The organism is unidentified bacterial endosymbiont, assembly GCF_918320885.1.
Classification (GTDB): domain Bacteria; phylum Pseudomonadota; class Gammaproteobacteria; order Enterobacterales.
This window is the reverse complement of record NZ_OU907312.1, coordinates 1,380,455-1,611,140: the sequence shown is the minus strand read 5'-3', so window position 1 is coordinate 1,611,140 and position 230,686 is coordinate 1,380,455. Positions and strand designations below refer to the sequence as shown.

188 protein-coding genes, 1 tRNA gene and 10 pseudogenes (2 of these 199 cut by a window edge) are annotated in these 230,686 nt (G+C 49.9%); 89 read left to right on the top strand and 110 right to left on the bottom strand.

The features are described 5' to 3' along the window. From NL324_RS07985 to NL324_RS07970, 4 genes are all read right to left on the bottom strand, one after another. On the bottom strand, positions 1 to 651 hold the start of the coding sequence (locus NL324_RS07985) for an ankyrin repeat domain-containing protein (protein WP_253307037.1). Its footprint begins 834 nt before the window's first position; only the first 651 of its 1,485 coding nucleotides appear in the window; its start codon is at positions 649 to 651; its stop codon lies off the left edge, out of view. A gap of 324 nt (positions 652 to 975) precedes the next feature. Next, positions 976 to 3,612, bottom strand: a complete 2,637-nt coding sequence (locus tag NL324_RS07980; RefSeq protein ID WP_253307036.1) for an ankyrin repeat domain-containing protein — start codon at positions 3,610 to 3,612, stop codon at positions 976 to 978. 332 nt (positions 3,613 to 3,944) lie between these two features. Next, a complete protein-coding gene (locus NL324_RS07975; RefSeq protein ID WP_253307035.1) occupies positions 3,945 to 4,142 on the bottom strand; it encodes a hypothetical protein in 198 nt (65 codons plus the stop codon). A gap of 270 nt (positions 4,143 to 4,412) precedes the next feature. Continuing rightward, entirely contained in the window at positions 4,413 to 7,004 is a 2,592-nt protein-coding gene (locus tag NL324_RS07970) for an ankyrin repeat domain-containing protein (protein ID WP_253307034.1), read from the bottom strand. A gap of 306 nt (positions 7,005 to 7,310) precedes the next feature. Here NL324_RS07970 and apaH point away from each other — a divergent pair, with 306 nt between their 5' ends. Then, entirely contained in the window at positions 7,311 to 8,156 is an 846-nt protein-coding gene (gene apaH / locus NL324_RS07965) for a bis(5'-nucleosyl)-tetraphosphatase (symmetrical) ApaH (RefSeq protein WP_253307033.1), read from the top strand. On the opposite strand, the gene folA is transcribed toward apaH, so the two are convergent. The 4 genes from folA to gloB form a co-directional block, all read right to left on the bottom strand. Further along, entirely contained in the window at positions 8,140 to 8,655 is a 516-nt protein-coding gene (gene folA / locus NL324_RS07960; protein ID WP_253307032.1) for a type 3 dihydrofolate reductase, read from the bottom strand. The two genes, apaH and folA, sit on opposite strands and share 17 nt — an antisense overlap. 14 nt (positions 8,656 to 8,669) lie before the next feature. Further along, the gene (gene fis / locus NL324_RS07955; protein ID WP_253307031.1) at positions 8,670 to 8,966 is read right to left on the bottom strand and encodes a DNA-binding transcriptional regulator Fis; all 297 of its coding nucleotides are present in this window, start codon (positions 8,964 to 8,966) and stop codon (positions 8,670 to 8,672) included. Between the two features lie 280 nt (positions 8,967 to 9,246). Then, a complete protein-coding gene (locus tag NL324_RS07950; RefSeq protein WP_253307030.1) occupies positions 9,247 to 10,284 on the bottom strand; it encodes a transglycosylase SLT domain-containing protein in 1,038 nt (345 codons plus the stop codon). A 116-nt stretch (positions 10,285 to 10,400) separates the two neighbouring features. Further along, positions 10,401 to 11,174, bottom strand: a complete 774-nt coding sequence (gene gloB, locus NL324_RS07945; RefSeq protein WP_253307029.1) for a hydroxyacylglutathione hydrolase — start codon at positions 11,172 to 11,174, stop codon at positions 10,401 to 10,403. A 63-nt stretch (positions 11,175 to 11,237) separates the two neighbouring features. On the opposite strand from gloB, the gene NL324_RS07940 reads away from it, so the two are divergent. Next, on the top strand, positions 11,238 to 11,975 hold the full coding sequence (locus NL324_RS07940) for a class I SAM-dependent methyltransferase (protein WP_253307028.1): 738 nt from the start codon (positions 11,238 to 11,240) through the stop codon (positions 11,973 to 11,975). On the opposite strand, the gene rnhA is transcribed toward NL324_RS07940, so the two are convergent. After that, positions 11,972 to 12,436, bottom strand: coding sequence for a ribonuclease HI (rnhA, locus tag NL324_RS07935; protein WP_253307170.1), 465 nt, complete (start codon positions 12,434 to 12,436; stop codon positions 11,972 to 11,974). The genes NL324_RS07940 and rnhA overlap by 4 nt on opposite strands. Positions 12,437 to 12,515: 79 nt before the next feature. Here rnhA and dnaQ point away from each other — a divergent pair, with 79 nt between their 5' ends. The 6 genes from dnaQ to oppC all read left to right on the top strand — a co-directional run bounded on the left by dnaQ (position 12,516) and on the right by oppC (position 20,588). After that, positions 12,516 to 13,244, top strand: coding sequence for a DNA polymerase III subunit epsilon (gene dnaQ / locus NL324_RS07930; protein WP_253307027.1), 729 nt, complete (start codon positions 12,516 to 12,518; stop codon positions 13,242 to 13,244). A 215-nt stretch (positions 13,245 to 13,459) separates the two neighbouring features. Further along, complete coding sequence (locus NL324_RS07925; RefSeq protein ID WP_253307026.1) at positions 13,460 to 15,073, top strand: ABC transporter substrate-binding protein; 1,614 nt, start codon at positions 13,460 to 13,462, stop codon at positions 15,071 to 15,073. Positions 15,074 to 15,182: 109 nt separating this feature from the next. Then, on the top strand, positions 15,183 to 16,883 hold the full coding sequence (locus NL324_RS07920) for an ABC transporter substrate-binding protein (RefSeq protein ID WP_253307025.1): 1,701 nt from the start codon (positions 15,183 to 15,185) through the stop codon (positions 16,881 to 16,883). Positions 16,884 to 16,981: 98 nt separating this feature from the next. Next, the gene (locus tag NL324_RS07915) at positions 16,982 to 18,673 is read left to right on the top strand and encodes an ABC transporter substrate-binding protein (RefSeq protein ID WP_253307024.1); all 1,692 of its coding nucleotides are present in this window, start codon (positions 16,982 to 16,984) and stop codon (positions 18,671 to 18,673) included. 57 nt (positions 18,674 to 18,730) lie between these two features. Further along, positions 18,731 to 19,651, top strand: a complete 921-nt coding sequence (gene oppB / locus NL324_RS07910; RefSeq protein ID WP_253307023.1) for an oligopeptide ABC transporter permease OppB — start codon at positions 18,731 to 18,733, stop codon at positions 19,649 to 19,651. A gap of 13 nt (positions 19,652 to 19,664) precedes the next feature. After that, the gene (gene oppC / locus NL324_RS07905; protein ID WP_253307022.1) at positions 19,665 to 20,588 is read left to right on the top strand and encodes an oligopeptide ABC transporter permease OppC; all 924 of its coding nucleotides are present in this window, start codon (positions 19,665 to 19,667) and stop codon (positions 20,586 to 20,588) included. Between the two features lie 46 nt (positions 20,589 to 20,634). On the opposite strand, the gene pyrH is transcribed toward oppC, so the two are convergent. The 3 genes from pyrH to rpsB form a co-directional block, all read right to left on the bottom strand. After that, entirely contained in the window at positions 20,635 to 21,360 is a 726-nt protein-coding gene (gene pyrH / locus NL324_RS07900; RefSeq protein WP_253307021.1) for a UMP kinase, read from the bottom strand. Between the two features lie 88 nt (positions 21,361 to 21,448). Next, positions 21,449 to 22,309, bottom strand: coding sequence for a translation elongation factor Ts (tsf, locus tag NL324_RS07895; protein WP_253307020.1), 861 nt, complete (start codon positions 22,307 to 22,309; stop codon positions 21,449 to 21,451). Between the two features lie 120 nt (positions 22,310 to 22,429). Then, on the bottom strand, positions 22,430 to 23,170 hold the full coding sequence (rpsB, locus tag NL324_RS07890) for a 30S ribosomal protein S2 (RefSeq protein WP_253307019.1): 741 nt from the start codon (positions 23,168 to 23,170) through the stop codon (positions 22,430 to 22,432). Between the two features lie 317 nt (positions 23,171 to 23,487). Between rpsB and map the strand changes: the two genes are divergently transcribed. The 3 genes from map to pilV all read left to right on the top strand — a co-directional run bounded on the left by map (position 23,488) and on the right by pilV (position 26,707). Beyond that, on the top strand, positions 23,488 to 24,276 hold the full coding sequence (map, locus tag NL324_RS07885; RefSeq protein WP_253307018.1) for a type I methionyl aminopeptidase: 789 nt from the start codon (positions 23,488 to 23,490) through the stop codon (positions 24,274 to 24,276). A 44-nt stretch (positions 24,277 to 24,320) separates the two neighbouring features. Then, positions 24,321 to 25,157 carry a 2,3,4,5-tetrahydropyridine-2,6-dicarboxylate N-succinyltransferase gene (dapD, locus tag NL324_RS07880; RefSeq protein WP_253307017.1) on the top strand — a complete coding sequence of 279 codons (837 nt, stop codon included), beginning with the start codon at positions 24,321 to 24,323 and terminating at the stop codon, positions 25,155 to 25,157. Between the two features lie 209 nt (positions 25,158 to 25,366). Beyond that, positions 25,367 to 26,707 (top strand): shufflon system plasmid conjugative transfer pilus tip adhesin PilV, encoded by a 1,341-nt coding sequence (gene pilV, locus NL324_RS07875; protein WP_253307016.1) that lies wholly within the window; start codon positions 25,367 to 25,369, stop codon positions 26,705 to 26,707. Between the two features lie 56 nt (positions 26,708 to 26,763). Here the strand turns inward: pilV and NL324_RS07870 are convergent, their stop codons facing one another. From NL324_RS07870 to tgt, 8 genes are all read right to left on the bottom strand, one after another. Further along, on the bottom strand, positions 26,764 to 26,946 hold the full coding sequence (locus tag NL324_RS07870) for a pyrimidine/purine nucleotide monophosphate nucleosidase domain-containing protein (RefSeq protein ID WP_253307015.1): 183 nt from the start codon (positions 26,944 to 26,946) through the stop codon (positions 26,764 to 26,766). Positions 26,947 to 26,951: 5 nt separating this feature from the next. Then, on the bottom strand, positions 26,952 to 28,151 hold the full coding sequence (locus NL324_RS07865; protein ID WP_253307014.1) for a hypothetical protein: 1,200 nt from the start codon (positions 28,149 to 28,151) through the stop codon (positions 26,952 to 26,954). Positions 28,152 to 28,810: 659 nt separating this feature from the next. Next, positions 28,811 to 30,172 carry a nucleotide 5'-monophosphate nucleosidase PpnN gene (gene ppnN / locus NL324_RS07860; RefSeq protein ID WP_253307013.1) on the bottom strand — a complete coding sequence of 454 codons (1,362 nt, stop codon included), beginning with the start codon at positions 30,170 to 30,172 and terminating at the stop codon, positions 28,811 to 28,813. A 208-nt stretch (positions 30,173 to 30,380) separates the two neighbouring features. Further along, positions 30,381 to 31,217, bottom strand: a complete 837-nt coding sequence (queF, locus tag NL324_RS07855; RefSeq protein ID WP_253307012.1) for an NADPH-dependent 7-cyano-7-deazaguanine reductase QueF — start codon at positions 31,215 to 31,217, stop codon at positions 30,381 to 30,383. Between the two features lie 1,376 nt (positions 31,218 to 32,593). Next, complete coding sequence (secF, locus tag NL324_RS07850) at positions 32,594 to 33,517, bottom strand: protein translocase subunit SecF (RefSeq protein ID WP_253307011.1); 924 nt, start codon at positions 33,515 to 33,517, stop codon at positions 32,594 to 32,596. Positions 33,518 to 33,555: 38 nt separating this feature from the next. Next, positions 33,556 to 35,421: a protein translocase subunit SecD gene (secD, locus tag NL324_RS07845; RefSeq protein WP_253307010.1), complete on the bottom strand. Its 1,866-nt coding sequence runs from the start codon at positions 35,419 to 35,421 to the stop codon at positions 33,556 to 33,558. After that, the gene (gene yajC / locus NL324_RS07840) at positions 35,418 to 35,753 is read right to left on the bottom strand and encodes a preprotein translocase subunit YajC (RefSeq protein ID WP_253307009.1); all 336 of its coding nucleotides are present in this window, start codon (positions 35,751 to 35,753) and stop codon (positions 35,418 to 35,420) included. The genes secD and yajC overlap by 4 nt, the downstream gene beginning before the upstream one ends. Then, a complete protein-coding gene (tgt, locus tag NL324_RS07835; protein WP_253307008.1) occupies positions 35,753 to 36,913 on the bottom strand; it encodes a tRNA guanosine(34) transglycosylase Tgt in 1,161 nt (386 codons plus the stop codon). The genes yajC and tgt overlap by 1 nt, the downstream gene beginning before the upstream one ends. Positions 36,914 to 37,284: 371 nt before the next feature. Between tgt and ispH the strand changes: the two genes are divergently transcribed. After that, the gene (ispH, locus tag NL324_RS07830; protein WP_253307007.1) at positions 37,285 to 38,235 is read left to right on the top strand and encodes a 4-hydroxy-3-methylbut-2-enyl diphosphate reductase; all 951 of its coding nucleotides are present in this window, start codon (positions 37,285 to 37,287) and stop codon (positions 38,233 to 38,235) included. A gap of 5 nt (positions 38,236 to 38,240) precedes the next feature. After that, positions 38,241 to 39,077 carry a 4-hydroxy-tetrahydrodipicolinate reductase gene (dapB, locus tag NL324_RS07825; protein ID WP_253307006.1) on the top strand — a complete coding sequence of 279 codons (837 nt, stop codon included), beginning with the start codon at positions 38,241 to 38,243 and terminating at the stop codon, positions 39,075 to 39,077. Between the two features lie 37 nt (positions 39,078 to 39,114). On the opposite strand, the gene NL324_RS07820 is transcribed toward dapB, so the two are convergent. Next, on the bottom strand, positions 39,115 to 40,959 hold the full coding sequence (locus tag NL324_RS07820) for an NEL-type E3 ubiquitin ligase domain-containing protein (RefSeq protein ID WP_253307005.1): 1,845 nt from the start codon (positions 40,957 to 40,959) through the stop codon (positions 39,115 to 39,117). 385 nt (positions 40,960 to 41,344) lie between these two features. On the opposite strand from NL324_RS07820, the gene carA reads away from it, so the two are divergent. From carA to NL324_RS07800, 4 genes are all read left to right on the top strand, one after another. After that, positions 41,345 to 42,469, top strand: a complete 1,125-nt coding sequence (carA, locus tag NL324_RS07815) for a glutamine-hydrolyzing carbamoyl-phosphate synthase small subunit (protein ID WP_436298267.1) — start codon at positions 41,345 to 41,347, stop codon at positions 42,467 to 42,469. A gap of 124 nt (positions 42,470 to 42,593) precedes the next feature. Then, on the top strand, positions 42,594 to 45,878 hold the full coding sequence (gene carB / locus NL324_RS07810) for a carbamoyl-phosphate synthase large subunit (protein ID WP_253307003.1): 3,285 nt from the start codon (positions 42,594 to 42,596) through the stop codon (positions 45,876 to 45,878). A 689-nt stretch (positions 45,879 to 46,567) separates the two neighbouring features. Continuing rightward, on the top strand, positions 46,568 to 47,335 hold the full coding sequence (locus NL324_RS07805; RefSeq protein WP_253307002.1) for an ankyrin repeat domain-containing protein: 768 nt from the start codon (positions 46,568 to 46,570) through the stop codon (positions 47,333 to 47,335). A gap of 339 nt (positions 47,336 to 47,674) precedes the next feature. Beyond that, positions 47,675 to 48,277 carry a peroxiredoxin gene (locus tag NL324_RS07800; RefSeq protein WP_253307001.1) on the top strand — a complete coding sequence of 201 codons (603 nt, stop codon included), beginning with the start codon at positions 47,675 to 47,677 and terminating at the stop codon, positions 48,275 to 48,277. Between the two features lie 132 nt (positions 48,278 to 48,409). Here the strand turns inward: NL324_RS07800 and nhaC are convergent, their stop codons facing one another. The 9 genes from nhaC to bamD all read right to left on the bottom strand — a co-directional run bounded on the left by nhaC (position 48,410) and on the right by bamD (position 59,153). Continuing rightward, on the bottom strand, positions 48,410 to 49,840 hold the full coding sequence (gene nhaC, locus NL324_RS07795) for a Na+/H+ antiporter NhaC (protein WP_253307000.1): 1,431 nt from the start codon (positions 49,838 to 49,840) through the stop codon (positions 48,410 to 48,412). 914 nt (positions 49,841 to 50,754) lie between these two features. Next, on the bottom strand, positions 50,755 to 51,081 hold the full coding sequence (locus NL324_RS07790; RefSeq protein ID WP_253306999.1) for a type II toxin-antitoxin system PemK/MazF family toxin: 327 nt from the start codon (positions 51,079 to 51,081) through the stop codon (positions 50,755 to 50,757). Continuing rightward, positions 51,068 to 51,298 (bottom strand): DUF8778 family protein, encoded by a 231-nt coding sequence (locus NL324_RS07785; RefSeq protein WP_253306998.1) that lies wholly within the window; start codon positions 51,296 to 51,298, stop codon positions 51,068 to 51,070. The genes NL324_RS07790 and NL324_RS07785 overlap by 14 nt, the downstream gene beginning before the upstream one ends. 353 nt (positions 51,299 to 51,651) lie before the next feature. Continuing rightward, positions 51,652 to 54,063, bottom strand: a complete 2,412-nt coding sequence (gene gyrB / locus NL324_RS07780; RefSeq protein WP_253306997.1) for a DNA topoisomerase (ATP-hydrolyzing) subunit B — start codon at positions 54,061 to 54,063, stop codon at positions 51,652 to 51,654. Positions 54,064 to 54,078: 15 nt separating this feature from the next. Next, the gene (recF, locus tag NL324_RS07775) at positions 54,079 to 55,158 is read right to left on the bottom strand and encodes a DNA replication/repair protein RecF (RefSeq protein ID WP_253306996.1); all 1,080 of its coding nucleotides are present in this window, start codon (positions 55,156 to 55,158) and stop codon (positions 54,079 to 54,081) included. Then, positions 55,158 to 56,258 (bottom strand): DNA polymerase III subunit beta, encoded by a 1,101-nt coding sequence (gene dnaN / locus NL324_RS07770; protein WP_253306995.1) that lies wholly within the window; start codon positions 56,256 to 56,258, stop codon positions 55,158 to 55,160. The genes recF and dnaN overlap by 1 nt, the downstream gene beginning before the upstream one ends. Before the next feature lie 22 nt (positions 56,259 to 56,280). Then, complete coding sequence (gene dnaA / locus NL324_RS07765) at positions 56,281 to 57,639, bottom strand: chromosomal replication initiator protein DnaA (RefSeq protein ID WP_253306994.1); 1,359 nt, start codon at positions 57,637 to 57,639, stop codon at positions 56,281 to 56,283. Positions 57,640 to 57,989: 350 nt separating this feature from the next. After that, positions 57,990 to 58,400, bottom strand: coding sequence for a chorismate mutase (locus NL324_RS07760; RefSeq protein WP_253306993.1), 411 nt, complete (start codon positions 58,398 to 58,400; stop codon positions 57,990 to 57,992). Positions 58,401 to 58,403: 3 nt separating this feature from the next. Beyond that, positions 58,404 to 59,153, bottom strand: a complete 750-nt coding sequence (gene bamD / locus NL324_RS07755; RefSeq protein WP_253306992.1) for an outer membrane protein assembly factor BamD — start codon at positions 59,151 to 59,153, stop codon at positions 58,404 to 58,406. 86 nt (positions 59,154 to 59,239) lie between these two features. Here bamD and rluD point away from each other — a divergent pair, with 86 nt between their 5' ends. Continuing rightward, positions 59,240 to 60,217 carry a 23S rRNA pseudouridine(1911/1915/1917) synthase RluD gene (rluD, locus tag NL324_RS07750; protein WP_253306991.1) on the top strand — a complete coding sequence of 326 codons (978 nt, stop codon included), beginning with the start codon at positions 59,240 to 59,242 and terminating at the stop codon, positions 60,215 to 60,217. Next, a complete protein-coding gene (pgeF, locus tag NL324_RS07745) occupies positions 60,214 to 60,975 on the top strand; it encodes a peptidoglycan editing factor PgeF (protein ID WP_253307169.1) in 762 nt (253 codons plus the stop codon). The genes rluD and pgeF overlap by 4 nt, the downstream gene beginning before the upstream one ends. 280 nt (positions 60,976 to 61,255) lie before the next feature. On the opposite strand, the gene NL324_RS07740 is transcribed toward pgeF, so the two are convergent. Together NL324_RS07740 and NL324_RS07735 are read right to left on the bottom strand one after the other, a co-directional pair. Further along, positions 61,256 to 61,828: a hypothetical protein gene (locus NL324_RS07740; protein WP_253306990.1), complete on the bottom strand. Its 573-nt coding sequence runs from the start codon at positions 61,826 to 61,828 to the stop codon at positions 61,256 to 61,258. Between the two features lie 140 nt (positions 61,829 to 61,968). After that, positions 61,969 to 62,847 carry a leucine-rich repeat domain-containing protein gene (locus NL324_RS07735; protein WP_253306989.1) on the bottom strand — a complete coding sequence of 293 codons (879 nt, stop codon included), beginning with the start codon at positions 62,845 to 62,847 and terminating at the stop codon, positions 61,969 to 61,971. Positions 62,848 to 63,271: 424 nt separating this feature from the next. On the opposite strand from NL324_RS07735, the gene clpB reads away from it, so the two are divergent. Then, on the top strand, positions 63,272 to 65,860 hold the full coding sequence (clpB, locus tag NL324_RS07730; protein WP_253306988.1) for an ATP-dependent chaperone ClpB: 2,589 nt from the start codon (positions 63,272 to 63,274) through the stop codon (positions 65,858 to 65,860). Positions 65,861 to 65,922: 62 nt separating this feature from the next. Beyond that, complete coding sequence (pssA, locus tag NL324_RS07725; RefSeq protein WP_253306987.1) at positions 65,923 to 66,735, top strand: CDP-diacylglycerol--serine O-phosphatidyltransferase; 813 nt, start codon at positions 65,923 to 65,925, stop codon at positions 66,733 to 66,735. 73 nt (positions 66,736 to 66,808) lie between these two features. Here pssA and NL324_RS07720 read toward each other — a convergent pair whose 3' ends face one another. From NL324_RS07720 to NL324_RS08285, 7 genes and pseudogenes are all read right to left on the bottom strand, one after another. Beyond that, the gene (locus NL324_RS07720) at positions 66,809 to 67,621 is read right to left on the bottom strand and encodes an undecaprenyl-diphosphate phosphatase (RefSeq protein ID WP_253306986.1); all 813 of its coding nucleotides are present in this window, start codon (positions 67,619 to 67,621) and stop codon (positions 66,809 to 66,811) included. A 40-nt stretch (positions 67,622 to 67,661) separates the two neighbouring features. Then, positions 67,662 to 68,030, bottom strand: a complete 369-nt coding sequence (gene folB, locus NL324_RS07715; RefSeq protein WP_253306985.1) for a dihydroneopterin aldolase — start codon at positions 68,028 to 68,030, stop codon at positions 67,662 to 67,664. A gap of 148 nt (positions 68,031 to 68,178) precedes the next feature. Then, positions 68,179 to 69,501: an MFS transporter gene (locus tag NL324_RS07710; protein WP_253306984.1), complete on the bottom strand. Its 1,323-nt coding sequence runs from the start codon at positions 69,499 to 69,501 to the stop codon at positions 68,179 to 68,181. Further along, complete coding sequence (gene tsaD / locus NL324_RS07705) at positions 69,494 to 70,522, bottom strand: tRNA (adenosine(37)-N6)-threonylcarbamoyltransferase complex transferase subunit TsaD (RefSeq protein ID WP_253307168.1); 1,029 nt, start codon at positions 70,520 to 70,522, stop codon at positions 69,494 to 69,496. Before tsaD ends, NL324_RS07710 begins: the two co-directional genes overlap by 8 nt. A 409-nt stretch (positions 70,523 to 70,931) precedes the next feature. Beyond that, positions 70,932 to 71,435: a tetratricopeptide repeat protein gene (locus tag NL324_RS07700; protein WP_253306983.1), complete on the bottom strand. Its 504-nt coding sequence runs from the start codon at positions 71,433 to 71,435 to the stop codon at positions 70,932 to 70,934. Beyond that, a complete protein-coding gene (locus tag NL324_RS07695; RefSeq protein ID WP_436298266.1) occupies positions 71,419 to 71,781 on the bottom strand; it encodes a tetratricopeptide repeat protein in 363 nt (120 codons plus the stop codon). The genes NL324_RS07700 and NL324_RS07695 overlap by 17 nt, the downstream gene beginning before the upstream one ends. A gap of 39 nt (positions 71,782 to 71,820) precedes the next feature. Then, positions 71,821 to 71,898: pseudogene (locus tag NL324_RS08285) on the bottom strand (SEL1-like repeat protein); the annotation flags it as partial. Between the two features lie 33 nt (positions 71,899 to 71,931). On the opposite strand from NL324_RS08285, the pseudogene NL324_RS08440 reads away from it, so the two are divergent. The 5 genes and pseudogenes from NL324_RS08440 to NL324_RS07675 all read left to right on the top strand — a co-directional run. Further along, a pseudogene (locus tag NL324_RS08440) lies at positions 71,932 to 72,084 on the top strand (IS30 family transposase); the annotation flags it as partial. A 123-nt stretch (positions 72,085 to 72,207) separates the two neighbouring features. Beyond that, positions 72,208 to 72,423 (top strand): 30S ribosomal protein S21, encoded by a 216-nt coding sequence (gene rpsU, locus NL324_RS07690; protein WP_253306981.1) that lies wholly within the window; start codon positions 72,208 to 72,210, stop codon positions 72,421 to 72,423. 134 nt (positions 72,424 to 72,557) lie between these two features. Next, positions 72,558 to 74,321, top strand: a complete 1,764-nt coding sequence (gene dnaG, locus NL324_RS07685) for a DNA primase (RefSeq protein ID WP_253306980.1) — start codon at positions 72,558 to 72,560, stop codon at positions 74,319 to 74,321. Between the two features lie 82 nt (positions 74,322 to 74,403). Further along, on the top strand, positions 74,404 to 76,239 hold the full coding sequence (rpoD, locus tag NL324_RS07680; RefSeq protein ID WP_253306979.1) for an RNA polymerase sigma factor RpoD: 1,836 nt from the start codon (positions 74,404 to 74,406) through the stop codon (positions 76,237 to 76,239). Positions 76,240 to 76,311: 72 nt separating this feature from the next. Next, positions 76,312 to 76,387: transfer RNA gene (locus NL324_RS07675), tRNA-Ile, on the top strand. A 47-nt stretch (positions 76,388 to 76,434) separates the two neighbouring features. Here NL324_RS07675 and NL324_RS07670 read toward each other — a convergent pair. Continuing rightward, the gene (locus tag NL324_RS07670; RefSeq protein ID WP_253306978.1) at positions 76,435 to 77,763 is read right to left on the bottom strand and encodes a hypothetical protein; all 1,329 of its coding nucleotides are present in this window, start codon (positions 77,761 to 77,763) and stop codon (positions 76,435 to 76,437) included. A gap of 563 nt (positions 77,764 to 78,326) precedes the next feature. Between NL324_RS07670 and istB the strand changes: the two genes are divergently transcribed. From istB to mutS, 8 genes and pseudogenes are all read left to right on the top strand, one after another. Beyond that, positions 78,327 to 79,118 carry an IS21-like element helper ATPase IstB gene (istB, locus tag NL324_RS07665; protein ID WP_436298249.1) on the top strand — a complete coding sequence of 264 codons (792 nt, stop codon included), beginning with the start codon at positions 78,327 to 78,329 and terminating at the stop codon, positions 79,116 to 79,118. Positions 79,119 to 79,165: 47 nt separating this feature from the next. After that, positions 79,166 to 79,354, top strand: a pseudogene (locus NL324_RS07660) (IS3 family transposase); the annotation flags it as partial. Beyond that, positions 79,338 to 79,610 carry a transposase gene (locus NL324_RS07655; RefSeq protein ID WP_253306977.1) on the top strand — a complete coding sequence of 91 codons (273 nt, stop codon included), beginning with the start codon at positions 79,338 to 79,340 and terminating at the stop codon, positions 79,608 to 79,610. The pseudogene NL324_RS07660 and the gene NL324_RS07655, both read left to right, overlap by 17 nt. After that, entirely contained in the window at positions 79,607 to 80,449 is an 843-nt protein-coding gene (locus NL324_RS07650; protein ID WP_253306976.1) for an IS3 family transposase, read from the top strand. Before NL324_RS07655 ends, NL324_RS07650 begins: the two co-directional genes overlap by 4 nt. Before the next feature lie 121 nt (positions 80,450 to 80,570). Further along, positions 80,571 to 81,074: pseudogene (locus NL324_RS07645) on the top strand (transposase domain-containing protein); the annotation flags it as partial. 76 nt (positions 81,075 to 81,150) lie between these two features. Then, positions 81,151 to 82,316: pseudogene (locus NL324_RS07635) on the top strand (IS3 family transposase). 54 nt (positions 82,317 to 82,370) lie between these two features. Beyond that, positions 82,371 to 82,829 (top strand): annotated as a pseudogene (locus NL324_RS07630) (IS66 family transposase); the annotation flags it as partial. A gap of 147 nt (positions 82,830 to 82,976) precedes the next feature. Further along, positions 82,977 to 85,559, top strand: coding sequence for a DNA mismatch repair protein MutS (gene mutS / locus NL324_RS07625; protein ID WP_253306975.1), 2,583 nt, complete (start codon positions 82,977 to 82,979; stop codon positions 85,557 to 85,559). Here mutS and rpoS read toward each other — a convergent pair. The 4 genes and pseudogenes from rpoS to NL324_RS07605 all read right to left on the bottom strand — a co-directional run bounded on the left by rpoS (position 85,553) and on the right by NL324_RS07605 (position 90,924). Further along, the gene (gene rpoS, locus NL324_RS07620; RefSeq protein WP_436298265.1) at positions 85,553 to 86,530 is read right to left on the bottom strand and encodes an RNA polymerase sigma factor RpoS; all 978 of its coding nucleotides are present in this window, start codon (positions 86,528 to 86,530) and stop codon (positions 85,553 to 85,555) included. The two genes, mutS and rpoS, sit on opposite strands and share 7 nt — an antisense overlap. Before the next feature lie 82 nt (positions 86,531 to 86,612). Beyond that, positions 86,613 to 86,999, bottom strand: a pseudogene (locus NL324_RS08435) (peptidoglycan DD-metalloendopeptidase family protein); the annotation flags it as partial. Positions 87,000 to 87,962: 963 nt separating this feature from the next. Continuing rightward, positions 87,963 to 89,282 carry a PhoPQ-activated protein PqaA family protein gene (locus NL324_RS07610; protein WP_253306973.1) on the bottom strand — a complete coding sequence of 440 codons (1,320 nt, stop codon included), beginning with the start codon at positions 89,280 to 89,282 and terminating at the stop codon, positions 87,963 to 87,965. Positions 89,283 to 89,421: 139 nt separating this feature from the next. Further along, positions 89,422 to 90,924, bottom strand: coding sequence for a PhoPQ-activated protein PqaA family protein (locus NL324_RS07605; protein ID WP_253306972.1), 1,503 nt, complete (start codon positions 90,922 to 90,924; stop codon positions 89,422 to 89,424). Positions 90,925 to 91,238: 314 nt separating this feature from the next. Here NL324_RS07605 and pfkA point away from each other — a divergent pair, with 314 nt between their 5' ends. From pfkA to NL324_RS07590, 3 genes are all read left to right on the top strand, one after another. Beyond that, positions 91,239 to 92,198: a 6-phosphofructokinase gene (gene pfkA / locus NL324_RS07600; protein WP_253306971.1), complete on the top strand. Its 960-nt coding sequence runs from the start codon at positions 91,239 to 91,241 to the stop codon at positions 92,196 to 92,198. A gap of 16 nt (positions 92,199 to 92,214) precedes the next feature. Further along, positions 92,215 to 93,273: a uroporphyrinogen decarboxylase gene (hemE, locus tag NL324_RS07595; RefSeq protein ID WP_253307165.1), complete on the top strand. Its 1,059-nt coding sequence runs from the start codon at positions 92,215 to 92,217 to the stop codon at positions 93,271 to 93,273. Between the two features lie 349 nt (positions 93,274 to 93,622). Further along, positions 93,623 to 93,898, top strand: a complete 276-nt coding sequence (locus NL324_RS07590) for an HU family DNA-binding protein (RefSeq protein ID WP_253306970.1) — start codon at positions 93,623 to 93,625, stop codon at positions 93,896 to 93,898. A gap of 55 nt (positions 93,899 to 93,953) precedes the next feature. Here the strand turns inward: NL324_RS07590 and purD are convergent, their stop codons facing one another. The 6 genes from purD to rpmH all read right to left on the bottom strand — a co-directional run bounded on the left by purD (position 93,954) and on the right by rpmH (position 99,475). Then, the gene (gene purD / locus NL324_RS07585; RefSeq protein WP_253306969.1) at positions 93,954 to 95,276 is read right to left on the bottom strand and encodes a phosphoribosylamine--glycine ligase; all 1,323 of its coding nucleotides are present in this window, start codon (positions 95,274 to 95,276) and stop codon (positions 93,954 to 93,956) included. A 38-nt stretch (positions 95,277 to 95,314) separates the two neighbouring features. Further along, the gene (purH, locus tag NL324_RS07580; protein WP_253306968.1) at positions 95,315 to 96,925 is read right to left on the bottom strand and encodes a bifunctional phosphoribosylaminoimidazolecarboxamide formyltransferase/IMP cyclohydrolase; all 1,611 of its coding nucleotides are present in this window, start codon (positions 96,923 to 96,925) and stop codon (positions 95,315 to 95,317) included. A gap of 157 nt (positions 96,926 to 97,082) precedes the next feature. Further along, positions 97,083 to 98,717 carry a membrane protein insertase YidC gene (yidC, locus tag NL324_RS07575; protein ID WP_253306967.1) on the bottom strand — a complete coding sequence of 545 codons (1,635 nt, stop codon included), beginning with the start codon at positions 98,715 to 98,717 and terminating at the stop codon, positions 97,083 to 97,085. 3 nt (positions 98,718 to 98,720) lie between these two features. Continuing rightward, positions 98,721 to 98,957, bottom strand: coding sequence for a membrane protein insertion efficiency factor YidD (gene yidD, locus NL324_RS07570; protein WP_253306966.1), 237 nt, complete (start codon positions 98,955 to 98,957; stop codon positions 98,721 to 98,723). Continuing rightward, a complete protein-coding gene (gene rnpA / locus NL324_RS07565) occupies positions 98,942 to 99,319 on the bottom strand; it encodes a ribonuclease P protein component (RefSeq protein ID WP_253306965.1) in 378 nt (125 codons plus the stop codon). Before rnpA ends, yidD begins: the two co-directional genes overlap by 16 nt. A gap of 21 nt (positions 99,320 to 99,340) precedes the next feature. Beyond that, positions 99,341 to 99,475, bottom strand: a complete 135-nt coding sequence (gene rpmH, locus NL324_RS07560; RefSeq protein WP_253306964.1) for a 50S ribosomal protein L34 — start codon at positions 99,473 to 99,475, stop codon at positions 99,341 to 99,343. Between the two features lie 431 nt (positions 99,476 to 99,906). On the opposite strand from rpmH, the gene NL324_RS07555 reads away from it, so the two are divergent. The 7 genes from NL324_RS07555 (at position 99,907) to NL324_RS07525 (ending at position 110,740) form a co-directional block, all read left to right on the top strand. Then, the gene (locus NL324_RS07555) at positions 99,907 to 100,827 is read left to right on the top strand and encodes an ankyrin repeat domain-containing protein (protein WP_253306963.1); all 921 of its coding nucleotides are present in this window, start codon (positions 99,907 to 99,909) and stop codon (positions 100,825 to 100,827) included. 565 nt (positions 100,828 to 101,392) lie between these two features. Further along, entirely contained in the window at positions 101,393 to 103,090 is a 1,698-nt protein-coding gene (aspT, locus tag NL324_RS07550) for an aspartate-alanine antiporter (protein WP_253306962.1), read from the top strand. A gap of 86 nt (positions 103,091 to 103,176) precedes the next feature. Next, a complete protein-coding gene (gene gad / locus NL324_RS07545; RefSeq protein ID WP_253306961.1) occupies positions 103,177 to 104,550 on the top strand; it encodes a glutamate decarboxylase in 1,374 nt (457 codons plus the stop codon). Between the two features lie 186 nt (positions 104,551 to 104,736). Continuing rightward, positions 104,737 to 105,294 (top strand): ribosome recycling factor, encoded by a 558-nt coding sequence (frr, locus tag NL324_RS07540; protein WP_253307164.1) that lies wholly within the window; start codon positions 104,737 to 104,739, stop codon positions 105,292 to 105,294. A 155-nt stretch (positions 105,295 to 105,449) separates the two neighbouring features. Beyond that, positions 105,450 to 107,363, top strand: coding sequence for a glycoside hydrolase family 3 protein (locus NL324_RS07535; RefSeq protein ID WP_253306960.1), 1,914 nt, complete (start codon positions 105,450 to 105,452; stop codon positions 107,361 to 107,363). 6 nt (positions 107,364 to 107,369) lie between these two features. After that, positions 107,370 to 108,581 (top strand): 1-deoxy-D-xylulose-5-phosphate reductoisomerase, encoded by a 1,212-nt coding sequence (gene ispC, locus NL324_RS07530; protein ID WP_253307163.1) that lies wholly within the window; start codon positions 107,370 to 107,372, stop codon positions 108,579 to 108,581. 407 nt (positions 108,582 to 108,988) lie between these two features. Further along, complete coding sequence (locus NL324_RS07525; RefSeq protein WP_253306959.1) at positions 108,989 to 110,740, top strand: ankyrin repeat domain-containing protein; 1,752 nt, start codon at positions 108,989 to 108,991, stop codon at positions 110,738 to 110,740. Here the strand turns inward: NL324_RS07525 and NL324_RS07520 are convergent. Then, positions 110,737 to 111,902 (bottom strand): annotated as a pseudogene (locus NL324_RS07520) (IS3 family transposase). The gene NL324_RS07525 and the pseudogene NL324_RS07520 overlap by 4 nt on opposite strands. A gap of 87 nt (positions 111,903 to 111,989) precedes the next feature. Here NL324_RS07520 and NL324_RS08385 point away from each other — a divergent pair. From NL324_RS08385 to tilS, 16 genes are all read left to right on the top strand, one after another. Continuing rightward, positions 111,990 to 112,409: an ankyrin repeat domain-containing protein gene (locus tag NL324_RS08385; RefSeq protein WP_366516366.1), complete on the top strand. Its 420-nt coding sequence runs from the start codon at positions 111,990 to 111,992 to the stop codon at positions 112,407 to 112,409. 61 nt (positions 112,410 to 112,470) lie between these two features. Then, positions 112,471 to 112,593 carry an IS1/IS1595 family N-terminal zinc-binding domain-containing protein gene (locus tag NL324_RS08430; RefSeq protein WP_436298264.1) on the top strand — a complete coding sequence of 41 codons (123 nt, stop codon included), beginning with the start codon at positions 112,471 to 112,473 and terminating at the stop codon, positions 112,591 to 112,593. Positions 112,594 to 112,774: 181 nt separating this feature from the next. Next, complete coding sequence (locus NL324_RS08380) at positions 112,775 to 113,017, top strand: IS1 family transposase (protein ID WP_436298263.1); 243 nt, start codon at positions 112,775 to 112,777, stop codon at positions 113,015 to 113,017. 274 nt (positions 113,018 to 113,291) lie between these two features. Then, on the top strand, positions 113,292 to 114,077 hold the full coding sequence (uppS, locus tag NL324_RS07505) for a polyprenyl diphosphate synthase (RefSeq protein WP_253306957.1): 786 nt from the start codon (positions 113,292 to 113,294) through the stop codon (positions 114,075 to 114,077). After that, positions 114,078 to 114,941, top strand: a complete 864-nt coding sequence (locus tag NL324_RS07500; protein WP_253306956.1) for a phosphatidate cytidylyltransferase — start codon at positions 114,078 to 114,080, stop codon at positions 114,939 to 114,941. Between the two features lie 18 nt (positions 114,942 to 114,959). After that, the gene (gene rseP / locus NL324_RS07495) at positions 114,960 to 116,315 is read left to right on the top strand and encodes a sigma E protease regulator RseP (RefSeq protein ID WP_253307162.1); all 1,356 of its coding nucleotides are present in this window, start codon (positions 114,960 to 114,962) and stop codon (positions 116,313 to 116,315) included. A 38-nt stretch (positions 116,316 to 116,353) separates the two neighbouring features. Then, positions 116,354 to 118,756: an outer membrane protein assembly factor BamA gene (gene bamA, locus NL324_RS07490; protein ID WP_253306955.1), complete on the top strand. Its 2,403-nt coding sequence runs from the start codon at positions 116,354 to 116,356 to the stop codon at positions 118,754 to 118,756. 58 nt (positions 118,757 to 118,814) lie between these two features. Then, complete coding sequence (locus NL324_RS07485; RefSeq protein WP_253306954.1) at positions 118,815 to 119,315, top strand: OmpH family outer membrane protein; 501 nt, start codon at positions 118,815 to 118,817, stop codon at positions 119,313 to 119,315. Then, on the top strand, positions 119,312 to 120,343 hold the full coding sequence (lpxD, locus tag NL324_RS07480; protein WP_253306953.1) for a UDP-3-O-(3-hydroxymyristoyl)glucosamine N-acyltransferase: 1,032 nt from the start codon (positions 119,312 to 119,314) through the stop codon (positions 120,341 to 120,343). The genes NL324_RS07485 and lpxD overlap by 4 nt, the downstream gene beginning before the upstream one ends. Before the next feature lie 84 nt (positions 120,344 to 120,427). After that, the gene (gene fabZ, locus NL324_RS07475) at positions 120,428 to 120,880 is read left to right on the top strand and encodes a 3-hydroxyacyl-ACP dehydratase FabZ (RefSeq protein WP_436298248.1); all 453 of its coding nucleotides are present in this window, start codon (positions 120,428 to 120,430) and stop codon (positions 120,878 to 120,880) included. A gap of 4 nt (positions 120,881 to 120,884) precedes the next feature. Further along, complete coding sequence (gene lpxA / locus NL324_RS07470) at positions 120,885 to 121,673, top strand: acyl-ACP--UDP-N-acetylglucosamine O-acyltransferase (protein WP_253306952.1); 789 nt, start codon at positions 120,885 to 120,887, stop codon at positions 121,671 to 121,673. A 17-nt stretch (positions 121,674 to 121,690) separates the two neighbouring features. Further along, positions 121,691 to 122,842 (top strand): lipid-A-disaccharide synthase, encoded by a 1,152-nt coding sequence (gene lpxB, locus NL324_RS07465; RefSeq protein ID WP_253306951.1) that lies wholly within the window; start codon positions 121,691 to 121,693, stop codon positions 122,840 to 122,842. Next, positions 122,829 to 123,479, top strand: a complete 651-nt coding sequence (gene rnhB / locus NL324_RS07460) for a ribonuclease HII (protein WP_253306950.1) — start codon at positions 122,829 to 122,831, stop codon at positions 123,477 to 123,479. The genes lpxB and rnhB overlap by 14 nt, the downstream gene beginning before the upstream one ends. Positions 123,480 to 123,487: 8 nt before the next feature. Further along, on the top strand, positions 123,488 to 126,970 hold the full coding sequence (gene dnaE, locus NL324_RS07455) for a DNA polymerase III subunit alpha (protein WP_253306949.1): 3,483 nt from the start codon (positions 123,488 to 123,490) through the stop codon (positions 126,968 to 126,970). A 15-nt stretch (positions 126,971 to 126,985) separates the two neighbouring features. Continuing rightward, complete coding sequence (gene accA / locus NL324_RS07450) at positions 126,986 to 127,948, top strand: acetyl-CoA carboxylase carboxyl transferase subunit alpha (RefSeq protein WP_253306948.1); 963 nt, start codon at positions 126,986 to 126,988, stop codon at positions 127,946 to 127,948. 18 nt (positions 127,949 to 127,966) lie between these two features. Further along, the gene (gene tilS / locus NL324_RS07445) at positions 127,967 to 129,355 is read left to right on the top strand and encodes a tRNA lysidine(34) synthetase TilS (protein WP_253306947.1); all 1,389 of its coding nucleotides are present in this window, start codon (positions 127,967 to 127,969) and stop codon (positions 129,353 to 129,355) included. A gap of 7 nt (positions 129,356 to 129,362) precedes the next feature. On the opposite strand, the gene NL324_RS07440 is transcribed toward tilS, so the two are convergent. Next, positions 129,363 to 130,970, bottom strand: a complete 1,608-nt coding sequence (locus NL324_RS07440; protein ID WP_253306946.1) for an ABC transporter substrate-binding protein — start codon at positions 130,968 to 130,970, stop codon at positions 129,363 to 129,365. Positions 130,971 to 131,257: 287 nt separating this feature from the next. Next, positions 131,258 to 132,865 (bottom strand): ABC transporter substrate-binding protein, encoded by a 1,608-nt coding sequence (locus tag NL324_RS07435; RefSeq protein WP_253306945.1) that lies wholly within the window; start codon positions 132,863 to 132,865, stop codon positions 131,258 to 131,260. A gap of 507 nt (positions 132,866 to 133,372) precedes the next feature. Here NL324_RS07435 and NL324_RS07430 point away from each other — a divergent pair. After that, positions 133,373 to 135,139 (top strand): ABC transporter ATP-binding protein, encoded by a 1,767-nt coding sequence (locus tag NL324_RS07430; protein WP_253306944.1) that lies wholly within the window; start codon positions 133,373 to 133,375, stop codon positions 135,137 to 135,139. A gap of 8 nt (positions 135,140 to 135,147) precedes the next feature. Here the strand turns inward: NL324_RS07430 and NL324_RS07425 are convergent, their stop codons facing one another. Further along, positions 135,148 to 136,494: a dihydroorotase gene (locus NL324_RS07425; protein WP_253307160.1), complete on the bottom strand. Its 1,347-nt coding sequence runs from the start codon at positions 136,492 to 136,494 to the stop codon at positions 135,148 to 135,150. 116 nt (positions 136,495 to 136,610) lie between these two features. Here NL324_RS07425 and NL324_RS07420 point away from each other — a divergent pair, with 116 nt between their 5' ends. Further along, the gene (locus tag NL324_RS07420) at positions 136,611 to 136,970 is read left to right on the top strand and encodes an HIT domain-containing protein (protein ID WP_253306943.1); all 360 of its coding nucleotides are present in this window, start codon (positions 136,611 to 136,613) and stop codon (positions 136,968 to 136,970) included. Between the two features lie 454 nt (positions 136,971 to 137,424). Beyond that, positions 137,425 to 137,823 (top strand): H-NS family histone-like protein, encoded by a 399-nt coding sequence (locus NL324_RS07415; protein WP_253306942.1) that lies wholly within the window; start codon positions 137,425 to 137,427, stop codon positions 137,821 to 137,823. 74 nt (positions 137,824 to 137,897) lie between these two features. On the opposite strand, the gene NL324_RS07410 is transcribed toward NL324_RS07415, so the two are convergent. From NL324_RS07410 to NL324_RS07385, 6 genes are all read right to left on the bottom strand, one after another. Next, positions 137,898 to 140,027, bottom strand: a complete 2,130-nt coding sequence (locus NL324_RS07410; RefSeq protein ID WP_253306941.1) for an ATP-binding protein — start codon at positions 140,025 to 140,027, stop codon at positions 137,898 to 137,900. Between the two features lie 145 nt (positions 140,028 to 140,172). Continuing rightward, on the bottom strand, positions 140,173 to 142,320 hold the full coding sequence (locus NL324_RS07405) for an ATP-binding protein (RefSeq protein WP_253306940.1): 2,148 nt from the start codon (positions 142,318 to 142,320) through the stop codon (positions 140,173 to 140,175). A 145-nt stretch (positions 142,321 to 142,465) separates the two neighbouring features. Continuing rightward, positions 142,466 to 144,649: an ATP-binding protein gene (locus NL324_RS07400; protein ID WP_253306939.1), complete on the bottom strand. Its 2,184-nt coding sequence runs from the start codon at positions 144,647 to 144,649 to the stop codon at positions 142,466 to 142,468. A 145-nt stretch (positions 144,650 to 144,794) separates the two neighbouring features. Continuing rightward, entirely contained in the window at positions 144,795 to 147,020 is a 2,226-nt protein-coding gene (locus tag NL324_RS07395; protein WP_253306938.1) for an ATP-binding protein, read from the bottom strand. 33 nt (positions 147,021 to 147,053) lie between these two features. Then, positions 147,054 to 148,439, bottom strand: coding sequence for an MATE family efflux transporter (locus NL324_RS07390; RefSeq protein WP_253306937.1), 1,386 nt, complete (start codon positions 148,437 to 148,439; stop codon positions 147,054 to 147,056). A 129-nt stretch (positions 148,440 to 148,568) separates the two neighbouring features. Next, entirely contained in the window at positions 148,569 to 149,054 is a 486-nt protein-coding gene (locus tag NL324_RS07385) for a methylated-DNA--[protein]-cysteine S-methyltransferase (RefSeq protein ID WP_253306936.1), read from the bottom strand. 31 nt (positions 149,055 to 149,085) lie between these two features. Between NL324_RS07385 and yoaA the strand changes: the two genes are divergently transcribed. From yoaA to rnd, 3 genes are read left to right on the top strand one after another with little or no spacing between them, the layout of a single operon-like run. Further along, entirely contained in the window at positions 149,086 to 151,011 is a 1,926-nt protein-coding gene (yoaA, locus tag NL324_RS07380; RefSeq protein WP_253307159.1) for a DNA repair helicase YoaA, read from the top strand. Then, positions 151,008 to 151,733, top strand: a complete 726-nt coding sequence (gene tsaB, locus NL324_RS07375) for a tRNA (adenosine(37)-N6)-threonylcarbamoyltransferase complex dimerization subunit type 1 TsaB (RefSeq protein ID WP_253306935.1) — start codon at positions 151,008 to 151,010, stop codon at positions 151,731 to 151,733. Before yoaA ends, tsaB begins: the two co-directional genes overlap by 4 nt. Positions 151,734 to 151,745: 12 nt before the next feature. Next, complete coding sequence (gene rnd, locus NL324_RS07370; RefSeq protein WP_253306934.1) at positions 151,746 to 152,873, top strand: ribonuclease D; 1,128 nt, start codon at positions 151,746 to 151,748, stop codon at positions 152,871 to 152,873. A 29-nt stretch (positions 152,874 to 152,902) separates the two neighbouring features. Here rnd and minE read toward each other — a convergent pair whose 3' ends face one another. From minE to NL324_RS07345, 5 genes are all read right to left on the bottom strand, one after another. Further along, a complete protein-coding gene (minE, locus tag NL324_RS07365) occupies positions 152,903 to 153,172 on the bottom strand; it encodes a cell division topological specificity factor MinE (protein WP_253306933.1) in 270 nt (89 codons plus the stop codon). A 4-nt stretch (positions 153,173 to 153,176) separates the two neighbouring features. Continuing rightward, positions 153,177 to 153,989 carry a septum site-determining protein MinD gene (gene minD / locus NL324_RS07360; RefSeq protein WP_253306932.1) on the bottom strand — a complete coding sequence of 271 codons (813 nt, stop codon included), beginning with the start codon at positions 153,987 to 153,989 and terminating at the stop codon, positions 153,177 to 153,179. 35 nt (positions 153,990 to 154,024) lie between these two features. Further along, positions 154,025 to 154,696 carry a septum site-determining protein MinC gene (gene minC / locus NL324_RS07355; RefSeq protein ID WP_253306931.1) on the bottom strand — a complete coding sequence of 224 codons (672 nt, stop codon included), beginning with the start codon at positions 154,694 to 154,696 and terminating at the stop codon, positions 154,025 to 154,027. Between the two features lie 118 nt (positions 154,697 to 154,814). Continuing rightward, positions 154,815 to 155,360, bottom strand: a complete 546-nt coding sequence (dsbB, locus tag NL324_RS07350) for a disulfide bond formation protein DsbB (RefSeq protein ID WP_253306930.1) — start codon at positions 155,358 to 155,360, stop codon at positions 154,815 to 154,817. Next, a complete protein-coding gene (locus NL324_RS07345) occupies positions 155,336 to 155,605 on the bottom strand; it encodes a YfhL family 4Fe-4S dicluster ferredoxin (protein ID WP_253306929.1) in 270 nt (89 codons plus the stop codon). The genes dsbB and NL324_RS07345 overlap by 25 nt, the downstream gene beginning before the upstream one ends. 134 nt (positions 155,606 to 155,739) lie before the next feature. On the opposite strand from NL324_RS07345, the gene NL324_RS07340 reads away from it, so the two are divergent. The 3 genes from NL324_RS07340 to tadA are packed head-to-tail and all read left to right on the top strand — an operon-like array spanning position 155,740 to position 159,964. Continuing rightward, the gene (locus tag NL324_RS07340) at positions 155,740 to 158,553 is read left to right on the top strand and encodes a DEAD/DEAH box helicase (protein WP_253306928.1); all 2,814 of its coding nucleotides are present in this window, start codon (positions 155,740 to 155,742) and stop codon (positions 158,551 to 158,553) included. 25 nt (positions 158,554 to 158,578) lie between these two features. Further along, on the top strand, positions 158,579 to 159,427 hold the full coding sequence (locus tag NL324_RS07335; protein ID WP_253306927.1) for an SWIM zinc finger family protein: 849 nt from the start codon (positions 158,579 to 158,581) through the stop codon (positions 159,425 to 159,427). A gap of 45 nt (positions 159,428 to 159,472) precedes the next feature. Next, positions 159,473 to 159,964 carry a tRNA adenosine(34) deaminase TadA gene (tadA, locus tag NL324_RS07330; protein ID WP_253306926.1) on the top strand — a complete coding sequence of 164 codons (492 nt, stop codon included), beginning with the start codon at positions 159,473 to 159,475 and terminating at the stop codon, positions 159,962 to 159,964. 8 nt (positions 159,965 to 159,972) lie between these two features. Here tadA and NL324_RS07325 read toward each other — a convergent pair whose 3' ends face one another. Next, positions 159,973 to 161,691, bottom strand: coding sequence for an inverse autotransporter beta domain-containing protein (locus NL324_RS07325; RefSeq protein ID WP_253306925.1), 1,719 nt, complete (start codon positions 161,689 to 161,691; stop codon positions 159,973 to 159,975). 277 nt (positions 161,692 to 161,968) lie between these two features. Between NL324_RS07325 and purL the strand changes: the two genes are divergently transcribed. Beyond that, complete coding sequence (gene purL, locus NL324_RS07320; protein ID WP_253306924.1) at positions 161,969 to 165,868, top strand: phosphoribosylformylglycinamidine synthase; 3,900 nt, start codon at positions 161,969 to 161,971, stop codon at positions 165,866 to 165,868. A 6-nt stretch (positions 165,869 to 165,874) separates the two neighbouring features. After that, on the top strand, positions 165,875 to 166,240 hold the full coding sequence (gene queD, locus NL324_RS07315) for a 6-carboxytetrahydropterin synthase QueD (RefSeq protein WP_253306923.1): 366 nt from the start codon (positions 165,875 to 165,877) through the stop codon (positions 166,238 to 166,240). An 11-nt stretch (positions 166,241 to 166,251) separates the two neighbouring features. Here the strand turns inward: queD and queE are convergent, their stop codons facing one another. Continuing rightward, positions 166,252 to 166,923 (bottom strand): 7-carboxy-7-deazaguanine synthase QueE, encoded by a 672-nt coding sequence (queE, locus tag NL324_RS07310; RefSeq protein WP_253306922.1) that lies wholly within the window; start codon positions 166,921 to 166,923, stop codon positions 166,252 to 166,254. A 238-nt stretch (positions 166,924 to 167,161) separates the two neighbouring features. Between queE and NL324_RS07305 the strand changes: the two genes are divergently transcribed. Together NL324_RS07305 and NL324_RS07300 are read left to right on the top strand one after the other, a co-directional pair. After that, positions 167,162 to 167,581, top strand: coding sequence for a hypothetical protein (locus NL324_RS07305; RefSeq protein ID WP_253306921.1), 420 nt, complete (start codon positions 167,162 to 167,164; stop codon positions 167,579 to 167,581). 384 nt (positions 167,582 to 167,965) lie between these two features. Then, complete coding sequence (locus NL324_RS07300; RefSeq protein ID WP_253306920.1) at positions 167,966 to 169,753, top strand: hypothetical protein; 1,788 nt, start codon at positions 167,966 to 167,968, stop codon at positions 169,751 to 169,753. A gap of 1,124 nt (positions 169,754 to 170,877) precedes the next feature. Here NL324_RS07300 and NL324_RS07295 read toward each other — a convergent pair. Together NL324_RS07295 and NL324_RS07290 are read right to left on the bottom strand one after the other, a co-directional pair. Next, positions 170,878 to 171,402 carry an IS630 family transposase gene (locus NL324_RS07295; protein WP_301282740.1) on the bottom strand — a complete coding sequence of 175 codons (525 nt, stop codon included), beginning with the start codon at positions 171,400 to 171,402 and terminating at the stop codon, positions 170,878 to 170,880. Beyond that, positions 171,369 to 171,887, bottom strand: coding sequence for a helix-turn-helix domain-containing protein (locus NL324_RS07290; RefSeq protein ID WP_253305868.1), 519 nt, complete (start codon positions 171,885 to 171,887; stop codon positions 171,369 to 171,371). The genes NL324_RS07295 and NL324_RS07290 overlap by 34 nt, the downstream gene beginning before the upstream one ends. A gap of 463 nt (positions 171,888 to 172,350) precedes the next feature. Here NL324_RS07290 and NL324_RS07285 point away from each other — a divergent pair, with 463 nt between their 5' ends. The 3 genes from NL324_RS07285 (at position 172,351) to nadA (ending at position 175,798) form a co-directional block, all read left to right on the top strand. After that, entirely contained in the window at positions 172,351 to 174,015 is a 1,665-nt protein-coding gene (locus NL324_RS07285; protein WP_253306919.1) for a glutamine--tRNA ligase/YqeY domain fusion protein, read from the top strand. Between the two features lie 27 nt (positions 174,016 to 174,042). Continuing rightward, positions 174,043 to 174,630 (top strand): GNAT family N-acetyltransferase, encoded by a 588-nt coding sequence (locus tag NL324_RS07280; protein ID WP_253306918.1) that lies wholly within the window; start codon positions 174,043 to 174,045, stop codon positions 174,628 to 174,630. 133 nt (positions 174,631 to 174,763) lie between these two features. Beyond that, a complete protein-coding gene (gene nadA / locus NL324_RS07275) occupies positions 174,764 to 175,798 on the top strand; it encodes a quinolinate synthase NadA (RefSeq protein ID WP_253306917.1) in 1,035 nt (344 codons plus the stop codon). Here the strand turns inward: nadA and der are convergent, their stop codons facing one another. Next, positions 175,799 to 177,313, bottom strand: coding sequence for a ribosome biogenesis GTPase Der (gene der, locus NL324_RS07270; RefSeq protein WP_253306916.1), 1,515 nt, complete (start codon positions 177,311 to 177,313; stop codon positions 175,799 to 175,801). It abuts the gene before it with no gap. A 384-nt stretch (positions 177,314 to 177,697) separates the two neighbouring features. Between der and NL324_RS07265 the strand changes: the two genes are divergently transcribed. The 4 genes from NL324_RS07265 (at position 177,698) to NL324_RS07250 (ending at position 182,137) form a co-directional block, all read left to right on the top strand. Then, positions 177,698 to 178,051 (top strand): hypothetical protein, encoded by a 354-nt coding sequence (locus NL324_RS07265; protein WP_253306915.1) that lies wholly within the window; start codon positions 177,698 to 177,700, stop codon positions 178,049 to 178,051. A gap of 377 nt (positions 178,052 to 178,428) precedes the next feature. After that, positions 178,429 to 179,748: a Xaa-Pro aminopeptidase gene (gene pepP / locus NL324_RS07260; RefSeq protein WP_253306914.1), complete on the top strand. Its 1,320-nt coding sequence runs from the start codon at positions 178,429 to 178,431 to the stop codon at positions 179,746 to 179,748. Continuing rightward, on the top strand, positions 179,748 to 180,926 hold the full coding sequence (ubiH, locus tag NL324_RS07255) for a 2-octaprenyl-6-methoxyphenyl hydroxylase (RefSeq protein WP_253306913.1): 1,179 nt from the start codon (positions 179,748 to 179,750) through the stop codon (positions 180,924 to 180,926). The genes pepP and ubiH overlap by 1 nt, the downstream gene beginning before the upstream one ends. Further along, positions 180,920 to 182,137, top strand: a complete 1,218-nt coding sequence (locus NL324_RS07250) for an FAD-dependent monooxygenase (protein WP_253306912.1) — start codon at positions 180,920 to 180,922, stop codon at positions 182,135 to 182,137. The genes ubiH and NL324_RS07250 overlap by 7 nt, the downstream gene beginning before the upstream one ends. 667 nt (positions 182,138 to 182,804) lie before the next feature. On the opposite strand, the gene NL324_RS07245 is transcribed toward NL324_RS07250, so the two are convergent. Next, complete coding sequence (locus NL324_RS07245) at positions 182,805 to 183,743, bottom strand: IS3 family transposase (RefSeq protein ID WP_253307079.1); 939 nt, start codon at positions 183,741 to 183,743, stop codon at positions 182,805 to 182,807. Further along, the gene (locus NL324_RS07240; RefSeq protein WP_253305847.1) at positions 183,671 to 183,970 is read right to left on the bottom strand and encodes a transposase; all 300 of its coding nucleotides are present in this window, start codon (positions 183,968 to 183,970) and stop codon (positions 183,671 to 183,673) included. Before NL324_RS07240 ends, NL324_RS07245 begins: the two co-directional genes overlap by 73 nt. Positions 183,971 to 184,047: 77 nt before the next feature. Here NL324_RS07240 and NL324_RS07235 point away from each other — a divergent pair. Continuing rightward, a pseudogene (locus NL324_RS07235) lies at positions 184,048 to 184,521 on the top strand (IS30 family transposase); the annotation flags it as partial. Here NL324_RS07235 and NL324_RS07230 read toward each other — a convergent pair. From NL324_RS07230 to NL324_RS07220, 3 genes are all read right to left on the bottom strand, one after another. After that, the gene (locus NL324_RS07230; protein ID WP_253306647.1) at positions 184,480 to 185,049 is read right to left on the bottom strand and encodes a hypothetical protein; all 570 of its coding nucleotides are present in this window, start codon (positions 185,047 to 185,049) and stop codon (positions 184,480 to 184,482) included. The pseudogene NL324_RS07235 and the gene NL324_RS07230 overlap by 42 nt on opposite strands. Before the next feature lie 71 nt (positions 185,050 to 185,120). Beyond that, positions 185,121 to 185,480, bottom strand: coding sequence for a hypothetical protein (locus NL324_RS07225; RefSeq protein WP_253306648.1), 360 nt, complete (start codon positions 185,478 to 185,480; stop codon positions 185,121 to 185,123). A gap of 18 nt (positions 185,481 to 185,498) precedes the next feature. Continuing rightward, entirely contained in the window at positions 185,499 to 186,476 is a 978-nt protein-coding gene (locus NL324_RS07220) for a hypothetical protein (RefSeq protein WP_253306911.1), read from the bottom strand. Positions 186,477 to 186,627: 151 nt separating this feature from the next. On the opposite strand from NL324_RS07220, the gene NL324_RS07215 reads away from it, so the two are divergent. Next, on the top strand, positions 186,628 to 186,789 hold the full coding sequence (locus NL324_RS07215; protein WP_366516342.1) for a hypothetical protein: 162 nt from the start codon (positions 186,628 to 186,630) through the stop codon (positions 186,787 to 186,789). A 115-nt stretch (positions 186,790 to 186,904) separates the two neighbouring features. Here the strand turns inward: NL324_RS07215 and NL324_RS07210 are convergent, their stop codons facing one another. From NL324_RS07210 to NL324_RS07135, 16 genes are all read right to left on the bottom strand, one after another. After that, entirely contained in the window at positions 186,905 to 187,174 is a 270-nt protein-coding gene (locus NL324_RS07210; protein WP_253306910.1) for a hypothetical protein, read from the bottom strand. Then, the gene (locus NL324_RS07205; RefSeq protein WP_253306909.1) at positions 187,174 to 193,629 is read right to left on the bottom strand and encodes a two-partner secretion domain-containing protein; all 6,456 of its coding nucleotides are present in this window, start codon (positions 193,627 to 193,629) and stop codon (positions 187,174 to 187,176) included. The genes NL324_RS07210 and NL324_RS07205 overlap by 1 nt, the downstream gene beginning before the upstream one ends. 118 nt (positions 193,630 to 193,747) lie before the next feature. Then, positions 193,748 to 197,095: a two-partner secretion domain-containing protein gene (locus NL324_RS07200; RefSeq protein ID WP_253306654.1), complete on the bottom strand. Its 3,348-nt coding sequence runs from the start codon at positions 197,093 to 197,095 to the stop codon at positions 193,748 to 193,750. A 65-nt stretch (positions 197,096 to 197,160) separates the two neighbouring features. After that, positions 197,161 to 198,942, bottom strand: a complete 1,782-nt coding sequence (locus tag NL324_RS07195; RefSeq protein ID WP_253306655.1) for a ShlB/FhaC/HecB family hemolysin secretion/activation protein — start codon at positions 198,940 to 198,942, stop codon at positions 197,161 to 197,163. A gap of 754 nt (positions 198,943 to 199,696) precedes the next feature. Beyond that, the gene (locus NL324_RS07190) at positions 199,697 to 200,752 is read right to left on the bottom strand and encodes a phage late control D family protein (protein WP_253306656.1); all 1,056 of its coding nucleotides are present in this window, start codon (positions 200,750 to 200,752) and stop codon (positions 199,697 to 199,699) included. A 3-nt stretch (positions 200,753 to 200,755) separates the two neighbouring features. Then, positions 200,756 to 200,962, bottom strand: a complete 207-nt coding sequence (locus NL324_RS07185) for a tail protein X (protein WP_253306657.1) — start codon at positions 200,960 to 200,962, stop codon at positions 200,756 to 200,758. Continuing rightward, on the bottom strand, positions 200,937 to 201,839 hold the full coding sequence (locus tag NL324_RS07180; RefSeq protein ID WP_253306908.1) for a phage tail protein: 903 nt from the start codon (positions 201,837 to 201,839) through the stop codon (positions 200,937 to 200,939). The genes NL324_RS07185 and NL324_RS07180 overlap by 26 nt, the downstream gene beginning before the upstream one ends. 59 nt (positions 201,840 to 201,898) lie before the next feature. Further along, positions 201,899 to 202,846: an Rpn family recombination-promoting nuclease/putative transposase gene (locus NL324_RS07175; RefSeq protein ID WP_253306907.1), complete on the bottom strand. Its 948-nt coding sequence runs from the start codon at positions 202,844 to 202,846 to the stop codon at positions 201,899 to 201,901. A 45-nt stretch (positions 202,847 to 202,891) separates the two neighbouring features. Further along, positions 202,892 to 205,087: a phage tail tape measure protein gene (locus tag NL324_RS07170; RefSeq protein ID WP_253306906.1), complete on the bottom strand. Its 2,196-nt coding sequence runs from the start codon at positions 205,085 to 205,087 to the stop codon at positions 202,892 to 202,894. Between the two features lie 46 nt (positions 205,088 to 205,133). Then, entirely contained in the window at positions 205,134 to 205,463 is a 330-nt protein-coding gene (locus NL324_RS07165; protein ID WP_253306662.1) for a phage tail assembly protein, read from the bottom strand. An 11-nt stretch (positions 205,464 to 205,474) separates the two neighbouring features. Further along, complete coding sequence (locus NL324_RS07160; protein ID WP_253306663.1) at positions 205,475 to 205,978, bottom strand: phage major tail tube protein; 504 nt, start codon at positions 205,976 to 205,978, stop codon at positions 205,475 to 205,477. Further along, complete coding sequence (locus NL324_RS07155) at positions 205,975 to 207,192, bottom strand: phage tail sheath subtilisin-like domain-containing protein (RefSeq protein WP_253306664.1); 1,218 nt, start codon at positions 207,190 to 207,192, stop codon at positions 205,975 to 205,977. Before NL324_RS07155 ends, NL324_RS07160 begins: the two co-directional genes overlap by 4 nt. An 84-nt stretch (positions 207,193 to 207,276) precedes the next feature. Beyond that, positions 207,277 to 208,293: a phage tail protein gene (locus NL324_RS07150; protein WP_253306665.1), complete on the bottom strand. Its 1,017-nt coding sequence runs from the start codon at positions 208,291 to 208,293 to the stop codon at positions 207,277 to 207,279. Positions 208,294 to 208,295: 2 nt separating this feature from the next. Further along, on the bottom strand, positions 208,296 to 208,928 hold the full coding sequence (locus tag NL324_RS07145) for a phage tail protein I (protein ID WP_253306666.1): 633 nt from the start codon (positions 208,926 to 208,928) through the stop codon (positions 208,296 to 208,298). Beyond that, entirely contained in the window at positions 208,921 to 209,808 is an 888-nt protein-coding gene (locus NL324_RS07140) for a baseplate assembly protein (protein ID WP_253307137.1), read from the bottom strand. Before NL324_RS07140 ends, NL324_RS07145 begins: the two co-directional genes overlap by 8 nt. Continuing rightward, positions 209,802 to 210,119, bottom strand: coding sequence for a GPW/gp25 family protein (locus NL324_RS07135; protein WP_253306667.1), 318 nt, complete (start codon positions 210,117 to 210,119; stop codon positions 209,802 to 209,804). The genes NL324_RS07140 and NL324_RS07135 overlap by 7 nt, the downstream gene beginning before the upstream one ends. A gap of 77 nt (positions 210,120 to 210,196) precedes the next feature. Here NL324_RS07135 and NL324_RS07130 point away from each other — a divergent pair, with 77 nt between their 5' ends. Both NL324_RS07130 and NL324_RS07125 read left to right on the top strand, forming a co-directional pair. After that, positions 210,197 to 210,451 (top strand): type II toxin-antitoxin system Phd/YefM family antitoxin, encoded by a 255-nt coding sequence (locus tag NL324_RS07130; protein ID WP_253306668.1) that lies wholly within the window; start codon positions 210,197 to 210,199, stop codon positions 210,449 to 210,451. Continuing rightward, positions 210,448 to 210,702, top strand: coding sequence for a Txe/YoeB family addiction module toxin (locus tag NL324_RS07125; RefSeq protein WP_253306669.1), 255 nt, complete (start codon positions 210,448 to 210,450; stop codon positions 210,700 to 210,702). The genes NL324_RS07130 and NL324_RS07125 overlap by 4 nt, the downstream gene beginning before the upstream one ends. Before the next feature lie 12 nt (positions 210,703 to 210,714). Here the strand turns inward: NL324_RS07125 and NL324_RS07120 are convergent, their stop codons facing one another. From NL324_RS07120 to NL324_RS07045, 16 genes are all read right to left on the bottom strand, one after another. Beyond that, positions 210,715 to 211,293 (bottom strand): phage baseplate assembly protein V, encoded by a 579-nt coding sequence (locus NL324_RS07120; RefSeq protein ID WP_253306670.1) that lies wholly within the window; start codon positions 211,291 to 211,293, stop codon positions 210,715 to 210,717. Continuing rightward, positions 211,287 to 211,820 (bottom strand): hypothetical protein, encoded by a 534-nt coding sequence (locus NL324_RS07115; RefSeq protein WP_253306671.1) that lies wholly within the window; start codon positions 211,818 to 211,820, stop codon positions 211,287 to 211,289. Before NL324_RS07115 ends, NL324_RS07120 begins: the two co-directional genes overlap by 7 nt. Then, positions 211,817 to 212,344, bottom strand: a complete 528-nt coding sequence (locus NL324_RS07110) for a phage tail protein (RefSeq protein WP_253306672.1) — start codon at positions 212,342 to 212,344, stop codon at positions 211,817 to 211,819. Before NL324_RS07110 ends, NL324_RS07115 begins: the two co-directional genes overlap by 4 nt. Then, positions 212,341 to 212,649: a head-tail joining protein gene (locus NL324_RS07105; protein WP_253306673.1), complete on the bottom strand. Its 309-nt coding sequence runs from the start codon at positions 212,647 to 212,649 to the stop codon at positions 212,341 to 212,343. The genes NL324_RS07110 and NL324_RS07105 overlap by 4 nt, the downstream gene beginning before the upstream one ends. Beyond that, positions 212,646 to 213,653: a major capsid protein gene (locus tag NL324_RS07100; protein ID WP_253306674.1), complete on the bottom strand. Its 1,008-nt coding sequence runs from the start codon at positions 213,651 to 213,653 to the stop codon at positions 212,646 to 212,648. The genes NL324_RS07105 and NL324_RS07100 overlap by 4 nt, the downstream gene beginning before the upstream one ends. Positions 213,654 to 213,670: 17 nt before the next feature. Continuing rightward, positions 213,671 to 214,075 carry a head decoration protein gene (locus NL324_RS07095; protein WP_253306675.1) on the bottom strand — a complete coding sequence of 135 codons (405 nt, stop codon included), beginning with the start codon at positions 214,073 to 214,075 and terminating at the stop codon, positions 213,671 to 213,673. Next, positions 214,072 to 215,151, bottom strand: a complete 1,080-nt coding sequence (locus NL324_RS07090; protein WP_253306905.1) for a head maturation protease, ClpP-related — start codon at positions 215,149 to 215,151, stop codon at positions 214,072 to 214,074. The genes NL324_RS07095 and NL324_RS07090 overlap by 4 nt, the downstream gene beginning before the upstream one ends. 12 nt (positions 215,152 to 215,163) lie before the next feature. Beyond that, positions 215,164 to 216,648 carry a phage portal protein gene (locus NL324_RS07085; protein ID WP_253306904.1) on the bottom strand — a complete coding sequence of 495 codons (1,485 nt, stop codon included), beginning with the start codon at positions 216,646 to 216,648 and terminating at the stop codon, positions 215,164 to 215,166. Positions 216,649 to 216,652: 4 nt separating this feature from the next. Continuing rightward, positions 216,653 to 216,862, bottom strand: coding sequence for a phage head-tail joining protein (locus tag NL324_RS07080; RefSeq protein WP_253306903.1), 210 nt, complete (start codon positions 216,860 to 216,862; stop codon positions 216,653 to 216,655). A 7-nt stretch (positions 216,863 to 216,869) separates the two neighbouring features. Next, positions 216,870 to 218,789, bottom strand: coding sequence for a phage terminase large subunit family protein (locus NL324_RS07075; RefSeq protein ID WP_253306902.1), 1,920 nt, complete (start codon positions 218,787 to 218,789; stop codon positions 216,870 to 216,872). After that, complete coding sequence (locus tag NL324_RS07070) at positions 218,692 to 219,219, bottom strand: hypothetical protein (RefSeq protein ID WP_253306901.1); 528 nt, start codon at positions 219,217 to 219,219, stop codon at positions 218,692 to 218,694. Before NL324_RS07070 ends, NL324_RS07075 begins: the two co-directional genes overlap by 98 nt. A gap of 117 nt (positions 219,220 to 219,336) precedes the next feature. Continuing rightward, positions 219,337 to 220,569: a site-specific DNA-methyltransferase gene (locus NL324_RS07065; protein ID WP_253306900.1), complete on the bottom strand. Its 1,233-nt coding sequence runs from the start codon at positions 220,567 to 220,569 to the stop codon at positions 219,337 to 219,339. Positions 220,570 to 221,264: 695 nt separating this feature from the next. Continuing rightward, positions 221,265 to 221,660 carry a DUF6362 family protein gene (locus NL324_RS07060; protein ID WP_253306899.1) on the bottom strand — a complete coding sequence of 132 codons (396 nt, stop codon included), beginning with the start codon at positions 221,658 to 221,660 and terminating at the stop codon, positions 221,265 to 221,267. A gap of 840 nt (positions 221,661 to 222,500) precedes the next feature. After that, positions 222,501 to 224,885 (bottom strand): phage/plasmid primase, P4 family, encoded by a 2,385-nt coding sequence (locus tag NL324_RS07055; protein ID WP_253306898.1) that lies wholly within the window; start codon positions 224,883 to 224,885, stop codon positions 222,501 to 222,503. Positions 224,886 to 224,979: 94 nt separating this feature from the next. Then, complete coding sequence (locus NL324_RS07050; protein WP_253306897.1) at positions 224,980 to 225,129, bottom strand: hypothetical protein; 150 nt, start codon at positions 225,127 to 225,129, stop codon at positions 224,980 to 224,982. A gap of 529 nt (positions 225,130 to 225,658) precedes the next feature. Next, entirely contained in the window at positions 225,659 to 225,856 is a 198-nt protein-coding gene (locus NL324_RS07045; protein ID WP_253306887.1) for a DNA-binding protein, read from the bottom strand. Positions 225,857 to 226,231: 375 nt separating this feature from the next. On the opposite strand from NL324_RS07045, the gene NL324_RS07040 reads away from it, so the two are divergent. The 4 genes from NL324_RS07040 to NL324_RS07025 are packed head-to-tail and all read left to right on the top strand — an operon-like array spanning position 226,232 to position 228,733. Further along, positions 226,232 to 226,450, top strand: a complete 219-nt coding sequence (locus NL324_RS07040; RefSeq protein ID WP_253306896.1) for a hypothetical protein — start codon at positions 226,232 to 226,234, stop codon at positions 226,448 to 226,450. Further along, entirely contained in the window at positions 226,447 to 226,953 is a 507-nt protein-coding gene (locus NL324_RS07035) for a DUF2924 domain-containing protein (RefSeq protein WP_253306895.1), read from the top strand. The genes NL324_RS07040 and NL324_RS07035 overlap by 4 nt, the downstream gene beginning before the upstream one ends. Next, entirely contained in the window at positions 226,950 to 228,305 is a 1,356-nt protein-coding gene (locus NL324_RS07030) for a recombinase family protein (protein WP_253306894.1), read from the top strand. Before NL324_RS07035 ends, NL324_RS07030 begins: the two co-directional genes overlap by 4 nt. Beyond that, positions 228,302 to 228,733, top strand: coding sequence for a hypothetical protein (locus NL324_RS07025; RefSeq protein ID WP_253306893.1), 432 nt, complete (start codon positions 228,302 to 228,304; stop codon positions 228,731 to 228,733). The genes NL324_RS07030 and NL324_RS07025 overlap by 4 nt, the downstream gene beginning before the upstream one ends. 65 nt (positions 228,734 to 228,798) lie before the next feature. Here NL324_RS07025 and NL324_RS07020 read toward each other — a convergent pair whose 3' ends face one another. The 3 genes from NL324_RS07020 to NL324_RS07010 form a co-directional block, all read right to left on the bottom strand. Then, positions 228,799 to 229,185, bottom strand: a complete 387-nt coding sequence (locus NL324_RS07020) for a hypothetical protein (protein ID WP_253306892.1) — start codon at positions 229,183 to 229,185, stop codon at positions 228,799 to 228,801. Between the two features lie 141 nt (positions 229,186 to 229,326). Beyond that, complete coding sequence (locus NL324_RS07015) at positions 229,327 to 229,566, bottom strand: hypothetical protein (RefSeq protein WP_253306891.1); 240 nt, start codon at positions 229,564 to 229,566, stop codon at positions 229,327 to 229,329. A 5-nt stretch (positions 229,567 to 229,571) separates the two neighbouring features. After that, positions 229,572 to 229,892, bottom strand: a complete 321-nt coding sequence (locus NL324_RS07010; RefSeq protein WP_253306890.1) for a hypothetical protein — start codon at positions 229,890 to 229,892, stop codon at positions 229,572 to 229,574. A 528-nt stretch (positions 229,893 to 230,420) separates the two neighbouring features. Here NL324_RS07010 and NL324_RS07005 point away from each other — a divergent pair. After that, positions 230,421 to 230,686 (top strand): annotated as a pseudogene (locus NL324_RS07005) (reverse transcriptase domain-containing protein) (its annotated part continues 754 nt past the right edge of the window); the annotation flags it as partial.

Below are 230,686 nucleotides of genomic sequence, written 5' to 3'. Positions count from 1 at the left end.
TCTTTCAGCAGCTAAGTGAAGAGGCGTTTCACCCTCATTGGCTTTTAGATTAGGATGGATAGATTTATTTTCTAATAATTTTCTTACAACTGCTATACGATTATTCTCAACGGATATATGAAGAGGCGTTTTGCCTTTCTTGTCTTGTAAATCAGCTTCGATAAATTTATTTTTCAACAATGATTGTAAAATTTCTATATGGCCATTTTTTGCAGCAAAATGCAGAGGAGTTTTACCCCCATGATCTTGTACATTAGGGTTTACCAAATCATTGGCTAATAATGCTTGCACAACAGCTACACTGTCATCTATAACAGCGAGGTGAAGAGGCGTTCGCCCATTACCATCTTCTAAATTAGGATTAATAGTTTTGTTTTTCAGTAACTTTCTTATAATCGATATATATTTTTTTTGAGCAGCCAGGTGCAGTGGAGTTTCACCATAATTATTTTGTAGGTTAGGGTCTATAGAACTACTTTCTAGTAGTTTTTCTACCATTGTTGAAGCGTTACTGAGAACAGCTACGTGAAGCAAGGTTTGGCTTTTTGTGTTCTTAAAATTAAGATCAATATTTTCTTTAAGCGCGACATCTAAAACTTGTAAGCTGTGTTCGCTAACAGCTTCAAAAAGTTCGTCTTCTCGATTATCCATAATGGCCTCTTGCAAAAAAAGTAGTTTTTCCAACAAATAAAGTAATAAAGAAAACTTAACATAGTAACTATTTGCTAAACAATTGTTAACATAAAAAATTATAATCTAATCCCTAAAAAAAACATACGGGTTTTAGTGTTTTTTTTACTCGGGCCTTTAAATATTCCGTTAAGGTGATCAGATAAAGGCTACTAGCCAAATGCTGCTAACCGACTTTGGGAGAGTAATGGGCAAGTGCTGCTTGGCGTCTGATTATTTTGATTCTAGTGAACAGTGCTGTAGCTCCTCTCTTTATCAGGGTTAGCCTCTTTTTTTCGAGAGTTTTTAGAGTCGACACCTCTGTTCATAGGCTCCTCTATAACCTTTGTAAGGAAGATTCTCACCACTTGAAAAATCCACACACTGTTGCTGCAATAGGGGCTGCAGTCGTGCCTGAGCGTGAGGCAGGGAGTCGTCAGAAGTCGTGGGGGTTTGCTCTCCCATCCACTTTTTGACCACCAAGTTTGAAAGCAGCAGTAAGCCTTGCAAGTAGCCGGCATTGTACTCCTGTGGTTGATTACCACAGTGAGGAGCGTTTGGTTGCTCAGTGTTTATATTCAGGGTGAGAGGGTTGCTCGGTGGAGCGGTTGTTTTCAAAGAGGAGTAAAGGGCTGGCCACTTCCAGTGTACTCCGGTAAGCAGGCTGGTGATCTCTCTCAGTAGAGCGCTCGCCCAGGGTTGATGTGTGTTGGCACTAGAAGTCAGGGCTTTAGGTCGTTGTAAGTGACGACGCTGACGAGTAGACTTTACCCCCAAACTTTCTGGGGGTGTTTCTGTTAAATGAGTTGAATAATCTTTAATTTTGCTTAAAAGCTCAAATCTATCTGGATACAAATTATGTTGGATATGTGTTCTTATTGATTCAATATTTTCATTACTGAGTTCTGTAATCGTTACATGATGTCTAATCAGAATGATTGCAATATTCCAGCATTGTTGTTTAATGGCTAAGTTAAAGGCTGTTTCACCATTGTTGTTTTTTAGATTAATATTTATAGTAGAGTGGCTTAGAAGTTTTTCTACAATTTTTTTATGATTGTTTTCAGTCGCTAAGTGAAGAGGAGTTTCACCATGGTTATCTTTTAAATTAAGTTTTATAAATTTATTTTCTAGCAATCTTTCTACAATGTCTGTATGACCGTTTGCAGTAGCCCAATGAAGAGGGGTTTTGCCATTGCGATCTTGTGAATTAGGGTTTACAAATCTATTTTCTAGTAATTTTTCGACAATCCCTACAGGACCGTTTATAGCAGCAAAATGAAGAGGTGTTTTACCAGAATAATCTTGTGGATCAGGTTCTACAGAGCTGTTCCTGAGTAGTTTTTCTACGACTTCTAGAGAACTGTTGATAGCAGCCCAATGAAGAGGAGTTTTACCACTGTAATCTTGTAAATTAAGTTTTACAGATTTATTTTCTAGTAATTTTTTTACAGTGCCTATATGGCCTTTTATAGCCGCCTCATGAAGAGGGGTTTTACCATTGTGATCGTGTAAATTAGGGTTTACAGATTTATTTTCTAGTAATTTTTCTACAGTGCCTATATGACCGTTTATAGCAGCATAGTGAAGAGAAGTTTTACCATCATGATCTTGTGAATTAGCTTCTATAGATCTGTTATTTAGTAATTTTTCTACAATGTCTTTATGTCCAATGGCAGCGGCATAATGAAGAGGCGTTCTGCTATGGCTATCTTGTAAATTATTGTTTGTGTTAGGATGGTTTAGTAATTGCTCTACAATTCTGACATGACCTTTTATAGCAGATAAATGAAGAGGAGTTCTACCATTTTTATCTTGTAAGTTATCATTTAAAAAATAACTTTTTAGTAGCTCTTCCATGATTTCTATATAACCAGCTTTAGCTGCATAGTGAAGAGGGTTTTGTCCAGAATTATCTGCTAAGTTAGGATTTAAAAATGCATATTTTAGTAAAATTCTCACCATGGCTAGGTGATCATTTTCGACAGCATAGTGAAAAATGGTTTTTCCATGACCATCTCTTATATTATGCTCTACACTATTATTATTGATTAATTGCTCTATAATTTCTATATAATTATATTTAGAAGCCAAATGAAGTGCCGTTTGATTGTTTTTATTTTTTAAATTAGGCTCTACTTTTCCTAATAATTTTTTTATAATTTTTGTATGGTTATTTTTAGTAGCCAAGTGAAGCGCGGTATTACCAGAATAATTTTTTAAATTAGAATAGGTAGAATGATCATTGAGTAATTTTTCTATAATGTCTACTCGATTATATCGAGCAGCCTTATGCAGAGGAGTTTCACCATCGTTATCTTTTAAGTTGGTTGTTATAGATCTATTGTCTAGCAATATGACGACAATTCCTATATGATCATTTGTAGTTGCCCAATGAAGAGGACTTTTACCAGTGTCATCTTTTATATTGGGATCGGTACGATTATCCTTGAGTAACATTTTTACAATTTCTGTGTAATCTTTCATAGTCGCCCAGTGAAGAGAGGTTTCCCCAGAGTTATCTTTTGTATTTGGATCTGTACCATTATAGCTTAGCAATATTTTTACAATGGCTATATGATTATATTCAGTGGCTGTATGAAGCGGGGTTTCACCATATCTATTTTTTAAATTAGGTTCTACAAATTCATATTCTAGTAATTTTTCTACAGTATCTATATTATTATTGATAACAGCATAATGAAGCGGCGTTTTACCCTCTTTATCTTGTGGGTTGGGATCGGTACGATTATCTTTTAGTAAGGTTTCTATAACCTGTATATAACCATATTCAGCAGCATAGTGAAGAGCGGTTTCACCATGGTTATTTTTTATATTAGGATCTAGATGAGTACTATTTAGTAAATTTTTTACGGTTGCTATATCATTATATTGAGTAGCCCAGTGGAGAGGGTTATTACCCTCTTTAATTTTTATATTCATAGTTTTTTCCTTAAAGCTTATTTTTTTTGATAAAAATAATGAACTAAAGTAATGATTAGTAACTAGAAGATCAGGAATGCATAAACTTATCATCTAATCTTTAAAAAAGCATATTGTTTTTGTTGTCTTTTTCACTCAGATCTCTGAATACTCTGTTAGGGTTGCTGGATAAAGTCCACTAGCTAAATTCTGCTAGCGGACTTTAAGAGCATCATGAGCAAGTTTTTCTTTGCAGGTGACGACAGTCAACAGTGTTTTGGATTCTCTTTTTATCAGGGTGAGCCCATTTTTTGAGAGATTTTAGAGCAGACACCTTTGTCCATAGAGCTCCTCTATTGACAAACAGGGCTATCTGTTTTTTGTAGGAAGTGGTAAGGGTAACAGTTCTCGGCTCTGTGCCCTCTGTAAGGAAGCGTGTCACTACTTGAAAAATCCATACACTGTTGCTGCAATAAGCGCTGCAGTCGTGCCTGAGCATGAGGCAGCGAGTCGTCAGGGGTCGTGGAGGGTTGCCTGTATTGCTCTACCATCCATTTTTTAGCTACCAAGTTTAAAAGCAGGAGTAGGCCTTGCCAGTAGCCTGCATTATACTCCAGTGGTTTATTACCACAGTGAGAAGCGGTTGCTTGGTCAGTGGCTATATTCAGAGTGAGCGGTTTGCTCGGTGGCGCTGTTATTTTCAAAGAGGAGTAAAGGGCTGGCCACTTCCCGTGTACGCCAGTCAGCAGGCTGCTGATCTCTTTAAATAGAGTGCTAGCCCAGGGTTGGTGTGTATTGGCACTGGAAGCTAGTGCTTCAGGTTACTGCCAATGACGGCGGTGACGCGAGTACTTTACCCTAGAATTTTTCGGTAAATGATTGGAGTAATGAGTTATTTTTTTTGAAATTTGTGACTTTTCTTGACTATAAAAAGAATTTTCTAATTCTGCTCTTAATGAATCAATATCTGTATCACTTAAATCTGTTATCGTTATGCCATGGCTGATCAGAATTATTGCAGTGCTCCAGTGTTTTTTTTCAATTGCTAAGTTAAAAGATGTTTTGTTTTTATTATCTTTTATATCAAGAGTTATACTTTCTTTTTCTAGTAATTCTTTGACACTATCACTATAGCCCTTTTCAGCCGCCCAATGAAGAGGCGTTTTCCCATGGTTATCTTGTAGGATAAGGTTTATAGATCTATGTTTTAATAAAGCCCTTATAACAAGATAGTTGTTTTTTTCAGCAGCGATATGAAGAGGCGTTTTTTTAAAGTTATCTTTTATATTAGGCAGGGTGTTAGGAAATGTTATCAATAATTTTGTATTCTTTGGATTGTTATAACTAGCAGTTTCATGCAGGGGGGTTCTGTTTATACCGTTTTGTACATTAACATCTATTTTTTTATTTTTTAATAAAAGATTTACAAAGATTGCTTTTTGTTCTGAAGCAGCTTTGTGAAGAGGCGTAAATTGTTGATAATCTGCTAAATTAGGATCTACTTCTGAGCAATTTAGCATTGTTTTCATGACTTTTGGACACTCTTTACCAGAGTGAATACTGAGGTAAAGCGGGGTTTCATTTTTTTTATTTTGTGCATTAATATGGATGCAATTATCGGTTAGTAATTTTTCTACAATAATGAGAACGCATTTTTTAGCAGCCAAGTGAAGAGGAATGTTTTTATTAATATTTTCTAAACCAGTCTCTATAGAATCAATCAGTAACAACTGTTCTGCAATTTTTTTTTGATTATTATCAAGCGCCAAGTGAAGGGCAGTGTTTTGATTAATATCTTGTAAATTAGGGTTTACAGATTTTTTTAATAATTTGTCTATAATGGTTATAAGGCCTTTTTCAGCAGCCCAGTGAAGAGGCGTTTTCCCAACATTATCTTTCAATTCATATTGTGTAGAATTATGCTCTACTAAATTATTTGCAATGCTTATACGATGGTTTTGAATAGCATAGTGAAGAGCAGTGTTACGTTTGTTATCTTGTAAATTAGGATCTACTTGATTTTTTAGCAATAAGTTTATAACATCTATATGGTTTTTTTTAGCAGCTAAATGAAGCGCAGTTTTACCAGAATTATCTTTCAAATTAGGTTTTGTAGAGTTATTTTTTAGTAACATGCGCACAATTTCTGTATGCCCTTTTTGGGCAGCATAGTGAAGCGGGGTTTTTCCAAACTTATTTTTCATGTTAGGGATATTAGAACTGGGAGAGGAGAGATCTAGTAATATTTTCACAATAGACACACGATTTTTCTCAACCGCCCAGTGAAGCGGCGTTCTACTACTGTTATCTTGTGAATTAAAGTCTATATTGTTTTCTTTTAGTAATTTTTCTACAACAGAACCATGTCCATTTTCAACGGCATAGTGGAGAGGAGTTTTGCCATATTTATCTTTCATATTGTATAGATTAGAATTTGGAGGGGACAATCTCAGTAACTGTTCTACACTAGACAGATGGCCTTTCTCAGCAGCCCAATGAAGAGGCGTTTTACTTTCCTTATCTTGTAAATCAAGTTTTGTGGAATTTTTTTCCAATAATTCTTTTACAGCAACGGCAGATCGCTCTATCACCGCCCAGTGAAGCGGGCTTCTACCTTGCTCATCTTGTAAATTAATCTTTATAGAGTTTTTTTCTAATAATGCTTTTATAACAATAGTAGATCCCTTGATAACAGCCAAATGAAGAGAGGAATTGAGATGGTTATCTTGTAAGTTAATATCTATAGAGTTATTATTTAGTAATAATTTTACAACTTTTATATGATCCCCTTCAGTGGCTAAATGAAGTGGGGTTTTTCCAGACTGATCTTTTATATTAACCTCTATATTGCGATGGTTTAGTAAGGCCTCTACCTCTTCTAGATAGTTTTTTTCAGCAGCGCAGTGAAGAGGGGCTCTACTAGCACTACTTTTTAAATTAGGATCTACTTTTTTACTGTTTAATATTACGATTGCTGTCTTTATATTATTTTTTTCAATAGCCAAGTAAAGAGCAGTTTTTTTGTCAAAATTCCCCAAATCAAATCTTATATCATCTCTTTTGAGCAGTGCTTCTACAATTTCTATATGATCATTTTCAGCAGCATAATGAAATGGGGTATAACCATCGTTATTTTGTAATTCAGGTTCTATAAAACTATTTTCTAATAGTTTTATTACAACATCGGTATGTCCATATTTAGCAGCCAGATGAAGTGCGGTGTCATTGAAGTTATCTACGCTATTAATAGTTTTTGGACTTTTTTCTAGGAATTCACTGACTATCTCTATGCGGCCTTTACTAGCAGCAATGTGCAGTTCAGTTCTACCTTGATTAAGATCAGCTCCTTCAGTAAACCCTGTGTTTTCGTTCTGTAAAGTGACCTGAAAAAATTTTCCCCCGATACCATTCATATTAGTTTTCCTTAAAAATTTTATTGTTTTATTAAAGAACAAAATAATAAATTAACTTAATCATTAGTAAGTAGAATATCCTAAATATAGTGAATTGTAAGCTAATATAAATAAAATACATACTGATTTTAAAGGCTGTGGTTGCTACTGTAGTTTGGTGGAGCAGAATCCTTTGATAAAGTCTAAGCAGTGCTCCATTGCTTACTGTGATCGTCTTGATAAAAACTGCGGTGGCCTTTCAAAGCGGTGTGTAAAAGGATTACTATAAAAGCAGACTAACTGGGATAGCGTGAGATCACTGCCCGCATGGCAACACTATTGGTAGGCGACGTGCATGGTTGTTATGATGAACTGCAAGCACTGTTGCGGCAAGCTGCGTTTGATCCGGCGGCTGATACGCTCTGGTTCACCGGGGATTTGGTGGCGCGTGGGCCAAAATCACTAGAGGTTCTACGCTTTATTCAAAGCTTAGGCGATTCAGCACGCGTGGTGTTAGGCAATCATGATCTCCATCTATTGGCGGTTGCTGAGGGTCTCCAAGCTCCCAAGGCCGCGGATCAGCTACAGGCAGTGCTGCAAGCGCCAGATAGAGATCAACTGTTACAGTGGTTGCGACATCAGCCACTGATTCAGCAACATGCGGAGTTTGCGTTCCTGATGGTGCACGCCGGGATCAGCCCCCTGTGGGATCTCACCACCTTGCAGCAGTGCGCCCAGGCCGTGGCAACTCAGCTCCAGTCTACAGAGTACCCGCAGCTGTTAGCGGCCCTCTATGGTGATCAACCGGATCACTGGTCTAGCGAGTTATCGACCGTAGAGCAGTGGCGCTACACGGTCAACGTATTGACCAGGCTCCGCTTCTGCTATCCCGATGGCCGCTTAGCACTTCAATGTAAGCAGACTGTCAGCGCAGCGCCACCACTCCTGATCCCTTGGTTTCAGTTGGCACTGCCCAGTACTCAGGGGCAACAGGTTGTCTTTGGCCATTGGGCGGCCTTAATGGGGCAGGGTACACCCCCAGGGTTTTATGCGCTAGATACGGGCTGTGTGTGGGGCGGGAAGTTGAGTTTGCTGCGCTGGGAGGATCAACACTATTTCTTTCAACCCTCATGTAGTAACAGAGATGGTGTCGGTATTACTCTATCGGAGTAGCAGAATCGGCGGTGCATTCCAGGCGATCTAAAATCATAAAACGGCAGGCATAGGCATTGCGTGCATCTGCCAGATGGTAGTCACTAAACTGGATAACCCAGCGACTGGGAGTATAGTCTGGAAAGTAAACGTCGCCTGGTAGCGTGGCTTCAATCAGAGTAACATAGAGGCGATTAGCCTGTGACAGAAGCTGTTGGTACAGTCTGCCGCCGCCGATGACCATCAGCTCCTCGGCAGAACTAGCCGCTTCACATCCAGCCGCAAGGCTGTTTACCCAAGTTATCCCTGGATCATGAATTGGTTGGTGACTCAGTACGATGTTGTGACGTTGGGGCAAGGGTTTGCCGATCGATTGATAGGTTTTACGTCCCATAAGAATAGGTTTATAGAGGGTGTGCTGCTTAAACCAAGCGAGATCAGCGGGCAGATGCCAAGGCAGGCTATTGCCAGATCCAATGACCCGTTCAGGGGTCATGGCTGCAATCAGGCTAATGTTCATAGGGCATTAGTGTGTTAATTTAAGCCGTATTTCTTTAATTTCTTACGCAATGTACCGCGGTTGAGTCCCATCATAGTAGCCGCACGGGTCTGATTGCCGCGTGTGTACTGCATCACCATATCCAGTAGTGGCTGCTCAACTTCCATTAACACAAATTCATAAAGATCGTTGACCGTTTCACCCTCCAATTGCGAAAAATAGCTTTTTAAAGCTTGTTTAACAGAGTCACGCAACGGCTTGGGGGTGGCTGGTGATTGAATAGTGGCAGAGGTTGTAGCCATTATTGGAGTATTCATGAGTTGTTCAAACATAGTGGTATGGGCTCTTATCGGTAGAATGACACCTATTTACTGTTTAATCGTCCATCCGTAGCGTGTGAGCAAGATGGAACAGCAACTTGAAAAATAGATAAACGGCGCCCAGTGGTTGGGCAAAGCGATGAGGAACAGACTACTGTACCGCAGGTTAGGAGACGAGCGCCAAACGCTACAGCCTTAATCATGGGATATACTACCTGTTTTTCCAATGAATTGGCAATGGCCAATAAAAAATCCAGTGGTTGCCCCGGGGGAAATTTGAACCGCTAAACCGTTAGAGTTGGTCTGTTGGCACAGCACGCGCTGGTCCTCTAGGTGTTGCTGTGCAGGCAGTGGTAACTAGTGGTCGCTGCTGATGGGTTGCCGTGACTAAAGCCTGTTTAAAGCGGGCCATGCAGTGGTGCGGCAGTAATAAATGGTAAGGACCGCTCGGGCCAGTGATGGCTCGCCGATAACCAGGGTTAAAGGCTTTTAAGCGTGCGAGGGGTAAACCAGCCATGCTGGCCACCTGAGATAATGCAAACGGTTGGCCAACATCAATGTAATGGAGGCTTTGTTGGCTATCTAGATCAGGTAAATTGAGCTGCTGTTGGTCAGGGTGCTGCAAGATGGCGCTAATGGCCAATAGTTTAATCACATGGCTCATGGTCTCTTGAGGTAACGCCAGCGACCAGAAGTCGACCGCCGCTCCCGCTCTCTTTTGTTGTGCTTTAACGGCTTTGGCTACGCGGAAGGCGCCGCTATTGTAAGCCGCTAAAGTGAGCAGCCAATCACCCTCAAAGCGCTGGTTTAAATCGCTGAGCAGGGTTAAGGCAGCCTCGGTAGCGTGCACGATATCACGGCGCCCGTCATACCATTGATTGACGATTAAACCATAGTGGCGCCCAGTCTGCAGCGTGAACTGCCACAGGCCGGCAGCGCGCTTATTGGAGTGAGCGTGAGGATCAAAGGCGCTCTCTACCATCGGTAACAGCAATAACTCCATGGGCAACTGACGCTGTTTAATTTGGGTGACAATCCAATTGAGATAGGGTTGTGCTCGGTAGGTCACCTGTTGAAAGTGGTATTTATCTTTTAAATAGCGCTGTTGTTGCTGCTTGACTAAGGGATGATGAGAGATTGGCAGCTGGAATTCACTGCGCAGCGTTTTCCAAAAGTGCGGCGGGAGTTCGCTGTGATTGTGATCCGGTAGCCCCCGCTGTTGACGCGGTCCTGGCAGGGTTGACGGCGTACTCTGCTGGCGGGTGACCAGTGTTGCGCTTTTAGAGCAGCGATCAGAGCAGCCAGTAGACAGCGTACAGGCGAGGAGCATAAGCAGTTTCTGCATGGCTGGCCGATAGACAGTGGGTTGATTAGAGAGAGGCCATTGTAGGGGAGGTTGCCACCTGGTGGCAATAAAAAGCTAGGATTGGCTTGGTTAGGTTTGTTTCAAAACTGGTCTTTCCAGCGGCGTAATTCAGCAAAAACGGCACTAGGAGAGACCGGGGGCTGTGTAAACCCAAGCCGTTGTTGCAGGGCAGGGTGGTGACAGCGTAAAAAGGGGTTAATGAGCCGTTGGGTATGGAGTGACGTTGGCAAACTGGGCAGCCCCTGCGCGCGTAGAGAGGCTATTTTTTGTTGATAAGGGGGTAGAAAAGGGTTGGATTCATCGACAACCCGGGCAAAACGTAAGTTCTCCAGGGTATATTCATGAGCACAGCACAGCTGTGTGTTCGCTGGCAGAGCTACTAGCTGTTGCAACGACTGGAACAGCTGCTGGGCACTCCCCTCGAACAGCCGGCCACAGCCGGCTGAAAATAGGGTATCTCCACAAAATAGCCAGGGATTATGTGGTGCACCCTGTGAAAGATAGTAAGCGACATGGCCAAGCGTATGGCCAGGGACCGCCAGGACTTGCACAGTGACCCCACAAACTGTCAAGGTGGAGGGCCCGTGAATGGGGTGAGTCACCCCGCTCCTACAGGTTTCTGGGGGACCGTAGATGGCTAGGGAGGGGTAGGTCGCTTTCAAAGCACGCACGCCGTCGGTATGGTCTGCATGGTGGTGGGTTAGGAGCGTCGCCATGGGGGTGAGTCGATAGGTCTGTAAGCACTGCAGCACTGGCAGGGCATCGCCGGGATCAATCAGGATAGCCCGCCGGTGAGGCAGTACCAGAATCCAAATATAGTTATCCTTGAGGGCTGGGATATTGAGCAATTGCATAGTTTGGCGCTATCCTTAGGAGATGACGATGAAACGATTGACCACGGAACCCTTAAGGCAACTATGGCCTCCCAGCGTAGCTTGATCATGCCACTCCACTGGAGCGAGCTGCCCTGTGGAGTATACTACCAACGCGCCTTACAGGCGCAACTTGACCCATGGTGGCCTAAAATAACGGGTGTTCAGCTGTTAAAATGGGGTGAGTTAAGCAACGATCTGGCCTGCCAAGGGTGTAACCTGTCCCATCAGGTCGCGCTCCCTTTTACGCCGGCGCAATCCGCCAGCCGGGTCACCGGAGTGTGTCCACAGCTGCCTTATAGCCATCACTGGTTTGATGCTTGTCTGTTGGCACACACCTTAGCTTATTCAGAAAACCCGCAGGATATTTTGCAGGAAGCCGATCGGGTGCTGATGGATCAGGGGTGGCTATTAATCAGTGGTTTTAATCCGACCAGCGTGCTGGGTCTAGGGAAGTTATTACCCGGGGTGTGCTACCAACCCCCGAGTGGCTGCCGACTGTTGAGTCGACGACGGCTGCTGGATTGGCTCTCTGTCTTGAACTATCAGATATTAAGCCATCAGACCTTTCAACTCGTGCCTTGGCAGGCATCGGTGGCTGCTCAGAGGGTGTCGGAGTGCTGCCTGCCGCTAGTTGGTTGCCAATATTTGATCGTCGCTCGTAAGCAGATCCTGCCGCTGCAGCCCATTGCGGCACCAGTCTCCTGCAAACTCTTATGGCAAGAGAAGCCTGCTGGTGTTTGTCGCGGCTATGCGTCTAAGCATACAGTGCTCAGGCGTTAGGGCCGGTACCCTGCATCCTCTAGCGTCGCTTGAGTGGTGGCTGCAAGTTGTGCCAAGCGATCACAGCGTTCATTCTCCAAATGGCCGCTATGTCCTCGTACCCAGTGCCACTGCAGCTGATGGGGCCGGCAGGCGATATCTAACCGCTGCCAGAGATCACTATTGAGCAGCGGCTTCTGGCCAGCGCGTTTCCAGCCACGGCGTTTCCATTGCTGGATCCACTGGGTAATGCCTTGACAAACATACTGACTATCGGTGGTAATGCTTACCTGACAGGGCTCTTTTAATTGCTCTAAAGCCACAATAGCTGCCAGTAATTCCATACGATTATTGGTGGTTAAACGGTATCCGGCACTGAGCAGACGCTCCTGCGGGCCATAGCGTAACAGGGCTGCATAGCCACCCGGCCCTGGGTTACCTAGGCAGGCTCCATCGGTAAAGATTTCTATCTGTTTGACCATCTGTCTGACCATCGGTTAGACTGAACCCCTCATTAAAAAATCGCCAGTCTGTCATAAAAAACGTTGGAGCACTATCGGCATGGAACGGCAGATTGTCTTAGATACCGAAACTACCGGGATGAATCGGGTAGGCGTGCGCCATGAAGGTCATGGTATCGTGGAGATTGGTGCGGTAGAGATAGTAAACCGACGTCTCACAACGCGCTATTTTCACCTCTACCTGCGCCCAAATCGTCCCATTGATCCAGCAGCCATTGCGGTGCATGGTATCACCGATGCCTTTCTCAGCGACAAACCCCCCTTTGCCGAGGTTGTGGATGAATTCTGTGAATTTATTCGTGGTGCCGCCTTAATCATCCACAATGCTCCCTTTGATACCGGTTTCATTGATTACGAATTCTCTCAATGCAGCGGCGGAAAGCTGCAATTGGCGCAACTCTGCCCGACAGTGATCGATACTTTAGCGCTAGCCCGCCAACGGTTTCCGGGTAAGCGTAATAGTTTAGAGGCACTCTGTAGTCGTTATCAAATTGATTTACAGCGGCGTAGCTTGCATGGGGCTTTGCTGGATGCCCAGCTGTTGGCTGAGCTCTATTTGGTGATGACTGGCGGCCAAACGACGCTCTGCTTTGATAACGGGCGTGAATCCCAACTCACCTCGAGTAGCGCCGCTGCTGATGCCCGCGGCCCCCAGCGGGATCAGGCACTGCACATCTTACGAGCAACAGCAGTGGAGCTTCAGGCCCATCGGGATCGATTAACAGTCGTACAACAACAGGGAGGCCATTGTTTATGGTTGATAAAGTAGGGTGTTCTGGCAGCCTTAAAACACTGTCCAGTGGCTAGGTGTGCTGGATGGTTCAGGTTACGGGGTAATATTAATTGTTACATTTTTGTGTATATCAGATCTGTATTTTACATTTAGGATACAGATTAATCTAAAATCAGATCCTAGCTTAAGATTGAGCTTAGATTCAGGGGAAATTCATGATGAAAAACCACCGAACCTGCTGGAGTATTATTATGGTATGGGCATTTTTTGAGTCACTATTGAGTGGTAAATTGGCAGCACAAGTGGTAGGGAAGGCTAAAACTAGGCAGCTAGCGCAGCGGCAACACCTCACCATCACGAATGGCGGGGAAATACAGTCACTTGATCCTCATAAAATACCGAACGCCCTCTCAGAAAATAATGTTCTCGTTAATTTGTTGGAAGGATTGTGTGTTTTAGATCGTCATGGCGAGACCGTTCCAGGAGTCGCTACCCATTGGGAGCAGAGTAACGCTGGTAAAACTTGGACCTTCTATTTACGGCCTGAGGCGCGCTGGTCTAATGGAGATCCGGTGACTGCTGCTGATTTTGTATTCAGCTGGCGTCGTTTAGCCGATCCAAAAACGGCCTCTCGGTTATCGAATGCCTTGGTTGATCTGCAGTTACTCAATAGTTTTGCAGTCATTCATCGTCGTGAACCGGTAACAGCTTTAGGGATCCAAGCGATCGATGACCATACGTTGCAGCTGCAGTTGACACAACCCCATCCCTTTTTAATTAAGTTGTTAGCAAACCCGGCGCTGTCCCCTGTTCATCGTGCCACGATTGAGCGGTACCAAGAGCAGTGGAGCTCACCGGCTCACTATGTCGGTAATGGTGCTTATCGGCCGAAGGAGTGGTGTGTCAATGAGAAATTGGTGTTAACGCGTAATATTCGTTACTGGGATAACGCGCACACTTGTATTGAGCAGGTCACCTTCTTACCCATCTCCGCTGCCGCGGGACGGTTACGTTATCGGCAGGGGGAAATCGATGTCACCTACTCTAGTCTTCCCGATGATGAATTTAGCCAATTACAGCAGGAGTTTCCGCAAGAAATCCGTTTTTTCCCTTTGATAGATGTTTATGGACTAGTCATTAACAATAGAATGCCCCCTTTCCATGATGTGCGGGTACGTCGTGCTTTAGCAATGGCGATCGATCGGGACATTTTCGCTCAACAATCTTTTATGCGTGGACAAACCTTGGCTTATTCTATGGTCCCCGATGGTGTGCAGGGGGTCAAGGCATCAAAGCCCGCTTGGGCCACTTGGTCCCAGGAACGGCGTAACCGTGAGGCGCAGAAATTATTACAGGCCATGGGTTACACCGCACAGCATCCTCTGGAGTTTTCCTTATTATATAGTGGTACCAGCGAGTTGAATAAGCAGATCATGCTTACCATCAGCTCACTCTGGCAGAAAAACTTGCCCGTGAAGGTCACTTTGGAGAATCAGGAGTGGAAGGGTTATTTAGAGGCCGTGCAATTTGGTCGTTACCAGGTCGCGCGCTTTGCCTGGAGTGCTCCTTACAATGAGCCCTACTCTTTACTCAGTAATCTGCGTTCACATAGTGAACTAAACACGGCTCACTATCGCAGTCAAGCGTTTGATACTTGCCTAGAGGGAATATTGCAAGCAAATGATGAAAGTTTGCGTCAAGAGGCCTATCGACGGGCTCAAGAGCAATTCGCCAAAGATCTGCCGATGATTCCTCTGTTCCATTGTGTTGAGTTTCGTCTGATTAAACCTTATGTGGGTGGTATCAGCGAACGCAATCGATTATTAGTGATGTCTATTAAAGATCTCTATATTAACGAACACTAAGGTAACCCAAGCTGATTGGTCGGGCGGATAACCAGCGGTGGTGAGGCTATAACCTTTAACGTTGAGTCCGCTCTAATGAGAGGGTACCAGTTTATCAGCACTGGAGAGGTTGATTGAAGAGAGTCGGGCGATGTTGACGCTACGCTGGTGTGATCGAGTGGTTTACTGGGGGATACTGGTGATGTTCAGCAGAGCTTATACGCTCTCTGCCGCTGTCGTCCCGCCGGAGGTATCCTTAGCCACGGTGCAACAGCTGGTCATCAACAATGGTGCTGAAGTGCAATCTTTAGATCCTCATAAATCGCATGGCGCGCCCGAAATGAGTGTGATGTGTGATCTACTGGAGGGGCTGTTTAATTTTGATAATCAGGGTCAAATCGTTCCTGGGGTAGCCGTGCGTTGGCATGCTAGTGCCGATCTCAAGGTCTGGACCTTTGATCTGCGCCCTGAGGCGAGATGGTCTAATGGTGATCCAGTGACTGCGGCTGATTTTGTCTATAGTTGGCGGCGTCTGGCCAATCCGGCGACTCGCTCCCCGTGTGCCAGTTATCTCACTGAGATGCAATTAGTGAATAGCGAAGCGGTGCGGCGAGGGGAACAGCCGCCAGAGGCTTTGGGGATCCAGGCGTTAGGCACGCATACTCTGCAGCTCTCTTTATCCCAACCACTCGCTTACTTACTCAGCATGCTAGCCAATCCTGCCCTTTATCCATTACATCAGAGAACCGTAGAGCGCTACGGTAATGGTTATGATGAAGATAAATGGTATGCCGTCAGCCACTTTGTGGGGAATGGCGCCTATTGTTTGCGATCGTGGGTGGTGAATGAAAAGCTACTCCTCACCCGCAGTGAGACCTATTGGAATCGGGCGCACACAGTGATTGAGCGGGTGACCTATCTAACGATAGGAGATGAGGTGGTCGATATTAGACGCTATCAGGCCGGCGAAATCGATATCACCCATTATTTGCTTCCTACTGAACATTATCTGGCGCTACAACGGCAGCAGCCTAATGAGCTGTGGCACTTCCCCGCCCTCTCAGTGGCGGGTTATCGCTTGAATACACAAAGAGCCCCTTTTAATGATGTGCGGGTCCGTCAAGCTTTGTCCTTGGTGCTTGATCGCGAAGCTATCGTCGACCAGTTTTTGGTTCAGGGAGAGCAGGTAGCCTATACCTTAAACTCCCAACGGGTGGCTGGCTTTAAAGTAGCCCGCCCGGATTGGGCCTCTTGGCCTTTAAGCCGCCGGTGTAGCGTGGCTAAAAAATTATTACGAGAGGCGGGTTACCATCAACACAACCCGCTGCGCTTCAGGTTGCTATACAATATGTCCGAGGTGCATGAACAGTTAGCAGTAGCCGTCAGTGATACCTGGAAAAACAGACTCGGTGCTGAAGTGACTTTAGATCAACAGGAGTGGAAAGTGTTTCTGGCCAACTGTCTGGCGGGCGAGTATCAGGCAGCCCGTTTCAGTTGGCCAGCAGGTTATAACGATCCGGCAGCGCTGTTGAACATGCTACAGTCAACGAGTAGTGGCAACTCAGCGTTTTATAGAAGCCAAGTTTTTGATCGTTGGCTAGAGCAAGCCCTACAGGCTCCTACAGCGGCGGAACGCTGCCGCTGCTACCAGCAAGCGGAGCGGCTGTTGGCTGAGGAGGCTCCGGTGATCCCATTGTATCACGGTATGCGCAGTCGCTTGATCAAGCCCTACGTCGGCGGGTTAGATCGCCGTAACCCCATGAATCTGATCTACACGAAAGATCTCTACCTGACTCAACATCCGCAAGCCCCCTCTCGCTATCGTCAGTAGTAGTAGGGGGTTGTAAAAAGAGATTCAACGGTCGTGGGCCCCGGTCCCAGGAGGTTCTCACCATTAATCATTTAATTGACTGCAGGAGATCGGATGAGATGCAACCCTATAGAATCCGCTGGATACGACTACTCTTACTCTGTGGCGCGGCTAATAGCATGATAAACCACCCGTGTGGGTTGCAAGCCGCTGAGGTGCCGCCAGGGGTTCAATTGGCAGCCTTACAGCAGCTTATCATCACCAATGGCGCCGAGATTGCCACGGTCGATCCCCATAAAACGCATGGGACTCCAGCAGGGAATGTCATGCGTAATGTCTTTGAAGGACTGGTCAATTTAAATCGTGAGGGCCAGGTGGTTCCTGGGGTAGCCCAGCGTTGGCAGCAGAGCCCAGAGGGTAAAACCTGGACTTTCTATTTACGGCCAAACGCCAAATGGTCCAATGGCGATTCGATCACCGCACAGGACTTCGTCTATAGCTGGCGGCGACTGGCCGATCCGGCCACCCGATCGCCTTACGCCAGTTATCTGGTCAATATGCGCCTAGCCAATAGTGCCGAAGTCATTGCTGGCAAGCAGCCTTTAGAGGCTTTGGGGATCCATGCCCTAGATGATCATACCTTGCAACTACAGCTGTCACAACCCGTTGCCTATTTGGTCAAGATGTTGGCGGTTTGTGATCTTTATCCCCTGCATGCCCCCACCATAGCGCGGTATGGTGAGGGTCGTGATGACCATCGATGGACTGCCGTCAGCCATTTTGTGGGCAACGGTGCCTACCGTATTCAGGAGTGGGTAGTGAATGAGAAGTTGGTACTCACCCGCAATGAACACTACTGGGATAATGCCCACACGGTGATCGAATCGGTCACTTATCTTGCCTCTGAAGATGAGGTGGTGGATATGCGGCGGTACCAGGCAGCTGAAGTGGATATTACCAATACTCGGCTACCGTTAGCCCATTTTCAGCAACTACAACAACAGTACCCTCAGGAGCTGCGCTACTTTCCCGTTCCAGGCACTTATGCCTATCAACTCAACCTACGACGGCCCCCTTTTAACGATCGTCGGGTACGGCAAGCGTTATCCATAGTGCTCGATCGCGAGAAAATAGTGCAGCAGCTGCTGGGGCAGGGAGAACAGGTGGCCTATAGTCTCAATCCCCCCACTATTGAGGGATTTTCCCTGAAACGCCCTGTTTGGGCCGATTGGCCACAGGCACAACGTTGTCAAGAGGCGCAGCGGTTATTAAAAGAGGCGGGTTATCACATCGATAATCCCTTGCGTTTTACGCTGTTTTATAGCACTTCAGAGCTGCATGAACAGATCGCTGTCGCCTTGGCATCGCAGTGGAAACAGTCTTTGGAGATGGTAGAGATCACTTTTGCTTGTGAAGAGTGGAAAGTTTTTTTGCAGAGTCGACTGTCAGGACACTATCAAATAGCCCGCAATGGTTGGGAAGCAGACTATAATGAGCCCTCTGCACTCCTGAATAATTTGCTCTCTAACAGTGGTAAAAATAGCTGCTTCTACCACAGCAGCATTTTTGACCATTGGCTGGAACAGGCGCTACAGGCTACGACTGATGAAGCGTGCCGACACAGTTACCAGCAAGCGGAGGCACAACTAGCCGAAGATGTTCCGCTGATCCCGCTGTTTCATCGTGTCGCGCACCGTTTAGTCAAACCCTATGTTGGCGGTTTAAGTGACCGTAATCCTATGGGACTATTTTACGTCAAAGATCTCTACCTGATGCAACATCCGCAAGCTCCCTCCCGCTACCGTCAGTAGCCAAAACCAACCGGAGCGTAATAGGAGGTTGTAACCCCTCAATCCACGGGAGTCTTCATGGGGAAATTGATTGTCCGACGCTGCTTAGAGGCGCTACCAACGCTGTTTATTTTAATCACCATCTCGTTCTTTCTGATGCACTTGACACCAGGAAGCCCTTTTGCCACGGAGGAGATAGCTTCGCCGGAGCTCTTAGCGCAAATTGAGGCCAAGTATCACTTAGATGCGCCACTCTACCAACAATATGGTGCTTATCTACGATCCCTACTGCGGGGACAATTGGGGTACTCCTTTAAATATTTAGATCATACGGTGTCCCAGCTAATTGCCGCCGCCTTTCCGGTCTCACTGCAAATTGGGGGGTGTGCCTTTGTAATAGCGGTTTTATTGGGGATGTCAGCCGGTATTACCGCTGCATTACGCCACAATGGCTGGCTAGATCATGCGGTGATGTTGCTGGCGATGATCGGGGTGATCTTGCCTAGTTTTGTGAAGGGACCCCTGCTCGTGCTCATTTTTGCGGTCTGGTTACGTTGGTTACCTGCCGGTGGCTGGAATGGTGGCGAGCTGCTGCGCATGATTCTCCCCATTAGCGCCTTGGTACTCAGTCATATTGCCACGATTGCCCGCTTGACTCGGGGTTCGATGCTCGAGGTACTCCATAGCAGCTTTATTCGCACAGCGCGGGAGAAAGGCTTGCCGATGCGCCACATTGTATGGTGCCATGCGTTAAAACCGGCCATGCTGCCAGTGATCTCCTATTTGGGACCCACCTTCGCCAGTATCATTACGGGCTCTGTGGTGATTGAAGCGATTTTTGGCCTGCCCGGGATGGGACAGTTGTTGGTGAATGGTGCCTTTAACCGCGACTATCTCTTGGTGCTCAGTTTAACCCTATTAATAGGCATCATTACGATTCTATTTAATGCGGTCATTGACATTCTCTATGCTTTTCTTGATCCTAAATTGCGTTATTAAGAGGAGATAACGGGTGCAGTTACAGCCCACTAGTGTGAAGCAGGCGGTAGCCCATTCAGTCAAGCAGGGCGCTAGCAACCGAGTACCCCTCAATCATAGCCTCTGGTGGTACGCCTACTATCGTTTTATGCGTAACCGTGCTGCGGTGATCAGTGTCTGGGTACTCCTGTTATTAATAAGTTTCGTGCTGTTCATGCCCTGGCTCTCTCCTTTTACCTACGACGCGATGGATTGGGAGTCGATGCGATTGCTGCCTAGTTGGGGGAGTGGTCACTACTTTGGCACGGACGCTTTGGGCCGTGATCTGCTAGTACGCACCGCCATGGGCGGACGCATCTCATTAATGGTCGGGGTATTGAGCACGCTGATTGCCCTCTTCATCGGTACGCTGTATGGCGCTATCTCTGGTTACGTCGGCGGTTGGCTAGATGTGGTGATGATGCGCTGTTTAGAGATTTTAGACGCCTTACCCTTTATATTTTTTGTGATTTTGTTAGTGACCTGCTTAGGACGCAATATTCTATTGATTTTTGTCGCTATAGGCACGGTCTCTTGGCTGAATATCGCCCGGATTGTGCGTGGACAGACCCTTAGTTTAAAGCAGAAAGAGTTTATTTTAGCGGCCCGCTTGTGTGGCCGCTCTTCAGGTCAAATTATCGTGCACCATATCGTGCCGAATGTACTAGGTCTTGTGGTGGTTTATGCTTCGCTGTTGGTTCCCTCGATGATTCTCTTTGAATCCTTTCTCAGTTTTCTAGGGTTAGGGGTGCAAGAGCCGATGACCAGCTGGGGCGCCTTAGTGCAGTCGGGGGCTCGAGCCATGGAGATCAACCCCTGGGCATTGATCGGGCCTGGGAGTTTGCTGGTGCTGACACTGTTTTGCTTCAACTTTATTGGTGATGGCCTGCGAGATGCGCTCGATCCGCAGAATCAATAACCAGTGCTGATCCTGGGTGACTCAGGGTTGAAGCGGTGCTCACTCCCTAGTGGGTAATCAGCGTGCCTTCCGGTTGTCCGAGGACCACCCGTAGTAGGGCACCCGGTTTATTCATATTAAATACCACAATGGGCATCCCGTAGTCGCGTGCTAAGGTAAAGGCAGCCAGATCCATCACCTTCAGCTCTCGTTTTAGCACCTCTTGGTAGCTTAAGGTCGTAAACTGAGTCGCCTCGGGAAATTGAACGGGATCGGCGGCATACACCCCATCGACCTTGGTGGCTTTCAACACAATATCAGCTTCAATTTCAATACCGCGCAGGCAGGCTGCTGAATCCGTAGTGAAGAACGGGTTGCCAGTACCGGCGCAAAAGATCACCACCCGTTGATTACGGAGTAGACTGATCGCTTCCGCCCAACTATAACTGTCACAGACCCCATTTAACGGGATGGCAGACATCAGCCGGGCATTGACTTGGGCACGGTGCAGGGCATCGCGCAGTGCCAAACCATTCATGACGGTAGCCAACATCCCCATATGATCGCCCACCACCCGGTTCATGCCGGCTGCTGCCAAGCCAGCACCCCGAAACAGATTACCACCGCCGATGACGATCCCTACCTGCACCCTTAAAGCGGTCAAGGCCTTGATCTCCTGAGCGATACGATTGAGCAGCGCTGGGTCAATGCCAAAGGCCTCTTCGCCCTGTAGGGCTTCACCACTGAATTTAATTAAGATACGAGCATAGACAGGTTTAGCAGGCAGTGTCATCAGTAGATTCTGCATGGGGGTGGAATAAAGTGATCCGCTCGCAACAGCGGATCACCGGTTGTGGCAGCGAGTGATAGGGCACAAAGCCTTATGGTCGCTCTGCGACAGCAGTGACTGCCTCAGCAAAATCAACACTGGCCTTCTCCAAACCTTCACCCAATTCAAAGCGAGTAAAGGCAGTCACCGTCGCCCCAACTGTCTGGAGTCGTTCACCGACCCGTTGGGTGTTGTCCATTAAAAAGGGTTGTTCGGTGAGTGCCAATTCACTGGTAAATTTTAGCAGCCGTCCCGCCACCATTTTTTCAGCAATCTCCTGTGGTTTACCCGACTGCAGTGCAATGGCTAACTGTACCTCCCGTTCCCGGTCTATCACGGCGGTGGGCACCTCATGAGGCTGAATATACGCCGGCTTATTGGCCGCAATATGCATGGCGATCTGCTTGAGAAGTTCAGCATCCGCCGCTTGGGTCGCAGCAACCAGTACACCGATACGCTGGCCATGCAGATAGCCGCCCACGCGTTCACCGCGTAGGGTTGCCAGGCGACGGATCTGGATATTTTCGCCACACTGTGCGACTAAGGCGACGCGCTCAGCTTCACAGGTAGCCTGCAAAGCGTCTAGATCGGTGATCTGTTCTGCCAGGGCCCGATCAGCTACACGTTGGCAGAAGGCTAAAAAAGCAGCCTCTTTAGCCACGAAATCGGTTTCACAGTTGATCTCTATCAGCCAGCCAGCCCCCTGCGATTGATCGATCTTAAGGATCAAATTGCCTTCCGTAGCACTGCGGCCAGCGCGCTTTGCAGCCGTGGCTTGGCCCGCTTTGCGCATGGCATCAATAGCCAATTCTATATCACCCTGGGTGCTGATCAGCGCTTTTTTACAATCCATCATGCCAGCCCCGGTTCTTTCACGCAGGGTTTTAACTAACGTTGCGGTGATTTCAGCCATGAAGGCTCCTCAATCATTGTACGGTAAATAGGGTGATTCCTAGGTGGAGAGTCCTGACTGCCCCCGGCCGCTAGGGGTGATGAGAGTGGTGTATGAGCACCCGGGGTAGTCATCGGTCACTTATTCTACGGCTTCAATCTCTTCAATAAAGCTATCGGGTTCCAATTGAGTGACCGAATGACGGTCACGTCCCTCGTTGAGGCTATTGACGACGGCTTCTAAGTAGAGTTTAATCGACCGGATCGCATCATCGTTGCCGGGAATAATATAATCGATGCCATCGGGATTGGCATTAGTATCGACAATGGCGATGACTGGGATCCCTAAATTATTGGCCTCTTTAATGGCGATGTTTTCATAGGCGGCATCGATAACAAAGAGGGCATCGGGCAGGCCACCCATATTTTTGATACCGCCAAGACTCTTCTCCAGCTTATCCTTTTCCCGCAGCCGCATCAGCGCCTCTTTTTTGATCAGCTTATCAAAGGTACCATCTTGTGCTTGCACCTCTAACTCTTTGAGACGCTTGATCGATTGGCGTACGGTTTTCCAGTTGGTGAGCATGCCGCCTAGCCAGCGATGGTTCACATAGAATTGATCGCACGCTTGGGCCGCCGTACTGATGGCCTCGCTGGCGGCGCGTTTGGTTCCCACAAACAGCACTTTTCCTTTACGGGCGGCAATTTTGTTCAGCTCTTGTAGTGCGGTATTAAACAGTGTGGCGGTTTGTTCTAGATCAATGATGTGTACTTTATTGCGGATCCCGAAGATAAACGGCCGCATTTTAGGATTCCAGTAGCGGGTCTGGTGACCGAAGTGAGCACCCGCTTTGAGCAGTTCAGATATGGTGATGGGGATCATGATGGGTTTGCCTTCATTAGGTTGGGGTTATGCCTCCAAGCTTCCTGACGACCGACCTCCTATCGAGTGAGGCACCCCGGCGTCAGTATTGAAGCTTGTGTGTGCTAAGCCAAAGATGAATTTTGTACGGTGTCTTGGCCAAAAAATGGATACTACAGAAAACAGCGTACGTCATCAGGCGGCGGAATTTATAGCATAATTTAGCCGATGACTCCACTTATTTAAGCGGTTGCGATCGTATTAGGCCTCTAAAATCGGTTATCATGCCCCCCATCCAGTCGGGAGCGACCGTTCAATTCAGCCATGGAGTCTCTATCATGAACATCATCATTCAATCGGCAGAGGCCATTGAGCGTATGCGGATCGCCGGTCGTTTGGCAGCGGCAGTCTTGGAGATGATTGCACCCTATGTCGTTCCGGGCGTCACTACCGAGGCGCTAGATCAACGCTGCCATCACTACATGGTGCAGCAGCAACAGGCACAGTCTGCTTGCTTGGGTTACCAGGGATTTCCCAAGGCGGTCTGTATTTCAGTCAATGAGGTCGTGTGCCATGGGATCCCCAGTGAGCGGAGATTAAAAGCGGGAGACATTGTCAACATTGACGTCACCGTGATTAAGGATGGGTTTCATGGGGACACCTCAAAAATGTTTTTTGTGGGGCCACCGAGTATATTGGCCCAGCGCCTTTGCCGGATCACCCAACAGAGTTTATATCGTGCGATTGAATTAGTGAGGCCTCAATTGCCCCTGGGTGACATTGGGCGAATCATTCAGCCGTTGGTGGAGGTAGAAGGTTTCACCGTGGTACGAGAGTATTGTGGTCACGGGATTGGTCAGCAGTTTCATGAAGCACCACAAGTATTGCACTATGATGCTGAGGATGGTGGTGTGCTATTGCAGCCTGGCATGATCTTTACCATTGAACCGATGGTCAATGCGGGCAAAGCGGCTATTAAATTAATGAAAGATGGTTGGACGGTTAAAACCAAAGATCATAGCCTATCGGCTCAGTACGAACATACCGTATTAGTCACCCGTGATGGCTGTGAGATATTAACTTGGCGTCCAGAAGAGCCTGTGCCTCGGGTGTTGACGCACGCCTAGGGCAGCTGGTCACGGCACGAAATTAATGAATCAGGAGGAGCAGCGTGTTGACCTTACAACCGATGATTGAAAGTGCTTTTAGCCAACGCCATCGCTTAACCCCGGCCACGGCCTCTGCTGAGCTACGTGACGCCGTTGATCAGGTTCTGGCCGGTTTAAATCAGGGCCATTGGCGAGTGGCTGAGAAAATGGACCATGGCTGGGTGACCCACGGTTGGTTGAAGCAGGCGTTGCTATTAGCCTTTTGTATTTATGACAATCAACTCATCAGGGGGGGGGAGAGCCACTACTTTGACAAGATCCCCTTAAAATTTGCGGCGTATGATCAGCAGGCTTTTGAACGAGCGGGGGTCCGCGTGGTCCCACCGGCCACGGTACGTTATGGGGCCTATATCGCCCCGAATAGCGTGTTAATGCCCTGTTATATCAACAGCGGCGCTTATATTGGCGCTGGCACGATGATCGATACCTGGGTTACGGTGGGCTCTTGTGCACAGATTGGTGCACAGGTACATCTCTCTGGTGGTGTGGGCATTGGCGGGGTCTTAGAGCCGCTGCAAGCGAACCCGACGATTATTGAAGATCACTGCTTCATTGGCGCGCGCTCTGAGATTGTCGAGGGGGTGATCGTGGAGTCAGGCTCGGTGATTGCCATGGGGGTTTACTTAGGACAGAGCACCCCGATTTATGATCGGGCGCGTGACCAGATCTACTATGGGCGGGTCCCCGCTGGCTCTGTAGTCGTGCCGGGTAGCTTGCCAGCCAACAATGGGAAATATAGCCTGAATTGTGCGGTCATTGTTAAACAGGTCGATGCCAAAACGCGCAGCAAAACCAGTATTAATGAGCTACTGCGCAGCGCCCAGCCATCGATTGGATAAGCAGCACCTGCTGCCATTCGCGTTGTTGTAGAACAGTCAACACAGGGTTCATGGCGTCACTGCCATCGCGTACTCTTGCGTTGACAATGCCCTGAGAGACCATAGCATACGCTATTCATCGCCATGTCTACTAGGGCCTCCACTGTATGTCGCCTAGCGTATTCGATCACTGTTCTGACAAACCCCAGAAATTATCCCGTGGATTTAGTTTGCTAGAAGCCGTGGTCGTGCTCACGGTGACCCTCAGTCTTATGTGTCTGGGCGCCCAGTATGTGGGACAGCGCACCAATGATCTATTAAATCAAACCGCCGCCCAGCAGTTAAATCGGGTAGCTACTGCGGCTAATCACTATGCCCATGACCATTTTGAATCGCTACAATCCTCTACCAGTAACACAAAGAGTGTGATCTGGAATAGTCCAGAGATTAAACAGTTTCTCTATGAGGGTGGTTATCTGCCGAAAACCCTGCGGGATCACAATCCGTACAATCAAACCTACCAGATAGTGATCCAACAGCCGCAACCGAATTTATTGCAACTGCTCGTGTTGACCCAGGGCGGGCAGATAATTAACGAAGGGGGACTACGACAGGTTAGCCAGTGGGCGGGCCCCACTGGAGGCTATATTTCACAACGACAACCGAATCAAGCGACCGGTGGTCAAGAGGGCTGGCAGATACCGCTCTCCGGCTCGGTGATGACAACTCCGGGCCATTTGGCTGCTTTAAATTACCTCAATTCTAATGATGTCTTGAGTGCTAGTAGTCTGCTATTTCGCAAAAAAATTGCTGGCCACCCAGAATATAATCGAATGGAGGCCGATCTTAAGATGGCGGCCGATATTGAATTGGAGGATGGAAGTAAAATTTGGTTTAATCAAGGCAGTGATCGCTCTACAGTTATCGAAGGAGGTTCTATCACGTTAACTCATGGACAAGACTCCCTCACACTGAGGCCGGAGAGACTAGTTGTGAATACTGCACAGGGGATCGCTGGTTATCGGGGTATTGAAACGAACAGTCATGTGGTCGCCGCTGGTGACGTGGATGCTGGGCGTGATCTGACGGCCAAAAACAGTATTACAGCTGGGAAAGATATTACAGCCGCTGGGGTTCTCTACGCCCAGAAACTAGAAGTTAAAGATAAAATAAAAACATGGTCTGCAGAAATAACGCCTGCTGAAATACGTCTAGAAAGTCAAGCCAGCGGGAATAAATCTTATGTGGGAAATGATTATATTAAGTTTTCTACTTCCATCCCAAAAGATCGTAGTGTAGCAAATGGTGTATGGTTACACGGAGGTGGAACCAATGAAGAAGTCTCATTCTCAGCTGATTCACTACATATACCCTACTATCTTACCAATTTACCTTCAAGTGGCTGGACTCCTTTTAGCGAAGTAATTTATCCTCTATGCTATAAAGAAGATGAAAAAAATAGAATCGGAAAGTTATTTTTCATTAATTCTACTAATTATGATAAACCTTATTTAATATTATGTGGGCATGATGGTAAGATATATATAGAAAATGGTTTTTCTAGATATTGATTCTGGCGATAATGGGGTATATTCCAATCCTCAAATGAGGCTGAAAGGTGTTAGCATCAGCTGGCAATCTCATAGCAGGGGATGTAGGCCGCGCCTGGTAGCTGCATGCGCCGCTCGGCCACAAAACTATGGAGCAGCCGATCGATGGCCTGCATCAGGTAGGGATCACCCTTCAAGCAAAAAGGACCCCGTTCAGCGACTGCCCGAACACTCCCTTTTTTTAACGGCAATCTTAGCATAACAATCACTCAGAGTCATTACTTAAAAATCTATTATATTCTTGGAATTTGGTGGTTTCATTATTTCTGTTTAACCGTTCAGGAATATCTCTGGCAGATTGATCAAGTCCTGCTATAGTAGATGAAAATCTATTATATTGGAGTTGGAGTCCGCTGGTTTCATTATTGGTTTGCACGTCTTGATTTGAATAACTAGAGGATGATTCGGCATTTCCGTCTATATTATATTCTTGGAGTCTGGTGCTTCCATTATTTCTGTTTAACCGTTCAGGAATATCTCTGGCAGATTGACCAAGTCCTGCCATAGTAGATAACAATCTATTATATCGGAGTCTAATGGTTTCATTATTGGTTTGCACGTTTTGATTTAAATAACTAGAGGATGATTCGGCATTTTCGTATGAAGGTGGAAAATAGTCTGCATCATCCCATGTTATATCTTCAGATATTTCACTAGTAGTTGGCTCGCCGCCTCCTGTTGTAGTAGATGCTGTGGTGATTGGCTCAGGTGCTCGCCAACTGAATGCTTCTATAAGCATTTTAAGTGCTTCTTCAATCAAGGGATTTGGTATATCGAGTCGAATTCGTTCAATATCCTCTTTATTTTCAAAGTATTCCCGCTGTGTAATGTGGTTAAAAATTTTATTTTTTTCATATTCTGTATTTTTTGTAGATGCTTTATTAAGCCATAATTTTGATTGTTCAAAATTTCTTTCATGTAGATATATTTGGGAAAGCAGGAGCATAGCCTTTACATTTTCACTGTTGTAAAGTATAGAATGTAATGTAATTTTTTGTTCTTTAATGGCTCGTTCAGATGAATTAGTGTCATCAGTTATGAAACTGAAACCAAAATCGTAACATGCGTAACCTAGGAGAAAGCCGGTAAACTCATAAAGGCAGTCTTCCCAAGAGTATGTTAGTATACCAATTTCTTTTATTGACAATGTATAGGGTATAAATGTAACTCCTATAGATGCTGTTAATAATTTTTGAATTAATGATATCTTAGTACCTATAAAGTGATAGTTGTAGTTTTTATAGAGACTTCTTTTTTTGATAATTAGTCTGTTATATAATTTAACTTCAATATCGTCAATCAGAGCTTTCGTAGAAAAAAAATTAGAAGGATCGTTCAATCCGCATAAATTGGTCAATTTACGAAGGAACGGATACTCATTTTTATAGAAGGCATTTTCATACACACAATCACCAAGTAACTCGACACAACAAGAACGTAAAAAATTCCCTAATGAAATCAGGAGGCGATTACTGCCAAATAAGAAAAACAATAGGATATTTTTTAATATAGAACTACAATAAATAACCTTATTTCTGTGATATTCATCAGGAAGGTACGATATCATTAGAAGACTAGCGTGGTACATAAATGAATCTAGAAAACTACCTAGGAGAACCAAACCTCCAGGAGTGGATAATAATTCCTTATAAAATATAAAAAACTCGCCCATTCTGCTCCTCCATGTCGTCTGCACTCTTCCTTGTAAATGGTGTCTCTGTAGTTAGTAATAGTTGAAAAATCCATGTCTGTCAAATAGGGGGTAAAGTTGAATTAACAGAGTTGGCAACCAAGATGGTAGCTTATTGCATGAATCCAGCTCAACTATGGGGTAGAACTGGATAATTTAATTCTAAATACCAGCCTGTTGGAAAATCTCATCAACGGAGCAGCGGAGCTAGTCTTATCCAACATGAATTGAATCTGAAGGAGGGGTTGTTTTTAACATGCAATGAGCCCAAAAGTGGCAACCTCAATATTTTAAAAAAATGAGTCCCTAATTTTATTCAGACGATTACCCGGTGTAGGGTGTTGGAATGGCTATAACCAAGGTCTCAACCAGGGTTAACTAGCAATCTCATAGCAGGGGATGTAGGCCGCGCCAGGTAGCTGCATGCGCTGCTCGGCCACAAAACTATGGAGCAGCCGATCGATGGCCTGCATCAGGTAGGGATCACCCTTCAAGCAAAAAGGACCCCGTTCAGCGACTGCCTGAATGCTCTCTGCCCGAATATTGCCGGCGACAATCCCTGAGAACAGTTGCCGTAGCGTAATCGCCCGTTGTGAGGGGGGGTGGTCCTGCTGCAGGGTCAATTGTGCCATCGCCTCGTGGGTGGCCTGAAACGGCTGCTGCAGGGCCGGGGGGATCACCAAAGAGGCGTTGAAGGCAGAGGCCTCACGACCGTTATCAAGGGAGCACGCTAGACGACGCGTGATCGTTTGCTTCAGGTGGCGCGCGAGCTCAGCGGCGTCATCAATGACAAGACGGTAGTAGCCGCCAGCCTGTGGCCCCAGCGTTTCGTGGATAAACTGTTCGATATGTTGCCAGTAGGCGGCGCACTCGCGTGGTCCAGTAAGGACAACCGGCAGCTGTTGCTGCTGGTTGTCCGGGTGCATCAGGATCCCCAGCAAATAGAGCAGCTCTTCAGCGGTTCCAGGGCCACCGGGAAAAATGACAATGCCCTGTGCAATCCGCACGAAGGCCTCTAAGCGCTTTTCAATGTCTGGCAGGATCACCAGTTGATTCACGAAGGTATTCGGCGGCTCTGCGGCGATGATGGAGGGCTCTGTTAATCCAATCAAGCGAGAGCACTGCAAGCGCTGCTTAGCATGGCCCCGAGCAGCCCCTTTCATGGGTGCTTCCATGGCGCCTGGGCCGCAACCGGTCACAATGTGTAGTGCCCGTAACCCTAATTCATACCCCACCTGCTGGGCATACTGGTATTCAGTAGGGTGGATGGCATGGCCTCCCCAGCAGATCACGAGATCAGCGGGCTCCTTCGCTGTAAGTATTTCAGCGTGACGCAACCGGGAAAAAACAAGCTGGGTGATCTGCTGAGCAGTCAAGTCGCTCTTCGCATGGGTGGTTGCGACTGCTGGCGAGGGGAGGAACAGCAGATCCCGCAGGACTGCAAACAGATTTTCATGAAGAGCCCGGATCAACTGCCCATCGACCAAAGCTTGCTGGGGGGGATGGCGGAGTTGAAGCTGAATACCAGATTCACTAGGCAGTAACTGGATATCAAAATCGGGCTGCTGTGCCAACAGCCGGCTGCTGCTGTCTAGTTGGCTACCGCTGTTTAATACCGCTAAGGCGCAATGGCGGAGTAGTTGGGCAGGTTCCCCCTGGAAGCGCTGTTGTAGTTGATGCATCTCCCATGGAGAGAGGTGGGCCAGCGGACCTACAGGGTTCAGGGTGAGGAGCACGCTGCTCTCCTGTTCATTGAATCAGCGAAGGTAGCGGTGGAGTTAGAACAGTCATGACAGTGATGTTACCTCAGGAGGTTACTGGCGTTACGGCACGTTTGACAGCGTCAATTCTATCATAGTCAGGTGCTGTTAGGGTTAATGGCGATCAATGTTGTGAATATGATCGCACTACTAGCCTTAAAATCAGGGGCCTCATGGTGCCAGCTCATTGGCGGACTAATCGTTGATTCGCCGGGGCGGCTTGCCAGTTTGAGCGAAAGGGGTTGATGTCAATCCCGCCCCGCCGCGTGTAGCGCGCCAGTACACTGAGCTGTACGCACTGACAATAAGCTTGTATTTCACAAAAAATTTGCTCAACACACTGTTCATGAAAGCTACTATGGCGTCGAAAAGAGAGCAAATAGCGCAACAAGGCACCCGGGTCAATTTGCGGCCCACTATAGTGAATTTGCAGGGAGGCCCAATCAGGTTGTCCGGTCACCGGACAGTTTGATTTGAATAGATGGCTCACTAACTGCTCTTCAACCAAGGCGGCCTGTGGCAGGGTTTTCAGTAGGGTGGGATCGGGTGCCTGCCGATCATCGAAAGCCCAGGGGCTAGGCTGATCATCGATGCACCGCCCTCTCAGCGTTGCTAGGGGTTGCTGCTCCAAATAGCTTAGCGGTTGCAGTGTAATAGAGACTGGGCCGGCGACACAGTGGCTCAAATCCTGCTGGAGTCGTTCCGTGACTTGGTGCCACTGTTGAAAGCAGGTTTGATTAAAGCTATTGAGGTAGAGTTTAAGGCTCTTAGATTCAATCAACTGAGGCGTTTTGGCATTAACACGTAGCTCCCCCAGGGCCACTTGGGGGCAGCGCTGCGTATCTAACCAGGAGAGTTCATACAGCGTCCAAATATCTTCACCGTGAAAAGGCAAGCTGTGCCCGCTAATCCCTAAGGCGGCACGCTGCGGTTGTCGTGGCACGCTCTCCAGGAGGCTGGCATCGTAGTGCTCTGGATAGGCAACCTTTTTGCCGAGTGGTAGGTGCGCATACAGTGACATGGCGGTTCTCTCAGAAAAAAGGGTGGTCGCAGGAGCGCTCTGGGGTCAACCGGCAGTTATCTCCTTGAACTGGAAGGAAAAGGTGTAACCCTGACTCAGGAATTTCTGCAAGGGTATCCAGACCGGTTAACACTGATTAACCCACCAGGGAGCGTTTATGTTGGCACTGTCCCTGAAGTCTCTTATCATAACAACTCCCTGTTTTTTTTAAAAGACGTGATTGAAGGCTTGGTTAGGCCGTGATCAGGCGGCAAGTTCTCACGAACACAGCGGTCATTGTCAGGGATTGTGGCTCATCTAACAGGCCGTAGGCTACTGGCTATAATATTTGTAAGCTAAACAATATAGTTTTTGTAGGAGATTGACGATTAATGAGCACGCTGGCTGGTCAAGGTTTTTTTAATAATTTCTGGAATATAAGGGGTTCAGACACCGTTTAGGCTGCTGATACGGACAGAATCGCTACAAAAATGTGTTACATGGTGTTGTTTAAAATATAAAAAAAGTTCATCTTTAGGACAGTTTAATCGGCATCCAAGTTATAGAGTGTTAAATGAAGTTATCAAATAATTTTATTGTTAATTATCGGAATTCGGTGCATTGAGTGACGATCGGCAGGGAGCCTGGATTTAGATTAGGGATGATAAAGGAAGCTGTCATGGGTTAAGGAAGACCCTTATTAAGGAAGATAACAAAAATGCAAAGGAGTGCGAGATCCCTGGAAGGGTGAGGGCCGCTGGATTGGCCGATTGTGTGGGTAGTCAAGGATGCTGATGTGCAATAGCAGCGATGCAAGGCTGCAACGCCCCGGCGTATCGTCCTGTGCGATACGCCTTTTTCATTATACCTCATTTCTGAATAAGCGATACCGTGAACTTGCTCTGTCGACAGTGAAGAGCTGATGTCAGGATGGCAAGCACTTAAACAGCCGTGAAAACAGACTGTTATAGCTCGTAGTGGCTAGCTTAACGGGGGAATCAGGTCGTTTTTTTATTTTGTATCAATTAGTTACTTACCGTACAGCCTGGCGGCTGATCCCTTCTCCCAGACAAGAGGATCATCACATTAGCTCTCATTTCTACAAAATAAATGATAAATAACCATAAACCTGCTAGGACTAACGGTGAACTGGTACTGAATTTTTTTAGACGTCGCTAATCATCCTGTAAAAAATCATTTTAAAGTACTCTGGTTCGCTACAACTGCCCAATGGTTAATACGTCGGAGGGCATGAATAAGCTGGTCGATATGGACATCAGAAACCGCCGCATCACCGCTTTCCTGGTCTACAGGATTAGTGGCTCTCTTTGAATCAGGGCAAACAGGCTATGCGGCCGCTCCCGTGACTAGATACCGTGAGATCAGTCAGGGTTAGGTTAATCCTCAGACTGGACTACTGTCGGCAGGAGCTGTTGGGGCTGCAGGCCGAGTTTCAGAGCCAGCGCGGAGGCCACATAGATAGAAGAGAAGGTGCCGACGACAATCCCAATCAATAACACGACTGAAAACCCTTGCAGCAGCGGGCCGCCCCAGAGCAGTAAGGCTAACACCACGACTAAGGTCGTAGCAGAGGTTATGAGGGTGCGACTCAGTGTCTGAGTGAGTGATAAGTTAATAATATAGCTCGTGTCACAGTGTGGATAGCCGCGGGAATTCTCGCGAATGCGGTCAAATACCACAATGGTATCATTCAGGGAGTAACCGACGACCGATAACAGGGCGGCGATAAGGGTTAAATCAAATGCTATCTGCAGCAGAGAGAGTGCCCCTAAGACAATGATCACATCATGTGTCAGTGCTAACACGGCACTACAGGCTAACCGCCACTCAAAGCGGAGCGTCACGTAGAGTAGAATCGCTAACAGTGAGGCCAAGAGTGCCAGAAAGCCGGTTTGAACGAGCTCCGCCCCCACATGAGGGCCGACCCATTCTAGGCGCTGCAGTGACACTTGTGGATCTAGCTGTTGTTGAATCACCGTCACCAGCTGTTGGCTTAAGCGCTCCTGACTCAGGGTTGCTGAAGGGGCTAGGCGAACCAGCAGTTCGCGACTGCTGCCCAGGTGTTGGATCTGCGCTTGAGGAAAACCAGCTTGTTGGAGACACTGCTGCAGCGACTCAGTACTCTGTGCTTGGCTCAGTTGCAGTTCTAAAGAGAGGCCACCAGTAAAATCTAATCCCCAGTGGAAACCGCGCCACATCATGAGTAGTATTGAAGAGAGTAGCAGCAGTGTTGAGAGGCTAAAAGCAGCGGGAGATAAGCGCAAAAAATTAAATAAACGGGGCGCCTGCGGTGGCATCATGGGTACACGAGGGGTAGTCTTATCCACGAATAACAGTCTCAAATAGATAGCGTTGATAGCGGCTTGCCGCCATACCAGCGATTGATGACGGCACGAGTCACGACAATCGAGGTAAACATCGAGGTCGCCAGGCCAATGGAGAGCGTTATCGCAAACCCTTTAATGGGACCACTCCCGATAGCGTAGAGCAGCAGTGCGGTGATCAAGGTGGTTAAATTGGCATCACAGATACTCGAGAAGGCATTGTGGAAGCCTCGATCGATCGCTTGCTGTACCGTCCTGCCTAAGCCCAGTTCCTCTTTGATCCGTTCAAAAATCAGCACATTGGCATCGACAGCCATGCCGATGGTTAACACAATCCCCGCGATCCCTGGCAGGGTTAACGTAGCCCCAGGGAGGAGTGACAAGCTCGCTAGAAGCAACAGTAGATTACCCAGTAGCGCCAGACCGGCGATCAGCCCACAACAACGGTAGTAGCACAGCATAAACAGCAGTGAGGCGACCAAGCCCCAACCACAGGCTTGTAATCCTTGGTGAATGTTTTTTTGCCCCAAGGAGGGACCGATGATCCGTTCTTCGATAATCTGCAAGGGAGCGCTTAAGGTTCCTGATCGCAGTAGCAGGGCTAGGTTGCGGGCTTCGGTCAGGGTTCCTACACCACTGATACGAAACTGCTGTCCTAAGTGGTCCACAATTTGCGCAACATTGATCACGGATTGATGCTTTTTAAGTACAGGCTGTTGAGCAGCTTCTACGGAAGGTTGTGGTCGATACTCAATCAATAGGGTGGCCATGAGTTTGCCGATAGCCCGCTTAGTCGCTGCAGACAGTTGCTCTCCCCCTAGGCTATCTAGTTCAATGTGCACCTGTGGGCGGCCATACTCATCCAAATGCGCCGCGGCATGGGTAATGCGTTCGCCGCTTAATACCACGGGTTTAAATAGGACAATAGGCTGCCCATCCGGCTTATAGTGTAGCTCGGCATCGGCAGGTAGTGGGGTGGTTTGTGGTGTCACCTGTTGATTGACCAGGCGAAATTCTAATAACGCAGTCGCTCCCAGGATCTGCTTAGCTCGGGTACTGTCCTGGATCCCGGGGAGTTCTACCACAATCCGTTGGCTACCTTGCTGCTGTACAATCGCCTCTGACACACCCAATTCATGGATACGTTTGCGCAAGATGGTGAGATTTTGCTGAGTAGCTTGTTGATTAATGAGTTGGCGCTGTTGCTCACTGAAGGTGATCCGGAGCGCATTATCAGGTAACGCCTGAAAGCGTAGTTCAGGGTAATGGGTCGTGAGCACTTTTTTGGCTTGTTGCTGGTTTTGCAGCTCTGAAAAACTGAGGAGGGTGCTCTCCCGCTCTGAGATCGCTCGGCGATAGGGTAGCTGCTGCTGGCGTAAGGTAGCGCGTAGACGCTCTGTCAGCTGTTTTTGCTGTTGCTGTAAGAGGATTTCCGTATCGACTGCCAGTAATAAACGTACGCCGCCCCGCAGATCAAGGCCCAACTTCATCGGTTGAGCCCCTAGCCGGGAGAGCCACGCAGGCGTAGCAGGTAGTAGGGTGAGGGCGGTAATATACTCCTCACCCAACTGCTGATTGAGCAACTCATAAGCCTGACGTTGGCTCTCAAGATTCGACCAGCTTAACAGTAGCGTCTTGCCCTGCAGTTGCACCTGTTGTGGGACCAGCTGTTGGATTTTCAGCTGCTGCAGGGTCTCGATAAACGTTGTGGGCAGCTCCAGGCCTGCGCGGGTGCTGATCTGCAGTGCTGGGGTTTCGCCATACCAGTTTGGTAGTGCATAGATCAACCCTAGCAGGAGAGGCAGCAATACTAGCAGCAGTTGCCACCAGGCCGTCTTGTTCAGCGGCACTAATCGGCGGCGTTGGCGCGCAGCAATCATAGTGCTTTGAGGGTTCCTTTCGGCAGAATGGCGGTAATAAACTCTTTCTTAATACTCACCTCAACGTTATCTTGCAGGGCGATGCGGACACAGCTATCGTCCGGAGAAATTTTGCTCACCTGACCCATGAGACCACCACTGGTCAGTACTTCATCTCCTTTGGAGAGCGATGCTAGCAGTTTTTGGTGGGCTTTAGCACGGCTCGCTTGCGGCCGATAAATCATAAAATAGAACACGAGTGCAAATATCCCTAACATCACCATCATCGGCAGGGAGCCGCCTTGAGTGGGGGGCTGAGCGGCAGCATGGGCCTCAGCTATCAATAAACTCATTAATGATCCTCTCTGGTTACTGGGGTTAGTCGTTCAGGCTGCTCGGCGTTCGGACGAGCTTGGCCGATCTGTTGGTAAAAATGGTTAATAAAGCGGTCTACTGTACCGGCTTCGATGGCATGACGCAAATGGACCATGAGCCGTTGATAGTAGTGCAGATTATGTATCGTATTGAGTCGGGCACCTAACATTTCGTTACAGCGATCCAGATGATGTAGATACGCACGACTGTAGTGTTGACAGGTATAGCAGTCACAGGCCGCATCCAAAGGGCGAGGATCATCCCGGTAACGGGCATTGCGTAGTTTGATCACCCCTTCGGTTACAAATAGGTGACCATTGCGGGCATTACGGCTGGGTAGCACACAGTCAAACATATCGATGCCGCGGCAGACCGCTTCGACCAGATCAGCCGGCTTACCGACTCCCATTAAGTAGCGGGGTTTGTCCGCTGGAATGTGTGGATGTAGATGCTCTAAAATCTGCAAGCGCTCAGCAGAGGACTCCCCCACGGCCAAGCCACCGATGGCATAACCGTCAAAGCCAATCTGCTGTAAGCCCTGTAGCGACTGCTGACGCAAATCAGGGTAGATGCTGCCTTGAATGATACCAAACAGCGCATGGGGATTATTCAGCGATGCAAACTGTTGGCGACAGCGCAGTGCCCAGCGCAGCGACAATTTCATGGACTCTTCAGCTGCCTGCCAGCTGCAGGGATAGGGGGTACAGTCATCAAAAATCATCACAATATCTGAGCCCAGTTGGTACTGGATCTCCATGGACTTTTCTGGACTTAAAAAAATCGGTGAACCATTGATGGGATGACGAAAGTGTACACCCGATTCAGTAATACGCCGAAGATGACTCAGGCTGAAGACTTGAAAACCCCCTGAATCAGTTAGGATAGGTCCTTGCCACTGCATAAAATCATGCAGATCGCCATGCTGGCGGATGACGGCTTCCCCCGGGCGCAACCAGAGATGGAAGGTGTTACCCAGCAGAATCTGTGCCCCGCTGGCAGCAACCTCTTCTGGTGTCAGTCCTTTGACGGTGCCATAGGTGCCAATGGGCATAAAGGCGGGGGTTTCTACGATCCCTCGCTGAAAGAACAGGCGGCCACGGCGCGCTCGCTGGTGAGTGGTGATTAATTGAAACTGCACAAAGTTGGCTCATATCCCCTGATAAACACCTGGAAGGCCAGAACTTTTAGCCAGAATAATCAGGTGGTAACAGGTAAAGGTCGGTTAGTCGGCCCAATTATAGTCAGCAGCGGTTGTGACGGCAAGTAGCGCTTTACAGTAGCGAGCAGTGATCTACAGGGACCGCTGCCAGCAGGATGCAAGATCAGCCGCTAAAAATTTAGATCACCAGGCTATACTGTCTCTGCAGGGGCCTCAACTGATGGATAGCAGGGCTTTAACGGCTCAACGGCTCCTAGGGTCTGCTCTCTAACTTTAGCGAGGGGCCCGTGTTACCATAAAGCGTATCCATAACCATTGTAAGGGCTGCTAAAAGGCCATGGGGGCGGTGTGTGCAAATTATATTAGCTAATCCGCGGGGGTTTTGTGCCGGAGTGGATCGAGCTATCAGCATTGTTGAACGGGCATTAAGCCTCTATGGCGTACCACTGTATGTTCGCCATGAGGTGGTACATAACCGCAGCGTGGTCCAGGGATTCCAGCAACGAGGTGTCCAGTTTATCGAGCAGTTGAGCGAGGTTCCAGAGGGGGCCATCGTTATCTTCTCAGCCCATGGTGTTTCGCAGGCGGTGCGGCAAGCCGCCGCCGCGCGCCACTTAACAATTTTTGATGCGACTTGCCCCTTGGTGACTAAAGTCCATATGGAAGTTGCCCGGGCTAGTCGTGCAGGGATTGAGACCATTTTGATTGGGCATCGAGATCATCCTGAGGTAGAGGGTACCCTAGGGCAGTATCATAATCCTCAGGGGGCGATCTATTTGGTGGAGAACGTTGGGCAAGTGGCCCAGTTGAGGGTACGCCACGCTGAGCGCCTCTGCTTTGTCACCCAGACAACGCTCTCTGTCGAGGATACTGCCCAAGTGATTCAGGCGCTTAAAGCGCGTTTTCCGAGCATTGTTGGCCCACGCAAAGAAGATATCTGCTACGCGACGACCAATCGCCAGGCTGCGGTGCAGGTATTAGCTCAACAGGTTGATGTGGTGTTGGTCGTGGGATCAGCCAACTCCTCTAACTCTAATCGCTTGGTAGAGGTCGCGCAGCGTCTAGGTAAGCCCGCCTATCTGGTTGATACGTCCTCGGCGATTCAACCCCATTGGCTGCAGGAGATCGACACCGTGGGGGTGACGGCGGGCGCTTCAGCGCCCGAGCAGTTGGTACAACAGATCATCGCTCAGCTGCGCTCACTCGGTGGTCAACCAGTGGTAGAGCTGAGGGGTGTTGAAGAGCAGATGGTTTTTGCTATACCCAAGGCGCTGCAAATCCCTGCCGTCATGGCGGGATAGCGCCGATGTGTAGCCCAGTGCCTATCGGCGTAGCCATCGCTGGTGCCTCAGGGCGACTGGGGCGTGCGTTGATTCAAGTGCTGCAGCAGAGTACCACCGCTCGCCTGCAGGGCGCGCTAGTATCGCCTAATTCGCCTTGGGCCGGGCAGGATGCCGGTAAGCTAGTGGGAGTAGAACCCCTAGGCGTCATCCTCACGACCAATGTATCAGAAGCATTGTTTAAGGCGGCAGTGCTCATCGACTTTACGACCCCCAGTGCTACGCTGCACCATTTAGAACGCTGTCGCCAGCAGGGGAAAGCGATGGTGATTGGGACCACTGGGTTAGAGGACAATGCACAAAGGCTAATCGCACAAACAGCCCAACAGATTGCGGTATTACAATCGGCTAACTTTAGTCTTGGTGTCCAGCTACTCTACCAGCTGGCCGCGAGTGCAGCGCGGGTACTTGGGACGGAGAGTGATATTGATATTATCGATCAACATCATCGGCATAAGCGTGATGCTCCTTCTGGAACGGCATTGGCGTTGGGTGAACGGCTAGCCAACACGCTCGGTCTGGAGTGGCCTGGCTGTTTGGATACGGTGCCCCCGGGCAGATCCACGGGGAGAGCCGCCGGTAAGATCCAGTTTGCTAGCGTTCGGAGTGGAGAGACCGTAGGAGAGCATCGTGTAAGCTTTACCCTGGCAGACGAGCAGCTGTCTATCACCCATCAGGCGATGAGTCGGCTGGCCTTTGCTAAGGGCGCGGTGCGTGCGGCGCAGTGGCTGGTCCACCAGCCAGCGGCGCACTATACCCTGCAGGATCTATTGGAGCAATCGGTTAGTCAGGGCTCCTCCTGAGTTTGCATCAACGCCAGCAGTCGTTGGCTAGATAATCTTAACCATTAGAGGCTATTGGGTAGCCTTGAGGCGTTAAATGTTTGTGAATTAACGCCTGAGTTTTTGCGAGAAACCAGGCTTTGGAGGCTGTTTGTTGCTCCTGCATGAGCTGGTGACAGCGCTGTAGATACTCCTCTTCATTGATTTCCTGCTGTTCTGAAGCCTCTTCAAGTTGCTCCATACGAGCCCCGTAGTGCGCTATAGACTCATCTTGATCATGCAGAGACTGATAATGCTGCTCTAAGTAACGTTGCCAATGTTCATTTTTAGTAATGAAATTGATGAGACTATTGGGATCTAATTTTTCAATACGCAGAATTTTATCGCCCGCCCGTTGGGCCTCTTGATCAGTCACATTTGCCATCTTTGTAAAAGTCATAGATTTAGTGCCTCCTGGAAGCTGTAACCGCTCTTTGAGTGCAATGTGATAGAACAGATGAGTTTCTACGGAATCTACTATGAAGGTTGATCGCTGATTTTCTGGGAGCGATTGTTTTTGAGCGTCCAGCTGTTTAACCTTGAGATCGGCAATTTTGTAGAGTTCTTCTTGACGAAACAGGCCACGCATAATTGTTAACAGGGCTTGATCATCTATCTTCTTGCCTTGAATACTCTCTTCAATAGCGCAGCGAGTTTCCAGCTGATTTAAAGTGGCGATGGCACGATCTGAACAGCTTTCAGCACCAATTTGTGCTTCATTAAATACAGCGGTGCATAATTCAGGATGGCGGCTCATCGTCTGGTAGAGCGCTTCGAGGCGACGGGGTACTTGATCCTGCGGATGCTTTTGATGGTGCTCTTTTAGCCTTTGCAGTAGGGTGTAAAAACTATCTGATCCCTCCACTCCCTCAAATGCTGCCCAGTCAGCACGGCGGAATAGACTAGGAGGGCTGGAAGCTCTCTGATGCAGGGTGTTGGAGGTTTGTAATCTTGTAGAGGAGACTCTCGCCTGATCGACTGGCCGCTCTCCACTCTGGTGCTGGGTTGGCTGAGGAGTGCTTATAGCAGCCTGTGGCACGGCAGCCTGGCTATGAGAGGTCGTGCTAACCGTTGAACGTGACGGTGTGACTTGCGCGCTTTCCCGATGGGGCCTGGGAGGAAAAGCTAACGGACTCACTGCATAGGGGTAGGTGCGAGCTGCTGCTGGTGCCCGATAGGCTAGGGTAGGAAAAGCTAACGGACTCACTGCATAGGAGTAGGCGTGAGCTGCTGCTGGTGTTGTTGCCTGGTAGGGTCGGGTAGTAAAAGCTAGTGGACTCGGTGCATAGATTCGTGATGATGACGCTGTCCAGTGTTGTGGCACACTCCGGGTATAGGTTGTCTGAGGCATGGCGGTAGCAGCCTGTTGCCTTTCAGCCGGGCGACTAGCCACACGAACCGTTGAACGTGACGGTGCTGCTGGTGCTGTTTCCCGATAGGGTGCAGTTACAAAAGCTGGCGGGCTCGGCGCATAGGTTTGTGAGGAGACTAAGGGGTTACTCCTCATTAAAAAGCTGGCCTGAGCAGTTCTCTGAGGTACTTTGCGGTAGTCATGCTCCATGATTTTTGGCGCATGCTTGATAGCGTAAGAGTGGCTATAGCCCCGGTAAACAGTCGGTTGTACAGAGTAGCGGATCGCTCCGCCAGAAGTTTGAAACGGATTTTGATAACGTCGAGGCATGACATCACTAGGTGCTGGTCGTCGTGATGGATTGATCAGGTGACAAGCGGGTAATAATGGTCGGGATACAGAGTAATGACGCGTATAGGGTCTGGCATGATAAGATTGGTGAGAATAAGCGGTAGTAGGAGCCCATCTTGAGCAGGCAGTCGGTGTAACAGTATTATTAATAAATCTAGGCATAATAGGACTCCTTTGAGGGATGAAATAGCTCAGTAACAGCGTATTGCTGATCTTGGGTTCTCTACAGCGCTCTGTGGATCCCACTGTTGACCTGATTTTAAAGGCTCTTTATCGCTTTAGCGGGCAAGCAGCCTCGCTTTGTAGAGAGCACCTATCTCCAATATAGGGTTTATCCTCATTGTATGGGTCAGTTTGAGTGTAGTTTTGCTAGACAGCTTTCAACGTGATCATTAGAATGCCGGCTGTTGCTCCTCCGTTAGGTTGCAAGAGGGTTGTCCTGCGCGATTGTTTGGCCTAGTAGCGGCTGCTGAGTCCTAACAGAGCGCGATCGCTGAGTTCTGTATCTTGTTAAGAGGAAGCTCGTTTGAATACCCCAGCGCTACTGATGTTAGAGGATGGGACCCCCTTTTACGGGCAATCGATTGGTGTGATGGGATCGGCTGTCGGAGAGGTGGTCTTTAATACGGCGATGACTGGCTACCAGGAGATCCTGACCGATCCCTCCTATGCACAGCAGATAGTGACCCTGACCTGTCCGCACATCGGCAACGTCGGGTGTAATCCAGACGATCAAGAGTCGGCGGCAGTTCAGGTCCGTGCCTTGATTATTCGCAATGTCCCTTTACTGACCAGCAATTTTCGGGCGCAGGAGGGATTAACAACCTACCTAAAACGTCACCAGATAGTGGCCATCGCCGAAATCGATACCCGGCAGCTAACCCACCGATTGCGCCAACAGGGGGCCCTACGTGGTTGTATCATCGCTGGCGACCAGCCCGATGCCAGTTTAGCACTACAGCAAGCACGGGCTTTTCCAGGGCTCACCGGGCGGGATCTCACCCTCCAGGTGACCACCCAAGAGCCCTATCCCTGGTGTCAAGGCGCTTGGTCACTCCCTGGCGGACTTCCCGCTGCCAAACTACCTCAGCAGCTCCCTTATCAGGTGGTCGTCTGTGATTTTGGGGTTAAGCGCACCATTTTGCGCTGTTTAGTCGATCAAGGCTGTCAGCTAACCGTGGTCCCAGCAGACACGTCGCTTGAGACGATATTGGCCTACCAGCCTGATGGTATTGTCCTCTCTAACGGGCCAGGGGATCCACAAGCGTGTGGGGCTGCTATCCAGTTGGCACAAGGGCTGCTAGAACAGCCGGTGCCGCTATTCGGCATCTGCTTGGGTCATCAGTTATTGGCCCTAGCGTGTGGGGCTACCACCTGTAAAATGAAACAGGGTCACCATGGGAGTAACCATCCGGTGCGTGATCAATCAGGGCGAGTCCTCATTACCTCACAAAATCATGAGTTTGCGGTGGATGAATCCACGTTGCCAGCCACGCTACAGGCCACCCACTGGTCACTATTTGATGGCTCTTTGCAGGGATTGCAGCATCGCTACCGGCCTGCTTTTAGCTTTCAGGGCCATCCAGAGGCGGCGCCTGGTCCGCAGGATGCCACGTCGCTATTCGCAAAGTTTATGATCTTGATGCAGCACTATCGGCGGCAGCGCCAGTGAATCGACTGCTGGCATATTAATGGGCGAGCCTACCGACACCGCACGCCCTATTTTTCTGCTTCTCCCTACGTTATCCACCCTGTGAAGTCACCCATTAGCCCTCAGATCTAGGAACTATTAGCGGATGCCAAAACGTAGCGATATCCAAACTATTTTACTGCTAGGGGCGGGTCCTATCATCATTGGACAGGCCTGTGAGTTTGATTATGCAGGAGCACAAGCCTGCAAGGCCCTTCGTGAGGAGGGCTATCGGGTCATCTTAGTGAACTCTAACCCAGCCACCATCATGACCGATCCTGATATGGCCGATGTCACCTATATTGAGCCCATCCATTGGCAGACGGTGCAAAAAATCATTGAAAAAGAGCGCCCCCAGGCTCTGCTGCCGACGATGGGGGGGCAAACTGCTTTGAACTGTGCGCTGGATTTGGCTCATCATGGGATCTTAGAGCAGTTTCAGGTAGAACTCTTAGGGGCTACGGTAGAGGCCATTGATAAAGCGGAAGATCGCCAGCAATTTAGGCAAGCTATGCAGCGGATTGGCCTTAAAACACCGCGTTCTGGCATGGCTAAATCACTGAAGGAGGCGTTTGCAGTTTTAGAGGGCCAGGAAGCGCTTGCGGGAGTGGCTAGTGAAGAGATAAAGGGGCTGGGTTTCCCCTGTATCATTCGTCCCTCTTTTACCATGGGGGGCAGTGGTGGTGGGATTGCTTATAACCGGGAGGAGTTTGAAGCCATCTGCTTGCACGGATTAGCACTATCGCCTACTCATGAGTTGCTCATCGATGCTTCGCTGATCGGTTGGAAAGAGTATGAGATGGAAGTGGTCCGTGATCAGCAAGATAACTGCATTATTGTCTGTAGTATTGAGAACTTCGATCCCATGGGGATCCACACGGGAGACTCGATCACAGTAGCCCCGGCGCAGACCTTGAGTGATAAAGAGTATCAGCTGATGCGTAACGCCGCTATTGCGGTAGTGCGTGAAATCGGGGTAGAGACTGGGGGGGCCAATGTGCAGTTTGCCGTGGATCCACAGCAGGGCGACTTGGTGGTGATCGAGATGAATCCTCGGGTGTCACGTTCATCGGCCTTGGCCTCTAAGGCTACCGGTTTTCCTATCGCCAAAGTCGCTGCTAAGTTAGCGGTGGGTTATACCTTAGATGAACTGAGCAATGATATCAGCGGTGGCCGAATGCCTGCTGCTTTTGAGCCGACGCTGGATTATGTCGTCACCAAAATTCCGCGCTTTAATTTTGAGAAATTTGCCGGGGCTAATGACCGTTTAACCACCCAGATGAAATCCGTCGGGGAGGTGATGGCTATCGGTCGTAGTTTTCCTGAGTCACTGCAGAAAGCCATGCGTGGCTTAGAGGTTGGGGCCACTGGATTCAATCCAAAAGTGGATTTAGCAGCGGAAGAGGCCTTAGCCAGGATTCGTTATGAGCTTAAAGAAGCGGGGGCAGAGCGTCTTTGGTATCTTGCTGATGCTTTTCGTGCTGGCCTCTCCCTTGAAGCGGTCTATCATTTAACCGCAATTGATCGCTGGTTTTTAGCTCATATTGAAGCCTTAGTTCAATTAGAGCAACAGGTGGCCGAGGGGGGATTTGCGGGTTTAGAGAGCAAGTTCTTGCGGCACCTGAAGCGTCAGGGCTTTGCTGATGCCCGTTTAGCCCAATTGGTGGGGGTCAGTGAGCAGCAGATCCGTCAACGGCGTTGGCTATTGACTATTTTCCCCGTCTATAAGCGGGTGGACAGCTGTGCGGCCGAATTTGCTTCAGACACCGCCTATCTCTATGCTTGCTATGATCAGGTGTGCGAAGCGCAGCCGACCCAGCGTGACAAAGTGATGATTATCGGTGGCGGGCCCAACCGCATTGGCCAAGGGATTGAGTTTGACTACTGCTGTGTCCATGCCGCCTTAGCGCTTCGTGAAGCGGGTTATGAGACTATTATGGTGAACTGTAACCCCGAGACAGTCTCGACCGACTATGATATCTCTGATCGCCTCTATTTTGAGCCGATCACTTTAGAAGATGTCTTAGAGATTGTGCGTATTGAGCAACCCAAAGGGGTCATCGTGCAATATGGTGGTCAGACACCCTTGAAGTTGGCCCGTGATCTTCAAGCGGCCGGCGTGCCGATTTTGGGGACCTCTCCTGACGCCATTGATTGTGCCGAAGATCGACAACGGTTCCAGCAGTTGATCACACAGCTGGGTTTGCAGCAGCCGGCCAATGCCTCGGTGAGTACGTTAACCCAAGCGATTGAGCAGGCTCAGGTGATTGGTTATCCTTTGGTGGTACGTCCCTCCTATGTCTTAGGGGGGCGGGCGATGGAAATTGTGTACGATGAAGTAGATTTAACGCGCTATTTCCACCAGGCCGTGACCGTTTCGAATGATGCCCCCGTACTGCTCGATCGCTTTCTTGAAGAGGCTATCGAAGTCGATGTGGATGCCATTGGTGATGGTCAGCAGGTGCTGATTGGCGGTATTTTAGAACACATCGAACAGGCTGGTGTCCACTCGGGGGATTCAGCCTGCTCACTGCCTCCTTATAGTTTGAGTGCTTTGGTCCAGCAGCAGCTGCGGCGACAGGTAGAGCAACTGGCGTTAGCGCTACCCGTTCATGGCTTAATGAATGTGCAGTTTGCCGTGCAAGGCGAACAGATCTATTTAATTGAGGTCAACCCCCGGGCGGCCAGAACAGTTCCTTTCTTATCGAAAGCGACCGGGATCCCTTTAGCCAAGGTAGCAGCGCGGGTAATGGTCGGGCAAACCCTGGCCCAGCAGCAGCTGACGGCAGCCATCACCCCGCCCTATTATGCCGTCAAACAGGTGGTGTTCCCTTTTAACAAGTTTTTAGGGGTCGATCCTATTTTAGGGCCGGAGATGCGTTCGACCGGTGAGGTGATGGGGATGGGCTCGACCTTTGCCTTGGCCTTTGCTAAGGGGATGTTCAGCGCCAGCTATCAGATGCCAAAGATTGGTCGGGCGCTGCTGTCCGTTCATGAACTGGATAAACGACGCGTAGTGGAGTTGGCCACCCAGTTGCTACAGCTGGGCTTCCAACTCGATGCAACTCATGGTACCGCGGTAGTCTTGGGCGAAGCCGAGATTAATCCACGGCTCGTCAACAAAGTGCATGAAGGGCGTCCGCATCTCCAGGACAGAATTAAAAATGGCGAGTACACCTACATTGTTAATACGACGGCTGGCCGCCAAGCCATCAGCGACTCCAAATTAATCCGTAAAACGGCGGTGCAGTACAAAGTGCCCTATGACACGACTCTGAACGGCGCTTTTGCTACGGTACAGGCCATGCAGACTGATCCGATCTCTCAAGTGGTGTCACTACAGGAGCGTCATCAGCAAATTAACGAGGCTATCCACCATCAGGCCTCCTGACAGCCTGTTGGCTTTTCCATGAACTATCCATGCAATCGGCTGAGGATGACCGAGTAAACCGTGCCTCTGTTCCCTAAAAAGAGCAGGAGCACAGACTCTCACTCAAAAGATACCTTTTTATTGCTCGTCGATGTGCCCTTAACACCCTGAAAAATCAGTGCATTTATTCCATAGCAGCACAATTGCAAAGATAGTTGTCAAAAAATAGTTTATTTTGTTTCTTTTGTCGTGTATTTTAGTGTTAAATAGTAGTTAAAATTGATTATAAGAGACAAAATATGGTCTTTTAATAACAATAATTAAGGGGTTAGCCGCTATCAGCTGGCAGGGCTTTCTCAGTCTATCAAAGCACTGCACTGTAATATCGAACAGTCAGGCAGTTGCTATTTCAATCTGTTCAGTAAACAGTAACAGTCAAGAGAGGGGTTCCTTAAAGAAAATCTTTTATAAAGATAGCGTTCTATCTATAAACAATATGATTGGATTGATATTCCTATCCATCCAGATGATAACAATGCTTTAATCGCATCAAGGCACTCACTGATTAGTGGTCTTAATATTTTTTAAGACGATTATTGAGAGTACAGGATAGGTTGCTGAATCAATATCATGATAAAACAGTCAACCTAGTCAATAAAATTTTTTATAACTATTTTTAATTTAATTTTTTTAAAAAGGACAGAACCCTAATGCAGATACAAAAAAACCTTGAAAAAAATGAAGATTTACCCTTGAGAAAGGCTGCTTTAAAAGGAAAACTTCATGAAGTCAATAAACTATTAAAAGAAGGTGAAGATGTTAATGGTTTGAGCCCTGGGAATAACACGGCATTAATGGGGGCTGCGCTTAATAATCATGCTAATGTTGCTACAGATCTAATAGATAAAGGAGCAGCCAATATTTCATTAATTAATAGCAAAAAAAAAGATGCTATTGATATAGCCTGTGACGCAGAATCTTATGATTTTTTAAATGTTATTGATTCTTCTTTATTTGATGATGAACCGTATCACACAGAAAGGTTTAATAAAACTCCTGATAATATTTCCATTTGTAATAATAAAAATCTTAGAATGATTAAGATACAGGAGATAGAAAATCATGCTGTAAAGTATAGAGAAACCCTGAAAAATATAACATCAAAAACACCTTTATTAACATCAGCAGCAGTTGCGGTCACCGCGGCAACAACAGGAATTATAAATACCGTAGAGAGTACTTTTCAAATAAGTAATGCCTCTCTGGTAAACCAGACGGTTACTAGTCTAGCAGCGTTTAATCCTGATAATTCTGAAAACATGGGCTTGTTAACGATGGCCGCTGTAGGAGTAGCCGCTGTGGGCCTCGTGGGTGGCTTAGTATGGGGAACACGAACTTGTTTGAATCTCAATAAAACAGTTAAAAATTATGATCTAAATCCACACTCGACAGAGCTCTCCCTAATCGAACATTCCTGATAGGTTAGTCGAGCGGTGGTCCTTCCTGACCAGCCGCTCGCAGAACGGTGCAGAGATCTGGCGATCCACACTGCTTCCGTGAGATCTCCCACCCCACCCCACCCCACCCCACCCCGGTACAGACCTATTTTGGTCATCGATGGCTGCTGCGGTTTGTTCTGCTCTATTCTATCGATCATGAATGAGACACCCTGTCTTAAGAGTAGGGTATTTTTAGAGCGATTGGTATTCAACAGTCAGAAGCATTGCCATCGTGGACGTGAGTTGATTACACTGCTAGTAGTCGCCGCTGCATTGCGGTGGAGGGTTAGTTTTTTGTTGAATCAATGAGGTCACGTTATGGTATTAGTGGGGCGTCCGGTTCCTGATTTCACAGCGGCTGCAGTGCTGGGAGAGGGGACTATTCAAGAGCATTTTAATTTAAAACAGCACATTAGCGGCAAAATGGCAGTCCTGTTCTTTTACCCGTTGGATTTCACCTTTGTCTGTCCTTCAGAGCTGATCGCCTTTGATCACCGCTACCCGGAGTTCCAGAGTAAAGGGGTAGAGATCATTGGGATCTCCATCGATTCACAATTTACGCATAGTGCTTGGCGGAACACTGCGATTCAGCAAGGGGGGATAGGTCCAGTCCGCTACCCCTTGGTAGCCGATATTAAACATGCTATTTGCCAAGCGTTCGGCGTCGAGCATCCTCAAGCCGGGGTGGCTTTACGCGCCTCCTTTTTGATTGATCAACACAGTATTGTGCGCCATATGGTGGTCAATGATCTGCCACTAGGCCGTAATGTGGATGAGATGCTACGGATGGTGGATGCCCTGCAATTTCACCAGAAGCATGGTGAGGTCTGCCCGGCACAATGGCAATCGGGACAACCAGGCATGCAAGCCAGCACTCAAGGGGTGGCCGATTACTTAAGCCAGCATGCGGGTAAGTTGTAAAGGATTTGCTGAATAACCTAATGCAGGTGATTCAACTCAGCCCTTCGCCGACAAGCTCTGTTAGCGAAGGGCTAGGCTGTTCAATCATGCAGCAGTGCTTTCACCTCTGCGCTGTGCAATCCCACCCGCCTATTAGCTTAATTCAGTGCATTCTGCACCTTTTAGCGGCTGTTCTAACCGCGTAGTTTGCTGGGTCGAGTGTACAAATTTACCGCTATAAGCAGTGATTAACGTCACTGCAATACAGGAGAAACTAAGCCACATATAAGGCAGATAGGCTAGGGTGGAGACCCCGAGTATTTGGCTCATAAAAATACCGTTATCGCTCCAAGGCACCATGCCACAGGTCAGGGTGCCACCGAACTCAGCATTGCGTGAGAGATCCTCACGGGCAATGTTTAATCGGTCATAGTGTTTCTTCATAATGCCGGGTGTTAAGATCAAGGAGACATACATAGCACTGCCAAACAGATTCCAGAAAAAAGCCACCAGCAAGGTGATCAGTGATAGATTCCCAGGATGGGTCACTCGGCGTTCAATGAGGCGTGAAATCACTGTGAGCGCGCCAATTTTTTCTAGCAGGCCCCCCAAGCCCAGTCCAAAAATAATCACGATAATGGAATTCAACATCGATTCGATGCCGCCTTGGTTTAATAGTTTATTAATCAATAAGAGGTCGGTGTGGATGGTCCGCGGATGATAGAGGGAGTGTAGCGCCCCTTTGAGGGGGGAGTGTTGCACCAGAACGGCCCAAACTAAGCCTAATAGAGCTCCCAGGCTGATCACCAAAAAAGCGGGTTGCTGCTTCATTAATAGTAGTAGCACGATAGCCACGGGGAGAAACGCTAACGGTGTAATATGAAACAGCGCAGCCAGGGTTTGGGTCACCTGGTTGACCTGTGCCAGATCAACTTCACCGCCATAACGGTAGCCAACTACGGTGAAGAGTAGGGCCGTGATGACATAACTGATTAAGGAGATTGGCAACATATTTCTAATGTGCTTGACCACCTCCACTTCGGACATCGTTGCGGCCAGGATCACTGAATCGGAGAGCGGGGATAGCTTGTCTCCAAAATAGACGCCGGAGAGCACTGCTCCAGCCACTAATGGCAAGGGGATCGATAGGCTGCACCCAATGCTCATCATAGCAATGCCAGTCGTCGCGGCAGCGCCCCAAGAGGTTCCGGTGGCCAGCGAGGTTAGGGAGCAGATCACTAAAGTAATCACCAGGAAAAATGAGGGATGAATCAGCTTTAAGCCATAATAAATAATCGCTGGAACAATACCGCCAGCTAGCCAACTGCCGACTAAAGCACCGACCGCAATTAAAATTAATACAGCCCCCAAACCATTGCTAATACTGCGAATGGCTGCAGCTTCTAGGCTGGCATAATCATGGCCTAGCCAACGGCCGAGCAGTAACATAATGAACCAGCCCATAAATAGGGCCAGTTGTACCGGGAGATCTAACCAGGTATTAAATGAGAACGTTAAAAAAATAAATAGGCTCAAGGCGGTAAAAAGTTGTGGTAATGAGGGTAAACGAGTCGATGATTTCATAGTATCCCTAGGCGCTCTAGCCTATCCTGCAAAGATAGGTGCTAGAGTGGTGATGTTTTTAGCGGTTTATCAGTAATGGTTATTAGCATGGCACGGCGCGCTAAGGCCAACGTTAGTGTGAGGCGAGTCACACTGGAGTCAGTGTCGAGTGCTAAAGTCTACCAAATTCCGTCCACGAATCAGATAGCACTTTTTTCAAATGCTTGAGGACTTTCAGCACTACACAGTGACATAAAGTGTGACAAACTATAGCACAGACGCCGAAAAAGTTGAAATATCTCTGATTCAATCCGCAGAAATATGCCCAGCCAAGGATCATTCATCAAGAAGCGCTCTTAGCTATCCGAGCTTAGGGGGAGAGTAGCTCTATTAAGCGACCGACAATCTCTATAGGGCCGTTCTGAATAGCATTTAAAAGTTATTCATTGACTCTATTCATAAAAAATTAACCAGTTGTTAACCTAAACATAGGTGGAAGAGGAAAATTATCTGGAAAACCACAATAAGATTTGTATCAAGTATGTTACCCCAGACGCCTGAGGGAACCAGGTAGAGCAGAATAATTTAAATAGGAGCAGCACTAAGCGTGCTGATACCCCTATTAACCTTAGGAACCACTGCTTCAACAGAAGATCTTTCGCAATCAAAATTCATAGGTTCAGCTATATCTAGAGCGGCAACCATTCAGGAAACTGCGCCCTAAAAGCACACACGGTGAACTTGGATGGGCCTAGGTAGCGTTGGGCCTGCTCCCAGGCTACTAACAGAGCTCTAAAGGCGCTATAGCTCCATAACAGCAAACCAATCTCCCTATAAAACACCGTTTTCAAGAATAGGGAAAACCATCACTCAGAGGCTTAGAGATACTCAGTGGCGGCGAAATGTCCTCAGGTCGTGGTTTCGCCCTACTGGGCCTACCGTGGTAACGCCAAATGAACCTTGATCGCATCCTCAACCGCCAGCATGTCGGATTTAGATAGTTTTCCAAGCTGTTTTTTGAGTCGCAACTTATCAGCCGCCATGATTTGATCGGCCATCGCTTTGCTACTCTGCCCGCCTACCGTCACAATAGCTTCACCTGGATACTCTCTCCCTGTATTGCCAGTCACCGGCACGACGACTACACGCGCTAGATTCCGGTTAGCAGCATCATTGCTCACAATCACGGCAGGACGCCTCTTGCAAATCTCACTCCCAATAGTTGGATCAAATTCAACCCACCATACTTCACCGCGTTGCATCAGCCAGGTCTCCGGAAAGAGCGTTGCACCACTTCATTGCTTCAGTTTCGCGCACTTTATCGGCAGCCATCGCTTGATAAGCCTCCTCAAGCGAGGTATCCACCACATGCGGCCTCACTAAATCCTCAATGAATTGGCTCATTCGCCTCTTACCAACCGTCCGATATAGTCCTTCATACACCACTTCATCCAGTGTGATTGTCATTCTCTTGTGCATATTATACCCATTTATACGTTATACGTATAACGTATATTAAAACATTTTAAGAATTTTCTCAACTCTCACAAAAAAGGAGAAGTCTTGGCCTTATCAGGATGATCACCTCCAGACGATTGCTCACCATCTGTTTTTAAAATAGGAGAAATCTTTGAAGCCTGCTTCAAGGCCACAGGCATCTCAACAAAAGGTTTTGCCACTACCGGATAGTGAACATAGGTTGATCTTCCCCCGAATGGATGGACACATCGAAGCCAAACGATATAGGCTGCTTGATTTTCTTTGAATTCCTATCCCTGAGAACTTCCGCAAAGCTCATTCATTTCCTCCGGCGTCGCCTGACACGACAAACGTTAGATATCAAGGTTAGCGACACTCAAGGCATTCTTTTCAATAAAGGCACGACGGGGTTCGACATCATCACCCATGAGGGTACTAAACAGTTGATCAGCTGTGATGGCATCGTGAATCGAGACCTGTAGCATCCGCCGATTCTGCGGATCCATGGTGGTCTCCCACAGTTGTTCGGCATTCATCTCGCCCAATCCTTTGTAGCGTTGCACTGCAAGACCCCGACTAGCCTCTTGGATCAGCCAGGCAACTGCCTGTTCAAAACGACTGATTGGTAGCCGGCGTTCCCCTCGGCTGATGCAAGCTTCAGCTTCAAGCAGGGTGGAGAATTGCTGGCTATACTCTGCCAGCTTGCGGTACTCATCACTGTGAACAAAAGTCACATCTAGTCGATAGGGGCGTTCAATCCCATGGGTTTTAATGTGAATGATTGGCTCAATCAGTGGCTGTTCTGGGGTCTCCTGTAGGGTAAAGCGGTAGTGGCTACCCTGTTGTTCTTGCGTGTTTAATGCGGTGGTCAGCGTGTGACACCACTCGGTGAGGCGAGCGCTATCGGTTAAATGGCCATCGGTCAGACGCGGTTGATAGATCAACTGATTGAGTAACGCGCGTGGGTACAGGCGTTCCCAACGGTCAATAAAGCGTTGTAGGCGGTAGTGTTCCTGCACCAACTTCTCTAGAGCCACGCCATGGATGGGAGGCGCTTCGGCATGGATAAATAGGTTAGCGCCTTCCAGCGCTAGGCCAATTTGATACTGCCTTAAGGCATCATCATCTTTGATATAGTGCTCTTGTTTGCCTTTTTTAACTTTGTAGAGTGGCGGTTGCGCGATATAGAGATGGCCACGTTCAATGAGTTCCGGCATCTGGCGGTAGAAGAAGGTCAGCAGTAGGGTACGGATATGGGAACCATCAATATCAGCATCCGTCATAATGATGATACTGTGGTAGCGCAGTTTATCAGGATTATACTCATCACGACCTATACCACAGCCCAAAGCGGTAATGAGCGTGACCACCTCTTGAGAGGAGAGCATTTTATCAAACCGCGCTTTCTCAATATTGAGGATTTTACCTTTTAAGGGCAGGATCGCTTGATTTTTACGGGAGCGCCCCTGTTTAGCCGAGCCGCCGGCGGAGTCCCCTTCCACAATATAGAGCTCAGACAGTGCGGGATCCCGCTCTTGGCAGTCAGCCAGCTTACCGGGCAGTCCGGCAAGATCGAGCGCTCCTTTGCGCCGCGTTAATTCACGGGCCTTACGGGCAGCCTCCCGGGCGCGGGCGGCATCGATGATTTTATTGACAACTATTTTGGCATCCTGTGGGTATTCTAGTAAAAATTCGGTCAATTTTTCGGAGACTATCGATTCCACGAGAGGCTTGACCTCAGAGGAGATTAGCTTCTCTTTAGTTTGTGAAGAGAATTTCGGATCAGGCACTTTAACGGAAACGATAGCGGTTAACCCTTCGCGGGCATCATCGCCAATCGCCTGTATCTTGGCTTTTTTAAGGAACCCTTCGTGTTCCATATAGTGATTGAGCGTCCGGGTCATGGCCCCCCGAAATCCGGCTAAATGGCTGCCGCCATCCCGCTGAGGAATATTGTTGGTAAAACAGTAGACATTTTCTTGGAAGCCCTCGTTCCATTGAAGAGCCACTTCGATCTCAACGCCCTCTTTCTCACCCCGGCAATAAAATACCGTGGGGTGGATCACTTTTTTGTGTTGATTCAGGTAGTTGATAAAGGACTTAACGCCCCCTTCATGCTTGAACTGATCCTGTTGATCAGAGCGCTCATCTACGAGGGTAATGGCGATGCCAGCGTTGAGGAAGGAGAGTTCCCGCAGCCGCTTAGCCAAGATCTCATAGTCAAATTCTACATGACTAAAAATGGTCAGACTGGGCCAAAAGCGGATATGGGTTCCGGTGGTTTCAGCATCTCCAATGACTTTCAGGGGGGCTTGCGGTTCCCCTAAGTGGTAGATTTGCTCATACTTTTTACCATTGCGGCTGATGGTTAAGAGCAAGCGATCAGAGAGGGCATTGACGACTGAAACCCCTACCCCATGCAGACCGCCGGAGACTTTATAGGCATTGTCATCGAATTTGCCACCGGCATGCAGTACGGTCATAATCACTTGTGCGGCTGAAAACCCCTCACCGGCGTGTATATCCACTGGGATCCCACGGCCGTCGTCTTGCACACTGACCGAGTAGTCTTGATGCAGGAGGATGGTAATATTTTTGCAATAACCAGCCAGGGCTTCGTCAATGGCATTGTCCACGACTTCAAACACCATATGGTGTAGGCCGGAGCCATCATCAGTATCTCCAATATACATTCCTGGACGTTTACGGACGGCATCTAGCCCTTTAAGTACTTTAATACTGGAGGAGTCATAAGTCGTGGGCATGAAATTCCCTTATTACTAGTCTGATGTGTTTATTGTGCCATGTTCTATCGAGAACAGTTTGCCTTTTTCATCTATTAAATCAGCGATCTGTTGCTGATCAAGTGCACTGGCAAAGAGCTGGCAGTCGATTTGTTTAAGACAATGAATGAGTAACTGACGTCGACGATGATCTAATTCGGCGGGAAAATCGTCTAATAAGTAGGTACAGTCACGGCCGGTGTGTTGGTTAAAAAAGGCTCCCTGGGCTAAGCGTAGCCCGTAGAGCAGCAGCTTTAACTCTCCACGGGATAAGCAGGTTGCCGCTGGCTGGCCATTGGTACGGATGTGGAGATCAGCCCGATGAGGCCCTAGCAGGGTGTAGGTGGCAGCACGATCCCGTGGGAACTGTTGAGCTAATAGTGGCTGGTAGTCCCGCTGTGGATCCCAGCCGCGCTGAAAATTGCAGGTAAATTGGTACTCAGGTAGTAATTGTGTCCAGGTTGCCGTCAGGTGGTTGAGTAATCCAGCACAGTACTCGGCACGCCAGTGGCTGAGCTGCTCTGACAAGGGGACTAAGGCTTGATCCCACCCTTGCAGGGCTGAGTAATGGCGGGCATCCTTGAGTAGGGCATTACGCTGTTGCAATAATCGTCGTACCTGATTCCAAACGGTTAAAAAAGCGGGTTGCTGATGAAAACAGCCCCAATCTATAAAAGCACAGCGGAATTTAGGGGCGCCGTTCAGCAGTAAGAGACTCTCTGGCGTTAACAGTTGGATTGGCAATAGTTGCGCTAGTTCAGCGATCTTATGGCCATCAACTCCCTCAATACGAACTTGTGTAGTGCCTTGACGTGTTTTCCGGATCCCAATCTGTCGAAGCTTGGTGGCCTGCTGAAGCGCCCCATGGATGACTAGAGCGGATTCTCCATAGTGTATCACCTGAGCGGCCAATGGTTGGCGAAAACTTCGTCCATGTCCCAGCATATAAATGGCTTCGAGTATGCTGGTTTTACCGCTTCCATTAGCACCCAATAGTCCATTGAAACGAGGGCTTAAGCTTAAATCAGCCGAAGCAATGTTACGACAATGCGTGATTAGCAAGCGGTTCAGAGCCATTAGAGACGCAGTGGCATCACCACATAGGAGGCCTCTTGATGGGCGCAATCTTCAATGGCAATGCCAGAGACCCCATCGGTTAAGCACAAACGTACCCGCTCGCATTTTAGTGCATTAAGGATATCTAATAGGTAACTGACATTAATCCCAATCTCTAGAGGCGCTTGTTGGTAATCAACCGCTAGCAGCTCTTCAGCCTCTTCCTGTTCAGGATTATTCGCCGTGATCTTAAGCTCTCCTGCAGTTAGGAACAGCCGTACGCCCCGGCCCTTCTCATTCGATAAAATAGCGGCACGAATTAAAGCTTGACGCAGTTCATGGCCATCGGCCTCGAGGATTTTATCAGCCTGTTGAGGCAGTACCAAACGGTAGTTCGGGAAGCGGCCATCCAGCAGTTTGGCGGTAAAAATGGTGTTATTCAGGGTAGCACGGAGATTATTCCGTCCAAACTGGAGCTGTACAGGGGCCTCGCCACCATCGAGCAACCTGGACAACTCTAGTACACCCTTACGAGGCACAATAGCCGCTTGTACTGGCACACTCTCTGAGAGGACGTGGTTACAGATTGCCAGGCGATGGCCATCAGTGGCTACCGTTCGTAGCAGTTGCGGTGCTGTCTCAAACAGCATGCCATTCAAGTGATAGCGTACATCTTGATGGGCCATGGAGAATTGTGTACGGTCGATGAGTCGTTTTAAGGTGGCCTGTGGCAGTGAGAAGGTCACTTGACCGTGCCAACTCTCGAGGTTAGGAAAGTGATCAGCCGGGAGGGTAGAGAGTACGAAACGGCTGCGTCCTGATTGTAGAATCACTTGGTTTTTAACCAGGGTCACGGTTAAGCTTGCGGCCTCAGGTAGTCCTCGACAGATCTCTAAAAATTTACGGGCTGGGACGGTAATGCTGCCACTCTGGTAGTCGCCCGTTAGCGGGAGTTGGGCGACCATCTCAACTTCAAGATCAGTGCCGGTTAGTGACAAAACGGCCTCGTTGATCTGTAGCAATAGGTGATGCAAAATCGGTTGTAGCGGTCGGCTACTGAGGGCACTGGTGACTTGCTGTAGTGGTTTGAGGAGGGTTTCACGGATCAGAGTAAATTTCATAGAGAGCGCCAGGAACCGGTGATTAGGAGGACAATGTGCGGATTAAATTAGAATAATCCTCTTTAATATCATGGGTATCTTCACGCAGCTGCTCAATTTTCCGACAGGCATGCAGCACCGTAGTGTGGTCACGCCCACCGAAGGCATCACCGATTTCAGGCAGGCTATGGTTGGTCAGCTCTTTGGCGAGTGCCATGGCCATCTGCCGAGGCCGTGCCACCGAGCGGGAACGACGCTTAGAGAGCAGATCAGCCATTTTAACTTTATAGTATTCTGCAACGGTTTTTTGAATATTATCGATGGTCACCAGTTTATCTTGTAGTGCTAAGAGATCACGCAGGGCTTCTCTGACAAAATCGATAGTAATCGGCCGGCCGGTGAAGTTAGCATTGGCAATCACGCGATTGAGCGCCCCTTCCAATTCGCGCACATTAGATCGTAGTCGTTTTGCGATAAAAAAGGCTACCTCATCGGGGAGGTAGAACCCATTTTCATCCGCTTTACGCATCAAAATAGCCACCCGGGTTTCCAGCTCTGGTGGCTCAATGGCCACCGTTAAGCCCCAGCCAAAGCGTGATTTCAAGCGATCTTCTACTCCTTTAATCTCTTTAGGATAGCGATCAGAGGTCAGGATGATCTGTTGATTACCTTCTAATAGCGCATTAAAGGTATGAAAAAACTCCTCTTGTGAGCGCTCTTTATTTGCAAAAAATTGAATATCATCAATGAGCAGGGCATCGACGCTACGGTAATAACGCTTGAACTCTTCAATGGCATTATTCTGCAGCGCCTTCACCATATCTTGGACAAAGCGTTCCGAATGCATATAGACCACCTTAGCCTGGATTTTACGGGAACTGATACCGTTGGCTACCGCGTGCAGCAGGTGCGTTTTCCCCAAACCCGTGCCGCCATACAAAAACAGCGGATTGTAGGCTCCCCCAGGATTATCGGCCACCTGGCGTGCAGCCGCCCGTGCTAGTTGGTTGGATTTTCCTTCAACAAAATTGTCGAAGGTGTGTTTAGTATTCACATTAGAACGGTATAGCTGTCCGGGTTGTACTGTTTTAGCGCTGCGTAACGGGGAGGCCACGGGCTCCACTGGATGGGCAACGCTTTTAGCGGCAGGTTGCGGTGAGTTATGTCCGATTGCAAAGTGCAATTGAAGCTTTTGGTCGCCACAAAAGTCGTCGAGGAGACGGTTAATGTTATTTAAATATTTTTCTCGAACCCAATCCAAAACGAATCGATTGGGCGCATACAATACTAACGTATTATCTTGAAGCCCCGCCTGTAAGGGCCGGATCCACATACTAAATTCAGTAGTTGGCAGCTCTTCTTGCAGTCGGGTAAGACAGTGTTGCCAAAGCGGAAGTGACACAGCGAACTCCAATCGAACTCAACCAACAGATCATGAGAGACTCGTCCGTCCGTTAGATAAGCCATGTTGTGACGGCCTGTTGATCAGCCGATTGTCCACGATATAGGTTAGGCAACAGCCACACTATGGATGGACCTACCAAGTCACCGCATCGGACGAACGTTTATGTTTATAACTATGGTTTGTCTTGCTCCGTGAGATAAGGCGATCAGGCTTAATCAGCGGTCAACCACCGGTCTCTCACGCCATTGCCGCTAGTATAAACCAGGAAGGGCAGATGATGCGAGCGAGAATGCCGAGGAGAGTCACCGAGCGAACCCCAATGTAACGGTATGCTTAAGCCTTTCCACCTAACCAGGGCGCTTAGTCGAAGACAGGGGGCTGCACCGGTTATGATCATGAAAGCCACGGGTGGCTTGATTGTCGTCCACCAGAGTGGGCTCAATCGATAACTGCTGTTGCAGCACGAGTGCGTGCCGAAAGATAACTTGGAATACCTGAGTAATATACTCTGTGGCCAGCTGTTGCTGCTGCCCGGAGGCCAGCAAAATTTGTAGCAGCTGTTGCTCTCTTTGGGGATCATAGAACGGCAGCTGCTGTTGCAACTTGCACTGTCCAACCTGTAGGACCAGGCGCTGGCGCTCCGCTAGTAATATCAACAGCTGTTGATCGACCGTGGTGATCTGTTGACGCAGTAGCCCTAATGAGCTGGTGTCTCCTGGTAGGGCTACCGGTTCATCAGTGATAACGTTGTGGTTCAAGTATCACCGCACTGCTTGGTTGGAAGCAGCATTAGCTCGAATCAGTCGCTCAATCTGAGCGGCTGCCACCGGTCGTTGAAGTTGTTGGTAAGCCTGCTGCAACAGCGGCAGCGCTTGACGGGTAGCGACGGTGTCTGGAAACTCTTGTAACATTTGTACCACCCGATTAGCGACTGCCACTGGGGCCTCTCGTTGATGGTAATAGGTCGCCACGGCCAACTCATGACGTGCCAGCGTCTGCTTTAAAGCGGTTAAACGCTGCCAGGCGGCGGCGGCATAAGGGCTTCTGGGATATTGGATGACTAGCGTTTTAAAATCCTCGAACGCTTGCTGTGTATTGCTATTATCACGATCCGCGCGATCAATACGACACAAACGCTGCAGTAGGTTATCATCTAGCGCTAAGCCTACCAGGCCGCGCATGTAAAGGACATAATCCATCTGAGGATGGGTGCTATTTAAACGCATAAAGCGTTCGCTCATGGTTTGTGCCAGAGCCCATTCCCTAGCTTGGTAGTAAGCGTAGAGTAGGTCCAGTTGGACTTGCTGGGCGTAGGGTCCGTAAGGATAGCGATTATCTAAGCCCTCTAGCTGCGTGATGGCGCCTCGAAAGTCCTGTTGTTGTAATTTTTGCTGGGCGCTGGCGTATAGCTCAGCAATAGGCTGATCAGGGAGCTCTTTAGAAGAGGAGGCACAACCGCTGAGCAATAGCGTCAGGCTGCAGAGTGCCAGCAATTTTTTTAGTCTGTGCATAGCGTCATTAGGGTTACCATCAACAATGGGTCCTGGTATTCTAAACACTCTTCCCGATAAAAGCTAAGGTTAAGCGACACTGCTTCATGAACCAGTCGATAGAAGGGGCCTCCGTGGTTCCCATAGCCCTCGCTGGGCAGCGCTTAGATCAGATTGCAGCGACCCTGTTTCCCGATTATTCGCGCTCCCGTCTTAAAGAGTGGATTCTGCAAGGGCAGCTTTTAGTAGATGGCCTGGTGGTTGAACGACCCCGCTCGCGGCTCTGGGGGGGTGAACAGCTCACGCTACAGGCACAGGTAGCGCCCGAGAGACGTTGGGAAGTGGAAACGTTGCCACTAGAGATTATTGACCAAGATGAACATATCGTGGTGCTCAACAAACCGCGTGGTCTGGTGGTCCACCCCGGTGCTGGTAACCCGGCAGGGACGCTGCTAAATCGCTTGCTCTATCATTTTCCAGAGTGTGCTTTAGTGCCACGGGCGGGTATTGTTCATCGGTTGGATCGTGATACCAGTGGCTTGATGGTGGTTGCCAAAACATTGGTGGCGCAGACACAGTTAGTCGCCGCGTTACAAGCGCGCACGGTGACGCGTGAGTATCAATCGATTGTAGTAGGAAGTCTGATCGGGGGGGGCAGTGTGTCACAACCGATAGGACGGCACCCCCGGCATCGCACCCAGATGGCGATTCACCCTTTGGGGAAACCAGCCACTACCCACTATCGAATCCTCGAGCGTTTTCGTGCCCATACCCATCTACAGCTACAGCTAGAGACCGGGCGGACCCACCAGATCCGAGTGCATATGGCCTCTCTGAATCATCCCCTCGTGGGGGATCCCCTCTATGGAGGGCGTGCCCGCCTCCCCAAAGGGGCCTCGGACGATCTACGGCAAATTTTACAGGATTTCAAATGGCAAGCGCTGCACGCCACTCGGTTGCAGTTAACCCATCCTGTCACTGGCCTCCTCTTACAGTGGCAACTGCCGCTACCGGCAGAGATGTTGAGGCTACTGCAGGTTTTACGCACTGACACGCAAAATTTCGAGGCGCTACAGCGATGGTGATTCCATTGATAGTACCTGATTGGCCGGCTACTGCCAACCTGGTGGCCTATACCACCACTCGTCAGGGCGGGGTGAGTCAGGGGCCTTATAGCAGCTTTAATCTATCGCACGCGGTGGGTGATGATCCGCCGGCGGTGCGGGAGAATCGCCAAAGGCTCCTGCAACACATTGAACTGCCTGGCGAATGGATTGAATTAGCACAGGTGCATGGCACCCGCTGTGTGGTGCTGGATGGCCAGCCACTGACTGATCGTCGTGCTGATGGCGCCTATAGCCGAACCCCCGGTTGTGTCTGTAGTGTGTTGACTGCGGACTGTTTGCCACTATTGCTGTGCTCGAAAGCGGGGGATGAGGTGGCTGCAGTCCATGCGGGTTGGCGAGGATTGGCAGCGGGGATTATTGAAGCGACGTTGGAGCATTTTCAGAGTGCTACCACTCAGTTATTGGTATGGTTAGGTCCCGCGATTGGCCCGCAGGCTTTTGCCGTGGATGAGCAGGTGCGTGCTGCCTTTTTGGCCAATCATCCAGAGGCGTCGGTGGCTTTTGTGGATCAAGCCGCGGGCTATTGGGCTGATCTGTATCAACTGGCGCGTCAGCGTTTACAGGCGGCGGGGATCCCTACTCAGCAGATCACCGGTGGCCACTGCTGCACCTTTAACGAAGGTGAGCGTTTTTTCTCCTATCGTCGTGATGGTGTCACTGGCCGCATGGCAAGCGTGATTAGCTTTAAATCGTCTACCGATTATCAGGAAACCTGACTTGAGCGAGTCACTGGGCGACAAAGCGTGTCTAGTAATAAAAGTAATCGAACTGCTCTAGAGCTGGGGGCATGACCCGTAGGATTATAGGAGGCCATGGACTGTAACATCCGGTCAGAATATTTGAAAAAGCTAGCGTTATAGTGATTGTGATTGAAAAATTTTATCGCATACGGTTTATTGACAGTCAGCGGTCGGTTTTTTTCTAGTTCGACGCATATTGGATTATAGCATAAATCAATAAATTTTAAATTTTTAGGTTCCAATGTTTCGATCACGGCTAAGCTTTTTTGTCTATTTCATTATTGGCTAAGTATAGACGCTCAATGTTTGGGAAGATGGTTAACAATTTTTTAAGTTCTTTTATTTTATTGTTATTGATCTTAAGAACAGTAACCTTTTTTAAGTCACATTTTTTAAAACCACTTAGTTGGTTCCATGATAATGACAAATGCTCTAAATTGGGCAAGTTAATATTATTTATTTTTTTTATTTTACAATCATTGAGTTTTAATCTTTTCAATTTTTTCAGCTTATTAATGAAAGCAATGGATTGAATATTTTTTTTGCTAAAATCAGCTGATTCCAAATCAGAAAGCCATTGAATGATTAGTTTTTCAGGAAACTTAGAGACTGTAAAATTTGATAAATCAATCTGTTTTGGATGACTGCCAATGGCTGTAGCGATCGACTGAAGTATTTGATATCCTGATGCTTTTTCTTGAGGTTTCAGCCGGTTTAGCCACTGCTGAGCCTCTTTTTGAAATAGGGTATCATTCAGATCGCTAGAAGCTATTTTTGGATTTCTAAACCAATTCAAAAAATACTTATTTTTTGAAAAAAAAGGTAGCATGTGAACCCCTGAATGATTCATTATAAAAATGACTAGATTATCTAACCAAAGAGCTGATTCTCTTCCATCTAGCTCAGTAAGCAGTTTTATAATTTTTGTATAAAGAATGGCAGAGGTTCATGCATAATAACCTCTATACTTTATTGTTTAAACAGATAGTGACAGGGTTCTGATCTAGCCCAGGGCGTACTCTGTTTTCTGCTATGACCCACGGTGGTATTAATATTGTGATAGACTGAACTGGCGTGTCTCATATTTTTTAAATGATAGAGATAATAGGAGTCAAAAGATTGGGGTTCCGAAAAATTTATTTTACATAAATGACTGTAAGCTAATAAACGTTTTTTGGTTTTTTCATTGATTGGATTAAAGGTTAAATCAATAAATTTTATACCGTGTGCTAGGAGTGAATTTATTCCAATATCCTGTTTTATCTGGTTATTAGATAAGGTTAGTTTCATCAAACTTGGAAAGGGAGCACTGAATATTTTAAGATTTTTTATTTTATTGTTATTAAGCCTAAGACAAGCCACTTTTTTAAAATGACAGTTCTTAAAATTACTTAATTGATTGTCTGATAATTCTAAATGTTTCAAATAGGTTAAGTTAATAGAACTTATTTTTTTTATTTGACAGTTGTTCATTTGCAAGTACTGCAAATGGGTCAACTGATTGATAAAACCAACCGATTGAAGCTTATGGTTACTGAAATTAGCTGATTGTAAATGTGGTAGCCATTGAACGATAAGTTTTTTAGGAAATTTAGAGACCGAAAATTTTGATAAATCAATCTGTTTTGGATGACTTTTAATAGCCTTAGCGATACGCCTAATGATTTGACGTCCTGCTGCTTGTTCTTCAAGTGTTAGAGAGCTTAGCCACTGCTGAGATTGCTTTTGGAATACTGCATCAGTAAGATCGCTATCAGCTATTTTGGGTACTATCTTGTCAGTAAACCAGTTTAAAAAACCCTTAAGTTTTGTAAAAAAACGTAGTAGATGATACCTCTGATTATTCATTTTACAAGGTCCTAGATAATTTAACCAAATAGGGTTCTCTTTTCTGTTTAAATCAGTGATAAACCTTATACTGTTGGGTACAACACTCTCTAATGAGCACGCTACTCTCTCTAAGCGTGCTTGAATCGCTACCAGTCATGAGGAGCACCGCCCACCACCGGCTCCTTTATCTCTGGTAGCCACCATAACAAGTTTTTAAACAAAAAAAACAAAAAATAATTTTTAAGATTAATTTTTTAACAAATTTAATAAAAAATCAGTGAGGGGCTCGACAGAGGAGGCGTCTCGTGCAATGCGGCTCCTAAGGCCAGCGGCGATCCCTCGGCCATCATGGACAAGACTCCGTAGTGCTTTTATCCCTTGCAAATGCCGCCTCTATCCCTCATCTTCTTTCCTATACCCCTTAGATTTTTCAGGAGGCCGCATGCGTTTTGATCGATTGACCACCTCATTTCAGTCAGCGCTAGCAGAGGCACAATCGCTAGCACTAGGCAATGAACAGCAGTTTATTGAACCATTACATCTGTTCTCAGTCCTACTCAAGCAACCTGGGGGCACCGTTTATCCCCTCCTGCTGACCGCCGGGGTCGATGCATCGGCCCTGCAACAGGCCGTTGCACAAGCAGTGAAGCAGCTGCCGCAGGTGCAGGGGGTTGGTGGTGATTTACAACCCTCACAAGCACTGATACGGCTACTTAACCTCTGTGATAAGTTGGCACAGCAGCGCGGTGATCAATTTATAGCTTCTGAGCTACTAGTCTTGGCGGCTATGGAAGAGCGCGGGATCTTGCAAGATCTCCTGAAAAAGAGTGGAGCAACCAGCGCCGCCATCACCGCCGCTATTGAGCAGATCCGTGGAGGTGCTCCTGTGCAATCGGCCAATGCCGAGGAGCAACGACAAGCACTACAAAAATATACCGTCGACTTAACTGCGCAGGCAGAGCAGGGCAAACTCGATCCGGTGATTGGGCGTGATGAGGAGATCCGCCGTACCATTCAGGTCTTGCAGCGCCGTACCAAAAATAATCCAGTGTTGATTGGTGAGCCAGGGGTTGGTAAAACCGCGATTGCCGAAGGATTAGCCCAACGGATTATCAATGGCGAAGTGCCTGAAGGGCTGAAAGGACGACGGGTACTCGCACTAGATATGGGAGCCTTAGTGGCTGGTGCCAAGTATCGAGGCGAGTTTGAGGAGCGCTTAAAAGCGGTGTTAAGCGAGCTCTCTAAAGAGGCGGGACGGGTGATCCTGTTTATTGATGAGTTACACACGGTGGTGGGTGCTGGTAAAACTGAAGGGGCTATGGATGCGGGCAATATGTTGAAACCGGCCCTGGCACGGGGTGAGCTGCATTGTGTCGGTGCAACAACTTTACAGGAGTACCGTCAATATATTGAAAAAGATCCAGCGCTGGAGCGCCGTTTTCAAAAAGTTTACGTTGCTCAACCGTCGGTGGAAGATACCGTGGCTATTTTACGCGGTTTAAAGGAGCGCTATGAGCTGCACCATCATGTGCAGATCACCGATCCGGCGATTGTAGCGGCCGCGTCACTCTCCCAGCGTTATATCAGCGATCGTCAATTGCCTGATAAAGCCATCGATTTAATTGATGAAGCCGCCTCCAGTATCCGTATGCAGATAGACTCCAAACCAGAAGCGCTTGATCGCTTGGAGCGGCGGATTATTCAGCTGAAGTTAGAGCAGCAAGCACTGACTAAGGAAACGGATGAAGCCAGTCGTCAACGACTACAGCAGCTCAATGAGTCACTACAACAAAAGGAGCGTGAATTTTCTGAGCTAGAGGAGATTTGGACAGCGGAAAAAGCGCGATTATCAGGTGCCCAAACTATTAAAACGGAGCTAGAGCAGGCGCGTACCGCTTTAGAGCAGGCCCGGCGTGCGGGTGATTTAGCACGGATGTCGGAGTTGCATTATGGACGGATCCCCGAACTCGAGAGACGTTTAGTGGAGGCCACTAAAGAAGAGGGGGCGCCGATGCAGCTGCTGCGGAATCGGGTAACTGAGCAGGAAATTGCTGAAGTCTTGTCCCGTTGGACCGGCATTCCGGTAGCCCGCATGCTGGAGGGGGAACGGGCTAAACTACTACGGATGGAGGAGGTACTGCATCAGCGCATTATTGGTCAAGCTGAGGCAGTCACTGCAGTCGCCAATGCCATTCGACGCAGTCGTGCTGGACTCTCCGATCCCAATCGCCCGATTGGCTCTTTTCTATTTTTAGGACCGACGGGTGTAGGCAAAACCGAGCTGTGCAAGGGATTGGCTCATTTTCTATTTGATAGTGATGAAGCTATGGTGCGTTTGGACATGTCAGAATTTATGGAGAAACATTCGGTCTCCCGCTTGATAGGGGCCCCACCCGGCTATGTGGGGTATGAAGCGGGCGGCTATTTAACCGAAGCAGTCCGCCGTCGCCCCTATGCCGTCATTCTATTGGATGAATTGGAAAAGGCGCATAGTGATGTCTTTAATATTCTGCTGCAGATCTTAGAGGATGGTCGTTTGACAGATGGACAAGGTCGTACAGTCGATTTTCGTAATACCGTGGTGGTAATGACCTCTAACTTAGGTGCTGAGATGATCCAAGCACAGCTCGGCACCGCCGACTCACTGAGCCGGCTCTCGGCCATAAAAAGCGCTGTGTTAGAGGAGGTGGCGAGCCATTTCCGTCCCGAATTCATCAATCGGATTGATGAACTAGTGGTGTTTCACCCGCTGGCGGCTGAACACCTGCAGCAGATTGCCCGGCTACAGATGCAGCGGCTCTGTCAACGCTTGGCGACTCAGGGCTATCAAATTGAAGCGAGCGAGGCTTTAATCAGCTATTTAGCCTCAGCAGGATTTGATGCTCGGTACGGTGCCCGACCCCTAAAACGCTTATTGCAACAGCGTGTTGAGAACCCCTTGGCACAGCAGATCTTGGCCGGCAAGTTACTCCCGGACCAACCGATTTTGCTGACTCAGGTAGCAGGCAAGCTTGAGATCCACCAAGCTTAGGGTATCCTGTTCGCTGTCAGTGCCATCAACCCTACAGTAGAGAAAGTAGAGAGAACCGATCAATGCAGCCCTTCATACCAGTCAGAAGCCGCGGGATTTACCTGCTGCCTAATTTATTAACAACCGCCAGTCTGTTCTCTGGTTTTTATGCGGTGATTGCCGCCATGAACCAACACTTTGAGGCTGCTGCTGTGGCTATTTTTGTTGCCATGGTCTGGGATGGTTTAGATGGCCGCGTGGCCCGTTTAATGAATGCCCAGAGTGCCTTTGGCGCACAGTATGATAGCTTATCCGATATGGTCTCCTTTGGGATTGCGCCGGCATTGGTTGCCTATCAATGGACGCTCTCTGGTTTAGGGAAACTGGGATGGTTAGTCGCTTTTATCTATGCTGCCGGGACAGCGTTACGGCTGGCACGGTTTAATCTACAACTTGATGCTGACGATAAACGCTATTTTCAAGGGTTATGCTGTCCTGCAGCGGCTGCCACCCTGGCTGGGATGATCTGGACTGGCCAGAATTATCAGATTGATCCGACACACTGCTCAGTGTTGACCGCGGTGGTGACTGTGCTACTGGGCCTATTCATGGTCTCCAATTTTCGCTACCGCAGTTTTAAAGATTTAGAGTGGCGGCATCATGTCTCTTTTTTGATGGTGTTATTGGTAGTTATGCTGTTTGTCATCGTCTCATTAAGCCCTCCACTGGTCCTGTTGGCAGGCTTTGCCAGCTATGCCTTATCGGGTCCGATCATCACCTATCGTACCACGCGCAAGATGACCATGGAACATGTGGTGGGAGATGCCGATGAACGTTTTTATGAGGGTGAAATCGATGAAGAGGCTGCTGCTGCCAAAGAGTCTGATGAGCCTTAAATCGCTATCAATGGGGCATTCGTCATCACAGGAAACTGTCAGCCTGTACCTGAAAAAATTGTGCTAGATGTTTTTAGTGCCCTGAATAGAGCAGGCCATAGAGGAGCGCTGCCAGCAGTAAACGGTACCAAGCAAAGGGCAGCAGCGTCACGCGTTGTAGTAAGCGTAAGGCCAGACGGATGGTTAAGCAGGAGAGTAGACAGGCGCTACACAACCCAGCAACTAACAGGGGGATCTGCTGAGGTTGCAGCCCCGGCCACTGCTTGAACAGATCGAGGCCACTGGCACCGATCATCATCGGGACAGCCAGTAGGAAAGAGAACTCAATCGCCACGCTCCGCTCTAGACCGACTAGCATCGCCCCTGCAATGGTGGCGCCTGATCGAGAGAAGCCAGGCCATAAAGCCAAGCATTGGAAACAGCCAATGGCTAAGGCTTGTCGATAGCGGAGCATCGATAACGGTTGGATACTTTTTTTAATCGGTAGCCACTCGGCTGAGATCAGCAGGAGTGAGCCCGCCAGCAATCCATAGAGCACAGTTTCTGGTGTAAACAGCAGCTTAATCGGCTGGTAAAAACAGCCGCCGACCAGTGCAGTGGGAGCGATCCCCAGCAGCAAATGCAAGCCATGCAGCTGCCCTGATCGCGGAATAATCGCTGGCCAGTCGCGTGGTATCAGCTGGAGAATACGGGGCCAAAAGTGGATGGTGATGGCGAGGATAGCCCCTAGTTGGACTACCACATTAAAGAGGGCGGCTAAAGGGCCCTGAAATCCAAGCAGATGGCCCGCCAAGATCAAATGGCAGCTGGAAGAGATCGGAAAAAATTCGGTCAAGCCTTCAATAGCGCCTAATAGCAGTGCTGTGAGCAGGGAGGGTTCACTCATGGCCCGCTCCCCTTGAAAAAGCTAACCCTAGCCGATGATCTTAGTACGAACTGCATGGCGTGTGGCTCCGTTCAATGGTCACCCCCACACTTTGGGCATCGGCGAGTGCACGGGGTTTAGTGACGGTAATCTTCACCCAGGCTAGAGGAAATTGCTGGAGTAGCCGTTCAGCTACCTCTTCAGCCACCCGCTCAATCAACAAGAAACGGTTCTGTTGTAGATAGCTGGTCACAGAAGCTGCCACGGCATCATAGTTGACACTCTGGGTGAGATCATCTTGTAAGGCGGCTTGGTGGAGATCACACCCCAGTTGTAGATCCAGCAGCAATGGCTGACGAATCGCCTGCTCCCAAGGATAGAAGCCAATCGTTGTCAGTACCTTTAATTGGTTAATCAAGATGCTATCCATCGTCTACCGGCTATCCTCGTTCATAGGGCTTGGTGGGTTATTATAATTGATCAGGCACGGTTTGCAGGCTTTGATGATGAGAAGCCGGCGATCAATCCTGTTAGCAGGTGCGGGGATAAATTTTTCAGGAACGGATGAACACGAGCAATCACCGTTCCTGTAGGCCACTGCTCTTTTGTAATGTAGCGGTGATAGCGCACAGCAACAGCAACGAAGGCAGCGTCAGCAGGGTCATTCCGGCAAAGAAAGCAGACCAGCCGAACTGCTGCACTAGATAACCCGACAGGGCTGGCAAGATCGCCCGAGATAAGCCCATCATCGACGTGAAAAAAGCGTATTGCGTTGCCCGAAATTGCCCCTTACAGAGGGAAGCGATAAAAGCAATATAAGCGGCCATCACCATGCCGCCGGTGAGGCTTTCAAAGCCAATAGTGATAAACAGGAGCAGCAGCTGTTTACTATAAACGATGTGAACAATAAACAGACAGTGGGCGAAGGCATGGAGCCCCCCAAACAGTAATAAGCAGATCAGCAGACTCTTTTTTTTCATAATCCAGCTAGCGATGAATCCTCCTACAATAGCCGCACTGATCCCAAAAAATTTGCCGACGCTGGCGATCTCCAAGGCACCATAGCCGTGAGTCAGTAAAAAAGGGTTGATCATCGTGCCAATAAAATTATCCGGCAACCGATAAAGCACTAAGAATAGCAAGATCAGCCCGATGGTGGTGGTAGAGCCGACCGGTTGTAAAACAGCGTGGATAAACTGATCAACATGCTGTCGTAGCGTCATGGGGGGATCGGCCTCTGCGATACGGGGGCTAGGTTCCCGGCTGGTCCGCTGGTTGGATCCCCGTGCCGGGGATAACCAACCCAGTGCTGCCCAAAAAAGGGCAGCCAGCAGCAGGATAACCCAGGCACACCCTTGATAAATCGAGTGCCAGCTCAAGGTTTTTGAAAGATAAATAGCCCCAGAGCCTGATAAGACCATCCCGATACGGTAGCCAAAAATATAGATCCCGGCTGCCGGGCCTTGAGCCGATGAGTCGAGCAGCTCAGTTTTTAATGCTCCTAGTATGGTATCTTGCGCAGCACTGAACCAGGCTACCAGAAAACTAACCCCAGCAAATAGCGGTAGATTGCTGGCGGGGGTTAACAGGCTTAGTAACATAACTGAAGTAATTAATAACAACTGGGTTAAACCTATCCAAGCCATGCGTGGCCCTAAGCGGTGACCCAACCTGCCCAGTGCACAGGTATCAAAAAGGGGAGCGTACAAAAAATTAATTGAATAAGGGAGTAGTACCAAGGAGAAGGCCCCGATAACGGGTAAGCTGACAGCTTCTTGGCACAACCAGAAGTTGAGGGTACTACCAGTCAGCATCAGGGTAAAGCCACTCATCAGACCAAATAAGCTGAGAGTCAATAATTGTGGGGTAGTGAGCGGAGTGGGTAAAGGGGTGTCATTCATAGCCGGGTGGATGTTGCTCAGCTAATGGCCAGCGCGGATAGATTGTGATGCCCATCGCTGCGGGTGAAGGTTTTTGAGCCCGTAAACGTACGGCACCCGCGTAGGCGATCATGGCGCCATTATCAGTACACAGATCGAGTCGGGGATAAAAAACCTGGCCGCCACGTTGTTGCATTAAGTGTGCGAGCTGCTCACGTAAGGCTTGATTGGCGCTGACACCACCTGAGACCACTAAGCGATTGAGTCCACACTGCTCTAGTGCCCGCCGGCATTTAATCACTAAGGTCTCGACCACGGCACTTTGAAACGCCTGTGCAATATCGGCACGAGTCTGCTGTGAGTTGTCGGCGGTGCGGATAGTGGTCGCTACGGCAGTTTTTAAGCCAGAAAAGCTGAAATCGAGTCCCGGACGGTCGGTCATCGGTCGTGGCAACTGAAAACGGTGGGGCCGCCCTTGTAAGGCGAGTTGCGCCAGTTGCGCTCCACCCGGATAACCTAATCCCAGTAATTGAGCCGTTTTGTCGAAGGCCTCTCCCGCGGCATCATCCAGTGATTCACCGAGTAGTTGATAAACGCCAAGCTGGGTCACCTGTACCAATTGAGTATGCCCCCCGGAGACCAGCAAGGCTAAAAAGGGAAATTCTGGAGCGGGAGACTCCAACATTGGGGCCAGTAGATGGCCCTCTAGATGGTGTATCGAGAGGAGCGGCAGCTGCCAAGCAAAGGCCAAGGCTGTTGCAATACTAGCGCCCACGAGGAGAGCGCCAGCCAGTCCTGGGCCAGCGGTATAGGCAATCCCATGGAGAGCAGCAGCGCTGCAGCCCGCTGCTTGTAGGGCCGCTTGGATCAAGGGGAGAACCTGACGGCTATGATCACGAGAAGCTAACTCAGGAACGACGCCTCCATAATCAGCATGTATGGCTGCTTGGCTAGCTATCAGGTTGCTCAGTAGGCCACGCTGGGTATCATAGATCGCAATCCCGGTATCATCACAAGAGGTCTCAAGGCCGAGCACGCACAGGCTTGGGTGCTGTTCAGCAGCGCTAGCCCCTAGGTATAGGGCACTATCCTCCACAGATCCTCCAGAGAGCAGTTCATGATGGCCAATCAGCACGGTCTAGCCCAGCCACTGCTGGATGAACCCAATCAGTGCAATAAGCTATTGATTGAGAAGTGAGCCAACGATCACTGCATTTCGCAGTGCTTACGCTCTGCAATAGGCGCCTGTCATAAAGCGTCAAAACGAACACCCATGACTCTGTACTCAGGGGGCAAAGATAGCAGATTGCAGCGCTTGACCGCAAAGGATTTTCACAACACAACCTCTCTCAGGAGATCGCTGTAGATCATCGTTTGGTTTTACGTGAACTAAAAGATCATTCGAGATCAGGCGTATACTGTTGTCTTGCTTGCCATGCTGTCCTCATTCTTTACCTTTGAAAACAAGGTGTGCACGCATTCAAGGGCAGATCAACCTGTTTTGTCAGTGGTTTTTTACCATCCCAACGTTTAGATAGACGCAGCGCCTCCAGGCGTTTTTTCGCACCCTCATCACCATGAGTAGAGGCTTCCAAGTACCAATAGACTGCTGTTGCATCACTTTTTGACACCCCTCGGCCAGTTTCATACATGATCCCGAGATTGTATTGTGCCGATGCGTAGCCCTGCTCCGCTGCTTTACGAAACCATTGGGTAGCCAGTTTATAATCTTTTGGCACCCCTAGGCCACCGTCGTAAACAGCTCCAAGATTATTTTGTGCTGGCGCGTCGCCCTGTTGTGCTGCTTTTTGAAACCACTCGATAGCCACTGTGTAATCCTTGGGTACACCTTGACCAGTGGTATACATAAATCCGAGGAGACCTTGTGCCGGAGCATAACCCTGCTCCGCTGCTTTATGAAACCACTGGGTAGCCGCTTTATAATCTTTCGGCACCCCTTGACCATCCTTCGTGCATCACTCCAAGATTGTACTGCGCTGGCGCGCAGTCCTGTTGTGCTGCTTTTTGCAGCCACTCGATAGCCACTGTGTAATCCTTTGGGACCCCTTGACCAGTTGTATACATGATCCCGAGATTACATTGTGCTGTTGCATGGCCCTGCTCAGCTGCTTGACGGAACCACTGGGTAGCCATTTTATAATCTTTTGGCACCCCTAGGCCACCGTCGTACATAAGTCCAAGATTATACTGCGCTAGCGCGTAGCCCTGTTCTGCTGCTTTTTGCAGCCACTCGATAGCTACAGTGTAATCCTTTGGTGTACCTTGACCAGTAGCATACATAAATCCGAGGCGGCCTTGTGCCGGAGCATAGCCCTGCTCTGCTGCTTTTCCATACCACATCGCAGCCGCTAGATTATCTTTTGTAACCCCATCGCCATTTTCATACATCACTCCAAGGTTGTATTGAGCGCAAGAAAAACCTTTTTCTGCCGCTGCTGGCCTAAAAAAATGCGAATGGGCTCACTGGATAAACAGGCCGTTAGAGATATGGAATTACGGCTTAATATGACTCCAAGAAAAGTTCTTAAGGGCTTAACACCAATAGAAGTTTATACTGGACGCCGTGTTGCGCTTATTGCGTGAATCCAGCCTTTGGTCGTTCCTTTACAAACGCAGCAGTGCTGCGCTAAAATGAGATCTTTAAATTGAGCACTCAAACTGCGTGTTAGCAATTTAACGCGTTAGGCTCTTAAATGAGGTTAAACCATGCCGGTAATTAAAGTCCGTGAAAATGAACCCTTCGACGTGGCCTTACGGCGCTTTAAGCGCTCGTGTGAAAAGGCTGGGATTCTGTCGGAGGTACGGCGCCGAGAATTCTATGAAAAACCCACCACTGAACGCAAGCGGGCCAAAACAGCCGCTGTCAAACGGCATATCAAAAAGCTAGCCCGCAAAAATGCCCGCCATACACGGTTATACTGATCCCGCAGAGCGTTAAGGTTCAAGCACTCCTAGACCAGACAAAACAAGGTAAGTTCTCCCTGTAAAAGGCTTGTGATCGGCGGCGTGCCGTTATCCAATGGTCTGCTAACCGTAGGCAAACAGTATGAGGTGACATGGCTGGCCAGATCCCTCGTGGGTTCATTGATCAACTATTATCGCAAACTGATCTCGTTGAGGTCGTGGATGCCCGGGTCAAGCTAAAAAAACAGGGTAAGGACTATTACGCGCGCTGTCCATTCCATACGGAGAAAAGTGCGTCGTTTACCGTGAGTGGTGACAAGCAGTTTTATCACTGTTTTGGGTGCGGTGCCAACGGCAACGCCCTCGGCTTTTTGATGGCGTTGGATAAACTCTCTTTCCCTGAAGCCGTGGAAGAGTTGGCATTACGAGCGGGTTTAACCGTCCCCAGGGAAACAACGGCGGCACACCTTGAAAACCGACAGCCAGCACGTCAACAGCTCTATCAGCTGCTAGAGCAACTGGCGGTCTACTACCAAGAGGCGCTGGCTCAGCCTTCAGGTCAGCCGGTCCGTGATTATTTACAGAGACGAGGCTTAACAGCAGCCGTGATACAACGGTTCAGGTTGGGGTTTGCTGATTCAGGGTGGGAGCGAATCAGTCGACGTTTTGGTGGTAAGGCTGCTGATCGCCAGCTATTAAGTAGCGCTGGAATGCTAGTAGAAGATTCTCAGGGGCGCTGTTATGATCGCTTCCGTAACCGGTTGCTATTTCCCATTCGTAATGCCCGCGGCCAGGTCATTGCCTTTGGGGGGCGAGTATTGGATCAAGGGACTCCAAAATACCTGAATTCGCCAGAGACCCAACTATTTCATAAAAGTCGCACGGTGTATGGTCTCTATGAACTACGACAACTAGAGCCTAATCCGCCGCAGATACTGGTCGTAGAGGGGTATCTGGATCTCCTCTCGCTGGCCCAATTTGGGATTAATCATGCCGTCGCCTCCTTGGGCACCGCGACCACTGCTGAACAGATAGCGCAACTACTACGCATCACGGATACATTAATTTTTTGTTATGATGGCGATAACGCGGGTCGTGAAGCGGCTTGGCGGGCGCTAGAGACCGCTTTACCACAGCTGCAGGATGGGGTGCAGCTAAAGTTTATGTTCTTACCTCAGGGGGAGGATCCGGATAGTTTGATCCAACAACGGGGCGTGGAAGCCTTTCAAGCTTGTCTGCAGCAGGCAGAAGATCTCTCCAGTTTTCTGTTTTCCAGCCTGTTGCAGCAGGTTGACTTGAGTACCCCGGATGGTCGTGCGCGACTCAGTGCCCGGGCACTGCCTTTGCTGAACCGCGTTCCAGGAGAAGCATTACGAATGTCCTTGCGGGAGCAGTTAGGGAGCAAACTAGGGCTGTTGGATGAGCGACAACTAGAACGGCTGTTACCAAAACAGTCACCGCCGTCTGCTCTTCAGTATCAACCGCCACGGCTGAAACGGACCCCGATGCGGCTGCTGGTAGCACTACTGGTTCAGAATCCCCAGTTAGCCCAGCAAGTGCCCGAGACAATTAGCACGGCACTCAGTGTCCAATTACCGGGGTTATCCCTGTTTAAGGCTCTGCTCCCCTACTGCAGGGCCCATTCTGAGGTGACAACGGGGCAGCTGCTGGGCTACTGGCAGTCGCATCGGGTGTTCAGACAGCTTGAAACGTTGGCTATTTGGGACCACATGATTGATCATGAGCATATTGCTGAGACTTTTATTGATATGCTTTACCATGTTTATACCCAATTAATTGAGCAGCGCATGGATCAGTTGATTGCTAAAGATCGCCAAGCGCAGTTAAGTCAGGAGGAACGAAGTGAGTATGTCCGATTGCTAGCCATCGCTAAAAAAGTCGATCCACTATCATAAAGCTTAGCCTTGATGCAATCGGTTGCTCATGATGATAGCCATCACTATTCAATATTAGACCTTGAAGTATAGGTGCTTCTTTATGGAACAAAATCCACAGTCACAACTCAAACTTCTTGTCACTCGAGGTAAAGAGCAGGGTTATCTAACCTATGCTGAGGTCAATGATCATCTGCCGGAAGAGATTATCGATTCCGATCAGATAGAAGATATCATCCAGATGATTAATGACATGGGGATCCAGGTGTTGGAAGAAGCACCGGATGTCGATGATCTACTGTTAGCGGACAATGTGGCTGATGAAGATGTGGCTGAGGCCGCTGTACAGGTGCTCTCCAGTGTCGAGTCGGAGCTGGGGCGTACCACCGATCCAGTGCGGATGTATATGCGGGAGATGGGGACAGTAGAACTGCTGACCCGTGAGGATGAGATTGATATTGCCAAGCGTATTGAAGAGGGCATCAATCAGGTGCAGTGCTCGGTTGCTGAGTATCCAGAGGCCATTACTTATTTGCTGGAGCAGTATGACTGTGTGGAAGCTGGCCGTCTGCGACTGCCTGATCTCCTAATTGGTTTTGTCGATCTACAACCCGAGGAAGAGGCGCTAGAGGCTAAGCGAAGCGGCTCTTCCCCCAATCTCGCAGAGAGTGCGTTGAGTGAGCTAGAGAGTGATGACGAAGTCTCTGAGAGTAGCGAAGAAGATAATACGATTGATCCTGAGGTAGCGCGCCAAAAATTTGCGGAGTTACGAGCACAATATCATCAAACGACACAGGCGATTAAAACGTATGGCCGTGATCATGCCTCGACCTCGAATGAGATCCAGAGACTGTCAGAGATTTTCAAACACTTTAGGCTAGTCCCGCGGCAGTTCGATCGGCTAGTCAACAGTATGCGCGAGATGATGGAGCGGGTACGTAGCCAAGAGTGGATCATCATGCGCCTCTGTGTTAACGAGTGTAAAATGTCTAAGAAATATTTTATTCAACATTTTACCGGCCAAGAGACCAATGAAGCGTGGGTAGAGACCGCGCTGGCACCCAGTAATCCCTGGTCAGCAAGCCTCTCTTCTAAATTGGATGAAATCCGTCAGTGTTTGAAAAAGTTGAGTGCGATTGAGGAAGAGACTTATTTAACCATTGAACAGATTAAAAAAATCAACCGTAGCATGTCCATTGGTGAAGCTAAAGCGCGGCGTGCCAAAAAAGAGATGGTTGAAGCCAATTTACGCTTAGTGATATCGATAGCTAAAAAGTACACCAACCGTGGATTGCAGTTCCTCGATCTGATTCAAGAGGGGAATATTGGCTTAATGAAAGCGGTTGATAAATTTGAGTATCGACGGGGCTATAAATTTTCAACCTATGCCACCTGGTGGATTCGCCAAGCGATTACCCGATCAATTGCGGATCAGGCACGCACCATTCGTATTCCGGTGCATATGATTGAAACCATTAATAAACTCAATCGTATTTCGCGACAGATGTTGCAGGAGATGGGGCGTGAACCGATGCCTGAGGAGTTAGCCGAGCGGATGGCCATGCCAGAAGATAAGATACGCAAAGTATTGAAAATTGCCAAAGAGCCGATTTCAATGGAAACCCCGATTGGGGATGATGAAGATTCTCATCTGGGGGATTTCATTGAAGATAGTACGCTAGAATCGCCTTTGGATTCAGCGACTTCTGAGAGCCTGAAAGTGGCGATACGGGATGTGCTTTCCAGCCTAACGCGGCGTGAAGCTAAGGTAATTTGTATGCGTTTTGGTATCGATATGAATACTGATCACACCTTAGAGGAGGTGGGTAAGCAGTTTGTCGTCACCCGCGAGCGGGTACGGCAGATTGAGGCCAAAGCCTTGCGTAAAATGCGTCACCCGAGCCGAAGTGAAAAGTTGAGTGATTTTCTAAGAAGTTAAGGGAGGGTTACTCGACAGGTTGCTGACAATCTTTTATACTCGCCGCTGCTGCCTGATTCATCCGGCAGCCATGGCCCCTTAGCTCAGTGGTTAGAGCAGACGACTCATAATCGTTTGGTCCCCCGTTCAAATCGGGGAGGGGCCACCATTATCTCTCGGCATCATCTCAATGCTCTGTTTATGAGCAGACCCCTCTTACGGCTGGCCTGGTAAACACTTTCGCAGTATATCTGAGTTATCAGGCAATTGATTATCAATAAAATTTACTTCGAAAAACTTCTCTGCGCCTAATGCCACTTCTGAAGAATCTACAGATAAGTTAATGCCAGAAATACAACTGGCATTATCAAGAATATTTGTCTTAGCAATTTGGCTTTCAGGCATAGTACAATTTATGTGTTCCATTAATTTACCAACCACAGCATCAGGTCCTAGTAAATCAACTGCAACAAGAGTACAGTTTCCAGCAGTTGATTTACCAGCATGTTTAGCAGTCGCAATAGTTGTACAAACTGTCTTCTCAGCTGCCCTGAGAAGATCGGTTGAAGTAATACTGCTTGAGGCTACCTTTTTAGGTGCAGAAAAAATATCGTCTGCTGTAAAAAGGTTACTTTTGTCCATAAGATTAGCAATTTTACCTGCTTTCTCAAGACGACATATATCATTTTTTCCTAAACAATTCGATGACGACGAGCTTGAGCTGCTTGATAACATATGACGACTCTTAGAAATATCTACTTCCGTATTGTGCATTTCCCTAATGTTTTCATTTTCTCTTCTGGTTTCAAGTTTAATCAAACTACCTACATTTATAGGAATCGTAAGACCCTCTGAAACAGGAATGTTCACTTTTGTAGGTAGATAATCAAGAATATTTAAACCGTCCTGCAAAAAATCAGAATTATTTGGATTTAAAGTGTCTTCAGGAGCATTTAGGTAAAATTTTTCTGCAGAATTGGTTGCTGGGATCAGCTTATTGAAGTCAGTTTTTTTTTGACTGAAAAACTCCGTTAACTCCTTATTTCTACGAAATTTCCCTAACTCCATTGCCAAACCTTTTTCTGCATCATCTTGATTATTGGGTGGTGGTTTATGGGTTGCAATAGGCTGTAAAAAATTCCTTGTTTCACGATCTAAAATAGCAACGGTACTGTAACCAGGTGCTGCTAATAAATTCATATCGCTCGTATTGGTAGTAAAAGAATTTAACTCTTCTGTCCTGCGCTTACTCACGATTCCTTCTGCTAATCCAATTATCGGATGTTCAATTTTTTGTATCTTTTCTTGCTTCTCTTCTTCCCTTAAACGCTTCTCCTCTTCCCATTGTTGTTCAAGTTCTTCTCTTTCCCTACGGGATTTCTCACGTTCATTTTGCAACACATCATCCCAGCTACTGGAATTTTCATCACCATAAAACGTGTAACAGCGATGACTATTATATGTAATCCCAGCGTTTACGCCATGATCACCAAATGATACACCAACGCCTATCCCACTGATGATCTCACTGACTACATTCCCCATAAGTAATACCTTTATATTCTGTAAAAAAGTTACTTATAACATAAATATTATTTTCCCAACAGATAATTGTCCAAGGTAATATGTCACCGTTACCCAACCATAGCAGCCAATGCACGTTGTGAGTCGGCACACCCCTGATTGTCAACGATCGCATAAAATGTCCGGAAAATGATCGTTTAATTTGTCCAATCTACCCAACATGCGTTCTCCTATATGGTGACCAAACCAAAGGGGGATTTCATGTTAAGCAGAAGGGACCATTTTATGATAAAACAATTACATCACCAGGGCGCATTTATCGTTGATATTGCAGGGCAGATTGGCTGCTCGGAAAGGAGCGTCAGACGTCACCTTAAGCATGAGAGACCCCTACAGGGAAAAGAGTACAAAAACGGTTTTTTAAGCTAGAACCTTTTACAGCTTTTGTAGATTCTCGGCTGAGCGAATCGACTCTGTGAGGTTCATCGCGGTTGGCACAGACTCCCGGAGCATCATCACGCTCTCTGGCAAGCAGTGAATCAGGTGGCTAGCAGGCCTCTTAGTGTGTATGCGGAGTTAGTCTGATGCAACTGGCCAGCCTATTACCACGATTAAAGCTAGAGCACCTTGGAGCAGCGTTAGATACCCTCTGTGAGCAAGCGGCAAAGGATGATTTGGGTTATCGAGAATTTTTAGAACGGGCCTTAGCGACTGAGTGGCAAGGACGGCATCAGAAAGGGCTGGAATCCCGTTTAAAGCAAGCCCGGTTACCCTGGATTAAAACGCTTGAGCAATTTGATTTCAGCTTTCAGCCTGGAATTGATAGGAAGGTGATCCGAGAGCTAGCAGGGCTTAGGTTCGTAGAGCGTAACGAAAATGTGATTTTGTTGGGCCCTCCAGGTGTAGGTAAAACGCATTTAGCAATTGCCTTAGGGGTTAAAGCCGCCACTGCAAGCCACCGGTTACTGTTCATGCCACTAGATCGGTTAATTAGTGCTCTGATAAAGGCCAAGCAAGAAAATCGGTTAGAGCGCCAGCTCCAGCAGCTCTGCTATGCCAGAGTGCTGATATTGGATGAGTTCGGCTATCTACCGATGAATCGTGAAGAGGCCAGCCTATTTTTCAGGTTACTCAGCAGGCGCTATGAAAAAGCCAGCATCATCCTAACGTCTAATAAAAGTTTCATAGACTGGGGAGAACTGTTTGGGGATCAGGTATTAGCTACCGCTATTCTAGATCGGCTGTTACATCACTCAACGACAATCAATATCAAGGGAGAGAGCTATCGACTAAAAGAAAAACGCAAAGCGGGACTGTTGTCAGTGAGTTCCCAGCTAGAGCTGACCTCTGAAGAGGAAATTAGGTCAAAAAAATGACCATTAACACGATCGAAATCCGGATATTTTATGCGATCGTTGACAGTTATGACAATGCCGTCATGGAAAGCTTCTATCACACACTTAAGGTAGAGCTCATCTATACCATGAAATTAATGACAGAGCAGCAGGCATCTAATGCAATATTTGACTATATAGCATCGTTTTATAATCGTCAGCGTAGACATTCTACACTGAATTATCTTTCACCCATGGCTTATGAAGCAGCAGCGTAAACTCGGTGCGCATTTTTTCCGCGACAGATCTGTTCCCCAACTGGCTAGCGAGTTGGGAATCAGTGACAATACGTTGTATGGTTGGCGGCACACAGCCAAGGCTGATAAAAGCTTTACTCGCCAGCCACAATGCTCTGAGCAAGCGCTAGAGATAAGGCGTTTAAAGAGGAAGGTCATTGAATTAGAAGAAGATAAATTAATTTTAAAAAAAGTGGCAGCGCTCTTTTCCAGGGAAAGCAGGAGAGGTTCGCTATGATACTGAAACAACAAGCTTTCCACCCATTTAAACGGCTATGTGTTTTATTATCAGTCAGTCGGCGCGGTTTTTACGCCTGGCTTAATCGCCGACCTGGCCAGCGTGGTCAGGAAGATAAAGTCTTAGGTGAACGCATTCTGGCGCTACATCTGGCCAGTAGAAAAACCTACGGTGTTCGACGAATCAGGGTTGATTTACAGGCTGAACAGCGCTATTGCGGCAAGGAGCGTATTGCTAAGTTGATGAAACAGCTGGGTATAAAAGCAGCAGCCACCCGTCAACATCAAGTGACGACGGACAGTAACCATCGGTTACCAATAGCTCCTAATTTGCTGAATCGACATTTTTCTCCACCAGGCGCTAATCAGGCTTGGGCCAGTGATATCAGCACTATTTCAACCCAAACGGGCTTTCTGTATTTGGCTACAGTGATTGACCTCTATAGCCGTATGATCGTTGGCTGGAGCCTAAGCGGTAGCCTTAAAACGCCATTAATAATCGATGCTCTGACCATGGCTAGGACTCGACGTCAGCCACCAACAGGATTGGTGATTCACTCTGACCGAGGGAGCCAGTATGCTAGTGCTCTGTATCAGAAAACACTTAAAAATTATGGTATGGTTTGCTCGATGAGCAGTACTGGATGCTGTTATGACAATGCCGTCATGGAAAGCTTCTATCACACACTTAAGGTAGAGCTTATCTATACCATGAAATTAATGACGGAACAGCAGGCATCTAACGCAATATTTGACTATATAGAATCGTTTTATAATCGTCAGCGTAGACATTCTACACTGAATTATCTTTCACCCATGGCTTATGAAGTAGCAGCGTAAACTCGGTGCGCACTTTTTCCGCGACAGTTCAAAGGTTTAGAGTGGAAGCAGCCCAAACGGATTAACACTCAGCGGTTATCAATATTATAATTCCTGTAACCGACGTGTAACGTTGCAGCTTATGTATGAGCTTCCTAATGATATCAATACGCTAAGAGCCTTACTGCTCGAGCAAAGTGAGCTGCTCCTCCAGCAAAACGAGACGATCACGACGCTCAAGCATGACCTAAGCAATAAAGCGGCAGAGATTGAGCGGTTAAAGAGTCAGCTAGCAGAGCTGAAACGGCTGCATTTTGGCCAGAGTTCTGAAAAAGTTAAACGGCAAATTGGGCGATTGGAAAAACAGCTCAGTGAGCTGGAAGAGGAGCAAATCCAGGCTCTGGCGCTTAGGGACCCCTGGGTCCCTAAGGCCTTACGTCAATCCCCTGCCCGCAAACCGTTACCGGCTGAACTGCCTCGGGAAATACGACGGTTAGAGCCGCAAGAGGAGGCCTGCCCGAAATGTGGTGGCGAGCTGAAACCTCTGGGTGAAGATGTTTCCGAACAGCTGGAACTCCTCAAAAGTGCCTTCAAAGCGATCCAAACGGTTCGCCCAAAAAAAGCCTGTGGTCGTTGTGACTGTATTGATCTTGCTACCCTTTAACGGACACAACGAAGAGGAACAAAGCGTATAATTTTTTGTTACTTTTTGAGGTGAAGTTATGAATCAAGGGGAATCAAGGAGCTATGATAAGGAATTCAAGCTGAATGCGGTAAAGCTGTATCACAGCACTGGTAAAACGCTCTGTCAATTGAGCGAGGAATTGGGAGTTCCCAAGAGTACATTGGCAGGGTGGGTCCATCAGCATAACAAGGATGGTGCAGAGGCTTTCCCGGGCAAAGGATACCTGAAAGCGTCTGATGCTGAGCTCAGTCAATTGCGGAAAGAATTGGCGATAGCACGCGAAGAGAGGGATATCCTAAAAAAAGCCTTGGGCATCTTCTCAGTGGCCCGCAAGTAAAATACCAGTTTATGCAAAAGCATGCTGGGGAATTCAGCGTAGAGAGGATGTCCAACGTGTTAGGTGTATCCCGCAGTGGCTATTATCAGTTTATCAAGGCTGAGCCATCCAAGCGCTATTGTGAGGATGAGCGTTTAATATCTGAAATTAAAGAGGTTTATACCATAAGCAACCAAATTTACGGTAGCCCACGTATCCATGCTGAGTTACGAGCTAGAGGTGAGCGCTGTTCACGCAAACGGGTTTGTCGGCTAATGAAAGCAGCCCATATTGCGGCTAAGATGAAAAAACGATTTAAGGTAACCACAATAGTCGATCCAAAGGCCGCAGTGGCGCCTAATTTACTCAAGCAGAAGTTCACAGCCACTCGCCCTGATCAATACTGGGCAGCAGATATTACCTATATTCCGACCCAAGAGGGATGGTTGTATGTTGCTATCGTACTGGACCTGTTCTCTCGTAGTATCGTGGGGATGGATATGCAAGCTCACATGACCACCGAGTTAGTAGCCGCAGCATTACGCCAGGCAATAACACGGAGGAAGCCTGCTGCAGGTCTCATCCACCACTCCGACCGAGGCAGCCAGTATACCAGCAAAGGATTCAAGGCTGTATCGGCGCATCACCAGATAACGCTTAGCATGAGTAGTACGGGCAATTGTTATGACAATGCAGTAGCAGAGAGTTTTTTCCATACCTTAAAAACAGAGCACACCCACTTTGAACGTTTTGAGAGCAGAGAACAAGCCAAATTGAGCATTTTTGAATACGTAGAAGTGTTTTATAACCGACAGAGACGGCACTCAACGCTAGGCTATCTGTCTCCTGTAAATTTTGAAAAAAATTGGTTATCCCAGGTCGCTTAAGGTTTCTCTTCTCTGTGTCTAAAAAAAGGTGGCAAGATCATATTGTACAGGCCCCAGCCCCCAGCCCCCAGCCGTCCGATAGAACGAGGAATCGCTGGGCCAGGGTTATTGGCCAGAGTCGTGATGTCGAAGTACGGAGAGCACACCCCATTATATCGCCAGTCGGAAATCTACGCTCGTCAGGGTGTTGAACTGAGCCGGAGCCTTCTGGGTCATTGGGTTGACGCCATCAGTGAACTGCTAAGACCCCTAGTTGATGAGATACAGCGTACGGTGCTACAGGCAGGGAAGGTACATGGAGATGACACCCCAGTACAAGTTCAGGAGCCTGGCAGTGGCAAGACACGGACTGGCCGGTTATGGGCCTATGTGCGAGACGATCGCAACGCTGGCTCAACAGAGGCACCGGCGATCTGGTTCAATTATAGCTCTGACCGTAAAGGGGTTCACCCACAAATCCACCTAAAGAATTACCAGGGTATCCTGCAGGCTGATCCTATGGTAGAACTGAATTAAGGGCTGTTGGGCAGTCATTGCTAGTCATGGTGGTCTATTATCCTTCGAAAATAAGTGATAGGATGCGCTATGCCTTCTGTTAAAACAGAGTGGGTTGTGCCGAACGATCGCTTGTCAACCTAGTGTGATGGGAAATACAGACCGATGGCTGAGATCTCAATAACCTCGCTAGCCACTCACACCCCGATGATGCAGCAGTACCTGCGTCTTAAAGCACAACATCCCAAGGCGCTGCTGTTTTACCGCATGGGTGACTTTTACGAACTCTTCTATGAAGATGCCCAACGGGCCTCACAGCTATTAGCCATCTCGCTCACTACCCGTGGTCACTCTGCCGGTGCTCCGGTCCCGATGGCTGGGGTGCCCTACCATGCTGTTGAAGGCTACTTGGCCAAGTTGATCCAGTTAGGTGAGTCGGTGGCGATCTGTGAACAGATCGGGGATCCAGCAGCCAGTAAGGGACCAGTAGAGCGGCAAGTGGTACGGATTGTGACTCCTGGAACCGTCAGTGATGAAGCGCTACTGCCAGAGCGTCAGGAGAATTTACTGGCTGCTGTTTGGCACGCCTCAGGGCATTTTGGCTATGCAACCCTTGAAATCAGTACCGGCCGCTTTTGTTTGAGTGAGCCCGCGGATGCCACTGCTCTGGCCGCTGAGCTGCAACGCACCGATCCGGTAGAGTTACTCTACCCGGAGGGGTTTGATCTCATGGTGTGTATTGAGTCTCGGCCAGGGCTGCGGCGGCAACATCAGTGGAACTTTGATTTAAAAACCGCCCGGCAGCAGCTGAACTTACAATTTGCTACCGTTGATTTGCGCGGCTTTGGGGTAGAAGAGGCTGAGTCCGGTCTGCGGGCTGCTGGTGCTTTACTGCACTATGTTAAAGAGACCCAACGGGTACCGCTGCCGCATATTCGGCGCTTACTCTTTGAAAGCTCTCAGCATTTTGTGCTGATGGATGCGGCAACTCGGCAACATTTAGAGCTGACCAAAAATTTAGCCGGGGGTACCGAGAACACCTTGGCTGATATCCTCGACCAGACAGCCACACCAATGGGCAGCCGTCTGCTCAAGCGCTGGTTGCACCAACCTATCCGTGATAGAGCCCGATTACTGGCACGGCAGCAGGCTATTTCAGCACTGCAACCGATGGCAGAGTCGCTCAAGCGATTGCTGCGTCCCATAGGCGATTTCGAACGGCTATTAGCCCGGGTCGCTTTGCGAAGTGCCCGCCCCCGAGATTTTTCGCGGATCCGCCAAGCACTGCAGCAGCTACCGCTGCTACAGGCTGAATTAGCACATTGCCCCTTAGTATCACTGATGCCGCTTAGACAACACATCGGCGAGTTTCCTGCTCTCCACGCATTGTTAACACAGATTTTAGTTGCTGAGCCGCCACTATTGATTCGGGATGGTGGGGTGATTGCCGATGGCTACCATGCGGAGCTAGATGAGTGGCGGGCTTTGGCCGCTGGTGCCAGTGACTATTTAGTTCAGTTAGAGCGCCGCGAGCGGCAGGCCTTGGGATTAGAGAGCTTAAAAGTCGGATTTAATGCGGTGCATGGTTACTATATTCAGGTAAGCCATGGTCAGAGCCATCTGGTGCCTAGTCACTATACGCGGCGGCAAACCCTTAAAAATGTTGAACGTTATATTATTCCTGAGCTCAAAACCTATGAAGAGCGGGTACTCACCGCGCAAAGCCGCGCCTTGGCACTGGAAAAAGCACTCTATCAGGATCTATTTGATCAACTACTGCCTGATCTTCCAGCGTTACAGCAAAGTGCTTGGGCAGTCGCCAAGTTAGATGTGCTCACTAACTTAGCGGAACGGGCTGACAGATTGTGTTATCGCGTTCCTACGTTGAGCAGTCAACCGGGGATCCAGATTGAGGCTGGACGTCATCCAGTGATTGAACAGGTTCTGGAGACCCCTTTTGTCAGCAACTCAGTACAGTTATCTCCCGAACGGCGTTTGTGTATTATTACCGGCCCTAATATGGGCGGCAAGAGCACCTATATGCGACAAACCGCACTGATTGTCGTACTAGCCTATATTGGTAGCTTTGTGCCGGCACAGAACTGTCTATTAGGGCCGATTGATCGCATCTTTACTCGGATTGGTGCGGCTGATGATTTAACAGCAGGGCGCTCTACTTTTATGGTAGAGATGAGCGAAACGGCGAATATTTTAAATAATGCCACCCAGCAAAGCTTGGTGTTAATGGATGAGATTGGCCGTGGTACCGCTACCTATGATGGGTTATCGTTAGCTTGGGCCTGTGCAGAGACCCTAGCAGAGCAGATTCGAGCCATGACCCTGTTTGCTACCCACTATTTTGAACTCACCGTTTTAGCTTCCCAGCTGCCGGGGGTTGATAACCTTCATGTGACCGCGGTTGAGCATGAGCAGAACATTGTGTTCATGCATACCGTAGAGGCTGGGGCCGCCAATAAAAGCTATGGACTTGCCGTGGCTAAATTAGCGGGTGTGCCAGCTGTGGTACTGGAACGCGCGCAACAAAAACTCACACAATTAGAGGCTACTGCTGGGGATCGGAGTGTCGTTGAGCTGCTAGACACTGGGCATCAGCTCCCACCGCTGACAACTCCGCTGGTACACCCAGTATTAGAAGCACTCGAGGCGCTGGAACCGGACACATTAACGCCGCGGGAGGCTTTAACTTGGCTCTACCGCTTGAAACAGCAGATGATCAGCGATCAGTGATCTTGAAACAAGGAGTCGGTATTTAGGCCCTGTGCTTGCAGTAGCTTGCGCAGTTGTTGTAGCCCTTCCATCTGGATCTGGCGTATCCGTTCACGGGTGACGCCGAGTTCTCGACCGACCGCTTCTAGGGTAGCCGCTTCATATCCCAATAATCCAAAGCGACGTGCTAATACTTCTCGATGTTTAGCGGGTAGGGTGTACAGCCACTTAGTGATGCAGGCATGGAGTTCATTGGTTTCGAACTGCTTTGCAGGATTTTTATCGGCATCATCGGAGAGCCAATGAGACAGCATTTTATCGCTATCACCCCATCCTGGTAGGGTATCGAACGAGGTGGTACGGGCATTTAAGCAAAGCAGACGGCTGACATTATCGAGAGGCTTCTCTAGCCGTGTAGCTATCTCCTCAGCAGTCGGTTCATGGTCTAACTGTTGTGACAGTGCGCGAGCGGTTCGTAAATAGACATTCAACTCTTTAACAACATGGATGGGTAACCGGATAGTGCGTGTTTGATTCATCAACGCCCGTTCAATGTTTTGGCGGATCCACCAGGTGGCATAGGTGGAAAACCGAAAGCCGCGTTCTGGATCAAATTTTTCAACGCTGTGGATTAATCCTAAATTGCCCTCTTCGATTAAGTCCAACAAAGAGAGACCCCGGTTGATATAGCGTCTAGCAATTTTAACCACCAGGCGCAAATTACTTTCTATCATCCGGCGGCGGGCAACGAGATCACCTTGTAGTATTCGCCGTGAGAAATAGACCTCCTCTTCAGCGGTTAGTAGTGGTGAGTAACCAATTTGATGCAGATAAAGCTGGGTATTATCGATGAACCCCTGAGCCTCTAGGGGGTCTGATAGCACCTCGGGGGGGTGGGCTTCATCGAAGAGATCCTCACTGTCAGTGGGAATGAATGCATCTTCTCCTAGTGGTTCTGATGTAGGCGTGTGAAAGAGACTTTTTTTAGTCAATTCCGGTATTATAGGTGGGCCATCTTGATCCATGGTCTGTTTCCTTACAGTGTTTTTATCCTAAAAAGCAGTACCACGCAATCTAGCGCTGCGGCAAATAGTGCAGCGGATTGACTGATTTTCCTTTGTGGCGAATTTCAAAATGCAAACGTACCGAATGGGTGCCACTACGGCCCATGGTGGCAATTTTTTGCCCCGCTTTGATGGTTTGCTGCTCACGAACTAATAGGGTGTCATTATGCGCATAGGCGCTGAGCCAATCCTCACTGTGCTTGATAATCAGCAAATGGCCATAACCGTGTAAGGCATTACCGGCATAAACCACCCGGCCATCGGCGCTACTATAAACGGCTTGTCCATGCTCTCCGGCCATATCGATACCGCGATTACCACCATCGGCTTGCGAAAATGGTTCAATAATTTTACCCTGCGTGGGCCAATGCCATTGAGGTATTTTACTGGAAGCTGCTTGGCTCGGCGGAGGGGGAAGGGTAGCGCTGTTATTCACAGCAGGGTTATGTTTGACCGGATGACCCGAGGAGAGAGTATTGGTTGGTGGTGAGCGGTACTGCTCTTGATTTTTTTTGGCTTGGGAGTCGTTGGTTTTGGCAACCAGCTTAGTGGTGACGGCTGCGCCGGCAGGGTAGCCTAGCTTGATCGGCTGACCTGGATAGAGTCGATAGGGAGGCTTCAGGTGGTTGTTTTTTGCCAACTGCTCTACTGGATAACCATGGAGCTGGGCGATACGCGATAGGGTATCGCCTGGCTGCACACTATAGTGTCCAGAGGGGGCGCTGGATCTGTCACGTAGTCGTGATGGAGAGGAGAGAGTCACCACCGTTGCTGGCTGCCTGCCTCCCTGGTTACAGCTGATAGAGCCTATACTCATGAGCAACAAAATTCCTTGTCTCCATGGCTTACTGCTCCCGCTTTGCATACTGATCAGGGCTCCAATGGCCATTCCATTGCAAGACTATCTGTCAAAATTGTATTAATCGTAAACAAAGTATCCACCTTATATAATAGCTTGTTACTGGACTATGTGGAAAGTGCCTTTTGTGTTTATTTTAAGTGAAACAACATTTTAGTGGCATCTGGTCTGTTTAGTTAAGTGTTTTAAACCTTTATTGGAGGCACGGTAGCGATAGGTTAGGCGGTTTCTCAGAAATGAATGGAACAAAACGCACGGGCTCCACAGCTGCTATTCCACCTGCACCACCTGTAAGCTACAGCGGGTCTAGAGCGTGTTCGCCTACCGGCACCCGACAGTAGCCCACCCATTCGCAGCCAGTTGTTCATATCCTGATTCAGGGATCGAGTGTGCTGCGGTTGTCACTCAGAATAATGATGCGGAACATGACCGATGGTTTGTTTCTAAGAGGCATCGGTTAGGGGTCCCCTGTCGCCTAAAATGCTTAACTAACAGCACGCTTTATCGTTGTGATGAAAATTGATGCTTGACTAGGGCTGTCTGTAAATCAGGGGATAATCTTTCATTGGCAACAACTTTTTTATCATCGCAGGTTCCCGCTGCTGTATCATCCAAGGTCGCTATGGCTTGGAAAAAGTGGGCACTCTGGTCGTTTGCTGGTGTTTCTGCAGTTTTATCAGTGGCTAACAAAGTTTTTGCTAAATTCTCTAGAGAAATTTCTTTGCCGTTAAAATTTCTCATAGCTATCAGACAGCCTGGTTGATTTATCCCTAATACGAAATGAATCATCTGCTGGTTTATGCATTGTTTAATCCCTTTGTGATCAGCCTGAATCTCTTCATAGGTTGAAATACCTTGGCTGTTCTTTGGATGTTCTAGTACTTTCTGAACTTTCGACTTGTGAAATGTTGTATCACAATCGCCCATAACTGTATGTATCCATTGGGATGAAAGTGGTTGGCTCATCAGTTTGTTTAATAGTGAGCGACGATCATGTTTTGCCACTTCAAGATAGGGGCCTAAGATCGGCCCAAATATTGCCATCCTGTTCTTAGCCGATAGCTCGACTAAATAATCTCCTAATATAGGCATTGCACGGGGATCCATTGCAAAATTTAGCATACAGGCTGTTTGTAATGGCTGATAGATCTGGGTGGCCAGGCATGCTCCGATAACCTGTTTTGAGCAGGAGGTGATCGCGTAGGATTCGACTACTGGATATTGCTCTCTAGCCAGCTTATCAGTCAGGATCACCACACCGGCCATCTTAAAGTAGATCAATGGATTATTGTTTTCCTGTCCATCCAAGTAACGGAGGATATCTGTTGCCACCAGTTTATCTTCATATAAATTTTCTCCATTGATCTTGATGGGCTGATTAGGCACTTTGTCAACGGATACAATCAGGATGCCAGTATCATGAGCGATGGTTTTCAGAACTTCCAATGGGTAGTTATCAGTGATCGTTTCATTGGGGATATTTGCCCCATTATTGACGACTATAAGGCCATGTTTCTTAGGAGCGAGATGCTTGGGAATAACAAACGTACAGGAATGTTCCCATTTTTCCTTAGTAGTTTGACTGCTGTTGCCAGTGTACCAGCTCACAGTGTGTCGTTCTATCTTAGTGCCATTTTTATCCTCCAAGGACATTTTACTGTTTTCAACAACGAAGTTTTGGTTGCTGAGGTGTTCTTTAAAGTAAGTATCAAGGTCTTTAATGAAATCGTCACTGTCCCGGGTCACCGTGCATTGGTTTGTCATAACAGCAGTTCCAACGGTTATCTGGTCATTGGTTAACTGTTTATTATTTGTGTTCATTAAGGAAAAGCTCCGTTATCAGTGATTGTGAGGCATTATAGCTGAGGCTCTGAATTTTGATTGCGAAAGATCTTCTGTTGAAGCAGTGCTTTCTAAGGTTAATAGGGGTATCAGCACGCTTAGTCTACTCATATTTAAATTATTCTGCTCTACCAGATTCTGTTCCAGGGATTAAATGCTTTTCAGCGATATAAGCAGCATCAGGAGGCCCTGAAGGGTAACACTCTGGAAGCAGCAGCACCGGGGTTGTGGCGATAAAACCATCAGCAAACTCTGCTTCAACGAAGCTGGCAGACCAGCCCGTGGCAGGCAGTGGTAAATCAAGCTCACAGGAGTAGCCGCTATCTTGTTGAGCAGGTAATGGTAATCTTTCAGCTTGGTAAGTGATACCAGAACTTTTACGAAAGTCCCGTAGCTGTGGATTCAGGGCTCGCCATAGCCTAAGTTGCGAGGGTGCTTCCGATAACTGGAGTCGGTACTGGGGCTCCTTGTCGTTTCCCTGTTTAACCAGGCTTAAGGTTGGCAGGGCGCGCCCAGTCTGTTGACGCTGTATAAAGCTTGTCAATGCCTGTAAAGTCACCCGCTTGATTCCATAATGATTGCTGTTAGGCACGACGCGGAGGGTGGTCACACCGGGCAGCTTGCTCAATCCAAACTGTACATTATCTGGCATGAAAAAATCATCCCCACTGGCACTGATTACATATTTTGGAATGGCCAGACGAGCGGCTAGCGGTGATTGCAAATAGCGCACTGGATCCACAATAGCCATCAGAGCATTAAACGCGGGGCTGCAGCGATCTTGAATAATAGCCTCTTGTGCATAGGGCTGCCAAGCAATCGGAAAATAGCCTCCTAGCGTGTGTTGTGTGTGCTCAATGACAGCAGCTAGGTCGAGGAGTTCGATGGCAAATGGCACGATAGCCTGTATGCGTTGATCGACCAGAGCAGTGAGCCAAGTGGCCCAACCACGCTTAGAAGCCCCAGTGACGATGAATCCCTCGATAGTCACCCCCAAGGCTCGCAACTCAGTTTCGGCCAAGTCCATGGCTTTAACGATCGCGCCTACCATCGGTAAGTGTAAGGGAAACTCTGCCCCTGGTTGTGGATTATCCAAAAAGAGTCGCCAACTGCGTGCGATACTACTGTCTTCAAAGCGGGGGATGTTATCGTTGTTGTAAATCAGTGGTTGGTTAGGAACCTTGTCAACGGAGACCACGACGGTTGCTGTCTTATGGGCCAGTGCTATGAGTTGTTGGTTGTCATAGTCTGAGCGATGACCGTCTGCTTTGGAAGTATTGCGCCCATTATTAACCACTAAGAGTGCTGTTTTGCCAACCGCTCCTGTGGGCCGGTATAGCGTCACCTGATGTTCCCAGGTGGCTGGTTTTACTAGGCCCCTAGGAGACCACTGCTGTGAGATCAGCGTGTAATGAGCCTGTTCTCCTTGTGAGGTCTGTTCTGTTTCAAGCGGTTGGTACTGTAATGGCTGCCGTTGTAGGTGTTCATAATAGTCCCAGAGTACAGGCTGATCAGCTGCCTGGTGGCTGAGATTTTGAGTCGTTGCTGGCGAACAGGCAACCCTTCCTGCGTTGCAGAAATATAACAAAGCTAAACTGATCATCAGTTTACAATGTTGCATAACAAACCTTATATAGAGATTATTATTCTAAAGAACTAGCTTTTACAAATAAATAACGACAGAGCGCTTAACGCATTTTTTCGGGATCGGAGAGAAGAGTCCTTCTAGTAGAGGCCGCTGGTCGATCAGCAGCTTACCTAAATTTTGTAGATAACGGACATCTATTGTATCACAGGAAAGGGTGCTACTCTCTTTTGGGGAGATCCATTGATTCAGCCAGCCTTCTGTGCTGATAATGGCGTCAATCGAGCTGAATTAGTTGGTAGAGGACGGGCTGCTGATCTCCGTCAAGCAGGCAATAGTGGGCGGCTAGGATGAAAAAAATTGGCGTGTTAACCAGTGGAGGCGATGCTCCGGGAATGAATGCGGCCATTCGCGCAGTGGTCCGCACAGCGCTGTCATCCGGCATAGACGTTGTGGGGATTGCTGATGGCTACTTAGGCCTCTATGAAAATCGCCTTCACGTTTTGGATCGTACCAGCGTTTCCGAAGTGATTAATCGAGGCGGTACCTTCCTGGGATCAGCTCGTTTTCCAGCCTTTAAGCAACCAGAAATCCAGCAACAGGCGATTCATTACTTACAGCGACAGGGCGTTGAGGGTTTGGTGGTGATTGGTGGCGATGGCACTTATCAAGGTGCCCAAGCGATCACAGCGGGTGGGATCCCTTGTATTGCGCTCCCCGGCACCATCGATAATGATGTTGTGGGTACCGATTACACGGTGGGTTATTATACCGCATTGCAAACCATATTAACGGCCATTGATCAACTACGAGACACCTCCTCATCTCATCAACGCATCTCGATTGTTGAAGTGATGGGCCGCTGTTGTGGTGATTTGACCTTAGCCGCCGCCATCGCTGGGGGCTGCGAATTTATTGTGCTCCCCGAAATACCCTTTGATCGTCAGGTGCTGGTAACCGCCATCCAAGCAGGGATCAGTCGTGGGAAGCGACATGCCATCGTCACTATTACTGAAAATATCTGTGATCCTCATGCCTTAGCGCACTATATTGAGCAGCAGATTGGCCGTGAAACCCGAGCAACGGTATTGGGACATATTCAGCGAGGTGGGGCGCCTGTAGGTTTTGATCGCATTTTGGCCTCACGGTTGGGCGTGTATGCGGTTGAATTACTCCAACAAGGCGTAGCAGGCCATTGTGTGGGGATACAGAACGACCAACTGGTCCATCAGGATCTGTCGCAGGCACTGAACCATAGGAACCTTTCCTGTAAAAGCGAGTGGCTGGCGATGGCTAAAAAACTTTTCTAAAGGAGGAGAGCAGTTGATAGTCTCTTTAAAAAATTCGCGTTATCTACAGGCGCTATTACGACAACCGGTCGATAGGCCGCCTGTCTGGCTGATGCGGCAAGCGGGACGCTATTTACCAGAGTATCGTGCCTTGCGCGCACAGGCGGGAGATTTTATGTCCCTCTGTCGTGATCCTGATTTGGCTTGTGAGGCAGCACTACAGCCATTGCGCCGTTTTGCTTTAGATGCTGCCATTATCTTTTCAGATATCCTGACCATTCCTGATGCCATGGGATTAGGTCTGCACTTTACGGCGGGCGCCGGGCCACACTTTGAGCGGCCGTTGCGCACCATCGAGGCGATTCGTCAGCTGGCGATTCCCGATCCGGAATCCACTTTAGGTTACGTCATGGAGACGGTGCGCCGACTACGTCGTGCGCTGCAGGGTTCAGTGCCGGTGATCGGTTTTGCCGGTAGCCCCTGGACCTTGGCAGCTTACATGGTTGAAGGCAGGGCCAGTCGCACCTTCGAACGGATCCAGCGGATGCTGCTGGAGGAGCCAACGGCATTACACCTGCTGCTGGACAAATTAGCGGATAGTGTTATTTTATATCTGAATGCTCAAATTACTGCCGGGGCCCAGGCGGTGATGATTTTTGATAGCTGGGGGGGCGTACTGAGCGATCAAACCTATCCCTCCTTCTCCTTGAATTATATTCATAAAATTGTGACCGGTTTGGTCCGTGAGCAGGCACAGCAGCGCATTCCGATTACCCTATTTACCAGAGGCGGTGGTGCTTGGTTAGAAGCGCAAGCAGCGATTGGTTGTGAGGCACTGGGGTTAGATGAGTGGACCTCGATAGCGGAGGCGCGCCGTCGAGTCGGTGCTCGGGTGGCACTACAGGGTAACCTCAGTCCAGCACGGTTATATGCCCCGCGGGAGGAACTACAACAAGCAGTCGTACAATTATTGGCTGACTATGGTAGTGGACCGGGTCATATCGTGAACCTGGGTCATGGCATCCCGCCGGACGTCTTGCCCGATCAGGTGCAAGCCTTCATTGAAGTCCTCCAACAGCAGCCAGCAGGTAGATAGTCAAGTCTGACAGCCGTCGCTTTAGGTTCAACGCTGTACAACAGGGTTGTTGTTTACCGTGCTTGGCCACTTGGCGGGTGCTGTTGCTTCTAAACGCTTGCTGTCAGCACACCTACCTGTCTCGCTTTAAAAAATGGTCGCAATGATTTAGCTCAGCGCGGATAACCTGAGAGATTTACACTATTATTTGCTGCTTGATGATTTACACTACTAGCTAATTTGTTCTACAGTTATGAGGGTAGTTCAGACTGTTCGTTTTAATTAAGGAAAGAACCTAGTCGTTTGCCGCCGGCATCGGCTATTTTTATGTTTAAAATAAAGAGCAACCGGGAAAATCTAAGGACCATGTATGAATAAGACTCAATTAATTAGTGAAGTGGCAGATAAAGCGGCGTTGACTAAAATTCAGGCTAAAACAGCCCTGGAAACGGTTCTGACTGCCATCACTGGATCGTTAAAAGAGGGGGATCAGGTACAATTAGTGGGGTTTGGGACCTTTAAAGTGAATCATCGTAAAGCGCGCACAGGTCGTAATCCAAGAACAGGGGATGCTATCCAACTGTCTGCGGTCAATGCCCCTGCCTTTATTGCTGGAAAGGGGTTGAAAGAAGCTATCAACGGCTAATATTTTTAGAAGCGTTCTTTTTTTAAGAACGCTTTGTACCGTGAGGCGCCAGGCGCTATCGTTGTAAGGCGCGATGGCCAATATCACGGCGATAATAGAGGCCAGGCCAGTGGAGTTGTTGTGCCAGCTGATAAGCACTGCTCTGAGCTATCGCCAAGGTATCACCCAGGGCTGTAGCACATAGTACCCGGCCTCCCTGAGTGAGGACCTGATCATCCACCAGGTGGGTCCCACAGAAAAACAGTTTTTGGCTAGTGTCTGTTGGATTGAGCAGCTCTTCAGTCGGTAGACCCGTGATCACCTCGCCGGAAGGGCAGGGCCCCGGGTAACCACTAGTGGTTAACACGACACCCAGTGCAGATCTGGGATCCCAGTCAATGGTGCATTGCTGGAGTTGCCCGGCCACTGTAGCGAGCGAGAGGGCGACTAAATCACTGCGCAGCCGCAGCAACAGCGCTTGTGCTTCGGGATCGCCGAGTCGGCAATTAAATTCAATCACCTTAGGGCTGCCATCGGGTAAGATCATTAAGCCAGCATAGAGAAAGCCGGTATAGGGGGTTCCCTCAAGCGCCATGCCGCGCACGGTTGGCCAGATGATCTCCTGCAAGATACGCTCTTGTAGCGTTTCAGTGACTATCGGCGCTGGCGAATAAGCCCCCATGCCGCCAGTATTAGCGCCCTGATCGCCCTCCCCAATGGCCTTGTGATCTTGACTCGTAGCCAATGGCAGCAGCTGTTGGCCATCGACTAAGACCATAAAGCTAACCTCTTCACCGACTAGAAATTCTTCGATGACAATTCGTCGCCCAGCCTCGCCAAAAGCCTCGCCAGAGAGCATGCTGCTTGCAGCAGCTTCTGCCTCAGCTAAGGTAGCGGCCACTGTCACTCCTTTGCCAGCCGCTAATCCATCGGCTTTGATGACCCAGGGTTTAGGCGCTAATTGGGGTTGCCGTAAATAGGCGAGCGCGGCGGGGATCTCTGTAAAGATCTGGTAATCTGCGGTAGGGATCCTATGGCGTTGCAGGAAAGCCTTCATAAAGGCTTTGGAGCCCTCTAGTTGTGCCGCTGCCTGGGTGGGGCCAAGGATCGCTAGATCGGCCTCACGAAAGGCATCCACAATACCCTGTACTAAAGGTTTTTCCGGGCCCACCCAGGTTAATCCCACCTGGTTTTGTTGGGCAAAGGTGACTAATTGTGCAATATCTGTTGAGCCAATCTCAATATTGTCTATTGGACAGGCCGTAGGGTGTCGAATGCCTTCCAGAGCAGTGCCCGCATTGCCCGGTGCCACATAAATATGGCTCACTAACGGGGATTGGGCCGCTTTCCACGCTAAGGCGTGCTCACGGCCCCCCTCCCCAATAATCAGTAGTTTCATGTCGTAGTCTCTGTACGGTTGTAGCGCCTAAGCGGCTATTAATGGCGAAAGTGGCGCATGCCGGTCAAGATCATCGCCACCCCCTGCTGATTGGCCGCGTTGATGACTTCAGGGTCTCGCTGAGAGCCGCCAGGCTGTATCACACAGGTCACGCCGACGGCGGCGGCGGCATCCAGGGTATCACGAAAGGGCAGAAAAGCATCCGATGCCAGCACAGAACCGATCAGATCAAAGCCGGCCTTAGTGGCTTTATCGATGGCAATATTGGCTGCATCAATCCGGCTCATTTGACCGGCACCAATCCCCAGCGTCGCCTGCTGGCGAACGTAGACCATGGCGTTGGATTTAACCCATTTAGCCACCTGCCAAGCAAATCGGGCATCTTGCCACTCGGCCTCTGAGGGCTGTCGGCTCGTCACCACCTGCAGTGTCACCTGTTGTAAACAGCCTTGATCGCTTTCTTGTACTAATAGTCCCCCGGAAATACGGTGATACTCCAGTGCAGCAGCAGCGGTGGTTGATGAGTTCGTTCCACAGGCTAATACGCGGATATTCGGTTTACGCGCTAGCACCGCCCTAGCCTCTGGAGTGACTTCAGGGGCAATAATGACCTCGACAAATTGTTGCTCTAGAATAGCCTGAGAGAGTTCAGCTTCCAATCGCCGGTTGAAGGCGATAATCCCGCCAAATGCTGAAGTGGGATCGCAGCTAAAAGCGCGTTGATAGGCGGAGAGTAGCGAATCACCCAGTGCGACACCGCAGGGATTAGCATGTTTAACGATGGCACAGGCTGGCTGCTCAAAGTGCTGTAGACAACCATAAGCACTATCGGCATCCACCCAGTTATTATACGAGAGACTTTTCCCTTGATACTGTTGAGCATGAGCGACCCCGGTTGGCTCAGGAGAGCGCTCTCGATAGAGGGCTGCCTGCTGGTGCGGATTTTCGCCATAGCGTAAGGGCTGTGGTTGCTGAAAGGGTAAGGTGAGCGTCGCCGGAAACAGTGTCGTCTGGGGGATGGGAGCACGCTCTAGCACTCCCTGTGGGTGGGTCATGGGTGGTTGCGCTAAATAGTCACTGATCAATCGATCGTAGTCAGCAATCGCGGCGAATGCTTTACAAGCCCATGCAAAACGCTGTGATAAGGTGAGCGCACCCTGCTGATTTTGCAGCAGGGTCATCAACTGGGGATAGTCTGCTGGATCAACCAGGACAGTAACAGAGGCGTAGTTTTTAGCAGCCGATCGGACCAAGGCAGGCCCACCGATATCGATGTTTTCAATCGCCTGTTCAAGGGTAGTATGGGGATCAGCGATCGTCTGGGCAAACGGATAAAAGTTAGCCACCACCAAATCGATGGGTAGGATCTCCTGCTGAGACATCAGCCGGCTATCTTGATCACGGCGACCAAGAATAGCCCCATGGATTTTAGGGTGTAGCGTTTTTACGCGGCCCCCCATCATTTCGGGGTAGCCGGTATAGTCGGCGATCTCGATCACGGCTATTCCCGCTGTGCGCAGCGCTTCGGCAGTGCCGCCGGTAGAGAGTAGTTCAATCCCGTGCTGCTGTAGCGCTTGTGCCAGTGGTAATAGCCCCTGCTTATCAAATAGGGTCAGCAGGGCACGGCGAATGGGTGGGTATGCTTGCATTGGGTAAGCCATTCCAGTGAATAAAGTCGTAGGGAGGGGTAGAGGCTACGGGAGTAGCCCTTAAACAGGTCGTGATCCTGACCAAACTGCCATTGCCAGGGAGCCTCACAGGAGTTACGTGTGAAGGGATGATCCCTGGCTAACGGGCGGAGTGGGGCTATAACCCTTTTTTGTCTAGCTGGTGCATAATCAACTTTTGCTGCAATAGGGTCATCAGATTACTCATCACATAGTAAAGCACCAACCCAGAGGGGAACCAGAGGAAGAACACCGTAAAGATCGCTGGCATAAACGTCATGACCTTTTGCTGCATGGGATCGGTCACCGGTGAAGGGGACATTTTTTGGATCAGAAACATACTGAGCCCCATCAATAGCGGCAAGACATAATAGGGATCAGGGGCCGAGAGATCGTGTATCCAACCGATAAAGGGGGCATGACGTAGCTCTACTGAACCCATCAGCATCCAATATAAGGCTAGAAAAATGGGCATCTGGACCAGTAGGGGTAGGCAGCCGCCTAAAGGGTTGACCCGCTCGCGTTTGTAGAGCTCCATCATCTCGCGGCTCAAACGCTGCCGATCATCTCCACAGCGTTCACGCATCGCCAGTAGTTTGGGTTGCAACAGGCGCATCTTAGCCATGGCAGTGTACTGAGCTTTGGTCAAGGGGTACAACAGACCACGCACCACAAAAGTGATACAGAGAATCGCCGCCCCCCAATTACCCACAAAACGATGCAAAAACTTCAACAATTTAAACAGCGGTTGTGAGATAAACCATAACCAGCCGTAGTCTACCGTTAAATCCAGGTATTTTGCCACTGTGGCCATTTTTTCTTGTAACTCAGGCCCTAACCATAATTTGGCTTGTAGTGTCTGCTGTTGCCCTGGTAATAGGGTGATGGGTTCCCCCTGAAAGCCGATCAACGCCTGCTGGTGATGAGGAAGGTTTTTAGTGTAAAACTGATAGGGGTGATTCTCTTCAGGGATCCAGGCGGCAACAAAATACTGCTGTAACAGGGCGACCCAACCTCGCTGTGTAGAGCAGGCTAAATCTGTTTTTTTAAGATCGCTGAAGCTATATTTTTGGTAGCGGTTCTCTGAAGTAGAGTAGGCAGCCCCCCGATAGGTTTGTAAGGCAAAGTGGCCTTTATCACGGGCTTTAGGGAGATCGACGCTCTGTTTCAGCTGCCCGAACAGCTGAAAGCAGATCGGTTGCGTGCTGGTATTATCAATATGGTAGCGCACTTCAAGGGCATAATCACCCCGTCGTAACACAAAGGTTTTACGAAATTCTACCCCCTGCTCATTGCGGTAGACCAAAGGAACCTCAACACTATCTTGCGCTTCAGTTAGCTGATAGTGCTGCTGTGATGCCTGATAAAGAGGCCGGCCGGTCGTCTGGCTGTCAGGTCCCTGTGGCCCAATCAATCCGCTTTGCGCCTGATAGAGGAATGATTGGGAGTGCTCTAATAAATTTAAAGGGCGTGGATCCTTTAAAGAGCGTGGATAGGCCAGCAGTTGTGCTTGGATAATATCACCGCCGAGCGGATCAATCGTGACTGCAAGCAGATCACTGCGCACGGTGATCCAGTGGTTAGCGTGGCTAGTGCTCAGGAGCGGGGGGGCAGTGGCCGTTGATAGGGGAAGATCAGCGGCAGCATCGGTAGTCGCCGGTAGCGTAGTTTGTTGAGGTTGAGCGGTGGGGTAGTACTCTTTTTGCCACTGTTGGAACAGTAGAAAAGAGACAAACACGAGCGCAATCAGCAGCAGGTTGCGTTGAGAATTCATGATTTAATTACTCGACTGGTGGGCAGGGTACTTAGGGGGTACGGCATCATCGCCGCCGGGGTCCAGTGGGTGGCATTTTAACAGACGTTGACTGGCTAACCAGCTGCCTCGGAGGATCCCAAAACGCTGAAGCGCTTCTAGGGCATAGTCTGAACAACTAGGATAAAAGCGGCAATGGGGCCCAAGCCAAGGGCGTGCCATCACTTGATAGCCCTTTATCAGCGCTAGCAACCAGTGCATGTCGGGCTCTCGAGGGGTTGACGACTATGACGCTGCCAAAGTTTATTGGCCAGAGCGGTGAAGCGTTGGTTATCTAAGGCTTCGATTCCCTTTTTAGCCAGGGCGATAAAATCCATGGCTGGCAAAGCGTGTTGGTGATGGCGAAAGTACTCTCTTAATAGACGTTTACAACGATTGCGTTGATAAGCCCGTTTAACTTGCTTTTTAGCGATGGTTATCCCTAAGCGAGGATATCCCAGCCCATTGGGGCGTGCCAATAGGATCAATTGAGGAGCCGCGGCCCGCGTGGCCTGTTGAAAAACGAAAGAGAACTCTGAGGCGCTCAATAAGCGTAACTGTCGCGGGAAAGGGAAGTGAACCACGCTGTTAATACATTGAAGCAGTTATGCTGCAAGGCGTACCCGACCTTTGGCGCGGCGACGGGCCAGTACTTTACGGCCATTTTTAGTAGCCATTCGCGCCCGAAATCCATGAGTACGCGCGCGCTTGAGCACAGAGGGTTGATAGGTGCGTTTCATTGTGTAGTGTCCCCATTAAGCGATAGGAGTTGAGTAGGGTGCATTCTAAACAGCCTGTGACTGTGAGTCAAACGCCAATGGCTCCTGGTTTACTGCAGGGGCCTCTGGCGATCTAAGGGGGGCACTCTAGAAGCCTTGCAAGCTGATATAGCCGCTCTGCAGTTCTCGCGTTATGGAGTAGGTGCTCGGCCTAAAGCTTTAAAAAAAACCGCAGATCTCATTGCCAATAGGTTAAAAATAAGTTGAATTATTGTTTCCTAATAGTTAAACTATTGATGTTTTTTAGTTAATCTTTAAAAATAACCACCTGCTAGAAATAATATCCAGATTAAAGGCAGGAGCAGCGTGATAGCTAATAACCTCCGCTTTTAAAAAAGATCACTGTAAACTTTATTTTAAAATTAATAAACTATTTTTTTTGGAATGATATTATGCCTGCTATTCCTAGTAATCCCCTCATGGACAACTTCTGTCAAAAGGTACTAGAGGGATCTTTTGATGGCGTTAAAGAAATTTGCAAATCAAACGGAGCTGATTTTAATATAGATTACGTTATGCCAGATAATGCTGAAGAAATACAGGGTTTAACGGCTCTACAAGTTGCTCTTTGGTATCAAAAATATGACATTGCGCAATACTTAATAGATAAGTGTCATGCAGACGTTAATACGCAGGGGGCAGACGGGATGACGCCTCTATACGTCGCAGTTAATTCACTCAACGAAATCTGGGTAGATAAATTATTAACACTGGGTGCAAAGGCTGATATTAAAGTTCGTTTAGACAGGCAACCGTTAGAACGACTGAAATATATATTCAATAGTGGATTGCAATACTATAATAAAGAAAGACTTACTTCAATCGGTCAAAAATTAATAAAAAACGGTGCTGATATCTCTAACATCAATGACGACAATTTTCTGACTGCCTGTAATCCTATCTTAACGGCTCAATCGCTGCCACCGGATTTCAAAACCTTAAATAATGAGCAGTCCGTGACTACGGAATGGCCTGAATTTAAAAATGATGTGAACAACTGGATACCAGTCGATAATTCAATGACTGGAACTGTTAATATTCACTATTTAATAGACACGATGGCTTCAGTTCCACTGTGGGGGGTAGTATTGTCTATAGGTACCCTCATCGGGATAACTGGATTGGGTGGTTATTGCCTAAAAAAGAGGGGTAGTGGCAGTCATAAAAACCGTTTCGAGGAAAAACAGCAGGTAGAACTGATTGCAAGAAACAACAGGGGTTTATTTATTAATGAACCCAATGATCAGTCGCGAGGTTTGTATGCTGTACAATTATTATCAGCGTCATCCAACCCAAAAGACATTTTCAGATAGCATTGATAGAGGGGTAGTGTGTCCAACTGACTGATAGCAGGAATTATCAACTCAATCCTCATCAATTTTATCTAAGATTTATGCTTGGTTTCGGAAGTCTATAGGAGCCCTGCATTTTGCCCCATCAGTCAGTTGGACCCACCACCTGATTTTAAAACGCAACCACCCTATCCTTTAAAAAACAGTTATGCAACCTATTTTTAACCCGTAAACAGTCGGAGGTCATGGGGTATGAAAAGAGTGTGACGATACTTAATTGTTAATAAAATAATATTTATAGTTATATTTTCAGGTTATCAGTTACTGTTATTGACTCCTCTTAAAATGGATGGGGATAAATAATGACGTTATCTCGATAAAGTCCACTGACTGATTAGTGCCTCACAAAATTTTTAAACAAAGCGCTTTTTTTAAAAAAAGAGACCCGTAGAATCTTCTGAACAGTATCTTCCATCAACCGTTGCTCCAACACGGCAGGTTGTCAAATTTAGGTGATGAAAATAACTTTTTGTAAACAGAGGCGGGCTATGGGATCAGCGCTTTGAAAACTGAATGAGGAGAGAGTATGTCGTGGTTCACTATCACCCTACGTCATTATCCAGAAATTGCTATCTTTTTGTCGCTAGGGATAGGTTATTGGATCGGTGAAAAGCGTTGGAATGGTTTTAGCCTTGGAGCGGTCACCGGTACATTATTAGCTGCCCTGATGGTAGGACTGTTTGGTATTACCATATCTCCTCATGTTAAATCAATTTTCTTCCTGATCTTTCTATTTGCTGTGGGGTATGGAATAGGGCCACAGTTTATCAGAGGGGTTGCTAAAGACGGGATCCCACAAGCCTTGTTCTCTGTGGTCCAAAATCTATTTAGTCTAGGGGCAGCTGTGATTGCTGCTAAATGTGCTGGATACAGCGTCGGTTCAGCAGTAGGCTTATTTGCTGGATCACAAACTATTTCTGCTGCTATGGGCTTGGCGACTGATGCCATTAATCGGCTGCTTTTACCAGCCACAGAGACCCAGCAGCTACTCGATGCCATGCCGACAGCTTACGCCGTTTCTTATATTTTCGGAACGATTGGCTCTGCCTTAATCTTGGCCAAATTTGGTCCAAAACTGCTGAGAATTGATCTGGTAGCGGCTTGCAAAGATTATGAGGAAAAATTAGATAACCCTGCAGCCCCACAGGAGGGCTTGGCTGGCTGGCATCAATACGAACTGCGAGCCTATCAGATAGCCGTCAACAGCCCAATGGTTGGCATGACGGTTGGCCAAATAGAAACAATGGTTCAGGAAAAAGGCTATCGTCTGTTTATCGAGCACATTCGGCGTGGAGATCAGCTGCAGGATGCACAGCTGGATACCCTGCTAAAAGGCGATGATGTGGTGGCTGTTGCCGGATTTCGTGACCAGCTGGTGACCATTAGTGGGGCTCAATGGGTGGAAGTGGATGATCAGCAACTCCTGTCAGCGGTCGCCACCGAAGGGGTTGATGTGTATGTTTCACAGCAAGCAGTTGATGGAAAAACTTTGCAACAACTCGCCACCCTACCAGAATCCCGGGGGGTTTATGTGATGAAAATCAAGCGGGGGTCCACTGAAACACTCATTCCTATCTTGCCGAGCACTGAACTGCATCGGGGTGATGTGATGACCTTGATAGGGCGCCAGCAGGATATTGTGACTGCTGCAAAAAAATTGGGTGAACTGGATCGATCCACTCAGGCTACTGACGTGGCTTTCATTGGATTGGCTATCACACTGGGGGCACTGATCGGCGCGGTTGTCATCAACATGGGGGGGGTGCCGGTGACGTTATCCACGGCCGGCGGTGCATTGATTTCTGGTATTATTTTTGGTTGGTTACGGGCTATTCACCCGACCTTTGGTCGGATACCAGAACCCACTATTTGGTTTATGAACTCAGTGGGTTTGAATGTATTCATTGCGGTAGTAGGGATCACCGCTGCCCCAGGTTTTGTGGCCGGGTTACAGCAGTTAGGGATCAGTCTATTTCTGTGGGGAATTTTTACCACTGCCCTGCCGCTAATTCTCGGGATGTTGACTGCCAAATATATTTTTAAATTTCATCCGGCAATTATACTGGGCGTCTGTGCTGGCTCAAGAACGACAACGGCAGCGCTGGGAATGATCTGTGATGCGGCCAAGAGCCAGGTTCCAGGTCTTGGTTTTACTGTGACCTATGCGGTGGGAAATATATTGTTAACTATTTGGGGAATGGTGATTGTGATGTTGATGATCTAAAACAATAGCTTAATGCTGAACGGTTTTTATAAACAATTTATTATTTAAAAATTTGGCAGTGATTGCCAGAAAAAAAGGAGAGGGCTATGCCACTCGATAAGATCACGGTGTATGACGAATTCAACATTTCTATTCCAAACGATGAGTTTCCTCAGCAGGGTTTATCAGCACGTGCTGCTCAAGCGATTGTGATGAGTGATGAGTGGACCGACTGTAATCCTATGTTGAATATGTCCTCTTTCGTGACCACTTATTCAGAGCCAGAAGCTGTTGATATCGCCCTCAAGAATATGCATAAGAATCATATTGACCATGATATGTATCCTCGTCTGTTCAAAATGGAAATACAGATGGTGAAGTGGTTACATCAATTGTGGAATGGTCCAAAAGAGGTTGAGCCTTACGGGACTGCCACAGTGGGTTCTTCTGAAGCCTGTATGTTGGCAGGGTTAGCCCACAAATGGAACTGGCGACAGGCACGCCAGAAGGCTAATAAGGATGCGAGCCGTCCTAATATGGTCACGGGTGGTAATGTCCAGATCGTCTGGAAAAAGTTCTTTTGTTACTTTGATGTTGAACCCCGCATTATCCCCTTAAAGCCGGGAAACTACCGACTCACGGCGGAACATCTTGAAGAGTATGTTGATGAAAATACCATTGCTGTCGTCGCTATTGCTGGCCAAACCTTTACGGGAGAAGATGATGATCTCCAGGCCATTCAAGATTGGTTAGATGCCTATGAACAGCGGACAGGGATCTCCATCCCCATGCATATTGATGGGGCATCAGGAGGCTTCGTGAACCCATTTCTATACCCTGACTATCCATGGGATTTTAGACTACATCGGGTACAGTCGATCAATGCTTCTGGGCATAAATATGGACTGACGCCTCCCGGCCTTGGCTGGATCATCTTTCGGGAACGTCAAGTATTTAATGAAAATCTGGTGTTTTATGTGAACTATCTTGGGGGTGAAATGCCAACAGCAACCCTCAATTTCAGCCGTAATGGATTTCAGATAGCCGTTCAGTACTACCAGTTTTTGCGGCTTGGTTTTAATGGCTATCAGCGGATCATGCAGCACACGCTAAACAATGCCATGACGCTGAGAGAGTTATTAGTTGGTAGTGGTTATTTTACGATGATGAATGATACCCAACGTATACCGGTGGTCGCGGTAACGCTCGATCCCACCGTCAGCGGTTTTAACGAATTTGATGTCTCTAACAAAGTGAGAGAAAAGGGTTGGGTCCTGTCGGCGTATTCCATGCCAGCCAATGCCGAATCAGTCAATAGCCTGCGAATTGTCGTGCGACCCCATATTAACCACAACCTTGCCCTGCTAGTTGGTGATGATATTATCACGGCCTGCCACTACCTAGCGCATCACGGTGGCAGTGCTCGGGCCCCCACCTTGCATACCGATTCCCATGGAAAAAAATCACACACTAAGTGCTAATGAGCTCATGGTTGGCATGGCCCTGTCAACCACCTACCCAGTCTGTTCTTCTGCTGTTAGGCAGAAGAGGCCCCTCGGTATGCTCCTGAGCAGGGATAGCTCTGCTGCTAGCCTCTGTCTGCAAACTGTGGTTAAATCTGGGCTACTCACCCGATAAGTTATGTTGGTTAAGGAACCATGAACGTGATAGCCCATGAGCTGCAACAACACACTGAGCGTCGTATGGAGCGCTGTATCGAGGCTTTTCAGCAGCATATCGTCAAAATTCGTACCGGGCGCGCTCATCCCAGCCTGTTGGAGGGGATCAGTGTCGATTACTACGGCAGCCGTACGCCATTACGGCAGTTGGCGAATATTGTTGCCGAAGATAGCCGTACCTTGGCCATTACTCTCTACGAGCGCAATTTGGTCGGGGCAGTAGAGCGGGCCATTTTGATGAGTGATCTCGGGCTGAATCCACTTATCGCCGGTAGTGTATTGCGTATTCCTCTGCCGCCCTTAACGGAGGAGCGGCGAAAGGCCTTGATCAAACAGGTGCGGAGTGAAGCGGAGCAGAGTCGGGTGGCAGTACGTGCCGTACGCCGTGAGGCGAACGAACTGCTCAAAGCACAGTTAAAAGAGAAACAGTTGGGTGAAGATCAAGAGTATCAGTTACAAGAGAGTATTCAAAAGTTAACCGATAGCATGATTAAACAAATTGAGTCGATTTTACAGGCAAAAGAGCAGGAGTTACTGCAGATTTAAATCAGCCTACACGCTGATGTCAGTTTGCTATGTTCTTCTCAGATCATCAGAGGCGACTCTTTTTCGATTCGCTGTCTCACTGGCTATCTAGGTTACGTGCTGCCAGGCAGCGATTGCTTACTGGCTTACTGATCTCCTTGATGGTGGGGGCTGCAGTGTCTACGTCGCTGGCTGAGCCCAGTGCTAGGCTGTCGGAGAGGCCGAGGCCGGCACCTCAGCCAGCAAGCTGCCAGCCGCGTCCTTTATCTTTAGAGGCCTTGCAAGCGCTATGGAGTGATCCCCGAAAGGCGACACCAGCGCTGATCAAGCAGTTCAGCCATCGTGAAAATCTGGGGCAGCTGCTGATGCTTGATTGTCGTTTGTGGAGCGCGGCTGCGGCGGAGAGACCTCAACCGATGACTACTCTGCCGCCAACCGTTGCCGATCTGATCAATCGTTATGCCATCGGTTCAGTGATTCTATTCCGGGATAATTGCCTCACGATCCCGCAACTCCATCAGTTTAATAACCAACTACAGGCCAGCCGTCGTCGCTTACCCCTCTTGATCGGTATTGATCAAGAGGGGGGTGGCGTGCAACGCCTCCCCATGGCCACACAACTCCCTGGCAATATGGCCCTAGGGGCAAAGGGTCACCCACCCTGGGCTAAAGCGGCGGGGGTACTGACTGGACAAGAGTTACGTGCCTTAGGGTTCAACATCAATTTTGCACCGGTTGTCGATGTCAACACGCACCACAATAACCCGGTGATTGGGGTGCGTGCTTTTGGTGGCCAGCCGGAGTTAGTGGCTACCATGGCACAAGCCTACCTAGAGGGAGTACAGCAGTCGGGTCTACTGGCGATTGCTAAACATTTTCCTGGCCATGGCAACACCGCGGTTGATTCTCATTCGGCGTTACCGATTATTCCCTACTCTTTAAAGCAGTGGGCAGCGGTCGAGCGACCGCCGTTTGAGCAGGTGATCCGTAGTGGGGTGGCAGGCATCATGAGTGCGCATGTGGCGGTGCCTGCACTGGATAATACACGGGTGCTCTCGAAAAAAACTGGCCTAGAAATCCCACTACCAGCCACTTTATCGCGCAAAATTATTCAGGGTCAATTACGTTGTTCTCTGCGTTATGAGGGGCTGATTGTCTCTGATGCGCTGTGTATGAAAGCGGTTTCAGAACATTTTGGGACCTTGGAGGCGGTGAAAAGGGCGTTGTTGGCTGGTATTGATATTGTGATGATGCCATTATCAGTTCAAAATCCTAGTGAGATAACAGCATTAGAAGCGTTGTTGTCGGCGCTTGAAAAAGAGATGATCTGCAATCCACGCTTCAAACATCGGATTGATGAGGCTGTGCACCGTGTAGTGTTCACTAAATTGCGTCAACAGCTTTCACCGCAACTGCCTGATCTCACCGAGGCACTAGCCACTGTGGGCTCAGTGGCGCACCAAAGGTTAGCACAAAGGATTGCTCAGCAAGCCGTCACGTTAATTAAAAACGATGGGGTGTTACCAGTAGATTGCCGGACTCAGCCCCGTTTACTGTGGATATCCAATTCTGCAGCTAGTCATCAAGTGGTTGAGCAGGCTATTCAACGCATCAATGTACAGATAGCCCCTGCCGCTATCGGACTGCAAACTACCCTGGTAGCGTGGTCAGCCAGCCAGCTGCCGCCGGGCTTTGAACAGCAGCTAGCCACCGTTGATAGGGTCATTTTAATGACCACCGATCTGCGAGGCCACTCTGCAGCGGCTCAGCAACTCCTTAACCAGGCAGAGCAGCAGAAAAAACCAGTGATTGTGGTGGCAGCCAATAGCCCTTATGATGTGGCCTATTTAGACAGTACAAAGGTCGGCGCCATGGTGGCTATTTACGGTCACAAAAGCTTTGATCCCACTGATCCTAGCTTGTTAAAGCAGTTAACCATTAACTTAGAGGCAGGGATAATGACGCTGTTCACCGATCCTCAGCAGCCTGCACGGTTTAATCGGCCGAGTGGCCAACTACCGGTGGCTATTCAAGCTGCTGTCAGGGGCGCCTGCTCTTACCCGATTGGGCATGGTTTACGCTATCCATAACCCGTGATGACACTTCCCCTACACCAACAGCAGCTCACCATTCTAGGTTCAACTGGTTCTGTCGGAAAAGCTACCTTAGCGGTGGTTGATGCCAATCCACAGCATTTTAGCGTGTTGGCCTTGGCCGCTGGGAGCCAAGTTACTGAACTACTACAACAATGTTTAAAATATCATCCACGTTATGTGGCGCTGTTTGATCCACAGGCTGCCCAGCAGCTACAGCAGCAGCTGCGTGAACGGCAGATGGCCACTGAAGTGCTAGCCGGTGCTGACGCCCTCTGTCAGTTGGCCGCGCTGCCGCAAGCCGATCAAGTGATCGCCGCTATTGTTGGGGCTGCCGGGCTACTACCCACCTTGGCGGCTATCCAGGCAGGTAAACGTCTGTTACTGGCGAATAAAGAGAGTTTAGTGACCTGTGGGGCACTGTTTATGGCCGCTGCTCGCCAGAGCGGCGCGCAGATCCTACCGATAGACAGTGAGCATAACGCTATTTTTCAATGCTTACCGGTCGCGTTACAGCAAGCGTTAGGCGTCGCATCCTTAGAACAGCATGGGATCCACCAGCTGATTTTGACCGCTTCTGGTGGCCCATTACGCCACCTAGCCTACGCCGAATTAGCCCACGTTACCCCTGAGCAAGCCTGTGCGCATCCCAACTGGTCTATGGGGCAGAAAATCTCCGTAGATTCCGCCACGATGATGAATAAAGGATTAGAATATATTGAAGCCCGCTGGCTGTTTAATGCTCGCCCAGACCAGCTGGCAATCCTAGTGCATCCGCAATCGATCATTCACGCCATGATCCGCTTTAACGAGGGTAGTCTATTAGCACAATGTAGTCAGCCAGATATGCGTATTCCTATTGCCTATGCGTTGGCTTACCCAGAGCGGCTGTCTAGTGGGGTGGTGCCCTTAGATTTTTTACGCCTGCCAGTCCTGACTTTTGAACCGGTTGATGAGGCACGCTATCCCTGTTTATCGTTGGCAATAGCCGCTAGTCAAGCGGGTCAGGCGGCGACTACGGTGCTGAATGCGGCTAATGAAGTGGCGGTGGCCGCTTTTTTACGGCGTCAACTTAAATTGACGGCAATAGCCGAACTCAATCAGGCCGTTTTAGATCACTACCAACCGAGTGAGCCAGAAACAGTGATGGAAGTGCTGGATATTGACAGGCGTGCTCGCAGGGTAGCCCAGCAGCTACAGCATTATCATGAGTGATTTACCCACCCACCGCTTGGGTGATCCGTTGAGCACAAACTGATGTCACCTGGAGTGCCTGATTACATATAAAATTGGTACGACAGGATAGATTAACCTTATATCTCAGTTCGGGATAAGGACTCCTATTACGGTCAGTCCATTAAAGGGTTGAAGGGAGATTGAAGGTTTTTTAAGCATAAGACAATAAGCAATCATTCCGCTGATGAGATTAACGATCAAATTGGCTGGAGAAGGAGTGATCATAACCTTGCAAAATTGTATCCATTAGCTATAGTTGGGCAGAGCAGTGGAGGCTCTGTCCCAGAGACAGTTATTTATAATATATTTGATACAAAGCTTGTTGTGGTTTTCCAGATGATTTTCCTCTTCCACTTATCTTTAGGTTAACAAAAAGTTAATTTTTTATGAATGGACTCAATGAACAACTTTTCAATTTCAATGCTATTCGGAGCGGCGATATAGAAATTATCGATCGCTTAATAGAGAACGGGGCTAACGTTAATCTCCAGAATTCTCAGAATGAATCTCCTCTGTTCTGGGCGGCACGGCACGGCTATACAGAGATTGTCGGTCGCTTAATAGAGCAGGGAGCTAACGTTAATCTCCAGAATTCTCAGGGTGAATCTCCCCTGTTCTGGGCGGCACGGCACCGCCATACAGAGATTGTCGATCGCTTAATAGAGCAGGGAGCTAACGTTAATCTCCAGAATTCTCAGGGTGAATCTCCCCTGTTCTTGGCGGCATGGCACCGCCATACAGAGATTGTCGATCGCTTAATAGAGCAGGGAGCTAACGTTAATCTCCAGAATTCTCAGGGTGAATCTCCCCTGTTCTTGGCGGCACGGCACCGCCATACAGAGATTGTCGATCGCTTAATAGAGCAGGGAGCTAACGTTAATCTCCAGAATTCTCAGGGTGAATCTCCCCTGTTCTGGGCGGCACGGTGCCGCCATACAGAGATTGTCGATCGCTTAATAGAGAAGAGAGCTAACGTTAATCTCCAGAATTCTCAGGGTGAATCTCCCCTGTTCTGGGCGGCACGGTACGGCTATACAGAGACTGTCGATCGCTTAACAGAGCAGGGAGCTAACGTTAATCTCCAGAATTCTCAGGATGAATCTCCCCTGTTCTGGGCGGCACGGCACGGCTATACAGAGATTGTCGATCGCTTAATAGAGCAGGGAGCTAACGTTAATCTCCAGAATTCTCAGGATGAATCTCCCTTGTTCTGGGCGGCACGGAACCGCCATACAGAGATTGTCGATCGCTTAATAGAGCAGGGAGCTAACGTTAATCTCCAGAATTCTCAGGGTGAATTTCCCCTGTTCTGGGCGGCATGGTACGGCCATAAAGAGATTGTCGGTCGCTTGATAGAGCAGGGAGCTAACGTTAATCTCCAGAATTCTCAAGATGAATCTCCCTTGTTCTGGGCGGCACAGAACCGCCATACAGAGATTGTCGATCGCTTAATAGAGCAGGGAGCTAACGTTAATCTCCAGAATTCTCAGGGTGAATCCCCCCTGTTCTGGGCGGCACGGTACGGCTGTACAGAGATTGTCGATCGCTTAATAGAGCAGGGAGCTAACGTTAATCTCCAGAATTCTCAGGATGAATCTCCCCTGTTCTGGGCGGCACGGAACCACCATACAGAGATTGTCGGTCGCTTAATAGAGCAGGGAGCTAACGTTAATCTCCAGAATTCTCAGGATGAATCTCCCCTGTTCTGGGCGGCACGGCACCGCCATACAGAGATTGTCGGTCGCTTAATAGAGCAGGGAGCTAACGTTAATCTCCAGAATTCTCAGGGTGAATTTCCCCTGTTCTGGGCGGCACTGCACGGCCATAAAGAGATTGTCGATCGCTTAATAGAGCAGGGAGCTAACGTTAATCTCCAGAATTCTCAGGGTGAATCTCCCCTGTTCTGGGCGGCACAGCACGGCTATACAGAGATTGTCGATCGCTTAATAGAGCAGGGAGCTAACGTTAATCTCCAGAATTCTCAGGGTGAATCTCCCCTGTTCTTGGCGGCATGGCACCGCCATACAGAGATTGTCGATCGCTTAATAGAGCAGGGAGCTAACGTTAATCTCCAGAATTCTCAGGGTGAACTCCTGATCTTGCCACCTTTTTTTAGACACAGAGAAGAGAAACCTTAAGCGACCTGGGATAACCAATTTTTTTCAAAATTTACAGGAGACAGATAGCCTAGCGTTGAGTGCCGTCTCTGTCGGTTATAAAACACTTCTACGTATTCAAAAATGCTCAATTTGGCTTGTTCTCTGCTCTCAAAACGTTCAAAGTGGGTGTGCTCTGTTTTTAAGGTATGGAAAAAACTCTCTGCTACTGCATTGTCATAACAATTGCCCGTACTACTCATGCTAAGCGTTATCTGGTGATGCGCCGATACAGCCTTGAATCCTTTGCTGGTATACTGGCTGCCTCGGTCGGAGTGGTGGATGAGACCTGCAGCAGGCTTCCTCCGTGTTATTGCCTGGCGTAATGCTGCGGCTACTAACTCGGTGGTCATGTGAGCTTGCATATCCATCCCCACGATACTACGAGAGAACAGGTCCAGTACGATAGCAACATACAACCATCCCTCTTGGGTCGGAATATAGGTAATATCTGCTGCCCAGTATTGATCAGGGCGAGTGGCTGTGAACTTCTGCTTGAGTAAATTAGGCGCCACTGCGGCCTTTGGATCGACTATTGTGGTTACCTTAAATCGTTTTTTCATCTTAGCCGCAATATGGGCTGCTTTCATTAGCCGACAAACCCGTTTGCGTGAACAGCGCTCACCTCTAGCTCGTAACTCAGCATGGATACGTGGGCTACCGTAAATTTGGTTGCTTATGGTATAAACCTCTTTAATTTCAGATATTAAACGCTCATCCTCACAATAGCGCTTGGATGGCTCAGCCTTGATAAACTGATAATAGCCACTGCGGGATACACCTAACACGTTGGACATCCTCTCTACGCTGAATTCCCCAGCATGCTTTTGCATAAACTGGTATTTTACTTGCGGGCCACTGAGAAGATGCCCAAGGCTTTTTTTAGGATATCCCTCTCTTCGCGTGCTATCGCCAATTCTTTCCGCAATTGACTGAGCTCAGCATCAGACGCTTTCAGGTATCCTTTGCCCGGGAAAGCCTCTGCACCATCCTTGTTATGCTGATGGACCCACCCTGCCAATGTACTCTTGGGAACTCCCAATTCCTCGCTCAATTGACAGAGCGTTTTACCAGTGCTGTGATACAGCTTTACCGCATTCAGCTTGAATTCCTTATCATAGCTCCTTGATTCCCCTTGATTCATAACTTCACCTCAAAAAGTAACAAAAAATTATACGCTTTGTTCCTCTTCGTTGTGTCCGTTAAAGGGTAGCAAGATCACTCCCCTGTTCTGGGCGGCACGGCACGGCACGGCCATACAGAGATTGTCGGTCGCTTAATAGAGAATGGTGCCAAGGTTGATCTCCAGAATTCTCAGAATGAATCTCCCCTATTCTGGGCGGCACGGCACGGCCATACAGAGATTGTCGTTCGCTTAATAGAGAATGGTGCCAAGGTTGATCTCCAGAATTCTCAGAATGAATCTCCCCTATTCTGGGCGGATCAGCTCGGCTATACAGAGATTGTCGTTCGCTTAATAGATAATTCAAGGATTGTTAATCAGTTAATAGGATCAATAACACTGGAAGGATTATGGGGAGAAAGAAATAGCTTGCCTAAGGATATGATGAGGGAAATTAGTTATTATTTAACAACATGTGATAAAAAAAAATTGATATCAGCATCCTTGAACCCTGCAAAAATTGGGTAGTAGGTCATAAAGACTGATGTATTATGATTATCGTCAAAACAAGGAAGTTTAGAGGGCAGTTATCCAAGTTAAGTGTCGTTATTGTCGTCAAGAGAGGGTAGTCAAAAATGGTAAAGCTCCCAATGGGTCACAACGCTTCTACTATCAAGGCTGCCAGCGCTCCTTCCCAGTCAAGTATCACTAGAAGGGTCATCAGCTGGGTATCCATGAACGCCTCATAGAGTTGGCCTTCTAGAGACACCAGTCGTATCTTGGAGATTAGCAAAAACACCGTATCACGGTGTTTAAAAAAAATTAGACCCTGCCTGCTCCAGTAGTCAACCAAAAGCTATCGGTGACGAGGCTTTGATACTAAACGTAAAAAGATACTGTCTCACGTTTTTGGTCCCAGGAGTATTGAGATCTTACGACGGTCGCTATGCCTGCTGAAAAAATTTTCGATAGGAAGGTTCACCACCGATGGCTGGCCAGGGTATCAGCGGATGATTTCTCAACGACAACCTTGGATTGGAAAAATTTTCACTCAACGGATTAAACGTCACAACTTGACGCTGCGAACACGCATCAAGCGTCTTGCGAGACGCACTATTTGCTTTTCCAACTATTGATATCCATGAAAAAGTGATCGACGCTTACCTCGATAAATTTCACTATCAGTCAATAGGAGACACTACCGAACAACCTCTAATCCTAAGAGTCAGAAACTGAGAGAACAGCTGAAGATTGAGACGCGCGACCGCGAAGGAGCACAGCGGTAATTACTGCATGATCAGTCGTGTTGAGCAGTTTATTCCACAGTGATCTAATGCTATCATGTTGCTCTAAAGCGGTGGTGGGGTAATCCGCTGTTAACACTAATAGGAGTTAAGGATCACCACAATCATGGTGTCTAGCACCGAGCAAGGGCAGGCTCTCCCAGGCATCTCACCTTCTGTACCCGTTCATTTGCCTCGCCATGTGGCGATTATTATGGATGGCAATGGCCGTTGGGCGAAGCGCCAGGGGAAATCTCGGATTGCTGGTCATCGTGCCGGTATTAAGGCCGTGCATCGTGCCATCCGTTTCGCTATCGATCAAGGGCTGATGGCCTTAACGCTGTATGCGTTTAGCCGTGAGAATTGGCAGCGCCCTGATCAAGAAGTGACGGCCCTACTCGCCCTGTTTTTCCAAGTTTTGGAGAGCCAACTGGTTTACTTAAATCGCTATAACGTGCGGTTGCAGATTATTGGCGATACCCAGGCATTTAGTCCCTCTTTGCAGGCGCAAATTAAGCGAGCAGAAGCTGCTACAGCTGACAAACAGGGATTAAGGTTAACGGTGGCTGCTAATTACAGTGGCCGCTGGGATATTGTGCAAGCAGTGAACCGAGTAGCGCAGCGGGTACAGCAAGGGGTGTGTAGCCTTGAGCAGATTGATGAGCCCTTGGTTGCTAGCCATCTCTGTCTCAGTGATCTGCCAGCAGTTGATTTAGTGATCCGCACCAGTGGAGAGTACCGCCTGAGCAACTTTTTACTCTGGCAAATGGCCTATGCAGAACTCTATTTTACCGATCAATTATGGCCAGATTTTGATGGCCAGACTTTCCAACTGGCACTAGAGGCCTTTATGCAGCGTGAGCGGCGTTTTGGCACTGTTGGTGCCAACGACTTGTGTCCTATGGAGCATTAAGTGTTGCAGCAGCGTTTGATCACTATCCTTATCGCCGTGCCGCTCCTCTTACTGGCCCTGTTTCAATTACCCGTGCGGGGTTTTATGCTGCTAGTATTCGGGATTTGCTTGCTGGCGGCGTGGGAGTGGGGGCCGTTAGCCGGTTTTAACACGCCGAAGCAGCGAAGTCAGGTCGTTATCCTGTTGGCGCTATTGCTAGTAGGATCATTGATAGCTCTCCCTTTAACCACAGCAATCAGTCAACACCCGGTGGTGCGGTTGATTTTAGGTGGTGGGGTGATCTGGTGGTTGCTGGCTCTGCACGCTATTCTCCGTTATCCGCAGCCATCAGCCACTTGGATGGCCTCAAGGGGTTGGCGTCTACTGATTGGCATGAGCACCCTGATCCCCTTTTTTTGGGGTCTATTGGTACTGCGTCTCTCTGTCACCGCAGTAGAGGGCCATGAAGGAGCTTGGTGGTTACTCTATGCGCTACTGCTGGTCTGGAGCGTTGATATTGGTGGCTATATTGTAGGTCGACTCCTTGGACAACACGCTCTGCTGCCGCTAGTCTCTCCTGGAAAGACCTGGGAGGGTTTGTGGGGAGGATTACTACTGGCACTCTTCACAGCCTATGGCTTATTAAGCTATGGGCCGCTCCCCAAGGCCTCGCCGCTGCTCTGGATGCTGAGTGCACTGCTCGTCGCCTTGAGTGCCGTGGTCGGTGATCTCACAGAAAGTATGTTTAAGCGCACTGTGGGGGTGAAGGAGAGTGGTCAATTAATTCCCGGGCACGGGGGAATTTTAGATAGAATAGATAGTCTAACCGCCGCAATCCCTATTTTTGCCTGTCTGCGGTTATGGCTGTTGACAGGATCGCATTAACCGAAGGATAAATCAGTGATCAACGCGCTTATTGGGAACCTATTGGCCTTTTTGGGCACACTGGGTCTGCTAGTCGCTATTCATGAGACGGGCCATTTTTTAGCAGCCAGGCTGTGTGGCGTTAAAGTAGAGCGATTTGCACTCGGTTTTGGTCCAGCCCTATGGCGCCGAGTTGATCGTCGGGGAACAGAATTTGTGATAGCTGCTATCCCTTTGGGTGGCTACGTGAAGATGCTGGATGAACGGGTACAACCGGTGGCAGCCGCCTGCCGGGATCAAGCTTTCAATCATCGGCCGATTTGGCAACGTTCGGTCATTATTACTGCAGGGCCGTTGGCCAATTTCCTATTAGCCTTTTTGGCCTATTGGTGGATTTTTTTATGGGGGCGCCCGGTGTTACCACCCGTTATAGGGACTGTGCTGCCACAGTCGGTCGCTTCATTCGCCGGGATGCTGCCTGGAATGCAGATCACCGCGGTGGGCGGCTTGGAAACGCCTGATTGGGAAACAGTTCACTTCAGGTTAGCAGCACAACGTCATCAAGCGCAGATCACGGTGACTGTGCAGCCAATGCAGGGTGGCCCGCTTGAACAACAACAGCTGGTGTTACAGCTTGGGCAGGTCGATTGGCAGCCACAGAGCAGTGTGGAGTCCTTAGGGATTATCCCTGAGCAACCCCAGGTGCTGCCGATCATCACGAGGATTGAGCCGCAATCGGCAGCTGAGCAGGCAACTTTGCAGGTGGGTGATCGTATTGTACGCGTTGCGGGGCAGCCGCTACTCCAGTGGCAGCAATTGGTCACACAGATACGCGCTCATCCACAGCAGTCACTATCCCTAGAGATTGAGCGAGCCGATCAGTTACTGGCTATCACGCTGACGCCGCAAGCGCAGCGTTTGTCCAACGGCCAAACGGTCGGCTACGCAGGCCTAGCCCCTAAGCTCCTGTCGATAGCCGCTGATGCCTGGAAGCAGCAGCGTTATGGCGGGCTTGCGGCCTTTGTGCAAGCTGGCAAGAAAACCTGGCAGATGAGCCGATTAACGCTGTCACTGACCGGTCAGTTATTGACTGGGAGCGTCGGCTTAAAGCAGTTGAGTGGGCCGATTGCCATCGCCAAAGGGGCGGGCACTGCTGTCGCTTCAGGTTTGGTGTGCTTTTTAGGCTTTATAGCGTTGATCTCGATTAACTTGGGTATTGTGAATCTATTGCCATTGCCGGTACTAGATGGCGGCCATATGGTATTCTTGCTGCTTGAGGCGCTCCATGGCCGTCCAGTTTCGGAGCGCTTCCAAGAGATCAGCTATCGGGTGGGCGTATTGCTACTAATGGTGTTAACGGGGGTTGCGCTATTTAATGATGTCATGCGCAGCTGAGCCGTTACAGTTTAATGAATTGAGAGTGTTTTATCATCATGGTAATTAAAAAACTGATCATGGCGTCGTTGTTACTCGGTGGGGTAGCAACCTGCAACGCCGATGATTTTGTAGTAAAAAATATTCAATTTAAGGGGCTGCAACGAGTCACCCCGGGTGCGGCACTACTCAGCATGCCAATCACTGTCGGGGATACCGTGACGGCTAAAGCAGTTGGCGCGACTATCCATGCCCTGTTTGCAAGTGGTCACTACGAAGCCATACAAATTGCTAGAGAGGGCAATCAATTACTGATTACCGTGCAAGAGCGACCAACCATTGTAGAGATTACTTTTAGCGGTAATAAAACGGTTTCCAAAGAGCATTTAAAGAAGCACCTAGAACTATTGGCTGTTCGGGTGGGTGAATCGCTTGATCGAAATCAGTTAACTAATCTCGAACACGCTTTAGAGGAACTCTATTATGGGATGGGTCAATTCAGTGCCAAAGTCAAGGCTGAGATAACAGAACTACCGCGTAATCGAGTCGATCTAAAATTAATTTTTACTGAAGGCATTGCTGCAAAGATCCAGCAGATTAATATCATCGGTAACCGGGCATTCTCTATAGCACAGCTGCGGTCAGACTTTTCATCACAGGATCAGCTCCCTTGGTGGAATATCCTGGGTGATCGACGCTATCAAAAACAGAAGTTGGCCGGTGATCTGGAACAACTGCGCAGCTTTTACCTTGATCGAGGCTATGCGCGCTTTGAGATCGATTCTACACAAGTGAACTTAACGCCAGACAAAAAATCTACTTATATCACCGTGAATGTGACTGAAGGCCTCCCCTACACACTAGTGGGTGTTGAGCTATTGGGTAACTTAGCCGGGCATGAAGCCGAGTTGAAACGTTTAGTAACGATTAAACCAAATACCCGCTACAATCACTCTAAAATAACGGATCTTGAAGAGCAGATTAAATCACTGCTGGGGCGCCGTGGTTATGCCTATCCGACCATTCATCATCAACCCGAAATCGATGATAAAACGCAGACTGTTCAGTTGCACCTTCAGGTGGAGGCTGGGCACCGATTCACGGTCCGCCGTATTCAATTAGTAGGTAATACACTGACGAAAGATGAAGTCTTACGTCGTGAAATGCGGCAAATGGAGGGAGGATGGTTCAGTAGTGAACAGATTGAGCTCAGTAAAGTACGCTTAAACCGGCTGGGCTATTTTGAAAGTGTTGAAGTTGAACTCACCATTGTTCCGGAGCACCCTGATCAAGTCGATATCACTTATCGGGTTAAAGAGCGGAATGCCGGTAGTATTCGTGCAGGCGCTAGCTTTGGTACTGATAGTGGCTTGGGGTTTAATGTTAACTTTCAACAGGACAATGTGTTAGGGACCGGGAAGTCTTTGGTGGTTGAGGGTGACAAAAGTCGCTCATCGTCATCATTATTACTAGGCGTGACTGAACCCTACTTGACAGTCGATGGCGTCAGCCTCGGAGGCACCCTTTATTATAATGATTTTAGAGCTGATAAAGCCCATTTGACGAGCTATACCAAAAAGAGTCATGGTTTAAGTAGCCTCTTAACTTTTCCTATCAGTGAAACGAGTCAATTATTTGGGGGGATAAGTTATGAAAACACCCGGCTTGATCATCTAAAACCACAACTGGGGCTCCAGAAGTATTTAACCGCCATCGGCCAACCGAATGGTTTCGGGAAGACTGCCGGTTTTTCTGTGAAAGACTTTCCACTCACTGTTGGCTGGAGGCTGAATAGTTTTGATCGGGGTTATTTCCCTGCCTCGGGTTCACGGGTTGAACTAGAGGGGAAACTCACAAGTTTTGCTTCAGATAATACCTTTTATAAACTGAATCTCACTGCTGTTCGGTACTGGCCCTTTGATCAACAACAGCACTGGATTTTACAAATGCGGGGTGGGATTGGCTATGCCAATGGCCTTGGAAAGAAACCATTGCCTTTTTATGAGAAACTGCATAGCGATTTTAATGCACTACGTGGTTTCGAAAGCAATAGTATGGGGCCTCGGGCCATCTATTTAGAGAATGGCCGCTGTAAGCTGTCTGAAGATGGTGCCGGTGGCAATGCCTTAATGACCGCTAGCGTATCGCTTATTTTCCCTACACCGTTACTGAGTGAGAAATACCGCCATGCCGTACGGACTGCCTGGTTTATGGATGCTGGGAGCCTTTGGGATACCCACTGGCGTTCTAGTGATTTAGTGGGTAAAACCTGGATCGGTCAGGTGTATCCCCACTCGATTCCTAATTATGCTGATGCAAAACGGCTACGGGTTTCCACCGGTGTGTCGCTACAATGGTTATCACCCTTAGGGCCGCTCACGTTTTCCTATGCCGTGCCGATAAAACGGTACCCTGGGGATAAAAAAGAGGCTTTTCAGTTTTCTATCGGTGCTGAATTTTAACAGAAACCGATCACTCTTTATCTGTCATCATCAGCTTACAGTTATCCGCGGAGGCGTTTTGAAAAAGAAGTTTTTGGCAGTCAGTATGGCTTGCCTGTTGTCGCTAGCAGCTGAAACAGGGGCCGCCGATAAAATAGCCTTTATTGATCTCACTCAGATGGTTGAACAGCTGCCGCAGCAGCAGGAGGTTGTCCGTCAGCTGCAAGCTGAATTCAATAGCCGGGCCTCGGAGCTACAGTCGATAGAGCGTCGTGCGGTTGAAAAGCTTAAAAAACTAGAGCGGGATTCCGCTATCATGAAAGCCAGTGAACGGATGGCACTAGAAAAAGAGATCGCCGGACTACGCGAACAATTTACTAGCAAAGCACAACATTATGAGCAAGAGCGGCAGCAACGCCAGTTGGCAGCGCAGGATAAACTCATGCAGCAGATCCGCCAGGTTGCCCAGCGCTTGGCCAAGCAGCAGGGGTATAGTGTGGTGCTGGATGCCAGTGTCGTGATTGATGCCGGCAGCGCGAAAGATCTCACCAAAGAGGTGATTGGGGTCCTCAAAAAATGAGCCATCGCTATCTGTTGGGTGAATTGGCACAGCAGGTGGGTGCTACTGTAGCGGGTGACGGTCAGGTGGTCATTAGAGCTGTAGCCGCTATTCAATCAGCCAAAACTGGTGATATCACCTTTCTGTCTGATCGGCGCTACCGACAACACCTGGTCGAGTGCCAGGCTAGTGCCGTCATTCTCACCGCTGCCGACCGCCCCTATTGGCCAGGCAGTGCTTTGCTAACGACGGATCCCTATCTCTGTTATGCGCGGGTTGCACAACAGCTAGATACCACCCCCAAGCCAAAACCAACGATTGCCAATACTGCAGTGATTGCTCCTGATGTGGTGTTGGGAAACAATGTCACCATTGGGGATTACGTCGTCATTGAAGCTGGGGTACAGATTGGAGAGGGGGCCATCATTGGATCACAGACCGTGATTGGTCAACAGGTGCATCTAGGTGCTCATACCCGGTTGTGGCCGCATGTGACCTTATACCATGGGGTTTCTATTGGTCACCACTGTTCCATTCACTCAGGAGCGGTGATTGGTAGCGATGGCTTTGGTTTTGCTAATCATCAAGGGGAATGGGTTAAAATTCCGCAGTTAGGAGGGGTTTCTATTGGCGACCGGGTTGAAATAGGGGCCTGTACCACGATCGACCGGGGTACTTTAGACAGTACCAGGCTGGGTGATGGGGTGATCATCGATAACCATTGTCATATTGCCCATAATGTGGTGATTGGGGCGCACACGGCAGTAGCTGGGGGGGTCGTTATGGCAGGTGCCGTTAAGATCGGGCGGTACTGTAAGATTGGTGGTGCCAGCGTATTGAATGGCGGTATAGAGATTTGTGATCATGCAGCCGTGACCGGCATGTCTATGGTGATGCGCTCTATTACGGAGCCGGGTATTTATTCATCAGGTCTCCCCGCACAACCCAATGCCACTTGGCGGAAATCTGCAGCGCATCTGTTAAAGATTGAGACGTTACATCAGCGCTTAAAAGCATTGGAACAGAGGGTCAAACAGTACGACACTTAATGCTCTATGCGGATAGGGATCAGCTGAGATCAGCACTGTGGTTAGCTGCCACTGTTTTTGGTTTTTCAACACAGGAAGCGCACTTTGTCTACTCCAGGTATTGTATTAAACATCCAAGAAATTATTGAGTTGTTACCACACCGCTATCCCTTTTTATTGGTTGATCGTGTCCTTCATTTTGAGAAGGGAAAGTACCTCCGGGCAGTTAAAAATGTCACCTTTAATGAACCATTTTTCCAAGGGCATTTTCCGGAAAATCCGGTATTCCCCGGTGTGTTGATCCTAGAAGCGATGGCTCAGGCAACCGGGGTACTAGCCTTTAAAAGCGCCGGTTCATTACAGCCGGGAGAACTCTATTATTTTGCCGCTATTCACCATGCACGCTTCAAACGGCCGGTGCTCCCAGGTGACCAAATGATATTAGAAGTTGAATTTTTAAAAGAGCGACGTGGGATAGCCCGTTTTAAAGGGCTTGCTAAAGTAGCTGATGAAGTCGTCTGCGAAGCAGAGATGATGTGTGCCAGACGGGAGGGTTAAAAGCGTGATCCACCCAACGGCTTTTATCCACCCTAGTGCTATTGTTGAAACAGGTGCAGTGATTGACGAACAGGCCTTTATTGGCCCTTTTTGTTATATTGGAGCGGCTGTTAAAATTGGTGCCGGCACGGTCTTAAAATCGCATGTCGTCATCAATGGAATGACCACCCTAGGCTGTGATAATCAAATTTTTCAATTCTCCTCGATAGGCGAGTGTAATCAAGATCTCAAATATCAGGGAGAAGCGACCCGGGTGCTCATTGGTGATCGTAATCGTATTCGAGAGCATGTGACGATCCATCGGGGCACGATGCAAGGCGCTCAGGTAACTACCATCGGTCACGATAACTTGTTGATGGTCAACGCCCATATTGCCCATGATTGTGTGGTGGGGAATCGTTGTATCTTTGCCAATAACGCTACTTTAGGGGGGCATGTTCAGGTCGATGACTTCGCCATCATTGGCGGCATGTCGGCGATTCATCAGTTTTGTATTGTGGGTATGCATGTGATGGTTGGCGGCTGTTCCGGGGTCTCCCAAGATGTTCCTCCGTATATTGTGGCCCAAGGTAATCATGCTTCACCCTATGGTATCAATATGAAAGGGCTTAAGCAGCACCATTTTTCTCCAACTGATCTTAAAGCCATTGAACAGGCTTACCGAATTCTGTATCGCAGTAGCAAAATGCTGCATGAAATCAAGAGTGCTTTGAAGCAGTTGGCGCAACAGCAGGCAGTTGTACAACCCTTCGTAGATTTTCTCAAGCGCTCTACGCGCGGTGTTATCCGTTGAAGAGCGCACCTTAAACGATGGATCACCCGGTGCGGATTGGCATGGTTGCCGGAGAGCCTTCAGGGGATCTGCTTGGGGCACAACTGATTGTGGCCATTCGTCAAATCATACCCAATGCCTGTTTTATGGGGATAGCAGGGCCACAGATGCAGGCGGCAGGTTGTGAGGCTTGGTTTGATATGGCTGAGTTATCGGTGATGGGGTTATTCGAAGTTATCAGCCATTTGCCGCGTTTATACAGGATCCGTCGTTCTCTAATACAGCGACTGAGCCAGGAGCGTCCTCAGTTGTTTATTGGAATTGATGCCCCTGATTTTAATTTAGCGGTCGCTTTAGCCCTTAAACAGCAGGGGATCCGCATCGTTCAGTATGTGTGCCCCTCTGTGTGGGCTTGGCGCCCACGACGGATCGAGAAGATAGCGCGTGCTGTTGATTTAGTATTAGCGCTGCTGCCCTTTGAAAAGGCTTTTTGTGACCGTTTTCAGGTCGCGTGTCGTTTTATCGGGCACCCCGCTGCGGATGAGATGCCGCTGGAGCCTGACGTCGCCACGGCCAGAAGGGCGCTCAATATTCCGCAACAGGGACCCTATTTGGCCCTACTACCGGGCAGTCGCTCGGCAGAAATCTCGCGGTTAGCTGTTCCGTTTCTGCAAGCGGCCCTGTTGTTACAGGAGTGCTACCCTGAGTTAACGATTCTGGTTCCCTTGGTCACAGTGAAACAGCGTCAACAAGTCGCCGCAATCCAGGCTCAAGTAGCCCCGCAATTGGCCCTAACCATTCTGGAAGGCGAGGCGCGAACGGTGTTAACGGCGGCTGATGTCGCTTTAGTTGCCTCGGGAACGGCAACGCTGGAGGCGATGTTAGCACACTGTCCCATGGTGGTGGCCTATCGTCTACAGCCGCTGACCTTTTGGTTAGCAAAACGGTTGGTGAAAGTACCCTATATCGCCCTGCCCAACCTGTTAGCCAATCAACCTCTGGTTCCTGAGTTACTGCAAGATCAAGTCACCCCACAACGGCTATCAGAGCTCTTAAGCGACCACTTACAGGGCGACCATCGGCTACTGAAGCAGCAGTTTTGGCTGCAGCATCAACAGCTCCGCTGCCGAGCCAGTCAGCAAGCGGCTGCCGCGGTGTTACAACTGGTGGGTCGCTATGAGGAGTCATAAGCTTCAGCCTATTGACTATTCTGCGGCGGTTGGAGAGATCGCTGGCGTTGATGAGGTAGGCCGTGGCCCGTTAGTTGGACCAGTGATCACCGCTGCAGTGATTTTAGATCCCAAACGACTCATCAGCGGATTAAGAGACTCTAAGCGCTTAAGTGCGCACGCTCGAGAGAGGCTCTATGATCAGATTATTCAGCACGCAATAGCTTGGCAAATAGGACGAGCTGACGTGGCGGAGATTGATCAACTCAATATTTTACAAGCGACCCTGCTGGCGATGCAGCGTGCTGTCTTGGGTCTCAGCAGAGTCCCCTCGCTGGTGTTAGTGGATGGAAACTGCTGTCCGCAACTGCCAATGCCGACACAGGCAGTGGTTCAAGGGGATTCCCGGGTGGATGCCATCAGCGCCGCTTCGATTATAGCCAAAGTCACTCGAGACCGAGAGATGATCGCCCTGGACCAGCACTATCCGCAGTATGGTTTTGCACAACATAAAGGGTATCCTACCCCCTATCATTTGCAACAGCTACGACGTTGGGGGGCAACACCCCACCACCGACAGAGCTTTGCACCAGTTAAACAGCTATTGAAACCACCCTCCATCCATTCCGTACCGACTTCACGGATAGATCCTCAGTAAGCGCTCTGATGGCTGATCCCCGTTTTATCCCTTTACGTCTCTGTAGTGACTACTCCCTCAGCCATGGCTTGGCGAAGGTCGAGGATCTGGTCAAACAGGTCGCACAGTGGTCCATTCCGGCGATGGCATTAACCGATTTTAGCAATCTATTTGGCTTGATAAAGTTTTATCAGTGTGCACAGGCTGCTGGGATTAAACCAATCATCGGTGCTGATCTGCTGCTTCATGATCCAAAACTCGGGGATCAGCTTTACCCCCTGACGCTGTTGGCAACACAGCAGCAGGGCTACCATCATTTAACGCAGTTAATTTCACGTGCCTATCTACGTGGTCATATCAACGGGGTTCCGGCCATTGATCGCGAATGGCTCATCACCCATCAAGCAGGTTTAATTGTCTTATCAGGGGGGCCCAGGGGCGATATTGGCACCCTATTACTGCGGGGTGATGTGGTAGGCGTACAGCGCTGTATCGAGGGTTACCAACGCTACTTTCCCGACCACTACTATTTAGAGATCAGTCGTATTGGCCAAGCCGATGAAGCGCGTTACCTAGCAGCGGTATTGGAGTTAGCCAGTACGACCGGGCTACCAGTCGTGGCCACCCATCCGGTCTGTTTTCTCCATCCAGAGGACTTTGAAACCCATGAGATTCGGGTCGCTATTCATGATGGGACCACTCTGACCCATCCGCAACGCCAGCAGCGTTATACGGCGCAACAGTCTCTCTGCTCGGTAGAGATGATGTGTGAACGCTTTGCCGATCTCCCCGAGGCACTAGAGAATAGTGTAGAGATCGCTAAGCGTTGTAATGTAACGTTACGGTTAGGCGACCACTGCATGCCGAGCTTTCCAACCGGTGACAGGAGTCCCGAGGTCTATTTGGTGCAGCAGGCTGAGCAAGGGTTAAGCCAGCGGTTGTCCCAGCGTTTCCCTGAGGAGTCTGAGCGCTCCCAACAGCAAGCTCGTTACCAGGAGCGGTTATCGCGTGAATTAGCCGTGATAAATCAAATGGGCTTTCCCGGTTATTTTTTAATCGTTATGGAGTTTATTCAGTGGTCTAAAAGTCAAGGGATCCCGGTCGGTCCAGGGCGGGGATCGGGTCCAGGATCTTTAGTGGCTTATGCTCTACAGATCACTGATCTGGATCCCTTAGCGTTTGATCTGCTGTTTGAGCGTTTTCTCAATCCTGATCGGGTCTCGTTGCCTGATTTTGATATTGATTTCTGTATGGATCGACGAGATGACGTGATTGATCATGTGGCTGAACGCTATGGTCGTGAGGCAGTGTCACAAATTATTACCTTTGGAACCCTGACCGCCAAAGCGGTGATCCGGGATGTGGGGCGAGTGCTGGGGTACCCCTACGGGTTTGTCGACGCCCTGGCTAAGCTGATCCCACAAGAGATCGGGATGACGCTAGATAAAGCCTTCACGGCAGAGCCACAACTCCGTCAGCGCTATGAGCAGGATGAAGAGGTCCGCACTCTTTTCGATAGGGCGCGCAAGCTGGAGGGGGTGACGCGCAATGCCGGTAAACATGCCGGTGGTGTTGTGATAGCCCCGACCAAGATCACCGATTTTGCACCGCTCTATTGTGATGCTCATGGGCAACATCCGGTGACGCAATTTGATAAAGATGACGTAGAATCGATTGGTTTAGTGAAGTTTGACTTTTTAGGCTTACGGACCTTAACGATTATTCAGGCGGCTTTGCAGACCATCAATGCGCGCTTATTAAGCCAGCAGCAACCAGCCCTTGATCTGTCACAACTTCCCTTAGAAGAGGCTAAGAGCTTCCAGTGGTTACAGCGGGGAGAGACGACGGCTATTTTTCAGCTGGAATCCCGTGGGATGAAGGAGTTGATTAAGCGGCTGCAGCCAGATTGTTTTGAAGATCTGATCGCCTTAGTGGCCCTGTTCCGACCAGGCCCCCTGCAGTCTGGCATGGTGGATAATTTTATCGATCGCAAACAGGGACGGGAGACCATTGCCTATCCTGATCAACAGTACCAGCACCCGCTGCTCAAACCTATTTTAGAACCGACCTATGGCATTATTCTTTATCAAGAGCAGGTGATGCAGATTGCCCAGGTATTGGCCGGGTATACGCTCGGTGAGGCTGACTTGTTACGCCGTGCCATGGGGAAAAAAAAGCCTAAAGAGATGGCAGAACAACGTGCAATTTTTGAGCAAGGCGCTAGAAACAGAGGGATTGATAGCACGTTGGCCATCAAAATTTTTGATTTGGTAGAAAAATTTGCAGGGTATGGTTTTAACAAATCGCACTCTGCGGCGTATGCGCTAGTATCCTATCAAACGATCTGGCTCAAGAGCCACTATCCCGCCGACTTTATGGCTGCCGTACTGAGCGCTGATCTCGATAATACTGACAAAATCGTCGGTTTAGTAGAAGAGTGCCGACGACTGGGATTAACGGTATTGCCCCCGGATATTAATCGCAGTGACTATGGTTTTAGCGTCACCAACCAGGGTGAAATTATTTATGGCTTAGGGGCGATTAAGGGGGCAGGACGCAGTGCTGTAGAGGCAGTGGTAGCGGCACGCACCCAGTCGGGACCTTTTAAGGATCTCTTTGATCTCTGTGCCAGAACGGAGAGTACTCGGCTCCCACGCCGCACACTAGAAAAGTTCATCATGGCCGGCGCGTTGGATAGCCTGCAAACGCATCGGGCGGCGTTAATGGCACGCCTAGACAGTGCCTTGAAACGGGCGGAACAGCATAGCAAATCTGAGCAGCAGGGACAGGTTGATATGTTTGGTGTGTTGGCGTCACTCCTGCCTGAGCAGGCGACCATTGCCCCAGAGGTGCCCCCGTGGTCTGAACAGCAACGGTTAGCCAATGAACGGCAGACAATAGGGCTCTATTTGAGTGGACATCCCATCAACCACTACCTGTCAGAGCTCAAACGCTATATTCACTGTCGTCTTCAGAGTCTGAAGCCCACCGCCCGGGATCAGCTGGTCTGCACGGCGGGTTTAGTGGTTGCCTCCCGCATCGTGATGAGCAAACGGGGGCATCGACTGGGGCTATTAACCTTAGAGGATGGTGAAGCACGCTTGGAAGCGGTGCTATTCAATGAGATACTGGAGCGGTATCGATCCTTGTTGGTGCGTGATCGCCTGCTGATAGCCACCGGTACGGTGAGTATCGATCTCCGCTTGAACGGTTTAAAAATGGTGGTACAGGAGCTTCGGGAGATCCAGGCGGTGCGAGCCGAGCGGCTCCGCTCGCTGACTTTAGTATTAGAGTCGCAGCAGCTGGATCAGCTATTTTTTAAGCGATTGCACGCTATTTTGCACACTGCTCAGGCACCACAGGGCGTCCCGATCGCCGTACACTATCAACAGCGCCAGGCGCAGGTACAATTACGACTAGGTTCAGCTTGGCGGGTCTATCCCTCTGATACCCTGTTAAGTGATTTGCAGAGTTTAATGGGGGTTGACCGGGTCGTATTGCAATTTGATTAAAGGTGTGATGAAACCATGAAGCTTGATTTTCTAGATTTTGAACAACCGATTGCCGAGCTAGAAGCAAAAATAGAGGCACTGAATCTCCTCAACCATCAAGCCAGTGAGCAACATCGTTTCAGCTTAGACGATGAAATTCAGCGCTTACGGCAAAAAAGCACGGAGTTGACCCATAAAATTTTTAGCGAATTAACGGCCTGGCAGATTGTAAAACTAGCGCGCCATCCCAATCGACCCTACACGTTGGACTATATTGACGCGCTATTTACCGAATTTGATGTACTAGCGGGTGATCGCCTCTATGGAGAAGATTGTGCGATTGTCGGCGGTTTGGCCCGTTTAGAGGGGCGTCCAGTCATGGTGATTGGCCACCAAAAGGGGCGGAGTACCAAAGAAAAAGTACGACGTAATTTCGGCATGCCCTCACCGGAAGGGTACCGTAAATCGCTACGATTGATGCAGATGGCTGATCGCTTTAAGCTGCCTATCTTCACCTTTGTTGATACGCCAGGAGCCTATCCCGGTGTTGGAGCTGAAGAGCGCGGCCAGTCCGAAGCGATCGCTTGTAACTTGCGTGAGATCTTTCAGCTGACTGTTCCGGTGATTGTGACCGTAATAGGCGAAGGGGGATCGGGAGGAGCCATCGCCATTGGGGTGGGGGATAAAGTTAATATGTTGCAATATAGCATCTATTCGGTGATCTCTCCCGAAGGGTGTGCCGCTATTTTATGGAAAAGCGCTGATAAAGCTGCCTTAGCGGCTGAGGCCATGGGGTTGACTGCCGAGCGTTTACAACAACTGCAGCTGATCGACCAGGTGATTCCAGAACCCCTAGGGGGCGCCCATCGTGATTTTCTGGGAGCGGCACAGGCACTAAAACAGCAGCTCCTGGCCGATTTAGCCGAGTTAGAGGGTTTAGCAATTCCACAGCTACTCCAGCGGCGTGAGATGCGGATTATGCAGTATGGGAGCAGCTAATTATCCGCTAGTGATTCGATGAGATCTGGGGTGAGTTTAGAATTACAACAGATAGTCGCTCAAGCACTGCGCGGTGCTACCCGGCTCTTACTGGCTTTGAGTGGTGGTTTGGACTCTTGTGTCTTACTGCAATTGCTGCAGCAATTGCTCGAGACACAACAGCTGCAATCGCTGCGAGCGGTGCATGTACACCATGGCTTAAGCCCGCAAGCTGACGAGTGGGCCACTTTTTGCCAGAGCTACTGTCACACTGTTGGGGTGGCCTATCAGTGTGTACCAGTCTTTGTCATCCAACGATCACGACACAGTCTAGAAGCTGCCGCCCGCACTGCACGGTATGCTGCGTTAGCACAGCTACTCGATCGGGGAGAGACGTTAGTCACTGCTCACCACCGAGATGATCAGTGTGAGACCCTGTTATTAGCTCTGAAACGAGGCAGTGGTCCAGCAGGATTGGCAGCGATGCCGCAGTGTCAACCCTTTGCTGCAGGTGTTTTGTGCCGGCCGTTACTGAGCGTGTCACGGGTTAGGTTACACGCCTATGCCCAGCAGCAGGGGCTGCAATGGGTTGAAGATGCCAGTAACCAGTTACTCCAGTTTGATCGTAATTTCCTCCGTCACCGCATTCTTCCCCCGGTAGTCGGGCGTTGGCCACACTTTGCCGAGGCCACACTGCGCAGTGCCCAGTTGTGTGGCGAGCAGGAGCAGTTGTTGGATGAACTGCTGCAGCCGCTGCTACAGCAGTGTCTGGATCAGCACGGTGCGCTGGCCATAGAGGCGCTGGCCCACTGCTCTGACGCTAAACGGCAGGCACTACTGCGCCGCTGGTGCCGTCAGTTAGGGGCGCCGGTTCCGAGCCGCCAACAGTTGCTTCAACTCTGGTCTCAGATCGCCCTGAGCAGTCAGGATGCTAATCCACAGCTACAGCTTGGTCACTGGCAGGTGCGGCGTTATCGGCAGCGGCTCTATCTGGTAGCACCCTTAGCGCCACTACCAGCGCTCTGCGTTTGGCAAGATCTTGAGAGCACTTTGTCGCTCCCAGCAGGGTTAGGGCGTGTCTGGCTGCAATCCAGTGATCTGCCGCTGCTAGCGACCGAACAAGTAGCAAGTTGGATCCGGCTTCCTGATCTAGGACAACGGGTTAGCTGGCGTTTTGGATTATCTGGCCGAGTACGCATCACTGGGCGTGGCAGCCGGCCACTAAAAAAAATCTATCAAGAGCAGGGGATCCCCCCCTGGTTACGCCCCCGGCTGCCTGTCCTGTATTACGACGACGTTGCGGTGACTATTCCTGGTTTATTTGTGACGGAAGCGGGGGCTCCACACCCAGTGAACCCAGCCAACTCATTGATATGGCAGAGTGATATGGCCCCTTTTTTGTGCAGAGCAAGCAGAGAAACCCTCTAGCCTAAAACTAATGCCGCGCTTTTTTAGGGGCTAGCGGCTGTTTGGTGAGGTAGAGATCTTTCGTGTAAAACCGATTCATGGGGTTACGGTCACTCAAGCCCCCAACATAGGGCTTGACCAGACGCAGAGCTACTGGATGAAATAACGGGATAATAGGCACGTCTTCCGCTAATTGTGCTTCCGCTTTGTGATACAGGGGCCAGCGTTCAGCGTTAAAGAGGCAGTCTAAGGCTTTCTCAAGCCAATGATCGAAATTCGGATTGTTATAGCCTGTTTCATTGTAGACACTATGAGAATATTGGACACCCAGTAACCCGTAGGGATCACCATAAGTGGTAGAGAAATCAAGGTGTGACATCTGATAGTTTCTTAAACTGGTCTTTTCTAAATAAACCTTCCACTCTCGAGGGACCAGCGTGGTTTCCACTCCTAAATGAGCCTGCCAGAGTGCCCGAACCAGCAGTGCCAACTGTCTATTAGCTTCAGCGGTTGGATACAGCAGGGTAAATTTCAACGGATTTTCTGGCCCATAACCGGCCGCTTGCAGCAGGGCTTGGGCCGTTTCTAGCCGTTGCTCTGGACTCCATAAGAGCCAGTCTGGCTGGTAAGGAGTTAAACCGCCTAAACCATCGGGGACCAGATTATAAGCGGGACCTTGTTCCATAAGACATAACTGCCGCAAGATCGCTTGGCGGTCTAATACTAAATTTAATGCCTGCCGAACGCGCACATCATTAAAGGGGGGAACGGTGGTATTCATTTGGTAACCCAGAAAACCGGGAATTGGAAACTCTCTTAGTTCTTGAGTCAGTTCCTTTTTTGTTTTTTTTATTAAACTGGTCGACACACCAGTAGGTGTGAGGTCAATATCTCCGGTTTGATAACGGGCTATTGCGGCTGCTTCATCGATTGACAGGTAGGTGACTTGGTCAACGATGGTGTGCTGATTATCCCAGTAATGGGGATTACGGATCAGCACAGTTTTTTCATTGGCTACCTGTTCTTTAAGACAGTAGGCGCCATTGCCGACCCAGTGTGTCGGCTGGGTCCACTGCTCCCCATAGCGCTCAATAGTTGCTCGATGTACCGGCAGCAACCCACTGTTGACTAACAGTTTTTTTAAAAATCCTAGCGGTTGCGATAGGGAGAGGTGCAGTGTCAGTGGCCCAAGGGCTTTGATCCCTAAGGTTTCAGGCGGTAGTTTGCCGGCCAAGATCTCTTCAATATTAGCGATTTTCATGGTCTGTAAGAGAACGGCTTTGGGCGCAGCGGTTTTAGGATCAGCAAGCCGCCGCCAGCTGTAGACAAAGTCATGGGCATCGATTTTATCCCCATTGGACCACTTGGCCCCAGGACGCAGATGAAAACTCCAACTCTTTTTATCAGGGCTGTAGGCATGGAGTGCCATGCCAGGAACTACTTCACCATGGCGATCAAGAATAAATAGCCCTTCCAGGAGATCAAACATGATTTTTTGTTCTGGCACGCCCAAGGTTTTATGGGGATCAAGTGATTCGGGATCCGAACCATTGTTGATCACCAACGCTTGTAGCGTGGCCAAAGGTTGTTTATCTGATCCTGCAACCGCTTGTAAAATAGTGTGAAACCACCCCATCCCGCATGCTCCTATGAGTAAAAAATACCGCCATGGCTGTTTTTTATGCTTCACCAGTTCACCTCTCGGTTATTAAAAACCACGCTTTGCCTGGGTATTGATAGTAACGTCAATAGTCTTTTTAGAGCTAATAGTCTGTTAATTTTTAGTCTATTAATTGTAAACTAATAAAAACTAACTTTTAAGGTGGATGATATTTTATGTTTTATTCGTTACTATTAACATAATATTAGTTGGGTATAATATCGCTTATTATGGGGAGCCCCCTAGTGCTGAAGGCAGTTGGTCTACTGCCGCGCTTTTTTAGGGGCTAGCGGATGTTTGGTGAGGTAGAGATCTTTTGTGTAAAACCGATTCATGGGGTTACGGTCACTCAAGCCACCAACATAAGGCTTGACCAGACGCAGGGCTACTGGATGAAACAACGGGATAATAGGCACATCTTCTGCCAGTTGCGCTTCTGCTTTGTAATACAGGGAACGGCGTTCAGTGTCATGGAGGCAGTCTAAGGCTTTCTCAAGCCAATGATCGAAATTCGGATTATTGTAACCCGTTTCATTATCGCAACTATGAGAACATTGGTTCCCCAGTAACCCGTAGGGATCACCACCGGTGGTAGAAAAACTAAGGTGTGCCATCTGATAATTTCTTAAACGGGTCTCTTCTAAATAGACTTTCCACTCTCGATGGACGAGCGTGGTTTCTACCCCTAAATAAGCCTGCCATAGCGCACACACCACCAGTGCTAATTGTTTATTAGCTTCAGAGTTTGGATACAGCAGGGTAAATTTTAACGGATTTTCTGGCCCATAACCGGCTGCTTGCAGCAGTGCTTGGGCAGTTTCTAGTCGCTGTGCTGGACTCCATAAGGCCCAGTTTGGTTGGTCAAGGGCTGAACCGCCTAAACCATCAGGGACCAGATGATGGGTTGGCAGCTGGTCTACAAGACATAATTGTTGCAAGATCGCTTGGCGGTCTAATACTAAATTTAAAGCTTGCCGAACACGTACATCATTAAAGGGGGGAAGGGTGATATTGATTTGGTAACCACGAAAAGCAGGCATTGGAAACCGTCTCAGTTCTTGAATTAATTCTTTTTTTAATTTTTTTAACAAATCTGATGAAACTTTAGTATGAGTGAGGTCAATATCTCCTGTCTGATAACGGGCTATTTCGGTCGCTTCATCGAGTGACAGGTAGGTGACTTGGTCAATCGTGGTGTGCTGATTATCCCAGTAATGGGGATTACGGATCAGCACAATTTTCTCATTCACTACGTGTTTTTTTAGACGATAGGCGCCATTGCCTACCCAGTGTGTCGGTTGGGTCCACTGCTCCCCATAGCGCTCGATAGTTGCTTGATGTACCGGCAGCAACCCGCTGTTGACTAGCAGTTTTTTTAAAAATCCCAGTGGTTTTGATAGGGTGAGCTGTAGTGTCAGTGGCCCAAGGGCTTTAATCCCTAAGGCTTCAGGGGGTAGTTTTCCAGCCAAGATCGCCTCAATATTAGCGACTTTCATAGTCCGTAAGAGCTCTGCTTTAGGCGCAGCGGTTTTAGGATCGGCGAGCCGCCGCCAGCTATAGACAAAGTCATGAGCATCGAGTTTATCCCCATTGGACCACTTAGTCCCAGGACGCAGATGAAAACTCCAACTCTTTTTATCAGGGCTGTAGGCATAGAGTGCCATACCAGGAACTACTTCACCATGGCGATCGAAAATAAATAGCCCCTCCAGGAGATCACCCATGATTTTTTGTTCTGCTGATCCTAAGGTTTTATGGGGATCAAGCGATTCTGGCTCAGAAGCATTGTTGATCACCAGCGCTTGTAGTGGTGCCAAAGGTTGTCTATCTGATCCTGCAACTGCTTGTAAAATAGTTTGAAACCAGCCCATCCCGCATGCTCCTATGATTAAAAAATACCGCCATGGCTGTTTTTGATGGTTCACTAGTTCACCTCTCGGTTATTAAAAACCACGCTTGGTCTGGGTATTGATAGTAACGCCAATAGCCTTTTTAGGTCTAATAGTTTGTTAATTTTTAGTGAATGAATAGCAAGCTGATAAAAAATAACCGTTAGGAGGGATACTATTTTATGATTGATTAGTTACTAAAAATATTAATTTTAATAACTAATCAATATAATGTTCCTAGCGGGATACAGCGTGCTGACGTCAGTCTTGCATGTCCGTAGTGACTCGCAGTTGATGATACGCCTCCTTATTGAGAGCAAGGTAGGATTCACGCGACTGCATCACCGTTCCATGGTGGGCTGCAGAGCAGTTTTGCACGGTGGCTGATCTATTCAAATGGAAAAAGAGTTAACTAGGCTGGTAATAAGTGTTTTAAAAAGTCACACTATTAATTTTTAACGTACTAATTTTGTTACTAATGGGGCTAGTATGCTAGATCAACACGCAAAAAACTGGTGGGCCTTCATTGGCTACTTTTTAAAAGAGTACAAGCGCTTTGTGATACCGTTTGTTAGCCTAGCGCTACTCTCTGGACTCTGGGCACCGTTGAATAGTCTATTGATCAAGATCATCATCGATAGGTTAGGCTTAGTATCCACCGAGCAGGCAACGGTCTGGATCCTGTGGCCAGCAGGGCTATTTGTGATTAACTTTGAAGTCCATAATCTATGTTGGCGTGGGATGGGCTATATCAATTATAAACTGCAGCCCCTGCTGAAAAATAGCATTATCACTGAAACAGTGAGCAGGGTTCATCAACAGTCCCAGCAGTTTTTTCAAGAGAGATTAGCCGGCCGCATTGCAGGCAATATTAATACCCTGGCGGATAATACAGAGCGTATTGTCCATGATATTGCTCGGCAGCTGCTGCGAACAGCGGTATTGATAGTGGGCGCCTTCATTAGCTTATACCTGGTGCACCCGAAGTTTTTTGTGGTCTTGCTCAGTTGGTTTCTGATCTTTGTGGTGATGGGACTGAGTCAGTCAAAACGATTAGTGATCTTATCAGAAGCCCAGGCAGCCGCGGAATCAACCGTTTCCGGGCAATTGGTTGATAGCATGACCAATAGTCATAACGTCAGAACTTTTACGAATGCTGCTTATGAGATCACGCATCTTAAACAGTATTTATTGAGGGCTAACCAAGCGTTTCAAACAAAAGAGTGGTTTGCTCTCAAACTACATTATCTGCAAGGGCTGTCGATTTCTATCTTGCAGGGATGCATGCTCTATTATCTGACGCAATTTTACCGGGATCACGCTATCACACTCGGTGATTTTGCACTGATTATCACCATGAGCCTAGAGGTCAGCTTTATGATTTGGCATGCTCTGGAGCAAGTGGAGGCATTAAACAGAGCCATTGGCCATTGTCAGCAGAGCTTGTCCAGGCTGTTTGTACCGCAAGCGATCAGTGATCAGGCACCGGGGTTAGCGTTGCGGGTGACACAGGGAGCCATCAGTTTTTCAGCGGTCACTTTTCATTATCCAGGCAGAGCACTACTCTTTAAAAAACTGTCGATCACGATTCCAGCGGCGCAAAAGGTGGGGCTGGTTGGCTATTCTGGCAGCGGCAAATCAACCTGGGTCAATCTACTTCTGAGGCTGTATGAGATCACGGAAGGCCAGATTATGATCGATGGACAAGCCATTCACGCAGTGACTCAGGACTCTCTGCGACACGCGATTGCGCTGATCTCTCAAGATCCGACGCTATTTCATCGTTCGTTGAGAGAGAATATTCGCTACGGTCGACTGGCGGCGACGGATCAGGAGATTCAGCTAGCAGCAGAGCGTGCCGGCGCTCATCAGTTTATTACCCAGCTGCCGGAAGGGTATGACACGCTGGTGGGGGAGCGTGGGGTAAAGTTGTCTGGCGGGCAACGTCAACGGATTGCGATGGCCCGGGCGATTTTAAAAGCGGCCCCCATTTTGATTTTAGATGAAGCGACTTCTCAGCTTGATTCACTGACGGAAAACAGTATTCAAGAGACCTTATGGCCATTCATGGAGGGTAAGACGACGATAGTGATCGCCCATCGGTTATCGACTCTGCTGCGGATGGATCGCATTCTTGTTTTTAAGCGCGGGCAGATTGTTCAAGATGGTTCACATACAACGTTACTCCAGCAGGAGGGTTTATATAAAACATTGTGGGATACCCAAGTCGGTGGCTACTTGAAAGATAACCGTTAGCAGCGGCTTTAACGTCGGAAGAGCAGCCGTTGCCCAGGCTGTTGGCCCGTCAGTTGTTGGCGCTGATAGACGATCACCCCATTGACCCAGGTAGTATCGATGCTGCTTTGGAAAGTCTCTCCAGTCAACGGAGACCAGCCACAATGATAGAGTAGATCCTCCTGGCGTACCGGGGTTGGCCGTTGTAAATCAACCAGGACTAAATCAGCCCAGTAGCCTTCACGAAGGTAACCGCGATTGACGAGTTGAAAACGCTCAGCCACGGCATGGCTGGTTTTTTGGACAATGAGCTCTAACGAGAGCAGGCCACGCTGGTATAACGCGAGTAACATCAAGAGCGCCTGCTGAACTAAAGGTAATCCAGAGGGCGCTTGAGCGTACGCCTGCTGTTTTTCGGCCCAGGTATGCGGCGCATGATCGGTCGCAATGATATCAAGTCTCCCCTCTTTGATCCCCTGGATCAGCGCCTGTTGATGCTGTGCCGATTTGATCGAGGGGTTACATTTAATTTGGTGCCCTAAGCGCTGATAATCCTGCTGGTTAAAGAACAGATGATGCACACAGACCTCAGCGGTGATCTGTTTATTCTGCAGATCGGCCAAGGTCGGGGCAGGGGTAAATAGCGCCAGCTCATCAGCGGTGGTCAGATGCAGCACATGCAGACGTGTTCCATGCTTTTTGGCGATCGCAACCGCTAAACGAGAGGAGCGTAGACAGGCTGCAACCGAACGGATTTCCGCATGTGCTTCCGCGGGGATAGCGCTGCCATAGCGTTTTGCGTAGGCTAGTTCGGCTGCTTGAATGGTGGGGGTATCTTCACAATGGGTAGCAATTAATAGCGGTGTGGTCGCAAAAATTTGGTTGAGAACCGCCTCATCATCTACCAATAAATCGCCCGTAGACGATCCCATAAAAATTTTAAGACCACACGCTTGTCCAGGTTTTAAGCGTTGGATCTCTTCGAGATTGTCAGGAGTTGCCCCAAGATAGAAACTATAATTGGCGACCGAGCTCGTGGCGGCTCGTGCATATTTGTCCTCCAAGGCTTGAAGGTTTGTGGTCGGTGGATTCACATTGGGCATCTCCATAAAACTGGTGATGCCTCCAGCTACTGCAGCCCGTGATTCGGTTGCGATAGTGCCTTTGTGGGGGAAACCGGGCTCACGAAAATGCACTTGATCATCAATCATCCCTGGGAGGAGATATTTGCCGGCAGCTTCTAGCACGGGTATTTGCGGTGGCGGGCTGATGGTGGGAGCGATCTGTTGGATCCGCCCCTGGGCAATCAATAGATCAGCCCGATAGCAGCGTCCCTCGTTAACCAGCATCGCCTCTTTAATGAGTAGGGAAGTCATCATGTCAGAATTGGTCTCATGAAGGCTGCAGTGCGTAAAGAGGTTGCTAATAAGCACGACAGTGATCGATACTGCTCGTTGGTTAGTATACGCTGATTATTGACAGAGAGGAAAGCATGGAGAGAGAGAGTTCCCTATTTACGCAAATTATACAGCGCCAGCGACCGGCTGACATTCTCTATCAGGATGAACAGGTGACTGCTTTTCGTGATATTGCACCGGCAGCCCCTGTTCATGTGCTGATTGTCCCCAATCGTCTGATTAAGACTCTGAATGATCTGCAATCTAGTGATACGGGCCTAGTGGGGCATATGGTACTGGTTGCCACTGACTTGGCTAGGCAACAGGGGATTGCTGATGACGGTTACCGTTTGATTATTAACTGTAACCAGCATGGGGGGCAAGTAGTCCCACACTTGCACCTTCATTTAGTGGGAGGACATCCTTTAGGCCCGCTGTTGAATCATCCCGATTAAGCGGCTCTGTTTTAAAAGGTGTGCAGAGTCCTTCGCTGAGAATAGGGCGGTAAAAACGTTACAATCCATTGGTTTTACTACCTTCTTCAATTTCAGTAGCCACTGACCGTCACAACAGTAAACTGCTAGGAATAATCCCCTATTTTAATCGTTATGGTCGTATCTCCCCAATTAAACGATCTATCGATCAAGGTGAATAATGAGTGGGTGGCTGCTGTTTCCTGATGCTTCCTGGCTGTGATTTCCAAAAGTTATTAGATGCTTATCAGGCCTCTTAATGTTTAGTCAGTTGATTGAGATAAATTTTAATAGTTAAAAAGTGTCATTAAAATCTTGTTGTCATCGGTAAAAACAGTCACAATAAGGTGAGGAGTTGCAGTGGTTTCGTAATTACCCTCTAGTTATTCCTTTGCGGGATGTAGTTTCTGTCAATTAATTTAACCATGGAGTTTTCATGTCTGCTGAAATTTTTAAGATCCTTCACAACATTCGAACATTAAGGGCACATGCACGGGAATTACCGATGGATGCGTTAGAAGAGATGTTGGAAAAAGTCAAGACGGTAGTCGACGAGCGTCGTCAAGAAGATCTTCAGGCCCAGGCGCATAAACAAGAGCATGAACAAAAATTGCAGCAGTACCGCAATATGCTGATGGCTGATGGGATTGATCCGAATGAGTTGCTGATGCCAACCGCTACTAAATCTGGGAAGCGTCGGGCACCACGGCCAGCAAAATATCAATATCTAGAAAATGGTGAGCAAAAAACTTGGACCGGACAGGGCCGTACACCAGCTGCTATGAAGCATGCCATTGAACGAGAAGGTAAAACATTAGAAGCCTTTTTAATTTAGTAGGCGCCCATACACTAGGGCAGGGCTGCTTCTGTTAGCTATTAAGAAGCGCCCTTAGCCTGTTTGGCTGCTAGCTACTGATTTAAGTATTGTACTGCTTGAGGACACTGGTGCTGTAATTCATCAACCCATTGCTTCACCTGAGGCCAAGCTTGCGGTAGGTTGGCTTGTTGGATTTTCTGGGCTAGTTGTTGTAACCGTTTTAAACCTAGAGTACTACAGGCGTTTTGAATGTTATGTGCTACGGCGCAGAGCTCCTTCTCCTGGTGTGCACCGAGCTGCTGTTGCAGCTCACTGAGGTAAGTTGGCAATATTTTCTTAAAGAGTGCCATATTGTCTGTTAATCCTGCAGGGCCTAATAACCCCAAATAATTATTTAGGCTCTCCTCATCCAACATCGGGATAAGCGCTTCCGGGGGCTTTTCCAACGGTTCTGGGCTAATCGGGCTTTTTAGCGTGCTATTTCTGCTATAGCCGTGCTGCTCAATGAGTGCTGCTAAAGACTCTATCGAGAGCGGTTTATTCAATACCGCATCCATCCCTTGTGTCAGATACGCCTGTTTATCCATCAATACCTGCGCCGTCAACGCCACTAGTCGGGGTAACAGTGCCTGAGGATAGGTGGCTCGTAATCGTTTAACCACTTCAAAGCCGCTCATATCGGGTAATTGAATATCTAATAAGATTAACTGGTACCGTTGAGGGGAGAAGCGGGCTAAAGCTTCGGCACCACTCGTGACAACGTCCACCGTATGCCCCAGCTTTTCTATAATCATTTTAGAAATTTTTATAGTTAAATCCATATCCTCAACAAGGAGTAGATGGAGTGGCACGGAGGGATGTGGTAGTGGGGTTGGCACTGGTGCAGCGGCGGGGTGTAGGGGGATGCGTAGGGTAAAGCAGCTGCCTTGCCCGAGCTGACTGTCAACCCTGATGGAGCCCTCCATCAGCTCAGCCAGGTGTTGCGAGAGTGCTAAGCCAATACCAGCCCCGGTTGGATTGTTCGGTGCTACTGGCTCTTTCACTTGGTAGTACAGGTCAAATATTTTGGATTGTTCACTGGCTACAATCCCAACGCCACTATCTGTGATCTCGAAGGCTAATAGAGGGGCAGGGGCGACTTCTGGGTAGATCCGCAATCTTACCCCGCCTTTTAAAGTAAACTTGACCGCGTTGCTCAGCAAATTCCACAAAATCTGCCGTAATCGGGTGCCGTTCAGTAATATAAATTCTGGTAACTTCTCACTCAAATGCAGTGTAAATGTCAATCCTTTAGGTTCTACTAGGACTTGGCCTAAATCTTCTAACTCCTCGACCAGATCACGGAGTGATAGCGGCGCAGCAACTAGTTTGATCTGGTGTTGCTCAAATTTTCCTAAGCTGACAATATCATCAAAAATATGATTCAAGGTGAGGGCATTAAGATAGATGGTTTTTAGATAACGCTGCTGCAGTGGTGGATCGAGCTGCTCCTCCCGCAGCAGTCGACTTAAGCCGATAATCCCGCTCAATGGCGTGCGCAGCTCGTGGCTAATAGTCGCAATAAAATGAGTTTTGCTATGATTAGCTTCTTCTAGTGCTAGTTGTAAATTTTTGCGATTTGTAGTATTTCGTCCTAAGGATAATATCCCACGCTGTTTTTTTATCGGATCATAAAAAGGCACCTTGTGGCTTTCAAGATAGATCTGCCATTCGGGTACCCAGTGTTCATAGATTAGTGGATAATTGGTTTGAAATAGTTGTCGATTGGTTTCAACTATCTTTTGTGCCACGGATGTACTATAGAGATGGTGTGGGGTTAAGCCAATGATCTGCTGCCGGCTTTTGCCTAGGAGTAATTCAAAAGCCTGATTGCAGGCAATAAGTCGATGATCTTCATCGTAGAGGCCAATCAAATCTGGCGAGGCATCCATAATAAATTGGAGCAAGGCCATCTTATGCCCCAGATCGTGTTCTATTTGTTCTTGTTGGGTGATGGCCCGCTCTAAATCTGTGATGGTATTTTGATGCCGCTGCTCTGCATGAACTTGCACTTTAAGCTGTTGTTTCAGCTGGGCAGACCGTTGCTGTTGCAGCATGACATTAATACTGGACAGGAGTATGATAGTTTTTAGCCAGCGGCAACAATTGAAGGGTAGGAATTCATCCCAGATTAAAACCAGCAGTAGTAATAGCGATAGCCCGACGGGCAATAGGCTTTGCAAAAGCCCCTTCCGCTCGCCCTTAGTGCCGCAGATTTTCTGGTAAAATTTATGAAACTTTTTCATGATGTTTCTGTGGGTTTTTTATTAACCTGGTAGTCATGGTGTAATCCGCTGAGCAGGTTACTATACCAATAATGTTGATCCACTACACTGTTTGGTCTACTGAGTCATCAGAGCGGGTGGAGGCTAGCCACTGATTTAAGTATTCTACCTCTTGGGGCCACTGGTGCTGTAAGTCATCGACCCACTGCTTCACCTGAGGCCAAGCTTGCGGTAAGTTGGCTTGTTGAATTTGCTGGGCTAGTTGTTGTAACCGTTTTAAACCTAGAGTACTACAGGCGTTTTGAATGTTATGTGCTACGGCGCAGAGCTCCTTCTCCTGGTGTGCACCGAGCTGCTGTTGCAGCTCACTGAGGTAAGTTGGCAATATTTTTTTAAAGAGTGCGATATTGTCTGTTAATCCTGTGGTGCCTAATAACCCCAAATAATTATTTAGGCTGTTCTCATCCAAGATCGGGATGAGCGCTTTCGGGGGCTTTTCCAACGGTTCTGGGCTAATCGGGCTTTTTAGCGTGCTATTGCTGCTATAGCCGTGCTGCTCAATGAGTGCTGCTAAAGACTCTATCGAGAGCGGTTTATTCAATGCTGCATCCATACCTTGTGTCAGATACGCCTGTTTATCCGTCAATACCTGCGCCGTCAACGCCACTAGCGGGGGTAACAGTGCCTGAGGATAGGTGGCTCGTAATCGTTTAACCACTTCAAAGCCGCTCATATCAGGTAATTGAATATCTAACAAGATTAACTGGTACCGTTGAGGGGAGAAGCGGGCTAAAGCTTCGGCACCACTCATGACAACGTCCACCGTATGCCCCAGATTTTCTATAATCATTTTAGAAATTTTTATAGTTAAATCCATATCCTCAACAAGGAGTAGATGGAGTGGCACAGAGGGGTAGGTTAGCGGGGTGGTTACTGGTTTAGCAACAGGGTGTAGGGGGATGCGCAGGGTAAGGCAGCTGCCCTGCCCGAGCTGACTGTCAACCCTGATGGAGCCCTCCATCAGCTCAGCCAGGTGTTGCGAGAGTGCTAGGCCAATACCAGCCCCGGTTGGATGATTCAGTGCTGCTGGCTCTTTCACTTGGTAGTACAGGTCAAATATTTTGGATTGTTCACTGGCTGAAATCCCAACGCCACTATCTGTTACCTCGAAAGCTAACAGAGGAGCCGGGGCGGCTTCTGGGTAGATCCGCAATCTCACGCCACCTTTTAAAGTAAACTTGACCGCGTTGCTCAGCAAATTCCACAAAATCTGCCGTAATCGGGTGCCGTCCAGTAATATAAATTCTGGTAACTCCTCACTCAAATGCAGTGTAGATGTCAATCCTTTAGGTTCTACTAGGACTTGGCCTAAATCTTCTAACTCCTCGACCAGATCACGGAGTGATAGCGGCGCAGCAACTAGTTTGATCTGGTGTTGCTCAAATTTTCCTAAGCTGACAATATCATCAAAAATATGATTCAAGGTGAGGGCATTAAGATAGATGGTTTTTAGATAACGCTGCTGCAGTGGTGGATCGAGCTGCTCCTCCCGCAGCAGTCGACATAAGCCGATAATCCCGCTCAATGGCGTGCGCAGCTCGTGGCTAATGGTCGCAATAAAATGAGTTTTGCTATAATTAGCTTTCTCTAGCGCTAGTTGTAAATTTTTGCGATCCGTAATATCTCGTCCAAAACCTAATACCCCGTGTTGTTTTTTTATCGGATCATAAAAGGGTACCTTGTGGACTTCAAAGTAAACCTGTGCTCTGGGTCCCCAGATTTCGTAGGTTACCGGACGATTGGTTTGAAATAGTTGTCGATTAGTTTCAACTTCTTTCTCCGCAACTTCTGTATCAAAAAATGGAAAGGGCGTTGAGCCAATCAGCTGCTGCCGGCTCTTGCCCGTGAGTAATACTATAGCCTGATTGCAGACAATAAATTGGGAGTCTTCATTATAGATGGCTATCAAATCTGGTGAAGCATCTGTAATAGATTGGAACAAGGTCAACTGATGCGTCAGATCGTGTTGTATTTGTTCTTGTTGGGTGAGGGTCAACTCTAAATCAAGAATGGTTTTTTGATACAGTGACTCTCTCTGAGTTTGTACTTTCAGCTGCTGTATGATAACACCAATGGTTGACAGAAGGATAATGATCCCTAGCCAGCGGCAACCATCAAAGGATAGGAATTCATCCCAGATTAAAACCAGCGGTAGTAATAGCGATAGCCCGACGGGCAATAGGCTTTGCAAAAGCCCCTCCCGCTCGCCCTTAGTGCCGCAGATTTTCTGGTAAAATTTATGAAACTTTTTCATGATGTTTCTGTGGGTTTTTTATTAACCTGGTAGTCATGGTGTAATCCGCTGAGCAGGTTACTATACCAATAATGTTGATCCACTACACTGTTTGGTCTACTGAGTCATCAGAGCGGGTGGAGGCTAGCCACTGATTTAAGTATTCTACCTCTTGGGGCCACTGGTGCTGTAAGTCATCGACCCACTGCTTCACCTGAGGCCAAGCTTGCGGTAAGTTGGCTTGTTGAATTTGCTGGGCTAGTTGTTGTAACCGTTTTAAACCTAGAGTACTACAGGCGTTTTGAATGTTATGTGCTACGGCGCAGAGCTCCTTCTCCTGGTGTGCACCGAGCTGCTGTTGCAGCTCACTGAGGTAAGTTGGCAATATTTTTTTAAAGAGTGCGATATTGTCTGTTAATCCTGTGGTGCCTAATAACCCCAAATAATTATTTAGGCTGTTCTCATCCAAGATCGGGATGAGCGCTTTCGGGGGCTTTTCCAACGGTTCTGGGCTAATCGGGCTTTTTAGCGTGCTATTGCTGCTATAGCCGTGCTGCTCAATGAGTGCTGCTAAAGACTCTATCGAGAGCGGTTTATTCAATGCTGCATCCATACCTTGTGTCAGATACGCCTGTTTATCCGTCAATACCTGCGCCGTCAACGCCACTAGCGGGGGTAACAGTGCCTGAGGATAGGTGGCTCGTAATCGTTTAACCACTTCAAAGCCGCTCATATCAGGTAATTGAATATCTAACAAGATTAACTGGTACCGTTGAGGGGAGAAGCGGGCTAAAGCTTCGGCACCACTCGTGACAACGTCCACCGTATGCCCCAGCTTTTCTATAATCATTTTAGAAATTTTTATAGTTAAATCCATATCCTCAATGAGGAGTAGATGGAGTGGCACGGAGGGATGTGGTAGTGGGGTTGGCACTGGTGCAGCGGCGGGGTGTAGGGGGATGCGTAGGGTAAAGCAGCTGCCTTGCCCGAGCTGACTGTCAACCCTGATGGAGCCCTCCATCAGCTCAGCCAGGTGTTGCGAGAGTGCTAGGCCAATACCAGCCCCTGTTGGATTGTTCGGTGCTACTGGCTCTTTCACTTGGTAGTACAGGTCAAATATTTTGGATTGTTCACTGGCTACAATCCCAACACCGCTATCTGTTACCTCGAAAGCTAACAGAGGAGCCGGGGCGACTTCTGGGTAGATCCGCAATCTTACCCCGCCTTTTAAAGTAAACTTGACCGCGTTGCTCAGCAAATTCCACAAAATCTGCCGTAATCGGGTGCCGTCCAGTAATATAAATTCTGGTAACTTCTCACTCAAATGCAGTGTAAATGTCAATCCTTTAGGTTCTACTAGGACTTGGCCTAAATCTTCTAACTCCTCGACCAGATCAGGGAGTAATAGCGGCGCAGCAACTAGTTTGATCTGGTGTTGCTCAAATTTTCCTAAGCTGACAATATCATTAAAAATATGACTCAATGTGACGGTGCTAAGATAGATGGTTTTTAGATAACGCTGCTGCAGTGGTGGATCGAGCTGCTCCTCCGGCAGCAGTCGACATAAGCCGATAATCCCGCTCAATGGCGTGCGCAGCTCGTGGCTAATGGTCGCAATAAAATGAGTTTTGCTATGATTCGCTTTTTCTAGTGCCACTTGTAATATTTTTCGATTTGTAATATTTCTTGCGTAGGTTAATACCCATCGTTGTTTTTTTACCGGATTATAAAAGGGAATTTTTCGGACTTCAAAATAGGCCTGCCATTCTGGATGCCAGAATTCATAGTTCATTGAACAATTAGATTGAGATGCCTGTTGAGTTATTTCAACAGACCGCTGTGCAGTAGCTTCGCTATCAAAGAACTGGCATGGGGTTAAGCCAATGAGCTGCTCTTTACTTTTCCTGAAGAGTGCCCCAAAGGCTTGATTGCAAGTAATCACTCTCTGATTTTCATCATAGATGCAGATTGAATCTGGTGAAACATCTAGAACCTCCTTAAATAAGATCATCTTATTTTCCAACTCATTGTATAATTGTTTCTGTTGGGTGACGGTTAGCTCTAGATCAAAAATAATTTTTTGATGCAGCTGCTCTGTTTGGGCTTGCAGTGTCAGCTGTTGTTGTAGCCATTGGGTTTGGCGTTGTTGTCGCGTGGTAACGCCAATAATGCACAGGAGAATGATGATGATTCTTAGCCAGCGGCAATAATTGAAGGGTAGGAATTCATCCCAGATTAAAACCAGCAGTAGTAATAGCGATAGCCCGATGGGCAATAGGCTTTGCAAAAGCCCTCCCCGCTCGCCCTTAGTGCCGCAGATTTTCTGGTAAAATTTATGAAACTTTTTCATGATGTTTCTGTGGGTTTTTTATTAAACTGGTAGTCATGGTGTAATCCGCTGAGCAGGTTACTATACCAATAATGTTGATCCACTACACGGTTTGGTCTACTGAGTCATCAGAGCGGGTGGAGGCTAGCCACTGATTTAAGTATTCTACCTCTTGGGGCCACTGGTGCTGTAAGTCATCGACCCACTGCTTCACCTGAGGCCAAGCTTGCGGTAAGTTGGCTTGTTGAATTTGCTGGGCTAGTTGTTGTAACCGTTTTAAACCTAGAGTACTACAGGCGTTTTGAATGTTATGTGCTACGGCGCAGAGCTCCTTCTCCTGGTGTGCACCGAGCTGCTGTTGCAGCTCACTGAGGTAAGTTGGCAATATTTTCTTAAAGAGTGCAATATTGTTTGTTAATCCTGCAGGGCCTAATAACCCCAAATAATTATTTAGGCTCTCCTCATCCAAGATCGGGATGAGCACTTTCGGGGGCTTTTCCAATGGTTCTGGGCTAATCGGCCTTTTTAGCGTGCTATTGCTGCTATAGCCGTGCTGCTCAATGAGTGCTGCTAAAGACTCTATCGAGAGCGGTTTATTCAATGCTGCATCCATACCTTGTGTCAGATACGCCTGTTTATCCGTCAATACCTGCGCCGTCAACGCCACTAGCGGGGGTAACAGTGCCTGAGGATAGGTGGCTCGTAATCGTTTAACCACTTCAAAGCCGCTCATATCAGGTAATTGAATATCTAACAAGATTAACTGGTACCGTTGAGGGGAGAAGCGGGCTAAAGCTTCGGCACCACTCGTGACAACGTCCACCGTATGCCCCAGCTTTTCTATAATCATTTTAGAAATTTTTATAGTTAAATCCATATCCTCAACAAGGAGTAGATGGAGTGGCACAGAGGGGTGGGGTAGCGGGGTGGTTACTGGTTTAGCAACAGGGTGTAGGGGGATGCGCAGGGTAAAGCAGCTGCCCTGCCCGAGCTGACTGTCAACCCTGATGGAGCCCTCCATCAGCTCAGCCAGGTGTTGCGAGAGTGCTAGGCCAATACCAGCCCCGGTTGGATGATTCAGTGCTGCTGGCTCTTTCACTTGGTAGTACAGGTCAAATATTTTGGATTGTTCACTGGCTGAAATCCCAACACCGCTATCTGTTACCTCGAAAGATAACAGAGGAGCCGGGGCGATTTCTGGGTAGAACCGCAATCTTACCCCGCCTTTTAAAGTAAACTTGACCGCGTTGCTCAGCAAATTCCACAAAATCTGCCGTAATCGGGTGCCGTCCAGTAATATAAATTCTGGTAACTTCTCACTAAAATGCAGTGTAAATGTCAATCCTTTAGGTTCTACTAGGACTTGGCCTAAATCTTCTAACTCCTCGACCAGATCACGGAGTGATAGCGGCGCAGCAACTAGTTTGATCTGGTGTTGCTCAAATTTTCCTAAACTGACAATATCATCAAAAATATGATTCAAGGTGAGGGCATTAAGATAGATGGTTTTTAGATAGCGTTGCTGCAGTGGTGGATCGAGCTGCTCCTCCCTCAGCAGTCGACATAGGCCGATAATTCCGCTCAATGGCGTGCGTAACTCGTGGCTAATGGTCGCAATAAAATGAGTTTTGCTACGATTAGCTTTTTCTAGCGCTAGTTGTAAATTTTTGCGATCCGTAATATTTCGTCCAAAGGTTAATACCCCTCGCTGTTTTTTTATCCGATCGTAAAAGGGCACCTTGTGGACTTCAAAATAAGCCCGCCATTCAGGTAGCCAGTGTTCATAGGTTATTGAACAATTGGATTGAAGTAGTTGTCGACTGGTTTCATCTGCCCTCTGTGCCGGGGCTTCGCTATAGAGCTGTCGTGTGGTTAAGCCGATGATCTGCTGCTGGCTTCTGCCGAGTAGTAATTCCAATGCTCGATTGCAGGCAAGCACTTTCTGATCTTCATCGTAGAGACTCATTGCATCTGGCGAGGCATCCAGAATAGCTTGGAGCAAGTTCGCTTTGTATGCTAGCTCCTGTTGTACTTGTTCCCGTTGGGTCATGGTCAACTCCAAATCAAGGATAGCGTTTTGCTGCTGCTGCGCTGCCTGGGCTTGTTCTTTAAGTCGTTGTTTCAGCTGTTGGGCCTGACGTTGTTGTTGCGTGATAACACCGATACTGAACAGGAGCCCAATGATGCTTAGCCAGCAATAACCATCGAAGGGTAGGCGTGCATCCCAGATTAAAATCAGCAGCAGTAACAGCGATAGTCCAACGGGCAGCACTCTTTGAAAGAGTCTAGCATCGACGATCTTCTGGTAAAATTGACGCCACGGGTTCATGAGGTTTCTGGCGGTTTTCTGCCCCTTGGGGAGCTAGCGGGTCATCCGCTGTAATAGCGTCGTTTTTTCCAGCCGCTGTATCCATCGCAGGCGCAACAGTAGCAAAGTGGCTGTACCGGTCAGGCCCACAATAAAGCCATACCATATTCCGCGGGCCCCCATGGCTGGGACTATCCAGTCAGTCAATCCCAAAATATAGCTACAAGAAAATCCCAATAACCAATAGGAGATGAGGGTGATTAAAAAGACTGCCAGGGTATCTTGATAACCGCGTAAAGCGCCATTAGCAATGACTTGCAGGGCATCCAGGCATTGATAAGCCGCCGCAAATAACATCAGTTGTATCGCCATCGACTGCACGATACTATCGCTATTAATCCAGCCTGCGATAGGGGAGCGCCAGACGATGGTAATAGTGGTCGTCACCAGTGCAACCAAGAGCCCCACGGCTAATCCGGTATGGGCGGCCGTTTTTGCCTGTTCGGTTGCTTGTTCTCCTAACCGGTTGCTGACACGCACCGAAACGGCAATTCCCAGTGAAAATGGCAGGGTGAACACTAACGAGCTAAAGGTCATGGCAACCTGATGGCCGGCAACCCAGTGGTCCCCAAAAGGGGTGATCAGTAACGCGGCCATAGCAAAGAGTGTCACTTCAAAAAAGTAGGAGAAGCCGATAGGGAGTCCCAATTTGAGTAAAGCAGTTAAAGTTTTGAACTGTGGCCACTCAAATTGTGTGAATAATTTCAGAAAATGCAATGCTGGACTAGCAAGCACATAGCACAGCATTAATACAAATAGCACCCAATAAACGACCACAGTCGCAACACCACAACCACCCCCCCCCAATGCCGGTGCTCCAAAATGGCCATGAATAAAAATATAATTAACCGGAATATTCACTAAAAGGCCAATAAGACCGATGATCATGGCGGGAACGGTCCTCGAGAGCGCTTCACACAGACAGCGCAGTACCAAATAAAACAGATAGCTGGGTACTCCCCAAACCATAATATGGAGGTAACGTAGCGTCAGCTGGGGTAGGTTTGAATCAATCTGCGGTCTATGGGCAATCACCCAGGTAAGCATCCCGTCACTGCAGTAGAGTATTCCGATAATAGGGAATGTAATCAACAGTGCCAACCAAAAGCCTTGCCATACCAGGTGCTTGATTTCATGATAAGCCCCAGCGCCCTTCAGTTGGGCAATGATGGAGGAGAGGGCTTGTAACAGACCGTGACCAAATAAAATAACCGGTAACCAGATAGAACCAGCCACCGCGACTGCCGCCATATCAGTAGGGCTGACAGTACCCGCCATCACCGTGTCGATAACCCCAACGGCGATTTGCGTGAATTGCGTAATCCAGACTGGCAGTGACAGTTTTAAGAGTGCACGTGCTTCACGATAATATTTTTGCACTGGATATTCCTTTATAGCGTGTCTTAAACAAAGAAAGCAGTGAATAGCCACTGACTGATCGATATTGCATGATCTCATTTTACCGGAAGTGAGAAAATAATTGAGGGTTATTTGAGGATAGCTAGGCACTTATTCAGCAGGACGGTAGGGGATTCCTTCCAGCTGGAGTAGTTGCTGTTTGATTTTGAGTCCCCAGTGGTAGCCAGTTAACTGCGCTTGGGCCCCTAACACCCGGTGGCAGGGGAGGACGATCATCCAAGGATTCGCCCCGATCGCCGCCCCTACGGCCTGGCTGGCTTTAGGCTGGTTCACTGCACGCGCTATTTGACCATAAGTAGTGCTCACACCATAAGGAATGCGCTGTAATTGCTGCCAAACTGTTTGCTGAAACCGGCTCCCTCGCGCGGCTAAAGAAATATCACTAAAAGAGACGGCGCTGCCACTGAAGTAGGCCTGTAAACGCTGTAATAGCGTCTGTAGAAGGGGTAATTGGCGACCATCTTGATGCATCATGGTTAAGTTCTCATGGTCGCTTAAACTGATTTGCCATACACTGTGCGCATCCGCGAGTAAACAGAGTGTGCCAATCGTGGTGGTGTAATAGCAGCAATACATACAAAATTCCAGCTGATTGAGGGGTAGGGTGATTATAGAGGATTTTGGTGAAGCTGGGGTGCTGGCTACAGCACTGAACAGCTTTACACCTCGCGCATCACAATCAGAGATGGCCGAGGCTGTGGTACAGACGATCCAGCGACAAGGGGTGTTGGTGGTTGAAGCGGGGACGGGCACTGGTAAAACCTACGCCTATTTGGTGCCAGCGCTGCGTTCGGGGCGCAAGGTGGTGATTTCAACGGCTTCAAAAGCCTTACAAGATCAACTCTACCAGCGGGATCTGCCCGCTATTGCCCAGGCGCTCAATTTTACCGGCCGGGTGGTGGTATTAAAGGGGCGGCGTAACTATCTGTGTCAACAGCGGTTAGAGCAGCATATCAGCCAGGCAGCCCAGTTCGATCCAGCCGTGGTAGCCGATCTCGTACAGTTACGGTACTGGTCTAGTCAGACGCGTTCAGGCGCCATCAGCGACTGTGCAACGGTCTCCGAGGAGAGTGCTGCCTGGCCATTAGCGACCAGCAGTGAGGATAACTGCTTGGGCAGTGAGTGTCCGCATTATCAAGGGTGCTTTGTGGTTAAGGCACGGCAACAGGCGCTAGAGGCTGATATTGTGATTGTGAACCATCATCTGTTTTTTGCTGATAGACAGCTGCAGACAGCGCATCATGCCACCCTGATTGCGCCAGCAGAGGTGATGATTATTGATGAGGCACACACCTTGCCGGAGATTGCCGCGCACTATTGTAGTGATTCACTGAGTAGCCAGCAGCTAACAGCGGTGGCTCGGGAGGTGATCCAGAGCGTCCAACAGGAATTGAATGAGTTTATGAGTTTAAGAGAGGGTGCTGAACAGCTCTCTCACAGCGTGCAGCAGTTGCAGCGTACCTTAGGGACGACCCGCCATCGGGCCCATTGGCGGCAAGCCCTACAGGATGAGACGATACAGCAGGCCGTCACTCAATTGCAAGAGGCCTTAGCGCTCTGTCATTCACTGCTAGGGTTGGTATTGAAGCGAAGCACGCTGTTGGATAATGCTTGGGAGCGGGTGACGGCTTATCAAGCGACCCTGAAGCAGTTGCAGCTGGTTGAAGTCGCGGGTTATGGCTATTGGTATCAAGCAACCCCCTGGAGTTTTACCATTGCGCGGACACCGTTGTCGGTGGCCGCCCCTTTCCAAGCACTGATGATCGCTCAGCGTGCCGCCTGGATTTTTACCTCTGCTACCTTAGCCGTGAATCAGCAGCTGGAGCATTTTTGTCAACAGTTGGGCCTGCATGATCCGCAAACACTGCTGCTCTCCAGCCCTTTTAACTATTCTGAACAGGCCATGCTCTGTATTCCACGCTATCTGCCCTCCTCTCAGCATCCCTCTTGGGCTAACCAGTTGGCGCAGCTATTGCATCCCCTACTTAAAAAGATCTCTGGAGGCTGTTTGGTGCTGTGCACCGCTTACCAGCGGATGCATCACTTAGCTGCAGCCTTTCAAACGCTACTGGATCACCCGGTATTAGTTCAAGGAGCAGCCAGCAAATCACAGTTGTTAGCGCAGTTCACCCAAGCAGGTAATGCACTCCTAGTGGCCACCAACAGTTTTTGGCAAGGGATTGATATCCCAGGCCCAGCACTCTCTTGCCTGGTCATCGATAAATTGCCTTTTACACCGCCGGATGATCCGCTATTACAAGCGCGCAGTGCTGAGTGTCGACGCCAGGGCGGAGATCCTTTTAGGGCGCTGCAGATCCCAGAGGCAGTGATCGCTTTAAAGCAGGGGGTTGGACGACTGATCCGCACTAGTAGTGATCGGGGTATCTTGATCCTGTGCGATGATCGTTTAGTCTCTCGACCTTATGGTACCCTGTTTCTGGGGAGTTTACCGCCCATGCCGCGCACCCGGGATCTCCAGCAGGCGATTGATTTTTTGCTCGCTACCGATCCGCTCTCCAGGAATCCTGAATGACTACAAGAGTATTGGCACTTGAGAGTGCTACCGAGGCCTGTTCTGTTGCCTTATGGGTTGATGGGGCCATTGAGAGCTGCTATCACCTGGCCCCCCAGCAGCAGCGACAACAGCTGTTACCCATGGTGGCGCAACTACTGGCGCAGGCCGGATTATCATTAACGGCACTGGATGCTGTGGCCGTTAGTCAAGGGCCGGGCAGCTTTACGGGGGTGCGATTGGGTCTGGGGGTGGCACAGGGGTTAGCATTCGGCGCTGATCGCCCCTTGGTTGGCCTATCTACCTTGATGATATTAGCGCAGGGGGCTTACCGGCTCTCCAGATCAGAGCAGGTTGTGGCAGCCATTGATGCACGATTAAAACAGATCTATTGGGGCAGTTATCAGCGCCAAGGGGAGGGTTGGCAGGCAGTCACTGCGGAGGCACTCTCCACGCCCCTCACACCGCTCGATTTTTTGGCTGAGTATCCAGGTGCTTGGAGTCGGGTTGGTACGGGTTGGTCAGTCATCAACGCTCAACAGGGATCTGAGCCGCTGGCAGCACCGGCGCTATTATACCCTCACGCACAAGATCTACTGCCCTTAGCGGTGGCAGCTTGGCAGCGTGGAGAGGCCGTAGCAGCGATGCAGGTGCGTCCTTGCTACCTCCGTGACCAGGTGGCATTAACGAAGCAGGATCGTGCTGTCACGGGATCACTCCAGGGCTACTCACCTAGACAGTAGGAATTAAAGTTAATGCAGTATGAGATTATCCGGAATGATCAACAGCTGGCACGTTGTTGTCACAACGCCCGTCAGGCCCCGCGCATTGCCCTCGATAGTGAATTTGTGCGGAATCGCACTTTTTACCCGCAATTAGGTTTAATTCAGCTCTATGATGGAGTACAGATTTCACTGATTGATCCGCTAGGTATTCAAGCGTGGCAGCCATTACGCGACCTGTTCCAGGATCCACAGGTCGATAAGGTGCTGCATGCCAGTGGCGAAGATATCGAGACCTTTCAACACTACTTAGGAGTGGTACCCCACCCCTTGTGGGATACCCAAATTTTGGCGGCCTTTGGCGGGGGACCCTTATCGAGCAGCTATAGTAGCTTGGTAGCAAGCCATCTGCAGGTGTCATTAGATAAGCAGCAGCAGCGAACTGATTGGTTAGCCCGCCCGCTACAGCAGCAACAACTGCACTATGCTGCCGCCGATGTCTACTACCTTCTGCCAGTAGCCGAGCAGTTGTTGGAGCAGCTCACCCAAGGCCCTTGGCTGGTGGCGGCTCAAGAGGAGTGCCAGTGGTTAGTTCAGCAACGCACATTAGCCATTGATCCCCAGCAGCTCTATCAGCAGATGATACCAAGCCAAGGTTTAGCGCCCCGCTCGCTGGCTTGTCTTAAAAAGCTAGCAGCCTGGCGTTTTTCTGAAGCAGTGGCTCGTAATAGGGCACTGAATTTTGTGGTGCAAGCGCATGATTTATGGCAAATTGCTCAGGCGCTCCCAAACTCTTTGCAGGCGCTGCGGCAGTTAGCGTTACCGCAACCGGTGCTGCACCGTTATGCACAAACGCTGTTAACCCTCGTGGCGGAAACAGAGCAGCTGCCGGTAGCCTCCTTACCCACGCCGCCCCCTTGCTTGATCCTACAGGGTCACTATAAGGCGGCGGTCACGGCGATTAAACAGCTGATCAATACCGTTGCAGCGCAGCACCAGCTCACCCCAGCACTGTTAGCCTCGAAACGGCATATTGATCAGTTGTTAATCTGGCATTGGTACGTTGAGCAGCGGGATCAGAGGGGTTATCCGCTATTGCTACAGGGCTGGCGTGCCGCGCTGTTAGGTCCATCGCTGATGGCGTTATTGGCTGCTTATTAATGCACGCTGCCGGCACCCCTAAAGAGCGATCACTCGCTCACTTTGGGTTCATCGGGTAGGGTAATGTTCAGTTCCAATACGGAAATATCCTTGGACTTCTGTTCAAGCTGCAGCGTCAACTGATCAGGATCGATGTTGACGTAACGACAGATGACTTGCAAAAGATCCCGTTTGAGTTGTGGCAGGTAAGGTGGTTCCTGCCCAGCTCGTCGCTGTTGGGCCACAATGATCTGCAGTCGCTCTTTAGCGACCGAGGCGCTGTTTTTTTTACGCGCTAGAAAGAAATCAAGCAGTGCCATGTCGTTAGCCTCCAAACAGCCGTTGCAGCAAACTTTTTTTGCCATGGCCTATAAAGCGCAAAGGGAGGCTCTCTCCCAGTAGCCGGTCAACCGCATCACGATAGGCCTGGCCGGCGTCGGATTGCTGGTTTAAGATCACCGGCTCCCCCTGATTAGAGGCTTGCAGCACCGCTTGACTTTCTGGAATAACCCCTAATAGCGGAATGCGTAAAATCTCTTCAACATCCTCGATGCTGAGCATCTCCCCACGATGGACTCGATCGGGGTGATAGCGGGTGATCAGTAGGTGCTCTTGGATGGGCGCTTTCCCCTGCTCAGCCCGTTGTGATTTGGAAGCGAGCAAGCCCAGGATCCGATCAGAATCGCGGACTGAAGAGACCTCTGGATTGGTGACAATAATGGCCTCATCAGAAAAGTAGAGGGCCATCAAGGCGCCATTTTCAATCCCCGCCGGAGAGTCACAGAGGATGCACTCAAAATCCCGTGCGATCAAATCATTCAGCACTCGCTGAACCCCCTCGGGCGTTAGTGCGTTTTTATCACGGGTTTGTGAGGCGGGAAGCACAAACAGATTGGCGATCCGTTTATCTTTAATTAAGGCTTGATTCAGCGTCGCTTCACCTTGGATCACATTGACAAAATCGTATATCACCCGGCGTTCACACCCCATAATCAAATCGAGGTTACGCAATCCAATATCAAAATCGATGACGACAGTTTTCTTGCCCTTTTGGGCTAAGCCGATGGCGATTGCAGCGCTGGAAGTCGTTTTACCAACCCCTCCCTTGCCAGAGGTGATCACTATAATACGTGCCATGCTATTATCCTTTATCAACAGGCTCAATTGGCCCGCTACTCATTGAGCAGGGTTATTTTTAATTGTTCACCCTGCAGATCAATCATGACGGCACAGTTCCAAAATTGCTGAGGGATCTGGTCACTAAGCCAGTAATGGCCAGCAATAGCGACCAATTCCGCCTGAAAATGGCTACAAAAAATCCGGCTGTCGCTCGCTCCAGCGGCCCCGGCTATCACTCGGCCACGCGTGATGCCATATAAGTGAAGATGACCATCGGCGACGACCTCGGCACCCGCGCTAATTGAGCTGGTCACAATGAGATCGCGCTGCACCGCATAGATCTGTTGCCCCGATCGCACCGGTTGAGTGATGAGCTGACTGGATCGCTCGGCGCTGCTGGATGCTAGCGTACTGGGGGCTTTTCCTTCCGTCAATAGGGGTAATTCGGCGGTCTGAATGGCCTGTTTCTGTTGCTGGGTATAGTGGCCACTCACTCCGACAATGCGTAAACCGACCTCACTAACGGTCTGGGAGACCCCTTGCCAATCAGTGTCAGCAGGCAGCGCAGTCATATTCAAGACCACCGGAGCCTGATGTAAAAAGGCTTGGGCTTGCTGAACCTTTTGTTGCAAAGCGGCTCGCAGCACCGGCACCTCGGGGTGCTGTAAATAAAGGACCGTGAGCGTAAAGGGAGCGCCTTTAAAAACAATAGGAGGTTGTAACATGACGATAAACTCACACGATCCATTGGAGTAGCCTAAGCCCGCTAATCTAACACGGTTGTAGGCTGCATGGTATCGTGCACCATGCCGTCGTGCAAGAGAAAGCCTGGGGTGTCAAGCATTATTTTGGCGACTGGAGCGCCATTAAACCGAGTGGTGCGGTGATTAACCATAACCCTAACAACAGATAAAAGGTAAAAAGCAGCAGTAGCCACTGGGGGATCGTTAGGTATAACAGGGTAGGAGTGGCGAGGTGGCACTCCCCGGTGGCTTCAAATAGCCACGGCAGCCAGCGATCGAGCGGCAGCCACTCTGGGAATTGTGGTTTGAAGGGGCAGATCAGCCAGGGTGCTCCACCCTTCTGCAGTTGCGTTTGGATCCAAGCGACCTGCAACCCCCGCCAAGCACTATAGCTCCACAGCAGCAGCGCACTACCCCGCAGCCAGCCAAAGCGTGGCTGCAGCAGTGCGATCAGCGCCGCCAGTAGACTGCCACAGAGCGCCACCCGCTGGTAGATACAGAACACACAGGGGGCAATTTCGATCGCATACTGCAGATAGCATGCCGCGCTGAGCAGTAGCAGAGCGCTGGCCGCTAGCAGTAGCCAGAACGGCCGGGAGCGACCCGCGCAATCTCCCCAATTTAAGAGGCGGTAGCGGCGTGACATGCTGGGTGTAACTGATGAAATTTGTCTATAAGTTGGTCAGGCGTTTCAAGGCGCTGGGGATCGAGTATAATGCAGTCGATAGGACACACTGTCACGCAGGTAGGCTTAGCATAGTGCCCAACACACTCCGTACAGCGGTTAGGATCGATCTGGTAAATAGTGTCTCCTAGGGTGATGGCTTGATTAGGGCACTCTAGTTCACACATATCGCAGTTTATACAGTGATCAGTAATCAGTAGGGCCATGTTCACAGCTCTGTCTATGATGAGGCACTGTTAGGATAGTCGATTAATAACGCGTAAGCCAGTGTAGCGCACGCTGATGACGCCGTATGAAGCAATGAAGTACTTCGGATTGAAACAATTGTCGCTAGGATCAGATGACCAATACTCCCAATCTCTCTGAGGGGACCAGGCTGTCATTACCACAGTCTGCTGCTACCAACAGTGGGCTCGAGCTTGAAATATCGCCAACAGGCTGTCTGCAACTGGGATCTAGTGCCAATCAGCATGAGCTGGCACCAGCATTATCCGCCGCAGCGGTCACCCGTATCAGCCAGGCCTTTGCCCGGGGCAGTAGCCAGGGTCTGTTGCACTTAGGGGCTGTGGAACTGGCGACGCCATTGCCCCCCTCCCTGGCCTTTGGGCGAGCCATCACGCGTCTATTGATAACACGCTTATGTGCCACTCCAGATCTGGCCAGTAATCAGGATAGCCAGTGCGTCAACCTGCCGATCGCCACGCCCTGTGTTGAACTGGAAAAGCTGCTGCAGGGCATGCCGCCCCTGCGGGGCGCAGAGTATCTGACACTGGAGCGGCTAGAGATCTTATGGTTGGAGTTGCAGCAGACCGTGCAGAGGGAGATCAGAGAGACGCCTGGCGATCTGCAGGGGTGGCTTCAAGGCAAACATCCCAGTTGGAATCTAGTAGGCCGGGTCTGTTTTCATCTTGCTGAAAATAAAAGTGATCTAGAACTCCCGTTCGCCTTTCTCACGACCTACGCCACAGGGGTATCACAACACGCCCGCGTACAGCATCAGCCCTTGGGGCGTGCGCTTCAAGAGTATGCAGAGGCGTCGGGAGCACGTGAAGCACTGCTCAAGTTACTGCTGCCGGTTAACCGGGCTGCCGAGCAGTGCCCCTGGTTAAAATCACTGGTAGAGTCTGGGGCGATTTTCCGTCCCCTGGCTTGGACACCTAGCGAAGCGCATCGATTGCTACACAGCCTGCCGATCCTTGAGGCCAGTGGTATCGTCGTCCGTATTCCAGACTGGTGGAAACCGAGCCTACCACCGCGACCGCAAGTACAGATCAAGATTGGCCATAAAGCGAGCGGTTTGGGGCTAGAGACCCTGCTTGATTTTGATCTATCGATTTCACTGGCTGGCCAGGAACTCTCCGCCGCCGACTGGGAGGAGCTGCTACAAGCGGGCGATGGCCTAGTCCGACTCAAAGGGCATTGGGTGGAATTGGATCGCGAAAAGCTAGCCGGGGTGCTGGCACATTGGAAAACCGTTGGGCGTGCCGTAGCGGCTGGTGGTCTATCGTTTTTAGAAGGGATGCGCCTGTTGGCGGGTGTTGCCGTAGAGGAGAGTGATCAGAACCGGCCAGCCCTGGAGGTTGCCCCTTGGTCGACCGTCGTCGCTGGCGATTGGTTGCAACAGGCCCTGGAGGGGCTACGCAATCCACACAGTACCACGGGTAGTGCTGATCCAGGTCCTGAACTCAAGGCCACGCTGCGGCCCTACCAACAGCAGGGGGTGCGTTGGCTCTGGTGGTTGCATCGTTTAGGCCTCGGCGGCTGTCTAGCTGATGATATGGGTCTGGGGAAAACCGTTCAAGTGCTAGCACTATTCCTGCTGGCAAAGCGTGAAGCAGATCCCACGGTTGATCGCCCTCCTCATTTATTAGTGCTGCCCGCTTCATTAATTGGCAATTGGCAGGCAGAAATGGCCCGTTTTGCACCTAGCCTCTCGGTGCTGGTGGCACATCCGTCAGTGCTGCCAGTCTCGGAGCTGGCCAATCTGCCGGCCGAACGCCTCCAGGGGGTTGATGTGGTCATCGCTAGCTATCAAGGGTTAATCCGGCTGTCATGGCTATTAGAAACCCAGTGGTCGCTCGTGGTGCTGGATGAGGCACAGGCGATTAAAAATCCGGCAGCACGGCAAACCCAAGCGGCCAAAGCGCTGAAAAGCCGTGGTCGACTCGCCTTAACGGGGACACCGGTAGAGAATCAGTTAGGTGATTTATGGTCACTGTTCGATTTTATCTCTCCTGGATTGCTAGGCTCTGACAAGGCTTTCGGTCGTTTGGTGCGCCGGTTGGAGCAGGCAAGCCACCCAGGGGGAGAGGGGAGTTATGCGCCGCTGCGCAATTTGGTGCAACCCTACCTCTTACGGCGTCTAAAAAGTGACCAGCGCATTATGGCTGATTTGCCGGATAAGAGTGAAGTCAAAGCTTACTGTACCCTGAGTCGAGAGCAAGCCAGCTTATATGCGCAGGTGGTCAGCGATCTGGCGAAGCAACTGGAGCAGGTGGAGGGCATCCATCGGCGAGGGGCTGTGCTCGCCTGTTTAATGCGCCTCAAGCAGATCTGTAACCATCCTTCACAGTGGTTGGGCGATGAGTGCTACGATCCCCACACCAGTGGCAAATTTGCCCGGCTGCGGGAGCTGGCTGAGTCGATGGCCGCCCGTCAGGAAAAGGTACTGCTCTTTACGCAATTCCAGGAGATGACCGAGCCCCTAGCACGCTTTTTATACACTATTTTTGGCCGCGCGGGGCTGGTATTGCATGGCAAGACCCCGATCAAAGCCCGCCAAGCCTTAGTCAATCAATTTCAACAAGCAGCGGGGCCGCCTTTTTTTGTGCTGTCGATCAAGGCGGGGGGTACTGGTCTTAATCTCACGGCTGCCTCGCAGGTGATCCATTTTGATCGCTGGTGGAATCCCGCCGTGGAGAATCAGGCAACCGATCGGGCCTACCGTATCGGGCAGAAGAAAAATGTGTTAGTGCATAAATTCATCTGTCGCGGCACCCTAGAAGAAAAAATTGATGCCTTGGTTGAAGCCAAACTCGGACTTTCGAATAATATTCTCAGTGGTAGTAGTGAGCTGCTGCTGACGGAAATGAGTAATGATGCCTTACTAAAGCTAGTGGCGCTGGATATAAACAGTGCCATGGGTGAGCAGTGATGCCTAGTGGAATCCGGGAGCTCGCATGAGTTATGGTGTAGGGGGTTGGCCGCGTTATGTGCCGGTGGCGGAGCAACGGGAAAAAGCCCAGCGCCAGCTTAAAAAGCTTAAGAAGGGGCGACGGCTCATTAGCCCGGTCACGATTGAGGGTCGACTGATTGCGCGAACCTTCTGGGGTAAGCAGTGGTGTAGTGCCCTAGAGGCCTGTAGTGATGAGGAGAACCGGTTGCTGCGTGGCCGCAGCTATGTGCGCCAGGGTGCGGTGGTTGATCTCCAGATCAGTGCCGGCAAGATCACCGCGCTGGTGGCTGGATCACAACTGTACACAGTCAGTATAGCGGTGAGTGCATTAGAACCCACCCACTGGCAAGCCCTCTTGCAGGCATGTACAGGCCAGGTGGCTTCCTGCCTGGAACTGTTGCAAGGCCGTCTATCCAATGCTGTGATGGAGCGGGTGATCCACTCCGACAGTGGCCTGCTCCCACTGCCGCAGCACCTGATCTTTGACTGCGACTGTTATGACTGTGCCTCCCTTTGCAAACATGTCGCAGCAGTGCTCTATGGGGTGGGTGCCCGTCTGGATAGTCAGCCGGAGCTGCTGTTTCTGCTACGTCAGGTCGATCCACAGGCACTTATTCAGGCTAGTCAGCGACTGCCTGCTTTTGGAGAGCAGGCAGCCCTTGGCCAGCACCAGCCGTTAGAGGGTGCTGATCTCTCGGCGCTGTTCGGTATTGAATTAGAGGAGCCAGCGGTGATGCCTGCGCCGCCGCTGGCTGGCGAACAGTCGCTAACGCCTCTTGAGCGCTCCAATCAGCCCGTGGGTGTGCCGGCTCTCAAGCCAGCCACTCGCCGAAAAACAGCGAGCAGCCGCTGAAACGGGTGACCGCGTCACCTGCCGTGCGGGATGGAAGAACGTTAAATGAGCTGCAGTACTGAAGCGTTAGCGGTTGATCAATTCTGGATGCAGCAGGCGCTACAGTTGGCACAGCAGGCAGCCGCAGCAGGAGAGGTGCCGGTCGGTGCCCTGCTGCTCTATCAAGGCCAGGTGGTTGGTCGCGGGTATAATCAACCGATTGGTCAACAGGATCCAACCGCCCATGCCGAGATAATCGCCCTGCGGCAAGCGGGTCAAGCGTTAGGGAACTACCGGCTGCTACAGACAACGCTCTATGTCACCTTAGAGCCCTGCTGCATGTGTGTTGGGGCGCTGATTCATAGCCGGATTGCCCGGTTAGTGTACGGCGCTGCCGATCCCAAAACCGGGGCTGTTGATTCGTGCTACCCACTGCTCAAACAGCCGCAACACAACCACCAGATCACGGTCACTGCCGGGGTTCTTCAGGATGCTTGCGCCAATCAGTTAACTGCTTTTTTCCGTGAGCGGCGGCAGAAAAGAAGCTCATTAAAATAGTCAGGTGATTATTCAGGGGTGAGCGTTGCAATCACTCCTTCATCATTATAGTGAGCGAGTAAAGCTTGAGCAGACATTCTGCGTAGTTCAAGCACCGTGGTGTGGATATCTCGATTTTTCAATCCCGCTGCCGCACTATAGTAGAAACAGTCACCACCGCCACCGCATTCGATAGGCTGGCCATTGGATAAAAGTTGATAGTGTCCGGACAATTGTAATATATCGATAGTGTTATCTGCATGTATGGGCTTCCCAAATTGAATAACATCCTGAGTAGAAAAAAGATGTTCATTACCATCTGAAATAATTTTTAAATTTGTGCTATGGGGCCAAATGCGTATCTGAGGAAGCAATGCCTTCACTAAGTCGTCTTCTTTACCATTCCAGAATCCGGGAGTGAGAATATTTTTATAGGCTGTTCGGATAACGGGCAAACGTTCCTTTGCATCGAGGATATAAATGGTCATCTCATTGGAGTGGACTACTTTACCCTGTTGATCGGTAGCAGTAACGCGCAGGGTCTGCCGGCCGACTACATTGGGTGTTACCGTTAAGCTAGTGTTATTTGAATTAGCTTGTGTCACGGCGGCCAATGAGCCAGCAAAGGCTAGCGTGTAGGGTGTTAAATTTCCCTGAGCAGTTAAAGGAATGTGGATCACAGCACCGATATTGTACAGCTCATCCTCGGGTGATAGTTGCAACTGCCCGGCTGTTCCTGCTTTATCTGCTTTCTCTTTATAGGCTAGCAAAATTTGGTTGTTGCGTTGCACGGGTTCAAGCAGCGAGCCGATGAGTGAACGCTGTGACGCCACCCGATGGCTGTCTAGCTGTTGGGCTAACGGAACCCCCAGTTGATAATCAACGGCTAATGCGATCTGCTGTCGGCAGCGGTCGGCAGCCCGTTGGCCGAGGGTGTAGTCATAGCTCAGCTTGAATAGGGGGACCGGGGTGTAGTGTAGCCCTAGGGTCACCGAGGAGACCCGTTGTTTAGCGTTTGGCGTGAAGGCACCGACTTGATCATCAAAATAGTGCTCAGCATTGACTTTGATCCCGAGCTGTGGATGCTGCGGGAGATAGGCCTCGACAATCATATCCACCCCACGGGCGGGGCGTGCCAAGCAGGGTTCTGATTCCTGCTGGTTTTTCCACTGGCTGGTAGGATAATAACCATTGACGCTCAATGATAAATAGTCCCGTCGTGCCTCAGCCCCTAATCCCAGACGTTGATGGTGTTGAGGTAATAGCAGATCGTAGAACAGATTATAGCCTAGCAGCCAGGCTTCAGAAAAAATATGACGGTGCCCGATCCCAAGATTTACCGTGGTATTGTGATGGCGCTGGTGGTGTAAACCAAACTGGGTAAACAGTAACTGCTGCTCTGGCAGCGCTTGCTGCCTCCAGAGGGGGAAGAGTGCAGTGATTTCACTGGTATCAAGAGAAAATCGGCGAGGGTTCATGCCCAGTCTGACTTGAACGCGGCCCCAGCGATTCAAGTATCCCTCCAGAGCTTTCCCGGTGTGCTGGGCTAGCGGTGCAGTCAGCAGTTCGCTGACGCTCTGTTGTGGATGCCTCCTGGTGGCAGCGCGAGCCACGTCAGCGGCGGCGGTAGCCAGTGCTTCCGATGCGCCAACTGGGGTAGTGCTGGCTAATTGAGGTAGTGACTGAGTCTCTGATACGCAGCAGGGTTGTTCAGAAATAGCCCAACTGGGGGGCGGGGTAATTAACATATCAAGCACCTAATTTGACTCATAAAGTACAGCAGCTATTGAATTTTACACTGTTTTTTACAAAATTATAGCTTTTTAGACTGCAATTTTAAGGTTATTGAAAGAAGCTCGGTTGTAGCAACGTCACGAATCGATTAATTTTGATCAAACAGGCCAGGTACTCGAATGAAGGCAGTCACTAGTGATTAAGTTCATAGGCTGTCACCTGGAGGATCCGTTATACTAAACTTCTTTTTACCTATCCTACAGAGGATGAGGCCAGGAGCATTGAGACAGTATGAAGACCCTACGCGGTTCATCCGCCTTATCTCCCTTGCGTATGACGCATTTACTGGCACGTTATCAACAACTGGGTTTAGCGGTTGAGCAGATCACTGCTGAGTATCTTTATTTTGTGACCGAAAGCACCCCCTTAACGCAGGAGCAGCAAGCCTGCTTGAGGAGATTACTGTATGACGGGCAGCCACAAAATTCTGTGCTAATGACTGGAGAGTTACTTCTAGTCACACCGCGTCCTGGAATTATCTCAGCTTGGTCTTCAAAGGCTACGGATATTGCACACAACTGTGGTTTAACTGCCATCAAACGATTAGAGCGTGGTATTGCCTATTATCTGCAGACAGTGCCATTAACTGCGTCGCAACACCAAGCCTTGGTAGAGACGCTCTATGATCCCATCACCGAAACGCTGTTTTATGATTTGCCCCATGCGGAAGAGCTCTTTGCCGAGAGTGTCCCCGAGGAGAAAACGCTGCAGGGGATCCCGTTATTGAAGCAGGGAGTCAGCGCATTAGAAGCTTTTAACCAGCACTATGGATTGGCCTTAGAGCCTAGTGAAATTGAGTTCCTGGATTCTGCTTTTACCCAATTAGGGCGTGATCCTTACGACATTGAAGTCTATATGTTTGCTCAAGCTAACTCTGAGCACTGCCGGCACAAAATTTTTAATGCCGATTGGATTATTGACGGCCTTAAGATGCCTAAAACCCTATTTGAAATGATTAAAAACACCTATCACCGGACGCCCGATCAGGTAGTCACTGCCTATCAAGATAATGCTGCGGTCATGCAAGGCTCCTCTATTCAGCGTTTTTTTCCATCCCCCTATGATCACCTCTATGGCTACCATCAACAGTTAACGCATCTGTTGATGAAGGTGGAGACCCATAACCATCCTACGGCTTTTACACCCCTTTCGGGCGCAGCGACGGGTTGTGGCGGTGAAATTCGGGATGAGGGAGCAACCGGCTGTGGCGCCTCACCGAAGGCCGGTTTGGTCGGTTTTTCTGTTTCGAACCTGCGCATTCCTGACTTTAATCAACCTTGGGAACAGGATGATTACGGCAAACCGGAGCAGGTGGCTTCGGCATTACAAATTATTTTAGAGGCTCCTCTGGGCGCTGCAGCTTTTAACAACGAATTTGGGCGTCCTAGTTTGGTCGGCTATTTCCGGACCTATGAGCAGTGGGTGAACACCACGACCGGAAAGGAGTTACGGGGTTACCATAAACCGATTATGCTGGCAGGAGGCATCGGCCAAATCAGTGCTGAACAGTGCCATAAAGGAAACATCCCGGTGGGATCACCGTTGATTGTGTTAGGCGGCCCCTGTATGAACATTGGGCTTGGGGGGAGTACCGCCTCTTCTCAGGATGCTATGCACGTCGAGGGCAAGCAAAATGGTGCCTCGGTACAGCGAGAAAATCCGGAGATGCAGCGGCGCTGTCAGGAGGTGATTAACAGCTGTTGGCGGCTTGGAGCAGATAACCCGATTCTATTTATTCATGATGTGGGTGCCGGTGGACTGTGCAATGCCATGCCAGAGTTGATCCAGGGTGGCCATTGCGGTGGTCAGTTTGAGCTGCGTAACATCCCAACGGCTGAGCCTGGGATGAGCCCACTGGAGATTTGGTGTAATGAATCACAAGAGCGCTATGTATTAGCGGTTTCTGTCAATCAGTTGTCACGGTTTACAGCTATCTGTGATCGTGAGCGGGCACCCTATGCCGTGATTGGTGAAGCGACCGCAGAGTGCCAATTGACTCTCCAGGATCAACTGTTGGGAACACAGCCAATTGATCTGCCAGTCTCCTTGTTGTTGGGCGATATGCCGAAAAAAATCCAGGAGGTGCGGCGTGTTGAGAGAACCAAGCAACCACTAGAGACTCAGGGTATTGAGCTCTCTACTGCTCTGGAACGGGTATTACGGTTACCCAGTGTGGCTGAAAAATCCTTTCTGATTAACATTGGTGATCGTTCAGTCGGTGGGATGGTCGCCCGGGATCAAATGGTCGGTCCCTGGCAGATCCCCGTCGCTAATTGTGCGGTGACCACTGCCAGTTTTGCGGGTTACCTGGGTGAAGCGATGGCCATTGGAGAGCGCGCACCGGTGGCACTATTAAATCCGGTGGCTGCTGCACGGCTAGCCGTCGGCGAGGCATTAACCAACTTGGCAGCAACGGCGATTGGCTCCTTGCGTCAGGTGAAATTATCTGCCAACTGGATGGCAGCGATTGGCCATCCCGGTGAAGATGCCGCACTGTATGAAGCGGTTAGAGAGATTGGTGAGGTGCTCTGTCCGGCATTAGGATTGACGATTCCGGTGGGGAAAGACTCTCTCTCTATGAAGAGCAGTTGGCAGCAGCAGGGGGAGACCAGACAAGTGGCAGCGCCACTCTCACTAGTGATATCCGCCTTCGCTCAGGTACAAGACGTGCGTAAAACGGTGACACCACAACTGCGCGTAGATCAAGGGCCAAACCGACTGTTACTGATTGATTTAGGCGCGGGCCACCAAGCGCTGGGGGCTACAGCATTAGCTCAGGTCTACCAACAACTCGGGGACCAAACCGCCGATTTGCATGATCCAGCAGGCATGATTAACTTTTTTAATGCCATCCAGCAATTGGTCCATGAGGAGTGGTTACTAGCTTATCATGATCGATCCGATGGCGGTCTGGTGACCACCCTGGCAGAGATGGCGTTTGCCGGTCATTGCGGCCTTGAAATTGATCTGACTAGCCTAACGGGTGATCCCTTGGCGGTCCTGTTCAATGAGGAATTAGGGGCTATCATTCAGATCAAAGCAGCCGATACCCTTAAGGTACAACAGCTGCTCGCCCAACATCAGTTGCAGCACTGTGTGCATGATATTGGTCGTGCTGTCGTGGGTGATCGTTTTGTAATACGGCGTACAGATCAGGCGTTACTCGACGAGAGTCGCCACCGGCTACGCTTGATCTGGGGTGAAACCACCTGGCAGTTAGAGCGTTTGCGTGATGATATCGCTTGTGTTGATCAAGCGTGGCAAAGCAAACAGAATCCCGACGATCCCGGTCTACAGGTTCATCTCACTTTCGATCATAACGAGGACCTGGTTGCTCCCTTGATCTTAACGGGGGTGCGTCCCCGTTTAGCCGTATTGCGTGAGCAGGGGGTTAATTCGCATATTGAAATGGCCGCAGCTTTTGATCGAGCTGGTTTTGCGGCTGTCGATGTCCATCTGGAAGATATTTTAAGTGGTCAAACGACCTTGCAAGATTTTCAGATGGTGGTAGCTTGTGGTGGTTTCTCCTATGGTGATGTTTTGGGGGCTGGTCAAGGGTGGGCAAAATCGATTCTACTCAACCCGCGCAGCTATGAAGCCTTTACCGATTTTTTCAACCGGCCGGGCACCTTAACCCTGGGGGTCTGTAATGGCTGCCAAATGTTGACTACTCTACGGGAGCTCATTCCAGGGGCGCAGTGGTGGCCGCAGTTTGTGAGGAATCGATCGGAGCGGTTTGAGGCACGCTTGTGTCTGGTAGAGGTTCTGGAGAGTCCGTCGCTATTATTACAAGGGATGACTGGTTCCCGTCTCCCTATTGCGGTGGCGCATGGTGAGGGGCGGGCATTGATACAGAGCCCAGAGCAGCAACAAGCGCTCTATCAGCAGCAGCTGATTACCTGTCGCTATGTTGACAACACTGGACAGCCTACAGAGCAGTATCCAGCCAATCCCAATGGTTCACCAGCGGGGATTACCGCACTCACCAGTAGTGATGGTCGGGTAATGGTGATGATGCCACATCCCGAGCGAGTATTTCGGGCAGTCACCCACTCTTGGTATCCGGACGAGTGGCGCGAAGATGGCCCCTGGATGCGCCTGTTCCGTAATGCACGCCTCGCTTTAGGTTAATCTAACATGCTGACCACTTTATTTAAGGATTTTCAATTTGAGGCAGCGCACCGGCTGCCTCAGGTGCCTGAAGGCCATCCCTGTAGCCGCTTACATGGTCACTCCTTTAAAATGCGGATTGAAGTGAGTGGCGAGGTTGATCCAAAGCTAGGATGGCTGATAGACTTTGCTGAGATTAAGGCGGCGGTCAAGCCTATTGTAGAGCAGCTGGATCACTACTATTTAAATGAGATCCCGGGTCTAGAAAACCCCACTAGTGAAGTATTAGCCGCCTGGATTTGGCAGCAGTTAAAACCAGCATTACCGTTACTCTCAGCCGTGACAATTCAAGAGACTTGCACCTCTGGGACGGTGTTTCGCGGTGAATTTTGAGAGCCATTCCTTCAGGCAATCTCTAGATACTTATGAAGCTGTACTGATAGCCGCCAATTGTGGGTGATGCAGGCCTGAATACACCATTGGGTTGCTCGGCGGTTCTGGCTAATCGGTTGCAGTGCAATGATGCGATTTTTTTGGTCATCGAGCTGCTGGAGTAGGGTGTGTAGCTGGGTAATGTCGCGCTCACGTGCCACGGGGTGTTTAATCTCATCAGCGCGTTGCAACGCTTGCTGTTCGATGGCCAAGCCACCCTGCATCCCCACTTTAGGCGACACGGTAACCCAAGTGTCCGGACTACAGTGTACCTGGGCCGTGCCGCTGGTTTCAATTTGGCAGCGATAGCCAGCTTGCTCTAAATGCGTGGTTAACGGAATAAGATTATGCAGGCAGGGTTCCCCGCCAGTAATCACCACATGCCGTGCAGTGTAGCCCGAGAGGGCTAATTGCTCACCAATGGCCGTGGCCGTTAAGCGGCACCACTGGGCGTTATCTTCCTGCTTAGTCAGAATAGTGACTGACGGTCGTTCTGCGCTGGGATCAAGCGTCCAAGTATGTTTGGTATCGCACCAACTACAGCCTACTGGACAGCCTTGTAAGCGAATAAATAGCGCTGGGGTTCCAGTAAAATAACCTTCCCCTTGTAGGGTTTGAAAGATCTCATTGACGGGGTAATGCATCGCTGATCAGGGTAGTCGCTGTTAAAATTGACTCATTGGACCATACGAATTGTTCGAGAGCAATCCTGTTCAATCGATTAGACTACTGTATTGGTCACATTGGCCTGTGGTGTCTAGTAGGTTAGTGATAGTCTGAGTAGCAAATCGGGATAATACCGGGGTGGTCTGGTTAACCAGGATCGTAAAAGATAGAGACTCTTTTTACTCATAATTGACTGTTATTACAGCAGGAGTTTTTATGTCTTCTATTTCAAACCCTACTCAGGCCGCTCTATTTCCCAGAGCCCGTTCCTTAAATGATTCAGTGCCCGCCTCTCGGGCCGGACGGTTGCCTAGCCAACGCACGATTGCTTACCCTATAGCAGGAGAAGTCGCTAATGGGTTGACCCCTACCGTCGCGGGAGCGCCTGTTCACGCTTCAAGCGCCCCAAAACTTAACATCAGGCTGCTACGGGTAGTCACAGGTTGCACATTAGGAGCTGCTATCGGTGTTCTGATTGGCGGGCCGATTGGCATCTTCGTGGGCGCTTTGGCGGGTTCAGCCTATGTGATGATAGGGCCTCATGCGATGGCTCAGGCTATTCGAAGGGCCGCGCTGATGGCCTATCAGCATATTCAAGATTATCGTGCTAGCCGTAAGCCAGCTGCTAGCGTCTAAAAGTTGATGGTCAGCTGCCGAGGGCTGACCACTCAGCCCGCCTGGGTGAAAACTGGTCGTGATCCAGGCGGCTTGTTAATTAAGTCATACAGCAGTATTTTAATTTTAATCCCTACGCTAATATTGAATTAGGTAATTTCTCTGAATAGTTTTAAGCGTATCAGTCAGTATAATCATCAATAAGGTTTTACAGAGGATACCTACCAGTTGATTGCCTAGAAATGATAGATGATTAAGCATAGAATACCTGTCCAGGTATTCAAAATTGTTGAAATGGCTAAAAAATTAGGGTGGTATTTTTAATAAATTTTAATATGAAGGATCTTAGCTATGTTACAGGTATCAAATATCAATGATTCATCTTTTATTAGTCGCAGTGTGAGTATGCCATTACTGAATATTAAAGGAGGATCTACATCAGTAAAAGAAACCATTGGAAAGACTACTGCTGGGCGTAGTATTCAGCAGACCGAAACACCTAAATTATCTTTGTTAAACAAAATTAAAGAGTTCTTTTATAGCTGTTTTTCTTGCCTTAAACGCCAGCGTAAAGTAGAAGCTATTACGGCAGATCGGGTCGATAATTCACTAGCTTCATTACGTTCTGAATTTGAAAAAAAGCTTGTTGAACAAGAGGGAAAGATGAATTCTCTTCAACAAGCCTATGATAAAAATAATCAGTATATCAACCGTAATCTTAGAAAAATTCTTGCGGTATCGGATAACCTCACTGATTTACAGCAACGGACTGAAGCCAAATGGGCAGAGATCCAGAGTAGAGTGGATCAGCTAGAACAGCAGACTCATTTCAATCAGGCCGTGTCACAAAAAAGCAGTAGAGAAATGGTGGTACAAACAGAAGATGCCTCCACACGACAAGGGTCGTTCGAGAGCCGCTCATCGCTGAGCTCTGATGGCAGTCACGGCGATCAAGCACTGGCTTTAACAGAGGGTTGTCAGGTGCTCTCTTTACCGGCTTTACCGGAAGGTGTTCAACCGACGGAGGGTTGTCAGGTTTTGTCTTTACCGGCTTTACCGGAAGGTTCTCAGGAGTTGGCTTTGATGACAGGAGTTGAGCAGCGAGCGTCGCTAGCAGATCAGGCACCGTTAGCCTTGACGGCAGGTCCTGAACAGCGAGCGTTGATGGCGGGTCAAGAACCGTTAGCCTTGACAGCGGGTCCTGAACAGCGAGCGTTGATGTCAGGTCAAGAACCGTTAGCCTTGACAGCGGGTCCCGAGCAGCGAGCGTTGATGTCAGGTCAAGAACTGTTAGCATTGACAGCGGGTCCTGAACAGCGAGCGTTGGTGTCAGGTCAAGAACTGTTAGCCTTGACAGCGGGTCCTGAGCGAGCGTTGATGTCAGGTCAAGAACTGTTAGCCTTGACAGCGGGTCCCGAACAGCGAGCGTTGATGGCGGGTCAAGAACTGTTAGCCTTGACAGCGGGTCCCGAGCAGCGAGCGTTGATGTCAGGTCAAGAACTGTTAGCATTGACAGCGGGTCCTGAACAGCGAGCGTTGATGGCGGGTCAAGAACTGTTAGCCTTGACAGCGGGTCCTGAACAGCGAGCGTTGATGGCGGGTCAAGAACTGTTAGCCTTGACAGCGGGTCCTGAACAGCGAGCGTTGATGGCGGGTCAAGAACCGTTAGCCTTGACAGCAGGTCCTGAGCGGCGAGCGTTGATGGCGGGTCAAGAACCGTTAGCCTTGACAGCGGGTCCCGAACAGCGAGCGTTGATGGCGGGTCAAGAACTGTTAGCATTGACAGCGGGTCCTGAACAGCGAGCGTTGATGGCGGGTCAAGAACTGTTAGCCTTGACAGCGGGTCCTGAACAGCGAGCGTTGATGGCGGGTCAAGAACCGTTAGCCTTGACAGCGGGTCCCGAACAACAAGCCTTAACGGCAGGATTTAAACAGCGAGCCTTAATGCCAGCTCCTCAATTACTGGCTTTGACAGCAGGGGAAAGTACAGCTGAACCTGGAACACCAGCAGAAAAATTAGCAGCTTCTCAAGCAGAGGCCAAAAAAGTAATATCAAATCCCTCTAGCACCCAAGCAGAGCGTTCGGCAGCGCAAGCTGAAGTCATGCAAGCACAGCGTGAACTTAAAATTAGTCGAAAAGCAGCTAATAGGAAAAGAAGAATTACCGTAGCTAATCAGCTAAAAAAAAATTAATCATTAATCATTATGACGCTTCTAAGGCCAGGGATGGCCTCTCTTTTGATACCAGTCAGCTAACTAATGAGATCAATAAGGTAGCGAAAACAGGTGTTGATGATATCAATACTGCTTATGAAAAATTTTCAGGACTCTATGAAAAATTTGCATCATTGTTGTCAAATTTACCCAAGCAAACTCTCTCCTTAGGCGCTATTCCCGTACCGATGATTCCCGAGCAAGAGAATCAAAAAATTAACCCATTGATGAAGTCAGCAGCCCCTATCAAAAAATCGGTTGATCAATATGCTCAATCGATTGCTGTTTTGTCTATCCAGGCTGCTATGGCCTTGGGAACTTCTACTAAAGTAGTCAAAGAGAGTCATGAGATTGTTGATAAAATAACCTATCTGCTTCCAGCACTTTCTCAGCCAGAGAGTGCAGCGATAGTCTCAACTATTTCCTCTTTAAAAACAGTTATAGAACAATCTTATCAAGCGATTGAACCGTTAAAAAAAGAGGTCGATACTGTAGCAAAAGAGCAGTCTAGTCAGGATGTTCTGAGCCATTTGAACAGCCTGGTCCCTAAGATTCAGAATGAGAAGACAACTATTTTAGAGGCTAAGGAAACCTTATCAAAAGTACTCGATAAATTATTTGAATTACCCAAATTAACTATAAATTCACAGCAAGAAAGTAAACTTTTTGCTAATCAGATCTATGTGGCAGCTGATGAAGTTAAAGGGAAAATTGTCGAGGCTCAAAAATATTCCAATGATTTAAATTCCCAGCTTTCTAAATATAATCTGGAAGCCAGATTAATTAAAAAAGAGTTTAATTTGTTATGGAAAGATAAAGAAACAAGCCTGTCTGATATAGCAGATAAAATTAAATCATTGGCGCTATTAAAAAATGAAAAAATAATTTCTCTACAACAAAAAATCATCAATAATAGTGACCCGCTATGGTCGAATGCTGTAGATCAACAGACAGCATTCATTGAAAAACTAGATGGTAAGCTACAAGAAACAGTAGAGGGTGCAGTGGTGCAGGCATTAACTCACTTAAAGAACGAGAGTGAGCGTCAATTTAAAGACCTTGTTAATTTACATCAAGAATATCAATCAAAGATGCCTAATAAGTTATCGCGAAAAATTAACTGCAAAAATATTGCCATAAGAGCTCAACAAGCGGTTAATTTCTGTATTGATAGTTTGTTTACTCCAGGTTACCAAGCGGCGCCAATGATACTTAGCTTGTTTCCAAACTATCTCAATCAAATTAAGCTCTGGACTATAAGCGGGAAGATAAAGAAGTACCATATTGTTCTCCACGAACCACCGTTTCAATGTCTCTTGCTCAATGCCATGATGAATACTGGCATTATCTAATACCACAAAGGTATAGCGTTGCTCACCCTTCTGGGCAATATCCTCTAAAAAGTCAACGACCTCTTTTCTTGTCACATTTTGCTCAATAATCTTATGGGACAAGGTGTTAGCTGAAAAATCTAAAGCCCCCAGTACCGAACGTCTGCAGTGTGGTTTTGGTTCTACCCGATGCGGCTGCCCTCTAGGTCCCCAACCATTCTGAACAGGAGGGGTAGAGGAAAAACCACTTTCATCAAAATAGATCAAACGATATTTGTTGTCTTCACGGGAGAGCAATTTGAGCCTTGAGAGTACAGCTGATTTTGCAATGTAACAGGCTTCATCACGTTTTTTTTAAGTGAATAACGTGATCTTTTATAGGAGAGCCCTTGCTCTTTAAGCGCCGAAGCGAGTGTTTCTAGCGTGCAAGGTAAGGCACCATGTTCAGCTTCCACTCGTTTGGCTATGCCTGCTAAACTCAATGATTCCGAGCATGCAGCGTCGACAGCACTGGCAACCATTTCTGGCGACAGCGCTCGTGGTCGGCCGCCGTTATATTGACAAAGCAGGCCACAAATACCTGCTCGGCGCCACCTATGGATCCAGTTATACACCGCTCGAAAACTAACCAAAAGCTCCTTGGAAACTTCAACCGGTTTGAGTCCCTTGGCTAGTAGTAACAGTCCAGCTCCTCGCATCCTGGTCTCTCTATAATGATGGTTTAAAGATAGTTGTTGTAATGTAAAGCGCTCAGTTTCTGTCAATTTTATGGACAATTTCATTGGGCAACAGCATGCAGAGTGAAAATTCATATCTTTAGCATAACTCATTGCATTTCATTTTTATAGAGCACTTAACAAGTTATTGGGAGAGATCTTTGATAAAAAACAAAAAGAAACTAATGCTCGTTTAAGAGAGATTATGCTTGAAATATACACTTTTGCTGAACAGCAGGCAAAACAACTTAAAAAACTTAATGCCTGATTTTTCTCAGGTGTTAAATACTGATATTATTATCGAATCTATAGGATGAAAGGATCATTAACAGCCTTGTAATTCTTGACAGTAATGGCTGAACCCCTCACTGGTTGAGGGGTTTTTTATACGATTTTTTTAGGGAAAGTGGTTGGACAGCGGGGTGATTGGCCGCTACTTTTCTTTTTTAGGTGAATTGGGGGTTGCTAAAAGTATAATACTTGTAAGAAGATGGCTCCTTTGAGCCTCGTCAGCAAGGAATTGTGGCCAATGAGCCTACTCCAACCCACGCCCACCCATTTTATTCAGCAGATCATTGAGGAGGATTTGGCAGCCCAGCGCTGCAGCACGGTGCACACCCGTTTTCCTCCAGAGCCGAATGGCTATTTACATCTAGGTCATGCCAAATCGATCTGTTTAAACTTTGGCTTGGCTAAAGCCTATCAGGGCAGCTGTAATCTGCGGTTTGATGATACCAATCCAGTCAACGAGGAGCCGATCTATGTGGCGTCTATTCAAGACGATGTACGCTGGTTAGGGTTTCAGTGGTCTGGTCCAGTCCACTATGCCTCAGACCATTTTGAGGCACTCTATCACTATGCCGTGGCGTTAATCAACCAAGGAGTAGCCTATGTTGATGAGCTGACGCCAGAAGCTATCCGCCACTATCGGGGAACCTTGACAGAAGCTGGCAAAAACAGCCCCTATCGTGATCGTCCTCGGGCGGAGAATTTAAGGTTATTTGAACAGATGCGGGCTGGCGAATTTGCAGAGGGCAGCGCTTGCTTACGGGCCCGCATTGATATGGCCTCTCCTTTTATGGTATTGCGTGATCCGGTGCTCTACCGGATCAAACAGGCCACACATCATCAGACTGGAGAGTGCTGGCCTATCTACCCTATGTACGATTTTGCCCATCCTATTTGCGATGCTTTAGAGCAGATCACCCATTCGCTGTGCACGTTGGAATTTCAGGATAATCGGCGCTTATATGATTGGATCCTCGACCACCTGACTATCGCTCATCGCCCACGGCAGTATGAGTTCTCACGTTTGAATGTCGCGTATACGGTGCTTTCCAAGCGCAAATTGCAGCAATTGGTCTTGGAGCAGGTGGTCACCGGTTGGGATGATCCCCGAATGCCCACCCTGTCGGGACTCAGGCGGCGCGGCTACCCGGCTGCAGCCCTGCGTGATTTTTGTAGTCGGATTGGCGTGACAAAACAGGAGAATCTAGTCGAGCTAAGCCTATTAGAGTCCTGTGTCCGTGACCACTTAAACCAGCACGCCCCCCGAGCGATGGCGGTCTTAGATCCCTTAAAACTGATTATTGAGAATCTACCGCTGGCTCACCAAGAGATCCTCTCAATTGCTAACCATCCCCAGCAAAGCGCCTTAGGAGAACGGCAGGTCCCTTTTGGGCGTGAGCTCTATATTGAGCGCACAGATTTTCAGGAGAGCGCTGACAAGCACTATAAGCGCTTAGTGTTGGGCGGGCGGGTGCGCTTGCGCCATGCCTATGTGATCACCGCCCATCGGGTTGAGAAGGCGGCGAATGGGGAGATCAGTGCCGTCTACTGTCATTATGATCCAGAGACTTTAGGACAGAACCCTGCAGAGGGCAAAGCGCGGGGCGTGATCCACTGGGTCGCCGCCGCCCAAGCAGTGCCTGCCACCTTTAATTTGTATGATCGTCTGTTTACGGTGGCCAATCCTGCCGCAGAAGAAGCGTGGTTAACGACCATCAATCCAGACTCCTTAAAACAGTGCCAAGGATTTGTTGAGCTGGCCTTACAGCAAGCCTCTCCTGAGCAGCCCTATCAATTTGAACGGCTGGGTTACTTTTGTCGTGATCAGCACGCCACTGAGCAGTCGGCACTGGTGTTTAATCGGACGATTGAGTTACGGGATGTGTGGCAAAAAAAGGGCCCCTAATCCTGGCCGTCAGGGGGAGTCTTCATCATGATCATCATTGAAACTGCAAGATTGATTTTGCGGCACTGGAGAGCAGACGATGGGGCGCCTTTGACGCTGATCAATCAAGATCCCCAGGTCATGGAACACCTGCCCAAACGGCTTACACCCGCGGAAACCAGGGCGATGATCCAAAGAATTAACCACTGCATTGAGCAGCGGGGTTTTGGGCTCTGGGCGGTGGCGCTTAAACAGAGCGGCGTGCTGATAGGGTTTATCGGACTCTCTACTCCTGCTTTTGAGGCCCCCTTTACCCCTTGTGTTGAAATAGGTTGGCGGTTATCTGCAGCGCATTGGGGGCAGGGTTATGCAACGGAGGGGGCTAAAACCGCCCTAGCCTATGGCTTTACGAAGCTATCGCTGCAGGAGATTGTCGCCTTCACCATACCCGAGAATCAGCGCTCTTTGCGGGTGATGCAGCAGATTGGGATGCAGCGGGATCACCAGGGCGATTTTGCGCATCCTAAGTTCCCGAGTGATCATCGATTATCTCGACATCTCTTGTATCGGATCCAGCGATCCGACTGGGAGCTTTCGAGCACGCCTGACGGTGAGGGGGTTCTATCCCCTCCATAAAGAGGGCACTGGCTGATTTCACGGCAAGCAGCAATCATCGGCACCCGGTGTTGTAAAGGCTGTAGACTGGCTCCGCGCTCGGTTGTAGACTGGCGCCCTTGACTATTTTTCATGGTTGACTGAAGAGATCCCCATGCCGATCTACCTTGATCGCCCCTATGCAATACCTGCCAAACCAGAACGTCTCACTGCACAACAGCAGCCAGCGTATCGTGCTAAGGTCAAACAGTTATTGGAGCAGCACAATGCAGTGATGGTGGCCCATTATTATACTGATCCAGCGTTGCAAGCCTTAGCTGAAGAGACGGGAGGGTGTGTGGCCGACTCGTTGGAGATGGCCCGCTTTGGACGCCAACACCCGGCAGAGATTTTATTAGTCGTGGGGGTGCGTTTCATGGGGGAGACGGCCAAGATTTTAAGCCCAGAAAAACAGATCTTGATGCCGACGCTCGCTGCGGAGTGCTCACTAGATTTGAGCTGTCCAGCCACGGCTTTCAGTGATTTTTGCGACCAACACCCCGATCGTACAGTGGTGGTGTATGCGAATACGTCAGCTGCCGTCAAAGCGCGGGCTGATTGGGTGGTGACCTCCAGCATCGCTGTAGAATTAATTGACAAACTCGATAGCCAAGGTGAGAAGATCCTCTGGGCGCCCGATCGCCATCTGGGGGACTATGTCCAGCGGCAAACCGGTGCTGATCTACTCTCCTGGCAGGGGGTGTGTATTGTGCATGATGAATTTAAAGGACGGGCACTCCAGCAGATGAAACGACTCTACCCAGAGGGCGCAGTATTAGTCCATCCGGAGTCGCCAGCCGCCGTCATCGCTCAGGCAGATGTCGTCGGATCCACCAGCCAGCTGATTAAAGCCGCCCAACAACTGCCACAGCGTACCCTGATTGTGGCGACTGATCAGGGGATCTTCTATAAAATGCAGCAGGCCTGTCCGGAAAAAACCTTGCTAGCAGCGCCGACAGCCGGGGCGGGAGCGACCTGTCGTAGTTGTGCCCAGTGCCCTTGGATGGCGTTGAATAGCCTGCCGGCACTGGTGGATGCTTTAGAGGGCGATCGAGATGCCCATGCCATCCACCTTGATCCGGCAGTGCGAGAACGGGCCTTGCTGCCCCTTAATCGGATGTTAGACTTTGCCCAGCAGTTGAGAACCTAGCTAGCGCTGCTGTTTTTTGCGGTGCTGTATGACGCGCTGGCGTTGACGCTGCTGAGTGGGCGTCAGGGGGTTACGCCGATCAGCGTAAGGGTTGTCACTCGTTTTAAATTGCAAGACGATAGGGGTCCCCCTGATATTCAGGGCTTGTCGGTAGCGGTTCATCAAATAACGACGATAGGCTTCGGGGAGCTCATTGAGTTGATTGCCATGGATCACAATAATCGGGGGGTTATGGCCACCTAGATGGGCAAACTTGAGTTTCACCCGACGTCCTCGTACTAAGGGGGGGAGATGTTCTGTTTGGGCGGCCTGCAAAATGCGGTTAATAACCCCCGTACCAATGGGCCGGGTAGCACTCTGATAGGCTTCAGTAATTGACGTAAAGAGTTTAGCAATCCCCTGATTCTTCAAGGCAGAGATAAAATGGATCCGCGCGAAATTGATAAAAGCTAAACGCCGTTCTAAAGTCTGTTGAACTTGCAGTTTAGCCGCTTGATCGAGACCATCCCATTTGTTAACGACCAGAACCAAGGCGCGACCCTGCTCTATGACAAAACCTAATAATGACAGATCTTGATCACTGATCCCCTGCTGAGCATCCAACACCATGAGGACCACCTGAGCTTGTTCAATGGACTGCAGTGTCTTCACAATCGAGAATTTTTCTATCTTTTCATGCACTCTAGCCCGGCGGCGTAAGCCGGCTGTGTCGATAATGGCATAATGGCATCCCTGTCGCTGCAGGGGAATGGTGACGCTATCTCGTGTGGTTCCAGGAAGATCATAGACCACGACGCGCTCTTCCCCTAAGATACGGTTGGTCAGCAAAGATTTCCCCACATTAGGCCGTCCCACGATAGCGACCTTAATGGGATACTGTGGGGAGCCTCTGGGAGGACGGGGTGTGCTCTGTTTGGTGTCGGTAAGCGCCTCGGGATCGGACTGCTCCATAGGCTGGGAGTTGATAGTGGGTTCGGTGGTCTGATCAGGCGACGCGCTGTTCGAGACTTGAGCTTTGAGCACAGCGATGAGCGATTGCATTAAGGCCCCGATGCCTTGATGATGTGCTGCAGCGATGGGGATCAGGTTATCGCCCAACCCTAATCGGTAAAAATCAGCAACCGCGATATGCTCATCGATGCCCTCTATCTTGTTGACCGCCACGACAATGGGTTTTTTTTGCAGCCGCAATTGCTGTGCAATGCGACTATCACTCTCGGTCAATCCACAGCGGCCATCCACCAAAAACAGGATAGCATCGGCTTCCTCCACCGCTTTGAAGGCCTGTCTCTCCATGTGATCGGATAGCCCTTCCGCCTGTGTTGCTGGATCATCCAGCCCACCGGTATCAATGAGAATCAAAGGCTGTTCACAGCACGAGGCAGTGCCATAGAGCCGATCCCGGGTCAAGCCAGGGAAATCAGCCACCAGGGCATCTCGAGAGCGTGTTAAGGCATTGAACAAGGTCGATTTGCCCACATTCGGGCGTCCCACTAAAGCAATGACGGGTATCACAATGACTCCTCGATGGGGCCTGTAGAGCGCACTCAACGGGCTTCTGACAGGCCCGGCAGAAGCTGTTTTAAATCAATCGTAAACTGGAATGGATGATCAAACTCCTAAGCGCCGAACTTTAACTGCCGCCCATTCTGACATGCTTTCAGCGCTGCGACAAGGATGGTGGCTAGTCACCCAGCTATCCTGGATGATGAAGTCTGTAGGGGATAGTGCTTACTTCATGGGCTAATGGGCATTCTATAGCCTGTAGGGGGAAGCGTGCTACGACACGCAACAAGAACGAATGTTCTTATAAAGAGCCTTTGCGGCGATTGAGTGTATCATACTTGGCAAAATCCCATGAGTATGGCAAACTGAAATCCTTTAAAAAAGGAGGTTATAATGCATCCGATAGTACAAAAGACATTGGGTGGATTGTCAAAAGAGTACTATTTTAGACAATTCATTTTTGGATTGATTTTCCCAGCGTTTATTATATTTATGGATATTCCTGGGAAAAATTCAACGCCCATTTCCGTGTACCTGTTATTTGCAGTTAATACCACCTTATATCCATATTCAAGATTTGTTTACGAAAGCATTGTTGACTTTATTATGGGCGACAATGTATTTTTCGTTAATGCAATTTTTATGCTAATAGTGAAAATTTTCACCATGCTGCTATGCTGGAGTTTTGCAATTTTCATCTCCCCCATAGGATTGCTGTATTTGTATTATCACCATAGCAAGCAATAAAAATATCATTCAGAGCCCATATATAAAATGGCAAAAAAGTTGAAAGCGTGTGTGGATTGCGGGAATATGATTAATGTTACCGCTAAAACCTGTGGCAAATGTGATTTTACTGATCCCTTTGGAGAAGAGCGATTGAAAAAGAAGTTATCTAGAAACTTTTTTGTTTTATTTATTATTATTATTGTTGTTGGTCTGTTCTACCTATCCCGTTTTGGGTTCACTAATCCACTGGAAATTATCCGACAGCCGTTTCGGTAACAGTAATCCCAATTCAGGATCCCGGAGTGAGTTCCTACTTTTTTATAGAAAAAGAGGCTTCCTATCGACCACTCTAGCCGATACGATAGTGCAGTGAATCCTAGGAAAGCGTATACAGTATGCAATCAGAATTTCAGCAACGGCGTCAGCGGGTGTTGGCGCAGATGGTGCCGGCCAGTGCCGCCCTGTTTTTTTCAGCCCATGAGCAGATCCGTAGTCGTGATACCCAGCATAGCTTTCATCAAGATAGCGATTTTTGGTACTTAAGTGGTTTTAATGAACCCCAAGCCCTGCTCGTCTTGATTAAAAACACTCAGGGGGTTGGCAGCAGCGTGCTGTTTAATCGTCCCCGGGATCCCCTGGCTGAAAAGTGGGAGGGTCGTCGATTAGGACCGGAGGCAGCGCCGGCCCAGTTAGGGATCGACCAAGCTTTCTCCTACGACACAGTCAGCACCCAGTTAGTGGCGTTACTCAACCAGTTAAGCACCCTCTATCACGCTCAAGGTCGTTATACGTCTGCTGATCAACTGGTATTGATGGCCCTAGAGCGCTTGCGCCAGGGTAAAGCGCCACAGTGGCGTGCCCCGGTAACACTCACCGATTGGCAACCTTGGCTACACGAGATGCGGCTTTTTAAATCAGCCGCGGAGCTTGATCGACTGCGCTGTGCTGCCAAAATTACGGTAGACGCCCACCGTCGTGCTATGCAGCAGTGTCGTCCAGGGCTGTTTGAGTATCATCTAGAGGCGGAGATCCAGCATGAGTTTACCCGACAAGGGGCACGCTATCCCGCTTATAATACGATTGTCGGCAGTGGTCATCACGGTTGTATTCTGCACTATAGCGATAATCGGGCGCTGCTCCAGGCAGGGGATTTAGTGTTGATCGATGCAGGTTGTAGCTATCAAGGGTACGCCAGTGATGTGACCCGTACTTTTCCTATTAATGGCCACTTTACCCGCCAGCAGGGCGCCCTCTACGATCTCGTTTTGCAGATGCAGCAAGTGGCGCTGCAGCAGCTGGCGCCCGGGCGGACCTTAGGGCAGGCCAACCAGGCTGCTATCGAGGTATTGGTGCCCGGTTTGGTACGCTTAGGGCTGTTGCAAGGCGAGAGTAGCGCGTTAATCGCCAACCAAGCCTACCGTGAATTTTATTGTCATAACCTAGGGCATTGGCTCGGTTTGGATGTGCATGATGTGGGCAGTTACCAGGCATTAGCCCAGGATCGGCTGCTAGAACCGGGGATGGTCTTGACCGTAGAACCGGGTCTCTATATTGATCCCGATGCTGCAGTGGCTAGCGACTATCAGGGCATGGGGATCCGCATTGAAGATGAGGTGCTGATCACCCCTGAGGGTTACGAGTTATTGACCCCTGGACTGCCCAGACAGCGCTCAGAGATTGAAGCTTTGATGCGCAGCCGCTACACGTTGACTTAATGTACCAGGTCATTATTGTTGGCGGCGGTTTGGCAGGCGCTTGCCTAGCGTTGGCACTGAGTCAACACGCTCAAGGATCGATCACCACCGCTGTCATCGAAGCACTGCCTCCAGCACGGCAAACGCCAGCAGAGGATGATCGTGCCATCGCTTTGGCGCATCACAGCTGTCAGCAGCTCGCTCAGTTGGGCTTGTGGCCGCTTGTGGCCGCGAAGGCCACCGCGATCCGCTCTATTCAGATCTCAGAAACTCATTGCAGTGCTTTAGCCACCTTACGGGCGGAAGCGTATCGACTGCCCGCATTAGGACAGGTCGTCGCCATCCAGACGTTACGTCAACAGTTAGCTCGCTTGTTAACAACAGCAGCAGGGGTCACGGTGTATGCGCCAGCAGAAGTGGTTAGCGTGACCCCACAGGCCGATCAGGTCTTGGTCCAGTTGCAACCAGGAGAGGTATTATCTGGCCAACTATTGGTCATCGCCGCTGGCAGTCGTTCACCCCTATCCCAGCAGTTGGCACTACGCTATCACTGCTGGGATCATCATCAGCACGCCATCATTGCCACCCTATCGACAGAGGAGCCGCATCGGGGACGGGCTTTTGAACGCTTTACTCGGGAAGGATCACTGGCCATATTACCGAAAACCGTAGAGCAGTGTGCGCTGGTGTGGTGCCAACCCCAAGAGCGCCAGCAGCAGTTATTAGCTTTGACCGATCAAGCTTTTTTACAGCAAGTACAGCAGGTATTTGGTTGGCGTTTAGGGGCATTATCACAACTGCAAAGGCGCCAAAGTTACCCGTTATCGACTCAAGTCGCTGTACGCCCCGTGGGTCATCGGTGGGTAGCTGTGGGCAATGCGGCGCAGACGCTGCATCCGATTGCTGGTCAAGGGTTTAATCTTGCCCTGCGAGATGTCCTGCAATTAGCGGAGTGCTTAATCAGCGCTTGGAGCCAGCAGCAAGCTATCGGCACTTATCAGTTACTGGACGACTACCGGCAACGTCGGCAGGGTGATCAACAGCGGATGGTGCGCTTTACCCAGGGGTTATTACAGCTATTTGGCAGCCAGCAGCCGCTGTCGAAGGTGAGTCGTCAGGTAGGGTTACACCTATTTGATAGTACGCCGTTCGTTAAAAATCGAGTGGCCTCCTGGCTATTGGGGACCCCAGCATGGTAAGAGGTTACGGGCCCCCTCCCGATTTTGAGGTGATCATCGTGGGTGGTGGCATTGTGGGGCTAACGTTGGCGGGATTAATCGCACAATCCACTCCGTTACGGATTGCGATCATTGACCGTCAGGTGCCTGTCCCAGGAAGCCCTGCTGAGCAGGGTGTGCAGAGAGTTTCGGCACTGAATCGGGCCAGTGAGGCCTTACTGCAGCGGATCGGGGTTTGGCCTACTGTAGCAGCCAGCGCGGCCCCCTACCGGCAACTACTGGTCTGGCAGGCGGTAGGGTGGGGGCAGCTGGCTATCAGCGCGCGCGCTGTTAACCTCCCCCAGTTAGGGCATATCGTTGATAACCAGCAGTTACGCCAAGCGCTCTGGCAGCAGAATCAGCAGCAGCCCACCATCACGCTGTTAGCACCGGAGCAGGTAGCAGCAGTGGTTTGGCAGGAGAGTTTGGCCTATTTAACGCTCGCGCGGGGAGCCGTGCTGACGACCCGTTTGATCATTGCTGCGGATGGCGGGCACTCCTGGGTGCGGCAGCAGGCGGCTATTCCTGTGACTTTTTATGACTATCCACAGCAGGCACTTGTGGCCACGATTAAGACAGAGCGGCCACACCAGGCGACGGCCTACCAATGGTTTCACGAGGAGAGTATTTTGGCACTCCTACCATTAGTCGATCCTCACCACTGCTCTATTGTGTGGTCTGTCCCCACCTGGATGGCCACCTTATTAACCGACGAAAGCCCAGGACGTTTCAACCATCAGCTGAGTGCTGCTAGTGATCGCCGTTTAGGGGATTGTCAGCTGGTGGGGGAACGCCGCTGTTTTCCTTTAACTGCGCGCTATGCGCAGCAGTTTGCAGGACACCGCATCGCCTTGGTGGGGGATGCGGCGCATACCGTGCATCCCGTCGCCGGTCAGGGACTCAATCTTGGATTAGCCGATGTCGCGTTATTAGCCACCGAGTTACAGCGCCTACCCGCTAGCGATCAAGCGTTCGGTGGCTATCGCTCGTTGCGTCGCTTTGAGCGCCAGCGTAAATATGAAGCGGCTAAGCTATTGGCAGTCACCCACGGGGTGCAGCAGCTGTTTGCTGGCCACTCTCCGCTAAAGTGTTGGTTGCGGGGTGCAGCGTTACAAGCAGTTGACCGATTGCCCCCCCTAAAAGCTTATTTGGTGCGCCAGGCGAGTGGGATTCGGGATAACGATAATAGATAGTGGTGCTGATAATTTTTGCGGGCAGACTACAGATTTAGATAGATCAATAGTTCATCTAGCTAAGCGCTTATATCTCCATAGGTTTGCATTAGTGGCCTCACTCTTAACCTATCAAATCAACACGCTGCTCTACTGGCCGGCAAGCAAGCATCTCACCCAAACTGGGGGAAGGAGACCCCCTATTTTGCTCTCTGAGGGCCGATATTCTCCAAAACGAGAGAGCGGAGAATGTTCGAAGTCCGGAAGCGCTTATTTTTTTATCCCTTAAAAATAAAGCTATTACTGACAGATCTAGCGACGCTGTTTATTCCCAGCATTGCCTAGCAACACAAAATGACTAACTATCTATTAACCAATCAGTATTATTTAACTATTAATTTTAATAGAATGCCAACATTTTTTTGCTTCAGAAAAAGCAGCCTAAAACTAGATCAACCGATATTTTACGTAAAATCCAAGTGGGTTTTACTGTTGTTTGTCTTCATACACCACAAAAAACACCTACCCCAGAATATAAAACTTTTTAAATTATTTTATAAATAAGTTAGTTTCTTTTATGGTTATAATCCAGCTGCTGGTTCCGATCATATCCGAACACTGATTCCGATTTGATTCGAACAGCGATTCTGATCTTGCCACCTTTTTTTAGACACAGAGAAGAGAAACCTTAAGCGACCTGGGATAACCAATTTTTTTCAAAATTTACAGGAGACAGATAGCCTAGCGTTGAGTGCCGTCTCTGTCGGTTATAAAACACTTCTACGTATTCAAAAATGCTCAATTTGGCTTGTTCTCTGCTCTCAAAACGTTCAAAGTGGGTGTGCTCTGTTTTTAAGGTATGGAAAAAACTCTCTGCTACTGCATTGTCATAACAATTGCCCGTACTACTCATGCTAAGCGTTATCTGGTGATGCGCCGATACAGCCTTGAATCCTTTGCTGGTATACTGGCTGCCTCGGTCGGAGTGGTGGATGAGACCTGCAGCAGGCTTCCTCCGTGTTATTGCCTGGCGTAATGCTGCGGCTACTAACTCGGTGGTCATGTGAGCTTGCATATCCATCCCCACGATACTACGAGAGAACAGGTCCAGTACGATAGCAACATACAACCATCCCTCTTGGGTCGGAATATAGGTAATATCTGCTGCCCAGTATTGATCAGGGCGAGTGGCTGTGAACTTCTGCTTGAGTAAATTAGGCGCCACTGCGGCCTTTGGATCGACTATTGTGGTTACCTTAAATCGTTTTTTCATCTTAGCCGCAATATGGGCTGCTTTCATTAGCCGACAAACCCGTTTGCGTGAACAGCGCTCACCTCTAGCTCGTAACTCAGCATGGATACGTGGGCTACCGTAAATTTGGTTGCTTATGGTATAAACCTCTTTAATTTCAGATATTAAACGCTCATCCTCACAATAGCGCTTGGATGGCTCAGCCTTGATAAACTGATAATAGCCACTGCGGGATACACCTAACACGTTGGACATCCTCTCTACGCTGAATTCCCCAGCATGCTTTTGCATAAACTGGTATTTTACTTGCGGGCCACTGAGAAGATGCCCAAGGCTTTTTTTAGGATATCCCTCTCTTCGCGTGCTATCGCCAATTCTTTCCGCAATTGACTGAGCTCAGCATCAGACGCTTTCAGGTATCCTTTGCCCGGGAAAGCCTCTGCACCATCCTTGTTATGCTGATGGACCCACCCTGCCAATGTACTCTTGGGAACTCCCAATTCCTCGCTCAATTGACAGAGCGTTTTACCAGTGCTGTGATACAGCTTTACCGCATTCAGCTTGAATTCCTTATCATAGCTCCTTGATTCCCCTTGATTCATAACTTCACCTCAAAAAGTAACAAAAAATTATACGCTTTGTTCCTCTTCGTTGTGTCCGTTAAAGGGTAGCAAGATCAGTTGAGCAGCGTTCGCGTTTAGGAGATTGGGAGGGAGATACAGTGTATGGACAAGAGGCCAGTTTAGTGACGCTGGTTGAGCGTAAGAGCCGGCTGACATTGATAGGAAAAGTCCCCAATAAAACAGCGGAAACAGTATCTAATATGATGATTAATATGCTAAATCGCGTTGATACTGTACATACCATTACCCTGGATAATGGTGGAGAATTTGCTCAGCACGAGAAGGTTACAAAAGCCACTGGGTCCCAGATATTCTTTGCACGCCCTTATGCCAGCTACCAGAGAGGCACTAATGAGAACACAAACGGTCTTATTCGACGCTGCTGGCCTAAAAAAATGTGTATGGGGGCTCTGAGTAAACAGGAGATTAGGGATATGGAATTACGCCTTAATATGACTCCCAGAAAAGTACTCCTGGGTCTAACTCCCCTAGAAGCTTATACCGGCTGCCGTGTTGCACTTATTGCGTGAATCCAGCTTTTCACCACTACGTAGAGCAGTAACATCTTGGTGGATGTAGTAAGCAGTCAGTGCCTTATCAGCTACCCACATGGTCCCCAGGGCAACAGGAATTAACGGGGCAAAAACGGCATTATTCTCTGCTTCAATAGTTGCCGCCGCATTGGCCAGGGCGGCCTCGCCGCCGAGGGCGTGGGTGGTGCCGGTGATGAGGGTGGAGACGAGGTTTTTGCGGGCTTCGCGCTCCGCTAGGCTGAGAGTGCTGCTGGTTTCCCCATAGGCGCTGTCTATGAGGTTGTTCAGGACCACGCTGGCACTGGCCCCCAGGGGTGGCGCTTTGCCCTTGGGCGGCGGCGCTGGCACTAGCCCCTGCAGGGCAGTGCGGGCTGCTTCGCTATTCATGCTGTCGGCTAGCAGCTTAATCTGCTGGGCGCCGTAGCTTTGAATAACGTTAACAGTGGCCGCTTGCAGCAGTTGGCCGGTGCTGCCGGTGATGTTGCCGGCGGCAGCCAGAGTCAGGACACGCCTCAGTTGATTCACAGCCATCGTTCACTTGGGCAAGCTGGTGGGCGGCATCCCACCCCTTACTTCCTTAATTTTCCTATATTTTTCTACAAATCAAGTGATTTGAAAAAGTTTTGTTCTATTTGAGAAAAACGTATCTGCATTAAGATATCTCCAGACTCTAAAGTAAGAAAATAATCACTATTATTTATTAGAGAATCATTTTCTGACGTCAGCCATCCTGGGGGGTCTTCCTTGACAGCTCTTCTCAACTGTAAGTCACACACATAACAACCAAAAGCATCATCATCCTCAAGAAAATTATTTTGATATAAAAAATGACTTACGTTTCTGCAATGAATATATCCAAGAAAATTTCCGTTATATGTGCTACAAAATTTTATCATAAAATCTTTTGCAGAATTCAAAAAAGTAAAACTTTCTAAACAAAAATCATCAGCTTGCATTTTATCTCCAAACATATTTTACTCAACAAAATGGCCAGTTGAATGGGATTGATCTGGTAAACGGTTTCCAAAATAATCTTGTCTTTCTCCATACTTCTTGCTTTTATCAGCAGCCCAAATCTTCTGGGTTCTAATGACCTCTCCTGTCGGTTTTATATTTATCTTAACACCATTAGGCCCTACCCATCTTTCATATCCTCCTGCACTAGTTTTATCAGGAGGAACAAATCCTTTTGACTTAAGATCAGCATATAATTCAGCTCTTGTTTTTGGCAATACTTGAGAAATGTTCGAATTTTTTGAGGGTGCTATACTGGTCAATTTGGGCGGCTGTTTTAAAACTGCAAAGCTAGAAGCAGACGGGCTCGCAGCTACGTGTCCTGCTTTGCTCAGCGAATTTGCTGCTGCCAGTGTATCACTGACGCCAGCAATCTTCGAGGGAACTTTAGGTACTGTGGCAGTCATTCCTTGTTTAGCGTTTGTCGCTAGTCCTCGGACAGTCTTGGTAGACTGGATGCCTTGTTTGGCAGCTTTAACGCCTAAATTGGTTAAGGCAACACCCCCCTTAGCAACCCCAATACCGCTAGCAGCCAAGGAGGCGATATCGGCAATTAGCTTAGTACTTTCTAACCCCGCTTTGAAGGAGCCACTGGCGCCTGCTTTTTCGAACTCGGCGTCCATTTTATCGAGGCGGGCAATATAAGATTGTTTTACGGCTTCAGAGACGGTCCCCAGTACATTATCGCTATCAAACAGAGACTTGAGTGATAGGTAAGTTTCATGAGGGCTCAATGCTGCATTGACTATCCCCTCTACAGCCTCATACAGGGTGTCAGGGATACCAGCTATCTCTCCTGCTCTAAAGCTAACATCCTGTCCAGTGTCAATTAAATCCCACTTGGCCCGGATAGCGGCCTTATGAAGCAGATTTTCACCTTCAGATAATTCCTGATTTCTCCGGCTGCATTGCGCCCGGCTTAGATAGTTGTTTTCCATCTCCAGCGTGGCCGCCGCATTCGCCAGGGCCGCCTCGCCGCCGAGGGCGTGGGTGGTGCCGGTGATGAGGGTGGAGACGAGGTTTTTGCGGGCTTCGCGCTCCGCTAGGCTGAGAGTGCTGCTGGTTTCCCCATAGGCGCTGTCTATTAGATTGTTCAGTATCACGCTGGCACTGGCCCCCACCCTGGCTCCAGACATCGTCGAAGCTATCCTTGATGAAACTTTGCCATCCACCGTCACCCTATTCATGCTAGCCTCTAATACACCGCTACTGTGGGAGGAGCAGCGGCAGCAGGTGCTGCTGATGCCGTAAGTAGTATCTCGGTTGTCTAATTTGAAAATTTAGGATTATGTTAATAATGTATTCCATTTAACTAATATAAAAGGATTTATTGTTATTTCAACTTCTATTTTTATACCATTAATTATTATTTCTGAAAAAAGATATTTTTTTTCTCTATATCTTTTATATTAAAATTCTTAACACCTTCACTGAGGCATTGATGAATTATTATTCCTTTATATTCTAATACAGTCTGAATCCATCCTTCTACAGCTGCAAATGAGAATATTAAGGTTAAATTGTTATTATCAGAAACACGATATGCATACTTTCCTTCTATAGGGTCACTAAACTCAGGTTCTACTTCAAAAAAATTCAGCAATTCTAACTCATCAGGATATGTCTCTATAAACATTATTTAGCTCCACTGAAGGAAATGGCTGTTACAAAGCGATGAGAGCCATCAGACATAACCTGGAAAGTTGTCTGCAACATCGCTGCTTTTCCTGATGGCCCCATAAGTAACGATTCTCTAACCTCAAAATTTCCATGTATATTAGAGAATTTATTAATTATACTTTTTGTATTTTGAGTTATTGATTGTAAGTGGTTTGTTAATGTTGCACGGCCAAGTTGATCATTATGTATGCCTAGTCTTTTCATTTCCAGAGCCAATTGATTAGAACGTGCTGCATTATGTGCATTACTACTTGATTTACCAAATAAATAATCAAATTTACTTGAGTCAATAATATTTATTGTCCCCTTTGCTGCACCCTCTAAATTTACAGTTCCTAGTTGTGTAGAGGAGGCAGCATTGGAGCTAATCCCAGGTGGTTTCGCAGCTACGTGTCCTGCCTTGCTCAGCGAATTTGCTGCTGCCAGTGTATCACTGACGCCAGTAACCTTCGAGGGAATTTTAGGTACTGTAGCAGTCGTTCCTTGTTTGGCGGCTGTCGCTAGTCCTCGGACAGTCTTGGTAGACTGGATGCCTTGTTTGGCAGCTTTAACGCCTAAATTGGTTAAGGCAACACCCCCCTTAGCAACCCCAATACCGCTGGCAGCCAAGGAGGCGATATCGGCAATTAGCTTAGTACTTTCTAATCCCGCTTTGAAGGAGCCACTGGCGCCTGCTTTTTCGAACTCGGCGTCCATTTTATCGAGGCGGGCAATATAAGATTGTTTTACGGCTTCAGAGACGGTCCCCAGTACATTATCGCTATCAAACAGAGACTTGAGTGATAGGTAAGTTTCATGAGGGCTCAATGCTGCATTGACTATCCCCTCTACAGCCTCATACAGGGTGTCAGGGATACCAGCTATCTCTCCTGCTCTAAAGCTAACATCCTGTCCAGTGTCAATTAAATCCCACTTGGCCCGGATAGCGGCCTTATGAAGCAGATTTTCACCTTCAGATAATTCCTGATTTCTCCGGCTGCATTGCGCCCGGCTTAGATAGTTGTTTTCCATCTCCAGCGTGGCCGCCGCATTGGCCAGTGCCGCCTCGCCGCCGATAGCCTGGGTGGTACCGGTGATGAGGGTGGAGACGAGGTTTTTGCGGGCTTCGCGCTCCGCTAGGCTGAGAGTGCTGCTGGTTTCCCCATAGGCGCTGTCTATGAGGTTGTTCAGGACCACGCTGGCACTGGCCCCCAGGGCCGCTGGGGTGGCGCTCTGTCCTTGGGCGGCGGCGCCAGCGCCAGCCAGTAGCCCCTGCAGGGCAGTGCGGGCCACTTCACTATTCATGCTGTCGGCTAGCAACTTAATCTGCTGGGCGCCGTAGCTTTGAATGACGTTCACGGTGGCCGCTTGCAACAGTTGGCCGGTGCTGCCGGTGATATTACTGCCGGCGGCGAGGGAGAGGGCGCTCATCAGAATACGTCCTTTGCCGCCCATCTCCCACAGCTGGTTCTCTTGTAAGCGCTCCTGTAGCGCTGCTATTTTTTGGGTATTTTGCTGCTCGAGCGCTTTGCCTTGCTCCTCGGTTAAGTCCGTTTGCGTTTTCGTCTGCTCCTTAGCTCGATTGTCTAGGAAAGTGCCGACTTCGCGGGTGAGAGCCTCGACAATCTGGAAGCCCGCTTTTATCTCTTCTAGGTTGAAGCTGTTGGACAGTGCGTTGCTGCTGTCCTTATCACTGGTGACGCTGGCATCGAAGGCGGCGATGGCCTGCTCTGGAGTTTGGCCGGTGAGTGCTAGTTGAGCAGCGGGATTGGTAATGGTCACGGCTTGCCTGGCGCCACTAATCACACTGCGGGTGGTACTGCTGGCGCTGCCGCGGGCGTTTGTGACGATGGGTATGGTAGCGGAGAGGCCATGGTGGCTCGGCAGCCCACTGCCCGGTACCTGCAGGGCTCCTGGAGCGGCTTGCCCTGACTGGTTTTTGCCAACACCCCCATCCTGCAGGGCGGGCTGCCCTGGCTTCTGGGGATGTTGGCTAAAACCGATGCTGCCACTGATGCTCTGGGCGTTATGCTTGTCATAGTTGTCAAGCTGGCTCTGGGTTAAGGTGCTGGCTCTGGCTTTATTGCGGCCGGCGGTCACTGCCTTTGCACTGCTTTTGAGGCCGCCGGCTCCCAGGTGGAAGTTGCCTTTAACATCCAGTTGATAACCCAGGTCGCCCGCTTCGAGGCCTGCCTGCTGCTGGACGCTTTTAAAATCGCTGCGGTAGTCACTTTGGTTGAAATTCAGGCTGCCACTCACCATGGGACCGATATCTAGGTTTATCCCAATCTGCTGCTGTTCGCCCTCCTGGTGGTCGGTGTCTTGCAGGCTTTCAATCGTGAGGTTGCCGGCAATAGCCGCTTGGATTTGCGGGGCGCTCACCACCCCCTGCACGAGGGTATCGCCGCCACTCTCTAACTCGACTTTCTGGCCAGCGTGTACCTGGGCGAGTTGGTACCGGCAGCTCTCCCCTTGGCTGCTGCCTTCGCCTTCACTCATTCCCACTACGATGCCTCGGCCAACACCGAATGACTGGCTGCTGGAGCTCTGGCTGCTCTCCTGCTGGCCGCGGTTTTCACTGGCCAGTAGTTTTAGATTGCCGGCGGCGGCTATCCTTGCTAGCTCCTGAGCTTGCAGGTCGCCCTGTATCGTGGCATCTCCGCTTCTAGCTTGAATGATAACCCTGCGGCCGGACACCAGCGAGCGCTGGGAGGTGGTGTGATGCTCACTGCTTTCACTGTGACTTTCACTACTGCCGAAGGTGGTGGTGACGTTAATTCCACCTAGTTGTTGCGGATTGCACTGCAGGGCATCATAGGTGTTCTTGGCGGCCAGGCCGCCGGCCGCGGCAGCTAGGGCGTGCATCCGGGGGTCGCTAGTCTGGCCGACAGCGCTCTGCAGCTGTTGAGCGGTTTGGAGAGCGCTCACGGCCGGGTTGCTGACACTCATGGTGAAGCCGCTGGTGCTGCTGCTACTTTCCTGGGTGAGTTGCTGCTGGTGGTGGGTGTCTAGGACCTCTATCGTGGCCGCTGAGACGTTAATATCACCCTGGGGGGTGATCAGGTGGCTGCCCAGTTGCTGGAATTTCTGCTTGGCCCAGATGCGCACATCACCCAACAGGCTGCCCACCGCACTGCTCTGCTGCTGAGTGCCCTCGAGCTCTTGCTGCTGGCTGCTCTCGCGCTCGCCTAAGGTCAAAGCAGCGCCTCCCCCGGTGAGTAGCCCACTCTCTTCTACCTGATGGTAGCTGATTTGCCGTTGGCGATTTTCAGCACTGGTGATTTTTATATTGCCCTCTTGGGCTATCAAGGTAGTACCTTGCTCTCCCAGGACGCTGGAGCCGTGGATTCGCAGATCGCCTTCGGTGGCAACCATCTCCGTTTGTGTGCCAATGAATTGGCTCCCCAAAGCGATGGTCTCTTGCTGGACGATGCGTGAGGTGGTCGTTTTATCATTAAAAAGCCCGCTATGGGTTTTCTGGTGCGCTTCATCCAAGTAGCGAGTGGCTTGACCAGGAAGAATTTCAATGCTTTTAGCACTCATCTGTAACGTGCCGGCGGCGAGTTGTGCCTCCAGGGACTGCTCGGTCGACACGAGAGGGGCAGCACCGCTGCCCTCCTGCTCTAGGGCAAGGGGCCCCTGAACGAGCGCGGCGACTGACTGGGCGGAAACTCCACTGGCTACCTGGGCAGCGGTGGCGGTGAGTTTATTGCCCGCGTGGAGCTGCAGGGTGCCGACGGTTTTGATTTGGCTGCCGACATCTCGGTAGCCCCCTTCAACCCGGTGGTTGTTCTCATCCCAGATGAGTTGCTCGTGTTGTCCGACCTGGGCAGTGCTCAGCTTGAGATCGTGGCCAGCCCTTATCTGTGTGTGGCCGCCCTCGCCAGCGTTCAATATCTGGGTAGCCACCAGGTTAGCGTCGCGTCCCGCCTGGACCGCCATCACACCGCCTGCTTGCCTGACCAGCAGCTTTGCTCGTTGGCCTAAATTGGTATGGCTGCTATAACTGCTGCCGTTGGGATCGCCGCCAGTGGTGGTGACGGTGGTAGTTTCCGCCGTGACGTCTCTGCCCGCCTCAACTTGTAATAGCGTGTCGCCGCTCACTAGGCCGCCCTGATGGTTGATATCTTGGCGCGCCTTGAGGTGGGTCTTTCCACCGTAGAGTGTTCCGCCCTGATGGTGGATGTTTTCAGCAGTGATGGATAGGGTGTCGCGGGCCAGCGTCGTCCCGTTACCGGTGAAATTACCACTGAGATCAAGCAGGATGTTCTTCGCCGATATCAGTGAGCCGTACCCAGCGCCAATAGTGCCTTCGGGAACTCTTAGATAGAGCTGTGGTGCTAAAACCTGCACCTGGCTGCCATCGGGTGCCTGGACTGAGGCTTGTACCGGCCAGACGATATCCCGGGTGAGTTGAGCCATCTGGGTGTTGGATAGCGGCACGCCAGGCTGTAGCTGCAGCGTTTTAGCCGCACTAATGGCATTGGCTATCAGCGCTCGATATTGCGTATCATCATCCTGGTAATCGCCGATAAACCGCTGGCTAGTCATTTGAATGACGGCGTCACGCAGCTGCTGCTGCTCATAAAAGCCATCGCCAAAGGGCTTCGGTAGGTTTTTCAAGTCGACCTTGAGCGCTCTCAGTAACCGCTCAGAGCTGACATACTGCCGCTGCCGTATAAATTTTGGATCGGTGGTGACTAGGGGAACTCCAGGCTGGGTATTGACCGAGAACAGGCCGCTAGTCGGCAACGTCAGCGCTAACGGCAGAGTGGAGACCCGTTCCCGTAAAGCGGTCGGGTAGGGCTGCAGGCTCTGGTTGCCTAGCGTTGCTAGCGCCTCGTGGCTGGGCTGCCAAGGCTTGCCGTTGAGGGTGACTTGGGTGCCCTGGGTGGTGGCCTGCTGCAGCTCGGCTTGTGCGGTGCGAAGGACGACGGCACTGTTACTGCCAAAATGACCCCGCTGTCCTAAAAGTGTTTGTGCTTCTATCTGTAGATCACCCTGCCCGGCATGCTCGATTCGGCCGCCCTGATTGTTCACCGTTTGTGCCTGGAGAGTCAGCTGGTGACTGTTACTGGCAATCCGACCGTTGCTATTATCCAGGGTCCCAGTCATTTTCAATGGCAAATCTTCTGGGCCATGCTGAACTAAGTTACCCCCAATATTGCTTAAGTCCCGGGCACTCAGTTGTAGTTTTTCGGCTCTCAGGGTGGCGGCATCCGTGTTCAGGACGGTTGGGGTGGTTAAGGTTAGGGTCTGCTGGGATTCCAGAGTGGCCCCGGGTAGCTGCAGCGCGCCCTGGGTGGCTTGCAGGGTGAGCGATTGGCCTTTTAAGGTAACCCCCATCCCCTCTAGGGTGCTGCCCTGATAGCTTTGTGTGCCACCCGATTTTATTTCTCCCTGTAGGGTGAGCGTTTGCTGGGCCTGTAGATTGACGTTCTCTCTGGCGACCACTAGACCGGTGTGTGTCAACCAGCCGTCGCTATTGACCACCACAGAGCCGGTAGAGGCTGTCAGTCGCCCCGCATTGCGGATGCCAACACCAGCCTCCGTGCCGACGATAAAAATATGCTCGGCATACATACCACCCAGCTGGGCGACATCCAGCGCTACCGTGGGGGCAGCTTCAGTCGTGGTTATCGGCGTTGCTTGGTTATTATCGGCCTGCACCTGGTTGCTACCGGTAGTTATCGTTAATTTTTTGGCCTGGAGGTGGCTGTTCACCTCAACCGCTCGTGCCATAATCGCCGTATAGTCGGTATCGCGACTATTTAAGCCTTGACCCTCAATCTTTATGGTACCGCTGGTCACCCGATAGCTGTCGAGCTGCCCGTTTTTAAACTGTGGTTGACCGGTCGTCAGTGTGGCTCCCGTCGTGTTGATAAAGCCGCCCCCATTGATATAAATCCCTGAGGGGTTGGCTATCACCACGTGGGCGCCTTGTCCCGCCACTTCAATCATCCCGCTCAGCACCGTGGGATCGCTGGAGTTGACTTCGTTGAGGATGAGGCGGGCGGTGCCGTTGGCCAAGTGAGCATTGCCGGCAATCGCTCCCGCGAGCTGGGTTTGGGTGGCGGCGGCGCTGTTATTGAGGACTGCGCCGGGTTGTTCAACATCAAAGCGGCTATAGGTGTTGTGGGAGACACCTGCGGCATTGGGGGTTTGAATATTGACCACCGGGGCCCCGTTAGGGGCGGTCACGACGCTGGGCTGTTGCGCGGCTGGGGCGTTGCTGTCGGCCACGATGGCTGCCTGGGTGAGGGCGCTCCAACCGAGGATGAATGTAAACACCAGGGGCTGGGCACAGCGTAGCCACCGGGCGGTTGGAGTGCTCGAACGGCTTGCTTGGCCTGGCGTTCTGGCTAGTTCGCCCACCACCATCGTTTGGCCACGTTTTTGATTGAAGATTACCCGGTAACAGCCCTGATTCATATGATGCTCCTGAGATCCCTAGCTACTGGTTATAGACTAGTGATTAGTCCTGTAATAACTTCTATTGATTGAAATGGTCAGTGAAATCTGCATCGATTTCAACCTGAGAATAATGATTTTAGTGGGACATGGTCGCCAAATCCGCCTCAAGATCAGCAGGCAGACTTGGCTGCTCAAGCACAATGGGTCGTGCAGTGGATAAATCATTTGGGGTAGGCACCGCCTCAGTGTTATTGGTGTTGAGAGAGCTATCCTGCTCCCGAGGGTTCAGAGCGGCCACGCTGATTACGGTCGGTTGGACTAATACAATCTCTGGGCGGTCAGTTATTTTTACTCCACTGCCAAGGGGCCGGGTATTGCGCTGCTCTAGGGCTACTGTTATCTGGATAGGCTCCTGACTGCGGGCATGGTAGGGTACTGCGTTATCCCAGTAGCGTTGAGTATATTGTCTAAAGCCTCCCCGCCATCGAGTATAAGTCCATTGCGCTGTACCACTATCTTCAATAATTCGAGTGCCTGATTCATTGAGATTGTTGATGGTTTTCAAAGGGCCAGTCATGCTTCCTCCCATGATGACCTGACTTTTATCATTGTTAAGACAATGACCCTCCAGCCTTAGGTTGCCACCAATTAATAATTTTGCGGGATCTTGCTGGGCGATTCTGGTTTCAGTAATTGTGGTATTGTAATCGTAGGCGGTGTAGTCATTCGGTCTGTCAATATGCGGGCTGCGCTCCACACGTCGATGTCCCTGGGTATGGCTCACTTGTACCTCGTGGGTCTTAAAATGGATATCACTGTTATTCAGGGTAGTGATATTAAAGTGAGCATCGCCTTGGACATCGATGGTGGCGGAACTGTTATTCAGCTCTAGAGTCTGGCCTACCAGCTGTTGCTGCTCATCAAGACGTTCACCGACTGCCATCGGGCCGGCGCTCATGATAAGGGCTCCCTCCTGGTTTAGAATATGCTGGGCACCGATGGTCAATTGCTGACGGGCAGCGATGATCGCTTTATTATTGGCATTGACCTGTCCGCGATGATTGGTCAGGGTGTGTGCACCTAGCAGCAGTTGGTCACCGTAAATGACCCCACTGCCGAGATTATTTAGACTGTGGGCGCGTACCTCGGTGGTTTGACCATCAATCAGCCCGCGATTATTTAACCAGCCACTCTCGCCTTTATCCGTTAGCACCCGGGTATGGGTAGCGTTGATAACGCCTTCGGCATGATTGCGGATAGCGTTAGCCTGCAGAGTTAACTGGTGGCCTGCTTGTAGCAGCCCAAAGTTATTCAGCCCTCTGGGAGCTGCTAGAGAGGTACTGTCGGTTTGCAACCGTTTAATATTGATGTTGTTGTGGTCCAAGAGCGGGATGACCAGTAATCCCGGGCAGCAATCGCTCCTGCTCAATGTGACCTCACCCTTAGCATGACCAATTATCTTGCTATCACGTATATCAAGCTTGCCTTCGGTATCTAATTCTAGTTCGCTGGCAGCACGGAGTTCCGACGAGGTGATCCTGAAAGTGTGGTTACGACCGATCACTTTTACTTTCAGATCACGGCCACTCTGTAGGACACCACGGCTGGTTAAGCATCCTTGGTTAGTGATGTTCAGATCACCGTTCTTGGTCTGCAAAATACCGTCATTGCGAATCTCCGTTCCTACCTGGGTGCCAACGATAAAAATCTGTTTGGCATAGATCCCCCCCTGTCTAAGCACACTGAGGTTAAAGGCAGAAGGCTGGTTACTGCTGGCAATCGGGGTATTGTGGCCATTGTTTGTTTTAATAAGGTTGTTGCCGGTAGTAATCGTTAGCTTTTCCGCATGTGATTTAGTATTCAGTTGCACAGCTTGTGCCGAGATCTGAGTATGGTCGGTACCCCGTGTATCTAATCCCTTCCCGCTGATATGAACGATACCACCAGTTACACAGTAACTATCCAGATGACCCTCTCGGAACTGTGGTTTACCGGTCATGAGCATGGCGCCACTGGTATTGATAAAGCCAGCCCCTTCAACATAAATCCCTGAGGGGTTGGCAATAATCACTTGAGCACCTTGACCCGCTACCTCGAGGGCACCACGCAGATAACTAGGATCACTTGAATTGATCTCATTAAGAATGAGGCGGGCGGGGCCGTTAGTCAGGTTAGCATTAGCAGCAATGGTGCCCGCTAAGCGCGTCTCTACTGTATCACGGCTGTTGTTTAGAACAGCACCTTGTCGTTCTACATCAAAGCGGCTGTAAATATTATAAGAGACCCCAGCGGCATTAGGTGTCTGAATATCTACCAGCGGCACCTTATTAACTGCCATTGATACACTTGGCTGTTGCGTTTTTGGTGCAGTAGCATCGGCAGCAATGGTGGTACGGACAGTCCGTTTACTACCGGCCATTCTTACTTGTGGATCACAGAAGCTCTGAGTATGGTCATTACCGTTCAGTTTTATTTGCAGATCACCGTAACTCTGTAGATTCCCATGGTTAGTTAACCAGCCTTGGTTATCAATTTTCAGGTTGCCAGAAGTTGCCTGCAGTGTGCCGCTATTACGCATGCCAACGCCGTTTTCAGTACCCACGATGAAAATATGATGGGCATACATACCACCCAGTTTAGCGACATCAAGCGCAAACTCAGGTGCTTCAGTATTACTGGCGATTGGAGTAGCTTTCTCGTTATCCACTTTAACGAGGTTATTGCCGGTGGTGACCATCAGTTTTTTGGCGTGCACTGCCGCATTCAGTTGCACCGCTTGGGCAAAGATTTGGGTGTAGTCGGCGGAGCGGGCATCTAACCCCTCACCATCAATCTTAATGAGACCACCGATCACCCGATAGCTGTCGAGGTGCCCATTTTGCAATTGTGGGGTACCGGTGGTCAGGGTGACACCACTGGTGTTGATAAAGCCACCCCCTTTGACATAAATCCCTGAGGGATTGGCTACGACCACGTGGGCTCGTTGCCCGGCCACCTCGATAAAGCCCCGCAACAGGCTGGGGTTGCTGGAGTTGACTTCATTCAGAATGATCTGGGCGGGGCCAGTGGTGAGGTGAGGGTTGCCAGCGATAGTGCCGGCTAACTGGGTGTGCACCGCTTGGCGGCTGTTATTGAGAATGGCCCCTGCTGGCTCGACATCAAAGCGGCTATAGGTGTTATGTGAGATCCCGGCGGCATTGGGTGTTTGAATATTGACCAGGGGTGAGGCCCCATTGGGGGCGGTGACGACGTTGGGCTGTTGGGCGCTTGGGGCGTTGGCATCGGCGACGATAGTGGCGTCCGCTCCAGGCATCCAGCCGAGGGTGACGATCAAAACGAGAGGCAGGGTACAGCAGCGCCACCGGGACTGTCTGGGCACGCTGCCAGCGCTACTCACGTGACCTGGCGTCCGCGCCAGTTCGCCGACGACGATCGCTTGGCCGCGTGGTCGATTGAAGATAACCCGAAAACAGCGCTGATTCATACCTGACTCCTAATGTCCCTATCAAGGGTATTTATGACTGGACCACGCTATTGGGCACCGTGCTCCTAAAAGTTGTAGAGCAGGCTAAAGCCGCAGAGATTGCGGGAGCCGGTAAAGTTTCGGGTTGTTTTCAGCGGCCAGCTGGTAAACAGCGTATAGCTTAGGCCCTTTAAATTGCCTCGCAGGCCGAGGGCAGCACCGGCGAGGCGGCGGCCCTCTGTTAAATCGTGGGCGAGGGAGCCGCTGACTTGGCCGTAATCCAGCCCCAGATAGAGCTCAGAGCCGGTGTGACCCAAGGCGACACCAAACTCATTGCGTAGCCACCAACCGCGCTCCGAGGAGAGTGGGAGCAGCGGATCACTATACCCAAAACCCCGGACGGTGTGGCGACTGCCGATACTAAAGCGCTCTGAGGGAGGCAATGGTGTACGGTTGTATTGTGCGTTCCAATTGCCGTGGTAGTGACAGGCCAGCTGTGCAATCTGCACCGGCAGTTTGCAGGAGAGCTCTAGAGTGATCACTTTAAAGCGCGGGGTTCCCTCCCGGGTGTTCTCAGGAACCGCTTGGGCACCAAAAGCACCGGTGCCCCGTTGATAACTGAGGCTGGCATCGAGGATCGCCTTGCCAATAAATTCCCGATGCGCCAGTGTGCTGCCCCAGCCGCCGAGCGCGTGCCGCTGGAGAGGTGAGTCGATGCCTAAAAGTTTATAGCCACTGTGATTGTTCCGGCGAAAGCCTTTGAAGGAGAGGGTGGTTTTACGCCGGGCATCGCGGTAGAGCAGGCGGGCTAGCTTGGCCTCTGAGCGAGCACTGCCGCCGCTGCGGAGATCGAGGCGATCGGGCCGTTGACTGTAGTCATGGGCCTCTTGCGTGTGGGTGAACTCTAAGAACCAGTAGCCCCAGGGTAGCCCATAGTGCAGGGTATGCCCGCGGGTGATCCCCCGGCCTACCGAGCAACCACCGAAGCCTTGATGCAGATTGATATAAAATAGATCGTTGAACCCCAAGGGTTGATCGTAGGCTAGGGTAAAGCCCCCTTGGTGTTTTTTAGTCAGCGGATTGCCAGAATCCTCTAAAGAGAGCGTTCCGCGTAGCGGCAGCTGCTGTTGCCAGGTGATTATCAGATCGCTGGTGCCCGCTGGAGCCTCTGGATCGCTGGCAGGGGCAATTTGGAAGGTGGCGGTAACGCTGGGGAGTCGTTTAAAGTTCTCTAAGGCTTGCTCGATATCCCGTAAATTGAGTAGATCACCAGGCTTGGCGGGCAGGGCGTTCCAGTGTCTAGCCTGCTTATCAGACTTTTCTGAAAAATAGAGACGATGCAAGCGTCCAGGAATGAGTGTGAGCACCAAGGTGCCACTGGCCAGGTTTTGTGGCTCTGCCACCACCTGAGTGGTGATAAAGCCGCGCTGCACGATGGCATGGTGCACCCGCTTGAGGATCAAGTTGATGCCGTTAGCCCCCAGCCGGCGACCCAGCGGGCTATCTGGAGCACTCCCCGCGCGGTGAGCGGCGGCTAAGGCCCATTGAAACTGCTGAGCGGCCTCGCCCTGGAGTTGCAGCTGTTTAATCTTAAAGCAAGGGGTTTCGTCAGCAGGAAGGCGCTGCAGCAGCTCGGGTGAGGGGGTCGGCTGTAGGTGTACATCAGGGACGCTCTCTTGCTGTTGCCGCAGTTCACGCTCCTGTTCACGCGCTTGTTGCTGTTGGGCAGCAGGCTCGGGCGCTACCGCAGAGGCTGGTAGTGAGGTGCCTAGCAGGGCACTCAGGATCAGTGAGATAAGGGAGCGTCTGATGGCGTTAAGGCCAAATAAGCGGTGTCGCCAAAGTGTAGTCAGGCTAGAAGATAACAACTAAATACCTTCCCTGGTGATAAACCGAAAAGTTCGTAATGAGGTGAAATTCTAGCTGGAATATTTTGGTGTGACAATAAAATTAATGATTGAACAATATTAATGGATGGTTAGTGATTTTGGGTTGCTAGGCAATGCTGGGAATAAATGGCATCGCTGAGTCTGTAAGTAATCGGTTGTTTTTAAAGGGATAAAAAAATAGGTGCGTCCGGACTTCGACATTTCTCGGCGCTCTCGTTTTGGAGAACATCGGTCCTCAGAGAGCAAAATAAGGGCTTAACGGGGTAGGGGAGCTGGAAGGCAAAGTCCGGAACGATCAGCAGCGCGTGCCCAATGGCGCGGGGTTGGGCGAAAAAAAAACCTCAGCAGAGAACGGCTGAGGCCTGGAGATTGGTGGAGCAGCGGCAGCCGGCAACCAACCCGCTCTCCACAATGGATAATAGCCAGTGAGGGTGGATGTGTATATTGCTGGTTTGGGGAAACCTTGGCTGTAATGGCCTACCGCTAAATCTGCTTTAATCACAATTTTCGCACTCATGAAATTGGCCAAATTGCAAGGCATGTTTACAACAATCGACCGTTTGATGGAATATCAATTGTATTAAAAAGATTTACTTAAAACCCGTCTAAATAACTTATAAAAATTGTTTCTATTTTCCTATAGACTTTATTTTTTGAAAGTCTTTGATCATATTATTCAAATAGATCCCTAGGGCAACTATATAGTCTACCAAGCGATGATGGCCAGCGATCCTTACTGAGGCGCTTCAGGGATCTCAATCAGCAGGGGTGGTTGTGGTTTTGAGGGCTGCCCCAGGTTTGCTTTCCCTGATTGACCTGCTGAAATCTCAATTGAGGTAGTCCAACTGCGCTGTGTAAAGTGGTTGGTCACTGATTCGATGAGATAAACTCCATCTGCCTCTGTTTTAAAACCACTTAGTTTGATGAACTTCTCTGCCACTAAGTCTCCACGGCCGCGCAGCTCCAGCGTGCCACTGGCAGTCTCTCGATTTAAGCGGGCGAGGGCGGCCTGGGCCGCTGCGGTAGCTAGGCTGGCATTCGCGTAGGTATGCCGTTCAGCATGTACTGCCCCTGCTGAAGTGATGGGAGCCTCTGGATTGGGGATTTCAATGGTCACCTGCTGTCCGGTTTGGCTATCATGGGCTTTGGCAAGGACCTTGGCGACGCTCGTTCGATTAGGAAACAGCAACCGAAAATTAGCCACCTCATGGAGGGTTAAGCTCGCCAGCGGTAACTCTCCGCCACTAGCCTGCTTGCCAGCCGCCCGGGGTAGCACCAGCAATTTTCCCGCCTTGAGGGTGGCGGTGGCGTTGTATTGGCGGGCTAAACGGCTTAAAAAATTTAAATCAGATTCCCCCACTTGATCAGCACGGGTCACCAGGGTTTCAATCGGGCAAGTGGCTATCCAACCTTGGCGGGCGGCAATCGCTTGGACGATATGTGACAATGTCACCTGTTCCCAAGCTTGCGAGCGACTGTTTTTAGCGGTCCCCGCCATCGCGGTCGAGGTGCCCCGTAGTGTTACTGTACGCGGTGGGCCCGTGAGTTCAATTTCATCGATAGTATAGTGGCCCATTACTGTTAAACCGCTGCCTTGCCAGCCCAAGGAGAGGGTTAAGCAAGCACCTTTGCGCGGAAAAGCAATCTTGCTATCACGATCATCTAGTTTGATTTCACAGCTATCTGCCGCCAAAGCGACCCGATCGATCACCTGCAAGCTCAGGAGCCGATCTTGAAGTAGGGGGGTGATATCCTGGGCATCCGCGATGACTTGAAATAGGGGCCGCATCGATCAGCTCCAGAGGTGGATGGTCTCGCTGCGTGCAGCTGCCAGCTCAGGGAAGCGCAGGGTGACGCCTGCTGGGTAGGGTTGCGGTAGGGCACTCAACCCAGGATTCGCCCTCAGTACCGCTTCTACCGTGCCGTTTAAGTGGCCGTAATGAGCGTAGCACAGGGTATCTAAGAGATCCCCTTCAGAACTTCGTATAATCGTCGCCATAGCGTTTAAACTCCACGCTGAAGCTCTGTTTGCGGGGCACGCCATTCGCTAGTAGCGCTTGCTGTTCCTCATCAATGGCCGTGAGATACCAGCGTCCCAAGACATCCCCATAGCCCATCACCAATTCGACCGGCTTCATTTGGAAGCCAATCTCTCGCAACGCATCTAACTGAGCAATACCAGAAAACTGGGTAAAGACCACGCCACTCAAGGTGATGGTTTCACCCCCTTGATTGACCGCTTGTAAGGCATCGGGTCTCCCCAAACGCTCTTGTGCGATCACGTTATAGCTAATTTTGCGCTGTAGTTTGTCAAAGGCGGCGGTCGTTAATCCAAAAAAGTAGCGCTGCCCCTGTTCAGCGATCAAGACCAGCAAATGAGAGCGAGGCCCGGTCAACGTGGGCATTAAAGTTGAGCTCCGTTGAACGATGCTCTGCCGTTGGCCTAGCGCTTGGCCGCTCCCCAGCTTGCTCTGCAGGGCCTGCAAGCTGCTGCTGACAGCCTGTTTAGCTTGGCTGATTGATTGGGCAGAAGCACTTAACTGGCTGTTAGTGTTGACCGCGGTGTTGATCCCTTGATTTACCAGCCGCAGGCTGCGGTCGATCTCAGCTAATCCAGCGCCCATCCGTGAGATCCCCCGCGTGATGGCGTTCCGATCAGCCGATGAGCTCCCCCCGGCTGAGACCAGTTTAGCCAGGGTGGATAATTGACTAGCAGTCCCAGAGAGCGCTGAGCTACTCTGAGCAGCCACGCGTAGTGCACTGCCGTCGGCGTGGGATTGCGTGACTAGCTCACTAAAACGATGGGTCTGGCCAGCAGCACCGGCAATGGCAGTGGTCGATTGAGAGATGAGGTTAATAATCGAGGTGTTTGACATACAACACCCCGTGGTTTGATTGCATTCGTATCAGCGAGTTCAGTAGCACTACCCCCTAATCAATGCAGGTGTGATAACTCTTTTTTAGCCAATCCAGTGATCTGCACAATATCCTCTAGCGACATGCCTTTCTTCAACATACGCTTGGCTATCTCATACTTCTCTTGTTGAACACCCTGTTGCATACCCTGTTGCATACCCTGTTGCATACCCTGTTGCATGCCAGCCTGCATCCCACGCTGCTCTAATTGTTGTCCTGCTGTTAGCATCGCCTCTTTCTCCTCCGGTGCTACCTGGGTCAGCTCGTCGATCACCTCATCAAGTGATTTTGACCCTCTATACGTTAATAGTATATACCTGTAAAGGGCCAGCTTAAAGTCAGGAAAATTATCCAGCCTATCACTAGCAAACAGCTGGTGCAGTTGGCTTTTTACTTTATCTAGAAAGTGCTCTCCGCGGTTTTTGGCATCGCGCAGGGGCCATTCCAGCAAGGCAGCCGCTCCATGAGAGGCGATCTCTTCATCGGTCATGGCTGAAATATCAATGACTTGGTGCGCTTTAAACATGATTTGCTCGGCTAACTGCGGCTGGTTAAATAGATCCCATAGTTCGGATGAAACGGGGTAGGGAGATGGGTGGCCGTGATAGACGAGCACTGGCAGCACCAGCGGCAGTTTGCGGTTGCCTTGCTTTAAATGATAACGCATTAATGCCGTGATGTATTCGTGCATTCTTAGCGGCATTAGGCGATGAGAGGCGGATTGGTGCTCGATGATCAGGTAAAGATCATCTTCGCCCTGGTTAATTTTGCACTGAAAAACCACATCAGATTGCAATTTTTTAAGCGGGGCCGGTAGTAGCTCATGATTCACCAAGGTTAAGGTGGAGAAATCCATTAATCGTTGAATCTCTTTGGGTAAATGAATCTTTAGAAAATCGATGACCAGCTGCTTTTCCTGCATAAAGCTTTTGTAAAACAGATCATGATGTTGAGATTTTTTTGCCATCTAGCAGTCCTCACTGCGCTAGCGGTTTCCAGGGCAGTGCATCGATTAACTATGTGCGGTATCATACCATGCGGTGCGCTGTTGCTGCTGGTGAAATTGTTCGAATAGGCTGTGCAAGTGGGGCATCAGATCGTTGGCGAGTTGCTTGGGATCTTTCATCTCACCCTGCACGGTGACTTGTACCGTTGGTGAAAACTGTAGCTGCTGATTGACCGCTGCTGGCGGCTTATCGGGTACGCTGATAGCTGGATGAGCTGCCTCTGGCAGCGGGGATTCACTGCCAAATAGTGATTTCCCTAACCAGCCACCTAATTGACCACCGCCTAGGGTGCCCACCACGCTACCGAGTACCCCGCCAATGGCGATACCGATGGGGCCGCCCCAGGCGCCGACTAAGGCGCCTAATTTAGCACCAGCTAAGCCCCCCGCTAAGCCGCCGACGGCATCGCCGTAACCGGCCCCTTTTTCGGCACTGGTGGTGGCGTGCTGAGCAGTGTCATAGATTTGATAAGCCGTACTCCCGAGAGCTAAGGCACCCCCCAGATAGCCGCCAGCTTTGCCAAGGGCACCTCCCACTTTACCTAGTGTGGATTTGCCTAAATTGCTGATACCCCCTGGTTGGACTTTAGCTATCCCTCCTAATAAGGTGCCCTTGGCGACTGCCATTGCGCCTTTGCCGATACTCCAGCTGGCTTGTAGGGCTTTTAAGCCGATAAAGCCACCAGCTAAGGTGGTGATGGCGGCTATCGCCAGCGGTGCTTTTTCTGCTAGGTTAGCTAGCCCTAGGCCGAGCTGTTTCAGCAGGCTGCCAACGGTGTCGGTCAGGGGGCGTAGGGCATCCCCCACCTGTCGTGCGGCTTCATCCCAGGCTTGCACAACCTCAGCCCAGATCTGTTTGGACATCACGCGGCGATCGCGTAAATCTTTGTCTAGTTCACCGCTCACCCCGCTTGCTCCCTTTACCAGTTGATGTAGCAGGGCCTCATTTTGCATCGCTGCCGTGAGAGCGGCTTTGGTGTATTGGTTGGTAAAGAGATCGCCCGCTTTCATCGATTCAGCGAAGGCTTTCAGCATCGCCTGCTTTTTCGCCTGATTGCTCTCTTGGTCGATCGCTGCCAGGGTTTTGGACATCCTGGCAGCTTCTTCGGGATCGCTTTTCTCAATATACAGCTGGACGAGCTTAAAGGAGGCCAGTAGGGGATCCCAGCCTTTCTGAATAAACTGCTGCATCACCGCTGGGTAGTCAATGCCAACCTTTGTATAGCGCTCTTTGGTCTCCATGGCACCCATCTTGGACATCCAGTTCTTCAGGATGGTGGCCGCTTCATCACTGGAGCCAGAGACCTTCATCATCACCTGTAAGGCAGCCCCGGCTTTGACTATGGCTTCAACGCCAGTAATGCCTAGCTTCTTGGTCTCCGCTAAGATTTGTGGGAACCATTTGGCCATATCGGAGGCCTCAAATGAGCCCTCTTTGCCCAAATAGGCAATTGACTCTAACGCCTGTTGCATCTGTTGCGGATCGACAATGCCGGCATTCTGCACCATGGCGGTCATCATGCGGGCGGTATCGCTGCTCTCCGAGCGTTGGCTGACGGAGAACTTGGCCAGACTGGGTGCCAATTGGACTGCTTGCTGCAATTCCATCCCGGCCCCGACCATCTGGTTGAGCGCTTCGGCCAGTTCATTGCGCGCTATCCCAACCTCTGAGGCGGTCTTAGCAATCAATTGGCCAATGCGGGCCTCCTCAGCCGTGCCGGCCTGCCCGGCTTTGATCACGATATCGCGGATCAAATCTTGGTAGTTGGCTGATAACAGGGTCGGTACCGCTACGGTGGCGGTTAATTTTAGGGCATCGCCAAGGGCCTGTTTCCCCTGAGCCATCCCCTGGCTGATGAGTTGATGACCACTGGCCCGCAGCTCTAATCCTTTGGCAGTCCGCCCCAGTTGCTGATAGGCCTGATCCAGGCTCTGTAGCTCAATGCCCGCTTTTTTTAGCGTGAGGAGGTTGCTTTCCAGCTGCCGCTGGATGCCGGTAGCGGCATCATCCCCACTGAGTTTTAGCCGCTGGAAATCGCGCTGTAGCTGTTGGGTCTCCCCAATGGTCTGTTGCCAGAGTCGCTGTTTGGCGGCTTGCTGCTGTAGCGCCTCAAGCTGTGAGCCTGCCTGTTTGACAGCTTTGCCAAGTGAGCCATCGACCGCACCGCCGATGACCAATCCCATTGCGATATCACGTGCCATCGGTTACTCCTCTAGCCACCACAGGGCCTGTTCTAGGGTGAGTTGGTCAATCTCCGAGGGCTGGAAGTGCAGCTCGCGGGCGAGCCGTTTCATCAGTCGGCACAGCGACTGGATTGGCAGCTGTGCTAGGGGAGACCAGGCGAAAATAGCCCTCCTGCAACCGCCGATAGTCGGTAAAGTGCAGTCCCTCTAACTCTTTGGGCGATACCTCCGCTAATAGCCCAAACAGAATCAGCTCGCGCTCTTCAATATCTTGTGGCGCCTGTTTGGCAGCACTACGCATATCCCGCACTTTTGGTGCTCGCAGGCTTAGGCGATCGCGCAGCACGCCATCAAAGGGGGCGGGGTACTCTAGGGTGACGGTTAACTGTTCCATCCAGTAACTCCTTAAAGGCCTAAGGCCACTCGAATAGCGGTTAATTGATCGCGGCCATCAATGACTCGTACCGAGGCTAGGGGGTCAATCTCATAGAGGAGGGCGCCATCCAATTCGAATTTGTAGTAACTGCAGGCCAGCGTAAATTTACTTTCAGCTTTTTCCGCAGGTTTCCAGTCGCCCATATCGACTTCGGTGAGCATCCCACGCATCGTTAAGATACAGGCCTGTACGGCGCCTTTGTGGTCGCGCAGCGCCCCTCTAAAGACACCATTAAACGCACTTTGATCGGCGACACCAAAGCACTGCAGCGCTTGCGGGGCTAGGGTGGATAGTGAGAAGTTGGCCTCTAACATCTCCAGGCCTAAGTCCATTTTGATCGGCGCATCCATGCCGCCGCCGCGATACTCTTCGGCTTTGATTTTGAGCTTTGGTGGGGTGACTTGGGTGGCGACACCCGCAAAGCTGATGCCGTCGATAAACAGATTCATATTGTAAAGGGTTTGCGGAATCATAAGTCGATGATCTCACTAATCCACTGGTTGGTTACTTCAACCCTAAAGTTAGGGTTCTCGGCTGGGGGCACATCCGTAAAGCGAATGGTCCAGTAGACACGTCCCTGCTCTAGCTGAGTAGGGCTGTTGAGGGCTTCATCAGGATAGACTTCGAAGTTGATGATAGCCCCCTGGGCTCTTAAATCGCGCATAAAGGCTTGTACGCCTTCGGTCACCTCTTTGAGATAGGTTTTAGTGATGGAGCGATCGACAGCCCATTGATGGCCCAACAGAAGGGCCTCCATCACCATATCGACGGTGCGTACGCGGGTGATAAAGGCCCACTTGGGATCGCTGGAGCAGCTGCGATTCCCCCATAAGCGATAGCTGCCCTCCCGAATAATGGTGGCGATATGGGCGCTATTGAGCAGGTTGGCGCGGCAGGTGTCATCGCCCTCAATAAATTCAATCGGTCGGGCGGTGCCGATCACCTCTAGCAGCGCTTTATTGGAGGGTGAGGCCCAAAAACCAACTTGGCGATCGGTTTTAGCAAACAGGCCAGCGACCGCGGGGGAGGCGGGGACGATCTGCATCGTGTCACTCTCGGCATCCCAAATTTTTAGCCAAGGATCGACTGCGTAGACCCGTTGACTGCTGATTTCAGCAAAATATTGAATAGCAGCCTGATCATCGCGATTGGGGCCATCAATAATGGCAATGGCTTTTAGCTTATCGGCTAAAGCCTGCATCGCCGTGGCGACGGCTGGGTGTGCTGAGTGGCCCGGGCAGAGGATTAAACGGGGTTGGGCATTGTGCACTGATTTGCCATCCAACAGCACCTGCATCCCGGTGCGCTGCCCCTCAGCTCCGATCCCACCAATCAGAGCAGTCATCAGTGGGCTGGTCTCTGTAGTGGCAGTCGATTTGCGAGCGGGTTTTTCTGCTGCTTCAGGGGCGTGCTCGGTAGGGTTTAAGGGTACCCCCACCGCAACCACCACGGCGGCGGATTGGGCAAAGATGCCGCGAGCAGATTGAGCGATAGCACTACCTGCCCCGAACTGTTGTACTGCCTCCCGCTGGTTGGTGAGTAACACCGGTTGGTGTGGCGGGGCTAATGCGGTCGCCGGGGTATAGGTGTCCACGAGACCAATAATTGAAGCGGCGGGGGTGGCTATCGGGCGTGGTCCACTATCAATCAGCGTTACCGTCACCCCATGGAAAAAAGCACTGGTCATGAACAGTATCTCTCTAAAAAAGTTTACAATAAGTTATTAATCTTTAAAGAAATTCATATTCTTTTAGATAACCAGAAAAATTATTTATGCTAATGGATTATGTTGAGCAAGGAAATTTATTACAAAGTAATAACTTAATACAGTATCCTGACCACAATAAATAAATTCCGCATGTGAAGCGGCGGGCATTTCGAATATACCGGAATTATGAGCATGAGCAGGTGAATATATTGAATTGGAGCCTACTTCAAGTGAAGCACCACTTGCACCATGGTTGGCAATACAAAATTTAGAACCTTTAGGGACAGAAGTGGGTAGTTTAATATTTATTTTACTATCAACCCAAAATATTATAAATGATCCAACATGTATTTCTGATAACTCAATTTCTGTTTCAGATAGAATATTTTCTGAATATTTATTATCTACTAATTGATTTGAACTATTTCTCCTTTTATCAAAAAAGAATACTCCTGAATTATTTTCTAAGGCGGTTTGCACAAATTCAGTCGTCGCAATCGATGAATCTTTACTAAATGGCTGTGGTGTTGGGGTTGTTGGGTGACCTTGTAGAACAGGATCAATTCTAGTTAAATATTGGTGATGTGGATCAGGCTCTGAGACATGTTGATTGAGCACATCAACAAGCTCTTTCCGGGTGGCTAACACAACAGCTGGATCAATGGTGAGGGCTACAGCAGTCGCACTGCTGACGATCAAGACCAGGCGGATCACCTGCGTTCGACCGGCACCCTCTTCTAGCTTGGGCTTGTAGGTCTCTGGGCAGTTAGCCACCGCACAGAGCTCCCCGTGCTCATCAAACAGACCAATTTCGCGGATCCACCAACCGCCAACCTCTTCCCGGAGGATGGCCTCGGCGATCAGGTGGCTACGGTTGTCTGGATCGATGGTGAGACTACTAAGAGCCACTCGATACTGTTCGTGCACTAAGGTAGTTTGTGCTGAATGAAGCGGTGGCAGCTGGCCGTCACCATCGCCCACCGCTAAGTGGGTGAGTTGTATCTGGGCATGATGAGCGATCGCTGCGGTGATTTTAGCCTCGCCCAGCGCGGTTAATAATGCCCCGTAGTGTTGTGACACTGCTATTCTCCATGAAGTGAGTCTAGGGGGTGAATCACCAGCAGATCACCGTCAAAACAGCCTACTGTCGCACAATAGAGAGCGGGTAGGGCTGGATCGTCGATGGGGCCTAGCAATGCTTGGATCACCAGCAGATCGCCGTCAAAACAACCCAGTTGCACGGAGCAATGACCTAACGATTTAACAGCGATGGTGAGCGCATAGGGGCGGCTGGCGGGTTTGGCATCATCGAGTAGCCGTTGCAGCTCGAGATAGGTCTCCTCAGAGATCCCGGTCTCTATGACAGACAATACAATAGTAAAGGTCCCGGGCGCTCCTGGTGGCGTGGTTTGCCACCACTCAGTAATTTTAAAATCCCCGGCAAAGGGGGCGATCACCCGTTTTAAGGCGCTGAGGGTGCCCTTGTGCTGATGGATATAGAAGGCGTTGCTGACCATCAAGCGTTTGGTAGCTTCTGGCCAGTTGGGATCCCAACGATCTACCGAACGGGCCCAGGCGAGATAGGGCAGCAGCGCTAAGGGGCAGTGTTCCGGGCTCCAGAGCTGGGTAATCGGCAGCGGACAGGGCTGATTGAGGGTATCGGCTAGTGCGCGCTCCAAGCGCGTGGCATTAGGTGGCAGCAGCTGGCTACTCATCAGCACCTTGGTAGCTGAGGTCAATCTGTTCACAATAAGCGGCTTGTTGACTACTTAAAATTAGATCGTCCGTGGGCGCTATCAGCTCGATCCGCTGTACCCCCTCTACATGCAGGGCGGCAAACAGCGCTGAGCAGCGAATATCCCGCCCCAAGCGCTGCAGCTGCTGGGTATACTGGATCACCTGTTGCCGGGAGGCGGCCATAATGGGCTCGATGGCTGGTCCTGGATAGAGCCATAATCCGGCGTTGATGCGATAGGGGACGATCTCGGCAGCTTGGACGGTTAGCCGATCGGCCACTGGTCGAACCGCCTCACCGGAGAGCGCCTGCTCAACCGTGGTCAGTAACTCTGTGGAAGCGGCGCCACTAGTCTCACTGGAGAGCAGGGTGACAACCACGGTGGCGGGTTGAGGACTCTCGACACTGGCATCAATCACCCGGCCATCGGCTGACAAGGCCCGATAGCGATAGGCGGCGCGGGAGCCAGCCACCGATAGCCCTTCAAACGCCTGCGGTACCCGAGCGCGCAGGCTGCTATCGCTCTCATAGCAGGGCGCCACGGGCGGGTTAGCCTGAGGATCGCCTGGAGTCACGAGTAGCCTGGAGACATTGACGTTAGCCGCTAACTGCTCTAAATCGGCACCGACGGCAAAAGCCAATAACACGGAGCAGGCGGCATCATTAATGCGGGCTCGCAGCTGGAGTTCCCGGTAGGCGGCCAGCTCTAGTAGTTTGATCACGGGATCGGATTCCAGTGGGGCCTCCCAGCGCTCGCCCATCAGAGTACGAAACAGCGCTAACAGCTGCTGATAAAGGGTCTCAAAGTCTAGAGACTCCACCACCTCAGGGGGTGGCAGTTGTGCCAGATCGATCACCAGGCCATCACTAAAACGATTGGCGCCGCCGCATAGTGGCCCCGGATATTAAAATGAATGGAGCCCTCAACAATGGCTTCCACCTGGACTGCCGTGAGTTTGAGCCGCGGCTCCCAGCGGCTGATGGCCCGGGCAGCTTCTGCCTGCACCGCGGAGATCCAGCCGCGGTTAATTGGTAAATCGACATAGCGTGGTAGCTCTGAGCCATACTCTGGTCGCATGCGGCGGCTGCCGAGCGGGGTGGTCAAAATATCTTTAATGGATTGCTGCAGATGGGCGATCCCAGACAGCGGGGCACCACTACTGCGATGCATGCCAGTTAATTCCATTGGTACAATCAAAAAATATAGGTACAATAATAAGTACCGATAGTAAACAAGAGATCACCCTGATGCAGAGTTTGAGTTACTCTTTTTTTCGTAGTCATATGGCAAGCACCTTAGATAAAGTGAACGATGACCATTTACCCGTACTGATCACGCGACAAACTGGTAAGCCAGCAGTTGTGATGTCTCTCGAAGATTTTAGATCTTATGAGGAAACAGCCTATTTAATGGCCAGTCCTAAAAATGCGGTAAGATTGAGTCAATCTATTGCTGAAGCAGAGGCTGGAAATGCTGTTCAGCAGGGGTTAATCGAAGCGTGATCGTCGCCTGGACAGCTGCCGCGTGGGAGGATTATCTCTATTGGCAACGACAGGATAAACAACTGCTCAAAAGAATCAACATGCTGATAACGGCGATCCAAAGGCAGCCTTTCCAAGGGATAGGCGATCCCGAACCGTTGAAGCACCAGTGGGCTGGTTACTGGTCACGTCGAATTGATCGTGAACATCGACTGGTTTACAAATTTTCCGATAAAACCACTACTATCGTCCAATGCCGATATCACTATTAAAATATCTGGTTTTCACTGTGGTGGACTGGTCTCGGCGTTACTGCCCTGGGCTTGATGGCGATGCTGCTGCAGGCTAATGCCATCCGCTTGGATATCCCCAGTCGCCTGGATTGAGCCCTCTACCCGCAGTTCCCCTTGAAGGAGCAGTTGCGGGACTTTAATTGTGACAGTGTCACTACTTTCCACTGTGATCATCTGTGCATTGCTGATCTTGATGGTTTGGATCCCCGCCACTTCCAAAGTGCTGGTTTGCCAGTCATACAGCAGTTGGGCACCATCGGGCAGACGGAGCGCTATCGTTTGCGGCTGCTGATCGGCTGGCTGATAGGTCTCGGTGTAGAATCCGGTCAAAATAAAGCCGAGCTCAGGCATGCCAGAGGCAGAGAGCAGCAGACACTGCTCACCGACTGTTGGCGGGCACCAGCTGGTGACTTGACCGGCACGGCTCTGCCAAGGCAGCCAAGCTGAGATCCAGTCACCGACTCGTACCCGAGCGCGAGCGGTGGTATAGTCGATAGCCGCGATAGTGCCTGGTTGAATCATCGCTGCTAGCCGTCGATCCAGCTCAGCCACCACAAATCCTGCTAGCATGCCCGCTCCTTAATCAGCTGGTGATCAACAGGAGGCCCGGCATCCGGAGTAAACCCCACTGCTAGGGTCAATTCACTCTCATCCCTGTAGGGCCAGACTACCGTCCCTAGATGCAGTTCATGCGACCACTCCACACTCCAGGCCAGATAGCCTTCTAAATCAGGCTTAATCAGCGCCTCACCCATCCGGCTCAGCTTGGCTGGGGTGATCGGCAAACCCCACTGCTCATGGGTTAGGGCGACGACTACTTGAGCTGCGAGCTCGCGCACGGAGAGCGCTGCCTGCGGCCGATTAGGATCGACCATCACTCTCGCCTGTAGGTGGGCGACTAGCGCCGTTTCACCGGTACCCGGATCGTCGCCAGGCTCTAGTTCAGTCAGTTCGATCAGCACGGCTGGCAAGGCTAGCGTGCGTTGAATCACTGGATAGGCGGCAATCCACACGGGGGCTGTTAACTTGCACTGTAGGCCATGAACAATGGCTTGGTGCAAACTGGCCAAGGAGATCAGCGTCGTGGGGTGATTCATGTTTTAGCCAATGCTTGGTGGATCGCATAGTTCACCTCTTGAGCCAAAACGGTCAACAGGCGCGGGCGGAGCTGGCGGGCGGCCGCGGTAAAGGCCGCTTCTCCGGCACTAGACCAGGCCACTGTAACGTTGCCATAGCGGGCTGATTTCGGAGTCAGTCGCCGAAACACCGGACCATTGGGCGCCCGGTAGCGCATCAGCCAGGCCCCGGCAAAGTGGTAACGGCCGACGCTAACCCCGGTGCGAGTCTGTTTAGGTTGTCCCAAGTGATGCGCTGGGAGGGGGTTTAACCCCAACCACACTTTGCCACTGCTCGCTGATTTTGGGAAAAAATAGAGCCGTTTTTTAATCAGCTTCTGTGGGATTTTGGTCTGTTGGCTGATCGCTTTGGCCGTTTGCGTGGCGATCCAGCGACTACTTTTTTTCAGCGTACGGCGCCAGGCTGTTTGGCAGGCTTGGGCCCCCAAGGGGCGCAGTTTTCGCATCACTGCTTCCACATCCAGGGTGACGGTTAACGTGGTCAATCAAGCGGCCTTAATAACAGGACCGTCAGTCCAGTGCTGTCGGGCTCAATCCCGACCACTGTGTAATCGAGGGCGCTAAAGCTCACCAGCGTGCCGGTGCTGATGGTGCGGGCATCCTCCTCTCTAATCACCAGGTGTGGCTCAAGGAGGCCGGTAGTTAATTGGCCTAATTGCGGGGCTAGCCAGGGGGCGGAAAACATCCCTTGGCAGGGATTCCCAGCAATCTCTACGGTATCGGAGAGTAACTCAAAGAGTCGCGCATCCTGGGCAGTGACCAGATCACGAAAAGGTTGTCCGGTGATCATTTGGCGGTGAGTTTAATGATGGCTCGGGGCTTGGTGCAGAGATTGAGCGGATTAGACTGCGCCTCAAGCTCAATGCCTTTGTCCAGCCGCAGCCGCTCCTGCTTGGCGTAGAAGGGCAGGCCAATGGTATTCACCGTCTCCACATAATCGGCCGGGGCATAGCGGGTAATGAGAAAGTCACTGATGCCGACGGGGATCAAATAACCCTCCTGATCGTTGATAAAGGAGAGTTTACCCACGCGGCCATAAAACTCCTTCCACATCACCTCACAAAAGGTGAAGCCTTTTCGCAAATCGTCGCGTAAAAATTGGCCATCATTCCAGCGGGCAAAGGCCTGTTGGACCGAAGGGTGGCTGATCAAGGCGTCATAGAAGCCCCGCCCACAAATGGCCAACCAGCCGGTGATGACTCCAGCATCGCCCAGGGCATCTTCACTTTTACGTTTGGCCTCCAGTACCTTTTTTTGCACCTCGCTGCTGGCATCACTGAAGCCCATCGTGACGCTGTTCTGTTTGATATTAAAACTTTGGTAGAGATCGAGCAGCTTACGGCTACCATCGGCATCAAAAATCTCGCCGGTGATGGCACCCACCCGCTGATAGCGCAGGGTGGCCTCGAGCCGTTGGCGCATCTTCTGCAGCCGCTTAGCCACCAGGCTTTGTAGGGTTTGTGCGGTATTCTCCGTGCCAAAGGCGCGGATATTTTGGAACTCATCGGCTTTAATGGCAGCCACCGTGGCCAGATGCAAGGTGGCGAAGGGGATCAAATCTCTTTTACTGGCCAATGTGACATCCGTGGGGGCGCCGCGTTCACTGGCGGGGACTAATGCCAGTTCGTTGCCTTCGCGCTCAATCAGCACCGAGGTGGTGGTGATCCCCTCCTCTTCAAATAGGCTATCGAGTAGCGTGGGGACTGCTTGCCCCTCTGGGGGCTGATTAATAGCGGCGGTCAGCGAGGTAACGCTAAAGGCGTGATCATTAAAGGCTTCAAAACTGACGGGCATCGGCTGGACCTATGGTGTTAACGCACGATTAAAAAGCGGGCAGCGAGGGAGTGCCGGGCGACTTCATCCAGCCCGGTTAATAACGCGCGGCTGACTTCAGCTAAGCGGACACAAGCGCCCCCATTTCTGGGAAGGGTATCGGCCGGCACCGGGTTGACTAACAGCGCCAGCGTGGGCGGCGGCTCAGGGGTTGAAGGTTCTGCTTCTGCCTCACGGCTACTGGGTTTTACCCGGGTGCCTCTATTAGCGGGGCTCTCCGGGGTATACACGCGATAAGTGCTGGTGGCGTCGTCCAAGATCAGCAGTTGTCCGGCGGGTAAGGGATCGCCAGCAGTGAGCGTGATGGCTTCCCGTGACAGGCGTCCTGGGCTCTCTGAAATAATAAATTCAGCGGGGTGTACCGGCTCTGTTTTGATGTTCATAAGACTCCTCTTAAGGCTTGTAGGGTGGTGGTCGCCAGGCGGTGGCGGCGCGCATAGATCTCCGTGCTCGGCGGCAACGGCGTGACTAGGGGTTCTGTTGTGATCGCTTGCGGGTTAATCGGTATCGTGGCTGCTACCAGCTGGTTAAGCAGTTGAGCACGGACGCTGTCAAGGGTCATCGCTGATTGCAGGCAATGAACGGTCCACTGTGGTTGGTTGGCGGTTTTACACAGAGAGTCAATGGCGCTAATACGCTCCAGCTCAGCGGCTACTTGGATCTCATCCGCCAGATCGAGGCGCCGCAGTAGGAACTCACTGGGGGCTGTTAATCCCGCCTGACAGTAGGCACTGACGAGCCTAACAATATTATGAAGCGGGGGCTCTGCGGCTGGAGCAGGAGCTGAGGAGGGCTTATCTACCAAGGCAGTTGGTGCTAACAGGGCCGCTGGCGCGCGCTTAAACTGGTGTATTAAGCCGCTGGAGCTGATGGTGGCGGTTATCTTATTTTCAGGCGTGATCTCATCAGCAAACCCTAAGGCAACTGCCTCAGTGGCGGTAAACCAGCTCTCTTCATCCAATAGCAGCGCCAACTTATCGGCCTCTAGACTGGGGGCCCGGCGCTGATAGGCGGCTAAAATCCCCTCGCGGGTTTTATCGATCAGATCGGCGGTCTTCCTGAGCTCCTCTGCAGTGCCATAGGCGAGTGACCAGGGGTTGTGGATCATCAGCAAGGCATTGGCTGCCATGACGACTCTATGGCCGCCACAGGCGATGACACTGGCAATCGAGGCGGCTAAGCCATCGATGCGGACGGTACAGCGGTCGCCTAAGCGCAAGAGGGCGTTGTAAATGGCAAAGCCATCAAAGACATTGCCCCCGGGACTGTTAATCGCCACGGTGATGGGGCTGCTGCCATCATCCATCGCTGCAAGATCTTGCAAAAACTGGCTGGCGCTAATACCCCAGAGACCGATTTCGTCGTAGATCAATACTTCGATGGCTTTGGGTTGGTGAGGGGTCGCCTGGGCGTGGATGTGATACCAGCACCGTGAGGTTGCCCTACTGGGAGTCGTCATTCAGGTTGTTCCTTAAATTGATGCCTTGGGATCACTCTCAGCCACCGCGAGCCGAGGATCGGAATCGTATTGCAGTCCCCAGGCATCTACCCGGGCATTGTCTGCCGCATTTTCGGCATCGATTAACTCAGCATCATAGCCTTGGCGTAAAGCGACCTCTGAGCGGGAGGTAAAGCCGGCGCGTACCTCCATTCGGCGGGCCTGGACATCCTGGACGGGATGCAAGTAGGGCCAGCCCTGAGGTACCCAACGGGTACGCCGATAGTGGCGGCGCTGCTGCGGATAATCGGGCAGCTGAATCGCCCCCGCCAATACCGCCAGATCGAGCCAGGCGTTGCGCACTGGCCGGCAGAGTTGATAGACAAAAATGCCAAATTGTCGCTGTTCGATACGCCGTCTAAATTCGTTCAGGACCACGCGAATGATCCGATCACTGATCCCGCGGAGATCGCCGGTCAATAATTCATAGGGCAACCCAGCACCGGCAGCGGTGGCTAACAGCTGTTGGCGCATAAAATCGGGGTAGGTGTTGCCGGCATCCGGTGGGGTGGAGAAGTGGATATCTTCGCCGGGCAACAGCTCTTGCAGGGTACCGGGCTCCAAGCCCACCATCGGGGTAAAGCCGTCGCTATCGGGCCGCAGGGGAGCGCCGGTCAGCGGATCGGTTAAGGGCTCATCGGGCACCGGCTTGCGAATAAAGCCGGCAAACAGATTGGAGACCTCCTGGCGAAACAGCACGGCATCATCAAAGTTATCCAGTGACTTCAACCGCGTTAATACCGGAGCCAACAGCGGGACCCCCCGCAGCTGCCCGGGCCGCAGCGGTTCAAAAATATGCAGGAGCTGGTCCGCGGGCACCCGAATGAGCTGATTGGCACCAAACTGGGGCTCTAAACGCTCCCCAGGATGCCGGGGATAGACCCAGTAGGCCACTCGTTGACCCTGCCGGTTAAATTCGATCCCGGCCCGGATGGCGTGCCCATTGGCTAACAGTTCATGCTTCTCATGGGGCACAAATTCCGGCTCAAGCAGCTGTAACTGCAGAGGCACCGCCCAATCAGCATTTAATCGCTGCGGCTGTAGCCTGACAAAGCACTCCCCAGCCTCATAGAGTGTTCGGCAGACGATGGCTTGCAGTCCATACCAATCGGTACGGCCATCCCCATCGACCTCTTCGGTCCAATCGTCCCACAGCTCCTGTAACTGCCGACGGATCTGATCGTCTGGGTGTTGGGGTTTTGGTGTGATGCCGGTTCCAATGGTGCTCGACACTAAATGATCGATCGCCGAAAAGGCATAGGGATCATTCCGGGTCATCGCCCGTGCCCGATCCCGTAGCGCTTGCAGACCGCCCAGGGCTATCGCACTAGGACCACTGCTGGGCGCGTTCCAGGTGTGGGTGCGCCTACCCGATCCGGCAGCTTCATAACTCGCCTTGAGCAGTCGCTCGGGGATGACAAAGCCCCGCCGTTGCAGCCAGGGATAGTTTAGGGCCATTGGCTTACAACCCCTTGCCTGCATGGTAGAGCCGCGTGAGTCGTGAGCGCTGGGGTGGCAGTTGGGTACTCCGCTCAGTCAGCATGCGATCACGGGCCTCAATCAGCTCCTTAATCGAGCGATACTCAATGGAGCGATCGGCAAACCGCACGATCCGCTCACCCTTAGCGATGGCCTGTTCTAGTCGCTCAATATCTTCTTGTGCAAAAGCCATAAGCTCCTTAACGTCGAGGCCGTAAATAGTGAGATAACGAGCAGCGTCGCGACCGGGCAACCCGTGCAGGCAGTGGCGCGGTTGGGGCTGTGGCTGCTACCGCTATTTGGGGTACGGAGTGACTGAGGGTTGCAGGCCGGGCCTGCTCTTCATGCTGTAAGGCCAGGCGGTGACTATGTGTTAATAGCAAGCGACGCTCTATCTTCAGTCCCTGTAGCGCTGCATAGGCGTAGACCCGACAGTCCAGGGCTTCATTCCGCGCCCCGGGTGGCTTTTCCCAGCGGCGGATCTCCTGACCACGGTGGTCGAGCTTGGTCACCCGTTTTTCGATGGTGGCCTGTTTAAACCACTCATCGTCGTAGGAGAGGGCAAAGTGACAGTAGCCAGGCTTGCCAAGGGCAACCTGCCAGTAGGCATAAATGGTATCTTTCGCGGTATCGACCCCAATTAACCGCAGGGTGTGGCCGCGATATTTACCCGAGCGGGTATGGCGCTTCGGCCAGACGGGCCTGGGGCCATATTGGCCTTTAATCGCCCAGAGATTGCGGGCAAAACGGGGGGTGGCAAACTCATACACCTGCTGCACATGATGCCCTCCAGAGTCAATGCAGACCGCGGCTATCCGTAATACGCGGCCATCCTCCGTGAGAAAGCGCCCGTTGATTAACAGCTGATCAAGCTGTTGCCAGCTCTCAGGCTCCACCGGGCTCCCCTGCAGGGAAATCGCCTCAATCCCCCAGGACTCCTCGCCAACCCCCCAACCGACAATTTCCAACTCCAGGCGATCTTTTTGGGTATCGACCCCAACCGTTATTGTTAAAATTCCGTTGGGCAGGCTATCGGGGGCATAGTGTTCCCGCTGCAGTGAGAGCTGCTGGGGATCGGCCCGATCGCCTAAGGACTCAAAGGGCAAGCCTAGGGTGGTATTCCACCAGCTGCGCAACTCCTCGGGATTGCCTTGGGCTTTTAAAAAGTCACTGGCGATCTCTGAGAGTTTGCGCCAAGGGGAGTAGAGTTCATTCAGATGAAAGCCGGGGATCGGGCTGTTAACTACTTGCGCTCTCCATTCACCCGCTGCCAACATCGCGGGGCGATCCGCCTCCTGGATCAAAGCCCCGCAGGCGGGACAGAGTAAACAGGTTTTCGAGGGCTCCTCTTCTGGGATGAAGATCTGCTGCCACTCCAGAATGTGACGATGGTCACAGTGCGGGCAGGGGACCCAGAAGTGGCGTTGATCGGATTGCAGCCAAGCCCGTTCAATCCGACTATGTCCCTGGATAGTGGGGGTGGAGACCAGGACAATTTTTTTGCGTGACCGAAAGGTGGTGGTCCGTTTGCGCGCCAGGGTGACGGGATCGCCCTCGGTGCCGGCCGAGGCGGGGTAGCGGTCGACCTCATCACAGAGCAGCACCCGAATGGGGCGGCTGGAGAGGCTGGCGGCACTGTTGGCGCCGGCGATGGTTAAATGACCACCGGGAAAATACTTTTTTAAGATGGTGTTGCCGGAGTCGCGACTCTTGGCGTCACGCACTTTAGCCGCCAAGGCGGGGGTATCGCGGATCATCGGCGCTAAGCGCTCTTTAGAGAAGCTCTCCCCCATCTCAATGGTCGGTTGTACCATCAAGATAGGCGAGGCATCGAGATCGATGTAATAGCCGATCAGCGCTTTTAAAATCAGGGTCTTGCCTACCTGGGCTGAAGACATGATGACCACCTCTTCGACGCCCGGCTCGGTGAAAGCCTCCATGATGCCGCGCTGATAGGGGGCGCGGTGTCCTAGGTACTTTCCAGGTTCTGCGCTATCTTCTGGTGACAGGTAGAGATTAGCCTCACTCCATTGGCTCACGGTCATCGTTGGTGGCGGGCGCCACAGCTGTTGGACTTGGGTGATCAAGCCCTGAAGAGTCAACGAAAGGGATCTGTGCAAGTTCTGCTAACGCCTCCATCAGCCGATCGGTGAGCAGCTGCTCAATGGCCCCCTCGGTGCTGAGGGGCTGGAGTAAGGGGGCGGTCCGGGCTGGCAAGGCTAATAATTTAGCGCGGGCGGCGGTGACCATCGCCCCCCAACAGCGGGCCACCTCAACGGCGGGGACCAGGGTACTTTGTAAGCGGGCGGTCTCCAGCTCAGTTTTTGCCGCTTGGGCGCGGGCCAGGCGGGTTTTTTCAACCAGCAGATCGCCACTATCGCCGTGAGCGATCGCACGGAGATGGCGGATATAGGCGATCACAGAGGGCACAATCTCATACTGCCCGCGGCTTACCGGTTTTGGGAGCACTTTGGCGGCCACCAGCTGTTGGATGCGGCGTGGGGTGATATCCAGCAGCTTAGCCAGTGACTCGACCGTGGCTATGGCCATGGATACCTCTCAATTGTTTGAGGAAGCGAACCTTTAGGCCGATCGGTCTCTAGTCAAATCACGCGGGTTAATGGCACCAAATGGCTCTCTAGGTCCAGGGGCCCCCCGCGGTGGTGGCTAACTGGCAGCCGCGAGCTCATCAAAGCAGCGGTGATCGGCTTGGCGTCGAGCGGTCTGGCCCGTCAACGTCTGCCAGCGCTGTATGATGACATCGACATAGTGGGGATCGAGCTCCACTAACCGGGCACGTCGTTGAGTCTTCTCGGCCGCTATCAGCGTGGTACCGGAACCAGCAAATAGATCGAGCACCAGATCATGGGGGCGGCTGCTGTTGTTCAGGGCCCGCTCCACCAGGGGCACTGGTTTCATGGTGGGGTGGAGATCGTTTTTCAGCGGCTTATCGAAGAACCAGACATCGCCTTGATCACGATCGCCACACCAGAAGTGTTTGGCGCCGGCCCGCCAGCCATAGAGGGCCACCTCATATTGGCGCTGATAATCGGCTCGTCCGAGGGTAAAGCGGTTTTTCACCCAGATGATAAAGGTGGACCATTGGCCGCCAGCTTGCTGAAAGGCCTGTTGCAGTTGGTCGAGCTGCTTGGCGCCCATACAGATATAGACAGCGCCCTCGGTGTACTGCAGCAGCTGGCGGCAGCTGATGGTGAGGAACTTGGTAAAAGCTTCCCCCAGGTTGTCGTTGATAATCGGCCGGGGGGAGTGGCGCCCTTGGCGCTGTGTGCGGCCTTGATAATTGACGTTGTAGGGGGGATCGGTAAAGGCCATAGCAGCCTGTTCACCGTCCATCAGCTGCGCTAATACCGCGGGATCGGTGGCGTCGCCACAGAGCAGCCGGTGGGCTCCCAATAGCCAGCAATCGCCCAGCTGACTGACTGGCGAGGGTAGGGGATCTGGCAGCAGCTCATCAGCAGCAGTCGGTGACTCCTCCTGACTCAGTTCAGTCAATAGTGCTGAAAGTTCCTCCGTGGAAAAACCGGTTAACGACAGATCGAAATCAGCGGCTTGCAGGGTCTGCAAAGCGACTTTGAGCAGTGCTTCATCCCACTCGGCATTGGCAGCCAGCTGATTATCGGCTAACCGATAGGCCTGCTGCTGTAGTTCGGTGAGCTGTTTCAGTTCGATCACTGGCACCTGCTGCCATGCCAGCTGCTGGGCCGCCAACAGCCTGCCGTGGCCGGCAATAATGCCGTTCGCCCCATCCACCAAGATAGGGGTGGTCCACCCAAAGGCTTGAATAGAGGCGGCGATTTGCGCCACCTGAGCCTCAGAGTGCTGGCGGCTATTGCCGGCATAGGGAATCAACGCTGCAATGGGGCGGTATTCAATCTGCACCGGCGGTCTACTCTGGAAAAAAGGGGAAAGGGGAGAGCTTGTTCCAAGCTTACTGTAAATCATACCCTTATTTTGGCAAATTGGTTAGTGGGGCAGTTTTTGCAAGCTTCCCCAGATCTCCACAGCTGGCTGATTAAGCAGGTTATCATCCTGAATTTCTAGTAATTTCTATTACTGGTTGTTAGTGAAGATAGCCATCGGGAATTAACGCTGCAATGCAGCGGTATTCAATCTGCACCGGCGGTTTACTCTGGAAAAAAGGGGAAGGGGAGAGCTCGTTCCAAGCTTACTGTAAATCATACCCTTATTTTGGCAAATTGGTTAGTGGGGCGGTTTTTGCAGGCTTCCTCAGATGGCCACAGCTGGCTGATTTAGCGGGTTATCACCCTGAATTTCTAGTAATTTCTATTACTGGTTGCTCAGGGGGGGGGGAGTCCATGTTGTTCAGCTGTTGCGCTACACAGTTCAGGCCCTGCTGTCGGCATAGAGAATTAACGCTCTAATGGGGCGTTATTCAATCTGTACCGGCGACCTACTCTGGAAAAAAGGTGAAGGGGACAGCTCGTTCCAAGCTTACCGTAAATCATACACTTATTTTGGCAAATTGGTTAGTGGGGCGGTTTTTGCAGGCTTCCTCAGATGGGCACAGTATGCTGATTTAGCGGGTTATCACCCTGAATTTCAGGTAATTTCTATTACTGGTTGTTCGGGGGGGGGGCACTGTTGTTGAGCTGTTGCACTACACAGTTCAGGACGTGCTGCCAACGCTGTTTAGCGGTCACGCGGTGACACCCCACCCGCTCTGCGATGTGGCGCCAGGAGTAGCCCTTAGCTCGCAGCCAGATCAGTTTACGTTGCTCGGTCGCCAACCCCACCACCCAGCGGCAGCTCTCTAGCATCAGCTCCACCGCCTCCGGGGGCGGCTGGTGATAGTGATTGGAGTCTTCGCTCCCCTCTGGTAAGCTTTTTTGCTGTAAAATCAACTCCCAACAGCCGGTGAATCCTTTGGCGCGTGGGGTGGGTAAACAGCGTGCTACTTGGGCGGCCTGTTCGAATCGTATGGCTATCTGCTCAATGGTCCATGGCGGCATAGTGGCTCCTCCATAATCTATAAATGGTGTTAAAAGCTTCTGTAGGCTATTTTAACGAGAGATAACACCAATAGTAATGGGGTGGTAGGTGTTCAAGTATAAAATCTCTTTAAAGTAGATTACAGCGACTTTTAGTGGTTCCCCCTGGCCACGAGAGGGTTGTCACCCTAAACGTGCTACCCCTCAATCCTCTTGGGCGGGGATGCAATAGCAGGCTCGTCTCCAGCCTGCTAGACTTAAATCAAGATAAGAATGTCACTAGGTGGTGACAAAGTGACAGAATGACACAAGGTTATATTTTTTTATTACCCGTGCGCATACGCTCGCGTATTGTTAATTACTTAATAAAAAAATAAGTAAAAATGTGTCACTACAGTCACTATGCCGATAGACTGTACTCATCGAGCACTTGATGAGTCACGCGAATGGTCACTGGGCTTAAAAAGCTCAAAACAGATCCAACCGTCGAGGTCCTCTATTCAACAGGTTGGCGGAGCAGATGGGCTGCCCCATGATCTCCAAATAGCGCTAAAAGCTCCTGTAAGCCATTTTAAGGCGATATATTACCTATGTTAATAGGGTTTGTGCTTAAATTATAAAAAATGCCTTAAAATCGATTATATCAACTTTTAGTGCTTTTACCCTGGACACGAGAGGATTGTTGCCCTGAGCGGGCTACCCCTCAATCCTCTTGGGCGGGGATGCAATAACCGGCTCGTTTCCAGCCTGCTACTCTTAAATCAAGATAAAAATGTCACTAGGGGGTGACAAAGTGACAGAATGACACAACGTTATATTTTTTTATTACCGGTGCGCCCGCACGCGCGTATTGTTAATTACTTAATAAAAAAATAAGTAAAAATGTGTCACTACAGTCACTATGCCGATAGACCGTACCAATCGAGCTTTCGATGAGTCACAGTAACGGTCACTAGGCTTAAAAAAGCTCACCGGGTTTTTTAATTGAACCCCAGAAAAGCCTCTCGCCCCACCGGTCAAACGAGTTCTATTAAATTTGCGGGCCATCATCTGTTTAGAAAATCTTCTGACAGAACCAATCAATTCCCCAGAGCGTTCAGCCCATTGCCGCCAATCAGCAAACAAATCAGAGACCTTTTCACACTGCCCGGTAGAGAGCTGACAATTCTCCTCGAGCCATTGTCCGAAGGCATCTTCGATTTCAAAATACTCCTCCGTGGCTGAGGTCACACAACTCGGTGGATTTAATCCTTCACGCTGCCAAGCTTTACAGCCAGCTATCGCCCACGCTAAAATACCATCCCGTTCCTGGAGTAATTTGTCAATCAACTGTTTATCCTGTTTTTCAGGCGGAATGGTGACCAAGAAGGGGATGAGCTGTAATCTGCGCTGCAGGGCATGATCGGTATTAGCAATCACCGGCTTATGGTTGCCAGTAATCATTAATTTAAATTGTGGAATGTAGTCAAAGAAATCTTGGTGCATAAATCTGGCCACTATTTTATCACCGCCAGTGATGGCCTTAATTCTTGATTCATTCCAGGCGTGGCTCTCTTCAGTTTCAACGCAACAGACCACTCTAGCGCCTTTTAAACCGGCTAAATCGGTTGGATGTTGTTCATATTTAGTTCTCACGAAGGTCTCCATGGAGGCACTGCCGGCATAATCCCCTAAAATGGTAGTCAGCACGTTCACCCAGACAGATTTTCCATTTGCTCCGGTTCCATACAAAAAAAACAGCGCATGCTCTTGGGTGGAGCCTGTCAAACAGTAACCCGCCAGGCGTTGCAAATAGTCTATGAGCTCTATATTACTATTGGTGATAGTGTGCAAAAATGAGTGCCAGGTTGGACTCTCTCCCTGTGGCGTGGCGGTCGCTATTTTCGTGATTCTATGGTTGCGCTCAGGGGGCTGACTCTCACCAGACAATAGATTAATGACCCCGCCCGGGGTATTGAGGGCCCAAATATCGAGATCCCACTCATCAACCGCGGCAACATGTTGTGGATCGGAAGCCGCTATTTTCACCACCGCAGCGATAGTGGCGTAGCTGGATAATCTATTTTTAAGCGTTGCTTTGTCACTGTTTGAGGCAGCTTCACAGCATAGGCCTCTAGCCAGATGGAAGATATGCAGAGCGGTGTCGATTTCCCAGCGCTTGCCATTCCAAAATAGCCATTTTTTCCAGGGTTGGCAATAGAGCCAATCCTCATGATAGCGATGAGTCAATAGAGTGGCTAAGCCATTCTCGGTTCGACAATCCATCCCAGATACTCCCGCTAAGGGCTCAGTAGTTGACGTTAACGAGGTGGTGGAAGTTTTTTTAGCAGTCGCCATCAAGGTCGCTATATCAAAGCCCTCAGCGAGGGCATCGGCGGCATCCCAACCGGCGGGTTTATTGGGGGGGAGTGTTAGAATAGCGACGGAAGCCGCCTTGGCGGCTTGAATAGCCTGAGCAGCCCGCTGAGCGTACGCCTGGCCGGGCGGATCGTTGTCTGGCCAAATCAGCACCTCTTTCCCAGCTAATGGCGTCCAATCGGTTTTTGCTATTGGCGCCTGTGCGCCATTCATGGCGGTGGTGGCGGTGATGCCGATTTTTATCAAGGCCGCCGCACACTGCTCCCCCTCCACCAAAACCACCTGAGTAGCTTGCTTAACCCCTGGAAGGTGATACAAGGGGCGTGGCGTGGGGGCTTGATACTTTCTAGCACGCACATCCCAAGGGCAGAACAGCTTGCCTTGAGGCGTATCATAGCGATAAACGCAGGCCAGCAGCTCGCCTTGGTCGCTGAGATAGTGCCACTGCTGAGTAGGTGCGCCCCGCTCGTCAAGATACACCCCTGGCTGGGGTTGGCGAGGTGGCGTAGGGAGCGGGGCGGTAGAGTCCATTCCCAACCACTGCTGGAGCTCCTTCAAGAGTTGGAGGAAGTCATTCGTGGAGGTGAATTGTTGTGAGCCAGCACACAGTGCGAACACATCGCCGCCCTCATCGGTGGCAAAATCTTTCCAAAAACCGCGTTTGTCCCCTTGGAGCTCGACCACCAGGCTTTTGCCACGATCACCGGCCAAATTACCGATAAAAAACTTACCATGGCGGCTATACCCTTGGGGAAACAGCGTTTGTAGCAGGCGCTCTAGCTGTGCCAGTAGCCCGTTCCGGAGTGCCTGCAGATCATGGAAACCGCTCACCGGTTGTTGATCAGGATCATGATTAAAATCAAACCAGTTAGGGTTATTGTCAGTCATGAAAGGTATTCTCCAATAATTAGTCTGTTGAGCTGCCAGCGCCCTCCAATGGCGCCAATAATGAGCGGATAAGTTATCTAAGAAGGGGTAGTAGTTATCGATCACTGCCCCAGAAGGTAGGCAGGTCCTGATGAGAATCATCACTACCCCTGGGGGCCAGCTGCTCTAGCAGCAGCCCTGGATAGTCGGGATGGCCCGGCATCAAGGCGGTTTTAATAACATTATTACCACTGGCTTTTTCCACCTCGATTTTTGCCAGAAACTCCAGGCCCTCAAGCGCCTCAAAACCATAGATTAAGCGCGCCTGTTGGGCTGCCGGGCTCTGGTCCAGGGGCTGAATACCATTTGCGGAGTGGAGGATCGCCTTAATAAAACTGCGACCCCGGAGGCCCCACTCTGCGCCTTTGGGGCTGTAGAGGCCGATCAGCGACCAGATTTTGCGCTGTTGATAGGGGCCTGCTAGTACAGTAAATTCACAGTTTAGGTAAATAGCGCCGCTGCTCTCATTTTTAGTTGCCCAGCCGCCCTCCCAGCCTTGTGCCTGATCGTTATAGCCACCCGGTCGAATATGTAGACTGACTTAAGTCATCGTCCCATGGGGAATTAACGCCACGGTGTGTTGATCGGGCGCAGTATTAAAATCAAAAAAGTTCATCATTAAGCCTCAAGTTAGTTGGTTAATTCAATGAGTTAAAATCTTAACTACTCATTTTTTAAGACAAAAGGTACAGCCTTAGTGGTTTTTTATGGATTTATTCAATAGTAGTCAGGCTTTATTTTCTGCTATGAGAAGTACTCCGACGTAAACTGGTTAATTCAAACTCTTCAATATCCTCCAGACGATACAGTACTCGCCCTTGCAGTTTTAAAAAAATAGGACCGATTCCCTTACTGCGCCAACGCTCTAAAGATCCTTCACTTAGATCCCAACGGGTCGCCAATTGATTTTGATTCAAGTGTCTAATGCTCATAAAGTTCTCTGATGGATAATGTGTTTTATTATTTATTCACCCGGTCAATTGAGTAGGGTTCTTGAGTGACCATCATCCGTGCCACTGATCAAAAATGCCAGCCAGAGATTCAGGGCATTTGTGGAGTATTGAGGGCTATTGCGAGGATAACGCGATTTTATTTAATTTTATTTTTGGCCGCCAAAGCTATTTTGGGTAGCCATCGATTGCCAACCGTAGCCACCAGCCCGTTGTCACCGAATGCTCAGAGCCCATCAGCTGTCAAATTCTGTCAACGCTAGCCCGTACTCCCCGCCAGCGGCTAGAAATCTCTGCCTAGCATTCCAGTGTGGTGATCGGGATGATAGCGTTTATTGAACCCCTGGAGTGCTACCGATGGAGACCATCCACCCATTACTGCCTGCGCAAATGACCCCAGAGCAGCGCTGCCTAGCCATCGCCGCCATTCTGGCTACTGGCCTGTGCCGTCTGCGAGCTAAAAACAGCGGTATAACCCCGGATAAACTCGCAGAGCGTCAGGTTTTACTTGGCTTTCGCGGCGAACCGAGCGTTCATAGGGGCCCGGCCCACCCCTCAATCAGGGAATCCTTATGACCACTCGGAGCACCCGATCCCCTAGCAACACCTCAGTGATGGCACAAATTGTTAATCTGCCGCAACTGGGGATGCCAGAACTCAAAGCGCTATGGCAACAGCTCTTTACCAGTGAAGCTCCTACCCATAATCGCCGCTTTCTAGAACGGCGGATCGCTTACCAGCTGCAGCTGCTGGAGTACAGCAAAACTAATCAGCCGCTAGTCACGCGTAATCAGCAGCGTATTGAGCAGCTGATCGCTCTAGAACAACAACCGTCGCCAAATCGCGCAGCCAGTCAGGCGTTGCTCCCGGGGACACTCCTAAGCCGCCACTATCAAGGGGTCGATCACCAAGTGATAGTCCAGGCCGCTGGCCAGTTTATCTATCAGGGGCGGCCCTACAGCAACCTGTCGCAGCTAGCCAGAGAAATCACCGGCACCCGCTGGTCGGGGCCGCTATTTTTTGGCCTAAAGGAGCGCCCTAAAGTCTCCACCGCGACGAAGCAGCGGGGTGGTCGATGAGTGAGGGGATTCAGCAACGCCAGCGCTGCGCAGTCTACACCCGCAAATCCAGCGATGAGGGGCTAGAGCAGGAGTACAACTCCATCGATGCCCAGCGGGATGCTGGTCATGCCTACATTGCCAGTCAACGTACGGAGGGCTGGCTGCCGGTAGCGGATGATTATGACGATCCCGCTTACTCCGGCGGCCATATGGAGCGTCCAGCCCTGCAGCGACTGCTGGCAGACATTGAGGCGGGGCAGATTGATATCATTATTATCTATAAAATTGACCGCCTGACCCGCAATCTCAGCGATTTTTCCAAAATGGTCGAGCTATTTGATCGCCAAGGGGTCTCCTTTGTCTCGGTGACCCAGCAGTTCAATACCACCACCTCGATGGGGCGGTTGATGCTGAATATCTTGCTCTCCTTTGCGCAATTTGAACGGGAGGTGACCGGCGAGCGCATCCGCGATAAGATTGCCGCCAGCAAACGTAAAGGGATCTGGATGGGCGGCACACCACCGCTGGGCTACGATGTTCAAGATCGCCGCTTAGTCCACAACCCGGCAGAAGCCCAGCTGGTGCAGCAGATTTTTCACCGTTTTATAGCGCTGGGCTCCAGTACTTTGCTAGTGAAAGAGCTCCAGCAAGCGGGCGCCACCTCCAAAAGCTGGACCACCCAGCGTTGCCAGGTTCGCCTGGGCAAACCGATAGATAAGAGTTTGATCTACAAATTGCTCAATAACCGACTCTATCTGGGTGAGCTGCCACATCAAGGGCAGTGGTACCCGGGTGAGCAGGCGGCGATCATCGATCAAGCCACCTGGGATAGCGTCCAGGCGATCTTGGAGACTCACCGCCGAATCCGCAGCAACCACACCCGGGCCACCGTGCCTTTTCTGCTGAAGGGGTTGCTGTTTGGCAGTGATGGCCGGGCGCTATCGCCCTGGCAGACGGTCAAGAAGCAGAGCGGTCGCTGCTATCGCTACTACATCCCACAGCGGGATGCCAAGGAGTACGCGGGTGTCTCAGGCGTCCCCAGGTTACCGGCGGCACAACTAGAGGCGGCAGTGTTTGAGCAGCTGCGCAGCCTACTGCGCTCCCCTGATTTACTGGAACCGATACTAACACAGGCCCAGCAACACGATCCCAGCCTGGATGAGGCCCAAGTCACAGTAGCGATGATTCAGTTGGATACTGTGTGGGCAGAGCTGTTCCCAGCGGAGCAGGCAAGGATTTTTAAGCTGTTAATTGAGAAGGTGGTGGTCTCAGCGGATAATTTAGAGGTGCGCTTACGAGTTACCGGTCTGCAACAGTTGGCCAGGGAGCTTCAGCCGCCACTAGCACCAATCAAGAAAAGCGCCGCATGAATGAGATCAGGATCCAGAGCAGTGGTAAAACCGCCGTGCTGACTGCCAGTGATGGCCGGGTCACCTTATCGGTGCCGATTCAGATCAAGCGCCGCGGCTGGCATAAGGTGGTGAGGCTGCCCAACGGCACCCCGCTAAAGCCACCGTGCCCAGAGAAGCCCACGCCACTGCAGTTAGCCTTGGCCCGCGGCCACCGCTGGCTAGCGCTGCTGGAGTCAGGGCAAGCAGCCACCCTAGCTGAGGTCGCCAAGCAAGTGGGGGTGGATAGCGCCTATGTTAGCCGGATGGTCAACCTCACCACCCTGGCACCAGATATCGTCGAAGCTATCCTTGATGAAACTTTGCCATCCACCGTCACCCTATTCATGCTAGCCTCTAATACACCGCTACTGTGGGAGGAGCAGCGACAGTTGCTGGAGTCACCATAGAGGGCTTTGCATGGCAGTTCGGGCCCTATAGATAGCATTTAACCGGCGATGACAGTGACCAACTTTTAATCAAATTCTTTTTCTAACTTTTCTAAAACTTTTTGATAAATATCAATAAATTCAGGATCACCGTCACTAAGGCGATCATGAAAATATTTTTGGTAAAATTCTTCCGGGCGAAAAGCTATCTGATGCTCACTGATTTTTTTTATTTTCCAATATTTAGATGGACGATCATCAATTACATTAAATAAGCATAAAGGTGTTGGAAATATATAAAAATAAGGCATTTCAAGAGTTATAGAGCCATTTTCTATTAAATTGTTAGTCATTCCCAATACTGTATAGATTTGACCTTCTTCAAATGGATATTTGAAATCATTTTCTTCAACAATACCTAGCTGTTTTTTTTGATCCTTTGATAACTTATTCGCCAAACAGATGACTTTCATTATTTCCTCAATTCTAATGGGATGGTTTTAGCCTCAACCAATTTTCCTGTAACTGCTACATTGGCCTCTATTGGTCTGGAAAGCTCTAGAAATCCAGCACTTACCAACGATTTGGAGACACTGCCAAATTAACAATCAGCATTATAAGTTATCTTTGACGATCTCTTCCTTTGCTTTAATTAAAGCATTAATTAATTTATCCAATGGCATTTTTGCGATAAAATTATGTGCTTTATCCGTTCCAAATAACTCAATTTCTAAATTGTCTGTTCCTTTATCTTGATTGATTTCTGCTATTTTTTCACGCTCAAGCTGGACCTCAATTGTCAATTTTTCATACTCTTCTGGACTTGAAAAAAACAACTCTATTTTTTCATTCATGGCTCTTATCTCATTTCAACGTAGTGGATCAAGCAGTGTATTAAACGAACCATCTGCATTGTATCTAACACCGTGACCATCAGGCAATCGGTACTGAAATCTTCCTCGGGATAGATTTTTTCTGCAGCCGCCTCGCCGCCGAGGGCGTGGGTGGTGCCGGTGATGAGGGTGGAGACGAGGTTTTTGCGGGCTTCGCGCTCTGATAGGCTGAGAGTGCTGCTGCTCTCCCCATAGGCGCTGTCTAGCAGGTTGTACGCTGGCACTGACAGCTGGAGCCACTGGGGTGGCGTCGTGGCCTTGGTTAAATTAAAGCAATGTTTCGTCATTCGTCGCTGGATTAACAGAGTAAGTGCAGTGCGCCGTGCAAAGGCACGGTCTTCTAGCGGGTGCGAATCCCGTCCGGTAACTTTCGCTCCAGCCGGTAGCAATCGGAGCAGTCGTGAAGGTAACGAAACGGCTGAAGCCTTCGGTATAAAGGGTCATATTAGTGATTCAGCGATGATGTAGGCCATAACATGAGTGAACGCTGAGCAGGTCTCGAAAACTGTAATGCGGAAGCCGACCCGTCTGTACTTCGGGGAAGGCTGCCATTGGTTTGGGAAGAGAGCGAAGAATGCACTGAACTGATTCCGCCGGGATATTGGCGATGGCATGTATCAAAGAGGAAGAGTGTTGCAACACGGGAAGCCCTGTCGTGTGGCTGTGCGCGACCAGCCAACTAGACACCCGTGAGGGAGAGGCTAGGCGCGACAGGGTGGCGGAGAGGCCCGTAGTACCGAGGAAGCTGGGTAATGCCAGTGGAGGGAAGGGGCCTTGGTTCAAGATTAACGTAAGAAGTAGTAAAGGGGGGGAGATTGGGTAACCTAGCAACTCCTGGAAGTGTCCAGGCGCTACAGAGGGCGTTACATGCCAAAGCGAAGGCTGAACCGAGCTATCGCTTCTACTCGCTGTACGACAAGGTGTATCGTGAAGATGTGCTAGCTCACGCATACGCCTGCTGCAAGGCCAACAAGGGGGCAGCTGGCGTAGATGGCGAGCGGTTTGCAGATATCATAGCGTATGGCGAGGAGCGGTGGCTGCGGGAACTGGCGCAAGTGCTGAGGAACAAAAGTTATCAACC

Coding starts and splice junctions, on each gene's coding strand:
- NL324_RS07055 (WP_253306898.1), bottom strand. CDS start 224,885: ATGACTGACAATAACCCTAACTGGTTTGATTTTAATCATGATCCTGAT.
- NL324_RS07020 (WP_253306892.1), bottom strand. CDS start 229,185: ATGAAAGTCATCTGTTTGGCGAATAAGTTATCAAAGGATCAAAAAAAA.
- NL324_RS07395 (WP_253306938.1), bottom strand. CDS start 147,020: ATGAACCCGTGGCGTCAATTTTACCAGAAGATCGTCGATGCTAGACTC.
- NL324_RS07430 (WP_253306944.1), top strand. CDS start 133,373: ATGCTAGATCAACACGCAAAAAACTGGTGGGCCTTCATTGGCTACTTT.
- dnaG (WP_253306980.1), top strand. CDS start 72,558: ATGGCTGGCCAGATCCCTCGTGGGTTCATTGATCAACTATTATCGCAA.
- carA (WP_436298267.1), top strand. CDS start 41,345: ATGTTAGAGGATGGGACCCCCTTTTACGGGCAATCGATTGGTGTGATG.
- NL324_RS07220 (WP_253306911.1), bottom strand. CDS start 186,476: ATGGAAAACAACTATCTAAGCCGGGCGCAATGCAGCCGGAGAAATCAG.
- bamA (WP_253306955.1), top strand. CDS start 116,354: ATGGTAATTAAAAAACTGATCATGGCGTCGTTGTTACTCGGTGGGGTA.
- NL324_RS07060 (WP_253306899.1), bottom strand. CDS start 221,660: ATGCCGCCATGGACCATTGAGCAGATAGCCATACGATTCGAACAGGCC.
- aspT (WP_253306962.1), top strand. CDS start 101,393: ATGTCGTGGTTCACTATCACCCTACGTCATTATCCAGAAATTGCTATC.
- tadA (WP_253306926.1), top strand. CDS start 159,473: ATGAGCTGCAGTACTGAAGCGTTAGCGGTTGATCAATTCTGGATGCAG.
- NL324_RS07980 (WP_253307036.1), bottom strand. CDS start 3,612: ATGAATATAAAAATTAAAGAGGGTAATAACCCTCTCCACTGGGCTACT.
- lpxD (WP_253306953.1), top strand. CDS start 119,312: ATGAGCCATCGCTATCTGTTGGGTGAATTGGCACAGCAGGTGGGTGCT.
- purL (WP_253306924.1), top strand. CDS start 161,969: ATGAAGACCCTACGCGGTTCATCCGCCTTATCTCCCTTGCGTATGACG.
- gloB (WP_253307029.1), bottom strand. CDS start 11,174: ATGCAATTGCTCAATATCCCAGCCCTCAAGGATAACTATATTTGGATT.
- queE (WP_253306922.1), bottom strand. CDS start 166,923: ATGCATTACCCCGTCAATGAGATCTTTCAAACCCTACAAGGGGAAGGT.
- queF (WP_253307012.1), bottom strand. CDS start 31,217: ATGTCACTGTATGCGCACCTACCACTCGGCAAAAAGGTTGCCTATCCA.
- NL324_RS07190 (WP_253306656.1), bottom strand. CDS start 200,752: ATGCGGCCCCTATTTCAAGTCATCGCGGATGCCCAGGATATCACCCCC.
- NL324_RS07175 (WP_253306907.1), bottom strand. CDS start 202,846: ATGGCAAAAAAATCTCAACATCATGATCTGTTTTACAAAAGCTTTATG.
- NL324_RS07115 (WP_253306671.1), bottom strand. CDS start 211,820: ATGAATCACCCCACGACGCTGATCTCCTTGGCCAGTTTGCACCAAGCC.
- oppB (WP_253307023.1), top strand. CDS start 18,731: ATGGGGAAATTGATTGTCCGACGCTGCTTAGAGGCGCTACCAACGCTG.
- NL324_RS07280 (WP_253306918.1), top strand. CDS start 174,043: ATGATCATCATTGAAACTGCAAGATTGATTTTGCGGCACTGGAGAGCA.
- NL324_RS07785 (WP_253306998.1), bottom strand. CDS start 51,298: ATGCACAAGAGAATGACAATCACACTGGATGAAGTGGTGTATGAAGGA.
- NL324_RS07250 (WP_253306912.1), top strand. CDS start 180,920: ATGGTAAGAGGTTACGGGCCCCCTCCCGATTTTGAGGTGATCATCGTG.
- purH (WP_253306968.1), bottom strand. CDS start 96,925: ATGCAAGCATACCCACCCATTCGCCGTGCCCTGCTGACCCTATTTGAT.
- NL324_RS07790 (WP_253306999.1), bottom strand. CDS start 51,081: ATGCAACGCGGTGAAGTATGGTGGGTTGAATTTGATCCAACTATTGGG.
- minD (WP_253306932.1), bottom strand. CDS start 153,989: ATGGCACGTATTATAGTGATCACCTCTGGCAAGGGAGGGGTTGGTAAA.
- dnaN (WP_253306995.1), bottom strand. CDS start 56,258: ATGAAATTTACTCTGATCCGTGAAACCCTCCTCAAACCACTACAGCAA.
- NL324_RS07950 (WP_253307030.1), bottom strand. CDS start 10,284: ATGCTCCTCGCCTGTACGCTGTCTACTGGCTGCTCTGATCGCTGCTCT.
- clpB (WP_253306988.1), top strand. CDS start 63,272: ATGCGTTTTGATCGATTGACCACCTCATTTCAGTCAGCGCTAGCAGAG.
- rpsB (WP_253307019.1), bottom strand. CDS start 23,170: ATGATCCCCATCACCATATCTGAACTGCTCAAAGCGGGTGCTCACTTC.
- dsbB (WP_253306930.1), bottom strand. CDS start 155,360: ATGTCACGCCGCTACCGCCTCTTAAATTGGGGAGATTGCGCGGGTCGC.
- NL324_RS07300 (WP_253306920.1), top strand. CDS start 167,966: ATGCCATTACTGAATATTAAAGGAGGATCTACATCAGTAAAAGAAACC.
- NL324_RS07650 (WP_253306976.1), top strand. CDS start 79,607: ATGATACTGAAACAACAAGCTTTCCACCCATTTAAACGGCTATGTGTT.
- NL324_RS07185 (WP_253306657.1), bottom strand. CDS start 200,962: ATGGCGACGATTATACGAAGTTCTGAAGGGGATCTCTTAGATACCCTG.
- NL324_RS07035 (WP_253306895.1), top strand. CDS start 226,447: ATGACCACTCGGAGCACCCGATCCCCTAGCAACACCTCAGTGATGGCA.
- map (WP_253307018.1), top strand. CDS start 23,488: ATGAACATCATCATTCAATCGGCAGAGGCCATTGAGCGTATGCGGATC.
- folB (WP_253306985.1), bottom strand. CDS start 68,030: ATGGATAGCATCTTGATTAACCAATTAAAGGTACTGACAACGATTGGC.
- NL324_RS07340 (WP_253306928.1), top strand. CDS start 155,740: ATGACCAATACTCCCAATCTCTCTGAGGGGACCAGGCTGTCATTACCA.
- recF (WP_253306996.1), bottom strand. CDS start 55,158: ATGGCTCTGAACCGCTTGCTAATCACGCATTGTCGTAACATTGCTTCG.
- rpsU (WP_253306981.1), top strand. CDS start 72,208: ATGCCGGTAATTAAAGTCCGTGAAAATGAACCCTTCGACGTGGCCTTA.
- folA (WP_253307032.1), bottom strand. CDS start 8,655: ATGAACATTAGCCTGATTGCAGCCATGACCCCTGAACGGGTCATTGGA.
- NL324_RS07010 (WP_253306890.1), bottom strand. CDS start 229,892: ATGACGAAACATTGCTTTAATTTAACCAAGGCCACGACGCCACCCCAG.
- gyrB (WP_253306997.1), bottom strand. CDS start 54,063: ATGCCCACGACTTATGACTCCTCCAGTATTAAAGTACTTAAAGGGCTA.
- NL324_RS07975 (WP_253307035.1), bottom strand. CDS start 4,142: ATGGTAGAGCAATACAGGCAACCCTCCACGACCCCTGACGACTCGCTG.
- bamD (WP_253306992.1), bottom strand. CDS start 59,153: ATGCACAGACTAAAAAAATTGCTGGCACTCTGCAGCCTGACGCTATTG.
- nadA (WP_253306917.1), top strand. CDS start 174,764: ATGCCGATCTACCTTGATCGCCCCTATGCAATACCTGCCAAACCAGAA.
- NL324_RS07100 (WP_253306674.1), bottom strand. CDS start 213,653: ATGCCCGTCAGTTTTGAAGCCTTTAATGATCACGCCTTTAGCGTTACC.
- NL324_RS07180 (WP_253306908.1), bottom strand. CDS start 201,839: ATGTCAAACACCTCGATTATTAACCTCATCTCTCAATCGACCACTGCC.
- tilS (WP_253306947.1), top strand. CDS start 127,967: ATGAGATCTGGGGTGAGTTTAGAATTACAACAGATAGTCGCTCAAGCA.
- NL324_RS07335 (WP_253306927.1), top strand. CDS start 158,579: ATGAGTTATGGTGTAGGGGGTTGGCCGCGTTATGTGCCGGTGGCGGAG.
- NL324_RS07610 (WP_253306973.1), bottom strand. CDS start 89,282: ATGAACACAAATAATAAACAGTTAACCAATGACCAGATAACCGTTGGA.
- tsf (WP_253307020.1), bottom strand. CDS start 22,309: ATGGCTGAAATCACCGCAACGTTAGTTAAAACCCTGCGTGAAAGAACC.
- minC (WP_253306931.1), bottom strand. CDS start 154,696: ATGTTACAACCTCCTATTGTTTTTAAAGGCGCTCCCTTTACGCTCACG.
- minE (WP_253306933.1), bottom strand. CDS start 153,172: ATGGCACTGCTTGATTTCTTTCTAGCGCGTAAAAAAAACAGCGCCTCG.
- rnd (WP_253306934.1), top strand. CDS start 151,746: ATGCAGTATGAGATTATCCGGAATGATCAACAGCTGGCACGTTGTTGT.
- NL324_RS07720 (WP_253306986.1), bottom strand. CDS start 67,621: ATGAGTGAACCCTCCCTGCTCACAGCACTGCTATTAGGCGCTATTGAA.
- NL324_RS07605 (WP_253306972.1), bottom strand. CDS start 90,924: ATGCAACATTGTAAACTGATGATCAGTTTAGCTTTGTTATATTTCTGC.
- NL324_RS07425 (WP_253307160.1), bottom strand. CDS start 136,494: ATGACTTCCCTACTCATTAAAGAGGCGATGCTGGTTAACGAGGGACGC.
- pepP (WP_253306914.1), top strand. CDS start 178,429: ATGCAATCAGAATTTCAGCAACGGCGTCAGCGGGTGTTGGCGCAGATG.
- rpmH (WP_253306964.1), bottom strand. CDS start 99,475: ATGAAACGCACCTATCAACCCTCTGTGCTCAAGCGCGCGCGTACTCAT.
- NL324_RS07070 (WP_253306901.1), bottom strand. CDS start 219,219: ATGGCCATAGCCACGGTCGAGTCACTGGCTAAGCTGCTGGATATCACC.
- NL324_RS07940 (WP_253307028.1), top strand. CDS start 11,238: ATGGCCTCCCAGCGTAGCTTGATCATGCCACTCCACTGGAGCGAGCTG.
- NL324_RS07290 (WP_253305868.1), bottom strand. CDS start 171,887: ATGAAATTGTCCATAAAATTGACAGAAACTGAGCGCTTTACATTACAA.
- purD (WP_253306969.1), bottom strand. CDS start 95,276: ATGAAACTACTGATTATTGGGGAGGGGGGCCGTGAGCACGCCTTAGCG.
- NL324_RS07710 (WP_253306984.1), bottom strand. CDS start 69,501: ATGAATGACACCCCTTTACCCACTCCGCTCACTACCCCACAATTATTG.
- NL324_RS07095 (WP_253306675.1), bottom strand. CDS start 214,075: ATGAACATCAAAACAGAGCCGGTACACCCCGCTGAATTTATTATTTCA.
- yidD (WP_253306966.1), bottom strand. CDS start 98,957: ATGCACTGGTTGCTAGCGCTGATAAAGGGCTATCAAGTGATGGCACGC.
- NL324_RS07225 (WP_253306648.1), bottom strand. CDS start 185,480: ATGCAAGCTGATGATTTTTGTTTAGAAAGTTTTACTTTTTTGAATTCT.
- NL324_RS07325 (WP_253306925.1), bottom strand. CDS start 161,691: ATGTTAATTACCCCGCCCCCCAGTTGGGCTATTTCTGAACAACCCTGC.
- secF (WP_253307011.1), bottom strand. CDS start 33,517: ATGATGCCACCGCAGGCGCCCCGTTTATTTAATTTTTTGCGCTTATCT.
- NL324_RS07165 (WP_253306662.1), bottom strand. CDS start 205,463: ATGGAACAGTTAACCGTCACCCTAGAGTACCCCGCCCCCTTTGATGGC.
- NL324_RS07030 (WP_253306894.1), top strand. CDS start 226,950: ATGAGTGAGGGGATTCAGCAACGCCAGCGCTGCGCAGTCTACACCCGC.
- dnaQ (WP_253307027.1), top strand. CDS start 12,516: ATGGAACGGCAGATTGTCTTAGATACCGAAACTACCGGGATGAATCGG.
- yidC (WP_253306967.1), bottom strand. CDS start 98,717: ATGAATTCTCAACGCAACCTGCTGCTGATTGCGCTCGTGTTTGTCTCT.
- NL324_RS07285 (WP_253306919.1), top strand. CDS start 172,351: ATGAGCCTACTCCAACCCACGCCCACCCATTTTATTCAGCAGATCATT.
- NL324_RS07205 (WP_253306909.1), bottom strand. CDS start 193,629: ATGAATCAGGGCTGTTACCGGGTAATCTTCAATCAAAAACGTGGCCAA.
- pyrH (WP_253307021.1), bottom strand. CDS start 21,360: ATGACACTGCCTGCTAAACCTGTCTATGCTCGTATCTTAATTAAATTC.
- NL324_RS07440 (WP_253306946.1), bottom strand. CDS start 130,970: ATGGGGTGGTTTCACACTATTTTACAAGCGGTTGCAGGATCAGATAAA.
- NL324_RS07080 (WP_253306903.1), bottom strand. CDS start 216,862: ATGGCTTTTGCACAAGAAGATATTGAGCGACTAGAACAGGCCATCGCT.
- NL324_RS07820 (WP_253307005.1), bottom strand. CDS start 40,959: ATGCCTAGATTTATTAATAATACTGTTACACCGACTGCCTGCTCAAGA.
- NL324_RS07155 (WP_253306664.1), bottom strand. CDS start 207,192: ATGACCAGTGCTTTTTTCCATGGGGTGACGGTAACGCTGATTGATAGT.
- fis (WP_253307031.1), bottom strand. CDS start 8,966: ATGTTTGAACAACTCATGAATACTCCAATAATGGCTACAACCTCTGCC.
- mutS (WP_253306975.1), top strand. CDS start 82,977: ATGGCTGAGATCTCAATAACCTCGCTAGCCACTCACACCCCGATGATG.
- istB (WP_436298249.1), top strand. CDS start 78,327: ATGCAACTGGCCAGCCTATTACCACGATTAAAGCTAGAGCACCTTGGA.
- NL324_RS07200 (WP_253306654.1), bottom strand. CDS start 197,095: ATGAATCAGCGCTGTTTTCGGGTTATCTTCAATCGACCACGCGGCCAA.
- gad (WP_253306961.1), top strand. CDS start 103,177: ATGCCACTCGATAAGATCACGGTGTATGACGAATTCAACATTTCTATT.
- rpoD (WP_253306979.1), top strand. CDS start 74,404: ATGGAACAAAATCCACAGTCACAACTCAAACTTCTTGTCACTCGAGGT.
- carB (WP_253307003.1), top strand. CDS start 42,594: ATGCCAAAACGTAGCGATATCCAAACTATTTTACTGCTAGGGGCGGGT.
- NL324_RS07695 (WP_436298266.1), bottom strand. CDS start 71,781: ATGTATGCTACTGGTCAAGGTACACCAAAGGATTACACTGTAGCTATC.
- rnhB (WP_253306950.1), top strand. CDS start 122,829: ATGAGGAGTCATAAGCTTCAGCCTATTGACTATTCTGCGGCGGTTGGA.
- NL324_RS07015 (WP_253306891.1), bottom strand. CDS start 229,566: ATGAATGAAAAAATAGAGTTGTTTTTTTCAAGTCCAGAAGAGTATGAA.
- NL324_RS07345 (WP_253306929.1), bottom strand. CDS start 155,605: ATGGCCCTACTGATTACTGATCACTGTATAAACTGCGATATGTGTGAA.
- NL324_RS07045 (WP_253306887.1), bottom strand. CDS start 225,856: ATGAGCATTAGACACTTGAATCAAAATCAATTGGCGACCCGTTGGGAT.
- NL324_RS07305 (WP_253306921.1), top strand. CDS start 167,162: ATGTCTTCTATTTCAAACCCTACTCAGGCCGCTCTATTTCCCAGAGCC.
- NL324_RS07435 (WP_253306945.1), bottom strand. CDS start 132,865: ATGGGCTGGTTTCAAACTATTTTACAAGCAGTTGCAGGATCAGATAGA.
- NL324_RS07805 (WP_253307002.1), top strand. CDS start 46,568: ATGCAGATACAAAAAAACCTTGAAAAAAATGAAGATTTACCCTTGAGA.
- NL324_RS07105 (WP_253306673.1), bottom strand. CDS start 212,649: ATGATCACCGGACAACCTTTTCGTGATCTGGTCACTGCCCAGGATGCG.
- NL324_RS07160 (WP_253306663.1), bottom strand. CDS start 205,978: ATGATTCCGCAAACCCTTTACAATATGAATCTGTTTATCGACGGCATC.
- NL324_RS07525 (WP_253306959.1), top strand. CDS start 108,989: ATGAATGGACTCAATGAACAACTTTTCAATTTCAATGCTATTCGGAGC.
- ubiH (WP_253306913.1), top strand. CDS start 179,748: ATGTACCAGGTCATTATTGTTGGCGGCGGTTTGGCAGGCGCTTGCCTA.
- rluD (WP_253306991.1), top strand. CDS start 59,240: ATGAACCAGTCGATAGAAGGGGCCTCCGTGGTTCCCATAGCCCTCGCT.
- queD (WP_253306923.1), top strand. CDS start 165,875: ATGCTGACCACTTTATTTAAGGATTTTCAATTTGAGGCAGCGCACCGG.
- NL324_RS07870 (WP_253307015.1), bottom strand. CDS start 26,946: ATGCTAAGATTGCCGTTAAAAAAAGGGAGTGTTCGGGCAGTCGCTGAA.
- NL324_RS07590 (WP_253306970.1), top strand. CDS start 93,623: ATGAATAAGACTCAATTAATTAGTGAAGTGGCAGATAAAGCGGCGTTG.
- accA (WP_253306948.1), top strand. CDS start 126,986: ATGAAGCTTGATTTTCTAGATTTTGAACAACCGATTGCCGAGCTAGAA.
- NL324_RS07170 (WP_253306906.1), bottom strand. CDS start 205,087: ATGGCACGTGATATCGCAATGGGATTGGTCATCGGCGGTGCGGTCGAT.
- rnhA (WP_253307170.1), bottom strand. CDS start 12,436: ATGGTCAAACAGATAGAAATCTTTACCGATGGAGCCTGCCTAGGTAAC.
- NL324_RS07970 (WP_253307034.1), bottom strand. CDS start 7,004: ATGAATGGTATCGGGGGAAAATTTTTTCAGGTCACTTTACAGAACGAA.
- NL324_RS07135 (WP_253306667.1), bottom strand. CDS start 210,119: ATGCATCGCAGTAGTGGTGCCCCGCTGTCTGGGATCGCCCATCTGCAG.
- NL324_RS07210 (WP_253306910.1), bottom strand. CDS start 187,174: ATGTTTATAGAGACATATCCTGATGAGTTAGAATTGCTGAATTTTTTT.
- pssA (WP_253306987.1), top strand. CDS start 65,923: ATGCAGCCCTTCATACCAGTCAGAAGCCGCGGGATTTACCTGCTGCCT.
- NL324_RS07385 (WP_253306936.1), bottom strand. CDS start 149,054: ATGTATTGCTGCTATTACACCACCACGATTGGCACACTCTGTTTACTC.
- pfkA (WP_253306971.1), top strand. CDS start 91,239: ATGAAAAAAATTGGCGTGTTAACCAGTGGAGGCGATGCTCCGGGAATG.
- NL324_RS07090 (WP_253306905.1), bottom strand. CDS start 215,151: ATGACGACTCCCAGTAGGGCAACCTCACGGTGCTGGTATCACATCCAC.
- NL324_RS07145 (WP_253306666.1), bottom strand. CDS start 208,928: ATGAGTAGCCAGCTGCTGCCACCTAATGCCACGCGCTTGGAGCGCGCA.
- NL324_RS07800 (WP_253307001.1), top strand. CDS start 47,675: ATGGTATTAGTGGGGCGTCCGGTTCCTGATTTCACAGCGGCTGCAGTG.
- NL324_RS07740 (WP_253306990.1), bottom strand. CDS start 61,828: ATGCTACCTTTTTTTTCAAAAAATAAGTATTTTTTGAATTGGTTTAGA.
- uppS (WP_253306957.1), top strand. CDS start 113,292: ATGGTGTCTAGCACCGAGCAAGGGCAGGCTCTCCCAGGCATCTCACCT.
- NL324_RS07040 (WP_253306896.1), top strand. CDS start 226,232: ATGGAGACCATCCACCCATTACTGCCTGCGCAAATGACCCCAGAGCAG.
- yajC (WP_253307009.1), bottom strand. CDS start 35,753: ATGAGTTTATTGATAGCTGAGGCCCATGCTGCCGCTCAGCCCCCCACT.
- dnaE (WP_253306949.1), top strand. CDS start 123,488: ATGGCTGATCCCCGTTTTATCCCTTTACGTCTCTGTAGTGACTACTCC.
- ispC (WP_253307163.1), top strand. CDS start 107,370: ATGACACTTCCCCTACACCAACAGCAGCTCACCATTCTAGGTTCAACT.
- NL324_RS07130 (WP_253306668.1), top strand. CDS start 210,197: ATGCAGAGTTTGAGTTACTCTTTTTTTCGTAGTCATATGGCAAGCACC.
- NL324_RS07240 (WP_253305847.1), bottom strand. CDS start 183,970: ATGAATCAAGGGGAATCAAGGAGCTATGATAAGGAATTCAAGCTGAAT.
- NL324_RS07085 (WP_253306904.1), bottom strand. CDS start 216,648: ATGGCCCTAAACTATCCCTGGCTGCAACGGCGGGGCTTTGTCATCCCC.
- NL324_RS07265 (WP_253306915.1), top strand. CDS start 177,698: ATGCATCCGATAGTACAAAAGACATTGGGTGGATTGTCAAAAGAGTAC.
- lpxB (WP_253306951.1), top strand. CDS start 121,691: ATGGATCACCCGGTGCGGATTGGCATGGTTGCCGGAGAGCCTTCAGGG.
- NL324_RS07915 (WP_253307024.1), top strand. CDS start 16,982: ATGCAACCCTATAGAATCCGCTGGATACGACTACTCTTACTCTGTGGC.
- tsaB (WP_253306935.1), top strand. CDS start 151,008: ATGACTACAAGAGTATTGGCACTTGAGAGTGCTACCGAGGCCTGTTCT.
- NL324_RS07120 (WP_253306670.1), bottom strand. CDS start 211,293: ATGCTAGCAGGATTTGTGGTGGCTGAGCTGGATCGACGGCTAGCAGCG.
- nhaC (WP_253307000.1), bottom strand. CDS start 49,840: ATGAAATCATCGACTCGTTTACCCTCATTACCACAACTTTTTACCGCC.
- secD (WP_253307010.1), bottom strand. CDS start 35,421: ATGATTGCTGCGCGCCAACGCCGCCGATTAGTGCCGCTGAACAAGACG.
- NL324_RS07555 (WP_253306963.1), top strand. CDS start 99,907: ATGCCTGCTATTCCTAGTAATCCCCTCATGGACAACTTCTGTCAAAAG.
- NL324_RS07415 (WP_253306942.1), top strand. CDS start 137,425: ATGTCTGCTGAAATTTTTAAGATCCTTCACAACATTCGAACATTAAGG.
- apaH (WP_253307033.1), top strand. CDS start 7,311: ATGGCAACACTATTGGTAGGCGACGTGCATGGTTGTTATGATGAACTG.
- NL324_RS07655 (WP_253306977.1), top strand. CDS start 79,338: ATGAAGCAGCAGCGTAAACTCGGTGCGCATTTTTTCCGCGACAGATCT.
- NL324_RS07025 (WP_253306893.1), top strand. CDS start 228,302: ATGAATGAGATCAGGATCCAGAGCAGTGGTAAAACCGCCGTGCTGACT.
- NL324_RS07670 (WP_253306978.1), bottom strand. CDS start 77,763: ATGGGGAATGTAGTCAGTGAGATCATCAGTGGGATAGGCGTTGGTGTA.
- NL324_RS07420 (WP_253306943.1), top strand. CDS start 136,611: ATGGAGAGAGAGAGTTCCCTATTTACGCAAATTATACAGCGCCAGCGA.
- NL324_RS07925 (WP_253307026.1), top strand. CDS start 13,460: ATGGTATGGGCATTTTTTGAGTCACTATTGAGTGGTAAATTGGCAGCA.
- NL324_RS07735 (WP_253306989.1), bottom strand. CDS start 62,847: ATGAATAATCAGAGGTATCATCTACTACGTTTTTTTACAAAACTTAAG.
- dapB (WP_253307006.1), top strand. CDS start 38,241: ATGTGTAGCCCAGTGCCTATCGGCGTAGCCATCGCTGGTGCCTCAGGG.